Genomic DNA, 168,616 nt, shown 5'->3' on the forward strand with positions numbered 1-168,616 from the left:
TGCCGGTGATCTCGAACCACCTTGAGAACGAACAGCGCTTCCGGACGCCGGAGTTCATGGCGCAGCACAATATCCGCCGCGCGATCAACGTGCTGGTCGAGACGTCGGGGAAGCGCTTCGGCGTGCTCGAGGTCGACAGCCCCGACGAGGGTAAGTTCGAGCCGGCCGATTTTGCGTTCATGCAGGGGTTTGCCAACCTCATCGGCGTGGCGATCGAGCGACAGCAGGCGGAGCAGCGGCTGAGCGAGGCGATGGAGCATCAGGAGCTTCTCACGCGGGAGGCCAGCCACCGGGTCAAGAACAGCCTCGCGCTCGTCTCTGCGATGCTCAACCTCCAGATGCAGGAGGATGACGATCCGCGGATCCGCCGGCTGCTGGGCGATGCGCAGGCGCGGATCACCGCGATCGCGCAGACGCACGACCAGCTCTGGCGTGGCGATCAGGTTGGCATCGTCGCGCTGAACGATCTGGTCTGCGGGATCGCGACGGGGTTGGGGGAGCAATCGCTCACTCACCGGATTGACTGCGACATCGAAGCGATCCTTATCAGCGCGGACGTGGCGATCCCGATGGGGTTGCTGGTCACCGAGCTCGTCACCAACGCGATCAAATATGCGTATGGCGACGATGGCGGCGTGATCCTGATCACGGTGCGGAGTGCTGACGGGCGGATCGTCCTGACGGTGTCGGACGAGGGCGGCGGGTTGCCGGCGGACTTCGAGTTGAAGACGGCATCGCGGAAAAGCCTCGGGATGCGGATGATCGGCAGCCTCGCGCGCCAGTTGCGCGGGACGGTGAGGATCGAGAATGCAGAAGTCGGGACGTGCGCAACGCTGGACGTGCCTGATCCTCGGGTCGAGGAAGCCTCGGCATCCTGACGTGATCCTGTCACGCTGACGAAAGTCAGGACCCAGAGCCCAAAGGGCGCCACGCGTAACTCTGGATCCTGACTTTCGTCAGGATGACGGGTTTGGTTCTCCTGCGGACGCAGGAGTCCAGGGTAATGAAGCGTAACGATCGTGACCCTGGGCTCCTGCGTGCGCAGGAGAACGGTGCCTACGCCGCGACGGCATCTGCCTTGGTCGCCATCCACGCTTCGGCTTTCGCCAGCGCGGGAGCGTCATCGACGTCGATCCAGTCGATGTCGCTGCAATCGACGATCCGAGCCAGGCCCTGTGCGGCCAGCAGGCGGACGCCCTCCGTCAAAGACGGGCTTGCCAAGGTGGAGAGTGCGTCCGACAGCGCAGGGCCGATCGCGAATACGCCGGTGTCGTAGCAGTCGTGCGGTTCGAGACCCTTGCCGATCGCGACGATGCGGTCGCCTTCGGTCGCGACGCAGGTGACGTCCTCCGGGTCGACCCAGTCGTGCCCGAGCCGTCGGTCGATGCCGAGGCGCAGACCACCGCCAGCGCCGGCCCTTGCCATGCGGGCGTAAAGTTCGGGACTGACGAGGTGGTCGCACATCGCGAGGATCGCTTCGCTACCGCCGAGCGCATCTCGCGCCGCCAGTACCGAAACGCCGTTGGGTTCGCGGTGATCCGCAAGAACCGTCTCGACGGCCAGCGGCCAGCGACGGCTACCGAGATACGCTTCGATCGCCTCGCGCCCGTAGCTCACCGTCACGATCGCCCGCGCAAAGCCAGCCTCGGCCAGTCCTTCGAGCGCGTGGGCGATCAACGGCCGCCCCGCCACCGCGCAGAGCGGCTTGTACGGGGCGGAGGTGCGAAGGCGGCTGCCTTCCCCGGCGGCGAGGATGACAGCCGTATCGATCATGTCAGGCGGCCTTGATGAACCGCTCGACTTCGATCTGCGCGAGATCGTCGGTCATCTGCGTGCGCGGGTGCTTGCAGAAATACGCCGATGCAGGGTCGATCACGCCGGCGATGCCGCGGTCCTTGGCGATCTTGGCGCAACGGATCATGTCGATCGCGACGCCTGCCGAGTTGGGGCTGTCCTCGACCGAAAGACGCAGCTCGATGTTCATCGGCACGCCGCCGAACAGCTGGCCTTCCATCCGCAGGAAGCAGACCTTGTTGTCGTTCTGCCAGGGCACATAGTCCGACGGACCGATGTGCACGTTGTCGTCGTCCATGCGCTCGGCCGCGACCGACTGCACCGCTTCGGTCTTCGAAATCTTCTTCGACTCGAGACGGCGATGGTTCGACATGTTGAGGAAGTCGGTGTTGCCACCGGTGTTGAGCTGGTAGGTGCGATCCAGCTTCACGCCACGCTTGGCGAACAGGTCGGTCAGCACGCGGTGGACGATCGTCGCGCCGAGCTGTGCCTTGATATCGTCGCCGATGATCGCGACGCCGGCGTCTTCGAACTTCTTCGCCCAGACCGGGTTCGACGCGATGAAGACGGGGATGTTGTTGACGAACGCAACGCCAGCCTCGATCGCGCACTCGGCGTAGAATTCGGTCGCTTCCTGCGAACCGACCGGCAGGTAGTTCATGAGAACGTCGGCGCCGGATGCTTTCAGCTCGGCGATGACCTCTTCACGCGTCGGCTCGGCGGCGTCCGAAACGAGGAACGTGCGGTCGTCCTTGAAGTCGGCCATGTGGTCGGCGACGCCGTCCAGCTTCTTGCCCATCTTCACGATCGTGCCGGTGTTGCCGACATTGGGTGCGAACACCGCAGTGCAGTTGGGCTTGGCGAAGATCGCCTCGGCGACGTCCTTGCCGACTTTCCGGCGATCGACGTCCCAGGCCGCAACGACCTTGATGTCGCTCGGCTTGTAGCCACCCATGTCGAAATGCATCAGGCCAACCTGGTCGTTTGCCCCCTCGCGATAATGCTCGAGGCCCTGGACGAGCGAGCTCGCGCAGTTGCCGATGCCGACCACGGCGATCCGAATGCTATTCATTACTGACCCTGTTCCTTACGAAAGATGCATGCGCGACGCGGTCTTTGGTCGCGTTGCAGAAGTATTACGAACGAAAGCCCGCTCGACACGACGGTGCCAGACGAGCCCGACGATGGCCACGAGCGTCAAAGGGACGATCTCGAACCACCAGAAGATGCGTGGGTTGCCCGCGAAGCAGGCGACGAAGATCGCCCATACCCGGACATTCGCGGTAAGCAAGGCCATGAAGCGCAACGGCGCGACGGCGCGGGCACCGTACAGCGCCCCGAGCGCGACCGGGTCCGCCGACTGACCGAGCGTGCGCTCGAACGGCATAGCGATCCGGTCGATGCTGCTCGCGACGCCATCATAGAAGCGGACAAGCGCGTTGCCGGTCGGAACGGGCAGCGCTTCGAGCGCCACGCCCTTGATGCGACGATGGAAGCGCGAACGCTCGCCTTCGTACATGTTCGACTGGACGGCATGTGCGCCACCGGCGGCAAACGCCAGGATCCAAGCCTCGGGCGTGTCGATCGTCAGCGCGAGCGAGATGTAGATCAGCGCGAAGACGCCGTGATCGCATAGCCCGTCGAGCATGCGACCGAGCGGGCTCGCGGTCTTGGTTGCGCGCGCGACCATGCCGTCGAGTCCGTCGGCGATCAACCAGCCCATCGACAGCACCAGGCCGACCAGCGCGAGGGCCCAGTTTCCCCACTGCGTGTACGCGAGCGCAGCTGCTCCGCCGAGGCAAAGCCCCGCCACCGACACCGAATTGGCCGAAATTCCACGCGCCAACGCAAGCGGCAAAAGCGCACGGCCTGCCGGGTGAATCAGCCAAAGATTAGATGGGATCTCGATCCGGCGATCGCGCGATCCATCCGGTGGAGCCACTGTCATAGGATTTTCATAATGCGCCGGATGGGCGATTTATGCAAGGTGGCGCAGCTGACCTTACGGAACGCTTGACCGCAATTCATCGAGCCAGATCTTGGCAGTTCCATCTGACGGCGCACGCCAGTCGCCACGCGGCGATAGCGCACCGCCTGCCGAGACCTTCGGCCCGTTGGGCATCGCCGACCGCTTGAACTGACTGGTCGTGAAGAACCGGAACAGGAATTTCTCGAGCCATTTGCGGATAGTTGGCAGGTCGTAGGCGACGTGCGCGTCCGTGGGCAGGTCTTCCGGCCATGCGCCGACGCTCGCATCGCGCCATGCGTGCCAGGCGAGAAACGCGATCTTCGAGGGGGCTAGGCCGTAGCGGATCACATAATGCGCGAAGAAATCGTTCAGCGCATAGGGCCCAATCATCGACTCGGTGCTCTGCAACGAGCCATCCGCGCCCGCCGGAACGAGCTCGGGCGAAATCTCCTGCGCGAGGATCGTCGCCAGGATGTCGTCGGTCGCCGCGTCATACTGGTCGGTGCGGATACACCAGCGGATCAGGAACTGGATCAGCGTCTTGGGCACGCCGCTGTTCACGGCGTAATGGCTCATCTGGTCGCCGACGCCGTAGGTGCACCAGCCGAGCGCCATCTCGCTGAGATCGCCAGTGCCGAGCACGATCCCGCGCCGCTGGTTGGCAAGGCGGAAGAGATAGTCGGTGCGCAAACCCGCCTGCACGTTCTCGAAGGTAATGTCGTAGACGGGTTCACCCTCGCTGAAGGGATGGCCGATGTCCTCCAGCATCCGCGTGGCGGCGGGGCGGATGTCGATCTCTTCCGCGGTGATGCCGAGCGCGCGCATGAGTGCCCAAGCGTTAGCCTTGGTCCCTTCGCCGGTTGCGAAGCCGGGCATGGTGAAGCCGAGGATCGCGCTGCGAGGCCGCCCGAGGCGGTCCATCGCCTTCGCCGCGACGATCAGCGCGTGGGTCGAGTCGAGCCCGCCGGACACACCGATCACGATCGTCTCGGCATTCGCGGAGACGAGGCGCTTCGATAGCGCCTCTACCTGAATGTTGAACGCCTCGTAGCAATCGTCGTCGCGCCGCGCCGGGTCGTTCGGGACGAAGGGGAACCGGCGGATGGCGCGTTCGAGGCCAGCGTCCTCAAGTACCGGCGCGTGATCGAACGCGATCCGCCGGAATCGTGTTTCGGGGTTGCCGGCGAACATCGCCGCATCGTTGAACGTGCCGGTCCGTAGGCGTTCCTGCGTGATCCGTTCGCAGTCGACGTCGGCAACGACCAGTTCGGGCTCGGTCGAGAACCGCGTCGACTCCGCGATCTGCTCGCCGAGTTCGTGGACCAAACCCTGGCCGTCCCAGGCGACCTCCGTGGTGCTCTCGCCGGGGCCTGCGGCGGAATAGACATAGGCGCAGACCGCACGCGCCGACTGCGCCGCCGCCAGCATCGCTCGATCGCGCGCCTTGCCGATCACGATGTTCGACGCGGACAGGTTGCAACAGATCAGCGCCCCCGCGAGCGCACCCGCGGTCGAGGGCGGGGTAGGGGCCCAGTAATCCTCACAGATCTCGGTGTGGAACACGAAGCCGGGCAGATCGCGCGCGGCGAAGATCAGGTCGGTCCCGAACGGCACGTCCTCGCCGTCGAGGTCGATCGTCAGTCCGGTCATTCCCATGCCGCTGGCAAACCAGCGCTTCTCGTAGAACTCGCGATAATTCGGCAGGAACGTCTTCGGGACCACGCCGAGTACGCGCCCGCGTGCGATCGCCAGCGCGCAGTTATACAGCCGCCCGTTCCGCACCAGCGCTGCGCCGACCAGCAGGACGGGGCGCAAAGTCGCGCTGGCCTCTACGACCGTCGCGATCGCCGCCAGCGTCGCGCGCTGCTGCGCGGTCTGAAGATGTAGATCGTCGATCGCGTACGAGGTAAGGTTCAGTTCCGGGAACACGACGAGGTCGACGCCCTTCGCATCCGCCTCGCGCGCTAGGGCGACCGTCGCCTCTGCATTGGTCCCGGTATCCCCCACCGAAGCCCGCGGCGTCGCGGCGGCAACCCGGATCAGTCCGTGACGATGGATCGCGTAGAATGGATGCGTCATGGCGCACCGATAAACGCCCGCGCTGCGTCACGCCACTGGCTTGCGCAGGTCAGGCACGAACGATGCGCGCGGCGTAACACCCGCGTCTGGCGTAGTGGGCCTGAAGATACGCCACGTCCGGCGCCGCGAAGAAGCGCTCGATCAGCGGGATCAGGTCCGTGCCTGCGACAAGGTCCGCGTCGATCATCTCGTCGTCAGGTCCAAAGGCGCGCAGGGATATCGGCCGGCTGCGGATCGCCTTGGGGACCGCGTCGAGCAGGTTCAGCGGTTCCGTCTCCGCCTCGGATACGAAGATCGCGTGGCGCGAGCGGTAAGGCGTGTCGGCCGGCTGATGTTCGTAATTGATCAGGATCGCGGTTTCGCCGATCTCCAGATCGCGCACTGCGATGCGATCGGGAAAGCCGGGCTTGGCGTCGACACTGTATCGCCGGGCGCCTGCTCGCGCGAGGCTTGCATCGGAGGCGCCGAACAGGTGTCGAAACTGGTCGGGGTCGAGCCCCTGAACGCGGAAGGACATGATCGCTCCTATTGAGTATGAGCGAGCTTCATGTCCCGGATCGGGTGCATGTGCGTCCCGTAGCTTGCTATCAAACGGATGCGCTTGGACTGATTCCAGTTTTGCTTCGGAGGCTATTTTGACGATCACGATGTTCGGCATCAAGAATTGCGACACGATGAAGAAGGCGCGGACATGGCTGGATGCGCACGACGTGGACTATGCGTTCCACGACTATAAGTCCGCTGGAATCGACGCCGCGCATCTGGACGACTGGATCGGCCGGGTTGGTTGGGAGGTGTTGCTCAATCGTGCAGGAACCACGTTCCGCAAGCTTCCGGATGCAGATCGGGTGGATCTCGATGCCGGGAAGGCCACCACGCTGATGCTGGCGCAACCATCGATGATCAAGCGCCCGGTGCTCGATACCGGCAAGACGCTGCTGGTCGGGTTCAAGCCCGAGGCGTATGAGGCGGCGGGGCTGGGGCACGCCTGAAGGAGATCAGTATGCCGGTTGCAAGTTGGAATGGCCATGAGATCGCGCGATCGGACGATACCGTCGTCGTCGAGGGCAATCATTACTTCCCCGCTGACAGCATCGATGCTGCCTTGCTGGAAGATAGCGCGACGCACTCGATCTGCCCGTGGAAGGGTGTGGCGAGTTACAAGACGCTCGTCGTCGAGGGGAAGCGGAACGTCGATGCGGTCTGGTATTATCCCGAACCAAAGTCCGCGGCGGCCGAGATCAAGGATCGCTATGCGTTCTGGAAGGGCGTCGTCGTCACGTAAGGACGCGCGCGCCATATTTTAAATCCTCCCCCGTCAGGGGGAGGTGTCGCCGAAGGTGACGGACGGGGAGAATACGGAACAGGCGTTTCGCTTACCTCCCCCTCCGTCTGGCAAGCGCCAGCCACCTCCCCCTGGCGGGGGAGGATCGGGAGGCTCAGCTCAGATCGCCCCCGAGAACGTGTCGCACTGTTGTGGATCGCCGCTCTCCAGCCCGCGCTTCAGCCACGACTGGCGCTGTGCCGAAGTCCCGTGCGTGAAGCTGTCCGGTACCACGCGACCCTGCGACTGCTTCTGCAACGTATCGTCGCCGATCGCCTGCGCCGCGGTCATGCCCTCCTGGATATCCCCGGCCTCGAGCCGCGTCTTGTTCGCCGCCGCCCACACGCCGGCGTAGCAATCCGCCTGCAATTCGAGCCGTACCGACAGAGCATTGCCCTCGGTCTCGCTCGCCTGGCGCTGCGCCTGCTGGACCTGCGCGTTGGTACCGAGCAGCTTCTGGATATGATGGCCGAACTCGTGCGCGATCACGTAATCCTGCGCGAAGTCGCCGTTCGCCTTGAAGCGAGTCGATAGCTCGTTGAAGAAGCTGGTGTCGAGATAGATGCCCTGGTCGGTCGGGCAATAGAACGGCCCCATCGCCGACTGCGCTGCGCCGCAACCCGAGCGGCCATTGCCGTCGAAGAACACCAGCTTGGGCGCTTCGAACCGCTGGCCGTTCTTCTGGAAGATGGTCTCCCAGGTATTGTCGGCCGAGCTGAAGGCGTTGCAGGCAGCCTTGCTCTCGGCGTTCAGCGAACAGCTCGACTTGGTATCGGAGCCCGAGCGCGGTCCGCTCTGCGTCGTCGGTGCCGAAGTCTGTCCGCCACCGAGCAGCCCGCCGAGGCCACCCATGCCGCCGAATACCGCCATCAGGATCAGCACCACGACGATCCCGCCGCACCCGAAGCGGCTGCCGATCATCGGCAACAACCCCATCAGCAGGCCGCCACCTCCGCCGCCAAAACCGCCGCCCCCGCCGCCCGAGCCGCGCTGGTCCTCGACGTTGATGTTCGGATCGTAATCGTCGAGCCGCATGATATGCCCCTTTTCGTTTCTTCTCGGGAACGAAATGCGCAAGGTGGCGCTAGGGTTGCACGGCGGCAGAATACGCTGCGCCAAGATGGGGGAGTATGCATGTTCCTGAAGGACAAGACCGCGGTCATCACCGGATCCACGTCGGGAATCGGGCTCGCCTACGCCAAGGCGTTTGCAGCCGAAGGCGCAGCAGTGGTGCTCAACGGGTTCGGCGATGCCGATGTGATCGAACGTGAGCGGGCGGCGTTGGCGCAGGCCAGCGGCGCGATCGCGCTCTACGACGCCGCCGACATGACCAAGCCCGACCAGATCGCCGCAATGGTCGAGCGGGCAGCGGCAGAGACCGGCAGCGTCGACATCGTCGTCAACAACGCCGGCTTCCAGCATGTCGCGGGGATCGCCGACTTCCCGATCGACAAGTTCGACGCGATCATCGCGATCAACCTGTCCTCCGCCTGGCACATGATGCGCGCCGCAGTGCCGCACATGCGCGCCAAGGGCTGGGGGCGGATCATCTCGACCGCGTCGGCGCACTCGCTGGTCGCAAGCCCGAACAAGTCCGCCTACGTGATGGCCAAGCACGCGATCGCCGGGCTCACCAAGACGATCGCGCTCGAGACCGCGACCGACGGCATCACCGTCAACTGCATCTCGCCCGGCTATGTCTGGACGCCGCTGGTCGAGAACCAGATCCCGGACACGATGGCGGCCCGCGGGATGACGCGCGACCAGGTGATGAACGACGTCCTCCTCGCCGCGCAACCGACCAAGGAATTCGTCACCCCCGAACAGGTTGCGGCGTTCGCGCTGTTCCTGTGCCGCGACGAGGCCAAAGCGATCACCGGCGCGAATTTGTCGATGGACGGCGGCTGGACGGCAGCGTGATCGAGCGCTGCGTTCGCATGGGGCAAAAGCCATTGCCGTCGCTGGCCCGGCAGGCTTAGCATGCGAAAAGTGTGAGGGATTCAAGATGATGCGGACTTGGTACAAGACGGCCGCATGCATGACGCTGGCGACGTGCGCATCGGCGATCGCGGGGATTGTGCCAGCGGGCGCCGCCCCGGTGCTGGATCGACAGGACCGCGATACGGACTGGCGGCGGGTCGCGACCGTCGCGGATCGCGGTCGGCTGAGAGGCTGGCGGGGCGCCTGGGTCGACGCGCTGGCGCAAGTCGATCCGCGCGAGATCAGGCAGGAGCCCATCCTCTTCGATCCCGATCGCTCGCTCGTCGACCCGCTGCCCCCGACCGGCAACTATCGATGTCGCACGTTCAAGCTCGGTTCGCGCGCCGGGATCGGCCCGACCTTCATGGCGTCCGGATGGTTCGCGTGCAGGATCGGCGGCGGCGATGGCGGCGACGTCGATGGGGGTGGAAATTCCGTGGTCAGCCTCACCAAGCTGGATGGATCGCAGCGTCCCGTCGGGACCATCTTCGCCGACACCAACGCGCGTGCGATCTTCCTCGGCACGATGGAGCTCGGTGATGAAAAGCGGCCGATGCGCTACGGTCGCGATGCGACCCGTGACATGGCCGGGCTGATCGAGCGGATCGGCACCAAGCGCTGGCGCGTGGTGCTGCCATATCCCAAATTCGAGTCGGTACTCGACGTCGTCGAACTGGTACCGGCCAACTAGCGTGGCGAGGCCGCCGATTGGGCAGGCGGCACGGTCGAACGCGGGTAGCTTGGTATCGGCGAAGACGAGGTGGCGATCACGGCACCGGTCGTGGCCGAGGGCACGATCGGCGAAAGTCCCGCGAGATACTCCTTGCCGTGCAGCCCGACCGGAATAACGCGGCCGACGTTCGCGGCGCCGACGGCCTTCAGGTACGAACGCGGCTTCTTCATGAGCTTTGGCTGGTCGAGCCCCGACAGCCCGACGATCCGCGCGGCTTCCTTCACGAAATGCACGCAATTGTGATCGCCGAGACGGTACACGCTGTCCGGCTTGCCCTCGCTCCACGCGTCGACCAGCTTCAGTACCTGTGTATATTGTGCATCGGTCATCACCACCGAGAACTGCGCGTCGCTGCCGTTGATGTAGGTCGGCTTCGCGATATCGAGCATCCCCGACACCGGGCCCATCAACAGCGCTGGCGATACCGATTTCGCGGTGAAGCCGTAATTCACGTCGACCGGCGCGCCGCCTGCGTCGGGCACGCCCCGCAACGTGAAGAACGCGTGCGGGAAGCTGTTGCCAAGCTCGTGGCTCCAGAAGGTGATGGTGACGGCCGCCTGTGCGGGAAGCGCGTATCCCAGGCACAGGCAGAACAGGGCGATCAGCCGAAGAAGCGGTCTCATCCCCCAATATTATTTTGGAATGTCGAGCCTTACCAGTGTGATGAGTCTGATTTAGATCAGATTTGCGTGGTATTTTGTGCGGTTGCCGGAGCCGGCGAAGCGGACGACGTCAGTGTTGCATTCTCGCGTTTCTCCGGACGAATGTAGATCGACGAGAGCATCGGGATAGCCACCCGCAATTCGCTCTCCATGGCCTCGATCAGAGTCTCGCCATCACCCATCGTCACCGAATCGTCGAAGTCCGCGCTGATCGCGGCGAAGATGCTCTCGGGCGCGGTGTGGATCGTGCGGACGTGGTTGACCGAGACGATCGCGGGATGCGCGGACACGATCTTGCGGATCGTCGCGATCACCGCCGGATCGGCACGCTCGCCGATCAAGAGGCCCTTCGATTCGCGCGCGAGCAGCACCGCGACCAGCGCGAGGATCAGGCCGATCGCGATCGAGGCGGCGCCATCGATGCGCGGGTCGTTGAACGCATGGCTCGCCCAGATGCCGATCCCAGCGATGACGAGGCCAGCCAGCGCCGCGGAATCCTCGAACAGCACGATGAAGCCGGCCGGGTCCTTCGACCGGTGGATCGCCTGCCACCAGCCCATGTCGCCCTTCGACTTCGAGAACTCCCGCACCGCGATCGTCCAGCTGCTGCCCTCGAGCGCGAACGAGATTGCGAGGACGACGTAGTTGATGGTCGGGCTGGTGAGCGGTTCGGGCTGCTGGATATGCCGCCAGCCCTCGAAGATCGACACGCCCGCGCCGATCGCGAAGATCAGGATCGCGACGACGAACGCCCAGAAATACAATTCGCGACCATAGCCGAACGGGTGCGCTTCGTCGGCGGGGCGCTTGGCCTTTTTCTGACCGTAGAGCAGCAGCACCTGGTTGCCGCTGTCGACCACCGAGTGGAAGCCCTCGGTGAGCATCGACGACGATCCGGTCATCCCGGCCGCGACGAATTTCGCCACGCCGATCCCGAGATTGGCGGCGAGGGCGCCGTAGAGGACGATGTCGTCCTTGATGCGAGCGGTCAGTGTCTTGGCCATGTCGCCGTCCTACACGAGGGGGCGGGGTTGGAAAGATGCGGAATTTTTCGCCGCGCCGCGCTCTTCCCCCCTCCCTGAAAGGGAGGGGCTGGGGGTGGGTGGGTTTCCGCATTTATCGACCCGGTGCGACACGAGCGGGCCGACCCACCCCCAACCCCTCCCTGTCAGGGAGGGGCGAAGTCGGCAGAAACAGGAATACCCGCCGGTGGACGAGCCACCGGCGGGATCCTTTCCTCCCCAGGAAACTGTGTGAAGCGGTTTAGCCGAGCCGGCCGAGGCGGTGGTACAATGCACTCATCCGCGTCAGGCGCTCGTCGTCGATCGAGGTCTTGCTGATCATCTCGCCGAGCACTTCTTTCATCAGTGCGAAATCGTTGGTCGAGAAGACGGCGCGGGCGCGGGGTTGTTCGGTGGTCGTCTGCATGGCTTGCCTCCTTCGATGATCGTTTTGTCTCTCTCTTTACACCGATCGTGTGCCGAGAGAGGCGATGCACAGGCAATAGCGTTCGAGGTCGGTACGTTGGAAGTCCGTCCCGAGCCGCCGCAACGTCGCGGTGTCCGTCCAGCTTGTAGAAGAAGTGTCGTTCTGTAAACATCGTGACAGGAGGGTTTACGATGGCGGAACGGAAATTGCTGGCGGGGCATGCTATCCGTCGCTTGCGGCGCGGGGCGGGGCTGACGCAGGCGGCGATGGCCGACATGCTCGCGATCAGCCCGAGCTATCTCAACCTCGTCGAGCGCAACCAGCGGCCGATCTCCGCGACGTTGCTGATCAAGCTCGCCGAGAGCTTCGATTTCGATCCGCGGTCGCTCGCGGCGGGCGAACCGGGCGGCGGGGCGGATGCGATTCGGCGACGGTTGGCCGACCCGATGTTCGCCGACCTTGAGATCGACCGCAACGAAGTCGAGGAGTGGCTCGCCAGTGCCCCCGGCGGCGCAGCGGCGTTCGCCCGCGTGTTCGACCGGATCGGCGGCGGCGCAGTGGTCGAGGCGGGCGACGACCCGGTTACGCTCGTCCGCCGTGAAATCGAGCGTTGGCGCAATCACTTTGCCGATCTCGACGCGGCGGCCGAAGCGCTGGCCGACGAACTGCGGCTCGGCGCAGGCGATCTCTACGGCGCGATCGCCGAGCGGTTGCGTGCCAAGCACGGCCTGACGATCCGCGTGCTGCCCGCCGACGTGCTGCCCGACACGTTGCGCCGCCTCGACCTGCACGCGCGGCAATTGCAGTTGAGCGAAATGCTCGACCCGGCCTCGCGCACGTTCGCGGTCGCGTTCCAGCTCGGGCAGATCGAGGCGAAGGCGGAGATCGATGCGCTGGCGAAAGGTGCCGGGTTCACCGATCGCGCGGCGGAACGGCTCTATCGTCGCCACCTCCTCGGCTATTTCGCCGCCGCGCTGATGATGCCCTACGCCCGGTTCCTCCGTGGATGCGAGACGACGGGGTACGACATCGAGCTGCTGCAACGTCGGTTCGGTGCTGGCTTCGAACAGGTCGCGCACCGGCTGACGACGTTGCAGCGCGTCGGCGCACGCGGCTTGCCCTTCTTCATGATCCGGATCGACCGCGCGGGGCAGGCGTCGAAGCGCTATCCCGGCGCCAGCGGCGCGGCGCTGGTCGAGGCGGACGGGCGCTGTCCGCTGTGGCGGCTGCATCACGCGTTCGACCGACCGGGCAGCCTGATGGTGCAACTGGTCGAACTGGAGGACGGCGCGCGCTGGCTGACGATGGCGCGCACCGTGACGCCGCAGGGTAGCCGCTTCGGCGCGGTGCATGCGGAGTTCGCGATTGGGCTCGGGGTTGCGGCGGCGCAGGCGGGTGTGCTGGCGGCGGCGAGCGGCTTCGATCTGGCGGGGAGGGCGATGCAGATAGGGCTCGGCTGCCGCGCCTGTTTCCGCAACGATTGCCCGCAACGGTCTGTCGCGCCGGCCGGGCGGGCGCTGCTGATCAACGAGCGGGAGCGAAAGACGTCTGCGCTGACGTTCGCCGGGGATTAAACGATCCTCCCCCGCAAGGGGGAGGTGGCAGGCTCTTGCCTGACGGAGGGGGAGGAAAGGGAAACTACCGTTCCGTGTCCTCCCCCTCCGTCACCTTCGGCGACACCTCCCCCTGGCGGGGGAGGATCAAATGGTCAGGCGCCAGCGACCATCAGCGCGTCCAACTGGTCTTTCGACAGTTCCAGCGTCATCGCAGGCAGCAGGTCTTCGATCTGCTTCACGCTCGTGGCGCTCGCAATCGGCGCGGTGACGCCCGGCTGCGCGATCAACCATGCCAGCGCTACCTGCGCATGCGTCGCGCCGGTGGCTTCGACGACCGAGTCCATCGCATCGAGGACAGCCTTGCCGGTACCTTCGAGCAATTCGCCCATCCGACCGCCGCGAACGCTCTGGCTCAGATCGTCCTTCGTCCGGTACTTGCCGGTGAGGAAGCCCGAGGCGAGACCATAATAAGGCAGCACACCGATGTTCTCGGTGACGCAGTAATCCTGCAATTCACCCTCGAACTTGGTGCGGCTGACGAGGTTATATTCGGGCTGGAGCACGTGATAGCGCGGCAGGTCCGACGTCTTCGCGGCTTCGACCGCGGACTTCAGGCGGGCGGCGTGGAAGTTCGAGGCGCCGATCACGCGGACTTTGCCCGCATCGACCAGCTTGCCGAATGCTTCGAGGACAGCCTCCTGCGTCTGCGAGTCATCGTCCTGGTGCGCGTAATAGAGGTCGATGCGATCGGTGCCGAGGCGCTTGAGCGAGGCTTCGGCAGCGGCGGCAATCCGCGCGGGGGCGAGCTTCTCGCCGCCTTCGCCGGGGAGCATGCCGACCTTGGTCGCGATCAGCACGTCGTCGCGCTTGCCGCTCGCCTTCAGCCATTCGCCGATCATGCTCTCGGACTCGCCGCCCGTGTGGCCGTCGACCCAGGCAGAATAAATGTCGGCGGTGTCGATCATCGTGCCACCGCCCGCGACGAACGCGTCGAGTACGGCGAAGCTGGCGGCGCGGTCGGCAGTCCAGCCGAACACGTTGCCGCCGAGGACGAGCGGGGCGATCTTCAGATCGGTCGAGCCGAGGCGGCGGAGTGTCATCGGGTCTGATCGCTTTGATTCGAGGGGAGTTCGGTATCGGGCGCGGCGTCGTCATGAGGGGCGACGACCGCGTTCAGGTCAACACTGTTCGCATCGAGCATCGCGGCGGCTTCGTTCAACTGGTGCGCTTCGTCGGCGGTGACGGCGCCGGGTTCGCTCGCGGGCGAGCAAGCCGCGAGCGCTGAAACAGCGAAAAGCGCCCCCACCATCATACCGTCATGCCAACGACAGCTGGTGTTCTTCTGCACAGGCCGTCGTGACCCGAGCAGGGAGCCCCCAGCGTTCGCTGGGGGGACGGAGAAGTGGGGGCGCCTTGGCAAGGCTTAGTCCTTGATCGCGTTGCCGGCGCGAGTCAGCGCGTTGCCGGTCGCGTCGGCCGCACGGTCCGCACCGTTGCTGATCGACGCGCCTGCACGGTCCGCACCGGCTTCGATCCGGTCACCGGCGCGGTCGGCCTTGGCGTCGAGGTGATCGGTCGAATTGTCGATGCGGGCACCGGCGTTGTCGAGCGAGCGCTCCGCCGAACCCAGCGCACGATCGCTGGCGGCGCTGACGTCGTCGACGGCATTGGCGGTGGTCGCGCTGGCATCGGCGGCGATCGCGTTGGCCGCCTGTGCGGTCTGGTCCTGCGCATTGTTGCTGCAGGCGGCGAGACCGGCGGTAAGCGCCAGGGCGGGGATCAGGAACTTCTTCATAGGTATCTACTCCCGTGGATGTCGTCTTGTGGACCGGGTAATGCCCAGCCCATAGCGCAATCGAACGCGGCCGAAGCGTTTCCGATCCGTCACGATCTCGCGCGATGCGATAAGTCGCGGGCGGATATGGCAATGTCGAAGACGCGCAGGCCTGCGTTGACCTCATATAAAGAATTCTTTATATGTCTTGGCATGACGATGGCGCTCGAAATCTTCCGTGCTTTGGCGGACGCGACCCGGTTGCGGATCCTCGCGCTGTTGCGGCGGATGGAGCTGTCGGTCGGCGAGCTCGCGCAAGTGCTCGGGCAGAGCCAGCCGCGCGTCTCTCGGCATGTGAAGATCCTGTGCGATGCCGGGCTTGCCGAGCGCCGTAAGGAAGGCAGTTGGGTGTTCGTCGCGCTCGGGTCTCCGGACGTGGTCGAGCCGGTTGCGGGCGCGCTCGACGTCTGGGCGAAGGCCGAGCCGGATCATTGGGCGGTGGCGGACGCGGCGCGGCTCGCGGCGGTGCGCGCGGATCGGGCGGCGTCGGCAGCTGCGTGGTTCGAGGGGCATGCCGACGAGTGGGATGCGATCCGGTCGCTGCATGTCGCCGATAGCGAGGTCGAGGCGGCGATGGCGGCCGTGCTCGGCGATGCGCCGGTCGGCACGCTGATCGATATCGGGACGGGCACCGGGCGGATGCTCGAACTGTTCGGCGGACGCGCGACGATCGCGCTCGGGATCGATCGCAGTTCGGAGATGCTGCGGCTCGCGCGTGCCAAGCTGCACGACATGACTCACGCCGAACTGCGCCAGGCGGACCTCTACGCACTGCCGATGGCAGATGCCGCAGCGGACGTCGCGATCCTGCATCACGTGCTCCATTTCGCGCAGCAGCCCGGTGCAGCAGTGAGTGAGGCGGCGCGGGTGCTGGCGCCCGGCGGACGGTTGCTGATCGCCGACTTCGCGAGCCACGACCGCGAGGAACTGCGGTTGCGCGATGCGCATACGCGTCTCGGGTTCGCAGACGAGCAGATGGCAGCGTGGTTCGAGGCGGCAGGCTTGCAGACGGCGCGCGTCGAAACGCTCGAGGGCGGCGAGTTGACGGTGAAATTATGGCTCGGCCGGAAGATCGGCACGAGCTTGCGTGAGGTGAAGGCGGCATGACGAACATTTCGATCCCCCAACTGGCCGAAGCGCGCCGCGCGCTCGAAGAACCGCTGTTCGCGGATCTGGCGGGCGATGTCGGGCTGAGCTTCGAGTTCTTTCCGCCGAAGAGCGAGAAGATGGACGCGCAACTCTGGGACGCGATCCGCACGCTCGAGCCGCTCCGGCCGGACTTCGTGTCGGTGACGTACGGCGCTGGCGGATCGACGCGCGAGCGGACCCATGCGACGGTGGCACGGATCCAGCGCGAGACGTCGATGAACGCGGCTGCGCACCTGACCTGCGTGGAGGCGACAAAGGCCGAGATCGACCAGGTCGCCGAGGAATATTGGGCGGCAGGCGTGCGCCATATCGTCGCATTGCGCGGGGACATGCCTACGCTGGGCCAGCCCTATCAGCCGCATCCGGGCGGGTATGAGAACGCCGCGGCGCTGGTTGCCGGTCTGCGGAAGCTGCATCCGTTCGAGATCTCGGTCGCGGCGTATCCGGAATGCCATCCGGAATCGGGCGGGCATGACGCGGATATCGACAATCTGAAGCGTAAGATCGATGCGGGCGCGACCCGCGCTATCACGCAGTTCTTCTTCTCGCCGGAAGCGTATTTCCGGTTTCGCGACCGGGTTGCGGCGGCGGGGATCACCGCGCAGATCCTTCCGGGGATTCTGCCGGTCTCGAACGTCGCGCAGACGCGGAAGTTCGCGGGGCTGTGCGGGGCGGAGATCCCGGCGTGGATGGACCGGTTGTTCGAGGGCCTCGACGATCATCCCTCGGCGCGGCAGCTCGTGGCGGCGACGATCGCGGCCGAGATGTGCCGGCGGCTGTACGCGGGCGGGGTGAAGGACTTCCACTTCTACACGCTCAACCGCGCCGAACTGGCCTACGCGATCTGCCATATGCTCGGTGTTCGCGCGAAGCCGACCGAAAAGGTCGCCGCGGCGTAATTTCTGCTCCCCTCCCGYWAGCGGGAGGGGAGGAGTTCAGTCGATGACACCACGTGAACGTTTCAACGCGGAAGCCGCCAAGCGCATCCTGATCACCGACGGCGCGTTCGGTACCGAGATCCAGAACTGGAAGCTCGACGAGGCAGCCTATGCGGGCAATCTCGGCTTGTCGCACGACCAGAAGGGCAACAACGACATCCTGGCGATCACCAAGCCGGACGTCCCCGAGACGATCACGCGCGAATATCTGGAGGCGGGTTCGGACATCGTCTCGACCAACACGTTCAGCGCGAACGTCATCTCGCAGGCAGACTATGGCGCCGAGCATCTGGTGCGCGAGATCAACGTCGAGTCCGCGCGGATCGCACGCGCGCTCGCCACCGAATACGAAGCGAAGGACGGCCGTCCGCGCTTCGTCGCCGGCGCGATCGGGCCGACCAACAAGACGCTGTCCTTGTCGCCCGACGTCAACGATCCCGGCTTCCGCGAGATCGACTTCGATTATCTCAAGGGCGTCTACCGCGAGCAGATCGACGCGCTGCTGGAAGGGGGCGAGGGGGTCGGCGTCGACTTCATCCTGATCGAGACGGTATTCGACACGCTCAACGCCAAGGCGGGCATCATGGCGGCGATCGAGGCGGGCGATGCTCTCGGCCGCGACGTGCCGATCATGATGTCGATGACGCTGACCGATCTGTCTGGGCGCAACCTCTCGGGGCATACGGTCGAGGCGTTCTGGCATGCGGTGCGGCATGCCAAGCCGATCACGATCGGGCTCAACTGCTCGTTCGGCGCGGAGCAGCTGCGGCCGCATGTGAAGACCTTGTCGGCGATCGCGGATACGCTGATCATGGTCTATCCGAACGCGGGGCTTCCGAACGAACTCGGCGAATATGACGAGCAGCCGGCGACGACGGCCGGGCTGGTCGGCGAGTGGGCGGTGGCCAAGCAGGTCAACGTGCTCGGCGGGTGTTGCGGGTCGACCCCGGCGCATATCAAGGCGATGGCCGATGGCGTGCGCGGGCTCGAGCCGCGGGTCGTGGCACGGCCTGAAGTACGGACCAAGCTTGCCGGCCTCGAACCGTTCACGATGGCAGCCTAGTTCCCCTCCCGCCTGCGGGAGGGGTTAGGGGAGGGACTGGCCCAACCCGACCACCTCGCTTGCGGTACTTCCCTCCCCCGACCCCTCCCGCAAGCGGGAGGGGAGGAAAGAAGATCATGACCTCCACCTCCTCCTCCACCAGTTTCGTCAACATCGGTGAGCGCACCAACGTCACCGGCTCAGCGCGCTTCAAGAAGCTGATCATGGCGGGCGACTATCCCGCCGCGGTCGAGGTCGCGCGCCAGCAGGTCGAGAGCGGCGCGCAGGTGCTCGACGTCAACATGGACGAGGGGCTGCTCGACGCACATCACGCGATGACGACGTTCCTGAAACTGATCGCCGCCGAACCCGATATCGCGCGCATCCCGTTCATGGTCGACAGCTCGAAATGGAGCGTTATCGAGGCCGGGCTGAAGTGCGTCAGCGGCAAGCCGATCGTCAATTCGATCAGCATGAAGGAGGGCGAGGAGCAGTTCCTCGCCCAAGCGCGCAAATGCATGGCGTACGGTGCGGCCGTCGTCGTGATGGCGTTCGACGAGGTCGGGCAGGCGGACACCAAGGATCGGAAAGTCGAGATCTGCGAGCGCGCGTACAAGCTGCTCGTCGGGATCGGCTTCCCGCCCGAGGACATCATCTTCGATCCCAACGTATTCGCGGTCGCGACGGGAATCGAGGAGCACGACAACTACGGCGTCGACTTCATCGAGGCGTGCAAGGAGATCAAGGCACGCTGCCCGCATTGCCACATCTCGGGCGGGCTCTCGAACTTCAGCTTCTCGTTCCGCGGCAACGAACCCGTGCGCCGCGCGATGCACAGCGTGTTCCTGTACTATGCGATTCCCGCGGGCATGGACATGGCGATCGTCAATGCCGGCCAGCTCGACATCTATGACGACATCGATCCCGAACTGCGCAAGGCGGTCGAGGACGTCGTGCTCAACACCGATCCCGAGGCGGGCGATCGGCTGGTTGCGCTCGCCGAACGCTATCGCGGCACCGACGTGGTTGCCGAGAAGGCGGCGGCGGAATGGCGCTCACTGAGCGTCAACAAGCGGCTCGAATATGCGCTGGTGAAGGGCATCGACCTGCACGTCGTCGAGGATACCGAGGAAGCGCGGCTGATCATCGACGGCAACAACGGCCGGCCGATCGAGGTCATCGAAGGCCCGCTGATGGACGGCATGAACGTCGTCGGCGACCTGTTCGGATCGGGCAAGATGTTCCTGCCGCAGGTCGTGAAGTCGGCGCGCGTGATGAAGAAGGCGGTCGCGCATCTGCTGCCGTATATCGAGGCGGCCAAGGAGCCCGGCGCGCGCGGCAAGGGCAAGATCATCATGGCGACCGTCAAGGGCGACGTGCATGACATCGGCAAGAACATCGTCGGCGTGGTGCTGCAGTGCAACGGCTTCGACGTGGTCGATCTCGGCGTGATGGTGCCGTGGTCGAAGATCCTCGAGTCTGCGAACGAGAACGATGCAGACATGATCGGTCTGAGCGGGCTGATCACGCCGTCGCTCGACGAGATGGTCACTGTCGCCGAGGAGATGAAGCGCGCGGGGATGACGATGCCGCTGCTGATCGGCGGCGCGACGACGTCGAAGGTGCATACCGCGCTGCGGATCGCACCGGCCTATGACGGGCCGGTGGTGCATGTGCTCGATGCGAGCCGTGCGGTGGGTGTCGCGTCGACCTTGGTGTCGGACACGATCCGCGACGAGTTCGTGACTAAGACTGCCGACGAATATGAAGCGGTGCGGATCTCGCGGGCGAACAAGGGGCAGAGCGAGCTTCTGCCATTGGAAACGGCCCGCGCGCGCGGGTTCGTGGCGGATTTCGCGATGAAGCCGCCTGCACCGGTGAAGCCGGGCGTGCATGTGTTCGCGGACTGGGACCTGTCGGACCTGCGCGACTATATCGACTGGACGCCGTTCTTCCGCGCGTGGGAGCTGGCGGGGAATTTTCCGGCGATCCTGACCGACGAGGTTGTCGGCGAGAGCGCGAGTTCGCTGTATGCGGACGCGCAGGCGATGCTCGATACGATCGTCGCGGAGAAGTGGCTGACGCCGCGTGGGGTGGCGGGTTTATGGCCCGCGCGGCGCGAGGGTGATGATGTGGTTCTTTCCCCCTCCCGCCTGCGGGAGGGGTCAGGGGAGGGGCGTGCCGCACAAGAAGGCCCTTCCCCGACCCTTCCCGCAAGCGGGAAGGGAGCAGAGGAAGAAATCCGTCTCCCCATGCTCCGCCAGCAGATCGCCAAGCGCGAGGGCCGCGCCAACATGTGTCTCGCCGATTTCGTCGACACGCAGGACGACTGGTTCGGCGGCTTCGCAGTGGGCATCCACGGGATCGATGGCCACATCGCCCGCTTCAAGGCGGACAACGACGATTACAACGACATCCTGCTGAAGGCGCTCGCCGACCGCTTCGCCGAAGCCTTCGCCGAACGCCTCCACAAGCACGTCCGCACCGACCTGTGGGGCTATGCGCCCGACGAGCAACTCACCAACGAAGCGATGATCAAGGAACAATATCGCGGCATCCGCCCCGCGCCGGGCTATCCCGCATGCCCGGACCACAGCCTCAAGCCGATCCTGTTCGACCTACTCGACGCCGAGACCGCGACTGGCCTCGAACTGACGGAGAGCTTTGCGATGTTCCCGACCGCGGCGGTCTCGGGGTTCTATTTCGGCCATCCGCAAGCGGAGTATTTCGGTGTTGCTCGCGTCGGCCGAGATCAGCTCGAGGACTACGCGGCACGACGTGGTGCGGACCTAAAGACCGCCGAACGCTGGCTTCGGCCAAACCTCGACTAGGCTGGCGCGCCCGTCACCCCGTCCGTCATCCTGACGAACGTCAGGACCCAGGGTTACGACAGGCAGCCTTCGTGGCTCTGGATCCTGACTTTCGTCAGGATGACGGGGAGGGGCTCGTGCCTGACGAGCCCCCAGGAGCTGGCATTCCCCTCCTGATCCTTAAGCCCCAGCTTCGGCCGGCTTTCCTTGGCGGGTGTCACCCGGCAGGCCGGTGATCGTCTTCACCTCCATGAAGTCGGTCAGCCCATAGCGCCCGTTCTCACGACCATTCCCCGAATGCTTGTACCCCCCGAACGGCGCGCCGATGTCCGGGCTCCACGAGTTGATCGTCACCAGCCCCGCGCGCAACTTCGGTGCGACCTTCGCCGCCGCCGCCGGATCGCCCGAGATCGTCGCCGACAGCCCGTATTCGGTCGCGTTGGCGATGCGGATGCCCTCGTCCTGATCGGTGTACGACGTGATCGTCGCGACCGGGCCGAACGTTTCCTCCTGCGCAATCCGCATGTCCGGCCGCACGTCGGTGAACAACGTCGGCTGGATATAATACCCCGCATTGCGCCCGTTCGGCCGCCCCACGCCGCCGGTCACCAGCGTCGCGCCTTCGTCGATCGCCGACTGGATCAGCCCCTGGATCTTGTCGAACTGCGCCTTGTTGACGACCGGGCCGATGTGCTGGCCCATCTCGGCGGGATCGCCGACCTTGGTCTGCTCCATCATCGACTTCACGATCGCCGTCGCCTCAGCGACCTGGCTCGCATGCACAAGCAGTCGCGTCGGCGCGATGCAGCTCTGGCCCGAGTTGGCAAGCACGCCCGCGACCGTCGGCGGCAACACCGCGGCGAGATCGGAGCCTTCGAGCACGAGGTTGGCCGCCTTGCCGCCAAGCTCCTGATGTACGCGCTTCACTGTAGGGGCCGCCGCCAACGCGACCGCGATCCCGGCGCGCGTCGAGCCGGTGAAACTCACCATATCGACATCGCGGTGCGCGCACAGCGCCGCACCGACGCCCGGACCGTCACCGTTGACGAGGTTGAACACACCCGGCGGAACACCCGCCGCGTCCATGATCTCCGCCAGGATCACCGCACAGGACGGCGCTTCCTCGGACGGCTTCAGGATCATCGTGTCGCCTGCCGCCAGCGCAGGCGCGACCTTCGCGCAAATCTGGTTAAGCGGCCAGTTCCACGGGGTGATCATCGCCACGACGCCAAGCGGCTCGTGCACGACGGTCGCCTTGCCGATCGTTTCGGAGAATTCGAACGCCGCCAGCGCCTTCGCGGTCGCCGAGAAATGCGCGAGCCCGGTCGGCGCCTGCGCCATCGAGGCGAGCGCCATCGGTGCGCCCATCTCCTGCGACATCGCCTTTGCCAGATCGGGCATCCGCGCCTTGTACTCGATCATGATCCGGCCGAGCACGTCGAGGCGTTCCTGCACGCTGGTCTGGCTCCAGCTCTCGAACGCCGAGCGCGCCGCTGCCACGGCCTTGTCGACGTCGGCGGCGGTGCCCAGCGTGATCTCGGTGCAGGGCTGCTCGGTCGACGGGTCGATCACCTGATAGACGGTGCCGCCCTCGCTCTCGACCCAAGCGCCGTCAATGTACTGGTTCAGATAGCTTTTCATCGTGCCTCTCCGCATCTTGTCTTGCGCAGGAATGGGCTCGCCGGAGATCGGTTGCAACCCGAAACGCATGCCGTAGGTTGACGAGGAAACGTATCAGGAGTCCGGCATGGCGAGAGTGGCATTCATCGAGCAGACCGGCGGTCCCGAGGTCATACAGTGGCGCGACGTCGAGTTGCCCCCGCCGGGCAAGGGCGAGGTGTGGATGCGCAACACCGCGGTCGGGTTGAACTACATCGACACCTACCACCGCAGCGGCGTGTACCCGATCGATCTGCCATCGGGTCTCGGCAGCGAGGCGGCGGGCGTGGTGATGGCGGTCGGCGAAGGCGTGACCGAGTTCGCGCCCGGCGACCGCGTCGGCACCTTCGGCCCGTCGCGCGGCTCCTATGCGACCGAGCGCAACGTGCCCGCGAACCAGCTGTTCAAGCTGCCCGACACGCTCGACGACCAGACCGCCGCGGCGATCCTGCTCAAGGGCTGCACTGCCGAGTTCCTGGTCGAGCGCTGCGCCAAGGTGCAGGCGGGCCAGACCGTTCTCGTCCACGCGGCGGCGGGCGGAGTCGGCCACATCCTCGTCGGTTGGCTGAAGGCGATCGGCGCGACCGTCATCGCCAGCGTCGGCAGCGAGGACAAGGCGGCGCGGACGCGGAAAGCCGGTGCCAATCACGTCATCCTCCACAAGTCCGAGGACATCGCAGCGCGCGTTCGCGAGATCACCGATGGCAAGGGCGTGCCGGTTGTCCTCGACGGTGTTGGTCGTGCGACGTGGGACGCGTCTCTCGACAGCGCGGCCAGGCGCGGGCTGATCGTGAGCTACGGCAATGCAGGCGGGGTGGTCGACGGCGTCAACATCGGCGTCCTTGCGCGGAAGGGTTCGCTGTTCGTAACGCGGCCCACGCTGTTCGATTATTACGTCACGTCGGAGGAAAGGCAGGCCGGCATCGCCCGCCTGTTCGCCATGCTCGACAGCGGCGCCGTCACACCAGAGATCGGCCGGACCTTTCCGCTCGAAGAGGCTGCCGCTGCCCATCGCGCAATCGAGGCGGGTGAGACTTCAGGGAGCACGATCCTGCTGCCGTAACGGGTGCGCGGATTTAAGAAGGTGTGTTCACGCGAAGGCGCGAAGGCGTGGAGAAGATTTGTTCGCGCGGAGACGCGGAGACGCGGAGGTGTTGCGGGCGGTACGGGCGTGTCGTTCATCATCTTGCGGCGATGATAGGGGACCGTTGGTCCGGGAGAACTCTCCGCGTCTCCGCGTCTCCGCGTGAACCCATTCTTCTCATCTCTTCGCGCCTTCGCGCCTTCGCGTGAACCAATACGACGCTTCCGCTAAGCGACGGACGGCGTTTGTAACCTCCGGCTGAGCCCGCATGACGCTTGTACGCGCGACGATCCACGATAGGACAGGTGCTTGCCTGAGTGAGACCGTGATGAGCCTGAACATTCTGCTGGTCGAGGACGATGCGGTGTTCGCGCAGGCGATGGCCGAGGAACTGCGCGGGTTCGAGCACGATGTGACGGTGGCGCCGGATGGCCGCGACGCGCTCGCCGCGATCGACAGCCAGGCGTTCGACGCGGTGATCCTCGACCGGATGCTCCCGAAGATCGACGGCATCTCCGTGCTGGAGCGGCTGCGGAGTGCGAACATCACGATGCCGGTCATCATGCTCAGCGCGCTCGGCCGCTCGGTCGAGAAGGTCGAGGGGCTTGAGGCCGGCGCGGACGACTATGTGGTCAAGCCGATCGCCGCGGTCGAACTGAACGCCCGCCTGCTCGCGCTGATGCGCGGGCGCGGCTGGACCGGTAGCGCGGGCGATACGATCCACGCCGGCGATATCGTCGTCAGCCCGACCAAGTTCCGCGCGTGGCGTGACGGCATCGCGCTCGATCTCGGCAAGCTGGAGTTCAAATTGCTCGCCGAGTTCGTCGCCAATGCAGACGCGGTGCTGACCCGGGCGATGCTGGTCGAGCGGGTCTGGGGGTACGACTTCGCCCCGACCACCAACATCGTCGATGTCTATGTCCGCCACCTGCGCGTCAAATTGACCGCGGCGGGCGGCGACGATCCCATTCGCACGGTGCGCGGCGTCGGATACATGCTGCGCGGATGACCCGCCTGCGATCGCTGCGCGCATTGACGCTGGCGTTCCTGATCGCGTTCCTCGTCGCGACGCTCGGCACCGGGTTCGCGATCTACACCGCGACGCAGCGCACGATCGAGCGCCTGGTCGATCGCCGTATCCTGGTCGTGAGCGATGCCGCCGCCGGCATCTCCGGCGACCGCAGCCCCGAAGAGCTCGTCCGGCGGATCAACGCCGCGACCCGCGAACGTGATACCGGCGATATCGGCTTCCTGCTGCTCGACGCGACCGGTCGCAGGCTCGGCGGCAACATCGCCTTGCCGCGCCGCCTGCCGATGGGGTTCTCGACGGTCGCGTTGAAGGACCAGATCGCCGGGCTGTCCGCCGGGCGTGCGCTGGTCCGCGACGTCGGGCACGGCATGACGCTGGTGACGATCGCCGAGACCGAACCGTTCGACGACTATAATGCGGCACGTGTCCGGATCTACCTCGTCGGCTTCGGATCGATCCTGCTGGTCGTCATCGGTGGCCTGCTGTTCTTCGTCATCACGATCGGACGGCGGATCGGCGAGACCCGGCGGACGGTCGACGCGATCATCGATGGTGACATGTCGCGGCGCGTACCGGTCGATCGATCGGGCGGCGAGTTCGCGCATCAGGCGATGGCCTTCAACCGCATGCTCGACCGTATTTCGGAGCTGATGGCCGGTATCAGCAACGTCTCCAACGATATCGCCCACGATCTTCGCACGCCCTTGGCACGTTTGCGCAGCCAGTTGGCGCTGGCGTTGCGTCGGGCCCAGACGGACGGCCAGCGCGACGATCTCGAAACCGCGATCGCGATGAGCGACGAACTGCTCGAGATGTTCGCGGCGATGCTGCGGATCGCCGAGATCGAAGGCGGCAATCGGCGTGCGGCGTTCGCGACGCTCGATCTGGCGGCGCTGGCCGAAGAGATCGCGACGATGATGCAGCCGGTAGTCGCTGATGGCGACCGGACGCTGACGCTGGAACCATCGCCCGTGGCCGAGATCGTCGGCGATCGCCAACTGCTCGGCCAGATGCTCGTGAACCTCATCGAGAACGCGCTTCGCCACACCCCACCCGGCACCCGCATCGAGATTGGCGTCACGACCACCGGCAAGACTGCCACGCTCACGGTGACCGATACCGGCCCCGGCATTCCGGCGGATCAGCGCAAGCTGGCGTTGCGGCGGTTCGGGCGGCTCGACGCCAGCCGCCACGACGAAGGGCACGGCCTTGGCCTACCCTTGATTCAGGCGATAGTCCGGCTTCACCGCGGCACCATCCTGCTCGAAGACGCGGTCCCCGGACTGCGCGTCGTCATCGCCCTACCCAAGGGCTGAAACGACGAAACCCGGACAGGCTGAGCGCCTGCCCGGGTTTCCATTTCTACGCGGCAAGCCCGATCAGAACTTGACCGAAGCCTCCATGCCGTAGGTGCGCGGCGCGTTGAAATTGCCGTAGTCGCCGAGGACGTTGTTGACGCTGCCCGATGTGAGGTTGGTCGTCGGAGCGCCCGGCAGGCTGTTCGACGGGTCGCGGCGGAACACGTACTGCTTGTCGAACAGGTTGCGGACCCAGGCGGAGATCGTCACCGCGTTGCTGCCGCCGACGTGGATGTTCGCCAATGCGAGGCGGGCGTTGGCGATGAACGCCGGATCGTTCTTGGTCGCGAACTGATCGAAGGTCTGCGTCGCCTGCGAGTAGTTGCCGTCGAGGTGGAACTTAAGGTCCATATCGCCGACCGGCATCGTGTAGTCGACCGATCCGTTGGCGGCATTGCGCGGCGTGAACACGATGTAGAAGTTCTGATACACGCCGGTCGACGTGATCAGCACGGGCGGGATCTTCGTGTAGGTATAGGCATAGCCCGCGGTCAGCGTCAGGCCGTCGACCGGCTGCACGGTCAGGTCGGCCTCGATACCGCGGATCTTGGTGATGCCGGGCGCATTGATTGTCACGAGGTTGTTGAAGCTGCCCGACGCGGTCGTCTGGATCGAGCTGATGTCGACTTGGCTGTTCTTGCGGTCCATGATGTAGCCGGCAAGGTTCAGGCGCGCACGGTGGTTCCAGAAATCGGTCTTGGCGCCGATCTCGTACGACTTCACGTCCTCGGGGTTGAACGTCTGGTAGTTGGACGTCCGCGAGCTGGCACCGCCGGCACGGTAGCCGGTCGCGTATTTTGCATAGACGTGGACCGTGTCACTGGCGTCATAGGCGAGCGTCGCCATCGGATTGAACCGGTTCCAAGTGGCGTCGAGCGGCGCATAGCCGGCCGCCGTCAACTGGGCCTGGGTCGCCGTGTCGTAGTTCAGGTTACGCGAGAAATGCAGCACGCCCTGCTTCTCATCGCGCGTGTAGCGGCCACCGGCGGTCAGGTGAACGCGGTCGGTCGCGTTCCAGGTGACCTGGCCATAGCCCGCATAGCTCTTCGAATGCACTTCCGAAGCACGATCGATCGAGCGGCATCCCACGAGAGAGCCGAACCCGCCCGACCCGGTGCAGGGATCGAGCACCGAGATCGTCGTCAGCGCCGAATTGAACGCCAGCGAGTTCGGCGTCGCCGCGTCGTCGCTAATGTGCTCGTTGAAGTAATACAGCCCGGCAACGTAGTCGAACTGGCCGACCGTGCCGACTGCCTGGAATTCCTGGCTGAACTGGTTCTGATGCAGGTCGGCAAGGCTGTAGCGGCTGAAGTTGCACGCACTCCCAACGCAGCCAGCGGCAACGACGGGGACGCGGTGATAGCCGCCGCTATTGTCGTACTGCGTCGCGTTCACGCCGCGCCACGCGGTGATCGAGCGGAGTTCGATCTCAGGCGCGACGTCCCAGCGAATGTTCGAGGTGAAGCCGTGCGTCTTGTCGATGCTCGGCTGCTGCGGCACGCCGATGTCGGCGACCTTCATCCGGCTGTCGCCGTTGACGACGACCTGGCTCGGCAGCGGCTTCACGCTGCCGGTCAGCGTCGTGTAGTTGGTGCCGGGCAGCGCGCAAGCAGGGGACGCGGATTGCGCACCGGCCTTGCACCCGTTCGGGTTCACGTTGAGCAGCTGGCTGTAGAACGGGCTGTTCGAGTCGTAGCCGTTATCGTAGCTGAAATCGGCAGTCATGCCCGAGATCGGGCGGACACGTGCAGTCGCCTTGAAGCCGCGGCGATGGTAATAATTGAAGCCGGTCTGGTCCGCGAGCGGGTTCTTGGTGGTCGCGTCCTGGTGCTGGATGACGCCGTCGAGCTTCAACGACACGCCGTACGTTTCGGGCAGGTCGACATGCAGCGTACCGTTATAGCTGCCGTAGTTGGCGATCCCGCCGGTCGCGCTGCCGCCCCATTTACCGCTCGGGCCCTTGGTGACGATGCTGAGCGCGCCGCCTTCGGTGTTGCGACCGAACAGCGTGCCCTGCGGGCCCTTGAGCACTTCGATCCGGTCGACGTCGAACAGAGCCGCGTTCAGGCCGTGCTGGCGACCGAGATAGACACCGTCGATGTAGACGCCGACGCCCTGCTCGCGTGCGGGCTGGTTGGCGTCGAGCGGAACGATGCCGCGGATACCGATCGTCAGCGCGGACTGGCGCGCCTCGAACGTCGCGACGCGCAACGACGGCACTGCGCCATCGGCGAGATCGTACAGGCTCTGGACGTGGCGGTCGGTCAGCGCCTGGCTGCTCAGGACGTTGATCGCGATCGGCGTCTTCTGGAGGTTCGTCTCGCGCTTGGTCGCGGTGACGACGATCTCGCCGAGACCGGTCTGGTCGGCGGGTTCCGCAGTGGCGGGGGCCGGATCAATCACGGGGTCTGCGGCAGCGGCAGCGGGCGCCGTATCCTTGGCGGCGGTCGGCGCGGGGGCCGCGAGCACTGGCGACGCGATCGCGACCGTCAGGGCGGCGCCGGCCAGCAGCCGCAAGCGCAGGCTTGCTGAATTCAACATCGAGAGTTTCCCTTTTTCGGCAGTCTTTGCCTTGAAGGGCGCGATAGGCGGCGGTCGTGGCACGTCCGTTACGAATATAAGAATCGCGTGTCCGGCGATTTTAACGTTGGTTTAATGTGGGATTTCCCTCGCGCGTACGTGAGGCAATCCCGGATGACGCATCTGTCATGTGATTGTCATGCAAAAGTAACGTCGGTGCCATGCACGGCCGCTACCGCGCCTCCCAAGCCGGCTGAAGAAGTCGGGACCACCCGGGGGAATACCATGAAATCGAACCTGTCGACCCGCGTTCGCGGTCGCGTCCTCGCGCATGTGCTGCTGACTGGCTGCGCGCTGACTTCGCTGACCGCCACCAGAGCCTATGCGCGTCCCGATGCCGCGACCCCGGTCGGCGCGCCGCGTGCGGCAGGCTCGATCGTCGGTACCGTGTCGCAGGCTGGCAGCGGTGAGTATCTCGACGGTGCGTCGGTATCGATCCCGGCGCTGGACCTGTCGACCGTGGTCGATCGCACCGGACGGTTCTCGCTGGTCGGCGTCCCCACCGGCACGCACGAACTCGTGATCCGCTATGTCGGCTTCCCCGACGCGCACCGGACGGTGACGGTCGTCGATGCCGCCGTGACGCTCGACGTCGCGATGACCACCGAAGTCGGTGCGAACGCAGGCGAGGGCGACGAGATCGTCGTTTCCGGCTCGCGGCCGATCGCGGAGTCCGAAGCCGCCGCGCTCCAGATCCAGCGGACCAGCCCCTCGCTCGTCTCGGTCATCGCCTCCGATTCGATCGGTCGCCTCCCCGACCAGAACATCGCGCAGGCGGTCAGCCGCCTCCCCGGCGTCGGCGTCCAGCGCGACCAGGGCCAGGCGCGCTACATCACGCTGCGCGGCGCGCCGATCAACTGGACCACGCTGTCGATCGACGGCATCAACGTCGTCAGCCCCGAAGGTCGCGACGCTCGCTTCGATTCCATCCCCTCGGCGATCGCCTCGCAGATCATCGTGCGAAAGGCCGTCACTCCCGACATGACCGGCGAGACGATCGCCGGTAACGTCGACATCATCACACGCTCGGCATTCGATTATCCGGGCATGAAGGTGCAGGCCAAGGGCGGCGTCGGCCATGTCGAACTCGGCAAGAAGACCGAATATGAGGGCTCGCTCGTCATCTCCGACCGGATCGACACCGGTATCGGCGAGTTCGGCATCGTCTCGTCCGCCAGCCTGTATCGTCGCGGCATGGTCACTGACAATTTCGAGACCGATTTCGAGGCAGTCGACCGCGATCGCCGCCCCGGCTTCGAGACGCGCAACTGGGCCCGCGAGACCGAGAACAAGCTGTATCGCCTGACGCGGAAAAACTACTCGCTGTCGACCCGCCTGGACTGGCGCCCGGCGCCCGGCCACAAGCTGTTCGCGGAGTCGATCTACTCGGCGTTCCAGGACGACGAACAGCGCAACAATTACATCTTCGATCTCGACGACCAACAGTCGCGCGCGCCCAACGGTACCGCGGCCTGCACCGTCAACGCGCGCCCCGCGACCGGCACGACCGGTTATGCCGACGTCTGTACCGGCAACACGCCGCTGCTCGGCACGGTCTACGGCATCGATCTCAACTCGAACTTTACCGTGCGCAAATACAAGCAGTCGGTGTTCACCAACACGATCGGCGGCGATCACGAATTGGGCGCCTGGAACGTCAAATGGCGCGGTAATTTCACGCGTTCGATCGACGACCGCTCGCAGCCTGCACAGCTGAACTACGACAGCCCGTCGTTCGGCACCAACGGTGCGAACGCCGCCAACCGCCTGACCGTCGGCTATGACCTGACCGACCCACAGCTCGCCAAGGTCCAGCTGTTCCGCACGATCCGCAACGCCGACGGCACCTTCTCGCGCGGCGCGCAGGTCACGTCGATCGAGGACTTTCCGCGCACCCTGGCCCGCTTGCGGTCGCTGAAGGCGCAGGACGTGACCGAAGCCTATACCGGCAAGCTCGACATCAGCCGCGAAGCCTCGGTGTTCGGCGCGCAGACGGTGTTCGCGGCTGGCCTTCGCTACGACGATCGTACCAAGACCGCGAACGAGTATCTGCTCGAACTGAGCACGCCAGCCCAGTTCGCCGCGGCCGGCATTCCGACCGGCTACGCCGCCATCGCCAAGCCGGGCGGGTTCCAGGGCGAGATCCCGCTCGGCTACACGTTCCAGTATTTCGATCGGGACAAGATTCTGGCGTTGGTCGATCAAGCCAAGGCGGTCAGCCCGTTCGTGTCCACCGACGCCAATTTCTACGATGTCGGCGAGAAGGTCTATTCCGCCTATGCGATGGCGACGACGACCACCAACTGGGGCAGCGTCATTGGCGGCGCGCGCGTCGAGCATATCCGTAACGACGCCCGTGCATTCTCGTCGCTCGGCCTGATCGACGTGAAGTCGAGCCAGACGCTCGTCTACCCAAGCCTGCACGTGAACTGGGACGTCAACGACCGGATGAAGGCGCGGCTGTCGTTCAACACCGGCGCCGCACGCCCTGATTACGATCAGTTGCGCCCCAATCTCAGCATCAACGACGCGAACGCGACGATCTCCGGCGGCAACCCCGACGCGAAGCCCGAAAAGGCCAAAGGCGTCGATCTCTACGTCGAATATTACACCATGCCGCGCGGCTTCCTGTCGATCGGCGCGTACTACAAGGACGTCACCGATGTCCTGTTCGACTCGACCCGGACCTACGGCCAGACGAACCTGAACGCTGCCGGCGTCGATAGGTCGGGCTATGTCTATTCGACCATTATCAACGGTGGCAAAGGCTACATCATGGGGATCGAGGGCGCGATCCAGCAGCAGCTAGACCCCTTCACCGCTGATCTGGGCCTGCCGGACTGGATGGGGGGCTTCGGCGTCCAGCTCAACGCGACGATCAACAAGAGCCGCGCCGACACGCCGACAACGGGCGCGATCCCGTCGCGCAAGGTGCCGCTGCCCGGCGCGTCGGATGCGATCTACAATCTGATCGCCTATTACGAGAAATACGGATTCTCGGCCCGCGTTTCCTATCAGAACCGGTCGGCGTGGCTCGATGCGATCGGCGCGGTGGACACGATCGGTGGCGTCGTCCGCGGCGTCGACGGCGGCGATTTCTACTGGGCCAAGGACAATGAGCTCGACGCGTCGGTCCGCTATGCGATCAACGGCAATGTCGAGATTTACGGCGATTTCGCCAATCTGCTGAACGGTCCGGGCCGCCGCTATGTCGGATCGTCGGCCTACACGATCGAGCATGAGACGTTCGGCCGGCGCTACACCGGCGGCGTGCGGGTGACGTTCTGATGCGCGCGCTTCCCTTTGCAGCGTTGCTGCTCGCGGGGTGTGCAACGACATCGGTCCCGGTGGCGATCGAGGCGCCGACAGTCGCGGCAACCGCCGAGACCGATCCGGTCGACACCGCCGCCGATGCCGCGGACGATCCCGCGATCTGGCGCAACGCAGGCGATCCGGCGAAGAGCCTCGTCATCGGCACCGACAAGAAGGCGGGCATCCACGTCTACGGCCTGGCGGGCAAGCGCCTGAGCTTCACCCCGGCCGCGCGGCTCAACAATGTCGACCTGCGCGACCTCGGGGGACGAGTCATCGCCGCTGCCAGCGACCGGGCGGACATCGCTACCGCACATGTCTCGCTGTTCACGCTCGACACGGCGGCGGCAAAGCTCGTGCCCCTCGGCCGCTTCCCGGTCGGTCCGGGCGAGGCCTATGGCATGTGCCTCTGGACCCGCGCAAGCGATCACGCGCTGTTCGGCTTCGTCGTGCTCAAGGACGGCCGCATCGACCAGGTCGCGATCGACCTGTCCGGCGCAGCGCCGAAGATGAAGACGGTCCGTTCGATGAAGCTAGGCACCCAGTCCGAAGGCTGCGTCGTCGACGACCGCACCGGGCTGCTCTACGTCGCCGAGGAGGACGTCGGCCTCTGGCGCTTCGACGCAGACCCATCGGCACCGGTCACGGCAACCCCGATCGCCAAGGTCGACGGCAAGACGCTGGTCGCCGACGCGGAGGGCCTCGCGCTCGCCCCGTCGGGCAGGAACGGCGGCTATCTCGTCGCGTCGAGCCAGGGGGACAACGCCTACACGCTCTACCGCCTGCCGGGCGTCACCTATGCCGGGCGCTTCCGGATAGGCGGCGGCGCGATCGACGGTACTAGCGATACCGACGGGATCGAACTGATGCTCGGCAACTTCGGCCCCGCCTACCCCCAAGGCCTGTTCGCCGCACAGGACGGCGACAACGCCCCGGCCACGCAGAACTTCAAATACGTCAGCTGGGCGAGCGTGAAGCGCGCGCTGAAGTTACGCTGACCCTTTAGATGGCGCGCCGTCGCAACAGGCAGCGACCATCGTGCGAATGTCGACCCGCGCCTTGAGGCGCGCGGCGAGCAGGGCGGTGCCGCTGATCTTGCGCTGGACGAACAGCGTGTCGATCGGGGGCAAGTGCCAGGTATCGCGGTCACGCGCGATCTCGGTGCCCTGTTCGCGCAGCACGCCGACGAACGCGCGGTCGCCGAAGTCGAACGGGCCGGGCTTGGCGAGCTCGGCGAGGATGACGTCGATCATCCGGTCGACGAGTGCGCGATGCTGGAGAACGGCCGCTTCGCCGAGGAACCCCGCGGCGATCGCGGCTTCGCGTACCGCGTCACGGTCGCCGGCGAGCGCAGCGGTAAGCAAGCGGCGATACCCTTCACCGGTCTCGGCGGGGAGGGGGCGGGCGGCACCGAAATCGAGCAGGACGAGCTTTTCCGTCTCGGGCTGCCAGCGGTAGTTGGCGAAGTTCGGATCGGTCTGCATCAGCCGCCAGTCGAACAACTCGCGCAGCACGAGCGAGATCAGGTCGTGCATCACGCGGTCGCGAACGTCCTGCGGCGCGGTTTCAAGCGTCTCGACGGGCACGCCGGTGACGAAGCTCATCGCGAGGACGCGTGGCGTGGTGAGCTCGGAATAGAGCGCGGGCACGACGAACTGCGACTGGTCGGCAAGCAGGTTGCCGTAGCGCGCGAGCATCTGCGCCTCGCGGAGGTAATCGGCTTCCTCGTGCAGTTGCTTTTTCGCCTCGTCGAGCAACGGCGCGATGTCGAGCGCCTTCGGGAGCATGCCCGACACGCGCAGGAGTGTCGCCACGTTGTCCACGTCCGCGTCGATGCTCTCCTTCACGCCGGGATACTGGACCTTGATCGCCAGTTCGGTGCCGTCGGGCAGGCGCGCGCGGTGGACCTGGCCGATCGAGGCGGCGGCGACCGGGTGCGCCTGGAAATGCGCGAAGCGGCGGCGCCAATCCTTGCCCCATTCGGCGGCGAGAACGCGGTCGAGCTGCTGCGGCGGCATGTGGTTCGCGTTGTTGCGCAGGCGGGCGAGGATGGTCGCGAGTTCGGGCGGGAGCATGTCACCCGCGTCCATCGAGATCATTTGCCCCAGCTTCATCGCTGCGCCGCGGAGGTGGGAGAGCTGGTCGGCGACGCGCGTGGCGTTGGCGGGAGTGAGGAGGAGGTCACCGATCTTGGGGCGTTCGCCGTTGGCGAGGCGGCGGGCGCCTTCCGCAACGACTCCGCCTGCGACGCCGCCTGCGAGTTTGCCGAAGACGCCGAGACGGGCGAGGCGGCCGCTCGGGATCGCGCGTCCGGCGCTGTTGCCGCTGTCTTCGGTCACGGGTGTTCCTTGGGTTTCTTGGGCTGTGCGTCTCGGACGGGATATGGGTGCCGGACACGGTCGATCAATCGAACCCAACGCGCGAAGTTAATCGAGGCTACCCTTGTCCTCTTGCAAAGCTTGTTCTCCCGCGAAGGCGGGAGCCCAGACTGGGTCCCCGCCTTCGCGGGGAAACAAGCTTGGCGCGGATGCTCAAAACTTGATCCTCCCCTGCAAGGGGAGGTGGCCGCCTTTTGACTGACTTAGCGATACCCCTCTGCTCGGCTGCGCCAGCTACCTCCCTTTGCAGGGGAGGATTTACGAAAAGAGGGCGCCCGAATTGCTCCGCGCGCCCTCTTCCAATTCAGCGACGTGGCAAAGCCACGCCGTCGGTCGTCGCTACTCGCGACGCCGGCCGACAGCGGCTGTGCGCTATCGCGCACCGCTGCCGGCTCGGCAGCTCAGCCGCTGTAGTACATATCATACTCGACCGGGCTAGGCGTCATCTCCCAACGCGCAACCTCGGCGTACTTGATCTCGACATAGCTCTCGATCTGGTCCTTCGAGAACACGTCGCCCTTCAGCAGGAAGTCGTGATCCGCGAGCAGGCATTCGAGCGCCTCGCGGAGCGAACCCGCGACGGTCGGGACCTGCGCGAGCTCCGCCGGCGGCAGGTCGTACAGGTTCTTGTCCATCGCTTCGCCCGGATGGATCTTGTTGAGGATGCCGTCCATGCCCGCCATCATCAGCGCCGCATAAGCAAGATACGGGTTGGCCAGCGCGTCCGGGAAGCGCACTTCGACGCGCTTCGCCTTGGGGCCGGTGCCGTAAGGAATGCGGCACGATGCCGAGCGGTTGCGTGCCGAGTAGGCGAGCAGCACCGGCGCTTCGTAGCCGGGGACGAGGCGCTTGTAGCTGTTGGTCGACGGGTTGGTGAACGCGTTGACCGCCTTGGCATGCTTGATGATGCCGCCAATGAAATACAGGCACATGTCGCTGAGGCCCGCATAACCGTTGCCGGCGAACAGCGGGGTCTTGCCTTCCCAGATCGAGAAGTGCGTGTGCATCCCCGAGCCGTTGTCCTCCTTGATCGGCTTCGGCATGAACGTCGCGGTCTTGCCGTATGCATGCGCGACCTGGTGGACGACGTACTTGTAGATCTGCATCCGATCCGCGGTCTGCGTCAGCGTGCCGAAGGTCAGGCCCAGCTCATGCTGTGCGGCCGCGACTTCGTGGTGATGCTTGTCGCAGGGCAGGCCCATCTCGATCATCGTCGAGACCATCTCGCCGCGGATGTCGACGGCGCTGTCGACCGGTGCAACCGGGAAATACCCGCCCTTGGCGCGCGGACGGTGGCCGAGGTTGCCGCCCTCGTACTCGCGACCCGAATTGCCCGGCAGCTCGATGTCGTCGATCTTGTAGTAGCTGGTCGAATAGCTGTTCTCGAAGCGCACGTCGTCGAACATGAAGAATTCGGCTTCGGGGCCGACATACACGGTGTCGCCGACGCCGGTGGTCAGCAGATACGCCTCGGCGCGCTTGGCGGTCGAGCGCGGATCGCGCGCGTACAGCTCGCCGGTCGACGGATCGCTGATGTCGCAGATCAGGATCATCATCGGCGTCGCCGAGAACGGATCGACATAAACTGCGTCGAGATCGGGCTTGAGCGTCATGTCGCTCTCGTTGATCGCCTTCCAGCCCTCGATCGACGAGCCGTCGAACATCAGGCCGTCGGTCAGCTCGTCTTCGCCGATCAGGCTGGCGACCATCGTCAGATGCTGCCACTTGCCCTTGGGATCGGTGAACCGCAGATCGACCCACTCGATCTCCTGGTCCTTGATCATATTGAGAACGTCGGAGGCCGAATTCGCCATGATGCTTGCCCTTCGTTTTGAGACTTCCGCCGCATCATGCGGGGAATCTAATTGCGGTATGGAACGGGATTTCCACACAATGTTGCGTCGCGTCAAATGACGATGTCGTCACTCGTCGTCAACGCAATATGCGTGGTCTGGAACTAGATTGCGTCGTCGTCGCGCTCGCCGGTGCGGATGCGAAGCGCGCTCTCGATCGGGATGACGAAGATCTTCCCGTCGCCGATCCGGCCGGTCTGCGCGGCGGCGGCTATCGCCTCGACGACACGCTGCGCGAGCCCGTCCTCGACGACGACCTCGAGCTTCACTTTCGGGAGGAAGTCGACGACATATTCCGCGCCGCGGTACAGCTCGGTGTGGCCCTTCTGGCGGCCGAAGCCCTTGGCCTCGGTCACGGTGATGCCGCTCACGCCGATCTCGTGCAGCGCTTCCTTCACCTCATCCAGCTTGAACGGCTTGATGATGGCTTCGATCTTTTTCACAGGTACGCCCCCGATTGTTGAAACCCTCGCCCTTGCGAGCGAGCCGTCCGCCCTGAAGGGCGCCTTGCACCAAGCGTGCCAGCCGCAGCGCCCTCGGGCAACTGCGGAATATCGTTGATTTCACTGCCTGAAATTGCGGCACCTAGGCGGTGCGTGCGCAATGAAGGGGCAGGGGAGCTGATCACAGGATTTCGTGCAGCCGCGCGATCGGGCGGCCGAGGCGGACGCCTTTGTCGGTCTCGACCAGCGGGCGCTCGATCAACAGCGGATCGATCATCATCGCGTCGAGGATCGCTTCGGCGTCGCCGTGCTTGACCGCCTTGGCGCCATCCTCGGCCATGCGGAGCCCCTGGCGCGGCGTCATACCGGCGCGGTCGTAGAGACGGACGAGTTCCGCGCGGGAGGGCGGGTTCTTGAGGTATTCGACGATCGTGACGTCCGCCCCGGCGTCTTGCAGCAGGGCGAGCGCCTCGCGGGACTTGGAGCAGCGCGGGTTGTGGTAGATCGTCGCCTTCACGAATGCTCCGTCATCTCAAACTAGCCCGGCTTAAACACAGGTCTTACCCGCTTCTTGTTCTCCCGCGAAGGCGGGAGCCCAGTCTGGGCTCCCGCCTTCGCGGGAGAACAAGCTTAGTACCGTAGGGAAGTTAAGCCCCCTGCTTGGCCAACCACTCTTCCAGCCACTTGATCGTGTACGCGCCTTCCTGAAACTCGGGATCGTCTAGCAGTGCACGGTGCAGCGGGATCGTCGTCGTGACGCCCTCGATCACCATCTCCTCGAGCGCACGTCGCAACCGGCGCAGCGCGCCCTGCCGAGTCGTCCCGTAGACGATCAGCTTGGCGATCATCGAGTCGTAGTAAGGCGGCACGCGATACCCCGCATACAGCCCGCTATCGACGCGCACATGCATCCCGCCCGGCGCGTGATACACCTTCACCAGCCCCGGCGACGGTGCGAACGTGCGCGGGTCCTCGGCGTTGATGCGGCATTCGATCGCATGGCCGCGGAACTGGACGTCTTCCTGACGGAGCGTCAGCGGATGACCTTCGGCGACGCGGATCTGCTCGCGCACAAGGTCCAGCCCGGTGATCATCTCGGTCACCGGATGCTCGACCTGGAGCCGGGTGTTCATCTCGATGAAGTAGAACTCGCCCGCTTCCCATAGGAACTCGATCGTCCCCGCGCCGCGATAGCCCATGTCGGCCATCGCCTTGGCGACGATCCCGCCCATCCGCTCGCGCTCTTCGGCGGTAATGATAGGCGAGGGCGCTTCCTCGAGCACCTTCTGGTGGCGGCGCTGCAACGAGCAGTCGCGCTCGCCCAGGTGGATCGCGTTACCCTCACCGTCGCCGAAGATCTGGAATTCGATATGACGCGGATTGCCGAGGTATTTTTCCATGTAGACGGTGGCGTCGCCGAACGCGGCCTTCGCCTCGCTGCCGGCCTGCTGCATCTGCGTTTCGAGATCGTCGGGGTCGTTGACGACCTTCATGCCGCGGCCACCGCCGCCGGACGCCGCCTTGATGATCACCGGGTAGCCGATCGACTCTGCGATCCGCTTGGCCTCGGCGATGTCGCTGATCGCGCCGTCGGAGCCGGGGACGAGCGGTAGCCCGAGTGCGCCCGCGGTGCGCTTCGCTTGGACCTTGTCGCCCATCGTGCGGATGTGCTCAGGCTTCGGGCCGACGAACAGGATGTTGTGCAGTTCGACGATCTCGGCAAACTGTGCGTTTTCGCTGAGGAAGCCGTAGCCCGGATGGATCGCGTCCGCGCCCGAGATTTCAGCGGCCGAAATGATGTTCGGGATGTTCAGATAGCTGTCCGCGGCGGACGGCGGTCCGATGCAGATCGCCTCGTCTGCGAGCCGGACGTGCATCGCGTCGGCGTCGGCGGTCGAATGCACCGCCACCGTCTTGATGCCCATCTCATGGCAGGCACGGTGGATCCGCAGCGCGATCTCGCCGCGATTCGCGATGAGCAGCTTCTTGATTTGCGGCATTATTCCACCACGACCAGCGGCTGGTCGAACTCGACCGGCTGGCCGTTCTCGACCAGGATCGCGGTCACGGTGCCGGCCGACGGCGCGACGATCGTGTTCATCACCTTCATCGCCTCGATGATCAGCAGCGTGTCGCCCGCATTGACCTTCTGGCCGACCGTCGAGAACGGCTTCGCCTCGGGGTTGGCGGCGAGATAGACGGTGCCGACCATCGGCGACTTGACCGCGCTCGCGCTGATCGCGGGGGCGGATGCGCCAACCTCGGCCTGCGGGATCGACAGCGGCGCAGACACAGGGGCCGGGGCGGGCGCCTGTGCATAATGCGCGACGGGGGCAGCCTGGGCGGCCTTGCGCGCGACGCGGATCCGGCGCGAGCCATCCTCGACCTCGATCTCGGTCAGCTGCGTGGTGTCGAGCAGTTCGGCGAGCTGGCGCACCAGGGTCACATCGACCTGCATCGCACCGGTGTTTTCGGTTGTATCGTTCATGGCGGGGCCTCCTGTCAGAACCGTGCGACGGCTTCAAGCGCGAGCAGATACGAAAGCGCGCCGAAACCCGCGATCGTGCCCTTCGCGGCCTGACCGACCAAGCTCACATGCCTGAACGATTCACGCTTGTGGGGATTGGAAAGATGCACTTCGATCACCGGCGTCTTCACGCCCTTAATCGCGTCGTGCACCGCGACCGAGGTATGCGTGAACGCGCCCGCGTTGAGGATCACGGCCTTTGCTCCGCGCGCCTGCGCCTCCTGGATCCAGTCAACGAGGTGCCCCTCGTGATTCGACTGGCGCATGTCGATCTCCAGATCGAGCTCGCGGGCGCGGTCCTCCAGCATCCCGGCGATATCGTCGAGCGTCTCGTCGCCATAGATCTCCGGCTCGCGCGTTCCCAGCAGGTTGAGGTTGGGGCCGTTCAGGACGAATATCGTATCGGGCAAGGGCGGCCTTTCGGTTGCGGGTGCTGCGGAGCGGTCTCTATATGCGCGTCACGCCATTCCTTACAGGCCCGTCTCGCGACAAGTCGAGCCGCGCCGTCGCTATATAGTGGACCATACACCCATGCCCCATTCCGATGGCACCGTCTCGATCACCGTCAACGGCGAACACAAGCGGGTGTCCGCCGGGCTGTCGCTGGCCGGTCTCGCGACCGAACTGGGGCTCGTGCCCGAGAAGATCGCGGTTGAACGCAACATGGAGGTCGTGCCGCGCTCGACACTGGCGGACGTTATGGTCGAGGACGGCGACGACTTGGAAATCGTGCACTTCGTCGGTGGAGGTGACCATGAGGACAGCTGGACGGTCGCAGGCCAGACGTTCAAGTCGCGACTGATCGTCGGCACCGGCAAGTACAAGGATTTCGCCCAGAACGCCGCTGCGGTCGAGGCGTCGGGCGCGGAGATCGTCACGGTCGCGGTCCGCCGCGTCAACGTCTCGGATCGCAACGCGCCGATGCTGACCGACTTCATCGACCCCAAGAAGATCACCTACCTCCCCAATACCGCGGGCTGCTTCGACGCCGAATCGGCGATTCGCACGCTCCGATTGGCGCGCGAGGCGGGCGGCTGGGAACTGGTGAAGCTCGAAGTGCTCGGCGAGGCGAAGACGCTCTATCCCGACATGGTCGAGACGCTGCGCGCGACCGAGATCCTTGCAAACGAGGGCTTCAAGCCGATGGTCTATTGCGTCGACGATCCGATCGCCACCAAGCGCCTCGAGAACGCCGGCGCGGTCGCGATCATGCCGCTCGGCGCACCGATCGGCTCAGGGCTCGGCATCCAGAACCGCGTGACGATCCGGTTGATCGTCGAGGGGGCAGGGGTGCCCGTGTTGGTCGACGCCGGCGTCGGCACCGCGTCGGATGCGGCGGTGGCGATGGAGCTAGGCTGCGACGGCGTGCTGATGAACACCGCCATCGCAGAGGCCAAGGACCCGCTGATGATGGCGGCGGCGATGAAGGCGGCGGTCGAATCGGGCCGGCTCGCCTACCGCGCGGGGCGGATGGGACAGCGTCGCTATGCCGATCCGTCGAGTCCGCTGGCGGGGCTAATCTGAAACATAGGTCATGACGCAAACGTCACGGAACCCTCGGTAAAGACGGCCGTTATACCTTCGCAAGTTCAAGCGGCCCGGTTGGCGGGCCCGCACAAGCAAGTGGAGGCTCTGATGGGCGAGTTCACCGACAAGGTCGCAGCTGCAGGCAACAAGGTTGCAGGCAACGTCAAGGAAGCCGTCGGCAAGGCGACTGACAACGAGAAGCTGGTAGCCGAAGGCGAAGCGCAGCAGGCCAAGGGCACTGCGCAGAACGTCAAGGGCAGCGTCAAGGGCGCACTCGGCGACGACATCTAAGCTTTAGCTTGGTGTAGGAATACAGGCCGCTTCGGGAAACCGGGGTGGCCTTTTCTTTGTGTGGTGTGTCGAGACTGCACCGCTACCCACAACCACGACCACCCCGGCGAAGGCCGGGGCCCAAGTGGGGGACGATACTGAATAAGGACGGCGAGCCGTTACCTAGGACATGCCAATTGGGCCCCGGCCTTCGCCGGGGTAGTGCGGAGCGCTGAACCAAACTTCCTTGATCAACCGCCCAACCTCCCCCACGAGCACCCGAATGACCCTCCCGACCCGCAGCTACGCCGCGTTCCTGTTCGACATGGACGGCACCATCCTCACCTCGATCGCCTCGGCCGAGCGGACCTGGACCAAATGGGCGATCGCGCACGGCCTCGACGCCGCGACATTCGTGCCCACGATCCACGGCGTGCAATCGGTCGAGACGGTCCGACGCCTCAACCTCCCCGGCGTCGACCCGGTCGCCGAGGCAGCCGCGATCACCACCGCCGAGATGCTCGACGTCGGCGATATCGAACCGATCGCCGGTGCCGCCGCATTCCTGGCCAGCTTGCCCCCGGAGCGCTGGACGATCGTCACGTCTGCCCCTCGGGCGCTAGCCGAAGTCCGCCTCGAGGCCGCCGGCCTGCCGATCCCCGCGACGATGATTGCCGCGGACGACATCCCCAACGGCAAGCCCGCACCCGATTGTTTCCTGGTCGCAGCCGAACGACTCGGCGTCTCGGCGAGCGATTGCCTGGTGTTCGAGGATGCCCCTGCTGGCATCACGGCTGGCGAGGCAGCGGGTGCGGATGTCCTGGTGATCACGGCGACTCACGGAACGAGCCACCGGCTCGATACGCGTCATCCGCGGATAGACGATTATCTGCACGTGACCACCACGATCACCTCAGACGGTCGACTGGCGGTTACGTCTCGCTGACCGCCACGAACGATCGGCTCAATCCGCATCACCAGATCGCTGCGCCCGCGCGATCAGTTCGTCGAGCGCTGCCTCATCCAGCCGACCAGCCGTGCGCAGCGCCGCTTCGGGAGTCATCGCGATGACTGCCCCGTCCGGCCCGTCGATCACGACCTCGCCATCTTCATGGAAAACGTCGCGGGGTTGGGCATGCGGACTAGTCATCGCGCTCTCCTGATCTTTCAGAATAAACGTCGGTGAGGACGGATGGGTCCGCAATACTGACCCACCGTCAGCCAGCGACCAGTTCGCCCATCCATCGATCGAACAATTGCGGCCACAACGACCCAGGTGACCGAGGCGATAGGCGCGTGCCGAAACCGTGTCCGCCATGCTGGAGGAAGTGCGCCTCGGCGGGGATGCCGGCGCGGCGGGCGGCGGCGAGCGTATCGACGCTGTTGGCGACCGGGACCGTGTTGTCGTCCTCGGTATGCACAAGGAACAGTGGCGGGTCGCCAGCCTTCAACTGTCGGTCGATCGCATAGCGCGCCTGGACCGCGGGCTGCGGATCGGGACCGAGCAGGTTCGCGCGCGATCCGCCGTGGCTGCGGCCGGGATCCATGTTCGAGACCGCGTACATGAGCCCCGCCCAGGCGGGCCGCGCCGAATGTCGGTCGGAGGCGTCGACCGGACGATACGCCTTGAACTCGTGTAGCACCGTCACGGACCCGGCAAGGTGCCCGCCCGCCGAGAAACCCAGCACGCCGAGCTTCTCGGCCCGGATACCGTAGGCGCGCGCATTGGCACGGATCAGCCGCATCGCGCGCTGCGCATCGGCAAGCGGGACGTCGGCGCGATCGGCCCAGCCTTCGCCCGGCAGCCGGTAGCTCAGCACGAACGCGGTGATGCCGAAACCGTTCAGGACGCGCGCGACGTCGATGCCCTCGTTGCGCAGCGAGGTGATCGAATAGCCGCCGCCGGGCACGATCAGGACCGCGCGACCGTCGGGCCGCGCCGGGCGGAACACGCCGACCTCGGGCCGCACAACGCCGCGCATCTGGAAATCGCGATACCCATCGGGGTAGCGCGGCATGCGCGGCTGCGGCACCGGCAGCGGGTTCGGCGCGCCTGGCGGGATACCCGGCCATAGCGCAAATCGTTCTGCGGGCGGCCACATCGGCACGTCCGTAGCGCGAGGCTGAGCAGCAGTGAACTGCGCACCGCTCCGCGCGAATGCAGGAAGCGCCAGCCCGGCGGCGAGGGGGAGGGTGAGCAGCGAACGGCGATCGAAGGTCATGGCGAAATCCTAGACGATCGGATCGCGTTCGGGGAGAGGCGGGGGCCGCGATCGGCGATTATTCGCGGGCTTTCTCAAAACACGGCGAGCGCGGCATGCAGCGTGAGCGCGACGAGCATTAGGCTGGACAGCGTGAAGAAGAGAAAGCGTGCCCTGACGCGGTTGCTGGTCGCCTGCACGAGGCTGTGCGCGATCCGCAGCCCGACATACGCCCATGCGATCCAGGCATTGACGCCGTCGCCCGTGCCGCTGAGCGCAAGCACGGCGCATACCGCGTAGAACAGCGTCGGCTGTTCCATCAGGTGATTGTAGTTGTGCGCCTTCCACTGCACCTGCGGAGGCAGCGATCGATCCGCGTCGGACGCCTTGGTGCCGACGAGCTTGCCCATGTCGACGCCGGCCGCCTTCATCGCCGGCAACCGCGTCGCGAGCGTCCAGCCCAGCATCACCAGCGTCCACGCGATCAGCACGACCATCGGTCGCAGGATGTCGCTGTGCATGAAAAAGCCTCCCCCGGTTATTCGGAGGAGGCTGCATCAATTGCCCGGAAGGGGCAACGGTATCTCTAATCCTCCCCCGTCAGGGGGAGGTGTCGCGAAGCGACGGAGGGGGAGGCGGCGATAACCTTGGCGCCGCATCCTCCCCTCCGTCAGGCAAGCGCCTGCCACCTCCCCCTGGCGGGGGAGGATCGTAAGGTTCAGGCCTTGTCGAAGCTCGCGCCCCACTTGCGGACCGGACGATCCTTCCAGAGCCCACGATGATACGCGTCCGACGCCAGCAGCGGCATCACCGAACCCGCCTCGGCGAACACCATCTGCTCGATGCCGGTGTTTACCTTGCCCCACGAAGCCGCTTCCTGCAGCGTCGACGACGAGCATGCACCGTCGCGCACGTCGGCGACAGTGATCTGCACCGCGTACTTGTGGACCTGGACGTCGTCGTGACCGAGGATCTCGGCGCAGACGACGGTGTCCTGGATGAAGTTCTTCGGCACGCCGCCGCCGATCATCAGCAGGCCGGTGGTGCCCGCCTTGATCTTGATCTCGGTGAGCTCGCGGAAGTCGGCGATCGCGTCGAGGACCATGTACGGCTTGCCCGCCTTCACCGCGTCGACCTGGTGCTTGACCAGACCGAAGCCCGCCGACGAATCGACGAACGCCGGGCAGAAGATCGGCACGTCATGCTCGTAAGCGAGCTTGACGAGGCTGTTCTCCTTCTTGCCGTGCTCGACGAGGTACTTGCCCATCTCGCGGATGAACTCGCGGCTCGAATAGGCGCGTGGTTCGAGCGTCTCGGCGATCTCGAAGATCGTGTGGTCGACGTGCTGGAGCTCTTCCTCGTCGATGTAGGTGTCGTAGATCCGGTCGATCATCAGCGAGCGCAGCACGTCGTCGTGCGGCACTTCGAGCGCCTGGTAATGCTTGTGGCCGAGGCCCTCGAAGAAATCCATGTCGACGATCGTCGCGCCGGTCGCGACGATGCCGTCGATCATGTTGTTGCGCAGCAGCTCGGCATACAGGTCCATGCAACCGCCGGCGCTGGTCGAGCCCGCGATCACTAGGAAAATCGTGCAGTCCTTGTCGGCCAGCATCTGGTTGTAGATGTCGGTCGCCCGGCCGAGGTCGCGGCTGGTGAACGACATTTTCTTCATCGCGTCGACGATCGGCCGCGCGTCGAAGCTGGTGATGTCGATATGCTCGACGGTGGTGGAAAGGAGTTCCGCCTTGCGCTGCGCGTCGATGCGGGTGTCTTCGGTCATAACATGCTCCATAAATCCCCCTTCCGCTTGCGGGAGGGGTTAGGGGAGGGACTGAAATATCCGCGAACGCCACGCTCGCGGACAAGCCCTCCCCCACCCCTCCCGTAAACGGGAGGGGAGGAAGAAGGGCGCGGTACTAGAAGTTGGTTACAGCTTGACGACGTTCGACGCGAGGTCTTGGAACCGCTCGTCATACAGCGAGACCATCGGCTCGTCGGTCACGATCACCGTCTCGTCCGATCCGAACCCGTTGAACGCGGTCCGCATCGCCGAGCCGTACGCGCCGAGCATGCCGATCTCGATGTAATCGCCGGCCTTCGTATCCGCGGGCAGCATGAACGGGCCGACCATATAGTCCATGTCGTCGCACGTCGGACCATAGAAGCTGAACTCCATGTCCTTCGCGCGGCTGTCCGGCTCGCGGAGCAGTTCGGTCGGGAAACGCCAGCCGATATGCGCCGCATCGAACAGTGCGCCATACGCGCCGTCGTTGATATACAGCTCGGTCCCGCGACGCTTTTCGACGCGCACGATGATCGACGAATATTCCGCGCACAATGCCCGGCCCGGCTCGCACCACAACTCGGACGAATAGCTGACGGGCAGCGATTCGAACGCACGGTGGATCGTCTCGAAGAAATGCTCGAGCGGTGGGGGCTCCATGCCGGGATACGACGACGGGAAGCCGCCGCCGACGTCGATGACGTCGACCGTGACCGCCGCTTCGACGATCGCCGCACGGACGCGCTCCATCGCGTTCGAATAGGCCTCCGGGGTCATCGCCTGCGAGCCGACATGGAAGCAGATGCCCAGTGCATCCGCTGCCTGGCGCGCCGCGAACAGCAGCTCCTTGGCTTCGTGCGGGGCCGCACCGAACTTCGACGCCAGCGACAGCTTCGAATGCTCGGACGACACGCGCAACCGGACGCAGAGCGTCAGATCGGTGGCGGCTTTCGTAGCACGGACGACCTTGTCGAGTTCTTCCAGGCTGTCGAGGCTGAAGGTGCGGACGCCGTGCGTGAAATACGCCTCGGCGATCGCTTCCTCGGCCTTGACCGGGTGCATGAAGCACAGCGTGGCCTCGGGAAGCGTCCGTGCGACCAGGCGCACTTCGGCGATCGACGCCACGTCGTAATGCGTGATGCCATTGTCCCACAGGATCTGCAGGAGTTCGGGAGACGGGTTCGCCTTCACCGCATACATCGAGCGACCCGGGAACTTCTCGACGAAGAACCGAGCGGCGCGCGCAGCAGCGTGCGGACGAACGAGCGTGACCGGATTGACCGGACGCCCTTTAGCGATGTCGATGCCGCTCCCGATGTGGGAGGTGTCGGCGGTCGAATGGGCTTTCGCTAACCCCAGCGCGATATGATGCTTGACCAATTCAAGGGACCTCCAATGTCCTGAGACAAATTACAAAAACACTGCCTTGCGGTTGGAAGTCCCATGGGGCAGCGGAAGCGCGATCTAGGGTTACGCGCCCCCCATGTAAATAGCGTTTGGCGGATAGGAGACGGTGTGTGACGATTTTGCGACAACCGACCCGGGCGGGTGTGCGGGACGCCGCGGAAAAGATCGCCCGCATCCTCCCGCCGACGCCACTGTTCGTCAGTGAAATCAAGGGCGTACTGGTCGCTTTCAAGGCCGAGTCGTTGCAACCAATCGGCGCCTTCAAGATTCGCGGCGCGTGGCATCGGCTCACCGCATTGGACGAGGCGACGCGACAAAAAGGCGTCGTCGCATTCTCCTCGGGCAATCACGCGCAGGGCGTGGCCTGGGCGGCGAAACGGCTTGGCATCGCAGCGACGATCGTGATGCCGTCGGACGCGCCGCGGCTGAAGCGCGAGTCGACGCTGGCGCTGGGTGCAGAGGTGGTGACCTACGATCGCGCCACCGAAAGCCGCGAGACCATCGCCGCGGGGCTGGCGGAGGCGAGGGGCGCAACGCTGGTGCCGAGCTTCGACGACCCGTGGATCATCGAGGGGCAGGGGAGCGCAGGCATCGAGGCAGCCGCACAGATGGCGGCATTGGGGATGGGCGTACCAAGCCGCGTCGTCATTCCGTGCGGCGGCGGCGGCCTTTCGGCAGGCATCGCGCTGGCGTTGAAGGACAGCGCGATCACCGTCGTCGAACCCGAGGGCTGGGACGACATGCGCCGCTCCCTTGAAGCGTCGTGGATCGAACCCGTCGGCCCCAATCCGCCGCCGACCGCCTGTGACTCGCTCCAGACCTTGCGCGTGTCGCCGCTGACCTTCGACGTCCTCTCCCGTCGCGATGCGACCGGCGTCGCCGTCAGTGAGTCGGAGATCGCCGCGGCACAGCGCTGGGCAGCGGAGAAACTGCGTCTGGTGATCGAACCCGGCGGCGCAGTCGGTTTGGCGGCCGTGCTTTCGGGGAGGGTAACGCTCGAACCCGGCCTGCTCGTCATCCTGTCCGGCGGCAACGTCGACCTAGCCGCGTATGCCAAGGCAATAGCCGCATGAACCCCGCACTGACATCCATCGCCGCCGCCGCGCCTGCAATAGCAATGCTGGGCATGTTCGCCTGCCTGATCGGCGGCATCGCGCTGATCGTGAAGAAGCGCGACACGAAGAAGGGCGTCCTGATGCTGATAATGGCCGCAGTCCTGCTAGCCAACGTAGCAATCTGGACCCTCTAACTCCCTCGCCCCTGCGGGGAGAGGGAAGGGGCCCGCCGCACTTGCGGTGGGAAGGGAGAGGGGAATTGGCGCGCGCTCGCCCCTCCCAACTCCCCCTCATCCGACGCTAGCGCGCCACCTTCTCCCCGCGGGGAGAAGGATAAATCACCTAATCGGCGAGTTCGGATCCAACCGCATATCCAGATACTTGTCCACGCTCCCCATCAACTCGGGCATCTCGTGCTCGAAGAAATGGTTCGCCTTCGGGATTGTATCATGATGGATCGTGATATGCTTCTGCGTCCGCAGCTTATCCACCAGCTTCTGCGTCGCCCCAGGCGTCGCGACCTCGTCGGCCTCGCCCTGGATGATGATCCCGCTCGAAGGGCAGGGCGCCAGGAACGTGAAGTCGTACAAATTCGCCGGCGGTGCCACCGAGATGAACCCGCGGATTTCCGGACGGCGCATCAGCAGCTGCATGCCGATCCACGCGCCGAAGCTGACGCCGGCGATCCAGGTCGTCTGCGCCTCGGGGTGGAAGCTCTGCACCCAATCGAGCGCGCTCGCCGCATCGCTCAGTTCGCCGACGCCGTTGTCGAACACGCCCTGGCTCTTGCCGACGCCACGGAAGTTGAACCGCAAGGTCGCGAAGCCACGCCGCTGGAAGGTCTTGTAGAGCTGCTGCACGATCGCGTTGTTCATCGTCCCGCCGGCCGACGGATGCGGGTGCAGGATCATCGCGACGGGTGCGCGCGGACGTGGGCCCGGCGCAAAACGACCTTCGAGACGGCCTTCGGGACCGGGGAAAATGACTTCTGGCATAGGCACTCGCGAGCTGGGATACGCACTCGGGTGGAGTGCCGGAATATGAACGCTATATAGGGTTCGAGCCCCTTTTCGCAATTGGAACCGACCCTGCCTGCTCACGCACCCCGCATCTACCTCGATCACGCCGCCACTACGCCGATGCGCCCCGAGGCCGTCGCGGCGGTTGGCGAGGGCATGGCGCGCTGGGCGAACCCGTCCTCGCCGCATGCCGAGGGACGCGCGGCGCGGGCTGCGCTGGAGGGTGCGCGTAAGCGGATCGCGAGGGCGCTGGACTGGCCCCATCACGTGATCCTGACGAGCGGCGCGAGCGAGTCCACAGCGCTGGCGTTGCGGGGGCGTCCAGGTGTTGCGGTGGCTGCGGTCGAGCATGACGCGGTGCTCCGGGCGGCCGAACAGCCCATGATGCTGGAAGTCGACGCAGGCGGTATCGTTGCAAACGGGGAGGGCGCCCAGACGATCGCACTTCAATCCGCGAACAGCGAAACCGGCGTTCTTCAGGATCGCCCCACCGGCCTCTGGATAGCCGATTGTTCGCAGACCGCCGGCAAGCTCCCGCTGCCCGAAGCGGACATGATCATCGTCTCCGCGCACAAGCTCGGCGGCCCTCCCGGCATCGGCGCGCTGCTAGTCCGCGACCTCGGTCTGCTCGACCCGACCGGCGGGCAGGAGCGCGGCTATCGCGGCGGCACCGAGAACCTGCCCGGCGCGCTCGGGTTCGCCGCCGCGCTCGAATCGCCTCGCGACTGGTTCGCCGACATGGCCGACCTTCGCGCCGAACTCGACGAAGCCATCTTGGCGAGCGGCGGCGAGATCGTTGCGCAAAACTCCCCCCGCATCCCCACGATCGCCTCCTACCGCATGCCCGGCGTCAGTTCCGCCGCCCAACTGATCCGCCTCGATATGGCCGGGTTCGCCGTATCGGCCGGCAGTGCGTGCTCGTCGGGCAGCATGCGCCCCAGCCACGTCCTCGCCGCGATGGGCTATCCCCCCGAAGCCGCCGCCGAAGTCGTCCGCGTCAGCTTCGGCTGGACCACGACACCGGACGACGTTGCGAAGTTCGCCGAAGCCTGGACGCGCATTGCGGCGGACATAAAGCGCCCCGCGAGACTGGGGGCATGACCTACCTCGACTACCAGGCAACCACCCCCCTCGCGCCAGAAGCGCTCGCGGCAATGCTCCCCTGGCTCGAATCACAGCACGCCAACCCGCATTCCCCACACCGCGAAGGCCGCCGCGCCAAAGCGGCGGTTGAAGTCGCGCGCGATCAGATTGCGGCGCTGCTCCCCCCGGGCGGCCGCGTTGCGTTCACCAGCGGTGCGACCGAGGCGCTGAACTGGGCCATCAAGGGAACCGCACCCGGCGATATCGTGACGATCGGCACCGAACACGCTGCTGTGCTCGACAGTGTTGCGGCGCTCGAGAGTGATAAGCGTGTCGTGACCCGGCTGCCGGTCAGCGCAAATGGCATCGTCAAATACGATGCGGCATTTGATGTAGCGATGCCCGGCGTTTCGTTGATTGCCGCCATGTTGGTCAACAACGAGATCGGGGTGGTCCAGCCGATTGAGGACCTAAGCGTGTTGGCCGATTTTGCCGGTGCGCCTTTGCTCTGCGACGCTGTCCAAGGGTTCGGACGCGTTCCGATCCCATCTGGCTGCGATCTGATTGCCATCTCAGCTCACAAAATTCACGGCCCCAAAGGCATCGGCGCACTCTGGATCCGCGATGGCGTCGACCTCGCCCCACTGATGCACGGCGGCGGGCAGGAAGCTCCGGGCCGCTCCGGCACGCTATCACCAGCACTCTGCGCAGGTTTCGGCGTCGCCGCACAACTCATGGCCGAGCGCAAGGACGAGGACGCCGCGCACATCGACCGCCTCTGGTCGCTCGCGCTCGACCGCCTTGGCCCCGGCTGGACGATCAACGGCTCGACCGAACATCGCTACCACGGCAACCTCAACCTCCGCCGCGCAAACCTCGACGTGAACCGCCTGATGTCCGACCTCCGCGACATCGCCTTCTCCGCCGGGTCCGCCTGCGCAAGCGGATCGGGCCGCTCCAGCCACGTCCTCCGCGCGATCGGCCTCACCGAAGCACAGGCGCGGTCCAGCATCCGCCTCGGCTTCGGCCGCTACACCACCGAAACCGAACTCCGCGACGCGGTCGATGCGATCGTTGCCGCAACCGAGGCGCAATGGCCATGATCGTCCGCTTCATCGCCCGCGACGGCACCGCAACGACGACCGCCGCAACCCCCGGCGACCGCCTGCTGGACGCCGCACAGGCGCATAACCAGCCGCTCGAAGGCACCTGCGAAGGCCAGCTCGCCTGCGCGACCTGCCACGTGATCATTGACCCCACCGACTTCGCCCGCCTGCCGCCAGCGAGCGAGGACGAGGAGGACATGCTCGATCTCGCGCCCAATGCGACGCGCACCAGTCGTCTCGCCTGCCAGATCCGCCTCACCGAAGCGCTCGACGGCTTGACCGTCCGCATCCCGGAATAAACGACAGCAAAGCTTACAGGAAGACAACGGCCGGTTCAGGGAACGTGCACGGCCGGGAGCGGATTATCCCCTCATCGCCTCAATGTACGAGGTTTTGAGAGGAGTACCGGACATGAAGATCATCGCAATGTTCGCCGCTGGCGCGCTGGGCGCGGGAACGCTGTTCGCCGCGGCACCCGCCGATGCGCAACGCCACGGCTGGGACGGCCCCCGCGGCGGTGGCGGCTGGCACGACGACCGCGGACGGCATGGCAATCGCGGCTGGCGCGGCGACCGTGGCTGGCGCGGTGGAGATCGTGGCTATCGTGGCTATGGCGGCGGGTATCGCGGCGATCACGGCTACCGAGGCGGCGGCTACGGCTATCGTGGACCTCGCGGATACGGCCGCTCGCGCGTCGTCTGCCGGATTGAGCGTGGCTATTACGGCCCGGTTCGTCGCTGCTTCCGCCGCTAGTACGGAACCGTAACGAACGCCTTTAGTTTGATAACATAGGTTGCAGGGCTCGGGAGGGCCCACACCCAAAAGGAGAGTATCATGAAGTTGTTCACCATTGCTGCCGCCGGTCTCGTCGCACTGACCGGCCTTGCCCCCGTCGGCATCGCCGCTGAAGCCTCCGCACAACGCACCGTCGTCCACGAGCGCACCGTCGTTCGCCACGACGATCGCCGTCCCGGCTATCGTCGTCATGCCGTGCGCACGCGCCAGGTCTGCCGCAACGTCTATCGCAACCATCATCGTCAGCGCGTCTGCCGCACGGTCCGCGTCAGCCGCTGATCGAATAGCCGCGATTACTAAAGCGGCTTGATCATCCCGCCCGACCCCGCCATATGCGCCGCGGGAGTCGGGCGGACGTGGTCGTCGCCAACTTGGTCAGATCCGGAAGGAAGCAGCCACAACGACTAAGCCACGGGTCGTCCCGGCTCCCACCGCGAACATGTCGTTCCGACATGTGAGCGCGGCCAGCGGCGCGGGAGCGCCGTCTGACGATGCGGCTAGGCCGCAGCGCACTTCTAAACTTCTCAGCTAACCAGTCACTCAAGCGCAATCGGGTCGAAACCACGCCCGATGTTCCTGCAACGTTCCAAACCATTATCCTACGCCGCGGCGTTGTGGCATAAGCCGCGCATGACCGGCATTGCCCACATCACAGGTTCCGACAATCCACTCGCCAGCCTCCGGGCACGTCGAAGTGCACACCCTTCCCAGCGTGTGAACTTTGTGAACTTCCGACCCCTTCGACAGCACGCGCAGCACCCGCTATGACGACCACAATGTCAGATTCCTTCGACTTGGGCGAACCCCCGCAGCCGGCTAAAACACCGGATGCTCCCGCCTACCGCGTGCTTGCTCGCAAATATCGTCCGCAGACCTTTTCCGAGCTGATCGGGCAGGACGCGATGGTCCAGACGCTGGGCAACGCGATCAAGCGCGACCGGCTCGCGCACGCCTTCCTGATGACCGGCGTCCGCGGCGTGGGGAAAACATCGACCGCGCGCCTGATCGCGAAGGCGCTCAATTGCATCGGCCCTGACGGCGACGGTGGCCCGACGATCGACCCCTGCGGCGTCTGCGAACCCTGCCGCGCGATCGCCGAGGGCCGCCATATCGACGTGATCGAGATGGACGCCGCAAGCCACACCGGCGTCGACGACGTCCGCGAGATCATCGACGCGTCGCGCTATTCGGCGGTCACCGCGCGCTTCAAGATTTACATCATCGACGAAGTCCACATGCTGTCGAAGAACGCGTTCAACGCGCTGCTGAAGACGCTGGAGGAGCCACCTCCCCATGTGAAATTCCTGTTCGCGACCACAGAAGTGAACAAGGTGCCGGTGACGGTCCTCTCGCGCTGCCAGCGCTTCGACCTGCGCCGGATTTCCGCCGAACAACTGTCGAGGCATTTCGCCTGGGTGTCGGCGGAAGAAGGCGTCGTCGCCGATCCCGAGGCGCTGATGCTGATCGCACGCGCCGCGGAAGGCTCCGCGCGTGACGGCCTCTCGATCCTCGACCAGGCGATCGCGCATGCGGGGCTCGAAGGCGGCGGCGTGACGGCCGACGCGGTACGCCAGATGCTTGGCCTGTCCGATCGCGGCGCGGTGCGTGACCTGTTGACCCTGATCCTCGCCGGCGACGGGGCAGGAGCGCTCGCCTCGATGCGCCGTCAATATGATTACGGCGTCGATCCGCTGTCGGTGCTCCTATCGCTGCTCGAGACCGTCCACGGCATCACGCTGACCAAGGTCGGCACGCCGGCGGACGCCGCGCAGCCGATGGAGGAGCGTGCGGCACGCGAGGAATGGGCGGCATCGCTTGGCTATCCCGCGCTGCACCGCCTGTGGCAGCTGTTCCTCAAGGGCCATGACGAGGTCGCTAAGGCCGCGCTGCCGATCGAAGCCGCGGAGATGGCGCTGTTGCGCGCGATCTACGCGTCTACGCTGCCCGATCCCGGCGAACTCGCCCGCCAGATCGCCAGCGGTGCGACCCCCGCGGCTGCACCATCGTCACCGCCGCTGCCGTCACCTGCACCCCCGTCCGGCGAAGCGCCGCCCTGGAACGCTGGATCCGCTGCGAAGGCGCCTGAGCCGGTCGCGACCGGACCGATCCTGCCGCCGACGTTCGAAGCGCTGGTCGATCTGCTCGACGAATCAGGCGGCCTCGCGATTGCCGCGCGCCTTCGTCACGGCGCACGCGTCGTCAGTTACACGCCGCCCGAATTCGTCCTCAGCGGCAGTCGCCCGGTTTCGGCCGACACGCTTGCCGAACTTAATACGCTGTTGAAGAGCGTGACGCGGACCACGTGGAAAGTGTCGATCGTCGACGCTCCCGGTGAGCCGACGCTGCGTGAGGCGCAGGACGCCGCCGATGCCGCGGTGCGCCAGGCTATTCTCGAATCCCCCATCATGAAGGCCGCGGTGGCAGCGTTTCCCGACGCCCAGCTCGAATCGTGGCCAGGTCAAAGGAGCAACGCATGAAGAATATCGATGAAATCCTCGCCATGGCGCAGAACGTCCAAAGCGAGATGGAAAAGGCGCAGGCCAATCTCGACACGATCGAGGTCGAGGGCGCGTCCGGCGGCGGGCTCGTCAAGATCAAGGCCTCCGCCAAGGGCCGCATCATCAACATCGCAATCGACGATTCGCTGATGCAGGTGAGCGAGAAGCAGATGCTCGAGGATCTGCTGACGGCGGCGTTCAACGACGCACGCGCCAAGGCGGATGCGGTCTCGGGTAGCGAGATGTCGAAGATGACGAGCGGCCTGCAGCTTCCGCCGGGCTTCAAGCTTCCGTTCTGAACCAAATCGGGTTCGTTTCGGCGCGGGAACAATCGTTCTTCGGCCGGCGTTGCGCTCTCCAGTAATCAGGGAGAGTCACAATGGCCGAAGAGCGTATCGTCGAAACCCCGACCACCCATACCACCGTTATCGAGCGCCGCAGCGGCGGTGGCGGCACGCTGATCGCCGTCGTGCTCCTGATCGCGGTACTGATCGGTGGGTTCTACCTGTTCAGCCGCCAGGGCGCGCAGAACAGCAAGGATGCCGCGATCACGTCAGCGGCGAAGAGCGTCGGCAGTGCAGCCGACAAGGCCGGCGGCGCAGTCGAGAAGTCGACGCAGTAAACCGGAATGTTTCCCCGCGAAGGCGGGGACCGAGACTGGGCTTCCGCCTTCGCGGGAGAACAAGGGAGTGGGAAGGGCAGTTGCAACACCCGATCTGTCAGGCCGGAACAAGTCCGGGGTGACGGAATGGGTCAGGATCGCAGGCAACTGTCCAACCCATCGTTCCGAACTACAGAAACCCGCCGCGACAGCGTATTCCCATGCTTCCGCACGAAACCATGAGGATCGATCGCAGCCCGCTTCTTGGGCAATGGCAAGACGGCGGCAATCCGCCCCGCCTCGGTCGGCGAAAGCCGCGAAGCGTCGTGATTGAAATACCGGATCGCCCCGGCGTTCGCGCCGTACGTCCCGATCCCGGTCTCGGCGATGTTGAGATACACCTCCATGATCCGCCGCTTCCCCCACAGCGTCTCGATCAGCACGGTGAAATACGCCTCGAACGCCTTCCGCACATACCCGCCCCCCTGGAACAGGAACGCGTTCTTCGCGGTCTGCTGGCTGATTGTCGAGCCGCCGCGGATCCGCCCGCCCTGCGCATTGCGCGCCGCAGCCCCCGCCATGGCCTTGAAATCGAAGCCGTGATGCGAACAGAACCGCGAGTCCTCGCCAGCGATCGCCGCGCGCGCCATGTCCGGGTCCATCTCCGATAGCGGCATCCAGTCCTTGGTCACACCGTGCCCGTTGATGACATCGCCCATCATCGTCCAGGTGAACGGCACCGGCACGAAGCGATAGATGCCGACCCACGCGACCGTGATCAGGACGAAGGCGAAGACGATCTTGGCGGCGATGCGGATAAGGCCCATCGCCGCTCCTTATGCGATCGGCGCGGCCTCGCCAATGACCGCTCGGGCGGCGCTCACGCCGGTTTCGTACGCGCCGTGGGCTGTGGAGAAGTCGAACGGGTGGCACGCTTCGCCCGCGAAGTGGATGCGGCCATCAACCGATGCGGCGAGGACGGCGCGTTGTCCGGCCCGACCGATCCGCGCGTGACTATAGCTTCCGCCGATATAAGGCTCGTGGCGCCAGCGGGTTGCGGCCAGCGGCGTGAAGCGCTTGCGCCAATCGCTGCCGAGCAACCCGACCAGTTCGTCGATCGCGAACTGCGCAGCGTCGCCGTCCTCCAGCATTTCCGCACAGTCGCCGCCGAAGAAGCTTTCGACGATCGGCCAGCCGAACGGCGACAGGCGGTGGCTCGCCGTGCAGGCGCTGTACGGATTGCCTACCAAGTGCGCGTTGGTCGGCCATTCGGGGCGGTCGACGTGGAGGAACACCTTGTCCGCAAGGCCGAGCGGAAGGTCCGCGGCGGCGGCGTGCTTGTCGGGGAGCGGTGGGTCGAAGACGATCTGCGACTTGGCGAGGACGGTAGTGGGGACGCAGACGATCACGTGGTCCGCCTCGATCGTTCCAGCCGGGGTGTCGAGTTGAAGACGACGACCGCTGCGGTCGATGCGCGTTACCGGGGTCGAGAGGCGGATGTTCAGGCCAGCGGCACGGCTGGCGACGAGTGTTCCGTAGCCTTCCTTCACCGTCCAGTTGTCGTCGGTAGCAGCCTCTTCGTATGCGGCCCAGTCGTGGAGCGACACTTAGGTAAGGTTTGCACCGTTTGCGTAGCCGGAGATAGCGTCGATCTTCGGGCGCCATTTGTCGTTGGGGGCGATGAAGTCGGACAGCGGGCGGTCGGGGCCTTCAAGGGCGGCTAGGGCGCGCTCGTTCCAATCTTGGTAAGCTGTGGCAGAGGCTGACTGGTCTTCGGGTGGGAAGCCGAGGTCCCGCCACTGGGTGCGCCAATTTGCGTCGGAGCGGTCGACGGTGAATCCTGTCGTCTCGGCAATTTCGGTCCACGGGTTGCGCTGGGCAGAGTGTAACCAGCCGAAACCGGCGTCTACATGTTCCCCCGGGAAGGCGGGGGTCCAGGCTGGGCCCCCGCCTTCGCGGGGGAACAAGGAGGCGAGGGGCAAGCTGTGGGCTCGGCCACCTAGGCGGTCGCTGGCTTCGACCAGCAGGACCTCTTGCCCCGCATCATGCAGCGTCCGCGCCGCAGCGATACCGGCCACACCGCCGCCGATGACGACGGCGCGCGCCATGTTACGCAGCCAGCAGGCGCTTTTCGCCGGCAATCCGCATCATCGCCTTTTGCAGCTTCTCGAACGCGCGCACCTCGATCTGCCGCACGCGCTCGCGCGACACGCCGTAGACCTGCGACAATTCCTCAAGCGTCTTGGGATCATCCGTCAGGCGACGCTCGGTCAGGATATGCTGCTCGCGCTCGTTGAGGTCGTCCATCGCCGACACCAGCATCGAGTGGCGAACGTCAGCCTCCTGCGCATCGGCAACGATCTTGTCCTGCAGCGGCGCGTCGTCCTGCAGCCAATCCTGCCACTGGCCTTCGCCGTCTTCGCGCATCGGCACGTTGAGCGACGTGTCGCCACCCATCGCCATGCGGCGGTTCATGCTGACGACGTCGGTCTCGGCGACACCCAGGTCGGTGGCGATCTTGGTGACGTGCTCAGGACGCAGATCGCCATCCTCGAACGCATCGAGACGGCTCTTCATCCGGCGCAGGTTGAAGAACAGCTTCTTCTGCGCGGCGGTGGTGCCCATCTTCACAAGGCTCCACGAGCGCAGGATGTATTCCTGGATCGAGGCACGGATCCACCACATCGCATAGGTCGCGAGACGGAAGCCGCGCTCGGGCTCGAACTTCTTCACGCCTTGCATCAAGCCGATATTGCCCTCGGAGATCAGCTCCGACGTCGGCAGACCATAGCCACGATAGCCCATCGCGATCTTCGCCACGAGGCGGAGATGCGAGGTCACCAGCTGCGCCGCAGCTTCGGTATCGCCATGTTCCTGGAAACGCTTGGCGAGCATGTATTCCTGCTCGGGTTTCAGGAGCGGAAATTTTTTGATCTCGGCAAGATAACGATTGAGACCCGCCTCGCTGCCGAGCGCAGGTATCGTCGCTGGAACGTTGGAGCGGGCTGCCATGGTCGTAATCCCTTTCTGATGACCCCGATTGCCGCAATGCGGCATGGGCTCGATTATCTATACGTGAAGCTGGGTGAACAGTTCCTGCATGTCTGCGGGCATTTCGCTTTCGAACGCCAAAGCGATGCTTTTCACCGGATGGATGAACCCCAGATGCGCCGCGTGCAAGGCCTGCCGGCGGAAACCAAGCGTTTCGAGCAGCGACTTCTGAGCTTGCTTTGTTCTACCATAGACCGGGTCGCCGAGCAATGCATGGCCGATCGAGGCCATATGCACACGCACCTGATGCGTACGCCCAGTCTCCAGCCGGCACTCGATCAGCGCCGCATCGCGCAGCGTCTCGATCGTCGAGAAATGCGTCACCGCGCGTTTGCCGCCCTCGACGATTGCGATCTTCTTCCGGTTCCGCGGACTCCGAGCGAGCGGTGCGTTGACCGTGCCGCTCGGGGGTCGGGGAATACCGCCGACGATTGCCTTGTAGCGGCGGTCGATACTGTGGTCGTGGAACTGCTTGGCAAGCCCTTCGTGCGCGCGATCGGTTTTCGCGGCGATCATTAGCCCCGACGTGTCCTTGTCGATGCGGTGGACGATGCCCGGTCGCGCGACGCCGCCAATGCCCGACAGATTGCCGGCGCAGTGATGGAGCAGCGCATTAACGAGCGTGCCGTCAAAGTTCCCCGCGGCAGGATGGACGACGAGACCGGCGGGCTTGTCAATCACGATCAGGTCGTCGTCCTCGTACGCGACGACGAGCGGGATATCCTGCGCTTCGTTGTGCAGCGGGGTGGGCGGCGGAATCGTGACGGCGAACACTTGCCCCGTAGCGGCCTTCTTCGCCGAATCACGCCATTCGCGACCATTGAGGGTAACCTGACCGGCCGCGATCAGCGCCTTCAGCCGTTCACGCGACATGTCGAGCAGCACTTCGGCGAGCGCACGATCAAGCCTCCAGCCATCCGTGGCCGGCGTGATCGATGCTTCGACGATGGAAACCCCCCGGTCCATGTCCTACCGATGTGGCGATGAGCGTGACGATTTCAAGCGAATTGCTGCGGCGACTGGTCGCAGAGGCGGCTGCGTCGCCGGATGCGGAGGTCTGCGGGCTGCTGTTCGGGGCGGAGGGGCGGATCGAGATGGCGGAGGCGTGCGCTAACGTGGCATTAAACCCCGCGCGAGCGTTCGAGATCGATCCGACTGCTTTGTTTGCCGCGCATCGGCACGCGCGATCGGGCGGGATGGCCGTTATTGGGCATTATCACTCGCATCCAACTGGCTCGCCCGTTCCGTCTCCGCGCGATGCGGCTCAGGCCATGGGGAATGGAGCGGTCTGGGTCATCCTTGGCACTGGCGGCGCTCGGGCGTGGCGATCGGTCGAGGTTGGTGCGTTCGTCGAGGAGGTGATCGAGCAGATCGACGATATCGCCACCCCGGCATAGGCCAGAGAGGATCATCTTTACCGCGCGCCGCACTGTATGGATCTGCTTCGAACCACACTTGCGCGCCGTTCGCGCCACCGCCAGAAGACGCACTGTAATTAGGGGATTTTCATGACGGTCAGCCCGGTCGATTTCGCGAGCCTGCTCTGTTCGCGCCTGTGTCACGACCTGCTGTCGCCGGTGGGTGCGCTCAACAACGGGCTCGAACTGCTCGCCGATGAGACCGATCCGGCGATGCGCGAGCGCGTCATAGAACTGCTCGCGGACAGCGCGCGCGCATCCGCCAGCAAGCTGAAGTTCTTCCGGCTGGCGTTCGGCGCTGCGGGCGGGTTCGGCGAACTGGTCGACACGCATGAGGCGCGCACTGCGATCGAAGGTCTGGTTGCCGAGAACAAGCGGATCACCTTCGTCTGGGCGGTCGAGACGCCGGCGATGCCGAAGTCCGCGGTCAAGGTGCTGCTCAACCTGGCTCTCGTCGCGACCGAATCGCTGGTGCGCGGCGGGACGATGGAGGTCGGCGGCGAGGAAAATGACGGCCAGCTGGAAATTGTCGTCAAGATCGAGGGCGGCCGGATCGTTCTCGATCCCGAGATCCGCCGTACTCTGGTCGAGGGCGAAGGCGTGCACGACGTCACCCCGCGCGCCGCCGCGGCGTACATGATCAACACGCTGGTCAAGGATGCCGGCGGTACGGTGATCGTCTCCGAACCGGCAGACGGGATCATGATTTTCGGCGCGGTGTTCAACGCGCGGTAGGGCGCGGTCTTTTACGATCCTTCCCCGCAAGGGGTAGGATCCAGAAGGGGGGCGTACCCTTAGAACTAACCTGCCCTTAACCTACACCGTGCATGACAGGCCCACGAACGCGGGGCCGGCATGGACGATCTGTTACAGGAATTCATTGCCGAGACGCGCGAAACGCTGGAGGCGATCTCCGGCGAGATCGTCGCGTGGGAACTCGCGCCTGCCGATGGCGCCCGCCTCGATGCGATCTTCCGCTTCGTCCACACCGTCAAGGGAAGCTGCGGGTTCCTCGATCTACCTCGGCTTGCGCGGCTGAGCCACGCGGCCGAGGACGTCTTGGCCGCCGTTCGCGACGGCAATCGGACGCCCGACACCTCGCTCGTGAACGCGGTACTCGGCATCGTCGATCGGATCGCGCAGATCGTCGATGCGATCGATGCGGGCACGACGCTGGACGATTCGGACGAACATGCGTTGATCGCCGCACTCGCCCCTGACGCGCAGCCCACCGCGCCCGCCGCCGCCGCGCCGGTCGGTCGTAGCGCAAGTCGCAGCGTCCGTCTGAACGTCGACCTGCTCGATCACATGATGAGCGGCATGTCCGACATGGTACTCGCGCGCAACGAGCTTGCCCGACAGCTGCGCGACGGCGACGTTGATCCGAAGGTAGAGGCCGCGCTAGAACGCCTGTCGCTGACGGTTGCCGACATGCGCGACACCGTCACCCGGACTCGCATGCAGAAGGTCGACGCGCTGTTCTCCGCGCTGCCGCGGATGGTGCGCGATACCAGCGCGGAGCTGTGCAAGGCGGTCAACCTCGTCATCGAGGGCGCGGACGTCGAGCTCGACCGCGAGATGATCGAGCTGATGCGCGATCCGCTCGTCCACATCATCCGCAATTGTATCGATCACGGGATCGAGACGCCGATGGCACGCCGCGCGGCGGGCAAGCTGGAGACGGGTCGACTGGTCGTCTCGGCGCGCCAGTCGGGCAACCAGATCCTGATCGAGGTAAGCGACGACGGGCAGGGCATCGACGTCGCGCGGATAGTCGCGAAAGCTGCCGAGAAGAAATTGCATACGCCGACCGAACTGGCGGCGATGAGCGAAGCGTCGCGGCTTCAATTGATCTTCGCGCCGGGTCTGTCGAGCCGCGACACGGTGACTTCAACCTCGGGCCGCGGCGTCGGCATGGACGTGGTACGCGCCAATATCGAGCAGATCGGCGGCCGGGTCGTGCTGGTCAATACGCCCGGGCGTGGCCTCCGGATCATCATCAACGTGCCGCTGACGCTGTCGATCCTGTCGACCATCATTGTCGGCGTCGGCACGCAACGATTCGCGCTTCCGCGACAGGCGATCGAAGAGATCGTCATGGTACGCGGCGATCAGGTGCGGCTCGACATGATCGGCGACGCGGCGACCGCAACTGTGCGCGGCAAGCGAATGCCGCTTGTCTCGCTCGGGGACCTATTCAAACGTACTAGGGACGCGCCGCCAACGCTGGTCATCGTGTCGACGCGGGAGGGCGATTACGCGCTCGGCGTCGATACCGTGCTCGATACCGAGGAACTGGTCGTGAAACCCGCGTCGCCTGCGGTGATGGCGACCGGCGTCTATGCGGGCATGACGCTGCCCGACAACGGATTGCCGATGCTGCTGCTCGACGCGTCGGGCATCGCGGCGGTTGCCGGACTTCGATTCGCGCCAGTCGCAGCCGCGGACGCAGTGAACCTCGAAGAGGTCGTGCCAGGTATCCCGGCACTGCTGTTCGACGATCTCGATGGCCAGCGTCGCGCAATCGCGCTGGCCGTCATCGATCGTGTCGAGCCGGTGTCGACCGAGGCGATCCGTTGGTCTGCGGGTGCGATGCGGTTGTCAGTCGGCGACGCGATAATTCCTCTGTACGCGGTCGGGGATTTCGCCTCGCGGCGCGAAGTCGCCGTACTGCGCCTGACCGACGGCGAAAGCGAGATGGCGTATGCGATCGCGGAGGCAATCGAGATCGTCGAATTGCCCTTTGAGATCGCACCCGCGCGTGGGTCAGGACCGATCGCGGGCGTCGTGCTGATCGCCGGCGAACAGGTCGAGCTGATCGATCCGCATGCGCTCTTCTCCGGCCAGCCGGTCATGATCGCGTCGCCGCCGGTGTGCCTGTTGCAGGTCGATGGTTCCGGCTGGATGGAGACTTTCCTCAAACCCGCGCTGGAGGCATCCGGCTATCGGTGCGTCACGTCGCTCGCCAGGGGGGAGACCGCGGCTGTGGCGCTGGCGATGGAGGATGCGCCACCGCGTGAAACGATCGCGCCGGTGGTGACCTTGCGGCGCGCCAGAAGCGCAGACGGGGACGATGATGCGAGCATCTATCGATACGACCGGCCCGCGTTGATCGCAGCGCTGGCGGCGCGGAGGACAATATGACCGATCTGTTTCTCGTGGCGCATATCGCCGGTCGCGGTGTCGCGATCGCCGCCGCGCAGGTCGATTCGGTCGTCGACATCGGGGAGATCGTCGCCGTCCCTCGTGCGGATGCCGTCGTCCGCGGGCTGGCGGCACTGCGCAGCCGGGTGGTGACAGTGATCGATACCGGCATTGCCCTCGGCCTGTCCCGCACGCCCGATACCATGCGGCGCGCTGTGATCACCGTGGCCGAGGGGCATCATTACGCGATCCTGGTCGATTCGGTGGAGGATGTCGCACCGTTCACGCGACTGCCGCTTTCACCGGGACTTGCCCTGCACGGTGGCTGGGCCGCTGTCGGCTGCGGTCTCGTCGAGCGCGACGGTGAGCCTCTGCTGATCTTGGATCTCACCGCGGTCGTACCGGCGCCCGGTTTGGCAGCCTGATATTTCTTTAGCTTAACCCGGTGCTTACGCTTTGTCGGCTAGACCGGCTCCACGATTTCCCCTGGAAGGCTTTCCATGAAGACCTGTCTCGTCGTCGATGATTCAAAGGTGATCCGCAAAGTCGCGCGTCACATTCTCGAGACACTCGACTTTACCGTCACCGAAGCGTGCGATGGTCGCGAGGCGTTGGCCTCCTGCATGGCGTCGATCCCCGACGTGATCCTGCTCGACTGGAACATGCCCGTGATGAGCGGGATGGATTTCCTCCGCGCGTTGCGCGAGGCGGACGTGCCGCGCCGGCCCAAGGTCGTGTTCTGCACCACCGAGAACGGCATGGCCTATATCCGTGCGGCGATCGAGGCGGGCGCGGACGAATATGTGATGAAGCCGTTCGACCGCGACACGCTGGAATCGAAGCTCCAGATCGTCGGCATGGCCTGATCCAGGCCTAGCCGTGACGATTCGGACTCACTCTGCCGAGCGGCACGCAGACCGCGACGGGCTCGACTCCGCCCGGGTCTTGATCGTCGACGACTCGGTGGTCGTCCGCGCGGTGATCGCTAGGCTGATCGATGCGAGCGACCGGTTCTCGGTCGTCGGCGCGGTCGGCAACGTTGCTGCGGCCTTGGCATTCCTGGATCGCGTGACGGTCGACTTCATCCTGCTCGATATCGAGATGCCGGGCATCGACGGGCTCAGCGCATTGCCCGACCTGATCGCAGCGGGGCAGGGCGCGAAGGTCTTGATCGTGTCGTCGAGCGCGGACGAGGGCGGCGCGACCGCGGTCCGCGCGATGGCGCTCGGCGCGGCTGAGACGCTGACCAAGCCGTCGACGAGTGCCCTGTCGACGCGGTTCGGTTCGGCTCTGGTCAACAAGCTCGAGATGCTGTGCGAGTATCCGGCGCAGATGCCGCCTGCGCTGGTCGTGCGCTCACCCATATTGCCGACGCCGCCCGCGGACAATCCGCTGCCGATCCGCCCGGTCGCGACCGGCGACGACTATGACATCGTTGCGATCGGTGCCTCGACCGGCGGCATTCACGCCTTGAGTCAGATGTTCGGTCAGATGCCCGCCGGGTTCCGCCTGCCGATCGTCATCACCCAGCATCTGCCGGCGTCGTTCATGCCGTATTTCGCGGCACAGATCGCAGTGCTTGCCGGGCGCCCATGCGACGTCGCGGTCGATCGAATGCGGATCCGTCCCGGCCGGATCATCATCGCACCCGGCGACGCGCATCTCAAGGCCGTGAGACTGTCCGAAGGCGGCGCTGCCTTCCGCCTGACGCACGAGGCTGCGCCGAGTGGGTGCATGCCGTCCGTTGACCCGATGCTCGCCTCGCTCGCCGACGTCTATGGGGCGCGTCTGCTCGCGGTCGTGCTTAGCGGGATGGGGCGCGACGGCGCGGAGGGGGCACGGCGCGTCCACGACAGCGGCGGGTGCGTCGTCGTGCAGGATCAGCAAAGCTCGGTGGTGTGGGGCATGCCGGGTGCGATCGCCGCCTCGGGCATCGCCGACGCCGTGCTGGCCCCCGACGCGATCGGTCGCCTCGCAGCGACGCGACGCCGACCATGACGTCCCGCGCCGTTCCCGCACCCGCTGCGTCGCAGGCGACGATCAACGTCCTCACCGCGTTGCTCGAGGCGCGTACCGGTCAACAGATCGCCGCGTATCGCTCATGGCGGCTCGACACCGCGCTGAAACCGCTGTTGCGCGCGCGCAAGCTCGATACGCTCGACCAGTTGGTGACCCAGTTGCTGCAGGGAAGCGACCGTTCGATCGGCGACTCGATCGTCGATGCCCTCGTCAATCAGGAGACGTCGTTCTTCCGCGACGCGCAGGTATTCGAGATGCTCGCCGAGGCGGTCGCCGACGCCGAGCGTGACGGTCGTCGCGCGCGGATCTGGTGCGCAGGCTGTTCGACCGGACAGGAGCCGCTCTCGCTCGCGATGCAGTTCGCCGAACGGCGCGAGACGAGCGGCATGCCCATGCCCGAGATCGTCGCCACCGATGTATCCGATGCTGCCGTCGCCCGCGCGCGATCCGGTCGCTTCTCGCAGTTCGAGATCCAGCGCGGCCTGCCGGTGCGTCGCATGATCCGCTGGTTCGACACGACCGGCAGCGACTGGGTGGCGAAGCCCGACCTGCTCGGGATGGTCGCGTTCCGCCGGATGAACCTGGTATCCGACCCAGCGCCGACCGGACAGTTCGACGTTGTCCTGTGCCGCAACGTGCTGTTGTACCTGTCCGCAGACACAAAGGCCGAGGTGTTCCCGAAGATCGCCAGGGCAATGAAACCGAGCGGCGTGCTGGTGATGGGGGCCGGCGAAACCGTCATCGGCCAGACCAGTGCGTTCGCGCCGAGCAAGCGTTTCCGCGGCTTCTACGAAATGCCCGCACAGGGGTAATCCTCCACCTCCCGAGCGGCTGGCCATCGTGACTTGCCGGCGATCTCGCCATATGGACCGTGCATCGTCCGCCGGGTGTCTCGCATGCGCAAACTCTTCGATCCCATTCTGGCAGGCGGAAATCTCAAGGATCGGCTCTGGGCTTGCCTGGGCGCGCTGCTCGGCATCGGCCTGACCAGCGTAATCAGCGCGACGTTCGTTCACCCGCACGGAACGTTCCTGCTGATCGCCGCACCGATGGGGGCCGCCGCGGTGCTCGTATTCGCGGTCCCGGCGAGCCCCCTGGCGCAGCCCTGGCCGGTGATCGGCGGCAATATCATCGCCGCGCTGGTCGGGGTCGCCGTCAGGATACTCGTACCGGCGCCCGAACTCGCCGCCCCGATCGCGGTCGGCGTGGCGATCCTGATGATGTCGCTGACCCGGTCGCTGCATCCGCCCGCCGGTGCGGTCGCGTTGACCGCGGTCGTCGGCGGCCCGGCGGTCGCCGATGCGGGCTTCGCGTTCGTGCTCGTCCCGATCGCGCTGAACGCTATCATACTGACCGCGTGCGGAATCCTGTTCCACCGGTTTTCAGGCCACAGCTATCCGCACCGTGTTCCCACCGTCGTGCCCGCGCCGATCGAAGCCGCGCTTCGGGCCGAGGATCTCGACAAGGCGCTTGCCGATCTCGGCGAAACGCTCGACGTCAGCCGCGAGGATCTCGACCTGTTGTTCGGCCGTGTCGAATATCACGCAGCGCACCGGCGTACGCAAAGTGTCGGCGGCGGTCCTCTGGGCCGCGCGACTTAGCTGACCCCAAGGTCCGCCGGACCGAATGCGTCGGGCAGCAATTCCGAAACCGTGTAGGTCCGGATCGCATCACCTTCCGCCGCGCCGCAATGCACCGGCAAGTCACGCCCGCCCATCTGTGCCGCTTCATTGATGACCTGGCGGCAGCGACCGCACGGGCTGACCGGCGATGTTCCGGTGGCCCGACCCTCAACATCCATCGCGCCGCCGATCACGCCGATCGCGACGATATCGCGCAGCCGACCCGCAGCGCTCGCGGTGGCGATCGCGACCGTTTCTGCGCACAGCGACAGGCCGTAGCTCGCATTCTCGAAGTTCGCGCCGGTGATCACCGTGCCGTCGTCGAGCAGCACGGCCGCACCGACCGCAAACCGCGAATACGGCGCGTGCGCATTGCGCGAGGCGTCGCGCGCTGCCGCCACGAGTTGCGTTGCTTGTTCGTTCATGATGCCACCACGTCCCAGTTCACCGGTCCCTCGATCCCGTCGATGCGGCGGAAATCGCTCGCGCGCCACATCCGCCACGGTCGCGCGGTGTAGTCGGGCTTGAGGATATTCTCCACCGCCCATAGCGGCCGCGGGACGGCGTCCGACAGCGTATATTTCGAATCTACCGCCTTGCTGATCCGCAGCATCACGGGCTGCCGCGTGTGCGTCTCGACCATCGTCACGAACTGCGCGATGTCGGCGATCAGCGTCGCGCGATCCGGCCGTGCGGTGCAGTCGTCGTGGAACGCGATGTCGACCGCGGTCGGCAACGCGTCGGACGTCCGCGGCACGAAGGTGTTGAACGCGTTCGCCTGCTCGTCCGCGCGCTGACACAGCGAATAGACGTGGACCGCGCCGCGGCGCAGGCCGGCGTCGGGCAGTGCCGCCCAGTTCGCCTCGAACGCCGCATCGCGGCGGTCGGTACCCGACGTCGCGACGATGTAGGCGAAGTCGGCGCCGCTCGCGCGTACCGTGCCCCATTCGACCGGGCCGGGGTTCTCGGCAAGGTCGATGCCCTGCAATGGGTAGTGTTTGACGTCGGGGTGCCAGCCGGTCGCGGCGGTCCAGCCGCAGATACCGACGAAGCCGGTCGCGGCCAGCGCGGCCGCGAATTTCAAAAGTGCGTGAGCCATGGGTCTTCTAGTTGCGGATGTGGAGGACGCAGATCAGCGTGAACAGCCGTCGCGCAGTGTCGAAATCGACCTCGATCTTGCCGTCGAGACGCTCCTTGAGCAGCTCGGCGGCCTCGTTGTGGACGCCCCGGCGGGCCATGTCGACCGTCTCGATCTGCGCCGGGGAGGACTGCCGGATCGCCTGGTAATAGCTGTCGCAGATCGCGAAATAGTCGCGGATCGGTCGGCGAAAGCGCCCGAGCGCGAGCACCAAAGTCTCAAGATGCGTGTCGTCTTCGCGGTGGATGTGGATGCCGAGGCGCCCTTCCTCCGACTGAAGCTTGATCTTGTACGGCCCGGCATATCCATCGGCATAGGCCCGCTGCGGGGCGAAGTGATTGCCCTCGATCAGGTCGAAGATCGCGATCCGGCGTTCCTGCTCGACGTCGGGCGAGCGCCAGCCGAGACTGGTCTCGTCGAGTTGCACGTCGATGATCCGCGGGTCGGCCATCCGCGTTCGATAGCGGGGGACATTCGCCCTGTCACTTATCCCCAGCATTCCGGCGCGATAGCTTGGACGAGGACCCATGCATCGCGTAGGTGCAGGGGATGGCAACTCTCGCATTCCCCGTTCCCGCCGTGGCCGAGCCGCAGCAGCTTCCCCGCAACGTCGAGGCCGAGGCCGCGATGCTCGGCGCGATGATGATCGACAACCGGCTCGCCGACGATCTGGTCGACAAGCTCGAACCGGGGCATTTCTTCGAGCCCGTCCACGGGCGCATCTTTGCGGCGATCAAGACGCTGCGTGGCAATGACATGCTCGTGACGCCGGTGACGCTGCGGCCGATGTTCGATGCGGACGAGGGCATGCGCGAGCTCGGCGGGCCGGCGTATCTGGCCGGGCTGACCGGCAGCGGTGCAGGCCTGATCGGCGCGCGCCAGTTCGCGCAGCAGATCTATGACCTTGCGATGCTCCGTGCGCTCGTGTCGGTCGGGCGGACGCTGGTCGATCGCGCGATGGACACCTCCGAGGAGGTTAATCCGCGTGCGCAGATCGAACTCGCCGAGGAGGAGCTGTTCAAGGTCGCGGCGGATGGGGGCTCCGAAAACACGGTGAAGTCGTTCGCGCAGGCGACGACCGCGGCGGTCAAGATGGCCGAGCGCGCGCTGAACTCGGGCGGCAATTTGTCGGGCGTCACCACCGGCATCGATTCGATCAACGCCAAGATCGGCGGCATGCATCACAGCGATCTGATGATCCTCGCCGGTCGTCCGGGCATGGGCAAGACCTCCCTCGCGACCAACATCGCGTTTAACGCCGCGCGGCGCTGGATGCGCGACATGGCCGACGGGATTGCGCCGAAGGACTCGGTCGGCGCGAAGGTCGCGTTCTTCTCGCTGGAAATGTCCGCGGATCAGCTCGCGACGCGTATTCTCGCCGAGCAGTCGCAAATCTCGTCCGAATCGCTCCGCATGGGTAAGATCAGCCGCACCGAGTTCGCGCAGCTCGCCGCAGCCGCGGCGGAGCTGGAGAATTTGCCGCTGTTTATCGACGACACCGGCGGCCTCTCGATCGGCGCGCTGCATACGCGCGTGCGCCGGTTGCAGCGTCGGCACAACAACGAGATCGGGCTCGTCGTGGTCGATTACCTCCAGCTGCTGTCGGGATCGGGCAAGAGCAAGGACGGCAACCGTGTCCAGGAAATCTCCGAGATTTCGCGCGGGTTGAAGACGCTGGCGAAGGATCTCAACGTACCGGTGCTAGCGCTGTCTCAGCTATCGCGTGCGGTGGAGTCGCGCGAGGACAAGACGCCGATGCTGTCGGATTTGCGCGAGTCGGGGTCGATCGAGCAGGACGCCGACATGGTCTGGTTCGTGTACCGCGAGGATTATTACGTCGCGTCGAAGGAGCCCAAGCGCCCGGCGGAGGGCGACAGCTCGAAGATCTTCGAGGATCACGCGTCGTGGGCGGCGGAGATGGAGCGGGTGTATGGCCTGGCGGAACTCATTATCGCCAAGCAGCGCCACGGTGCGACCGGGAAGGTCCGGATGAAGTTCGATCCGACGATCACGAAGTTCTCGGATCTGGCCGAGTATTGATCCGCTTCTCCCTCGCCCCTTCGAGGAGAGGGAAGGGGCCCACGGCCCTTGCCGTGGGAAGGGAGAGGGGAGTGAGGCTAGGGACCTGAATCCCAACGCCCCTCTCCCTTCCGTCGCCAAGTGGCTCCTCCCTCCCTCTCCCCGTAGGGGCGAGGGAATTGGATCAAATCATCGGGTCGTAATCGGTGGGGGCGTGGATGCCGCATTCGACCTTGTCGAAACTCCGCCAGCGCCCCGCACGTGGGTCTTCGCCGGGGGCGACCTTGGTCGTGCAAGGCGCACAGCCGATCGAGAGATAGCCTTGCGCCTCGAGCGGATGCCGCGGCAACTCATGCTCGGCGAAATAGGCGTCGAGCTTGGCCTTGTCCCAATCCGCAAGCGGGTTGATCTTCAACCGCCCCTCGTCCTCTTCGAAGCGGGGGAGAGCAGTACGGGTCCCGGACTGAAACCCCTTTCGCCCCGAAATCCAAGCATCGAACGGCGCCAGCGCCCGCCGCAACGGCTCAACCTTGCGCAGGTCGCAGCATCCATCCGGATCGTACGACCACCGCAACCCCGTCTTGTCCTTGATCGCGAGCAACCGCGGGTCCGGCCGGAACACCCGAAGATCGGTGAACCCCAATTTCTCCGCCAGCTCATCACGATACGCCAGCGTCTCGCCAAACATCTTCTGCGTGTTGGTAAACACCACCGGCACGTCGACATCGACCTGCGCGACAATGTGCAGCAGCACCGCCGACTCCGCGCCGAACGACGACACCGCCGCAATCCGCCCGCGCAACTCGCCGACCAGCAGTTCGAACAGCATCTCCTGCGCGGAGACGCCTTCGAACCGCTCCTGCATCGCCATCGCATCGGCGCGCGTGAACGCCGGCGTGACGTCGATCATGTCGAGTTGGCGCGCGGGCTCACCCATGGCGCAGCTTCCACACCGGCACCGCGCCGTCCGCCGCCTTCTGGTACGGCGTGTCGTAGCGCTCCAAACTGGCGCGCAGCACGTCGATGTCGATCGGCGCCTGCGGTGCGAAGCTGTCGAACCCACAACGCCGCATCAACGGAATCTGATCGACCAGCACGTCGCCCTGTGCGCGCAGTTCGCCGGTATAGCCCGCCTCGCGAAGGATTCGCGCGGACGAATAGCCACGGCCATCGCGGTACCCAGGGAAGCTTACCTCGATCAGCGCAAGCTGGTCGATCTGCGGCAACAGCGCGCGGGCGTCGTCGCCCGCTTCCAGGCGGACGGCCGCCGCGTTGCTCTGGCCGATGAACGAATCGAGCGTCACCGCGGGCTCGTCATGCGGCTCGTCGTCGCGGAAGCGAAGCAGGGTATCGCTCATTGTGCGTCTCCCTCGACGGGGCTGTAGATCGCCTGCTTGAACGTCTCGAAGCCGACGCGGCGGTAGGTGTCGAGGAAGCGCTCGCCGGTCTCGCGGACTTCGAGATACCGGTCGGTGACGCGCTCGATCGCGTCGACCACGCCGTCCTCCGAGAAACCAGGCCCCGTGATCTTCGCGAGGCTGACGTCCTCTGCGCCCGAGCCACCGAGCGACAGCTGGTAATTCTCGGTGCCCTTCTTGTCGACGCCGAGGATGCCGATGTGGCCGGCATGGTGGTGCCCGCACGCATTGATGCAGCCGCTGATCTTGAGCTTCAGTTCGCCCAGGTCGCGTTGCCGATCGAGACTGCCGAAGCGCGTTGCGATCTTCTGTGCGAGCGGGATCGAGCGTGCATTGGCGAGGCTGCAATAGTCGAGACCGGGGCAGGCGATGATGTCGCTGATCAGGTCGAGATTGGCCTCGGCCAGACCCGCGCCGTTGAGTGCCGACCACACCGCGTGCAGATCGGCGATGCGGACGTGCGGCAGGACGATGTTCTGCGCATGCGTCACGCGCAGTTCGTCGAAGCTGTAGCGCGTGCCGAGATCGGCCATCACGTCGATCTGGTCCGCCGACGCGTCGCCGGGGATGCCGCCGATCGGCTTGAGGCTGATGTTGACGATCGCATAGCCCGGCTGCTTGTGCGCCTTCACGTTCTGGTCGAGCCAGACCGCGAAGTCGGGATCGCTGCGATCGATATCGGCCGATGCGTTGGCGTCGAACTCCGGCGCGCCGAAGTGGCTCGTGATGCGCTCAAGCTCGGCCCGCGGGGGATCGAGGCCGAGGCCCTTCACCGCGGTGAACTCCTCCTCGACTTGGCGGCGGTATTCGTCGGGGCCGATCTCGTGGAGCAGGATCTTGATCCGCGCCTTGTAGATGTTGTCGCGCCGGCCGTAGCGATTGTAGACGCGCAGGCACGCCTCGAGATAGCTCATCAGGTCGTCGGCGGGCACGAAGTCGCGGATCTCGTGGCTGATCATCGGCGTGCGACCCATGCCGCCGCCGACGAAGATCTTCGCGCCGAGTTCGCCGTCGCGGACGTGCAACCCGATGCCGATGTCGTGCAGCCGCATCGCCGCACGATCCTCGTTCGCCGCGATCACGCAGATCTTGAATTTTCGCGGCAGGTACGTGAATTCCGGGTGGAACGTCGACCATTGGCGGATCAGCTCGGCCCAAGGGCGAGGGTCGGCGACTTCGTCCGCGGCGGCGCCGGCGAACTGGTCCGAGCTGATGTTGCGGATGCAGTTGCCGCTGGTCTGGATGGCATGCATCTCGACAGTCGCCAGCTCGTGGAGGATGTCCGGGGTCTGGTCGAGCTGGATCCAGTTGAACTGGATGTTCTGCCGCGTGGTGAAGTGGCCGTAGCCGCGATCGTACTTCCGCGCGATATGCCCGAGCATCCGCATCTGGCGGCCGTCGAGCGTCCCGTACGGCACCGCGACGCGCAGCATGTAGGCGTGCAGCTGGAGGTACAGGCCGTTCATCAGCCGGAGCGGCTTGAACTGGTCCTCGGTGAGCTCGCCCGAGAGGCGGCGGCGGACCTGATCGCGAAACTCGTCGACGCGCTGGTCGACGATCGCCTGGTCATATTCGTCGTATTTATACATGTCAGATTACCCAGCTGCCGGCGTTGGGGTCGGCGGGTTTGAGGGTCAGGTCGGGCCGCATCGTCGGGCCTAAAGCGCGGATGCGGTCCTTGATGTGGGCGGGGCGGGGGCCTTCGTCGGTCAGTGTCGCCTCGATCAGATAGGGGACGTTGACGCGGCGCGCGCCTTCCTCCGCCTGGAGGATCGCTTCGCCCGCGACGCCGACGTCGGCCGCATCCTCGATATGGCGCGACCAGCCATTGCCGGTCCACCAGACGACATCGCCGGTGGGAAGGTCATTTCCGGTCAACAGCTTCATGCGGCGGCGTCCTCTGCTACGCGGGCCCAGCGGGCGAGTTTGTCTTCGGCGTCCGACAGTTCGACGACTTCGCCGACGACGATGATCGCCGGGCTTTTCACCGCCTCGCGCGTCACCATCGGGCCAAGGTCGGCGAGCAGCGTGCGGATCGCACGGCTACCTTTGAGCGTGCCGCGTTCGAGCACAGCGACGGGCATGTCGGGGGCGACGCCGTCGGCCATCAGCTTGTCTGCGATCTCGGTTGCCGTAGCGATGCCCATGTAGATGACCAGCGTACGACCTTGGCCAGCGAGCCCAGACCAGTCCTGCTCGGTCAAACCCTTGCACTGGCCCGCGACGAAGCTGACCGCGCTCGAATGATCGCGGTGGGTGAGCGGCAGCATCGCTTCCGCAGCGCAACCGAGTGCGGCCGAGACGCCGGGAATCACTTCGACGGGGAGACCCGCAGCGCGAACCGCCTCGACCTCCTCGCCGCCGCGGCCGAACACGAACGGGTCGCCGCCCTTGAGGCGAATGACGATCGCGCCGGTCTTAACGTGCGCGATGATCAGTGCGTTGATCGCCTCCTGCGGCAGCGTGTGGCGCGCGCGCTGCTTGGCGACAGAGATGCGCTGAGCCCTCGGCGGCGCGATGTCGAGCACACGCGGGTCGATCAGCCCGTCGTGCACGACGACGTCGGCGGTCTTCAGCGCCTCGAACGCGCGGACCGTGAGGAGTCCGGGGTCGCCCGGGCCCGCCCCGACGAGGATGACGCGCCCGCGGGCGGTGGGATCTAGGAGGCTTGCCATGCGATCGGAGATGGGCGGATGGGCGCTGCGCTGCAACCGAATGATGCTTTGGCGGGAGGTAGGATTGCTTTTGCGCGAGGGGGCGAGAGGCGTGGTCGTCGAACCCCCACGATCCTCCCCCGCAAGGGGGAGGTGGCGCCGAAGGTGACGGAGGGGGAGGATCCGGAACATCGGTTATCCCTTTCCTCCCCCTCCGTCTGGCAAGAGCCAGCCACCTCCCCCTGGCGGGGGAGGATCGAAGGTCTCAGCCGTCGGCTAGGCCGATCCCGATTGACGCACGGGCGCTTTCGGATTCGCTGCTGACGACCGGGTAGGCGCAGTAATCAGCGGCGTAATAGGCGCTCGGGCGGTGATTGCCCGACCAGCCGATCCCGCCGAACGGCGCTCCGCTTGAGGCACCATTGGTGGGCTTGTTCCAGTTGACGATGCCGGCGCGGATGTTCGCCCAGAAGCGGTCGTACAGTGCGGGCGTCTGACTGATGAGCGAGGCGGACAGGCCGTAGCGCGTGTTGTTCGCCTCGGCGATCGCGGCGTCGAAATCGTCGACGCGGACCATCTGCAGGATCGGGCCGAACAGCTCGATATCGGGGCGGTCGGCGATGTCGGTGACGTCGATCAGCGCGGGCTTCAGGAACGGCAGGTCCTCGACCGGGCGTTCGAGATGGCGGATCGGGCGACCGCCACGCGTGAGCAGTTCGAGGAAGCTCTCGGTCAGTTGCTCGGCCGCTTCGTTGTCGATTACCGGGCCCATGAACGGCGCCGGGTTCGCATGCGGTTCGCCGACGATGATCCGGCCGACCATCTTGTCGAGCGTGGCGATCAGCGGGTCGTACAGTTTCGTGTCGACGATCAGCCGGCGCGCGGCGGTGCAACGCTGGCCGGCTGTGGTGAAGGCGGACTGGATGATCAGCACGGCGGCGGTGTGCAGGTCGGGCGCGTCCCAAACGACGATCGGATTGTTGCCGCCCATCTCGAGCGCGAGGATCTTCTCAGGCTTGTCGGCGAACGCGCGGTTAAGCGCGAGGCCAGTGCGCGCCGAGCCGGTGAACAGCAGCCCGTCGATGTCAGGATGCGCGGCGAGTGCCTTACCCTCGTTGGGGCCACCAATGACGAGGCGGATGCATTCGGGCGGGACGCCGGCGGCGCGGAAGCACTCGACGAGGAACGCGCCGACGGCGGGGGTCTTTTCGGATGGCTTGAAGACGACCGCGTTGCCGGCAATCAGCGCGGGGACAATGTGGCCGTTGGGCAGGTGCGCCGGGAAGTTGTACGGCCCGAGCACGGCCAGCACGCCGTGCGGCTTGTGGCGGACGGCGATCCGCGATCCCATCGTCGCTTCGAGGCGGCGCTGCGCGGTGCGATCGGCATAGGCGCTGACCGAGATGTCGACCTTGGCGATGACCGTCTCGACCTCGCCCCGCGCTTCCCAGATCGGCTTGCCGGTCTCGCGCGCGATCAGGTCAGTAAAGGCGTCGTTGCGCTGGCGGACGATGTTGGCGAAGCGCCGCATCGTCTCGATCCGGAAGGCGAGTGGTTTCGACGCCCAGCTCGACCAGCCGGCGCGCGCGCAGGCGACTTCGGCATCGACGTCGCCGATCGGGTGGCGCCAGAGGACCGCACCGGTGGCTGGCTCGTAGGAGATGATCTCGTCGGACATGCGTCGCTCTTGCCTTGATTCGCAGCGAGTTTCCACTGGGGCGCGCCGTTTTGCTCCCCCCCTGAAAGGGAGGGGCTGGGGGTGGGTCGGGTTCCATGGGTTCAGACGCTCGCGGCTCAGGCCGACCGACCCACCCCCGACCCCTCCCTTCCAGGGAGGGGAGATTACTGGGCTAGCGCTTCGCCCATTTCGCGGATTGCGACGACCTTGGCGTTTAGCAAACTCCAGTCGTCATGCTCGTCGATCGGGGCCCAAATCGCTTCGACCTCGTCGATGAGCATGCTGCATGGCTCGCCCGACCAATAGGGGTGGGAGCGGTCCTTGCGTGGTTCATAGCCACCGAGCGCGGCGCGGACTTCGGCCCAGGGTTCGGCGTAGGTGCCGGGTAACTCCCCACCGAATGCATCGAAGAAGAAGCGGTCGATGCCGACGCCAGAGGTGCGCAACGCGCGTTCGGTGGCCTGGACGAGGTCGCGGTCGGTATCCGGATCGCGCGGGCGGACGCCGAGGCGCCAGAGGATCGCCTGCGTGACTTCGGGTTGATAGCGCGGGCCGAACTGGTCGAGTGCCGCCACCAGCGGGTCGCTCTCGGCGATCTGGCGGAGCGCGACGGCGAGTTGCATCACGTCCCAGTGGATCGCCTCGGGCTGGCGGCCGAACGCGTAGAGCCCCTGATGGTCGAAATAGGCGGCGGTGAAGGCCGGGTCCCAGGTCGGAGCGAACCGCCACGGGCCGTAGTCGAAGCTCTCCCCGGTGACGTTGATATTGTCCGAATTGAGCACGCCGTGGACGAAGCCCGCCGCCATGTAGCGCGCCGCGAGACGCGCGGTGCGGCCGACGACGAGGTCGAGCAGGCGGACCGGATCGTCGCTGTCCTCGTCGTACAGGTTGCGGAGCGTGTAGCCGACGAGTTTGCGCAATCCCGCTTCGTCGCGGTGGTAGGCGAGGCGCTGGAAGCTGCCGATACGGACGTGGCTGTGGTTGAGGCGGACGAGGACCGCCGAGCGCGTCGGGCTTGGCTCATCGCCGCGTTGGAGTTCCTCGCCGGTCTCGATCAGCGACAGTGTCCGCGAAGTCGGCACGTTCAGCGCCTCGAGCATCTCGGTCGCGAGGATCTCGCGCATCCCGCCCTTGAGCGTGAGGCGACCGTCGCCAGCGCGGCTCCAAGGCGTCTGTCCCGAGCCCTTGGTGCCGAGGTCCATCAGGCGACCACGGTCATCCCGCATCTGCGCGAAGGTGAAGCCGCGACCGTCGCCGAGATCGGGGTTGTAACTGCGGAACTGGTGGCCGTGATAGCGGAGCGCGAACGGCCGGGGCAGCGTGCCGGGGAGGGGCTCGAACCGGCCGAAATGGCGCGTCCATTCGTCCTCGGTGAGCGTGTCGACCCCGATTTGCGCCGCGGCGCGATCGTTGCGGAAGCGGGTGCGCGTCTCCAGGAAGTCGGCGGGCGCGACGGGATCGAAGAAGCCGTCGCCGAGCTCAAGGAGCTTTGCTTCGGGGCGATAGGCTTGCGGGAAGATGGGCATGCGGCGATATGGTGGCCGCTACCCGAAGGACGCAACCATGGCCGCTTACGAAAACCTCTATTGGTGGTCCAACGATGGGCTGAGGCTCCACGCGAGGGACTATCCGGGCGGCGAGGAAGGGCAGACGCCGATCATTTGCATGGCCGGTCTCACGCGGAATGCGCGCGATTTCGATGCGCTGGCGGCGCGCCTTGCCGGGCGCTGGCGCCTGATAGCGGTGGACTTTCGTGGGCGCGGCGAGAGCGCGTATGCGAAAGACCCGATGTCGTACGTCCCGCTGACCTACGTGCAGGACGTGGAGGCATTGCTGACCGATCAGGGTATCGATCGGTACATCGCGTTCGGCACGTCGCTCGGCGGGATCGTGACGATGCTGATGGCGGGGCCATCGCGCGGCCGGATGATGGCGGCGTTGCTCAACGACGTCGGCCCGGAGATCGACGCGCAGGGGCTGTCGCGAATCCGCGGCTATGTCGGCAAGGCGAGCGTCTTCCCGACCTGGATGCATGCAGCGCGCTGCGTTTCGGAGAACAACGCCGACGTCTATCCCGACTGGCAGATCGAGGACTGGCTGGCGATGGCCAAGCGGCTGTACCGGCTCAACAGTTCGGGGCGCATCGTGCTCGATTATGATCTGAAGATCGCCGAGCCTTTTCGCGTGCCGGGGAACGAGGCGGGGCCGGATATGTGGCAGGCGCTGGCGTCGTTGCGCGAGGTGCCGACGCTGATCGTGCGTGGTGGGCGATCGGACCTGTTGTCGGCGGCGACGGCGGAGCGGATGGCGGCATCGCTCGACCAGGCGGAACTGGTGACGGTGCCGGGCGTCGGCCATGCGCCGACGCTGAGCGAGACGATGCTGCAGGAGCCGATCGACCGGTTGCTGGCGCGCGCGCTTGAGGGGGCGGCGATCCGTGCTTAGGGACATCCGGCTGGGACTGCGCGTTTGGCGTCGACCTTACTGACAAGCCGGGAAACTTGATGACCGAACGCGCCGACCTCCACACGACTGCCCGCCCGCTCAAAGGTCGCCGCGCGATCATTACCGGGGGCACGACCGGGATCGGCCGGGCGATCGCGGTCATGCTCGCCGCGAACGGAGCCAAGGTCTATGTTTGCGGGCGCGACGAACGGTTCTTGGCCGATGCGCTGACGCACATCCGCGAAGTCGGCGAAGGCGACGGGATGATCACCGAACTCGCCGATCCGGACAAGGTCCGCGCATTCTTCGATGCGGGCGAGGCGTATCTCGGCGGGTTCGACATCACCGTCATCAACGCCGCGGTAGCGGCCGGTGGCCTGACGCAGATGACCGAGGACGAGCTTCGCTACGCGATCGCGGTCGATTTTACCGCCTATCTGCTCAGTGCGCACCATGCCGCGCACCGGATGACGCCGATCGGCGACATGGTCATCATCGGCTCGCTGAGCGCGCATATCCTTGGGCCGAGCTCAACGGTGTATGCCGGGGTGAAGTCCGGAATCGCCGGATTTTCGGAGGCGTTGCGACGCGAGCTGGGGCCGAAGGGGATTAAGGTCTCGCTGGTCGAACCGGGCAAGGTCGGCTCGAACATGCAGTATCCGGACGTCCCCGACGACAAGCAGCGCCAGATGATCGAGGCGGAGCAGATGCTGCGCGCGGAGGACATCGCGGTCGGGGTCGAGTTCGTGCTGACGCAGCCGACGCGGACGGTGATCCAGCAAATCGTGATCGTTCCGCGGGCGCTCGAGGGCGAGTAGGCGCCGACCAGCTTCCCCAATTCCGTTCGTGCTGAGCGAAGTCGAAGCACCTTCGCTCGGGGCACACCCTTCGACTTCGCTCAGGGCGAACGGAGATAGGGTGGCGAACGAAAAGGGGGAGGGCGAAGGGGGGCGATGAAAAACCAGATACCTTAAGGAGTTTAGCATGTTCGACCAGCTCGTCTTCACCCCCGCCGACATCGACCTGTCGCGCTCGCCGCTGGCGGGAAAGGTCGGCGCGGAGACCTATGTGCTCGGCGCGTTCAACCCGGGGATGACGCGGCTGGCGAACGGCAATCTGCTGTTAATGGTGCGCGTGGCGGAGGCGCTGAAGAAGCCGATCAGGGATGGCAACGTCCATGCGATCCGGTGGGAAGACGGCGCGTACGTGCTCGACGCTTGGCCGCTGACGATGGTCGATACGAAGGATCCTCGGAAATTCCTGATCCCCGGCGGCGGGTGGAAGGTGATGGCGCTGACCTCGCTGTCGTGGCTGCTCCCGGTCGAGCTCGAGCCTGAGGGCCGCTCGGTGGTCGCGGTGCATTACGACAAGGCGATCGCGCCGCGGACGTCGTACCAATGCTACGGTGTGGAGGATGCGCGGATCTCGAAGGTCGGCGACCGCTATCTGATGACCACCTGTTCGGTGAGCCCGGAACGGCATTCGACGACGCTGTATTCATCTGCCGACGCGCTCGATTGGCAACTCGAGGGGATCGTGCTCGATCACCAGAACAAGGACATGCTGATCTTCGAAGGCCTGATCGACGGGCAATATTGGGCGCAGACGCGACCGCTCGGCGACCTGTATTTCGCTTATCCACCAGGCAGTGAATGGCGCAGCGGGCCTTCGATCAACCTGTCTCGCTCACCCGATGCGCTCCACTGGAAGCCGCACGACAAGCCCGGCATCCGGCCACACGCCGCCACCGTATCGACCGCGCGGATGGGTGGCGGCGCGCCTCCGATCTTGACCGATCGAGGTTGGCTGACGCTGTGGCACGGGGTGGAGCCGTCGGGCGTGGTCGGGATTTACCGGACGTACTGGTCGATCCTAGACAAGGACGATCCCTCGATCACGGTGGCGACCGAGCATACCGCATTGCTGGAACCGAATCCGGCGCTCACCGAACCGCTGAAGGATAGCATGTACCTCGACAACGTCGTCTTCACGACGGGCATCGCCGACGCGGGCGACTTCTACGTGGTGGCCAGTGGTGAGGCGGATCTGGCATGCCGGATCACGCACATTGCCAAGGACGTGTTAGCCGGCTGAGCGCTAGCCAGGAGGGAGGACGCAGTGTGCGGCCTCCCTCCTGGAAAGTCGGGTCAGCAGCGGCCGAACGACTTCGAAACGACGACATGGCCGGCGACCGAGATCGTGACCTTCACGCCGGTAGGGATGCCCCATGTCGTGCAGATGTCGAGGCAAGCCTGCGCTGCGGTTCCGCTGGGGAAGATCGACGGAATGGGCAGGCAGATCGAGCCGAACCCTAGTGGCAGATTGACGCAGACCTGTCCGTTGTTGACCGTGACGCTGATACACCCGCCGGCCAGTACCAATGCACCGCCATTGGAAACGTCGGTCTCCGCACTAACCGAAGCAATATTGGCCGACTTTGCATGTTGCGCGGCGGCGTCGAGAGCGCTTTGGATCTGTTTCGGATCGAAATCATAGGCAGCCATAACGGTCATCCTTTTGTTGCCGGTATTCCGGTCCAACTGTTTTACGGGTGTCGTCATATCCAACTCAATTCGAACATTGTCCGTTTCGCTTGGCTATGGAGGCAAATACTTTAACGAATGATCCGTTTCGACGGAAATACTGTTCCGATGATCTTCGTGTTGCCAGCGCTGGCGCACGGTAAGTCCGCACGCGCCCTTGAAAGCGCTCGCGAAAATCGGCATCGCGTCGGCCATGGCCGCTCCCGTCAACATCCTCCACCTCCACTCCTCGTTCGACCTTGGCGGCAAGGAGGCGCGCGCGGTTCGGCTGATGAATGCGTTCGGCGATCGCGCGAAACACACCATCGTGTCGGGCGTGCCCGATGCGCTGAGCGCGCGGGACTCGATCGCGAAGGGGGTGCGCTACGAGATCGCGCAGAACCCGCCGCCGCTGACGGGCAAGCCTTCGGTCGCGCGCTACGAGGCGATAGCGCAGTATATGCGGCGGTTCGACCTGGTGCTGACGTACAACTGGGGTGCGATCGACGGGGCGATGGCGCGACGGGCGTTCGCCAAGGGCGCGCCGCCGCTGGTGCATCACGAGGACGGGTTCAACGCGGACGAAGCGGGCGGGCTCAAGATCGAGCGCAACATCTACCGGCGGCTCGCGCTGGGCGCGGCGCATGCGCTGGCGGTGCCGTCCGAGGTGCTCGAAGGCATCGCGCTGAAGACGTGGAAGCAGCCGCGCGAGCGGGTCCACCGGATCGTCAACGGGATCGGCACCGCCTATTACGCGCAGAAGCCCGAACCCAAAGCGATCCCGGGATTTACCCCCAGCGCCAAGGAAGTCGTGATCGGCGCGCTGGCCGGCTTGCGCGAGGTGAAGGACCTTACCGCGCTCGTTCGCGCGGTCGGCGGCGTGTCGGGTCGCATACGCCTCGTGATCGTCGGCGAGGGGCCGGAGCGCGTGAACATTATCCAGGCCGCCGCGGCGATGGGGATGGCGGACAAATTGGTCCTGCCAGGATTCTTGGATCGCCCCTACCGTTACATCGGCCATTTCGACATGCTCGCGGTGTCGTCGCGGAGCGAGCAGTTTCCGATCTCGGTGGTCGAGGCGATGGCGGCCGGCTTGCCGATCGCAAGCTATCCGGTCGGTGACATCACGCGAATGGTCTCGCCCGAGAATCTGCCTTTCGTGACCGAGATCGCCAACGAGGTTCGGTTGCGCGATGCGTTGCAGGCGCTGGTCCACGATCCCGCCTTGCGCGCCTCGGTCGGTGCCGCGAACCAGGCAAAGGCGCGCTCGGAATTTGACGAAGAGGTTATGATCGCTCGCTATCGCGCGCTGTACGAAGGTGCCCTGAACCGTCCGAGTGCGCTAACCTAGGTCGTAATATTGCTCGCACGCTGCGTCCTTGCGATATAGGGGGCCGTATTTTCCGGGAGAGGTGACGTCGTGTTCAAGGGCCTGAAGCCTATCGTCTATAACGGTCGGGAAGTCTGGCCTCTGGTTGAGGGCGGCAAGGGCGTCGCCGCGACCAACCACGCGTCGGCCGGCGCCTGGGCTGCCGCCGGGGGCATCGGCACCGTCTCTGCGGTCAACGCGGACAGCTACGATCCCGAGGGCAAGATCATCCCGCAGGTCTATGCGGCGCTGACGCGACGCGACCGGCACGAGGAACTCGTCCAGTACGCGATCGAGGGCGCGGTCCAGCAGGTCGAGCGCGCGTACGAGATCGCCGACGGCAAGGGCGCGATCAACATCAACGTGTTGTGGGAGATGGGGGGCGCGCAGCGGATCCTGCACGGCGTGCTGGAGCGGACGCGCGGCAAGGTCGCCGGCGTCACCTGCGGTGCGGGCATGCCGTACAAGCTGTCCGAGATCACCGCATCCTACGGCGTCAGCTACCTGCCGATCGTCAGCTCCGGCCGTGCCTTCCGCGCGCTGTGGAAGCGCGCCTATTCGAAGGCCGCCGAGTGGCTTGCGGCGGTTGTGTACGAGGATCCGTGGCTTGCAGGCGGGCATAATGGCCTGTCGAACGCTGAAGACCCGTTGAAGCCGCAGGATCCATATCCGCGCGTGAAGGAACTGCGCGACGTGATGCGCGAAGGTGGCATCAGCGACGACGTGCCGATCGTGATGGCCGGCGGCGTCTGGTATCTGCGCGACTGGAACGACTGGATCGACAATCCCGAACTGGGCACGATCGCGTTCCAGTTCGGCACGCGGCCCTTGCTGACGCGCGAAAGCCCGATCCCGCAGGGCTGGAAGGACGCGTTGACGCAGATCGAGGAAGGCGACGTGCTGCTGCACAAGTTCTCGCCAACCGGCTTCTACTCTTCCGCGGTGCGCAACCCGTTCCTGCGCTCGTTGGAAGCGCGCTCCGAGCGCCAGATCGCGTTCTCGACGCAGGAGGCTGGCGACCACGTCTTCCAGCTCGACGTGGGCGTGAAGGGCAAGAACTTCTGGGTGACCCGCAACGATCTGCTGCGCGCGCGGCAGTGGTTTGGCGAGGGCTATACCGATGCGCTGAAGACGCCGGACAATACGCTGGTATTCGTCAGCCCGACCGAGAAGGGCATGATCCGCAAGGACCAGGCCGACTGCATGGGCTGCCTGTCGCAATGCTCGTTTTCGAGCTGGGCGGACACCGAGACCAACTCGACCGGACGCCTCGCCGACCCGCGCAGCTTCTGCATCCAGAAGACGTTGCAGGACATCGCGCATGGCGGGGACATCGACCAGAATTTGATGTTCGCGGGGCACGCAGCGTATAATTTCAAGAAGGACCCGTTCTATTCGAACGGGTTCGTGCCGAGCGTCGGGCAGCTGGTCGATCGGATTTTGACGGGGGATTGAGGCCAGGGTGGCCGCGCGTTGATGATGTCGAACGTTCGATAGTATCGGTTGTGCGACACCTCGTGCCCTGGGACAGGTCGGCGCTTATCGGTTGGAACCAACCGAAGCTTGTTTCCCCGCGAAGGCGGGGACCCAGTCTGGGCTCCCGCCTTCGCGGGAGAACAAGGAAGGGCCGAACGGCGTTCGAATTCGACCGCAACCTTGCCTAGACGTGCCAAGCAGCAGGTTTCAGGCAATGGATTGGGCTTGGCAAATCTTGGTCCGAACCAACCGCGAGCGTTTCCCGTTCGCGAGGCCAAAGGAATAGGATGCACTCATGACGCTACACGCCTGGTGGTTGTTCGTGGTCGCGGTGTTCCTATTATGCGGAACTCCTGGGCCGAACATGTTGCACGTCATGACGCGCAGCATCGCCTTCGGCGTGCGGCGCAGCGTTGCGGCGATGGCGGGGTGCCTGACCGCGCTGGTGCTAGTGCTGGCGGCGTCTGCGGCGGGCGTGTCGGCGTTGCTCGCGGCGTGGCCGCGGGTGTTCGACGCGCTGCGTTATATCGGCGTCGCGTACCTCATATTCCTGGGAATCAAGGCGTGGCGAGGGGCGGGGTCTCCGATCGACGTCGGCGACGATACGACGCCGGTGGCACTTCCCCCGACCGTGTCGGCGTGGCGGCTGTATCGCGGCGGGTTCGTGATCGGGATCAGCAATCCCAAGCTGCTGTTGTTCGCCGCCGCGTTCCTGCCGCAGTTCGTCGACCGCGCCTCACCGCAGGCGCCGCAGTTCGCGATACTTGTGGTGACTTTCGCGGCGGTCGAGAGCTTCTGGTACGGCATGTATGCAGCCGGTGGGCGAACGCTCGCGCGCTATCTCACCCGCCCGGCGTTGCGGCGCGCGTTCGACCGCGTGACGGGTGCGATCTTCGTCGGGTTCGGCCTCGCTTTGCTGCGCGTGCGAGCATAGCGGGGCACGCAGCGCCATTGCCGTTCGGGGCGATAGCGCGCATAGCTGAGCCATCGCGGCGCTTCGTACGGGCAGGCTGCGACTGAGAGATGCTTTGCGCTCCCGCTCCGAGCCGGGAATGCCGCATGACGATCACTTCAGCCTTCGTGACCTCAGGGTCCGCATCGTGACGACGGGTACGGACACGGTCGTGCCGATCTCGCGCGCGGTCAATGTCAGCGTCGAACAGCCTCAGGTCGTTGCGATGTGCAAGAAGCATGGCGCGATCATCAGTGCGATCGAGACGCTGCCATCGGGCGGAACGCGCGTCGTGCTGATGAATAGCGCGGATGCGGCGAAGATCATCAAGGCGTTCGGGTCGAAGGTTTTGACCGGAACGGTAGCGCGAACCCACTGGATGCGCGCGGTTTAAGAGCGTTCGGTTTAGTCCTCCCCTCGGCAGGGGGAGGTGGCTCTTGCCAGATGGAGGGGGAGGAAAGGGCGACCTTTGTTCCGTATTTTCCCCCTCCGTCACCTTCGGTGCCACCTCCCCCTGGTGGGGGAGGATCGTCATGTTGCGGGGTAACGTATCAGTCGGCGACCGTGCCGACGACGGCGCCACCGGCACCACCAACGGCCGCACCCTGCTCAACGCTACCACCGGTCGCGGCGGCAACGCCTGCGCCACCGGCGGCACCGATGCCTGCGCCCTTGAGCGTCGAGCACGCGCTCATCGACACGGCGGATGCGACCAGCAGGGCGGAAACGGCAAACTTCTTCATCTTGGATACTCCTGTCTCTCCGGGGGTATCCAACAAATGCTGCATCGCGGCATCGGTTCCGAAATATTGATGCAGATCGTATCGGCGGACTCAGATCCAGCCGTCGAGCACCTGATCCGGCGGGCGATGGCCATCCGCCCACATCCGGATATTCTGGATGACGCGCTCGCCAGATGCCATACGCCCTTCGAGCGTCGCTGAGCCCATGTGCGGCAGCATCACGACGTTGGGCAGCGCGAGCAGCCGCGGATCGATCGCCGGCTCGTGCGCCCAGACGTCGAGACCGGCGCCCGCGAGCTTGCCCGCCTCCAGTGCGTCGACCAGCGCGCCCTCGTCGACGATCCCGCCACGCGCGGCGTTGATCAGGTACACGTGCGGCCGCATCAGCGCGATCCGGCGGGCGTCGATCAGGTCGCGGCTGTCGGCGTTCAAGGGCGTGTGGATCGTGACGATGTCGACCGCCCCGAGCATGTCGTCGAGCGATGCATGGAAGGTGGCGGCCAGCTGCGCCTCGCGGACCGCGGGGAGGCGGGTGCGATTGTGATAATGGATCGTCAGCCCGAACGCGCGCGCCCTGAGCGCGACCGCCTGGCCGATCCGCCCCATCCCGACGATCCCGAGCGCCTTGCCGCCGATCCGGTGGCCGAGCATCCCGCCGGGGCTCCAGCCGTTCCACTGGCCCGATCGCACCAGTTTCTCGCCCTCGGCCAGGCGTCGCGGGACCGACAGGATCAGCGCCATCGTCATGTCGGCAGTGTCCTCGGTGAGCACCCCCGGCGTGTTCGTGACGATGATCCCGCGCGCGCGCGCCGCCTTGAGGTCGATATGGTTCACGCCGGCGCCGTAGTTCGCGATCAGCTTCAGGCGGTCGCCTGCGCCCGCGATCAGCGCGGCATCGATATCGTCGGTTACGGTCGGTACGAAGACGTCGCAATCGGCCATTGCAGCGGCGAGTTGCTCGCGGTCGAGCTTGGTGTCGGCACGGTTGTTCTGCGTGTCGAACAGCGCCTCCATCCGATCCATGAGTGTGTCGGCCAGCTCGCGGGTGACGACGACCTTGGGGTTCGGACAGCGGCGTGTGTCGATCATGCGACCGGCTTGGCGAAGGTGCTCGTGCCCGTCAACGTTCTGTCAACGTCGCGCCCGCAACTTCGGTTGAGGAAAGCGCTTCGTCGCGATAGGAGTTCGGTTCGCCAGTTAGGACATGACCATGCGCATTCTCGCCGCCGCGCTCTCCGTTTTCGTTGCCAGCGCGCTGGTGCCCGACCCGGTGGCGGCTGCCGACGCGACGAAGAAAAGCGTGCCCTATTACGCGTCGATCTCAGCGTCGCGCGCGCGGATGCGGACCGGGCCGGCGCGGACGTATCCGGCGAGCTGGCTGTATCAACGCCAGGACCTGCCGATCAAGGTGATCGCGATCTTCAAGGAATGGCGCAAGGTCGCTGATCCCGATGGCACGGAAGGCTGGATGCAGGCGAACCTGCTCAGCGGCACGCGCACCGCGATCGTCCACCGCGCGGGGCCGGTGGAGATGCGCGAGAAGCCCGTCTCGTCCGCCAAATTGCTGTGGCGTGCAGCGCCGGGCGTGGTCGGGAGGCTGAGCCAATGCGGCAATGGCTGGTGCAGGATGGACGTGAAGGGGCAGGCGGGGTTTGTTGCGGTTGGGGGGCTTTGGGGTGTCGAGGCCGGTGAAGTCTTGCCTTGAGGTTTGAGGGGGCTGTTTTGTTGGCGGCGTCGCGTGATGCGGAAACCGACCCACCCCCGGCCCCTTCCTTTCAGGGAGGGGGGAAGTCAGCGGATCAATTCATTAGTTCCACTGCCATCGCGGTCGCTTCTCCACCGCCGATGCAGAGCGAGGCTAGGCCGCGCTTCTGGCCTGTCGTCTCCAGCGCCGACAGCAACGTCGCGAGGATCCGCGCACCGCTCGCGCCGATCGGGTGGCCGAGCGCGCACGCGCCGCCGTGGATGTTCACCTTGTCGTGTGGGAGCCCAAGGTCGCGCATCGCGATCATCGCGACGACTGCGAAGGCTTCGTTGACCTCGAACAGGTCGATGTCCGACGCCGACCAGCCGGCCTTCTCCATTGCCTTGCGCATCGCGAACACCGGCGCGGTCGTGAACAGGGCCGGAGCATGGGCATGTGCGGCGTGCGCAACGACCCGCGCGATCGGCGTGATGCCGAGCCGGTCCGCAACGCTCGCACGCGTCATTACCAAGGCCGCAGCGCCGTCGGAGATCGACGAGGCGTTGGCGGCGGTAATCGTGCCCTCCTTCGAGAAGGCGGGCTTCAACGTCGGGATCTTGGCGACGTCGCCCTTGGCCGGCTGCTCGTCGAGCGACACCGTAGTCGTGCCCTTGCGACCCGCAATATCGACCGAGACGATCTCGCGGTCGAACGCACCGGATTTCTGCGCGCGCTGTGCCCGGTGGAGCGACTCGATCGCGTAGTCGTCCATCTGCTTGCGCGTGAACTGGTATTCGTGCGCGGTGTCCTCGGCGAAATTGCCCATCAGCTTACCGGGTTCGTACGCATCCTCGAGCCCGTCGAGATACATGTGGTCGTACATCCGGTCGTGGCCGATACGCGCACCGCCGCGGTGGCTTTTCGAGAGGTACGGCGCGTTGGTCATGCTCTCCATGCCGCCCGCGACGAGCAGGTCGACCGAGCCGGCCGCCAGTGCGTCCGCGGCAAGGATCGCCGCCTGCATCCCCGATCCGCACATCTTGTTGACCGTCGTCGCCTCGACGTGATCGCCCAGCCCGGCATTGATCGCAGCCTGTCGTGCCGGCGCCTGGCCGAGCCCGGCAGGCAGCACGCAGCCCATGTAAATCCGCTCAATTTCAGCGGCTGAGACGCCCGAGCGCTCGACCGCCCCGCGTACGGCATCGGCACCGAGCTGCGTCGCGGTGGCGCCGGCAAGCGCGCCCTGGAACGATCCCATCGGCGTGCGCGCGTAGGACAGGATGACGATGGTATCTCGATCGGCGGCCACTTCACTCTCCATATATTCTTCTGCCCCCGTATCTGGGGTTGATGTGCGGCAATACAAAGCACTGCGGGATGCGCCTAGACCTCCCGTCATGGAAACACTCATCACGACGCTCAAATGGTGTGCAGCAGGGTCAGGGGTGATCGCCGCCTTCATGGTGTCGCTCGACTTCGGGCGGCGCGTGACGGGGTGGGGGTTCGTGCTGTTCGTCGGCTCGTCGGTCGCGTGGCTGAGCGGTGCGGCCTTGACCGGGGACTGGGCGCTGGGCACGCAGAACATCGTGTTGTTCGGGATCAACCTCCTCGGCGTGTATCGCTACCTCGTGCGGAAAACGGGTGTCTGAGGCTGCGTTCTGGGCGGTGTTGCTGGGCGTGCTCGGGGCGATCATCGGCAGCTTCGTCGCGGCGCTGGTGACGCGCTGGCCCGACGGGCGATCGGTGATGCAGGGGCGCTCGGCATGCGATGGCTGCGGGCGGACTCTCCGCGCGGTCGAGCTGGTACCACTGCTGAGTGCGCTCGTCCTGCATGGCCGGTGCAAAGGGTGCGGCGTCGCGATCAGTCCGGTGCATTGGCGGATCGAGCTGGCGGGGCTTGTGATCGGCTTGGCCGCGGGGCTCATCGCACCGGGGATAGTCGGCATCGCCGGCGCGGTGTTCGGCTGGCTGTTGCTCGCGTTGGCAAGCCTGGACCTCGTCGCATTCTGGCTGCCCGATCGACTGACGATCCTTCTCGCTGCGACCGGGCTCGTCGGCGCCGCGTTCGGTATCGACCCACCGCTTCAGGAACGGCTGATCGGCGGTATCGCCGGGTTCGGCACGCTGTGGCTGGTCGCGTTCGGCTACAGGCATTTGCGCGGCCGCGACGGCATGGGCGGCGGCGATCCCAAGCTGTTCGGTGCGATCGGGCTGTGGCTCGGGTGGCAGATGTTGCCCGCCGTCCTGCTGATCGCGAGCATGATCGGACTCGGCGTCGTGCTGGCCGCGCACCTCAAGGGGAGGAGCATGGCGGCGGACACGGCGCTTCCATTCGGCGCGTTGCTGGCGATCGCGGCTTATCCCGCGTGGCTGTTCATGATAGGCGTGACGCCATGATATCGCTCGCTCTTATGCTCGCGCTGCAAGCCGCGGCGCCTGCGCCGGCTGCCAATTCAGGTCCGGGCCCCCTCGGCGCGATCGGCCAGCAGAAGCTCCCAGCCAAGGGGTGCGCCGCGTATCTCTGGAGCATGGACGCCGGCCGCCAACTCGTCGCGATGGCGACCGCCGACCCCGCGCAGATCCGTCTTGCGATCGATGGCAAGACGACCGACTTCGCGATGACGACCCAGTCGCCCGCGATCGGCTTCGGCTTCGGCGGCGTCACGCAATATCGCGGCGGCGACGTGACCGCGACGCTCGACATGGCCGTCGCCGTGCGCGCCGACATCTCGGCAGGCGCGACCGTGACGTCCGCGACGCTACGGATCGACCGCCCCGGCCGCGATACGATCGTCATGCCGGTCGGTGGCCTAATCGGCTGTGTCTGAGGTTAATTTTTGTGAAACCAAGCCGTCCTATGTGCGTTACGTGGACGAAGATGGGGGTGAATCGAGCACGATCGCTGCCTGTAAAGGGGATCGTGTGACAGCTTCGAACAGCCGGCATCATTGGCTCGCTCTGGCGTTGGTAGCGTCGACAACGGGATTCGTGGGCACCGGTTCCGCGCAATTGGTGAAGCCGGGTACCGCCCCGGCCAAGGGCCCTGACGCGCCTAAGCCAAGCGACCAGCCGCAGTCGAACGATCCGCGTTCCGACGCGCCGATCGTGCCTGACGCCGAGTTCGACAGCGCCTTGCCGCCGTTGAGCGGCGACCTGAATGCGCCGTTGGAGGCGATGGCACCGTTGCCTGCTCCATCTACTCAGGCACCTGCGACGCCAGCCACGGCAACGGCCCCCGCGACCACGCTGGCGGGCGACGTCCTGCCGCCGACCGGCCCGAGCGATCCGCAACTCGCGCAGCCGCTGACGCCGCTGTCGAGCTTCGACACGACACCGCTCCAGACGGCGGCGGACATCAAGGACAAGGACGCGCCCGAGATCCGCTACGAGACCGCGACCAAGGGTCTAGACAAGGCGGGCGACGGGCTCGAAGGTGAATACAAGGCGCTGTCTGCGCTCGCCGAGGGCAAGGGCAAGGCGGCGAACGCCACGCAGGTCGCGGCTCGCGCGCGTGAGGACGAGGCGCTGGCGGTGCGGTTGCTGAAGTCGCTTGGCTATTATGACGCGACCGCGATCTCGACGATCGAAACGATCCTCGACGCCGACAAGACCAAGCCCGCGCGGCTGAAGGCGACGGTCAGCGCGCAACCCGGCCGGCTCTATTCGCTGTCGTCGATCACCGTGAAGGCGGACGCGACGACCCCGCCCGACCTCGTCCGCACGCAATTACCGCTCAAGGTCGGCGATCCGATCGAGGCCGCCCGCATCCAGGGCGCGGAGGCCAATGTCAGCCTGATGCTGCCGCAGCAGGGCTATCCGTTCGTCAAGGTCGGCGAGCGCGACATCCTGCTCGACGACCAGACCCCGACCGGCGCGTACACGCTGCCCGTCGATACCGGCCCGCGCTCGTCGTTCGGGCAGCTTCGCACCGAAGGCGATCCGGTCTTCAATCTCGAGCATCTGAACCTGTTCCCGCGGTTCAAGTCGGGTGAACTCTACGATAACCGGATGACCGATGACCTGCGCGATGCGCTGGTCGCGACGTCGCTGTTCTCGACGGTGTCGGTCGAGCCGGTCCGCACCGGCACGATCAACCCCGACGGCACCGAGCAGGTCGACTTGCTGGTCCGCCAGAGCGAGGGCAAGCCGCGCTCGCTTGGTGGCAATGTCGGGTTCTCGACCGGGCAGGGCTTCCGCGCGGAAGGCACATGGCAGCACCGCAACCTGTTCCCGTACGAGGGCGCGCTGATCGCCTCGGTCATCGCCGGTACGCAGGAGCAGGGCGTGTCGGGCACGTTCCGCCGCGCCAACGCCGGCAAGCGCGACAAGACGTTCAGCCTGACCGCCGGCGCGAATCACTCGAATTACGACGCCTATGACGCGTTCACGACCAGCGTCGGCGTCCGCTGGAGCTACGATTCCACGCCGATCTGGCAAAAGCGGCTGACCTATTATTACGGCGGCGAACTCGTCGGCACGAACGAGAGCGTCTACGACTTCGGACAAGGCAAGGACGTCCGCCGCACCTACGGCATCGTCGCGCTTCCGGGCCAAGTGAAGTTCGATCGCTCGGACAGCCTGCTCAATCCGACCAAGGGCTATCGCCTGACGCTCAACCTCAGCCCCGAGACATCGGTGCAGGGGTCGGTCAAGCCGTATATCCGCACGATGATCGAGGGGACGTTCTACTATCCCGTCTCCAGCAGCATCGTCATTGCCGGGCGCGCCAAGGCGGGCTCGATCCAGGGCGTCGACCGCGACGATCTCGCCCCCTCGCGGCGCTATTACGGCGGCGGCGGCGGATCGGTGCGCGGCTATGGCTATCAGCGGCTTGGGCCGTTCGATCCCAACGGCAATCCGGTCGGCGGCCGTTCGCTCAACGAATTTGCGCTCGAAGCCCGCTACCGGTTCGGCGATTTCGGCATCGTGCCATTCATCGACGCCGGCAACAGCTATGAGAGCAGCACGCCCGACCTGTCGTCCTTGCGCTACGGTGCGGGCATCGGCGGGCGCTTCTACACCAGCTTCGGCCCGATGCGGTTCGACGTCGCGACTCCGCTGAACCCCCGCAAGGGTGACGGCAAGGTCGCCCTCTACATCTCGATCGGGCAGGCATTCTGATGGCCGAAAACGGCACTCCGCACGTCGAGACGACGCAGGAAACGGTGATCGTCGAACGACGCCCGCTGTGGCAGCGCATCCTGAAATGGCTGGCGATCCTGGTCGTCGGCTTGATCGCGCTCGTCCTGATCGTGCTGTTCGGGATCAACACCGATCCGGGCCGGCGTCTCGTCGCAGACCAGATCGGCGGCTACACCACCGCATCCGGGCTGAACATCAAGGTCGGCCGGATCGACGGCTCGATCTACGGCGCGATGACGCTCAGCGACGTGCGCGTGTCGGATCCCAAGGGCGTGTTCCTGACCAGCCCGAAGCTCGCCGTCGACTGGCGTCCGTTCGCGTTCGCCAAGAACCATGTCGACGTGCGCTCGCTGACCACGCCGCTGGTCACGCTGCAGCGCCGCCCGATACTCAACGCAACGCCGACCGATCCCAACGCGCCGCTGCTGCCCGATCTCGACATCGACGTGAACCGACTGGTGATCGATCGCTTCCTGATCGCCAAGCCGGTCACCGGCCAGACGCATATCGTCAAGATCGACGGCGCGGTCCACATCGCCGACAAGCGCGCGCAATTGACCACCAACGCGACCGCGCTGACCGGCCCCGGCATCGCCGGTGGCGACCGCCTTGTTCTCAAGCTCGACGCGGTGCCCGAGCAGAACAAGCTCGACGTCAACGTGAAGCTGACCGCGCCGGTCGGCGGCGTCGTCTCGACGATGGGGTCGTTCAAGGCACCGCTGACTGCGACCGTCGATGGCCGCGGCAGTTGGGCCTCGTGGCAGGGTCGCGCCGTCGCGACCTTGGGCGGCGGACAGCTGGCGAACCTCGGGCTGACCGCGAAGAACGGTCATATCGAAGTCCGCGGTTCGACGCGGCCCGGCCTGTATCTCGAAGGTCCGGTCGAGCGCCTGACGTCGCCACAGCTCGACGTCGCGATCGATACCACGCTCAACGACCGCAAGGCCGACACGCGGATGACGCTGAAGTCGGACGCGCTCGCGGTCGACGCCGGTGGCCTGATCGATCTCGCGAACAGCCGCTTCGGCAATTTCGCGGTCAACGCGACGCTGCTGACCCCGGGCGCGATCCTGCCGAACCTGCGCGGTCGTGATGTCACGGCCCGCGTCGTCCTCGACGGTGCGTTCGCGACGCCGACGGTCGACTACAAGGTCCGCGCCGCCACGATCGCGTTCGGCGACATGGGCGTCGAGAACCTCTACGCCGAGGGGCTCGCGCGCGTGAACTCCGACCGCATCCTCGTGCCGATCAAGGCGCGCGCACGTCGCGTGACGGGGCTCAATGCCGCCGTCGGCGGGCTCGCGACCAACGTCGCGATCGACGGCGACTTCGCGATCTCGGGCGTCAACGTCCTATCTGACAACCTCAAGATCCGTTCGGACAAGATCGACGCGACCGCGGTGGTCGTCGCGAACATGGCGACCGGTCGCTACACCGGCGCGCTGAAGGGGCGGATCAACAACTACCGCGTCGACGGCATCGGCATCGTCAACCTGACGACCGACGCCAAGCTGGTACCGGGCCCGAACGGCGGCTTCGGGATCACCGGCCGCGTCATTGCGCAGACGTCGCAGATCTTCAACGAAGGTGCGCGCAGCTTCCTCGGCGGCAACGCGATCGTCCGATCGGACATCGGCTACAGCCCCGAAGGCATCGTCACCTTCCGCAATCTCCGGATGAACGCGCCACAGTTCCGCGTGACCAGCGGCGAAGGCCGGTTCGATCCGGCCACCGGCGCGGTGCTGGTGAATGCCGACGCGTATTCGACCGCCTACGGCCCATTGTCCGCCCGCGTGACGGGTAGCGCGACGGCTCCTGTCGTCGTCCTGCGCGCACCGCGTCCGGGCGTGGGCGTCGGTCTCGTCAATCTCAACGCGCGGATCGTCGGACGCGGTGGCGCCTATGCCGTCACCGCAAGCGGCGGCACCAATTACGGACCTTTTACAGCCGACGTGCTGGTCAAGCCGGGCGCGCAGCTCGCGGTCGACGTTCGTCGCGTGGTGTTCGCCGGGATCGTCGGCAGCGGCCGGATCGTCCAGACCGCGGCCGGTCCGTTCGCGGGCGCGCTCCAGTTCGCTGGGCAGGGCTTGTCGGGCAATGTCCGTCTCGCCAACCAGGGCGGCTACCAGCGCGCCGACGTCGCGGCCCGTGCCAACGGCGCGAAGATCCCCGGCATGGTCGACTTCACCATCGGCCGCGCGATCGTCAACGCCACCGCGGTGCTGACGCCGACGCCACAGATCGTCGCCGACGCACAGGTCGCGGACATGCGTTACGGCGCGATCGTCCTCTCCGCGGCACGGGCGAAGGTCAATTATGTCGGCGGCAACGGCACTGCACAGGCGCTTCTGACCGGGTCGAACGGCGTGCCGTTCCGCCTCGCGGTCAACGCCAAGCTCAGCCCGAACAATTACCTCGTCGCCGCACAGGGCCAGGCAAACGGCATCGACTTCCGCACCGTCAATCCGGCGCGCATCCAGGCGGTGAAGGGCGAGTATCGCCTGTCGCCGACCCGGATCGACTTCGGTGGCGCAGGCGGTGGCTCGGCGCGCTTGGCGGGCACCTACGGCCGCGGCACGAACGCGCAGGTCCGCCTCGATCGCCTCGACTTGTCGACGCTCTCCGCCCTCGTCCCCAACCTCGGCATCGGCGGCAAGGCGACCGGCAGCCTCGACTTCGCTCAGGCAAACTCGGCGGCACTGCCGACCGCCGACGCACGCGTGACCGTCACCAACTTTACCCGCTCGGGTCTCGCTGCCGTCTCCGACCCCGTCGACATCGTGTTCGCCGGGACGCTCGGCGGCGAGGGCGCGACCGGTCGTGCGCTGGTGCGTCGCGGGACGTCGGTGATCGGCCGCATGGTCGCCAACCTGAGGCCGCTGCCGGCCGGCAACGGCTCGTGGAGCACGCGCCTGATGGCCGCGCCGCTGTCGGGCGGGATCCGCTATAATGGCCCGTCCGCGGTGCTGTTCAGCTTTGCCGCAATCCCGAACCAGCAGCTGTTGGGGCCGATCGCGGTCGCCGCTGACTTCTCCGGGCGCTTGTCCGCACCGCAGTTGAACGGCGTCGTCCGCGCCGACAATCTGACCTACGATAACGAGACCTATGGCACGCGCCTGTCGCAGATGCGGATCGCTGGGCGGTTCTCGAACACTGACCTGCAACTGACGCAGCTGACTGCGAAGGCCGGCGATGGCACCGTGCAGGCACAAGGCTCGATCGGCTTCGCGGCGGACAGTGGCTTCCCAATCGATCTGCGCGCGACGCTGAATAATGCGCAGCTTGCCAAGAGCGACGCGATCAGCGCCACGACGACGGGTACGGTGCACCTGACCAACGGACGCAACGGCGGCCTGATCCAAGGCGATCTCCAGATCCCAGAGGCACGCTACCAGATCATCCGCCAAGGTCAGGCCGAGGTGCCCGAACTGACTGGCGTGCGCCGCAAGAGCGACATTCGCACACCACTCTCGACCGACCGGTCGCAGGTGCCCGAGGTCGGCAAGTTCAAGCTCGACCTCCGCGTCCGTGCGCCGAACCAGCTGTTCGTCTCGGGCATGGGCCTTGAGTCCGAATGGGAGATGGACATGCACATCGGCGGCACGTCCGCCGCACCGATCGTTACGGGCGGGCTCGACATCGTTCGCGGCACCTATTCGTTCTCGGGCAAGCGGTTCGAGGTCAACAAAGGCCAGATCCGCTTCCGTGGTGGCGCGCTGACCGATCCGGACATCAACATCCAGGCGACCACCACGACCAGCGACATCACCGTCGTCATCAACGTCACCGGGACCGGCCAGAAGCCGCAGATCGCGTTTACGTCGACGCCGGTCCTGCCGCAGGACGAGGTGCTCAGCCGCCTGTTGTTCGGGTCGAGCCCGGCCAATCTGTCGGCGACCGAGGCGATCCAGCTGGCGTCCGCACTGAACTCGCTGCGCGGGTCGGGTGGCGGCGGTCTGAACCCGCTCGGCAAGCTGCGCTCGGCGACCGGGTTCGACCGGTTGCGCGTGCTCGGTGCCGATCAGGCGACCGGGCGCGGCACCAGCCTCGCGGCGGGTAAGTACATCACGAAGAACATCTATGTAGAGATCGTGACCGACGCGAAGGGCTTCACCTCGACCCAGCTCGAGATCGCGTTGACCAAGGCGCTCAGCCTGTTGTCGGCCGCGGGATCGAGCGGCGGGCAGAGCGCGAGCGTGAAATATACGAAGGACTATTGAGTAAAGATCACAACAGGATAGGTTTGGTTATGAAACCTACGGCGTAACGCCGGGGCGCGAGGATGCAGCATGACCGAACATGTCGACGTGATCGTGGTGGGCGCCGGCATTTCCGGGATCGGCACCGGCTACCACCTCCAGACGCGTTGCCCCGACCGCAGCTATATGATCCTCGAAGGCCGGCAGTCGATGGGCGGGACGTGGGACCTGTTCCGCTATCCCGGCATCCGCTCCGATTCGGACATGCACACGCTGGGATTCGTCTTCCACCCCTGGACGGCGGCCAAGTCGATCGCCGACGGCCCCTCGATCCGCGCCTATGTCGAGGAAACGGCGCAAGCGTACGGCATCGACCGAAAGATCCGCTACGGCCATCACGTCAAGTCGGCGGCATGGTCGACCAAGGATGCACGCTGGACGGTCGAGGCGACGGGACCCGATGGCCCGGTGAAGCTAACCTGCAACTTCCTCTCGATGTGCGCGGGCTATTACAATTACGCCAAGGCCTACTCGCCCGAATTCGAGGGCGCGGAGAGCTTCGCCGGGCAGATCGTCCACCCGCAATTCTGGCCCGAGAACCTCGACTATAGCGGCAAGCGAGTCGTCGTGATCGGCAGCGGCGCGACCGCCGTGACGCTGGTCCCGTCGATGGCGAAGACCGCGGCGCACGTGACGATGCTCCAGCGCTCGCCGACGTACATCGTCGCGCGGCCGGGCGAGGACGGCGTGGCGAACTGGCTACGCGGCAAACTGCCGGCCAAGGCGGCGTACGGCATCACGCGGTGGAAGAACGTGCTGATGGGCATGTTCTTCTACCGGATGGCACGGAAGAAGCCCGCCGTCGTGAAGGAACGGATGATCGGCATGGTCCGCGATCACTTGGGCCCCGACTACGACGTCGCGACACACTTCACCCCGCGCTACAACCCGTGGGACCAGCGTGTCTGCCTGGTTCCCGACGGCGACCTGTTCACCGCGATCAATGCCGGCACAGCCTCGATCGTCACCGACACGATCGCGCGGATCACGCCTGACGGCATCCATCTTGATTCGGGGAAGGACCTGCCTGCCGACGTGATCGTCACGGCGACGGGCCTCGAACTGCAATTGATGAGCGGAGCCGCGTTCAGCCTCGACGGGAAGCCGATCGAACTCGCCGGGCGACTCCAGTACAAGGGCATGATGTTCGACGGCGTGCCGAACCTGTCCTCGACCTTCGGCTACACCAACGCGTCGTGGACGCTGAAGGCGGACCTGACGGCGATCTACATGTGCCGGCTGTTGAATACGTTGAAGAAGCGCGGCCTGCGTCAGGCGATGCCGTTCAACAATGATCCGACGATGAAGAGCGAGTCGTTCCTCGATTTCACATCGGGGTACGTGCAGCGCGCTGCTGCGGCTTTACCGACGCAGGGAGAGCGCAAGCCATGGAAGTTGAACCAGAATTACGCCCTGGACGTGCTTGCGCTCAAGTTCGGCTCGATCGATGATGCGATGCGGTTCTCGAACCCGGTGCAGGCTCGTGCGCGGCGCGAGGACGTTACCGCCTGAGGGTACCGTTTTGAGTCCCGACTAGCAGTCGGGGCATCCAGAATCGGCGCGGGGTTTGCCTAAGTAGGTTCACGCTTCGCCGATGAAAAGACTATAAAGCAAAATCAGCGCGTAGCGGGCGGGCAGTTGCGCCGAAGTGCCTCGGTCCAGACAGCAGTCACTTTAAAGTGTCGGCCCGAACACCGAGGCGCGCCCTTATTCGACGCCTCCGCAATGTTCGAGCCGACCGGCATTCACCAGGGGCGAATGCCTTCGCCGTAAACGAGCGCGATAATGAGCTTCAGCATGTTTTGCTCCCTAATTGGCACCGAGAAGGTGCCGGTTCCGAATATCGGTTAATGAAGCGTTAAACAATAACATTTGTAATTTGTTAACCATCTTCTTGGCGTCCTAGCGTGCTAGGTGCTTAAGGGTATATTTATGCGTCCGAGCTATTCGGAGTGGGATGAGCCACATTCCGCACGGTCAGGTCGAAGGCAGCCCGCATTTAGGGGGCATTCGGCTGTTGGACGCCGACCTGTCGATAAAGCGCACGCGGGATGCGATATGCCAAGCTTCACAAGGCTCTTGGCGGTTTCTCGTGCTTGCCGAGGTTGCGAATTTCGCGGTGTTGCGGCGTCATCTCGGACGATCGAGGGCGGACACCGTGATAGTCGATGTCGCAGCGCGGATCGCCGATACGCTGCCCGACGCCAGGGTCATGGTCGCGGGACGCGACACGGCGGAAATCGTCTTCGAGAGCGAGGCACGGCTAGCCTTGGACGTTGCGATCGCCGCGCTGGAAATCGCGTTCGAGGACCCGTTCGACATCGACGGGGAGTCGTATGTGATCCATATCCAGTTGGGGGCTGCCGCCGCCTCGGCGCACCGCGACGAGGTCCTGCTCATAGAAGAGGCCGAGCACGCGTTGCGCGAAGCTCGGGCCGAACGAATCACGATCGCGCGGGATGTCACCGGCAACCCTGCGGCAATGGATCGTGCCGAGCTATCGCTGGACCTGACGCGTGCGATCGAAAAGGAGGAACTGTTCCTCCAATACCAGCCAAAGGTTCATCTCCGTCGCCAGGAGGTCACGAGCGTCGAGGCGCTGGTCCGCTGGAACCACCCGACACGCGGGCTCGTGCTGCCCAACGACTTCATTCCTCTGGCCGAGGAGTCGCGGGATATCGTCGCACTCACGTTGTGGACGATCCGCCGTTCGATTGCCGATCAGAAGGCACTGGCTGCCAGTGGTCACGACCTCCGGATTTTCATCAACATCGCGGGGGCATTGCTCGCCGACAAGCGCTTCGTTCGTCGCGCCTGCGAGTTGGTGCAGGCGAGCGGGGCGCAACTCGGGTTTGAGATCACGGAGACGTCGGTCATCCGTGACCCGGAAAGCGCGATCGCAAACCTCAAGATATTCGCGGATATTGGGATCGTCATCGCGATCGACGATTACGGAGCCGGCTTGTCGTCGCTGGCGTATTTGAAGCAGTTGCCGGCACGCGAACTGAAGATCGACAAGCTTTTCGTGACGCAACTTACCAGTTCGAATCGCGACCCGCTGATCGTCCGCTCGACGATCGACCTCGCGCACGCGCTCGAGATGGAGGTGGTCGCAGAGGGTGTCGAGACCCAGGCGGCGATGGCACTGTTGTCGGTGATGGGCTGCGACATGATCCAGGGGTTCCTCATTAGCCGACCGATCAACCTCGATGCGCTGATCCATTTTCTCGATGATGGAAAGTATCAGGCTTTGGCAGCCGATATGCGCGCGCCGTTCAATCGTCTTGCGACCGTCTGGAAGCGCGCCTGATCGCAATGGCGCAGCGCTGGATCGTAGCGGCCGCCGCCGTAGCCCTGACGTTCATCGGCCCAGCCGTGTCCGCGCAACCGGCTATCGTCCAAGCAGAGGACGTTGCTGCCGACCGATACGAGACGACGGTCGCGGATGCCAATGCGACGATGCTGGTCGATCCGGCCAAGGCGTTGCCCAAAGCGATCGTTGCCGAACGCCTTGGTGCACAAATCGCCGACAAGAAAGCTCGCGGTATCGCGATCGCCACCGCGCAATGGCTGCAAGGCGAGGCGTATCTCCGGATCAATACTCCCGACAAGGCGGATGTACTCATCCGGGGGGCACTTGCGGCGGTGAAACGGTATCAGCCAAAGTCGAAGCTTCATGCCGACCTGCTCATATCGATGGGGTGGCTCGACAGCTATCAGGGCCATGTCGGCAATGCTCTGATCGACTATCAACTGGCATTCGGTATCTACCGAAAGCTTGGCGATGCTCGGGGGCAGTCGCGGGCGCTGGTCTTTATCGCGTTGCTCTATACGCAGGCTAAGGACCCCGAGACGTCGGACCGCTATTATCAGCAGGCGCTCGATATTTATCGGGGGGACGTCAATATCGCCGTCTCCGTTTACAACAACCGTGCCTTGGTGTTCGCCGAGGACAAACAATACAAGAAGGCCGCGGAGCAGTTCAAGAACGCGCTCGATCTGGCGAAGCAGCTCAACAGCAGGAACCTGCTCGAGCTGATCTATATGAACATCGCGCGCGTGCAGCTCGAACTTGGCAACCTGACGCTTGCGGACCGGGCGATCGCGAACGGGCGGGCGACGGCCGATCCCAGTGACCCGAGTCTCGCAGGGCGCCTGACGGCAACGGCAGCGCAGGCGGCGTTGCAACACGGCGACCTGCCACGCGCTAATCGATTGATCGAAAGCGCGCTGGTCGGGATCGATCCGAAAACCACGGGCATCTCGTACCGCGATTTTCATCAGACCGCGTACAATGTCTTCACGGCAACGGGCGACACCACTTCGGCGCTGGTCCATCTCCAAGCCCTCAAGCGCCTCGACGACGCGGGCACCAAGCTCGCTACCGACACGAAGACCGCGCTGATGGCGGCGCGGTTCGATTTCGCCAATCAGGAGTTGCGGATCAGCCAGCTCAAGGCCAGCGAATTGCAGCGCAGTATCGCGTTCGAGCGCACGCAGGCGCGGACTCAGCGGAATATCTTCATCGCGACGGGCGCGGCGGTCGCTGTCGTCATTGTTCTGCTGGCGATCGGGCTGGTTACGATCCGTCGCAGCCGGGATCAGGTACGCGCTGCCAACGACGACCTCGCGACGACGAACAGCGCATTGGGTAAGGCGCTGGCCGCCAAGACCGAGTTCCTGGCCACGACCAGTCACGAGATCCGGACGCCGCTGAACGGTATTCTGGGCATGACTCAGGTGATGCTGGCGGACCCGACGCTTCCGGCGGACATGCGCGACCGGCTTGGCGTGGTGCATGGCGCCGGGATCACGATGCGGGCGCTCGTCAACGACATCCTGGACGTCGCCAAGATGGAAACCGGCAACCTGACGATCGAGGCGGCTCCGTTCGACGTCTGCGCAACGGTGACGGACGCGGCGCGGATGTGGGAAGAGCAGGCGCGCGCGAAAGGGCTTTCCTTCACCGTCGATGTCGGCGGTTGCCCTGCGATGATCATGGGCGACGCCGCACGGGTTCGACAGATCGTCTTCAATCTCCTGTCGAACGCGCTGAAGTTCACCAAGGCGGGCCATGTCGCGCTGAGCATTCAGGTCGGCGACGACGACCGACTGCGCGTCACCGTCACCGATTCCGGCATCGGTGTTCCCGCCGACAAGATCGAGGAGATCTTCGAATCGTTCCGTCAAGCCGATGCCGGGACGACACGACAATTCGGTGGCACTGGCTTGGGACTGTCGATCTGTCGCAATCTGGCGCGGGCCATGGGCGGTGACGTGTCCGTCAGCAGCATCGTGGGGCAGGGGGCGACCTTCACGCTCGTCCTGCCGCTGATCCGTGCCGACACGAAGGCGGTCGAGATCGTTGAAACGGATACGCGACCGGGCACGCTGATCGTCGATCGCAACCCGATCACGCGCAGCATGTTCAAGACTTTGCTCGCGCCTTACGGCGGCCCGATCGCCTTCGCGGCGTCGGTCGACGAAGCGGTCATGCGTCTTGCCGATGGGGACGTCGCGCGCGTGCTGATCGACGATGCGACGGTGCGCGCGAGCAACGACGCGCTGGGCGGACTGTCGCGGATTGCCGAGGCGGCGTATATCTCGGGTGCCGAGACGACGTTGTTGTGGCCTGTCGCCGCAGAGAGGGAGCGCGAGGAACTGCTGCGTACGGGGATCACGCGGGTCGTTGCGAAGCCGGTGAGCGGGGGCGCGCTGATTGCGATGATGTTCGATGGATCGGTATCGACCAACGGCGTGAATCCGGACCTTGTATCGCATGCTGCATGAGGCGTAGAGGCGGCCATATGGCCACGATATATCCTCCTTTGATCTATGTTAAGCGGGGGGTGCGGTGAACGTTTTGTTCATCGAGGACGACCGGATGAACCGTCGTGTCGTCAAGGATATGCTCGACGTTGCCGGCGTATCGATGGTCGAGGCGGAGAGTGCGGAACGCGGTCTCGAAATCCTCGATGAACAGGAGTTCGCGATGATCCTCGTCGATCTGCGGATGCCCGGCATGGACGGTATCACCGCGATCGAACATATTCGTGCCCGGCAGGACGCCAAGGCCAAGGTGCCGATCATCGTCGTTACCGCGGATATCGCGCCCGATCTGCGGGAGCGCTGTCTGACGGCGGGTGCGGACGACGTTATTTTCAAGCCGGTCGCGATGGATTCCCTGTTCGACGCGATGGGTGTGATCCTGGCACGCGGGGCCGAGGGCGACGGTGTGATCGGCTAGTCGCCGCTTTGATCGTGGCGTCCTAGCGCTGCACCGAGCGATGCAGTCGCGCTGCCGCGTTTCGCTGGCTTGGGCTGCGAAGGGTCCGGCGACCAGCCGGTCAGGAATACGATCTGGAATGTCTCGTGGGTTCGGCCACGATCGTCCGACGCGCCAGCGAAGGCAGCGGCGGTCCGTCCTACCGTCGCGGACACCAGGGGCCGGCGCTGCGCGAGGATGTTACCTGCTGCCATTCCGCGCAGATCACCGAACAGCCGGCCGAGATCGCGATAGCCCACGTCGAGCGTCTCCACATCGGCCACGGGTAGGGCAAACCCCGCACGCATCAGCAGGTCGCCGGCGGATCGTACGTCGATCTGCGGATGGAGACGCGCGGCGGGCCGCTCGCTTTCCGCGGACCTCAGTGCGCTGCGCAGTGCCGGCAAACTCCCCGCACCGACGAACGCGCCGAGAAACAGGCCGTCGGGGCGGAGCACGCGGCGGATCAAGGACAGCGCGCCGGGCAGGTCGTTGACCTGATCGAGTACGCCAGCGCTCACCACGAGATCGAACGAGGCATCGGCGAAGGGGAGGCGATCCTCGTCTGCCTGCACGCCACCCGGCTTGGCGGCAAACGCGAACCCCGCATCGCAGCGCGCCACTCGCGCACCCGGCGGTGGGGTGAAGGCGCCGTCGAAACAACCGAGATCGAGGATGTCGGCGAAGTCGCGCGTCACCGCATCCAGCCGCTCAGCGATCCCGTCGAGCATCGTCGCGCGCAGGAAATCATGCTCGGCATAGCCCGGCGCGGCGCGGTCCCGGCGGACACGGCGCGCGGCGCGGTCGAAGATCTCGGGGGCGGAGTTTTCTGAAACGATATCGGACACGTCTTCGCTTGTGCCGTGGTCGCCCGCGTCCGACAAGGGCTGGCACTCATGGGGGGCTCGATGACAATACTCGCCCCGTTCCGCTTCATCGCCGGGATCGCCTTGCCGCCGCGATGCGCCGGTTGCGGCACGCCGGTTGCCGAGGATCACCGGTTCTGCGCGATCTGCTGGACCGGATTGCGCTTCCTGGGCCCGCCGTGGTGTGCGGGCTGCAACCAACCCTTCGCGTTCGATCGTGGTGAGGACGCGCGGTGTGCGGCATGCCTCGAGGATCCGCCACGTCATGTCGGCGTCCGCGCCGCCGTCGCGTACGGTCCGATCGCGCGGACGCTGGCGTTGCGACTGAAGTATGGCGGTCGTATCGCCTTTGCGGAGACCATGGCGCGACAGATGCGGCGCCTGCTGCCGGACGAGGTCGACCTGCTTGTGCCGGTGCCACTGCACCGCTGGCGAATATGGTCGCGCGGCTTCAACCAGGCGGCGCTGATCGCCGACGCCATCGCGGCGGTTTCGGGGGTAGGGCACGATCGCACCGTTCTGACGCGGCCCAGACGGACAATCCTGTTGCGCGGGCTCGGCGGACGACAGCGAGCAAAGGCGGTGTCGGGCGCGTTCGCGGTTACGGCGCGGAGCCGCGTGCGGGGCAGGGCGATCGCGCTGGTGGACGACGTCTACACCAGTGGCGCGACCGCCGACGCATGTACCCGCGCGCTGCTCAAGGCGGGCGCGCGATCGGTCGTGATCCTGTGCTGGGCGCGGGTCTTGCCGGCGTCTGACGATTGACAACGGCAAACCGAGACCACATTTCCCGCTGCATGGCTAAAGTCGAAATCTACACCAAGGCGTTCTGTCCGTATTGCACGCGCGCGCTGAAGCTCCTCGCGTCGAAGGGGGTCGAGCCCGAACAGTTCGACGTCACGATGGGGGGGCCGAAAAAGGCCGAGATGGTCGAGCGGTCGGGTGGTCGCATGACGATGCCGCAGGTCTTTATCGACGGTAAGCACATCGGCGGATCCGACGATCTGGCTGCGCTCGACGCGAAGGGCGGCCTCGACGCACTCCTCGCCTGATGGCGAAGATCGGCGTCCTCCAGATGACGAGCGGGATCGATCCCGCCGTCAACGCCGCGACGCTGGTCGAAGCGATCCGTGACGCGGGAAAGGCCGGCGCGGCGGTCCTGTTCACGCCTGAAATGTCCGGGCTGATCGATCGCGATCGGTCTCGCGGAGCATCCTCGATCGTCACCGAGAACGCGGACCCGGTGCTCGCCGCCGTGCGTGCCGCGGCCGCCGAGGCCGGTGTCTGGGTTCATCTGGGCTCGCTCGCCGTGCGGCGGCCCGACGGCAAGTTCGCCAATCGTGGGTTCGTGATCGATGCGGCCGGGGCGATCCGCGCGCGCTACGACAAGATCCATCTGTTCGACGTCGACCTCCCAACCGGCGAAAGCTGGCGTGAGTCCGCCGCCTACGTCGGTGGCGACGCGGCGATCGTCGTCGATACGCCGGCAGGACGCCTAGGTCCGTCGATCTGCTACGATGTGCGGTTCGCGGATCTCTATCGTGCGCTCAGCGATGCAGGCGCGACGATCCTTTCAGTTCCCGCTGCCTTCACGCGTCCGACCGGCGCCGCGCACTGGCATATCCTGCTGCGCGCGCGGGCGATCGAAGCGTGCGCATACGTCGTCGCAGCCGCGCAGACGGGCGTTCATGCGGACGGACGCGAGACCTATGGCCATTCTCTGGTCGTCGATCCGTGGGGGGACGTGATCCTCGACATGGGCGAGACGGCCGGGCTTGCCTTCGCCGAGATCAATCCCGCTCGCGTAGAGTACGTCCGGTCCCGCATTCCGGTGATCGCCCATCGTCGCGCGATTCCCGCCGTTACCAGCCTGTCGTGATCGTCTTCGACCTCAGATGCGGCGGCGGGCACGTGTTCGAGGCGTGGTTCGGATCGAGCGACGCGTATGAAAGCCAGCGTAAAGCGGGGCAGGTGCAATGCCCGGTCTGCAACGGTGGCGATGTGACCAAGGCGGTCATGGCGCCTGCAATTCCATCGAAGAGCAACTCGAAGCCCTCTCCGCCGAGCCCGGACGCGTTGAAGGCCGCTATGAAGATGCTTGCCGCGCGGCAAGCAAAAGCGCTCGAATCGTCGGAATGGGTCGGCACCGCCTTTGCCGACCGCGCCCGCGCGATGCATCTCGGCGAGGAGAAGCAGGCGACGATCCATGGTCAGGCCAGTCTCGCCGAGGCGAAGACACTGGTTGACGAGGGCGTGCCGGTCGCGCCGCTGCCGCTGCCCGTCGTTCCGCCCGAAAAGACCAACTGAGCCGCGTTCGGGCCCGATTTCAGGCGGCACGTGGCGGAAGAGGTGTCCGTCGAACTAATCGTCTGACACCGTATGATAACGTCGATCTGAACGCAGCTACTGCTCTGATTGTGCAAGATATTCCTAGCCGCTTCGTATTACTGCGTATGACCACGTTGTGCTAAAGAGGGTCACGAATCAGGGCAGAGAATTGGGGCACAGATGGCTAAGACGAACGCGCTCACAGCGTTAGCCGTGCGGAACGCAAAGATTAACGGCCGAATCGCCGATGGGGGTGGCCTGTATTTGTCGACGACCAACGGCGGAAAGCGCTGGACCTTCATTTATCGATGGGACGGCAAGCGGCGAGAGATGGGGCTGGGGTCTGCCGCTACGGTAAAGCTAGCGGACGCGCGGACCCTAGCTAGTGCCGCTCGCGACCATCTCGCTGCCGGAGTCGACCCCGTTGCGGGCCGGGAAGCTGCGCGGACATCGGCGGTCATTCCGAAATTAGTGACGTTCGCCACCTATGCGGAGGCTTACATCGCGTCCGTTGAGCATGGATGGCGGAATGAGAAACACCGGCAGCAATGGCGCAGCAGTCTGAAAACCCATGCTGCCAGTCTGTCAGACTTGGATCTCAATGCGATCACGACAGACCACGTTTTAGACGTGCTTCGTCCGATCTGGTCTGACAAGCCGGAAACCGCTGGTCGCGTTCGCGGCAGGATCGAAAAAATCTTGAACGCGGCGAAGGCCCGTGGATTACGAAGCCGTGACGCCGCAAACCCTGCGCAGTGGCGCGGTCACTTGGATATCCTGCTGCCCCTTAGGTCCAAGCTGTCACGCGGACACCATCGCGCGCTTCCCTACTCTGAGATGCCGTCATTCATGCAGATGCTCGCTGGCCGTCCTGCTATGGCAGCGAAGGCACTGACGTTTTTAGTTCATTGCGCGTCCCGATCAGGCGAAGTCCTTGGGGCTCGCTGGGGAGAGATTGAGGGTAGCTTATGGACCATACCGGCCGACCGTATGAAGGGTGGCCGGCCGCATACGGTGCCGCTCTCAAATGCAGCCCAGCAACTGATCTCTGAAATGGAACGCGGAGAAGCCACCGACTTCATTTTTCACGGTGGTGAACCAGACCGTCCAATGTCGAACATGTCCATGGCCATGCTGCTGCGACGAATGAAAGTGAACGTCACTGTTCACGGTTTTAGATCGACATTCAAAGACTGGGCGTCGGACGAAACCAGCTACCCCGACGAGCTATCGGAGGAATCACTGGCCCACATTATTGGGTCAGCCGTTAGACGTGCGTACCGCCGTGGCGAGGCTCTTGATCGTCGCCGCAAGTTGATGGACGAATGGTCCGACTACATTCTGGAATTCAACTCAAAGTTGAAATAGACGCTGGGATATTCGAATGCACAATCAACTTTCTCATAGTTCGCGAAGACTTTCCCACGGATATTAGGTTGAACAAGGTTGGGGGTGTATGTCTCCGAATCGGAAGCCCGAGTCGGAGAATCGTCATGACCACTACTGTCCAACCATGGAAAGACATTGAGCCACGAGGGCCGTACTTGCGCCCTGCTCAAGCCGCAGCATTTTGCGGCATCTCGAAGCCCACCTTATATGAGATGGTACGAGCAGGGACCTTTCCGGCTCCCGTTCGCGTGCATCCTCAGGGCAAAGCCACCGTAATTCCGCAGCCTTGGCTGGAAGCCGTATTGTCGGCCCGCATGAGGGCAGCAGCATGAGCCCTCAGGAGCAGGTAAAGAACCTGCAGACCAAGCGCGCCACAGCGAGAGCTCAGCGCGACGCCAACGCCTTGGCAATTACTGCCGATGACGCGGCGCGACAGGTCAACGCGGAAGCTGACGTGCTGGGCCTCCCGCGCCCTCATGAACAACTGTCCGACGCCAAACGTGCCGATCTGATCGAAGCCCAGGCCGCCTGCGTCCGGATAATCGAATTCGTGGACAACCAGATGCCTGGCGCGGTTCAGCAGGTTGAAAATGCCGTTGCCGCCCGACGGAGTGTTCAAGGGCAGCACATACGGGCAGAGCTTGTGCCGCCATTGCTTGAAGCGGCGCAGGAAGCCGGCGCCGTGTTTGGACGTGCGCTCGCCAGCCTAGCTGCTGCCGAAGATACCGCCTTACGGCTGCAGAGCCGCCTAGGCACGCCATACGGCCACGGCAACGCGTCAGCACTCTGCGCTGCCATGAGCTCGGCCCAAGCGGCGAACATCTACTGCGACGTCGGGCCAGGGCGCGGGGCTTGGGACTGGGCGGGATACTCAGAAACTGCCGCCAAAATCGAAGAACAGATACAGGAGGTTGCATAGTGACCCAACCAGTCAAAAGCGATCCGGTGACGCTGCTGGCGCTCGGCAACCGTATGGGCCTGCAGGGCTTCGCCACGACAGAGAAGCTAAGCGTCGAAGTTGGCGACGACCAGAAGCGTGGCGCAGGTGCTGCCGCCATCGCTGCGGCCAAGCAGGCCGGCCTGAAGGGCTTCACCGTGTCGGCCCCGGCCCAGTCACAGCCGCCCCGCAGCGAAGGCACTATGGCGCTCGCCGTACGGCTCGGGCTTCCAGGCTTCGTGCCGAAGGAGGCTGCGGCAACCAAGGGCACTCCTACGTCGAAGCCCGCGACAGTCCCGCCGACCATTCGAGTATCGCAGACCCCGAGTGCAGCGGCGTCGCATACATCCACATCCCGCGCTGCCGCGCCTGCGCCACAAATGTCGAAGCAACGGTTTGTGTGCGTAGACATTGCCGCTGGCGGCCTTGATGCGTTCACGGCACTTGAGGGTAAGATGGGCCAACCGTTCGCATCGAACGTCCGCGGTCAATCTTCATGGCTGCAGCGCGACAATCCTGACGGCGGCCAGACGCGGGCCTATCCTGCGATGAATACCGACCTCATCAAGCTGGAAGCGATGGGCAGCAACCTAGGAAGCCCCGCGCTGCGCATGAGTGTCGGTCCGCTACCCCTGAGCCAGTTCGCAATGCACACGTCCGCAGGACCCGTTAAGTCTGGATCGCAGAAGTCAGCATCGGGCATAAACCCCAGCGTACCCGGTGCCCTCCGTCAGGCGCTGAGACGATGAGGCCGCGCCGCATGATCGCCTGGCCGTTGTGGGAGCAGCGTCGGATCGCAGAACTGCAGGCCGGAGGCATGCCCCCGGAAGTCGCCCGGTGCATCGGCAAGGCCGAAACAGTCAATCGGCAGCGCATTAGCCGCTGCATTGGCTGGCGAAGGGCTCGGACGGCCGAGTTGGACTGCGTCGTCACCGGCGAGACGGTCAAGTTCGTGATTATCGGGGGCCTCGCAGGGCTGACTCCTGCGCAGCGGCAGCGCCTGTTTGCCCTGCCGAACCTATCGCCGATGATCACGCCGTAAGGCTTCGTCGACACTAAAAACAGAAAGCCGGAGCGAGGATGAAATCGCTCCGGCTTCCCTGGATTCTGCGAACCCGTCCACACGGAGATACATAGCAGATTCTGGGCCTGACACAAGGCTTAGTTGAATTATGGCTACCCGTTTTAAGCATCTGTCTCTCGTATCTTCTACTGACTCAGAACCGCAGTCGATCATTGATCAAATCAGCGATCTCGTCGGGGCGGGGTTTGCTGTTCACTGGATCAAACCGCGATCGAAGAAGCCCGCCTACGGTGCGGGATGGCCTGATGCGCCTGTCTCTTCATTTGAAACGTTGCGATCAACGTATGTCGACGGTAACAACGTAGGCGTTCGGCTCGGGCAGCCATCTGCTCTTGTTGGCGGCGGCTACCTTCACGCCATCGACCTCGATATTCGTATTCCCGAGCTCGCAGATGAAGCCTGGGCAGCGTTCGCGGCCCTCTTTCCAAACGTCCGCCGCGAGGATCTGCCAGAAGTCGCATCGGGTAGTGGTGGTGAGTCACGGCATCTCTATTTTGTCACTGACAGGCCGTTCAATTCGAAGCTGTTGGCACGGTCTGACGGCAAACACCGTCGCGCGGATGGCGGATGGCCCAATGATTGGGAAATCGAGCTATTTGGGAGTGGTAAGCAAATAGTTCTCCCGCCTTCTATCCATCCTGTGACCGGAAAGCCGTATACTTGGGTCCGCGAGTTCGATTTCGACGGCTTCGAACAGCCGTTTATCCCGGCCGCCCACGTCGAGTTGCTGGGCGCCGTCGATGCGCAGATGCTTCCGTTTGAAGCCATTCCTCCCGCGACGTTTGAACCGGGTCAGTTGGAAAACGAACTGGCGATGATTCCGGTCTCCGATTTGCACTACGACGAATGGATCAAGCTCGGCCAGGCGCTGCACCACCAGTTTGGTGGGTCACAGGAGGGCCTGGACCTGTGGGAGAAGCATACCCGCCGGTCGACGAAATTCACCGGTGACGCCCAGCTGCGCGAAATGCGTCGCATCAAGTGGCGTTCGTTCGGCAAGTATCGCGGCAAACCCGTTACTATACTGACAGTCCGTCAGTGGTATCGCGATGCATTCCATGTCGCGCAGGTTGCTGACTTGGACGATATGGAGGATCTACCAGTCGAGCTCACCTTACCGACCGGCCCATCGGATTTTGACGACCTCCTCAATGCGCCTTCCCCAATCGCGTCATCTGATGAATCGGTCTTCGATATCGGGCTCAGCGATACGGCGCCGGACTGGAAGACGCTACTAGCTATCAACGAGAAGGGCAGCATCGAAGCGAACCTGCACAACCTGCGTCTAATCATCGAAAACGACAAGCGGACTACAGGCGTGATGGCCTTCAATGAGTTCAGCCAAGAGATTGTGCAGAGGGGTATGCCCGGAGTCCGCTCGCCCAACCGGAAGAACCAAGCGAAGCCCTTCGTCCAGCTGACGGGGCCGATTTGGACCCTGCACGATCGTGCGAACGGAGACTTCTGGACCGTCGAGAAAGACAACAGCATCCGCGCGATGATCGAAGCCCCTAAGACGCAGGGCGGTTACGGGATCAAGGTTTCTGATCGCGACCTACAGGCGGCGATCGAACTCGCCGGTCACAAAATCTGCTTCCATCCCGTACGCGAATATCTGTCGGCCCAACAATGGGATGGCACGCCGCGGGTCGAGCGGCTGTTCATTGACTACCTGGGCGCAACAGACGACGCCTACGGCCGTGACATCGCACGGCTAATGATGACCGCGGGCGTTGCTCGGATATTCGAGCCCGGCTGTAAGTGGGACTACGTCGTCATCCTGCAGGGCCTGCAGGGGAAGCGCAAATCTACCTTCATCAGCACGCTGGCAAAGAACTGGGCGGCCGAGCTCGAGGGAGACATGACGGACACACGCGCCATGGTCGAGGCGATGCAGAAAGCGTGGATACTCGAAATTCCGGAACTAGCTGGCTTTACCCGCGCCGACGTTCGACACATCAAGGGGTTCGTCAGCCGGCAGACGGACAAAGTGCGGCTGGCATATGCCAAACGGGCACAGGAGTATCGTCGGCAATCTATATTTTGCGGCTCCACCAACGACTTCAAATTCTTGAAAGACGATACCGGCAACCGTCGTTTCTGGCCTATCGGCTGCCACGTCGAGTCGATCGATATTGATCGACTTCGGGCTGAAGTCGACCAGCTTTGGGCCGAAGCCGTCGTGCTCTACCGCGCCATGCGCGTCGCGCAGCCGTTCGGGGACTTGCCGCTTTATCTGACCGGCGAGGCTGCACAGGCGATCGCAGTTCAGCATCAGGAGTCAGCGCAGGTGGAAAGCGCGGATGAGGCGCAGGCAGGTCAGATCGGCGCTTGGCTTGATACGCCGATTATCAGCGGCAGCGTTGATGACGACCGAGACGCTGACGGCAAAGCCATCGTTCGGCACGAGACATGTTTGCTCGAAATCTGGGTCGACTGCCTGAAGAAGGACCGCGGACTCTATAACCAGCAGGCCGCGCAGATGCTTGGTCGCGCAATGCGGTTGGTGCCAGGATGGACACCAGAAAAGACGCCTCGTCGATTTAACAAAGAATATGGAGTGCAGCGTGCAATCACTCGCGACATTGCGACGCTGCCTTAGACCTCCAAGAGAGGGTTTGCCTGTCTTCCGACATCGCCGCGGCCGATGATGGTAAAGGATGCGAACCCTACCTCTAGAATTGAGCCAGTCAGCACTGCATGCGGGTTAGCCTGTCTCCCAGACTTCGTTGAGTATCCGCGCGGCGAGTGCGGCCTTATCCTGCGGGAGAAAACGACCATAATGGAGCGCGACCATCTCTGGGGTATCTTGGATGGCGTAGCTGGCCTGCTCGAACGACCCCGTAGTCTTGAGGATGTGCGTAGCCAGAACATCGCGGACATTATGCGGGCCATGCGGCAGCAGCCCTGCGATGGCCCCGCGTTTCGTATAAGGATTATAGATTCCGTATCGCTGAATAATCAGCCGCCAGGCTTCATAGAATGTCGCGGAGTCATAAGCCGCGTCGCGCGAGGTACGCTTCACCGTTTTCACGAAAAACGTGCAGGGATCTTCCGCGGCCGCCAGTAGAATTGGCCGATGCTGAGCGATGTAGGCGTCGATATGAGGGTATAGACCGTCGAGATCTGGCAACAGAAGCCTGAAGGGTTGCCCGCCGAAGAAGGACGAGTTTGCATTCTTGAAGGCGTTTGACGGAATAAGGACTTCCCACTTTGTCTCACGAACGTTCCAACGAAGTTCGCCACGCTTGAGCGTCTCAAGCTGGCGTTCGGACCGCGGCGTATTGCCGCGCGGACATAAAAGCAGTTGCCGCAAATTCTTCTGACGGACGCCTAGGTGAAGGCCCATTCGTAACATAAGCATGCCGCGCACGACCTCAGCGGCTGCCTTGGGATAACGTCGCCCGTCCGGGATGCGAGCCGCAATTTCCGCGGTGATCAGCCGATAGCTCGCTAGCGGACGGTCGGTTTCGAGAATGGCCAGAATTGGCTCGAACGGGTCGCGGTGCACTCGCGCGACCCGTTGGATTTCTTTGGCCCGCCGTAGACAGTGATCATGAGCCTGGTCGCAGATGCCGTCCCAGTCGATCCGCGCACGCGCCAAGTCATCGTCGCTTACCAAGCCATCGATTACGGCTAGATCGAATGCGATCGCAGGGCGCTGCCGCAACCATCCAGTCTCCCGGCGCGTCAGCGCCAAGCCGAACGCCAGCATGTTGACTTCCCAGTTCGTGTAGAAGCCTCGCTTTGTTTCGCGCCAAGTGAGATACCAGTCCCATACTGACGGCAGGACGAGCAGGCCGAGGGTGAGGCTATCGGACGGCACCCCCCGGCCGCCGATTGGTGAAGTGGGATCAGCGGTCATCGCCCCGAACAGCAACCCAAGATGTTCGACCTTCTGTGCAACCGTCTCATCGCCCCATACACCTGCTCGTTTGCTGCCAATCGCGCTCAGTGTGGACGTCTTGAATTGTATCAAATCTTTGACTTCACGGATCAACCGCGGCGGGGTGCGCAAGCCATTCACCTTCGGGTACAGCACGGCATCGTCCCACGCCCCGCAGTCGACACCGTCGAGCGGTGGGAAGCGCAGACCATAACGGTGCCTGAGAGATTCGGCCTGATAGCGGCGATAGTCGGTCGCTCCGGAAACGATCACAGTTCGGACCCAATCGATGATTTCAGCGCGTTCGGCGTCAGGGCGCTGGTCGAGATCGTCGGGCAGATGCCACGCCATGCGCCGCCGCTCGGAATCCGCGATGTTCGTAAAACGGTGGCCCCGTGGTGCTTTTGCCGCCGCGATCAGTTTGTCGCGAAAATAGTCGGCCGGCAGACGATACCGTTGCTCGACGCGCCCGAGAACCTCGAAGCTCTGTAACGTGGCCGGCAGCCTCTTCCCGATCTTCCAATTGTGGAAGGTCTTGCGATCGAACGCCTCGCCTGATGCGATGACCGCGCGGTGGAGATGGTGACAGCTATCGCCATGACGTTCGAGATGAAGGGCAAAAGCCTCGGGAAATGTCGGCGGATCGACCCATTCGAGGACAAGAGGCTGTGGAAACTCAACAATCGCGCGCGGTTTCGGCCCTCTCTTTTTTGGAAGGGACAACGTGTCTGGCTTGGCAGCAAAGGTGCGCGCGAGATTACATGGGTCCTTGGGTGAAATGGCAACGGGCAAAAACGGTCTCCTGAGCAAAATTTTGCTCAGACCAAGACGCCTGACGGCGCGCTTCGCGCTAAACTTTAGCGACCAGTTGTCCTTCCCAAGGACGAGGACGTTCACTTGCGACCGCCGACAACCGCACTAGGGCGCCCTTAGCCTCCACATACCAGCATTCGAAACTCCCAGAAAATCTGGCAAAAGGCATGGCTTTCCCCTTCAAACACCGGATTACAGCCCGTTTTGGAGGAATTTCTACCAACCTGTAACGTTGAAACCCGCAGGAATCCGCCATTGTTACAGGCGTTACATGTTACAGGTCCCCGACCACAGTCTGTCGCGCTATGAATGCCCACCGTGTACCATCCGCTGTCTCAACCACGGTCGTATCCTACCCATAGTTTCACCACTGCCTATTAGACTCCTGTAACACCTGTAACGCTGTAACAATGGCGGATTTCTGCGGGTTTTGGCGTTACAGGTCATGTTACAGGGTCGGGGTCTGTAACGGCATACGGGTCTAGGCTGCGAATTTCCGCATATTGCCCTGCATCTGGTTTGAAATAGGTCAGAAACAGGGACTCCGCGTCCCGCGCGGACGGCTACGGACGCTGGAAAGTCCCTTGAGCGGATTGCAGGTGTCCGTGGACGTTCGTGGCCGTCCGCGAGGCGAACAGACGTAGGACGATAGGGTGGCGCTGAGACAGCGCGCCACGGCAGTCTAGACCTTTACGGGTTCTAGTGTCCGTTATGCTCCGGCCGCACCGTACCGAGCGAGCCCGTTGTCTTGAGGTATCTCCTCCAACGTGCATTCATCCTGACACCTTGGCCGAGCCGTCGCATGGCGGGGCCGTTCCATCGGCGGGTTGAAGCATCGGTTGATCGTCAGAGAATCACGGACCCATCGCGGTCCCTGGTCGATAGCGTTTCGATGTCGATGGGATTAGTGCGCGGGGACAAGACCGTCCTTCGAGAGAACTTCAGCCTTCCGATCGGAAACCGACATCCACGACGACGCAAATCATGAGCTTCGCAATTTGAGACTGCTGAGCGAGCATTGCGGCGACGTGTTCGCAACGGTCGGGCCGGACATGAGGTTTCGCTACGTCTCGCCATCCGTAACGAGGATTTTGGGATGGCCGATAGAGTCCGTGATTGCTCGTGCAGTCACCGATTTCGTCTTGGACGAGGACGTGCCGATTATCGGAGCTGCGACTGCGCAACTTCGCGCCGGACTCATCAGAAGCGCGATCGTCACCGTTCGCGTCAGGCATCAAGACGGAACGATCGTTTGGGCCGAGATCACCTCCCGTCCGATCGGTAAACCTGGTTTGGCTGACCTCGGTGAGCGGGCCGTCGTGATACGGGACGTTACCGAACGGAAGGCGTTGCAGGATGCCCTGACCTCCATGGCGATGAAGGACGGTTTGACCGGCCTTGCCAATCGCCGTGCCTTCGACATCGCGCTTGCGGATGCCTGGTCGGAGGTGAGGACATCGCGAAGTCAGATGTCGCTGCTGCTGATCGACGTGGACTTCTTTAAGGAGTTCAACGACGCCTACGGGCATCAGACCGGGGACGACTGCCTCCGTGCGATATCGACAGCGCTTTTAGGACTGCCTCTTGCAGCGGGCGACGTCGTAGCGAGGTATGGCGGTGAGGAACTGGCCGTTATCCTCCACCGCTCCGGCGCCGCGGAAGCGTTGAAGGTGGCGGGGCTGGCGTGCGACGCGGTACATCGCCTGCAGCTTCCACACAGGCAGCCCCCTACGGCGGATGGGATACTGACGATCAGCGTCGGAGCAGCGACGGTCCTTTGGCGGGAAGGTGGGTCCGCAAACATGCCCCACGCACTTATCGCGTCCGCCGATCGCGCGTTGTATCAAGCCAAGAGCAACGGACGAAACCGAGTATCGACCGGTCTAGTGCTGGGCGCGTCAGCCTAACCGGCGGTGCGGGCTAGAGGGTACGCATCTGGGTCGCTTAGGTCCCGACGCCTTGGGCAGTTCCGCCTACACCCGGCCGTTCATGCTGGCGACCCGAGCTTCCGATAACGGCCATTCGTTAGCGCGATCTTTCCCGTTTCTCCGACTCCGGTTGGCCATTTCGGGAAAGAGTAATTGGAAACATATTATGGGAAAGGGGTGCCCCGGACAACTCTTGGCGCGAACGCCCGGGCTACTGTCTCGCTAGGGGTTCCCAAACGAGAAGGGATGAAGCGTTGTCCTTTTTGCGGGATGCAGATTAATCAGCCTAAAACTGCGAAGTCCGAGAGGCCAGATGCCAATGTATCGAATACCGCGCGACACCTGCTGCTGGTGCGAAGGTCCTCATGCATGACGAGCCAAAGCGGAAGGTCGAGACTGAATGTCTCGGGTAACACGCGAACCAGTCCATCGTCCCGTGCGGCGATCATGGTCTGACATATCCCGATGCCGAAGCCAGCGCGCAGCATGGCAAGCTGGACTAGGTTGCTGTCGACACGCATGGCGAAGTCGCCATGCCTCACTCCCGGAAGCATCCCCATGACCGCTTGGCCGGTAGTCGATAGCGTATCCATACCGATCAGGTCGTGGGCAGCGAGGCTGACCACATCGGCCGGTCTGCCTCGTCGTTCCAAATAATCCCGCCGCGCGAACAGCCCGAGCGTCACCTTGCCGAGCCGGCGTGCAATCAGGGATTGCTGGGTCGGATCGGTCATGCGCAGCGCGATATCCGCCTCGCGCTGAAGCAGGTCGGTGACCGCGTCTGTAGGTGCCAGCTCGATCGACAACGCCGGATGATCGCGGCGCAATTGCGCCAGCAGCGATGGCAGATGCTCGGTCGCGAACACCTCGGCCGCGGTCACGCGGACTGTGCCGGCGACCTCGTCGTCCGCTGCCGAAGCTGCGCGCAGCAACGCATTCGTCGTCTTGACGAGTTCGTCGGCGAACGGGCGCAGGGACAAGGCGCGATCGGTAGGCGATAGTCCGCGCTGCGACCTTAGGAAGAGCGTGCCGCCAACCGCCTGTTCCAGCGTCTCGACATGGCGTGCGACGCTGGGCTGGGTAAGTCCTAGCAGACGTGCCGCGCCCGACATCGAGCCCGTCCGCATCACTGCGGCGAACGTCCGATACAGATCCCAGCTCGGCCCTGTGTTCATTCATTATCGTATACCTATGCGCCTTTTTTCGTCAATTCCGTGGTGATCGCCTCTGCCCCATCTTCCGGCAGCAATATGGAGGCGGTAATGACACGAACGGCTTTGGTGCTGGGCGCAACGGGTGGGATCGGAGGCGCGGTAGCGCGCCGGCTGATGCAATCGGGCTGGTCCGTCCGCGGGATGGTCCGCGACGGCGGTGCAAAGCGTCTTTCTGCAGGCGTACTACCGGTCATCGGCGATGCCTTGGATGCGGCTGCGGTCGCGAAGGCCGCGATAGGGACTGAGTTGCTGGTGCATGCGGTCAATCCGCCCGGCTATCGCAACTGGCGCCAGCTCGTCCTGCCGATGCTCGACAACAGCATTTCTGCGGCTAGCGCAGCCGGTGCACGACTTCTCCTTCCTGGAACCGTCTATAATTACGGACCCGACGCATTCCCGGTGATTGGCGAGCAGGCGCCGCAGCGACCCCGGACCCGCAAGGGCGCGATCCGTGCCGAGATGGAACTTCGCCTTCGCGATGCCGCTGAGGCCGGCGATCTAACGTCGTTGATCGTGCGAGCGGGCGATTTCTTCGGACCCGGCGCCGCCAACAACTGGTTTAGTCAGGGATTGGTGAAGCCCGGTACGCGTCCGACGATCATCCATAACCCCGGTGCACGGGGAGTGGGTCATCAATGGGCCTATCTGCCGGACGTCGCTGAGACGATGGTCCGCCTCGTCGAGGAAGCCTCGCTGGCACCGTTCGACACCTTCCACATGGATGGTCACTGGGATGCGACCGGCACGACGATGACGAACGCGATTGTGCGGGTGTTGGGCGATCCAACCGTGCCGGTTGGGCAGCTTCCCTGGTGGCTGTTGAAGATCGCAGGACTGTTCGCCGCCACCCCGCGTGAGCTCGTGGAAATGCGCTACCTGTGGCGCGCCCCGGTTCGTCTGGACAATGCTCGCCTGCTGGCGACGCTCGGCTCGGAGCCCCGGACGCCTCTCGATGACGCGGTGCGAACGACGCTAAGTGCCATAGGGTGTCTTCCAAGTTCTCAAATGAACAATGGAAGCGGGCTTTGATGATGCTAAAACTTTCCCGAACCTCTATCCTTTTGGGAAATTCGGCAGCTGTCCAATGTCTGCTATCGCCATCCGCATTTCCGAAAGCAGCCTGTCCGCTTTCCTCCCCTTTCCGGCCCTCGGGCTTATGCGCTGAGGATGAGATCAATCTCCTTCTGCCTTTTTCCTAGCGGCGTTACGAAGCGCGCTTGTGGCCTCAGGTTCGTAGTACTTATCGCCTAATTTCCTGATCATAGCTTTGATTTCCACAAATGGATCGCGGCCTGAGCTCTCCTCGTCTTTCTCGGTCAGCATGTGAATATCTACCAGAGTCATAGTTTCAGATATGCGATCCTCGCAATGAAGAAGACTAAATGTTAACTTTCGCTGCTGCCAAAGTCTTTCGCGATCTGTAGCCTCGTTCGATATGAGCTTCATGCAGTATTCTTTTAGCCTTATTGATGCAACGCGGACCGCTACATCATAAGAAAGCTGGTTAATCAGGGAGTCTATCTCAATCGATAATGTTATGAGAGACTTCGGCGTTTGACCCATCGAGTCCAAACGGTCGGTTTTATAATTTGCCAAAGCCGAAAGATGGCCTAGCTTCTCGCTGAGGAGCTTACGCCTTTCAGTAACATATGATTTGAGAGAGGCTTCTACCTGCCTTTGGGGATCGTCCAATTCACTTCGAAGTTTCCTCATTTCGTATTGGTCGTTCTTCCATACAAAGTATGAAGCTGCGACAAGCCGCAGCACGACCACAACCAGCACGGTCAGAGCGACACCGAGCGCAAGCGTCTCTTGGACTGTAGCAGTCATTTTGGCGCCCGCCGCCCAAAGCGCCAAAGTTGAGAAAGGCACAATCAAGATTGTTAGCTGATCGGTGAGTAAGACGGACTTCTGCGAAGCTCGTTGGAGCAGTACCCCGGCATACGATAGTGGCTGATTCATGCTCGTATGGTGGGCTGTCACACGGTGGTTGTGGAGTCGGAAAAGTTAGACAGGCTATTTCGCTCCCGAACGATGTGAATCATGCAGGTTGTCACCGCTTGCGATACGCTCGCCAACGGTGAAGAGTTGTTCGTGTCGGTCCGATAACTGTTGGGTAAGATAGCAAAATTGATGTCAACGGGGTTGCCGATCGCGCCCTTGGGATGGCGTGGGATGCTCCCAGACAGCCCAGCCTCGATACCGCCCAGTCGAGCGGCTATAACCGGCCGCCCGCCTTTCGCTTGCTGGACCCTACCGGCACTCTCCCATCCGATACTGTCGCCAGTACCGATCCCACCGCACAGCGGCGCCGGCGGCAATCGCGGCGCACGACAGCGATCGGCCATCCGGCAACGTGCATCGAGCGACCACACGGCTGTAGCTCTTACCGGTCGCCTCGCATCGCAACGTCTTCCGCAGCACCAGGCGTTCGACAATCTGCTGACTGCGTTTGGCGGCGGCGTTGTCACAGCGATAGTTCACCCGCCGCGGGTCCGCCGCTCGGCAGGGTGACGCGCTTTCGAAGTCCGGCGCCTGGACGCCAGCAATCCGAACCTTGACGCCGTTCGAACACCATAAAGGCCCGTCGCCGTCGTGTACGCGGGTCACCGTGCATGAGAACGTCGTCTCTGGTGCGAGGGCGATCATCGAACCACTCGCATCAGTGCTTCGTCCGACTGGCGTCTGCTACAGCGTTCAAGCAGTCAGCTAAAACCTCCCACTGTCGGTACTGCTCCGGCTGCCCTGGTGGCGTCTTTTCCATACCCGACGCCACGATCTTGCATGCGCCCATCTGGCCATGATCGGCCATCAGCGCGAAGGCCTGCCGCCACGCGTCCTGCATCACGCCGACAACCAGTCGGTTTCGGCGTCGTCGACCGCGGCGAACATGTCGCCCTCAGCCTGCATGGCGCTGAGATGTTTGCGCACGGCCTCCGGATCTCCGTTGCGGGGAAAGCGCCGATCAACGACGGCGCCGGCGGCCAACTGGCCAACCAGATCACTTCGGTCTTTCTGCGCCATGAGCCACTGGCCAAACGCTGGCTTCGGCTCGTCATGTTCGGTCATTCTCGCGTCCCTCGAATCAGTGGACTGCCAATCGCATCAGATTGATGTTCTTGCAATGTTCTTGCGAATCAACGGGGATCGCGCCTAGCTAGGGGCAGGCCACGAACGGCGACTCGATACTGACGGAGCAACGAAATGCAGCACGATCTGCGGCTGAGAGCGGCTGCCCGCGTGATATACGACAACGTCTACCCACCTGTTGATGCAGTGCAATTCAGCTTCGACGAGGCCGAACGGTTCGGAACTGTGGAGTACCGGCAGGCCGTCGGCGCTGCCCAGGACGCACGGTCGGTTCTGGCTGCGCACCACGACCAGCTCCTCTTCGCCGCGATCCTATAGATCATGCGCTTGATCAACTCAGACCGCCCGGTCGTCGTTGCGCTGAACCGTCGTGACGACGCGCTGCGACTTCACGACGTCCCGTTCGAGCTGGTGCCGTGTGAGGTGCCTTTCTTCCTGGTCCACACGCCGGCAGGGTTCCCGTCGCCTGCGCAGGACGACATGCAGGAGCCGATCGACTTGAGCGCGTGGCTCATCGAGCATCCAGCCGCCAGCTATGTCATGCGCGTCGAGGGGCGGTCGATGGCGGGAGCCGGCATTATCGACGGCGATCTGCTCGTCGTGAACCGGGCTAAGGCGCCGCGAACGGGTGCCATCGTCGTCGCACTGGTGCACGGCGAACGTACCCTGAAGCGTCTGCGCTATGTCGACGGCCGCCACTGGCTCGTCCCTGAGGCCGAAGGGTTCGCGGACATTCTGGTCGACGAGCATGTCGAGATATGGGGCACGGTCGTCGGCGTCGCGCGCAAGATGGCATGAGCACGCCGATCGCACTGATCGACTGCAACAACTACTATGTCTCCTGCGAGCGCGCCTTCGATGCCAGCTTGGTCGGAGTCCCGGTCATTGTACTGTCGAACAACGACGGGTGCGCCATTGCACGATCGGCGGAAGCCAAGGCGCTTGGGATCAAGATGGGTGATCCGATCCATCACCTACGCGACAAGGTGAAGCAGCATGGCATCCAGGTGCGGTCGTCGAACTATGCGCTTTATGGCGATATGCAGCGCCGCGTGATCGCCGCCTGCGAGTCCTTCGCCCGCGACTTTGAGATCTACTCGATCGACGAGACATTCCTGGATCTCACCGGCTTCGAAGGGCGCGATCTTGTGGCCCACGCGAACGCGATGCGTTCCCAGGTCCAGCTATGGACGACGATACCTACGTGCGTCGGCATTGCGGAGACCAAGACGCTGGCGAAGCTGGCGAACGCGGCGGCCAAGAAAAACCCGCAGTTCAACGGCGTGGCCGATCTTCGCGACGACGACGTGCGGCGCGATGTGATGCACACCTTCGCGGTCGGTGACGTGTGGGGCGTTGGCAGCGCCACCGCACGGAAGCTGACCGATCTTGGTATTCATACCGCCGGTGCGCTGCGTGAGATGCCTATGAAGCAGGCGCGCGCCGTCGGCACCGTCGTGCTTGAACGGCTAGTTGCCGAGTTGCGCGGTGTCCCGTCTAACGCCGTTGAGTCGGTCGAGCCGCGGCGGAAGGGCATGGCGGTCACCCGCTCGTTCGGGACGCCAATCTACGACTTCGAGCGGATGATGGGCGCGCTGTCGCAATACGCGCTGCGGGCTGGCGAAAAGCTGCGATCGCACGGCCTCGTCGCAGCCCGGCTGACCGCGTTCTTTCATACGAACAAGCACAAGCCCGACCGGCCTCAGTACGGCGCATCGCGCATGGTGACGCTGCATCCGATAACGAATGATAGCCTCGAGCTGATCGCCGCTGCGAGGCGTGGCGCTGAGAAGGCGTGGCGCGACGGATACGCCTACACGAAGGCTGGCATCATGCTCGACGATCTGCTTCCCGAGGAGGATCGACCGCGTACGCTGTTCGAGGAGGATACGGCCAAGCGAGATCGGTTGATGGGCGCGCTCGATGCGATCAACGGCAGGTTCGGGACGTGGACTGCGGTGACGGCTTCGCAGGGGTTCAAGCGCGAATGGAAGATGCGGTCGGAGATGCGGTCGCCGGCATGGACGACCGACATAGCTCAGGTGCCGACGGTTCGGGCCTAGTCGCGTTCCCTTCAAACTCACGTCCACGACATTGATGGATCAATGACGCGAACAGCGATACGCTTCACCGCAGCGGTCCGGGGGCGGGCGCCAACGAGGGTGGGCTATGAAGAAACTTGCATCGCTAATGGGCCGGTCGTTTCTGCTCGTCGCGGTAATCTACTTCGTCACCGTCACTACATCAGCGATCATTTTCGAAATTGCCGAGGGCAAGTATGACGCGGTGGACTCGTTCTGGTGGGCGTTCACCACCGCAACCACCACGGGCTATGGCGACATCTACCCCGTCACGAAGACCGGTCGTGCCGTAGCGCTCTTTCTCATGCACTTCGGTCCAGGTTTTGCCTTCCCAATGATGACGGCAATCATGTCGGCCAAGCTGATCGTGGATAGCGATGCATTCACCCACGGTGAGCAGGAACAGTTGAAGGAAGACATCGCGGCGATCCGGGGAATGATGACCCCAGCCAACGACCGAGGCTTTGCCGCTGCTGCCCGACTGGAGGCCGACATGCGGCGCTACCTGCATGATGAAGAGCCGACCCGTCGCGCCCAATGCCTGGATGAATTCCGGCAGCGGCTGGCCCTGACGCCTTGGGCGGACGCAGAACACCGTTCAGACCGCGATAGAGAAGACTGATTATCTGAAGGGGGGGGGGTGACAGGTAACGGGACCTGGACGACGAAGCCCGCGTTACATTACGCACCCAAGAAGTGAGTTCGCATGCCCCACGCCAGCAACATCGTTCTCTGCGATGGACCCGACAGCCCCCACGCGTTCGACGTCGTGCCGCTTCAGCCGCGTAATGGCAGCCTGGATGCCATGTGCCCGGTCTGCAAGGGCCGCGGGCAATGGAATACCGAGATCGATCTCGTCAGTTTCCGATGCAAGCGAATGGCATGCGACCGGTGCCACGGCGCTGGCTGGGTCGAGACAGGTACCGATCCGATCGGCCTGCCTGACATTGAAGTTTCGCCGGAAGGGTATCCCCGTTGGACGATCCGCTTCGAACCCAGCGACACGAAGGTGGAGGTTGATCCGGCCCAACCTGGTCTGGCCAAAACCTGAACGGGCAAAGGTGACCGTGCTTAGATCAGCCGAGGCGTCACCGTGCGCGTCGGGAATACCGGCCCCCGCACCGTCATCTGATCCGCCGGGTATGGTCGCTGCAACGCTAGCACGTCGTCATAACTACCGGTCAGCCACCGATCGTGATCGTCCGGCCGCAGGATCGTGATCATCGCCTTGGGATGTATCGGCGCCACCAACTCGTTCGCATCGCAGGTGACCATCGCGAAGTAGCGTTGATCAGCGACCTGTCGCCAGAAACCGGCGATTGCGAAGACAGGCTGGTCGGTCACCCCGAACCACATCTCCCCCTTGATCGGCTTCTTGCCGTCGCCGAGGTCGGTGGGTTCGCGCGACCACTCGCAGAACTCCGTCAGCGGGATCAGGCAGCGGTTCACCGGGTCGGTGACGAGCGAGCGCCATTGCGGGAGATGCAGCGTGCGCACGTTGGTCTGCGCAACTTTGCGGCCGGCCTGTTTCGCCTGCCCCGCCAGGACGTCCCATTCCATAACGTCGAGCCCGCGGCGGTCACCTTCGTTCCGCACGACATACGCCCGACCGAACGGGCGCAGTTCCTTCGGATCGAACCGATTGTCCATCGGCTTATCGGCAAGCCATTCTGCACCGAAACGTTCGGTGATGGTTTCCGGTTCGCCGTCGAACCTTGCTCGATTGCACATTACAGGTTCATCCGACCGACAAGCGCGCCGATCGCGATCACGGAGACAATGATCGCCCAGCCCTCCCAGGTTCGGGGAGACCAGCCGATGCCCACGACCTTGGGCTGAAACCATTCGCGGGGGTGGTTCATGACGGCTCCATATGATGGGCGTTCCTCAATCATGGGAACAGGCGCTCGCTCTCGAAAGTCAGGTAAAATCTCTCTTGCTCACGGCAACGCCCCAGTTCGATGCCGCCCGGTTCGCCGACGTGCTGGTCACACTCCAGATCTTTCCAGCATACTCGCCCGTCGCCTTCCACCGCCCCGGTTCAATTTCCTGGACGTACACTTCTATGCGTAGCCCATGGACCGACACCTGCCGCTTCATGAATCGCTCCCACCTCCGCCGGATTTGATCATTCGGCCACGGGTAGCCTCCAGATTGGCGATTGTCTCCGGTCACGTACTTCGAAACCGCCACTGACGATGCCGTCGGTAACGGCTCGACCTGACAAGGGAGAGAGGGCGAGCCGGCCAGTCACTTTCCGGGCACCTGGCTGAACGGAAACGAAAAGCATGCGTGAGGTTCGCTGGTAAACGGCTCGTCCTTGGCGGAATCCAAGGACGAGCCGACCAGGGTATGTTGGGGTTACACTGGCCGGATAGATACGCGCCTACGAGCGGGTTCGCTTCACATAGTAAGGAACGCACAATCATACCGGGTTTGCGTGGAGCACTGGCGCGCCGTCGTTCAGTTAAAAAACGGCCCGCCCAAAGGTCACAAAGAGCGAGTCGGCCGGAACGTGCATTTGGGAGGATCCATCCCGGCGATCCAGATACGAACTCACAAGAGCTACGGTTTCACCATAATAACGGCCCGCCTCAAGCGCCCGTGTAAACGCGAGGCGGGCCGGCTGGTTCGGCTGGAGTAATCCGCACCAGCCATGAGCAAACCGACGAAGCGCACAAACGCCCCATCCTCGGACAAAAGAAACATGACAAGGCACCGCGGCCAGCGATCGGCGCTAAACGCCCGTCCGACAAACTAGCCCCGCCAAGACCGGACCACAGCATTAGGTTGTCGCAACGATCTGATCTATGTTCCCACAATGAAGCCCAGCAAAGTTCAGCCGTACCTGGAACGTACCTTAGGTCGACCTCTGACGGTGGATGAGTTGGCCGCGATGACCGCCGCACGCGCAGCGAGCTTGGACGGGGGCAACGCGGTGCAGGCGATGCGCGCCGCAGTCCACGCCGCAGTCAGCGATCGGTTACGAGCACTAAATCCTTGAACCAGGCAGTATGCATCGTTGCGCCCCGACCGTTTAGGATTTGAATAGAGGTGGCGAAGCAAAGCTTACCGGATAAAATTTCAGCTGCCATAATTTCTCGGGCACCCGCAGTGGCCACCCGAATGGCGTCGTTTAGGTCCACTGCCAAGAATCCTTCATCGTCGGCTATCCGGGAACCCGGCTCGTTCAGATATAGGAAATATCGTTCCATCTCGTCCGTATGAGGAATCGAGCCGCCGACGTCCTGAACCGGTGATAGGATAAGCAGGAATAACACCGGTCAACCCAAGCGTCTGAATAGCCCTCCATCGATCCGAAATGCACTCCCATCGGGCGTCGGAACGCAGCCGTTGACGAGCGGACTAGGACGACGCAGTTTCGAGCTGCCCGGTCCTCGGGCAGGAGAATACCAGATGCGTAAACTGCTGTTCGCTGCCGCTTCGCTATCCCTACTCGTCGGGGCGCCCTCGATGGCTGCGCCGTGCAAGGACGCTAAGGGGCGCTTCACCAAATGCCCGAAGGCGCCGGTCAAGACGGTTCGGTGCAAAAGCGCGAATGGCAAGTTCGCGAAGTGCGGCACGGCCGGCGCTAAGCCCATCTGAACAAACCGGCGCGGGCATATCGACCCGCGCCGGTTCGATTACTTCTTGAGGGTGACCGGCGTCGCTACCGGGACAACGGCGGCGGGAGCTACGACCATCGGCGCGGCTGTCCCAGAGAATGCAACCGACACATCCTCGTCGATGAAAGCGGTGACAGGCGTACCCAGCGGTATGTTCGCGCTGGTTCCGGTCATGAAGAACCCTGCGATCGGGATGATAACAAGCGACCCAACAACGGCCGCGGTCCCCGTAGTGCCCTTGTCGTCCAGTTGCCCCGACATCCGAATCTGTCGGCCGTTGGCACGAACATAGAGCACACGACCGTTGATACGGCCCGACTTGCCCCACATGCCCTTATTGCGGACCTCCGTGACTTCGCCGGTCGCAGGACTGCCAGCCGGTATCACCACGTTGCCGTCGATCATCACGTTCTCAGCCGTCTCAAGCTGGAAACGCTGCCCGACCTTCAGTTTCTTGCCCAGCGTGGTTAGCGGTTCGCTCATCTTAAGCGGAACCGAGGTGCCAGCGCGTAACGTACCAGAGGTCGTCGCTGCGGTCGTCACCGGCGCTGTCTGCGCCTGAAGCGCAGGCGCAGACATGGTAAGCGCGCACGCGAACGCGCCAACTGTAAATTTCATTTAAATAACCCCTCCTGATTCGGCCTCCCCAGGCCGATAATCAAACCGAAGTCTTTCTAATCTAACGGGTCAATCAAAACTCGAACCGATTTGATACTTTGTATTTAAACGACACATTCCCCACGAACATAGATCAAGTATTGAGCAGCCCCCACCGGATGGTCCAGGTAGATAGTTAGTGCATTGTCGCCTCCGCGGCCATTGCCGGGCGTAGGTGGAGCGAAGCGGAGCCGGAGGCCGGCAATGGCGGGGTCGCCGCTGCTGGCGCCGGAGGTCGATAGCCCAGGCTGCTGTGTGGTCGGACGGTGTTATAGTGACGCCGCCACGCCTCGATCAGCACCCTTGCCTCGGCGAGGCTGTAGAAGATCTCGCCGTTGAGTAGCTCGTCGCGAAGCGAACCGTTGAAGCTCTCGTTATAGCCGTTCTCCCATGGCGAGCCCGGCGCGATGTACAGCGTCTTCACGCCGACCTGGCCGAGCCATTTCTGGACCGCGGTAGCGATGAACTCGCTGCCATTGTCCGACCTGATATGCGCTGGCGGACCTCGCGCGATGAACAGTTCGGCAAGCGCCGCCAGCACGTCTTCGTGTTTCAACTGACGTGCGACGGTCAGCGCCAGGCACTCCCTGCTGGCCTCGTCGATGATCGTGAGGATCCGGAACTTGCGCCCGTCGTGCGTTCGCGCTTCGACAAAGTCGTACGCCCAGACATGCCCCGGATACTCCGGCCGCAGCCGGATGCACGAGCCGTCGCTCAACCACAGCCGGCCACGCTTGGGTTGCTTCTGTGGCACCTTCAGCCCCTCACGCCGCCAGATGCGTTCGACACGCTTATGATTCACCGACCATCCCGCGGCATGCAGCAGTGCGGTCACCCGACGATAACCGTAGCGTCCATACTGCCCGGCCAGTGCAACGATGTCCTCAGTCAGCGCCTGTTCGTCATCTGCCCCACACGGCACCTTGCGCTGCGTCGACCGATGCTGCCCGAGCACGCGACACACCCGTCGCTCGGATACGTCCAGCACCTCTTTCACTTGGTCAATGCAGCGTCGGCGCCGCGCGGGGCTTAGAAGTTTCCCCGTGCCGCCTCCTGCAGGATCAGCTTGTCCAGTGTCAGGTCGGAGATCGCACGCCGCAGCCGCAGGTTCTCCTTCTCCAGATCCTTCATCCGACGAGCCTGATCCGTCTTCAGGCCACCATATTCCTTGCGCCAACGGTAGTAGGTTTGCTCGCTGACCGCGATCCGCCGACACGCCTCGGCGGTCGTCCCGCCCTGGCCCAGGACGATCTCAACTTCACGCAGCTTCCCAATGATCTCTTCCGGCTTGTGCTTCTTGGCAGGCATTCGTCGTCCCTTCCTTGATCCAGACTCTCATAGTCGGTGGACCACTCAGAAGGGGGCAGCTCAGTATGCTCGCACCGCGGAGCGCGACGGAACAAATCACCCCGCACAGAATTTTAGTCTGCCTAGTTCAGAACGAACGACAGGGGATCGAAAATGAAGAAGGCATTCGTTATCGCAATGGCAGCCGGGCTTGTCTCGCTGTCGGCATGCAACTCCAGCCCACGCGAGCAGGCAGCCGATAACATCGAGTCCAACACCGAGGCTGTCGCGGATAACCTGGAAGACGCTGCGGACAACGTGAGCAACGACGCGGCCGAAGCGCGCCTCGAGAACAAGGCTGATGCCGTCCGTGCAACCGGTCAGAACCAAGCTGACGATATGCGGACGAACGATCCCGACACGAACCTGTCGAACGGTATCTAGTTTCACGAGACAGAACGAGCCGCTCCCAAGCACAGCTCGAACTGGAAGGGCGCCCGAGGAAACTTGGGCGCCCTTTTCGTATGATCGCCTGCGGTGGAGTGACGCCGCAGGCGATCAACTGGTTCAGGCGAACTCGGTCTGCTCTTGCGAGAACAGCGAGAGTTCGGCCGTCGAAGGCTCTTCCGCGGGGGGATACTGGCCTTGGAGCAGTTCCTGCCGCTCGGCCGCCGAAACCGGCACGAACAGCGAACCAGGTACCGCGGTATTTTGTGCGCCATAGGTGATCAAATTGATCGCCTTCAGCGGAACAATACCTGGTTCCTGCGTCACGGGATCGGGCAACGCGCCGCTCGGTGAAAAGTTGGTTTTGCCATCGGGGAGGCGCCGGCGATCGATTTCGCGAGTGTTTTCGCCGGTGAGGATTGGTTTGGCGTTGGCCATGATATGTATCTCCGAAGGTTGCACCGCATCCAGCGAATGTGCGGACCAGTGCGGAGACACCGATCCGCACGTTCGCGGGACGACTCGTAATACCTTACGGCTACCAGATACTGAAATTTCCGTGAGCTAGACTCGGCGGCATCATTTCAGAAGCGCATCGAACTCACTATCAATTTCAACTTCCAGTTCGGTACGTCGATCCGGCGCCTGATCCTGCTGCCAACGTTTAACGTCGTTCGACAGCCAAAATCGCCTCTTGTCGGTAAACTGGTAGCTGTATGAGCGGGGGAACCTACCGGTTTTCATTAATTCATACAAAGTCGTCTTGGACAGGCCCGTAACTTCCTGGACGCGTGTTAAGGGCCAGAACTCGGTATGCGCGATGGTTCCCGCCTCGACTATCATGCCAACTCTTGCACAGACCGATCTGCCAAGCGCTGAAAAAAACCGATGTGCACGGCACCCCACCTGCCAGCCTTCACCATTTCGCTAACGAGCCTCCCCAGCGCCGGGGTGCCGTCAGTGTCTGCCATTCGCTTGATGAGTGCATCAGCCATTAGGCGGCCGGTCGCGCAATCGGCGCCGTAGTCGCCAGTTTCAGCCATCTGTGCATAGCCGAGGATCTCGTCGCTCGAGATTGCATTTCCGTTATTTTCGTTGGTCATGAGTATAGTCCTCTAAAATCTACACCCAGCCCCCACTTTCAGAATGGTAGCCGGACAGTGACAAGCTGAAAATCGCGTAGAGGACACGACTGGCTAGAAGCCCTCATCACCGCCCGACCGCAATCTATTTGCACAGGTTTAGGTGATGTGTCCACTACCTGATCTTATCAAGCATGGTCGAACCGAATCAGTTTCGACACCTCATGTTTAGGACTTTCGATCTGATTAAATCAATACAAATCGTTAATGTCACTTGATAATCTTCTTTCAACTACAAGTTGAAAGTGGCGCTCCGCCCCTTGGAAATTATTCGACATGACCGAGTCATGTTAGTTTGTAGACTCCTTTTTGGAGTGAACAAAGACATGGATACCATACTATCGCTTGAGCAGCTTGCGCAAATCATCGAACGCAACCCAACGGCACTCGCAGTTGTGGCGAACATGCCACGCATCGAAATCGACGATGTTGCGTATGCGTGCTCGCAGATGGCGACCGATATGGCCGTGGCACGCGACTTGGTCGCAACCAGTAGCGGACGCCTCATCGAGGATGTTCCGGGAGGCTGGCTAACGATCATCCGGGCAACAATAATTACTGGCCTGACAATCGAAGCTCATAGCCCACAGAGTATCGCAGGTGTCCTGCTTTCCGCGGTTGCGCCAGGGTTCGGTAACGAAGCAGGCAGCATCCAATGAGCGCACGTCCTCAAGTCGACACCGTCCTTGTCATCAAGGCACGAGACGAGGCGACCAAAGCCGTCACCGCGATCGGCAGCGCGCTGCAGCAGTTGATCGGCACTCAGCAAAAGGTCGCAGCAGGTAGCGAGACGGCTGCGTCCGGCATGCAGCAGATCCTCGGCGTGTTGGCGCAGTTGGACAAGGCGTACGCGAAAACCGCAGACGCCACCGACAGCGGCGCCGCAGCACTCGAGCGGCAGAACCGTGCCATCGCCGCCAGTAAGGCGCAATACTCGTCACTGGAAGCCCAGCAGCGTGGCGCGGCGCGTGCGGCCGACCAGTTGCGTGTGGCACTGGTCGAGGCGCTGGTTAACGACGGCGATGCAGACGTCATTCGGGCGCAACTGGTCGAAGTAACGTCGGAAATGCACCGGCTGGAATCGGAAGCTGGCAAACTCCAGCGGACAATCGCCCAGCAGGAGGTCGGGTACACCCGCGCCGCATCGGGCATGGCCGAACTCGAGCGTACCACCCGGCTGGCGGGCGCAATTAGCACGTTCGCCGCGCAGGAAGCGGACGATTACACTCGCTCCCTCAACGCGCAGACGGCCGCCGCTGAGAATAACGCCAACGTCCTGAAGAACATCGCCCGCGTCACCGGCACCGACCGCGGTGCGGCGACCGACAACGGTGCATCGTTCAGCGCCCTGGACGGGCAGGCTGCTAAGATCGAAGCCGCGGCGAACGCAGAACGCGACCGTGCGCAGGCCACCGAACTGACGAACAACGCCCTGCGTGCCCGTGCCCGGATCGACGGCAACGGTGGAACCGCTGGCCGCGCTGCCGACACGGTGTTCGCCCAGCAGTTGCGCGACGAGGAAGCCGCTGCCACCGAAGCCGCCCGTGCCGAGAAGGAACTGACGGCAGCCACCACCCGGCTACGCGCAGAACTGAATCCCCTCAGCGCGATTCAGGAGAAGCTGAACACCGAACTGGCCGAAGCCAACCGGCTGTATGCGGCTGGTAAGATCAGCGCCACCGAACTGGCTGGTGCGACCGCGCTGCTGAAGGGCAACGCGACGAGTGCTGCTGCTGCGTTGAACGGTCGGAACGGTATCGGCGCAGGCGGTAAGCCGTCGCTGTTCGGCCTAAAGCCCTACGAGCTCCAGAACCTCGGCTACCAGGTCAACGACGTCGTCACGCAGCTGGCATCCGGCACCTCGCTGACGCAGACGCTGGCGCAGCAGGGTGGTCAGATCCTGCAGTTGTTCCCGCGTGTCGGGTCGTCGATCGTCGCGGCATTCACGAATCCGGCGCTGATCGCATTCGTCGCGACCGTCGGCGTGGTCGTGCTGGCGCTGAAGAACGCCGGCGATGAAGCCGAACGCACGCGGAAATTCATGGGGTTGCTGGCCGCATCGGCTGACGGCAGCACGTACGGCGCCGCCCAGTTGAGCAAGGCATCGGAAGCGCTCGACCATTACGGCCTGTCGGCAGCCGACGCCGTCACCGTGGTGCGCGGCTTCGTGAAGGACGGTGTCGATCCGACCCGCATCATTGAGTTCGGCAAGGCGTCGCAGGATCTGGCCGATGTGCTCGGCATCAAGGTGGTCGACGCCGCGCAGCAGGTCGGCGAGGCGTTCACCGGCGGGTACGAGAGCGTCAAGAAGCTGGATGACGCGACGAATTTCCTCACGTCCGCCCAGCGTGACAACATCAAGTCATTGTTCGACCAGGGCAAGGCGGCCGACGCGCGGAACGAGGCCCTGCGTATCTTCAGCGATCAACAGGAAGACGCCGCCAACAAGATGCGCGGCAGCTGGTCGGAGGCAGCGCGGTCGCTGAGTGGCGCGTGGCAGGACTTCCTCAACGTGCTGTCGGATACGGCGCCGATCAAGCAAGCCGCGAAGGACATGGAGAACCTTGGTCGCATTGCGTCGCAGGCCATCCGCGCGATCGCCGGTGCGACCACTGCTGCCGATGTCACGGCGCAGATCGCCCGCGCGAACCAGGTCATATCGAATCTGGAAGGCGCGAAGTCCGCGCAGCCGAACCTCGCTGCTGCGTATGAGGCGGACATCGTCAAGATTCGGAAGCAGATCGTCGGGTGGCAGTCTGACCTTGCAAAGCTGAACGGCACCGAGAAGGACGTTACCGACACGGTGGCCGTCCGCGGCGAACTTCAGAAGAAGCAGTCGGCCGACCTCGTCACGGCGACGGAGGCTGCGAAGTCGGAAAAGACGGTACTCGAGGCGACGAATGAAGCCCGACGCACGGCAACCGAGTATGTCGAGAAGAACTTCAAGTTCGCCAGCGACGCCGCGAAACAGGCATACATCGGCCAGAAGGCGGAAGAGGCGCGCACGGCAGCGCTGAAAAAGGCTGCTGACGAGCGGAAGCGTGAGGCGAATGAAGCCAAGCGACTGGCCGACGAGGCCAAACGCGAGCGTGAACGCCTCGCCAAGCAGACGGTGTTCCAGGCACCGGTGGACGGTCGCATTTCGTCCGGCTTCGGTGCGCGTGCTGCCCCGAAAGCTGGCGCGTCGACGTTCCACAAGGGCATCGATTACGCCGTCCCCGCCGACACCACCGTCCGCGCGCCTGCCAGTGGCGTGGTGGTCGAGACCGGTTATGATTCGAAGCTGGGCAAGTTCGTCTACATCGACCATGGCAAGGGGACGATTTCGAAGTTCGGCCACCTGTCGGATAACAGCGTGGTCGAGAAGGGGCAGGTTGTCACCGCCGGTCAGGCCATCGCGAAGTCGGGCAACACCGGCAACAGCACCGGCGCGCACCTGCATTACACGGTCACGGTCAACGGGAAGCATGTCGATCCGACCAAGGGTCTATTCCCCGCCGACGGCAAATCGCGGTTCCAGGTCGACCAGGCTGACGCCATCGGCAACTACGACGACGCGCAGGAGAAGCTCGCGGATAAGCGCGACGCGTATCTGACGAAAGTCGACCAAACGACGGCTGCCACGAAGGAGGATACCGAGCAGCTACAGCAGCAGGTGAACCTTACCGGTCAGTTGCTGCTGGCTGCGCAGCGTGAAGCCGCGATTGAGGATGCGGTCCGGAAGGCGAAGGAAGACGCAAAACAGCAGGGCATTGACCCTGATGACGCCGGACTCGCGCTCAGGATCGAAGCGCTGAAGGGCGTCACCGGTGCGTATTTCGAGGCTGCCCATGCAAAGGATGCGTTCGAAGCGCAGCGTAGCGACGTCGACAAACCGGTCGCGGATATGACTGCGCAGCGCGATGCCATGCGCGACCAAATATCGTTTCTGCGTGACAGTGGGTTTAACGCGGAAGCCGACAAGCTGATGCCGTTGCTGGGACAGGTCAACGGCCAGCTGCAGGGCGCCATCGATAAGGCGATCGCGTTCTATGCGGCGCTGTCACCGATCAACAATCCGCTGGCGCTGACGGCTGCGCAGTTGGACGCGATCATCCTGAAGCTCGGTCTGGCAAAACAGACCGCGCAGGAATGGGGGACCGTGCTCGGTATATCGGCAGAGCAGATCGCCAACGCCTTTGCGAATGCGCTGACGGCGTCGATCGACGGATTCGTCCAGGCTCTGGTTGATGGGGAAAACGCATTCGGTGCGCTGAAAGACGCGTTCCTGGATTTCGCGGGCAACTTCCTGCGATTGATCGCCCAGATGATCCTGCAGCAGATCGCGCTGAATATTGCGAAGGGCATACTGAGCGCCGTTGGCGTCGCCGTACCGACACCCACGAACCACAACGGCGGTATCGCGGGCGTCAACCGGTCGAGCACCCGCATGGCCGATCCCAGTATTTTCGCTGCAGCGGCCCGGTTCCACACCGGCGGTATTGCTGGCCTACGTGCTGATGAAGTGCCGATCATCGCGCAGAAGGGTGAAGAGATCCTGACCCGCGGTGATCCCCGTCACCGCGCGAACGGTGGACTGGGCGGCGGTGGTGCCGCGCCGGACATTAAAATCATCAACGCGATCGATGCCGGCGACTTCGTCAGCAAGGGCCTCGACAGCGGAGTGGGCGGTAAGGCGCTGATGAACTACATCCGGGCGAACAGTGGCGCGATCAAGCAGGTGATCGGCTGATTCGGTTGTCCGCTGTCGCGCGAAGATGTCTATGGGCGACCCAACAAGGAGGATGCGGTACCAATAGTCTCGCTGTTGCCGCATCCTATGCCCTAGCGACTTGCCCATGGCAGGGCAGAAAGTAGGGCAGAACTCGCTAACCGGCAAAATATCGTTATTTTTCAATGGGTTATGGCGGAAGAGGTGGGATTCGAACCCACGGATGAGTTACCCCATCGCTGGTTTTCAAGACCAGTTCCTTAAACCACTCGGACACTCTTCCACGCCGTGACCCGGCGAGCCGGGAGGACGGCGTCTAAGCGGAGAGCGTCACGATCGCAACCACCGCGATGTGCTGATCTGGTATGTCCGGGCACGTGCGTGCGATTGCGCAGGGGGCGGAGCGTCGGCTAGGCCCGATCCATGGACCTCGACGCGATCTCGCAGCATTTCTTCGGCACGACCGACATCGATACGCTCAGCCCCGAGGCGCTGGAGGCGGGACGCGAGCGCGTGTCGATCGCGTTCGGGACCGAGCGGGAGGCGGGGCGGCGGTTTGCGCTCTGGGCGGTCCTGTGTGCGACCGGCGTCGCGCCCGCGCCGCACGTCGCGTTCAAGGATGCGCGCGAGATCCGCGCGGCCGAAGCCTATGCCGCGGCGATCGGTTTTGCCGAACGATCCGACGACTGAAGCGATGATCAGGCGGCGCGGCGATCCAGCAGCGCGCGGTCGATCCTGCGGATGAGGTCGGCGATCTGCGGCCGATCATAGCTCGCAGTCAGATCGTGATGGCTCGGCGACGCGCACATCCGCTTGCCGACCAGCGCGAAGATATCCTGTTTATGTGCCATCGATTCGCTTCCCTTCCAATTCCGCCGGTATGCCGGGCAAGCGTTAACCAAAGGTTCGGGACGGATTCGGATGCGGTTAACCATTGTCGGCGGCGATTTACGCAACGCTCGCAGCGGTCCGGCGTTCTAGTCGCACAGCGGCCGTATCGCACGGTCCGCAGCGCGCGGGGATCGATCCACTGACCAGACTATCGCCGGCACAATCGCCCGTTCATCCAAAGGGTTGGACCGTCCTGGAAAGCGTTCGCGCGCTCGCGGCGGACTGGGATCGCAGCAACGGCGAGGAGTCGTTTCCGGCCGACCGCGTTGCCGCGTTGCATGAAGCGGGGGCGCTAGCCGAATTCATCGACGTCTCGACACCGGCGCGGACCGATGCGCTGGTCGACGTGCTGCGGGCGATTGGCGGCGCAGACCTGAGTCTTGGCCGCGTATTCGAAGGCCATGTGAATGCGGCCCAGCTTGTTTCCGCCTACGGCGACGATGCGCAGCGGGCAGCCTTGGCGGACGATCTGGCAGCCGGTCGCGTGTTCGGCGTCTGGAATACCGAGCCGACCCCCGGCCTCTCGATCCGGCAGTCCGCGCCCGACCGCTGGGTGCTCGACGGCCGCAAGAGTTTCGCGACGGGGGCGGGGCATCTCGACCGCATCCTGGTGACCGCGCGCGATGCGACCGGCGGCAAGCAACTCGTCCTAGTGCCGATCGCGGGCGAAACCGCACGCGCCGACAATAGCGGGTGGCAGGTCCGCGGGATGCGCGGGACGTGCAGCGGGCTCTTCGATTTTTCCGGCATGCCGATCGGTCCGGAGGGGATGATCGGTGTGCCCGACGTGTACGAGACCGAACCACGGTTCAGTGCCGGCGCGTGGCGGTTCACCGCGGTACAGCTCGGCGCGATCGAGGCGCTGGTTCGGCATCTGCGCGATCATCTCGTCGCAACCGGCAAGGGCGACGACGCGATCCAGCGTGCGCGGTTCGCGACGTGTCTGACCGAAACGCGGAGTGCAGGGCTGTGGGTTCGCCGCGCTGCACACCTTGCGGAGACGCAGGCGGCGGAGGCGATCCCTTTCGTGCTGATGACGCGGGGCATCGTCGAGGAAGCGGGCTTGAAGACGATGGAGGCGGCGGCGCGCTCGGTCGGCACCGCGTCGTTCTTCGCGGCCAGCCGGATCGACCGGATCACGCGGGATCTGGGGCTCTACCTGCGTCAGCCGGTGCCGGATCAGGCGCGCGACCGGGCGGCGGCGGCGTGGCTAGAGGATGATTGCTGGGGCGACGATCGGTGGTGGTAGCGCCGGGCGGCAACGCCTGGAGCAACCTCACGCGGCGCGCACGGCGGATGTCGGCCAGGACGGCGGCGGGGCAGGGGCCATGGCTCGTGCTGGCGCCGCATCCCGATGACGAGACGCTCGGCTGCGGCGCGTTCATCGGCTCGGTAACGGCAGCAGGCGGCCGGGTTCATACCGCGTTCCTGACCGATGGCGCGGGATCGCATCCCGATGCGCCGGGCTGGAGTGGAAAACGGATCGCGGGGCTACGGCGCGGTGAGGCGCAGGCGGCGTTGAAGGCCCTGGGCGGCGAGCAGGACGCGCTCTATCTCGATTGGCCCGACGCGTCGCCGGCTTCGAAGGGCGATCCGCTGTTCGCGCGCAGCGTCGACCGGCTGGCCGCCTGGTGCAAAGTCCGCGGCGTCCGCCAGATCGCCGTGACATGGTCGGGCGAACCGCACTGCGATCACGAGGCAGCGGCCGCACTCGCGGAGGCGGTGGCGAGCCGCGCGCATTGCCGCCTCTGGCAGTATCTCGTCTGGGGCTGGACTGTCCCTGACCTCACCGAGCGCCTGCGCGGCGCCCGCGTGCTGTCGATCGCCACCGCATCCGGTCGCCCCAGACAGCGTCGCGCGATGGCGTGCCACCGGAGCCAGCGCGGCGGCCGGATCGTCGGCGCGCGCGAGAACTTTCGGCTGCCTAACGCGATGATGCGGCTGATGGATCGGCCGAACACCCTGTTGCTGGAGACCCGCGATGCGCCGTGAACACTCGATCGAGCCCGAGTATTTCGAGGCGCTCTACAAGGACAAGGGCGACCCGTGGGAGTTCGAGACCAGTCCGTACGAGGCGGCGAAGTATGACGAGACCTTGGCCGCGTTGCCGAAGGAGCGGTTCGAGAACGGGCTGGAGGTCGGCTGCGCGAACGGAGTCCTGACGGCTCGGCTCGGTGCCCGATGCGACGCGTTGCTGGCGCTCGATGTCTCCGAAACCGCGGTCGCGGCTGCGCGCCAACGGTGCGCGGACCAATCGCATATCCGCATCGAGCAGCGCCGACTTCCCGAAGACGCTCCCGCAGGGACGTTCGACCTGATCCTGCTGTCGGAAGTGGTCTATTACTGGGACAGTGCGGACATCGTCCGGCTGGCAGCGTACATCCGCTCGGCGGCGGCGTCAGGCGGGTATGTGATGCTGGTCCACTGGATCGGCGAGACCGACTATCCCAAAAGCGGGGACGATGCCGTCGCCGAACTGCACGCTGCGCTCGGTGATCGTGTCACGGTCGTTCGCAGCGATCGGCACGAAGCGTATCGGCTCGACCTCTGGCGGCTGGAAGACGCGGGTTAGGCGGATCAGCGTCTGGGCCTCACGGATTGCGGCGGGTAACGTCGCGAAGCTAAGCTGGTCGCTCGGGTCCGCAGAGGCGGGATTTAGCGCCGCCGTTACCGCATACGTCTCGTGCAGCGGCGCATCGATCGGTTGGTCGATCCACCGCGCAACCGCGTCCGCCATGCCCCCCGGCGCGCGGCCTGAAATTCTGCAAGACGTGAAGACGCGGACGTCGAGCGGGTGCCGGACCTGCCCGCCATACGCCCGGATCCGATCGAACAGTGCGCGGTCTTCGGCAACGGGCGGGGTAGGGGCGCCACCGATCCGGCGGTACATGGCGTGCGTTACCGCGATACTCGCGCCGCCCTCGTAGAAATGGCGCGGCCAGGAATCATGCGGTTCGGTCTCGGCGCGCGCGCGAAGATAATCGAGCGCGGTATAATAGCGCCCGAGTTGATCCAGCCGCCGCCGTGCCGTCACGCCAAGGCTCGCACGGTCGGACCGAAGCGTCAGCGCGCGCCCGGCCACGGCGTCGTTACCCGCGTCGATATGCGCAACGATCCGCACGATCCAGTCCGCGGAGACGTTCGTGTCCGCATCGGTCGACAGTAGCAGATCGGTATGATGCGTGAGCAGTGCGGCGCCAGCGTCCAGCGCAAGGCGGCGTGCCCAGCCGGCGTGCCGCGCACCCGGTAAAAGCGAAACGGCCGACCACGCGAGCGTCGCATGCGTCGGCCGCCAGTTCGTCAGGATATCGATCGTGCCGTCGGTGCAGTCGTTCGCCATCGCGACGATGACGACCCTGCCGCCGTAACGCCCCGCCGCACGATCCAGCGCGTCGAGGCAGCCATGCAGATACTGGTCTTCGTTCTTGACCGGAATGGCGATCGCCACCGCACGCTGAGCGTACGGTGGCGACGACCCGGGTTTGAACGAAGCGATCAAGCCGCCTCGGGGTTTTCGAACGCTGGCGCGTCGAGGTCGACGTTCAGTTCGCGGTCCCAGATCCGCAGCTTGCCAAGCGTCTTCAGGAACGCGTCGACATCGCCCTTGCTGCCCAGCGCGATCACGCCGTCATCCATGTCCTCATCCTCTATGCCGGCCTTTTCCAGGAACGGCTTCGCGTCGGCGTTGAAGCCGATGAACTTGGCATGCCCGAACGCGTCGCTGACGAAGTCCTTCGCCGGCTTGTCCTTGCCGAGCTTCTTCGCGCCGTCCGCCGATACGACGATCGCGACGGCATCGTAGAGCACGGACGGCGCGCCATCGATCTTCTGCTTGCCCTCGGCGAGCGTGCCATCGTCAAGCGTCGCACCGGCAACCTTCGGTGCAATGATCTCGTACGTGGCCTTCGCCGCGACGATCCCATCGACCAGCGCCTGGACGATCGCTGCGGGTGCACCGTCGGTTACGAGGATGCCGAGCTTGCGACCCTCGAAGCTGCCGCTGGTGTTCTTCAGGATGCTGAGTGCGTCCGAAGCCGGCAAATCGGTGCGCGGCTCAACCGCCGCCTTCGCCTTTGGCGGCATTGCCTTGAGCCCAAGACCGGTTGCGACCGTCTTCGCCAGCTTCTCGTCGATGTTGAGCAGATGCCCGACCATCAGCTCACGGATATCGACCCGCTCGACCTTCGACAGCTCGAACGTCAGCGCATCGCCGATATGCTTCTTCTCGATCTCTGTCTGGCTGATGAAGAACTGCCGCGCCTGGCTGTAGTGATCGGCGAACGTAGCCGAACGCACCTGTGCCTTGCGCCCCGTCTCCTGCGACGGGAAGTGTTTGTAGCCCTTAGATGGGCTCTCGCGCGGACCGTCCCAGCTGTTCGGCTCATAGTTTACGCGACCCTTAGGGTTGCGCATCGCCATGTGGCCGTCCTGCTGGTAGTTCTTCACCGGGATCTTCGGCGCATTGATGGGAATATGCGTGAAGTTGGTGCTCCCTAGGCGCTTTAGCTGCGTATCAAGATACGAGAAGTTGCGGCCCTGCAGCAGCGGATCGTTGGTGAAGCCGATCCCCGGCACGATGTTCTGCGTGCAGAACGCGACCTGCTCGGTCTCGGCGAAGAAATTGTCCACCAGACGATCGAGCTTGAAGCTGCCGATGATGCGGACCGGGATCTGTTCCTCGGGAATGATCTTGGTCGAATCGAGCACGTCGAACTCGAAATTGTCGGCGAACTCATCGTCGAACAACTGGACGCCGAGATCCCATTCGGGGAAGTTGCCCTGGCTGATCGAGTCCCACAGGTCGCGGCGATGGAAGTCGGGATCGGCGCCGTTGATCTTGACCGCCTCGTTCCAGGCGACCGACTGCAGGCCCAGCTTCGGCTTGAAGTGGAACTTGACGTAAGTGCCCTTGCCCTCGGCGTTGATCAGCCGGAACGTATGTACGCCGAAGCCTTCGACGAAGCGGAAACCGCGCGGGATCGTGCGATCGGACATGATCCACATGACCATGTGCATCGATTCCGGCGTCAGGCTGATGAAGTCCCAGAAATTGTCATGCGCGGTCTGTGCCTGCGGGAAGCCGCGGTCGGGCTCCTGCTTGGCGGCATGGATCAGGTCGGGGAACTTGATCGCGTCCTGGATGAAGAACACCGGGATGTTGTTCCCGACGATGTCCCAGTTGCCTTCCTTGGTGTAGAATTTCGCCGAGAAGCCGCGCACGTCGCGCGCCAGATCGGCCGAGCCCTTGTTGCCCGCCACCGTCGAGAAGCGGACGAACATCGGCGTCTGCTCACCGACTTCGGTCAGCACGCCCGCGCTGGTGAACTCTTCCAGGCTTTCGTTCAGCGTAAACGTACCGTGCGCGCCATAGCCGCGGGCGTGGACGACACGCTCGGGGATACGCTCGTGATCGAAATGGAAGATCTTCTCGCGGAAGTGGAAATCCTCGAGCAGCGTCGGCCCGCGGTCGCCGACCTTGAGCGAATTCTGGTCGTCGAACACCGGGATGCCCTGCTGCGTCGTCAGCACGTCGCCGTCGGGGCTGGCGATCTGGTGCAGTTCGCCGCCCTCGCCGACCTGCGTCTCGAACTTGGCGCCCTGCGGGGGCGTGCCGGTATCCTTGGCGATGGTCTTGGTCATGTGCCGTCCTCGTAGCTTCTCAGGACCCACAGCGCGCGGGGCGGGCTAAGAGTTGCACCGAAAACGGCCACTTAACGCAGATCAGCAAGATTGCCGGGCGAGGGATAGAAGGCGGGCCGGAGCGCGTTGGGGGCGGGATATTCCCAACCGAAAGACTAGCCATGCATATCGACCTGACAGGCCAGGCCGCGATCGTCACCGGTGCCAGTTCGGGGCTGGGGCGCGCCACCGCGATCGCCTTTGCCGCCGCCGGTGCGCGCGTCGCGGTCAACTACAACAGCAGCGAGGATAAGGCGCGCGAGGTCGTCGAGCGGATCGAACAGGCCGGGGGCGAGGCGTTCGCCTTCCAGGCCGATACCTCCGACGAAGCCGCGGTCATCCGCCTGTTCGACGAGACGGTCGCGCGGTTCGGCGGGGTCGACGTGGTGTTCGCCAACGCCGGGATGCAGAAGGATGCGGCCTATGCCGACCTGACGCTGGAGGACTGGAAGCGTGTCATCGACGTCAATCTGACCGGCCAGTTCCTCGTCTCGCGCGAAGCCGTGCGGCGGTTCCGCAAGCAGGGCGACCGCGGCGTCAGCCGTGCGATCGGGAAGATCCTGTTCATGAGTTCGGTGCACGAGGTCATCCCCTGGGCGGGCCATGCTAATTACGCGGCGTCGAAGGGCGGCAGCGGGATGCTGATGCGGACGCTCGCACAGGAGGTGGCGGGCGACCGTATCCGCGTGAACGGCATCGCCCCCGGCGCGATCGCCACTGCGATCAACGCGGATGCGACGGCGGATCAGGGCAAGCTGCTCGAACTGATCCCCTACGGCCGCGTCGGTGATCCCGACGACGTCGCCCGCGCGGCGCTGTTCCTGGCGTCGGATGCGGCGGATTACATCGTCGGGTCCACCCTGACGATCGACGGCGGCATGTCGCTCTATCCCGGCTTTCGCGACAATGGTTGAGCAAGCCACGACGCCGATCGCCGATCACGGTGCGATCGGCAATCTGGAGACGATCGCGCTCGTCGATACGACCGGCTGCATCGATTATCTGTGCTGGCCGTGCCTCGACAGCGCGACGGTATTCGCGCGCCTGCTCGATGCGGACAAGGGCGGGCATTTCGCGATCAAACCCGATCTCCCGGACGCGCGCGTCGTGCAGATGTACCTGCCCGAGACCAACATCCTGATGACCCGCTGGATGGGCACGCAGGCGAGCATCGACCTCGTCGACCTGATGCCGGTGGGGAACGCGGACGAGGACGTGCCGTCGCGGCTGGTCCGCCGGATCACGTGCACGCGCGGCGAGGCGACGATCCGCATCCGCTGTGCGCCACGGTTCGATTATGGGACCGAAGGGCGAACCGCCTCGGTCACCGCCCGTGAGGCGGAGGTATCGCGCGGCAAGTTCGATCACGAATGCGGGCTCGCGCTGGCGTTTCACGGCAACGGAGCGCTGGTGGCCGATGGCTGCGACCTGACCGCGGAGATCGTGCTGGCAGAGGGCGACACCGTTTCGCTGGTGCTCAGCAACCCGGACGACGTGTCGCTCGATGCCAAGGCACTGGATGCGGTCGTCGAGAAGGACATCGCCTATTGGCGCAAGTGGAGCCGCCAGTCGCTGTACCGCGGGCGCTGGCGTGAAACCGTCGAGCGTTCGGCGATGCTGCTGAAGCTGCTGACCTCGCGCAAGCACGGCTCGATCGCGGCGGCCGCGACCTTCGGCTTGCCCGAAGCCCCTGGCGGCGTGCGCAACTGGGATTACCGCGCGACCTGGATTCGCGACTCTTCGTTCACCGTCTACGCGCTGTTGCGGCTCGGCTTTCAGGACGAGGCGGTCGGCTTCATGCACTGGGCGATGGACCGCGCGCAGTCCTGTTCGAAGGGGCATCTCGGCGTGATGTACGCGCTCGACGGCGGTGACGTCGCGTCCGAGCGCAAGCTCGATCTCGCCGGGTTCGAAGGCGCATCGCCGATCGTCGTCGGCAACGACGCCAACGGACAGACCCAACACGACATCTACGGCGCGCTGCTCGATGCGACCTATCTCGGCAGCAAATACGGCGAACCGCTCGCGCATGATTCCTGGCAGGCGATCATCCGCGTCGTCGACCATGTCTGCGATACGTGGCGCGATCCGGACTCGGGCATCTGGGAAGTGCGCGGGCCGGACAAGGAATACCTCCACTCGCGGTTGATGAACTGGGTTGCGGTCGACCGCGCAGTTCGCCTAGCGCAGAAACGCTCGCTCCCCGCCCCGCTGGTCCGCTGGTCGGAAACGCGCACCGAAATCAGCGACGATATCTGGGCGAATTTCTGGAACGACGATCTCGGCCGGTTCGTCCGCGCGAAAGGGGATACGCCCGAGGACAAGGCGGTCGACGGCGCGTTGCTGATGATGCCGCTGGTCCGCTTCATCGGCCCGACCGATCCAAAATGGCTGGCGACATTGAAGGCGATCGGCGACGACCTGTCCGACGACGGGCAGGTCTATCGCTACAAGATCGACGACGGCCTGCCGGGGCAGGAGGGGACATTCGTCGCCTGCTCGTTCTGGTACGTCGAATGTCTGGCAAGGGCAGGTCGGCTCGACGAGGCACGGTTCAACTTCGAGAAACTGCTCGCGCATGGCAATCATCTCGGCCTGTTCGCGGAAGAGATCGCGCAGGACGGGACGTTCCTGGGCAACTTCCCGCAAGCGTTCAGCCACCTCGCACTGATCAGTGCCGCCTTTTATCTCGACCGGGCACTGAACGATGGCGGGCCGAGGGCGTGGGCCTGAGGAAACTCCAGGCGTCTGAACGGGTTACGCTTTCCGACACTTTGAGGAATACGCCATGAATCTCGATATCGCAGGCAAGATCGCACTCGTCACCGGCGCCGACAGCGGCATGGGCAAGGAGACCGCCCGGATGCTGTTGCAAGAGGGCGTCCGCGTTGCAATCACCGACCAGCCCGGCGGCGATCTAACCAAGAGCGTCGAGGATCTGAAGGCGCTCGGCGAAGTGATCGCGGTCGAGGCGGACGTGACCAGGCTCGACGACGTCAAGACGCTCTTCGCCAAGGTCCGCGACCAGCTCGGCGATCCGGATATCCTCGTCAACTGCGCGGGCGTGACCGGCGCGACCGGCGACTTCCTTGAGGTTGACGATGAAGGCTGGCACTCGACGCTGAACATCAACCTGATGGGCGCGGTCCGTGTCTGCCGCGAGGCGATCCCGGCGATGCGCGCCGCGAAATGGGGTCGCATCGTGCTGATGAGCTCCGAGGACGCAGTGCAACCCTATGTCGACGAGCTCGCTTATTGCGCGTCGAAGGCTGGGATCTCCAGCCTGTCGAAGGGGCTGTCGAAGGCGTATGGCTGCGACAACGTGCTGGTGAACACCGTGTCGCCCGCGTTCATCGCGACGCCGATGACCGACAAGATGATGCAGAAGCGCGCCGACGAGAAGGGCATGAGCTTCGACGAGGCGATCGAGACGTTCCTGGAGGAAGAACGCCCCGGCATGACCCTCAAGCGCCGCGGCAAGGCGGACGAGGTGGCGTCGGCGATCCTGTTCCTGTGCTCGGAGCGCGCGAGCTTTATCACCGGCGCGGATATCCGCGTGGACTCCGGCTCGGTAATGACGGTGGCTGGGTAACACGAAGATCAAACCTGTTCCCCCGCGGAGGCGGGGACCCAGGATCTCAGGCGATACCGTGCGTAACCCTGCACCCCCGCCTCCGCGGGGGAACGGGAAAGTGGCGGGGCGGGCCGCTCTCAATCTTACCCTTTGGAAGCCTACCCCTCGAACAAATCCTTAAACTGCCGCGGTTGCGACCGCAGATACTGCTTCGGCGCCTTTACCTTGCCCCCCAGATGCGCCGCTGCATGCCAGGGCCAGCGCGGATCATACAGGATCGTCCGAGCCAACGCGATCATGTCCGCATCGCCCGTTCCGATAATCGCCTCGGCCTGCTCGTAATCGGTTATCAGCCCGACCGCGACGACCGGGATCGACACCGCCTGCTTCACCGCTCGCGCCAGCGGCACCTGATAGCTCGGCCCGACCGGGATCTGCTGCGCCGGCGAATTGCCGCCGCTCGATACGTGGATCGCGCTGCACCCCCGTGCCTCCAGGGCCTTCGCGAACGCCACGGTCTGCTCCGAATCCCAGCCGCCCTCGACCCAGTCCGTGCCCGACACGCGCATCGTCACCGCCCGATCGGCCGGAAACGCAGCGCGGACCGCATCGAACACTTCAAGCGGAAACCGCATCCGGTTCTCGAGACTGCCGCCATACTCGTCCTCACGCCGGTTCGACAGCGGCGACAGGAACTCGTGCAGCAGATAGCCATGCGCGCCGTGCAATTGCACCACGTCGATCCCGAGCCGTGCGGCGCGCACCGTCGCGGCGACGAACGCATCGCGCACCTTCGCCAGCCCCTCACGGTTGAGCGCGACCGGGTCGTTCTCCTCGGGCAGGAACGACACGGCCGACGGCGCCTCGGTCTGCCACCCGTTCGGCTCGCCCGGCGCGATCTGGAGCCCGCCCTTCCACGGCACCTCGCATGACGCTTTCCGCCCGGCATGTGCAAGCTGGATCGCGATCGGCATGTCGGACCAGCGCCGCACGCTCTCGATCACGCCCGCCATCGCCGCCTCGGTCGCATCGTCGTACAGTCCCACGTCGCCGTAGGTGATCCGCCCTTCCGGCAGCACCGCACTCGCCTCGATCGTCAACAATGCCGCGCCCGACAGTGCCAGCTGTCCCAGATGGATCTGGTGCCAGTCGTTCATGCAGCCATTGACCGCCGAATACTGGCACATCGGCGCGATCACGATGCGGTTCGCGAGCGTCAGATTGCCGACCGTAAGCGGCTCGAACAGCTTCGGGCCGCTCATGCGAGGATCAGCCGGAGAGTGGAAGGAATGCGCATGATGGCCCCTTGATACCTGGAAGGATGCGGCGAAAACTCGCCACGTTGTGCGGAACATAGGAAGCCGCGAGCGGGTTTCACGCCAAGGAATGCTGCACCGCGATAAACTCGCGCCTGTAGCGAGACGATACGCACGAAAAGGGTCTTCGCATTGCATCTACTGCCCGACACGCTCGACGCCGGCTCGGCCTATCCCCTCGGCGCGTCGTTTGACGGCCTTGGCGTCAACTTCGCGGTCTATTCCGCCAATGCCGAGAAGATCGAGCTCTGCGTCTATGACGAGACGGGTCGGCGCGAACTGAAGCGGTATGCGCTCCCCGAATGGACCGACGAGGTCTGGCACGGCTACCTTCCCGACGCCCAGCCCGGCCTCGTCTATGGCTACCGCGCGCATGGTCGGTACGCGCCGGAGGAGGGGCACCGGTTCAACCCGAACAAGCTGCTGCTTGACCCCTACGCCAAGCAGATGATCGGCGAACTCCGCTGGACCGACGCGATGTACGGCTATCAGGTCAAGTCGCCGCGCGCCGACCTGAGCTTCGATCGCCGCGACAACTCCCTGACGATGCCGAAGGGCGTCGTGACCGACAGCCATTTCGACTGGTCGCGCGACGTGCGCCCGAACACGCCCTGGTCCGAGACGGTGATCTACGAGGCGCATACCAAGGGCTTGACCAAGCTGTTCGAGGAGGTCCAGCCCTCCGAGCGGGGCACGTTCGCGGCGCTCGGCAACCCCAAGGTCATCGATCACCTCAAGCGCCTCGGCGTCACCGCGATCGAGCTGCTGCCGATCCACACCTACATCCAGGACCGCTTTCTCCAGGAAAAGGGCCTGCGCAATTACTGGGGCTACAACACCCTCAATTTCTTCACGCCCGAACGCTCGTTCTTCGCCACCGACAGCCATAACGAACTCCGCCGCTCGATCCGCCGCCTCCACGCGGCCGGGATCGAGGTCATTCTCGACGTCGTCTACAACCACACCTGCGAAGGCTCGGAGCAGGGCCCGACGCTCTCCTGGCGCGGGCTCGACAACGCCAGCTACTACCGCCTCGTCAAGGACGACCCGCGCTATTCGATCAACGACACCGGCACCGGCAACACGCTGAACCTCACCAAGGCCCGCGTGATCCAGATGGTCGCAGATTCGCTCCGCTACTGGGCGACCAGCTTCGGCATCGACGGCTTCCGCTTCGATCTCGGCCTGACGCTCGGCCGGACGGACACCGGTTTCGATCCCGGCGCAGGTTTCTTCGACGTGCTCCGCCAGGATCCGGTGCTCGGCAGGCTGAAGCTGATCACCGAGCCATGGGACATCGGCCCCGGCGGCTATCAGCTCGGCAACTTCCCCCCCGGTTTCGCCGAGTGGAACGACAAATACCGCGACACCGTGCGGAAATTCTGGCGCGGCGACCACGCGCAGCGGGCCGATCTCGCCGCCCGCCTGACGGGCTCGGCCGACCTGTTCGACCGCCGGGCGCGCCGCCCCTGGGCGAGCGTCAACCTGCTCGGCGCGCATGACGGCTACACGCTCGCCGACACCGTCGCCTACGAGGAGCGCCACAACGAGGCGAACGGCGAAGACAATAACGACGGCCACTCGAACAACTGCTCGCGCAACTGGGGCGTCGAAGGTCCGACCGAGGACCCTGACATCCTCGAGACCCGTGCCCGCGTCATGCGCTCGATGCTGACCACGTTGTTTTCGTCGCTCGGCACGCCGATGCTGGTCGCGGGCGACGAGTTCGGCCGCACGCAGAACGGCAACAACAACGCCTATTGCCAGGACAACGAGATCAGCTGGCTCGACTGGAACAAGGCCAAGTCCCCTGAGGGCGATGCGCTGATCGACTTCACCGCCCGCCTCATCGCCCTTCGCCGCGACTACCCCATGCTCCGCGCCGGAAATTTCCTCTACGGCGAGGACACGCCCGCGGAAGGCCTCAAGGACATCGAATGGTGGGACGAGCGCGGCCAGCAGCTCACGTCGGAAGATTGGGAGAACACCAACGGCCGCGCGCTGGTAATGCGCCGCGCCTGCGAGCGTGACTCGGGCGAGGTGCAGGTGATCTCGCTGTTGCTCAACGCGTCGGAAGGCCCGTTGACCTTCCACATGCCGCCGCCCGAGGAGGTCGAGCGCACCGTCCTGATCGACAGCAGCAAGCCCGAGCAAGGCGCAACGCCGATCAAGAACAGCTACGAGCTTCCCCCGCAGGGCGCGGCGTTGCTCTCCTGGACGATCGAAGCAGCATGACTTGGGGGCCGACGCTTGCCGCCGACGGAACGAACTTCCGCCTCTGGGCGCCGGATCGCGACGCGGTAACGCTTGAGTTGGCCGATGGCGACGCGGTCCCCATGACCCGCGAACCGGAAGGCTGGTTCAGCGCGACAGCGTCGGCGGGGGCAGGGACGCGGTACAGGTTCCGCCTGACCGACGACCTCGCGGTCCCCGACCCCGCCTCGCGCGGGCAGTCCGGCGGCGTGCACGGCTGGAGCGTCGTCGTCGATCCGGAAGTCTATACGTGGCGGACCCCCGCCTGGCGCGGCCGACCGTGGGAAGAGATGGTCATCCAGGAGGTCCATGTCGGCACGCTGGGCGGCTTCGCAGGCGTCGCGGACCACCTTCCGGCGATCGCCGAACTCGGCATCACGGGAATCGAACTCATGCCCGTCAACGCGTTCGGCGGCACCCGCAACTGGGGCTATGACGGCGTGCTCCCCTACGCCCCCGCTGAAAACTACGGCACCCCCGACGAGCTGAAAGCGTTGGTCGACCGCGCCCACGAACTCGGCCTCGTCGTGTTCCTCGACGTGGTCTACAATCACTTCGGACCCGACGGAAACTACCTCGGCGCCTATGCGAAGGGCTTCTTCCACCCCGAAGTCGACACTCCCTGGGGTGGTGCGGTCGCGGTCGACCAAGCGCCGGTGCACCGCTATTTCGTTGATAGCGCGCTGATGTGGCTGAACGAGTACCGCTTCGATGGCCTCCGCTTCGATGCGGTTCATGCAATCGAGAACGACGCTTTCCTCGACGCGATGGCCGCCGAATTGCGCGAGAAGACCGCCGGCCGCCACGTCCATCTCGTCCTCGAGAACGAAGGCAACGACGCCGACCGGCTCCATCCCGCCGCGTTCGACGCGCAGTGGAACGACGACTTCCACAACGTCCTCCACGTCCTCCTCACCGGCGAGACGAGCGCCTATTACGCCGACTTCGCCGACCACCCCGCCGAACGCCTTGCGCGCTGCTTGGGCGAAGGCTTCATCTATCAGGGGGAAGCGTCGCCAAACCAAGACGGCAAGCCGCGCGGCAAGTCCAGTGCACACTTGTCACCGACCGCGTTCGTTGCGTTCCTCCAGAACCACGACCAGATCGGCAACCGCGCGATGGGCGAGCGCCTGACGCTGCTCGCCGACCGCCAGAAGCTTCGTGCGGCCACCGCGCTGCTGCTGTTGGGCCCGCAGATCCCGTTACTGTTCATGGGCGACGCGCACGGCAGCGAGAGCCCGTTCCTGTTCTTTACCGATTTCCACGACGAGCTAGCCGACGCGGTGCGCGAAGGCCGCCGCAAGGAATTCGCCAAGTTCGCCGCCTTCGCCGACCCCGAAGCCCGCGAGGCGATCCCCGATCCGAACGCACATGCGACGTTCCACCGATCGCGCGCGCAACCCGGCCCCGATGCGGCGGCGTGGCAGGACCTGTACCGCACCCTGCTCAAGATCCGCCACGAGGAGATCATCCCCCGTCTGCGCGACACGACCGCAATCGGCGCCGAGGCGATCGGCGAGGGGGCGGTCGTTGCGCGCTGGAAAATGGGTGACGGCGCAATCCTGACAATTGCGCTCAACCTCGGCGATGACATCGTTGATTTTCCTCCACTAGAGGCTTCGCCGATCTTCGCCGATGGCAAACTCGGTGAGGCTGCCAGCGTGGCAGTCTGGCTGGATCGATGAGCAGCCTCCGAACACTCGCTGTCGCGGCCGGCCTGCAACCCGAATGGCAGGACGCAGCGGGTCGTCGCCAGACCGTCGCGGACCGCGCGTTGCAGGCGATCCTGGATCGTCTCGGCCATCCGTCCGGCAGCGAAAAGCAGATCGCCGACAGCCTAGCCGCGATCGAAGCGCGAAACGCGCAGAGCGTCCGTTTCTTGTCCGTCGATGGGGGAGACTCGATCCGGCTGACATTGAAGGTATCAGGCAAAGCCGAGCTTACGTTCGAAGACGGTACGACCCGCTCCGTCACAGTCGATAACGGCGAGTTAAGTCCCATAAATAAGAGCGGCTACCACAAGCTTGAAATCAATGGCGAAGTCATCGACATTCTCGTTGCGCCGCGCCGCTGCTACACGATCGCCGACGCGCTACCGGGCCGCAAACTCTGGGCGCCCGCCGTCCAGATCCCAAGCCTTCGCACCGACGTGCCGGAGGCGTTCGGCGACTTCGGTTCGCTAGCCAATGCCGCCCGAGCGTTCGGCCACTGCGGTGCCGATGCCCTCGCGATCAGCCCCACCCACGCGCTGTTCCCCGCCGACCCCAGCCGATACAGCCCCTACGCACCCTCGAGCCGGCAATTCCTCAACGGGCTGTACGGTGACCCGGCGGCATTCGGCGCAAAGTCCGACAGCCGCGACTTTCCCGAACTGATCGACTGGCACGCCGCGATCCCCGAAAAGCTCGCGCGACTACGCAAGAGCTTCGACCAAACGCTCGTAAAGGTCGAAGAAACTCTGACGGCGTTCAGGGGGCAAGGCGGCAACGACCTCGAACGCCATGCCGAGTTCGACGCTCTCCATGCGCATTTCTTCGCGATCACCGGTGCACGCGGCTGGCAGCAATGGCCGGCCGAGTATCACGATCCCGCCAGCCCTACCGTCCGCCGCTTCGTCGCGGAGCATGCGGACGACGTCACGTTCTACATCTTCCTTCAATGGCTTGCCCGCCGCGACCTCGACGCCGCGCAGGCCGCTGCCACGGATTCCGGCATGGCGATCGGCCTCATCGCCGATCTCGCCGTCGGCATGGACCCCGGCGGCAGCCACGGCTGGAGCCGGCGCAGCGACTTGCTCACCGGCCTCTCGATCGGCGCGCCGCCCGATCCGCTCGGTCCCGACGGGCAAAGCTGGGGCATTACCGGGTTCGATCCGCAAGCGCTGCGCGAAAACGCCTTCGCTCCCTTCATCGCAACCATCCGCGCAGCGCTCGCACACGCCGGCGGCATCCGCATCGACCACGCGTTCGGCCTCCGCCGCCTCTGGGTCGTTCCCGAGGGCGCATCCGCCGCGGAGGGCGCGTATCTCGATATGTCGTTTGACGACCTGATGCGGATCGTCGCGATGGAGTCACAGCGGGCGAGGGCGATCGTCATCGGCGAAGACCTCGGCACCGTCCCCGTCGGTTTTCGCGAGGCGATGGACACGCGCGCCATGCTCGGCATGCGCGTCCTCTGGTTCGAGCGTGACGCGGATGGCTTCGTTCCCCCGGCGCAGTGGTCGCCCGACGCGGTCGCGATGACCGGCACCCACGACCTAGCCACCGTCGCCGGCTGGTGGAGCGGTCGCGATATCGACTGGACCTGGGACCTCGGACGCAAGTCTGAAGCTGCCGACAAATCTTCAGACCTCGCCGCTCGCGCCGAAGACCGCGTCGCGCTCTGGTCCGCATTCGACACTGGCACCGAACAGCCCACCCCCGAAGACACCGACCCGGTCGTCGACGCAGCGATCGTGCACGTCGCCGGCACGCCTTGCGCGCTTGCCATCATCCCGATCGAAGACCTCGCCGGACTGGTCGAGCAACCCAACCTCCCCGGCACGATCGACGAACACCCCAACTGGCGCCGCCGCATGCCCGACACGACCGAGGCGCTGCTCGCCCGCCCCGAAGTCGCCACCCGCATCGTCACGCTCAACGTCACGAGATCCGCATGACCGCCCCCACCACGCCCCGCGCGACCTACCGCTTCCAGTTCCACAAGGACTTCACCTTCGCCGACGCCGAAGCGCTGGTCCCGTATCTCGACGAGCTCGGGATCAGCCACCTCTACGCCTCGCCGATCACGACCGCCCGCAGCGGGTCCACCCACGGCTACGACGTCGTCGATCCGACTCGGATCAATCCCGAACTTGGCGGCGAGGACGCCTTTCGAAGCCTTGTCGCCGCTCTTCGCGCGCGAGACATGGGCGTCATCATCGACATCGTTCCGAACCACATGGGCGTTGCCGGAGGTGAGAACACGTGGTGGAACGACGTTCTAACACATGGTGAAGACAGCGAATTCGCACGCTACTTCGACATCGACTGGCGCGAGAAGCTCGTTCTTCCGATCCTCGGCGATCCGCTCGCCGAGACGCTGGCCAGCGGCGCGCTGAAGGTCGAGCAGGCCGACGGCCGCTACGTCCTCGAAGCATATGGCGAACACCGCCTGCCGATCCGCGACGAGGACCAAACGACCGCAGCGACGGACGACATAGCCGCGCTGATCGACCGCCAGCACTACCGCCTCGCCTCATGGCGCGTGGCGAACGACGAACTCAACTGGCGGCGGTTCTTCACGATCAACGACCTCGCCGGCTTCCGTGCCGAAGACCCCATCGTGTTCGACGCCACGCACGCTCTCTATTTCCGTCTATACGCCGAAGGACTGATCGACGGCGTCCGCGTCGATCATGTCGATGGCCTGACCGACCCCGCCGGCTATTGCCGCACCTTGCGCGCAAGGCTCGACGCGATCGAGCGCCCCGCCGACGCGCCGTCCGGCCCGGCGTATCTCGTCATCGAGAAGATCCTCGCCGACGGCGAACCGCTCAGCCCCGACTGGAGCGTCGACGGCACCAGCGGGTACGACTTTATGGAGCAGGTCACCGCCTTGCTCCACGCGCCCGCCGGGGCAGAACCGCTCGCTGAACTCTGGGCCGACATAAGCGGCCGCTCCGCCGACTTCGCGCCCGAGGAACTGCGCGCGCGACAGGAACTGCTCGCGTGGCAGTTCGATGCGCAGCACCGCCGCTGCGTCGAGGCGTTCGTGGCGCTGGCCCGCTCGACACCCGACTGCGATGGACTGACGAGGGGCATGCTCCACCGCGCGATCGAGCGGCTGCTCTGGGTCTTCCCGGTGTATCGGACCTATGGAACGGGCGAAGCGGCGCCGCTCGCAGACGCCAGGATCCGCGACACTGTCCGCCAGCGGGTTGCGGAGTTCGTCCCGCCCGGTGAAGGCGCGGTCGTCGACCGGATCCTGGGTTGGTTGGCAGGCGAGGGGCCAGGCGACGTGGCACTCGCCGCCGAAGCGGTGCGCAAATTCCAGCAACTCTCCGCGCCGATCGCGGCGAAGGCGGTCGAGGACACCGCGTTCTACCGCTATGGCCGCCTGCTTTCCCGCAACGACGTCGGGTTCGACGCCGCGCGGATGTCGCTCGATATCGATGCATTCCACGCCGCGATGATCGAGCGTGCCCGCGACTGGCCGTCCGCCATGCTTGCCACCGCGACGCACGACCACAAGCGTGGTGAGGACGTTCGCGCGCGTCTCGCTGTGCTGAGCGAAGTCCCCGATCTTTGGCGTTCGCGTGTGGAGCATTGGCTCGAACTCGCTGCACAGTATGCGAATGGCGTTGATCCCGCCGACACCTATATGCTGCTCCAGACCCTGTTCGGCGTATGGCCGATAGACCTCAAAGCATCGGACGCCGAGGGCCTTTCGGACTATGCCGAGCGGATCGTCGCGTGGCAGGAAAAGGCGTTGCGCGAAGCAAAGCTCCGGTCGTCCTGGGAGGCGCCGGCCGAGGCGTACGAGACCCGCTGTCACGAGCTCGCGCGGGCGTTACTGGATCCCGAAAGGTCGACGGACTTTCTTGAGGACATGACGGCATTCGTCGATCGGATCGCGCCCGCCGCAGACCAGAACAGCCTCGCGCAGGTTGCATTGCGCTATACCGTGCCGGGCGTGCCGGATCTGTATCAGGGGACCGAGATCGCCGATTTGAGCATGGTCGATCCGGATAACCGGCGTCCGGTCGATTATGCCGTCCTGCGCGATATACTGCCGGCCGGCGATGCGCTCAAGCTGCGGTCGATCAAGCATCTGCTGGCCCTTCGGCGGAAGCATCCTGTGCTGTTCTCGAACGGGAGCTACGCGCCGATCGCCGTCATCGGGCCGCGCCGCGACCATGTCATGGCGTTCCAGCGGGAGCATGAGGGCGCGACGCTCCGCTGCGTCATCGCATTGCGGTGTGCGGAGCGCCATCTCGATGGGATGACGGCGGCCGACTGGTGGGGCGATACCGCGTTATCGTCTGGCGAGCGGATCCTCGACCTGCTCGGCGAGGATGGCGTGCGGGTCGAACTCATGGCATCGGATCCAGCGCTGGCGGCGTGACCAATGCGCTGCCGGGAAACGGTTTCAGAAGGAACAGAACGATGAAGATCAGCGCACGCAATCAGATTTCCGGCACCATCGTCTCGATCACGCCGGGTGCGGTCAACGGTTCGATCAAGGTCGACATCGGTGGCGGCAATGTCGTCACCGCCAACATCACTGAAGAAGCGATCGCCGACCTCGCACTCGCGACCGGCGACACGGTCACCGTCCTGATCAAGGCGAGTGACGTCCTGATCGGGAAGTGATCCGGTCCCGGCCGTTCCCGTTTCGATGCGGGAACGGCCGGTAGATGTTACAGACCGAAGCGCAACGTCGCGCGGAAATCGCGGCCGGCGAGCGGTGCGAAGTCCTTCAGGAAGCTCGTTGCGCGCCGTGCGTTCACGTCGAACAGATTGTTCGCGCTCAGCAGCAACGTCGTCTTCGAATCCTTGCCGAACGGGCTGAGACCGATCGAGGCGTTGACCATCGTGTACTCGTTGGTCTTCGTCTCGAACGCGGCGATGCGGTTCTGGTCGAACACGTGCTCGACCTCGACGCGGCCGTTGATCCGGTCGCCCTGCGCCTCGATCCCGCCGAGTACGCGCATCGGCGGGATGCGCGGGACGGGGCCCTGGTCGACGATGTTGGCGTGGACGTAATCGCCAAGCACGTCGGCGTTGACCGCATAGCCGCCGATCTGCGCGACCTTCACCGATGCATCCGCCTCGAACCCGTAATAGCGCGCATCGGCCTGCTGGTACTGGAAGCAGGGCAGGTCGACGGTGCGGCCCGAGGGATCGGCGGCAGCCTGGCAGACGGTCGACGCGACCTGGTTCTCCGAGATGTAGTTCGAGAACCAGTTGTAATAGGCCGATGCGTCGAAGCTGAAACCGTCGCCGTGTGCGTGCAGCGTGCCCTCCAAGCCCCATGACTTCTCGAGCCGGAAGTTCGGATTGCCGAGTTCGTACGCCTGCGTACCGGCATGCGCACCGTTCGCGAACAGTTCCTCGGCCGACGGCGCGCGCTCGGTCCGCGAGCCGTTCAGGCCGACGCGGATGCTGTCGGTCAGCGCATAGGAGGCACCGAGCGAGCCCGAGACCGAGTGATAGCTTTGGCTGCCGCGGAAGAAGCGCAGGTCGTCCTCGGGCGTGCGCGCGGCGAGATCGGTGATCTCGTAACGGACGCCACCCTCTGCGTGGAACTTGCCGGACTCGTATTGCTGGAGCGTGAAGAGGCCGGTCTGGTTGGTCTCGTTCTTCGGCAGGAAGGCTTCTTCGCCGACCACGTTGAAGATGCGGTTGTAGAACTGCACGCCCGATGCGCCCTGCCAGCCGCCGCGGTTCGCCTGGACGACTTCGAGACGACCTTCGAGGCCCTTGTTATAGAAGGCGGTTCCGACGGAATTGTCCTCCTCCAGCTCGAAGTGGCGATAGCTCGCCTGGCCGGCGCGGACACGGATCTTGCTGATGAAATCGCCGCCGGTGTCGATCTCGCCGCGCAGGTCGACACGGTTCTGGACGACGTCGAGGCGTGGCGCTTCCTGCTCCTGGCCGGGTTGCGTGGCGTAGCGGATCGGCACGCCGTAGAGGCTGTCGTAATGGCTGTATGAGATGCCGAGATTACCGTTGTCGGTGATGATCGATGCGCCGGCACCCGCCGTCCACGTCTCGGCCTGCGTGTTGGGGAGCTTGCCCTTCAACCGCGCCGAGGCGGCATAGTCGATCGGGTCGGCTTCGTTGGGATCGACGGGGAGAGCGGCGGTGGCCTGCGCCTGGGCGCGGGCATCGCGCGAAAGGATGTAGCCACCGGTGCGCAGGTCGCCCGACTTCAGGTACGAGCCGTCCGCATGCAGCACGAGGTGCTGGCCGACCGCGACGTCGCCGGCCATGCCGCCGGAGCGCTCGTTGGCGGCCGAACCGTAATTCGCGATGCCGTTCACGCGGTAGCCGTTCTCGGGCACGGTGCGCGGGATGCGCGTGTCGATGACGTTGACGACGCCGCCTACTGCCGACGTGCCATAGAGCAGCGCGCTGGGGCCGCGGAGGATTTCGATGCGCTCGGCGAGCAGCGGGTCGATGATGACGGCGTGGTCGACCGAGGTGTTCGAGACGTCGATCGAGCCGATCCCGTCGGTCAGCACGCGGATGCGGTCGCCCTGAAAGCCGCGGAGGATAGGACGTGAGGCGCTCGGGCCGAACGACGATGCCGATACGCCGGGCTGGCGGGCGAGAGTCTCGCCGATCGACGGCCGCAACTGGCGCGTGAGTTCCTGGCCGGTGAGGACGGTCGTGCCTTGAAGCACGTCGCGCTCGCTGGTCTGGATCGGTGCGGTGACGATGATGTCGCGCTGGTTGGTCGAACCGACCGACGTCGGTGCGGGGGCAGGGGCCGGAGCATCCGTGGCGGCGGTTTGCGCATGCGCCTGCGAGGAGAGGAGCGCAGCCAGGGCGGTGGCGCCGAACAGCATCGTCTTCATGAAATTCCCTTGTGTCGTCCCTGTACGACGCTGCGGGTAGATTTGATGATACATCATATCAAGTGACAATATTGCCATGAACGCGAATGGCGTCGCGACTGTTACCGCGATGCAACATGGTTTGACGTTCTCCGGGGGATCAAAACATCCGCCGTCATCCTGACGAAGTCAGGATGACGGAGTGGGGAGGATCCGCCTCCACACCCCGCCCCATCATCCCGCGACGATCAAATCCTTGATGCGCGTGGCCAACGCCTCCATCGCGAACGGCTTGGTCATGACATGCATGCCGGGATCGAGATGCCCGTTACCGACGACCGCATTCTCGGCATAGCCGGTAATAAAGAGGATCTTCAGATCGGGACGACCGACACGCGCCGCGTCCGCCATCTGCCGGCCATTCATCCCGCCGGGAAGACCGACGTCGGTGACCAGCAGGTCGATGCGGATGTCGGATTGCAACAGCTTCAGCCCGGATGCCCCGTCCGCCGCTTCGATCGCCGCGTAGCCTAGCTCCTCGAGCACCTCCATCACCAGCATTCGAACAGTCGGTTCGTCGTCGACCACCAGCACTGTCTCGCCCGCGTTCGCACGGGGCGCTTCGGTATGTTCGGTGACGGTCTCGGTATCCTCGGCTTCACCGAAATGCCGTGGAAGGTAGATGCAGACGTTGGTACCTTCGCCCACCTCGGAATAGATCCGGACATGCCCGCCGGATTGCCGGGCGAAGCCGTAGATCATCGACAGGCCGAGGCCCGTGCCGAGCCCGAGTGGCTTGGTCGTGAAGAACGGATCGAACGCCTTGGCGATCACCTCCGGGGTCATTCCCGTGCCGGTATCGGATACGCACAGCGACACATATTGTCCGGCATCGAGTTCGCGCTCGCGGGCCGTCCTGGCGTCAATCCAGCGATTGGCGGTCTCGATCGTCAGTCGCCCGCCACCCGGCATCGCATCGCGCGCATTGATGCACAGGTTGAGCAGCGCGTTTTCCAGCTGGTGGGGATCGACCAGGGTCGCCCAAAGCCCAACCGAGGCGACGACCTCAACCTCGACTTCGGGACCTACCGTGCGCCGGACCATATCCTCGATCCCCCCGACCAGCCGGTTGACGTCGGTCGGCTTGGGATCGAGCGTCTGTCGCCGTGAGAAGGCGAGCAACCGGTGCGTTAGTGCCGCCGCACGTTTCGCGGCACCTTGCGCGGCCAGCGAATAGCGTTCGACATCGTTCAGCCGGCCTTGCGCGATACGGATTCCGAGCAGTTCCAAGCTGCCGGTAATCCCGGTCAGCAAATTGTTGAAATCATGCGCGATCCCTCCGGTGAGCTGACCTACGGCTTCCATCTTCTGGCTTTGTCGCAGCGCCTCTTCGGCCTGCATCAGTTCGCGGGTGCGTTCGGCGACCTGTTCCTCTAGCGTCTCGTTCCACTGGGCGAGTTGCGCTGTCTGGCGGCGGCTATCGTCGATATCGGTATTGGTGCCGACCCAGCGCAGGATCGTGCCGTCATCGCCGCGCACCGGTTCGGCGCGGACCAGGAACCAGCGATATTCGCCATCCGCGGCTCGTACCCGGAACTCCACCGAATAGGGGGCGCCGGTCGCCAACGAAGTGCTCCAGCGCTCGGCTGCCAAGGCAACATCGTCGGGATGCAACAGCCCGCCCCACACCTCGACGCCGTCGAGTTCGCCGGGGGCGAGCCCGTTATACGCATAGACCTGCTGGTTGAACCAATAGAGGTAGCCATCGGGTCGCGCCGCCCAGATCTGGTTGGGCACGGCCTCGGCGAACACCCGGAACTGTTCCTCGCTCGCGCGTCGCGCACCCTCGGCGCGCAGGCGCTCGGTGGCGGCGCGGACGCGTTCAGCGACTTCGCGCATCAGCAACTGGTCGTCGTCGCTCCACACGCGCGGCGCGGCGTGGTTGGCATAGATCAGCGCGACGAAATTATCCTGCTCCACCAGCGGCATGTTGACGAACGATGCCGCGCTGATCCCCCGCAACGCGTCGGCAAGATCGGCGGTTCGGGGATCGTGGGCGACGTCGGCGATGGCGACGGTGCGGCCCGCCTTCAGATCCTCGATATAGGAGCCATAGTCGCGAAACTTGAGCGTGCCCGCGAGCGTGACGATGCCCGGTGCGTTCCAGTCGCGCTCGACCCGGATCGTCTCGCGCGTCTTGTCAATCACGCCGTAGCCGACCCGGCTGACCTGTAGCGCGGCACCCAGGATCGCCGATGCCGCGTAGGCGATCTCGTCGGGATCGGTGAGGTCGCGGATCGCGTCGCTCAATTGCAGCAGGGCGCTCTGTCGGAGATCTGCCTGTTTGCGTTCGGTGATGTCGAAGCTGACGCCGGGGAAGCGCAGCGGCGTGCCATCCGAGGCAAGCCGGCAGCGGCCCTGCGCGGCGACCCAGCGGATCGCGCCGCCGGGTTGGACGAGGCGGTATTCTGCACTGAAGTCGCCACCGGTTTCGAGCGCATCGGCGATGGCCGCGCGGGTAGCTGGAAGATCGTCGGGATGAATGCCACCAAAGAACCGTTCGAGCGGCGCGCCTTTGCGACCGAGTTCCTCCGGAACGCCGTATAGTCGCGAGAAGCGTTCGTTGGCCTTCACCCGGTCGTTCGGAATGTCCCAGTCCCATGTGCCGATGCCGTTGCCGGCCGCGAGCGCCTGATTGAGCCGTTCCTCGCTTTCCTGCGTCGCGATAGCTGCGCGACGGTACGCGGATACGTCGGTGAACAGAACGGCGACGAGGCGCGGCGTCCCGGAACCGACCGGAAAGGCGTGGACGTCGAACCACCGGTCCATCGCGTCCGAACCATGATCGAACCGCGCTGGCTCGCCGGTCAGCGCGACCTTGCCATAGGCGTCGAACCAGAAGCGCTCGAGATCAGGGACGAGTTCGCCCGCCGTCCGGCCGACCACATCGAGCAGCCCGGTCTGGCTTTCGAACTGGGAATTGACCTCCACGAAGCGGTAATCGACCGCATGGTCGCCATCAAACATCACCTCGATGATGCAGAACCCCGCGTCGATCGCTTCGAACAGCGCATCGTAACGCTCCTGCGCCGGGTTGCCGCTATCAGGCTGGGTCGTCGGTCGCTGCATCGTATCTCGAACGTCTGAGGGCGCGCCTTACGCAACCAAGGCCGGCGAGCAAACGCACCAACGGTAAAACCGATCCGCGGTTCGGCTCAGATCGTGGCGGTCCGTTCGAGCGCTGCCGGCAACACCCGTGCAAGGCGATCGGCCCAGGCCGCACAGTCCTCCGTCGAGCCCAACAGATCCTGCCGGATCTCGATCTCGGCATAGGGGCGGGCGGGGTAGGCGTGGCGCGGAATGGTGTAGTCGATCTGGTCCATGCGGTAGGGTTCGTTGTCCCCCACGGTCAGGTCGGGCTCGTCGCGCAGGACGCCGAGCAGGGCGTGCGCGAACCCGGTATCGCCGCCGTCATGCAGGATACCGATCTGCCACGGCCGTTCGACGCCGCGCATCGACGGCGTGAAGCTGTGCAGCGCGACGAGTGTCGTCGTGATCCCCAGCGCATCGCGGCGCGCGAGTTCGGCGGCGATCGCTGCCTGATAAGGCTCATGGATCTCGGCGAACCGCGCCGCGACGTCGGCGTCCGACAGCGCCTGGTTGCCGGGCACCATGGTCCCGTCGCTGACGGCCGCGATCGCATCGGGCTGCTGTGCGCTCCGGTTGCAGTCGATCACCAGCCTCGAATAGGTCTGGCGGAGGAAGACCGCGTCGAGCCGCTCGGCCAACATCTGGCCAAGCTCGGCGATGCCGATGTCCCAGCCGATGTGCCGCGACAGTTCGGCATCGCTCAACCCCAGGGAGCCGAGCGCGGCCGGCACGGCTTTCCCCGCGTGATCGCCGATCAGCAGGAACGATGACGCACCTTCGGGGTTGACCAATGTGACCGGTGCGGCATCTTCGGTCCCAAGCAGCGATTGGCTGATAGCGGTCTTCATGCGACACGGATCCTCGATGCCATCTCTAACTCTCTCTCATGTAACCCGATACTCCTACCGCCATCCGGTAGCGTTTGGCGAGCATCGGATCATGGTTCGCCCGCGCGAGAGTTTTGACCAGCATTTGATCAATGCGCAGCTGACGATCAGTCCAGAGCCTTCGGACGTCCGCTGGCTGCAGGACGTGTTCGGCAATTCGGTTGCGATCGCGACGTTCGACAAGCGCGCGAAGGAGCTCGTCTTCGACAGCCGCGTGCAGTTGCTGCACACGCCGGCCGAACTGCAGAACGTCGATATCGAACGGTACGCACGGCTCTATCCGTTCACCTACTCGTCGGAGGAGATGCCCGACCTGCTTCGTTCGATCGAGCGTCAGCATCACGATCCGCTGCGCCAGATCGACAGCTGGGCACGGCGCTTCGTGCGGACCGACGGGCCGACCGACACGCTGGCGATGCTGTCGGACATGACCGCGACGATCCGGCGCGAGTTCACCTATGTCCCGCGACCGGAAAAGGGCACGCAGTCGCCGATCGAGACGCTCGCGACGCGCAAGGGGACGTGTCGCGATTATGCCGTGCTGATGATCGAGGCGGTCCGCGCACTCGGCTTCGCGGCGCGGTTCATCTCGGGCTACGTCTACAACCCCAGCGCGCGCGAGCAGCGGACCGGCGGCGGCAACACGCATGCCTGGGTCCGCGTGTACCTGCCGGGATCGGGCTGGGTCGAGTTCGATCCGACCAATGGCATCGTCGGCAACCGCGGGCTCGTCCGCGTCGCGGTCGCGCGCGATATCTACCAGGCCGTGCCGATCTCCGGCACCTGGAGCGGCTTTCCCGGCAGCTTTCTCGATATGACCGTGTCGGTCGACATCACGCTCGATGATGCCGACGCTGCGGGGCAACACTCGGCACAAACTTTAAAACAGGCGTGAAAAGGGGCTCTTCCATGCTGATCCGGACTGGCTACGACATAGTTTTCGAGACCGAGGTCGCGACGCCGATGATGGCGATGCTGAGCCTGCATCCGTCCCGCAACAAGGATCTCGTGACGCCGCACCGGATCGTCGCGACCCCCGACGTGCCGACCTACGACTATCTCGACGCGTTCGGAAACGTCTGCACGCGCGTCACGGTGCCGAAGGGCGGCCTGACGCTGTCGTGCGACTTCACGATCGAGGACAGCGGCGCGCCCGATCCGTTCACGCCGGATGCGGTCCAGCATCCGGTCGAGGATTTGCCCGACGACATCCTGATCTACCTGCTCGGCAGCCGCTATTGCGAGACCGACCGGCTGACCGAGACCGCCTGGTCGCTGTTCGGCCATGTCCCCGCCGGGTGGCAGCGGGTTCAGGCGGTCGTCGACTTCGTCCATAGCCATGTCGAGTTCGGCTATCATTATGCCCGCCCGACGAAGACCGCGTGGGACGTTCATCAGGAGCGCCAGGGCGTATGCCGCGACTTCGCCCACTTCGCGATCACGCTGTGCCGGTGCATGAACATCCCTGCGCGCTATTGCACCGGGTACCTCGGCGATATCGGCATCCCGCCGGTCGACGCGCCGATGGATTTTTCGGCATGGTTCGACGTGTATCTCGGCGGCACGTGGCATACGTTCGACGCGCGCCACAATCGCCCGCGGATCGGTCGCATCCTGATGGCGCGGGGCCGCGATGCGACCGACACCGCGCTGACGACGACGTTCGGTCGTGCGCAGTTGGTCAGGTTCGACGTGCATACCGACGAAGTCTTTGCCGACGACCAGCCGAGCGGGTAAAAGCGCAGGTGAAGCGGCGGTCGCGAAAACTTAACCCTTGTGGGTAAGGTCGCGTTCGGCCTAACGGCACCGATCCTCAAACTTATGCTGCGATGCACAACATGACTTCGACCCCAGACACCTCCGCGCCGAACAACGCGAACGCGCTGCTCCTCCAGGCCATCGCGTTGCGCAAGTGCATCACCGCGACCTACAACCGGATGGTCTGCACGCTCGCGCCGCACATCCTGTACACTAAGCATGACGATGTGTTCGTCGATGCGGTGACGCTCGAGCGCGACGGCCAGCCGCCCAAGGAGATCAAGCTCGGGACGTTCAAGCTCGCCGGGCTGAAGGATATCGAGGTGACCGATCGTCCGTTCGTCCCCGACGCGATCTTCAACCCCGGCGATATCAAGTACGACCGCGTCACGCTGTTCGTCGTCGATCGGTCGTAAAAGTCTTCGAGGGCGCCTGCGGAGCGCTATTCGCCTGATTTCGTTCCGTCATCCTGACGAAAGTCAGGATCCAGAGTAACAGGCGCTGCCCATCATGGCTCTGGATCCTGACTTTCGTCAGGATGACGGATTATAGGCGATGCCTCAGACCGCGGGCGGCAACCACGCGGTCTCGATCTCGCCGTAGCGGTCTGTAAACCCGGTCGCCGCGACCAGCGCCGCTTCGTCGACGATCCGGACCCGCCGCCCGTTCCGCTCGATCACGCCTGCCTTCTCCAGCGCGCGGATCGTCCGGTTCACATGCACCTTGGTCAGCCCGAGCGCATCGCCGATATCGGTCTGCGTCAGCGGCAGGTCGAAGGAATCGACGATCCCCCCCGCCGTCACGCGCAGCCGCGCCATGATGTCGAGAAGTAGCGTCGACAGCCGCTCGCTCGCCCCCATCCGCCCGATCGTCGTCAGCCGGTCGCTCATCGCAACGTTCTCGGCCGCGGCGATCGCATAGAGCAGCCCGGCGATGCGCGGTTGCGCGCGGAACAGCAGCCCGAGTTCGGTCTTCGGCAAATCGATCACGATGCAGTCCGAAATCGCGGTCAGCGTTGCCGCTGCCTGCGACCATGCCATGCTGGACGTTCCGATCAGGTCGCCCGCATAGTGGAAGCGCAGAATCTGGCGCCCGCCGGTGACCAGCTTGGTCGAGGAGTGCAGCCACCCCTGCCGCACGACGTACAGTGCGTGGCTTTCGCCACCCTCCGCAACCAGCACGTCGCCCGCGCGCAGCCGCCGCTCGCCGCGTTCGGCGTGCAGGATCGCCTCGCGTTCGGCGTCGGTGAGATCGAGATGCCGCCCCAGTCGTGCGATCAAACCGCTCAATTGCATGCTTTACCCTTTTCCTTGCGCGCGGCTGTTGCCGTCCCGCCGCCAAATTGTCGTACCGCGCGTCGTAAATCGCGCGATCCTTCGTAAGTCTATTGATGACGATGCAATGCCGTCATTGCGATCGTCCTAACGCGCTTTCCACCAGCGGCGCAACGCGGGCGGTGATCCGGTCGACGCCGGTCCGGTTGGGATGAACGTGATCCGCCTGCATCAGTGCGGCGTCACCGATGACGCCATCCAGGATGAACGGGTACAGCGTCGCATGATAGGCCTTCGCCAAGTCGGTCCATATCCCATTGAACTGGGAAGAATACTCCGGACCCAGATTGGGCGGCGCCATCATCCCGGTTAGCATCACCGGGATACCCCGACGCTTCGCCTCGTCCATCATCGCCGTCATGTTGGCGCGCGTTTCGGCCGGGGAAATCTGCCGTAGAACATCATTGCCGCCAAGGCCCAGCAGGATCAGGTCAGGCTTTCGCTTCAGGTTGTCGAGCGCAAACGCGAACCGCTGTCGGCCCGCCGCGCTGGTATCGCCCGAGACGCCTGCATTGACGATCGTCGCGTTGATCCCGTCCTTGCGCAACCGGTTCTGCAAGGCATCGGGCAGGCTCTGACCGCGGTCGAGGCCGTAGCCGGCATACAGGCTGTCCCCGAATGCCAGGATCAGGCGCTCGGGACCCTGCGGCGCCGGTGTCGTAATTACGGGCGAAACTGCGTTTGTTGCAGGCGGCGGGGCAGGGACTTCGGGTGTCCGATCGCAGCCGGCCAGCAACCCCGCTTGGAGAAGCGCCAGTCCGCCCCCATAAAGAGGCCAGCGTCGCATCCGTTTCTCCAAGATATTGGTCTCCATGTCCGAACCTGCTTCCGCCGATATGGTGATCTCGGCGCGCGATGTCACGCTGACACTCGGCGCATCGACCGCCGCGACGACGATCCTCAAGGGCATCGATCTCGACATCGCCCAAGGGACCAGCGTCGCACTGCTCGGGCCTTCCGGGTCGGGCAAGTCGTCGCTGATGGCGGTGCTGTCAGGACTGGAGCGCGCTACCAGCGGCCGGGTCCAGGTGGCCGGGCTCGATTTCGGCAAGCTCGACGAGGATGCCCTGGCGCGCGCGCGGCGTGGACGGATCGGCATCGTCCTCCAGGCCTTCCACCTTCTCCCGACGATGACCGCGCTCGAGAACGTCGCCGTGCCGATGGAACTGGCGGGGATGACCGACGCATTCGAGCGCGCGGAGGTGGAACTCGCCGCAGTCGGCCTCTCGCACCGGATCGGCCATTACCCCACGCAACTATCCGGCGGCGAGCAGCAGCGCGTGGCGATCGCCCGCGCACTCGGTCCGCGGCCCGCGCTCGTCTTCGGCGACGAACCGACCGGCAACCTAGACGCCGCCACCGGTGCATCGGTCATGGACCTGCTGTTCGATCGCCGCGCTGCGACCGGCGCCACGTTGATCATCATCACGCACGATCCCGTACTCGCCGCGCGTTGCGATCGCATCGTCGAACTCGCCGACGGCCGGATCGCCGCGGATCGCTTGCGGTGAGCGAATGGCGGCTGGCGTGGCGGCTTGCCCGTCGCGAACTCGATCTTCGGTTTCGCGGGTTGCGGCTTCTGCTGGCATGCCTGTTCCTGGGCGTCGGCGCGCTGGCGGCGATCGGCAGCCTGACGCAATCGATCGACGGCGAGCTTGCGGCCCGCGGCAGCGCGATCCTCGGCGGCGACGTCGAGTTCGGCACGTCGCAGCGCGCCGCCACGGCTGACGAACGCGCGGCGATGGCCCGGCTCGGCACGGTTTCCGAGACCGTCAGGATGCAGGCGACCGCGATCCGCGGCACCAACAGCGTGCCGGTCCAACTCAAGGGCGTCGACGCGGTCTACCCGCTTTACGGGACGCTGGCCGTACAGGGTGGATCGGTCGCGAAGGTCGACGATCCCAAGGCGATATTGATCGTCCCGGCCCTGGCACAGCGGCTCGGCGTCGGCCGCGGCGCGCGCGTACGGCTAGGGATCGCCGACTTCATCGTCGCTGGCGTGATCGCGAACGAACCCGACCGCCTCGGCGAGGGCTTTACGCTCGGTCCCGTCGCGATCGTCTCGATGGCGGGCATCGCGCGCACCGGCCTGGTTCAGCCCGGCAGCCTGTACGAGAGCAAATACCGGGTGCGCCTTTCGCCCGGCGCCTCGCCGACGACCGCGGTCGATCGGTTCAAGGCGGCATTCCCGACCGGCGGCTGGGAAACCAAGACTCGCGACCGTGCCGCGCCCGGTGCCGAACGCTTCGTCGATCGCATGGGGCAGTTCCTGCTGCTGGTCGGACTGTCCGCGTTGGTCATCGCCGGGATCGGCGTCGGCAACGGCGTGTCCTCCTATCTGGCCGCCCGCCGCAGCAGCATCGCGGCGCTGAAGGTTCTCGGTGCGACGTCCGGCCTCATCGCGAAGATTTACCTCCTCGAAGTCGCCGTCGTCGCCGCGATGGGGATCGTCGCCGGTCTGGTTGCAGGCGCCGCCACAGTGCCGCTGATCGTGTGGCTGGCAGGCGACGTCCTGCCGGTCGCGCCGCAATTCTCGCTTCAGTTCGCGCCGCTCGCCCTCGCCGCCGCATACGGCATGCTGATCGCGCTAGCCTTCACCGCGCCTCCCCTGATCGAGGCGGGCAGCATTCCCGCAGCCGGGCTGCTGCGCGGTGTGTTCGGCAATCGGTCCGTCCCGTTACGCCGGACCTTGCCCTGGGTCCTTGGTGCAGGAGCCGCTATCGTCGCGCTAGCGCTGTCGACCGCGGACCAGCCGGGCTTCAGCGCAGGCTTCCTCGCGGCGGTGGCCGGCGTCTTGCTGGTGCTGGCGGGGTTCGGCTGGGCCGTACGCCGGATCGCCGCCGCGCTTCCCCGCTCGCGCAAGCCGTTGCTCCGCCTCGCCATCGCCGGTCTCCACCGCCCCGGCGCGCGGACCGGCACATTGGTGGTGGCACTCGGGCTCGGCCTGACGCTATTCGTCCTGCTCGCCGGCATCCGCACCAGTATCGACGCGAACATCGCGCTTACCGTACCCAAGCGCGCGCCGGCGCTGTTCGCCTTGGACGTTCCGCCCGATCGCGAGGCCGAGTTCCGGCGAACCATCGAAGGCGTGGCGATCCACCCGGTCATCCGCACCGTGCCGGCGATGCGCGGGACGATCACCGGATACGGCACGACGCGCGTGGCCGATCTCAAGACGCTGCCCGACGGCGCTTGGGCGTTGCGTGGCGAGCGCGGGCTGACCTATGCCGCGACCTTGCCCCAGGGCAGCGAACTCACTGCCGGTCGGTGGTGGCCGCATGACTATAAGGGGCGGCCGCTGGTCTCGATCGACGAGCGACTGGCCAAGGTGCTCGACCTCAAGATCGGTGATCCGCTCACCTACACCTTGCTCGGCGTAGAGCGGACTGCGCATATCGCCTCGTTCCGCCGGATTAGCTGGGATACGCTCGGCTTCAATTTCGTGATGGTGTTCTCGCCCAATGCGATCGAGGACGCGCCGCATAATCTGGCGGCGACGATCGATCTCGCGCCGGGGCAGGAAGCGCCCGTGATGCGCGCGTTGCTGCCGCGCTTTCCGTCGGTCTCGGTGATCGAGGTTCGCGGCGTGCTGGGCCAAGTCCGCGACATCGTCTCGCAGATGGCGACGGCGATCACCGCCGCGGCGTCGGTGGCGATCCTCGCCGGGATCGCGGTCCTGATCGGCGCGATCGCCGCGGCGCGAGAGGCGCGCACCTATGACGGTGTCATCCTGCGCACGCTTGGCGCGACCCGGCGGCAGGTGCTGGCGGTGCAGGCGCTCGAATACGCGTTCCTCAGTATCGTGCTGTCGGTACTCGCTTTGCTGCTCGGGCTCGGTGGTGCCTGGTATGTCGTGACGCGGCTCTTCAGTTTCGAATGGCGCCCCGATTATACGACCGTCTTGGCAACGTTGCTCGGCGGGGCGGGGTTGACGATGGTGATCGGCCTGATCGGTGCTTGGCCCATTCTCGGCGCGCGGCCGGCGCAGGCGTTGCGGCAACTCTGACGGCACGTTTGCGTCCGCGCGGCGTTGAGGCGCAGGGTACCGGCACTAGGGGGCAAGACGCTGAACACGAACGAAACACGACCCGAGCATGAGGCCACCAGCCCCTGGTCGATGTCGGCACGCGAATGGTGGAAAGTCCTGAAGCGTACCTGGGCCGAAGGGAACGACGACAATATCGGTCTGATCGCGGCGGGTACCGCGTTCTACGGGTTCGCCGCGATCGTTCCGCTACTTGCGTCGGTGGTACTGATCTACGGTCTGGTCGCCGACACCGCGACGGTGGTCGCGAACATCCGCGCGCTGTTCAACGTCCTCCCCGAAGATGCGGCAAGGGTAATCGGCGACCAGCTTGCGACCGTCGTCAATACGTCGGAAGGCAAGAAGGGTTTCGGCCTCGTCATCGCGCTGGGCATCGCCTTGTACGGCGGCACGAAGGGCGCATCGTCGATCGTCACCGCGCTCAACATCGCCTATGAAGAGAAGGAAACGCGTGGGTTCATAACACTGAACCTCCTCGCTTTTGCGATCACCGGTGGTGCCGTGATGCTCGCCTTGGTCGCCGCCCTCTCGACCGCGGCGTTCGCGCTGCTCGATAGCCTGATACCCGGCGCGCCAAAGATCCTGCTCCTGGCGATCCGCCTCGTAAGTTACGGCGTGCTCGCTTCGCTGGGCGTTACAGCGGCGGCATGCTTGTATCGGTTCGGCCCCAACCGTCACAAGGCGAAGTGGATGTGGCTGACCCCGGGCTCGCTGGCCGCAACCGTAATCTGGCTTGGTGCGACGATTGGGTTCGGCATCTACGTGTCGCGCTTCGGCAATTATGGCGCAACCTATGGATCGCTGAGCGCGGTCATCGTGCTGCTGACGTGGCTATGGCTGTCGGCCTACGTCTTCCTGCTCGGCGCAGAGCTGAATTCGGAACTCGAACACCAGACGACGAGCGATTCGACGACCGGCGGGGCCACCCCGATGGGAACGCGAGGCGCGACCGTCGCTGACACGGTTGCAACAGACATGGCCTCGAAGCCAGTCGTTCAGCCTGAGGAGCCGGACAGGGCAGGGGTCTTGGCCGTAGCCCATCTGAGTGGCGTGCATGCAGGCTTGCCCGCGTCGCTTCTGGCGCTGGGCGGTCTGCGGTCGATCCGTCGTGGTTCGCCAGTCGCTGGCCTTGGCATGATCGCGATCGGCGCCGCGCTGGCACACAGGAAGCGTAACCCATCGAGTAAAGCGACGACGAAGGTGCGAGTGAAGACCTGATGACATACGGGCAGTCGACCAAGCTGTTCTTCGATGGCGGATCCCGGCCAAACCCTGGCCCGATCGAATGTGCTGTCGTCCGCAAAGGCGTTACCCACTACCGGCACGATCTGGGTGAGGGCACAAACAGCGACGCCGAATGGCTAGCCGCGATCCATGCGTTGGAGATCGCTCAACTAGAAGGCGATCGCGACATCACGCTGCTAGGCGATTCTACCCTGGTCGTGACGCAAGCCAGCGGTAAGGCGCGGTGCCGTTCGGCAGGCTTGGAAGTGCACCGTAATAGGTTCGCGGAACTCGCCGAACGTTTTGACCGCGTCCGTATCCGGCATATCGGTCGAGCCCAGAACCTTGCCGGCATTGCGCTCGCCCGGCTGCATCCTCGCTAAGGTCGACGGAGGGCTTGCTCAGGCGCACGACATTGGTTTTTCCGAAAACTGACCTCAAACTGTAAAATAGCGTTTGACGGGTTTGTGAGGTGGCCCTAGAGGGGTGTCACCGCAGCGAACGGCCACACGGTCTGGTTGGTGCGGTCGCAAAAAACCAGATGCTCCAAGCTTTCCGAGAGGGAGGTTATGCGAGTGTCGGTATTTTTGTC

General features: G+C 64.6%; 162 protein-coding genes, 1 tRNA gene, 1 other RNA gene and 2 pseudogenes (1 of these 166 running past the window's edge). 95 read left to right on the plus strand and 71 right to left on the minus strand.

All coding sequences use genetic code 11. The annotated features are described in order from the left end of the window. Positions 1 to 878, plus strand: the 3' portion of a protein-coding gene (locus ASE82_RS11175) for a sensor histidine kinase (protein ID WP_082441442.1). Its footprint begins 322 nt before the window's first position; only the last 878 of its 1,200 coding nucleotides appear in the window; its start codon lies off the left edge, out of view; it ends in the stop codon at positions 876 to 878. Between the two features lie 178 nt (positions 879 to 1,056). On the opposite strand, the gene ASE82_RS11180 is transcribed toward ASE82_RS11175, so the two are convergent. From ASE82_RS11180 to ASE82_RS11200, 5 genes are read right to left on the minus strand one after another with little or no spacing between them, the layout of a single operon-like run. Further along, positions 1,057 to 1,773: an NTP transferase domain-containing protein gene (locus ASE82_RS11180; RefSeq protein ID WP_056062893.1), complete on the minus strand. Its 717-nt coding sequence runs from the start codon at positions 1,771 to 1,773 to the stop codon at positions 1,057 to 1,059. A 1-nt stretch (position 1,774) separates the two neighbouring features. Then, positions 1,775 to 2,866 carry an inositol-3-phosphate synthase gene (locus ASE82_RS11185; protein ID WP_056050788.1) on the minus strand — a complete coding sequence of 364 codons (1,092 nt, stop codon included), beginning with the start codon at positions 2,864 to 2,866 and terminating at the stop codon, positions 1,775 to 1,777. A gap of 15 nt (positions 2,867 to 2,881) precedes the next feature. Next, positions 2,882 to 3,742, minus strand: coding sequence for a CDP-alcohol phosphatidyltransferase family protein (locus ASE82_RS11190; RefSeq protein ID WP_056062896.1), 861 nt, complete (start codon positions 3,740 to 3,742; stop codon positions 2,882 to 2,884). Positions 3,743 to 3,796: 54 nt separating this feature from the next. Beyond that, positions 3,797 to 5,842, minus strand: coding sequence for an NAD(+) synthase (locus ASE82_RS11195; protein ID WP_056062899.1), 2,046 nt, complete (start codon positions 5,840 to 5,842; stop codon positions 3,797 to 3,799). 49 nt (positions 5,843 to 5,891) lie between these two features. Continuing rightward, on the minus strand, positions 5,892 to 6,359 hold the full coding sequence (locus ASE82_RS11200; RefSeq protein WP_056062902.1) for a DUF1203 domain-containing protein: 468 nt from the start codon (positions 6,357 to 6,359) through the stop codon (positions 5,892 to 5,894). 118 nt (positions 6,360 to 6,477) lie between these two features. On the opposite strand from ASE82_RS11200, the gene ASE82_RS11205 reads away from it, so the two are divergent. Beyond that, complete coding sequence (locus tag ASE82_RS11205; protein WP_056062907.1) at positions 6,478 to 6,834, plus strand: ArsC family reductase; 357 nt, start codon at positions 6,478 to 6,480, stop codon at positions 6,832 to 6,834. An 11-nt stretch (positions 6,835 to 6,845) separates the two neighbouring features. Next, positions 6,846 to 7,127: a DUF427 domain-containing protein gene (locus ASE82_RS11210; protein ID WP_056062910.1), complete on the plus strand. Its 282-nt coding sequence runs from the start codon at positions 6,846 to 6,848 to the stop codon at positions 7,125 to 7,127. A gap of 159 nt (positions 7,128 to 7,286) precedes the next feature. Here ASE82_RS11210 and ypfJ read toward each other — a convergent pair whose 3' ends face one another. After that, a complete protein-coding gene (ypfJ, locus tag ASE82_RS11215; protein WP_056062913.1) occupies positions 7,287 to 8,201 on the minus strand; it encodes a KPN_02809 family neutral zinc metallopeptidase in 915 nt (304 codons plus the stop codon). A gap of 99 nt (positions 8,202 to 8,300) precedes the next feature. Between ypfJ and ASE82_RS11220 the strand changes: the two genes are divergently transcribed. Then, entirely contained in the window at positions 8,301 to 9,086 is a 786-nt protein-coding gene (locus ASE82_RS11220; RefSeq protein WP_056062915.1) for a 3-hydroxybutyrate dehydrogenase, read from the plus strand. 85 nt (positions 9,087 to 9,171) lie between these two features. Further along, positions 9,172 to 9,837 carry a DUF4893 domain-containing protein gene (locus ASE82_RS11225; protein ID WP_235524671.1) on the plus strand — a complete coding sequence of 222 codons (666 nt, stop codon included), beginning with the start codon at positions 9,172 to 9,174 and terminating at the stop codon, positions 9,835 to 9,837. Here ASE82_RS11225 and ASE82_RS11230 read toward each other — a convergent pair. The 3 genes from ASE82_RS11230 to ASE82_RS19850 all read right to left on the minus strand — a co-directional run bounded on the left by ASE82_RS11230 (position 9,834) and on the right by ASE82_RS19850 (position 11,969). Then, positions 9,834 to 10,502, minus strand: coding sequence for a hypothetical protein (locus ASE82_RS11230; RefSeq protein WP_056062918.1), 669 nt, complete (start codon positions 10,500 to 10,502; stop codon positions 9,834 to 9,836). The genes ASE82_RS11225 and ASE82_RS11230 overlap by 4 nt on opposite strands. Before the next feature lie 56 nt (positions 10,503 to 10,558). Next, a complete protein-coding gene (locus ASE82_RS11235; RefSeq protein ID WP_056062921.1) occupies positions 10,559 to 11,545 on the minus strand; it encodes a cation diffusion facilitator family transporter in 987 nt (328 codons plus the stop codon). A 259-nt stretch (positions 11,546 to 11,804) separates the two neighbouring features. Continuing rightward, on the minus strand, positions 11,805 to 11,969 hold the full coding sequence (locus tag ASE82_RS19850) for a hypothetical protein (protein ID WP_164913371.1): 165 nt from the start codon (positions 11,967 to 11,969) through the stop codon (positions 11,805 to 11,807). 191 nt (positions 11,970 to 12,160) lie between these two features. On the opposite strand from ASE82_RS19850, the gene ASE82_RS11240 reads away from it, so the two are divergent. Next, positions 12,161 to 13,543 (plus strand): helix-turn-helix domain-containing protein, encoded by a 1,383-nt coding sequence (locus ASE82_RS11240; RefSeq protein WP_056062924.1) that lies wholly within the window; start codon positions 12,161 to 12,163, stop codon positions 13,541 to 13,543. Positions 13,544 to 13,677: 134 nt separating this feature from the next. Here the strand turns inward: ASE82_RS11240 and ASE82_RS11245 are convergent, their stop codons facing one another. The 3 genes from ASE82_RS11245 to ASE82_RS11255 form a co-directional block, all read right to left on the minus strand. Then, a complete protein-coding gene (locus tag ASE82_RS11245) occupies positions 13,678 to 14,625 on the minus strand; it encodes an aldo/keto reductase (RefSeq protein ID WP_056062927.1) in 948 nt (315 codons plus the stop codon). Continuing rightward, positions 14,622 to 14,873, minus strand: a complete 252-nt coding sequence (locus tag ASE82_RS11250) for a hypothetical protein (RefSeq protein ID WP_235524672.1) — start codon at positions 14,871 to 14,873, stop codon at positions 14,622 to 14,624. Before ASE82_RS11250 ends, ASE82_RS11245 begins: the two co-directional genes overlap by 4 nt. A gap of 75 nt (positions 14,874 to 14,948) precedes the next feature. Beyond that, a complete protein-coding gene (locus ASE82_RS11255; protein ID WP_056062934.1) occupies positions 14,949 to 15,320 on the minus strand; it encodes a hypothetical protein in 372 nt (123 codons plus the stop codon). A 192-nt stretch (positions 15,321 to 15,512) separates the two neighbouring features. On the opposite strand from ASE82_RS11255, the gene ASE82_RS11260 reads away from it, so the two are divergent. From ASE82_RS11260 to metH, 4 genes are all read left to right on the plus strand, one after another. Continuing rightward, positions 15,513 to 16,466, plus strand: a complete 954-nt coding sequence (locus ASE82_RS11260; RefSeq protein ID WP_056063427.1) for an ArsR/SmtB family transcription factor — start codon at positions 15,513 to 15,515, stop codon at positions 16,464 to 16,466. After that, complete coding sequence (gene metF, locus ASE82_RS11265) at positions 16,463 to 17,407, plus strand: methylenetetrahydrofolate reductase (protein WP_056062937.1); 945 nt, start codon at positions 16,463 to 16,465, stop codon at positions 17,405 to 17,407. Before ASE82_RS11260 ends, metF begins: the two co-directional genes overlap by 4 nt. Positions 17,408 to 17,450: 43 nt before the next feature. Then, positions 17,451 to 18,509 (plus strand): homocysteine S-methyltransferase family protein, encoded by a 1,059-nt coding sequence (locus ASE82_RS11270; protein ID WP_056062940.1) that lies wholly within the window; start codon positions 17,451 to 17,453, stop codon positions 18,507 to 18,509. 116 nt (positions 18,510 to 18,625) lie between these two features. After that, entirely contained in the window at positions 18,626 to 21,319 is a 2,694-nt protein-coding gene (gene metH / locus ASE82_RS11275; RefSeq protein ID WP_056062943.1) for a methionine synthase, read from the plus strand. A gap of 159 nt (positions 21,320 to 21,478) precedes the next feature. Here metH and ASE82_RS11280 read toward each other — a convergent pair whose 3' ends face one another. Beyond that, the gene (locus tag ASE82_RS11280; RefSeq protein WP_056062946.1) at positions 21,479 to 22,939 is read right to left on the minus strand and encodes an aldehyde dehydrogenase family protein; all 1,461 of its coding nucleotides are present in this window, start codon (positions 22,937 to 22,939) and stop codon (positions 21,479 to 21,481) included. A 106-nt stretch (positions 22,940 to 23,045) separates the two neighbouring features. On the opposite strand from ASE82_RS11280, the gene ASE82_RS11285 reads away from it, so the two are divergent. The 3 genes from ASE82_RS11285 to ASE82_RS11295 all read left to right on the plus strand — a co-directional run bounded on the left by ASE82_RS11285 (position 23,046) and on the right by ASE82_RS11295 (position 26,387). Beyond that, on the plus strand, positions 23,046 to 24,020 hold the full coding sequence (locus ASE82_RS11285) for a quinone oxidoreductase family protein (protein ID WP_056062949.1): 975 nt from the start codon (positions 23,046 to 23,048) through the stop codon (positions 24,018 to 24,020). A 349-nt stretch (positions 24,021 to 24,369) separates the two neighbouring features. Continuing rightward, a complete protein-coding gene (locus ASE82_RS11290) occupies positions 24,370 to 25,050 on the plus strand; it encodes a response regulator transcription factor (protein WP_200910713.1) in 681 nt (226 codons plus the stop codon). Further along, entirely contained in the window at positions 25,047 to 26,387 is a 1,341-nt protein-coding gene (locus tag ASE82_RS11295) for a sensor histidine kinase (protein ID WP_056062953.1), read from the plus strand. The genes ASE82_RS11290 and ASE82_RS11295 overlap by 4 nt, the downstream gene beginning before the upstream one ends. A 63-nt stretch (positions 26,388 to 26,450) precedes the next feature. On the opposite strand, the gene ASE82_RS11300 is transcribed toward ASE82_RS11295, so the two are convergent. Next, positions 26,451 to 28,970 (minus strand): TonB-dependent receptor, encoded by a 2,520-nt coding sequence (locus tag ASE82_RS11300; protein ID WP_082441443.1) that lies wholly within the window; start codon positions 28,968 to 28,970, stop codon positions 26,451 to 26,453. A gap of 264 nt (positions 28,971 to 29,234) precedes the next feature. Between ASE82_RS11300 and ASE82_RS11305 the strand changes: the two genes are divergently transcribed. Together ASE82_RS11305 and ASE82_RS11310 are read left to right on the plus strand one after the other, a co-directional pair. Beyond that, positions 29,235 to 32,297 carry a TonB-dependent receptor gene (locus tag ASE82_RS11305; RefSeq protein ID WP_056062956.1) on the plus strand — a complete coding sequence of 1,021 codons (3,063 nt, stop codon included), beginning with the start codon at positions 29,235 to 29,237 and terminating at the stop codon, positions 32,295 to 32,297. Continuing rightward, on the plus strand, positions 32,297 to 33,319 hold the full coding sequence (locus ASE82_RS11310; RefSeq protein ID WP_056062959.1) for a phytase: 1,023 nt from the start codon (positions 32,297 to 32,299) through the stop codon (positions 33,317 to 33,319). Before ASE82_RS11305 ends, ASE82_RS11310 begins: the two co-directional genes overlap by 1 nt. Here the strand turns inward: ASE82_RS11310 and ASE82_RS11315 are convergent. The 7 genes from ASE82_RS11315 to aroQ form a co-directional block, all read right to left on the minus strand. Continuing rightward, a complete protein-coding gene (locus ASE82_RS11315; RefSeq protein WP_056062962.1) occupies positions 33,311 to 34,660 on the minus strand; it encodes an ABC1 kinase family protein in 1,350 nt (449 codons plus the stop codon). The genes ASE82_RS11310 and ASE82_RS11315 overlap by 9 nt on opposite strands. 440 nt (positions 34,661 to 35,100) lie before the next feature. Continuing rightward, positions 35,101 to 36,513, minus strand: a complete 1,413-nt coding sequence (gene glnA / locus ASE82_RS11320; protein ID WP_056062965.1) for a type I glutamate--ammonia ligase — start codon at positions 36,511 to 36,513, stop codon at positions 35,101 to 35,103. 143 nt (positions 36,514 to 36,656) lie between these two features. Further along, entirely contained in the window at positions 36,657 to 36,995 is a 339-nt protein-coding gene (locus ASE82_RS11325; RefSeq protein ID WP_056062968.1) for a P-II family nitrogen regulator, read from the minus strand. Positions 36,996 to 37,176: 181 nt separating this feature from the next. Further along, on the minus strand, positions 37,177 to 37,512 hold the full coding sequence (locus ASE82_RS11330) for an arsenate reductase family protein (protein WP_056062971.1): 336 nt from the start codon (positions 37,510 to 37,512) through the stop codon (positions 37,177 to 37,179). A 130-nt stretch (positions 37,513 to 37,642) separates the two neighbouring features. Further along, entirely contained in the window at positions 37,643 to 38,995 is a 1,353-nt protein-coding gene (gene accC, locus ASE82_RS11335) for an acetyl-CoA carboxylase biotin carboxylase subunit (RefSeq protein ID WP_056062974.1), read from the minus strand. Further along, positions 38,995 to 39,483 (minus strand): acetyl-CoA carboxylase biotin carboxyl carrier protein, encoded by a 489-nt coding sequence (gene accB / locus ASE82_RS11340; protein WP_056050738.1) that lies wholly within the window; start codon positions 39,481 to 39,483, stop codon positions 38,995 to 38,997. The genes accC and accB overlap by 1 nt, the downstream gene beginning before the upstream one ends. Before the next feature lie 14 nt (positions 39,484 to 39,497). After that, the gene (gene aroQ / locus ASE82_RS11345; RefSeq protein WP_056062978.1) at positions 39,498 to 39,932 is read right to left on the minus strand and encodes a type II 3-dehydroquinate dehydratase; all 435 of its coding nucleotides are present in this window, start codon (positions 39,930 to 39,932) and stop codon (positions 39,498 to 39,500) included. 121 nt (positions 39,933 to 40,053) lie between these two features. Between aroQ and thiS the strand changes: the two genes are divergently transcribed. The 3 genes from thiS (at position 40,054) to ASE82_RS11360 (ending at position 42,265) form a co-directional block, all read left to right on the plus strand. Continuing rightward, positions 40,054 to 41,046 (plus strand): sulfur carrier protein ThiS, encoded by a 993-nt coding sequence (thiS, locus tag ASE82_RS11350; RefSeq protein WP_082441445.1) that lies wholly within the window; start codon positions 40,054 to 40,056, stop codon positions 41,044 to 41,046. A 111-nt stretch (positions 41,047 to 41,157) separates the two neighbouring features. Further along, on the plus strand, positions 41,158 to 41,340 hold the full coding sequence (locus tag ASE82_RS11355) for a CsbD family protein (protein ID WP_056050734.1): 183 nt from the start codon (positions 41,158 to 41,160) through the stop codon (positions 41,338 to 41,340). Positions 41,341 to 41,602: 262 nt separating this feature from the next. Further along, positions 41,603 to 42,265 carry an HAD-IA family hydrolase gene (locus ASE82_RS11360; protein ID WP_056062980.1) on the plus strand — a complete coding sequence of 221 codons (663 nt, stop codon included), beginning with the start codon at positions 41,603 to 41,605 and terminating at the stop codon, positions 42,263 to 42,265. Between the two features lie 18 nt (positions 42,266 to 42,283). Here ASE82_RS11360 and ASE82_RS11365 read toward each other — a convergent pair whose 3' ends face one another. The 5 genes from ASE82_RS11365 to ASE82_RS11385 form a co-directional block, all read right to left on the minus strand. Further along, complete coding sequence (locus tag ASE82_RS11365; RefSeq protein ID WP_056062983.1) at positions 42,284 to 42,469, minus strand: hypothetical protein; 186 nt, start codon at positions 42,467 to 42,469, stop codon at positions 42,284 to 42,286. Between the two features lie 67 nt (positions 42,470 to 42,536). Continuing rightward, positions 42,537 to 43,541: an alpha/beta hydrolase gene (locus ASE82_RS11370; protein ID WP_056062988.1), complete on the minus strand. Its 1,005-nt coding sequence runs from the start codon at positions 43,539 to 43,541 to the stop codon at positions 42,537 to 42,539. Positions 43,542 to 43,615: 74 nt separating this feature from the next. Continuing rightward, the gene (locus ASE82_RS11375) at positions 43,616 to 44,041 is read right to left on the minus strand and encodes an MAPEG family protein (protein ID WP_056062990.1); all 426 of its coding nucleotides are present in this window, start codon (positions 44,039 to 44,041) and stop codon (positions 43,616 to 43,618) included. Positions 44,042 to 44,238: 197 nt separating this feature from the next. Beyond that, on the minus strand, positions 44,239 to 45,300 hold the full coding sequence (locus ASE82_RS11380; RefSeq protein ID WP_056048328.1) for a 1,9-bis(guanidino)-5-aza-nonane synthase: 1,062 nt from the start codon (positions 45,298 to 45,300) through the stop codon (positions 44,239 to 44,241). 147 nt (positions 45,301 to 45,447) lie between these two features. Beyond that, positions 45,448 to 46,683 carry a type III PLP-dependent enzyme gene (locus ASE82_RS11385; protein ID WP_056062993.1) on the minus strand — a complete coding sequence of 412 codons (1,236 nt, stop codon included), beginning with the start codon at positions 46,681 to 46,683 and terminating at the stop codon, positions 45,448 to 45,450. A 137-nt stretch (positions 46,684 to 46,820) separates the two neighbouring features. Between ASE82_RS11385 and ASE82_RS11390 the strand changes: the two genes are divergently transcribed. Continuing rightward, complete coding sequence (locus tag ASE82_RS11390) at positions 46,821 to 47,783, plus strand: threonine ammonia-lyase (protein WP_200910714.1); 963 nt, start codon at positions 46,821 to 46,823, stop codon at positions 47,781 to 47,783. Further along, on the plus strand, positions 47,780 to 47,959 hold the full coding sequence (locus tag ASE82_RS11395) for a hypothetical protein (protein WP_056063000.1): 180 nt from the start codon (positions 47,780 to 47,782) through the stop codon (positions 47,957 to 47,959). The genes ASE82_RS11390 and ASE82_RS11395 overlap by 4 nt, the downstream gene beginning before the upstream one ends. Before the next feature lie 144 nt (positions 47,960 to 48,103). Here ASE82_RS11395 and ASE82_RS11400 read toward each other — a convergent pair whose 3' ends face one another. Further along, on the minus strand, positions 48,104 to 48,760 hold the full coding sequence (locus tag ASE82_RS11400) for an alpha/beta hydrolase (protein ID WP_056048342.1): 657 nt from the start codon (positions 48,758 to 48,760) through the stop codon (positions 48,104 to 48,106). An 81-nt stretch (positions 48,761 to 48,841) separates the two neighbouring features. Here ASE82_RS11400 and ASE82_RS11405 point away from each other — a divergent pair, with 81 nt between their 5' ends. From ASE82_RS11405 to ASE82_RS11440, 9 genes are all read left to right on the plus strand, one after another. Next, positions 48,842 to 49,885: a cysteine desulfurase family protein gene (locus tag ASE82_RS11405; RefSeq protein ID WP_268795421.1), complete on the plus strand. Its 1,044-nt coding sequence runs from the start codon at positions 48,842 to 48,844 to the stop codon at positions 49,883 to 49,885. Next, positions 49,882 to 50,970 (plus strand): cysteine desulfurase family protein, encoded by a 1,089-nt coding sequence (locus tag ASE82_RS11410; protein ID WP_056063006.1) that lies wholly within the window; start codon positions 49,882 to 49,884, stop codon positions 50,968 to 50,970. Before ASE82_RS11405 ends, ASE82_RS11410 begins: the two co-directional genes overlap by 4 nt. Continuing rightward, on the plus strand, positions 50,967 to 51,272 hold the full coding sequence (locus tag ASE82_RS11415) for a 2Fe-2S iron-sulfur cluster-binding protein (protein ID WP_056063439.1): 306 nt from the start codon (positions 50,967 to 50,969) through the stop codon (positions 51,270 to 51,272). Before ASE82_RS11410 ends, ASE82_RS11415 begins: the two co-directional genes overlap by 4 nt. Before the next feature lie 112 nt (positions 51,273 to 51,384). After that, entirely contained in the window at positions 51,385 to 51,726 is a 342-nt protein-coding gene (locus tag ASE82_RS11420; RefSeq protein WP_056063008.1) for a hypothetical protein, read from the plus strand. Between the two features lie 81 nt (positions 51,727 to 51,807). After that, on the plus strand, positions 51,808 to 52,047 hold the full coding sequence (locus ASE82_RS11425; protein ID WP_056063010.1) for a hypothetical protein: 240 nt from the start codon (positions 51,808 to 51,810) through the stop codon (positions 52,045 to 52,047). 61 nt (positions 52,048 to 52,108) lie between these two features. Then, an RNA gene (ffs, locus tag ASE82_RS18925) (signal recognition particle sRNA small type) lies at positions 52,109 to 52,202 on the plus strand. Between the two features lie 342 nt (positions 52,203 to 52,544). Further along, a complete protein-coding gene (locus tag ASE82_RS11430; protein WP_056063442.1) occupies positions 52,545 to 54,245 on the plus strand; it encodes a DNA polymerase III subunit gamma/tau in 1,701 nt (566 codons plus the stop codon). Next, a complete protein-coding gene (locus ASE82_RS11435; RefSeq protein ID WP_056063013.1) occupies positions 54,242 to 54,565 on the plus strand; it encodes a YbaB/EbfC family nucleoid-associated protein in 324 nt (107 codons plus the stop codon). Before ASE82_RS11430 ends, ASE82_RS11435 begins: the two co-directional genes overlap by 4 nt. 80 nt (positions 54,566 to 54,645) lie before the next feature. After that, positions 54,646 to 54,888: a hypothetical protein gene (locus ASE82_RS11440; RefSeq protein WP_056063016.1), complete on the plus strand. Its 243-nt coding sequence runs from the start codon at positions 54,646 to 54,648 to the stop codon at positions 54,886 to 54,888. A gap of 131 nt (positions 54,889 to 55,019) precedes the next feature. Here the strand turns inward: ASE82_RS11440 and mtgA are convergent, their stop codons facing one another. The 5 genes from mtgA to ASE82_RS11460 are packed head-to-tail and all read right to left on the minus strand — an operon-like array spanning position 55,020 to position 58,884. Further along, complete coding sequence (gene mtgA / locus ASE82_RS11445; protein ID WP_056063018.1) at positions 55,020 to 55,694, minus strand: monofunctional biosynthetic peptidoglycan transglycosylase; 675 nt, start codon at positions 55,692 to 55,694, stop codon at positions 55,020 to 55,022. A 9-nt stretch (positions 55,695 to 55,703) separates the two neighbouring features. Beyond that, positions 55,704 to 56,474, minus strand: a complete 771-nt coding sequence (locus tag ASE82_RS20080; protein WP_235524673.1) for a flavin monoamine oxidase family protein — start codon at positions 56,472 to 56,474, stop codon at positions 55,704 to 55,706. Then, positions 56,475 to 56,975, minus strand: a complete 501-nt coding sequence (locus ASE82_RS20085) for an FAD-dependent oxidoreductase (protein ID WP_235524674.1) — start codon at positions 56,973 to 56,975, stop codon at positions 56,475 to 56,477. A gap of 1 nt (position 56,976) precedes the next feature. Further along, a complete protein-coding gene (gene rpoH, locus ASE82_RS11455; RefSeq protein ID WP_056048373.1) occupies positions 56,977 to 57,879 on the minus strand; it encodes an RNA polymerase sigma factor RpoH in 903 nt (300 codons plus the stop codon). A gap of 57 nt (positions 57,880 to 57,936) precedes the next feature. Beyond that, entirely contained in the window at positions 57,937 to 58,884 is a 948-nt protein-coding gene (locus ASE82_RS11460) for an RluA family pseudouridine synthase (protein ID WP_056063021.1), read from the minus strand. Between the two features lie 17 nt (positions 58,885 to 58,901). On the opposite strand from ASE82_RS11460, the gene ASE82_RS11465 reads away from it, so the two are divergent. The 8 genes from ASE82_RS11465 to ASE82_RS11500 all read left to right on the plus strand — a co-directional run bounded on the left by ASE82_RS11465 (position 58,902) and on the right by ASE82_RS11500 (position 66,100). After that, the gene (locus tag ASE82_RS11465) at positions 58,902 to 59,315 is read left to right on the plus strand and encodes a M67 family metallopeptidase (protein WP_056063023.1); all 414 of its coding nucleotides are present in this window, start codon (positions 58,902 to 58,904) and stop codon (positions 59,313 to 59,315) included. 111 nt (positions 59,316 to 59,426) lie between these two features. Beyond that, positions 59,427 to 60,071, plus strand: coding sequence for a histidine phosphotransferase family protein (locus ASE82_RS11470; protein ID WP_056063026.1), 645 nt, complete (start codon positions 59,427 to 59,429; stop codon positions 60,069 to 60,071). 120 nt (positions 60,072 to 60,191) lie between these two features. Next, positions 60,192 to 62,480, plus strand: a complete 2,289-nt coding sequence (locus ASE82_RS11475) for a chemotaxis protein CheA (protein ID WP_056063029.1) — start codon at positions 60,192 to 60,194, stop codon at positions 62,478 to 62,480. Then, positions 62,477 to 62,905: a chemotaxis protein CheW gene (locus ASE82_RS11480; RefSeq protein WP_056063032.1), complete on the plus strand. Its 429-nt coding sequence runs from the start codon at positions 62,477 to 62,479 to the stop codon at positions 62,903 to 62,905. The genes ASE82_RS11475 and ASE82_RS11480 overlap by 4 nt, the downstream gene beginning before the upstream one ends. Positions 62,906 to 62,980: 75 nt before the next feature. Then, positions 62,981 to 63,346, plus strand: coding sequence for a response regulator (locus tag ASE82_RS11485; protein ID WP_055878033.1), 366 nt, complete (start codon positions 62,981 to 62,983; stop codon positions 63,344 to 63,346). A gap of 79 nt (positions 63,347 to 63,425) precedes the next feature. Further along, on the plus strand, positions 63,426 to 64,478 hold the full coding sequence (locus ASE82_RS11490) for a chemotaxis protein CheB (protein WP_082441446.1): 1,053 nt from the start codon (positions 63,426 to 63,428) through the stop codon (positions 64,476 to 64,478). Beyond that, complete coding sequence (locus tag ASE82_RS11495; RefSeq protein ID WP_082441447.1) at positions 64,475 to 65,311, plus strand: CheR family methyltransferase; 837 nt, start codon at positions 64,475 to 64,477, stop codon at positions 65,309 to 65,311. The genes ASE82_RS11490 and ASE82_RS11495 overlap by 4 nt, the downstream gene beginning before the upstream one ends. 84 nt (positions 65,312 to 65,395) lie before the next feature. Then, a complete protein-coding gene (locus tag ASE82_RS11500) occupies positions 65,396 to 66,100 on the plus strand; it encodes an HPP family protein (protein ID WP_056063035.1) in 705 nt (234 codons plus the stop codon). Here ASE82_RS11500 and ASE82_RS11505 read toward each other — a convergent pair. From ASE82_RS11505 to ASE82_RS11515, 3 genes are read right to left on the minus strand one after another with little or no spacing between them, the layout of a single operon-like run. Beyond that, entirely contained in the window at positions 66,097 to 66,546 is a 450-nt protein-coding gene (locus ASE82_RS11505) for a cytidine deaminase (protein WP_056063037.1), read from the minus strand. The genes ASE82_RS11500 and ASE82_RS11505 overlap by 4 nt on opposite strands. Further along, positions 66,543 to 67,220 (minus strand): glycoside hydrolase family 25 protein, encoded by a 678-nt coding sequence (locus ASE82_RS11510; protein WP_056063040.1) that lies wholly within the window; start codon positions 67,218 to 67,220, stop codon positions 66,543 to 66,545. The genes ASE82_RS11505 and ASE82_RS11510 overlap by 4 nt, the downstream gene beginning before the upstream one ends. A 7-nt stretch (positions 67,221 to 67,227) precedes the next feature. After that, entirely contained in the window at positions 67,228 to 67,710 is a 483-nt protein-coding gene (locus ASE82_RS11515) for a UPF0262 family protein (protein ID WP_056050677.1), read from the minus strand. A 98-nt stretch (positions 67,711 to 67,808) separates the two neighbouring features. Between ASE82_RS11515 and ASE82_RS11520 the strand changes: the two genes are divergently transcribed. Continuing rightward, entirely contained in the window at positions 67,809 to 69,299 is a 1,491-nt protein-coding gene (locus ASE82_RS11520; RefSeq protein WP_056063049.1) for a replicative DNA helicase, read from the plus strand. A 163-nt stretch (positions 69,300 to 69,462) separates the two neighbouring features. Here the strand turns inward: ASE82_RS11520 and ASE82_RS11525 are convergent, their stop codons facing one another. The 7 genes from ASE82_RS11525 to ASE82_RS11555 form a co-directional block, all read right to left on the minus strand. After that, entirely contained in the window at positions 69,463 to 70,215 is a 753-nt protein-coding gene (locus ASE82_RS11525) for a phosphoadenylyl-sulfate reductase (RefSeq protein ID WP_056063052.1), read from the minus strand. Then, entirely contained in the window at positions 70,208 to 70,636 is a 429-nt protein-coding gene (locus tag ASE82_RS11530; RefSeq protein WP_056063055.1) for a DUF934 domain-containing protein, read from the minus strand. Before ASE82_RS11530 ends, ASE82_RS11525 begins: the two co-directional genes overlap by 8 nt. Then, complete coding sequence (locus ASE82_RS11535) at positions 70,633 to 72,285, minus strand: nitrite/sulfite reductase (protein WP_056063058.1); 1,653 nt, start codon at positions 72,283 to 72,285, stop codon at positions 70,633 to 70,635. Before ASE82_RS11535 ends, ASE82_RS11530 begins: the two co-directional genes overlap by 4 nt. Before the next feature lies 1 nt (position 72,286). After that, positions 72,287 to 72,583 (minus strand): DUF2849 domain-containing protein, encoded by a 297-nt coding sequence (locus tag ASE82_RS11540; protein ID WP_056063059.1) that lies wholly within the window; start codon positions 72,581 to 72,583, stop codon positions 72,287 to 72,289. Beyond that, on the minus strand, positions 72,580 to 73,371 hold the full coding sequence (cobA, locus tag ASE82_RS11545; protein WP_056063064.1) for a uroporphyrinogen-III C-methyltransferase: 792 nt from the start codon (positions 73,369 to 73,371) through the stop codon (positions 72,580 to 72,582). The genes ASE82_RS11540 and cobA overlap by 4 nt, the downstream gene beginning before the upstream one ends. Positions 73,372 to 73,615: 244 nt before the next feature. After that, on the minus strand, positions 73,616 to 75,028 hold the full coding sequence (gene astD, locus ASE82_RS11550) for a succinylglutamate-semialdehyde dehydrogenase (protein WP_056063067.1): 1,413 nt from the start codon (positions 75,026 to 75,028) through the stop codon (positions 73,616 to 73,618). A gap of 164 nt (positions 75,029 to 75,192) precedes the next feature. Then, a complete protein-coding gene (locus ASE82_RS11555; RefSeq protein WP_056063070.1) occupies positions 75,193 to 76,554 on the minus strand; it encodes a protein adenylyltransferase SelO family protein in 1,362 nt (453 codons plus the stop codon). Positions 76,555 to 76,591: 37 nt separating this feature from the next. Between ASE82_RS11555 and ASE82_RS11560 the strand changes: the two genes are divergently transcribed. The 3 genes from ASE82_RS11560 (at position 76,592) to ASE82_RS11570 (ending at position 79,567) form a co-directional block, all read left to right on the plus strand. Further along, positions 76,592 to 77,473 (plus strand): alpha/beta fold hydrolase, encoded by an 882-nt coding sequence (locus ASE82_RS11560; protein WP_056063451.1) that lies wholly within the window; start codon positions 76,592 to 76,594, stop codon positions 77,471 to 77,473. 59 nt (positions 77,474 to 77,532) lie between these two features. Continuing rightward, positions 77,533 to 78,291 carry an SDR family oxidoreductase gene (locus ASE82_RS11565; protein ID WP_056063073.1) on the plus strand — a complete coding sequence of 253 codons (759 nt, stop codon included), beginning with the start codon at positions 77,533 to 77,535 and terminating at the stop codon, positions 78,289 to 78,291. Positions 78,292 to 78,457: 166 nt separating this feature from the next. Continuing rightward, entirely contained in the window at positions 78,458 to 79,567 is a 1,110-nt protein-coding gene (locus ASE82_RS11570; protein ID WP_056063076.1) for a glycosidase, read from the plus strand. Between the two features lie 53 nt (positions 79,568 to 79,620). On the opposite strand, the gene ASE82_RS11575 is transcribed toward ASE82_RS11570, so the two are convergent. Both ASE82_RS11575 and ASE82_RS19475 read right to left on the minus strand, forming a co-directional pair. Beyond that, on the minus strand, positions 79,621 to 79,977 hold the full coding sequence (locus tag ASE82_RS11575) for a hypothetical protein (protein ID WP_056063078.1): 357 nt from the start codon (positions 79,975 to 79,977) through the stop codon (positions 79,621 to 79,623). 93 nt (positions 79,978 to 80,070) lie between these two features. Continuing rightward, complete coding sequence (locus ASE82_RS19475) at positions 80,071 to 80,211, minus strand: hypothetical protein (protein WP_156348868.1); 141 nt, start codon at positions 80,209 to 80,211, stop codon at positions 80,071 to 80,073. Here ASE82_RS19475 and ASE82_RS11580 point away from each other — a divergent pair. The 4 genes from ASE82_RS11580 (at position 80,210) to ASE82_RS11595 (ending at position 84,186) form a co-directional block, all read left to right on the plus strand. Continuing rightward, positions 80,210 to 81,346 (plus strand): glycosyltransferase family 4 protein, encoded by a 1,137-nt coding sequence (locus ASE82_RS11580; RefSeq protein WP_056063454.1) that lies wholly within the window; start codon positions 80,210 to 80,212, stop codon positions 81,344 to 81,346. The two genes, ASE82_RS19475 and ASE82_RS11580, sit on opposite strands and share 2 nt — an antisense overlap. 69 nt (positions 81,347 to 81,415) lie before the next feature. After that, a complete protein-coding gene (locus ASE82_RS11585; RefSeq protein WP_056063082.1) occupies positions 81,416 to 82,819 on the plus strand; it encodes an NAD(P)H-dependent flavin oxidoreductase in 1,404 nt (467 codons plus the stop codon). 316 nt (positions 82,820 to 83,135) lie between these two features. Then, positions 83,136 to 83,774, plus strand: coding sequence for a LysE family translocator (locus tag ASE82_RS11590; protein ID WP_056063085.1), 639 nt, complete (start codon positions 83,136 to 83,138; stop codon positions 83,772 to 83,774). Between the two features lie 166 nt (positions 83,775 to 83,940). After that, the gene (locus tag ASE82_RS11595; RefSeq protein ID WP_132833271.1) at positions 83,941 to 84,186 is read left to right on the plus strand and encodes a hypothetical protein; all 246 of its coding nucleotides are present in this window, start codon (positions 83,941 to 83,943) and stop codon (positions 84,184 to 84,186) included. Positions 84,187 to 84,343: 157 nt separating this feature from the next. Here the strand turns inward: ASE82_RS11595 and ASE82_RS11600 are convergent, their stop codons facing one another. Together ASE82_RS11600 and ASE82_RS11605 are read right to left on the minus strand one after the other, a co-directional pair. After that, a complete protein-coding gene (locus ASE82_RS11600; protein ID WP_056063090.1) occupies positions 84,344 to 84,535 on the minus strand; it encodes a hypothetical protein in 192 nt (63 codons plus the stop codon). Between the two features lie 90 nt (positions 84,536 to 84,625). Then, the gene (locus ASE82_RS11605) at positions 84,626 to 85,624 is read right to left on the minus strand and encodes a 2-hydroxyacid dehydrogenase (protein ID WP_056063093.1); all 999 of its coding nucleotides are present in this window, start codon (positions 85,622 to 85,624) and stop codon (positions 84,626 to 84,628) included. A gap of 115 nt (positions 85,625 to 85,739) precedes the next feature. On the opposite strand from ASE82_RS11605, the gene ASE82_RS11610 reads away from it, so the two are divergent. Continuing rightward, positions 85,740 to 86,240, plus strand: a complete 501-nt coding sequence (locus ASE82_RS11610; RefSeq protein ID WP_056063096.1) for an SH3 domain-containing protein — start codon at positions 85,740 to 85,742, stop codon at positions 86,238 to 86,240. A gap of 94 nt (positions 86,241 to 86,334) precedes the next feature. Here the strand turns inward: ASE82_RS11610 and ASE82_RS11615 are convergent, their stop codons facing one another. Next, positions 86,335 to 87,528: an acetyl-CoA C-acyltransferase gene (locus ASE82_RS11615; protein WP_443025091.1), complete on the minus strand. Its 1,194-nt coding sequence runs from the start codon at positions 87,526 to 87,528 to the stop codon at positions 86,335 to 86,337. 88 nt (positions 87,529 to 87,616) lie between these two features. On the opposite strand from ASE82_RS11615, the gene ASE82_RS11620 reads away from it, so the two are divergent. The 9 genes from ASE82_RS11620 (at position 87,617) to ASE82_RS11660 (ending at position 101,867) form a co-directional block, all read left to right on the plus strand. Continuing rightward, the gene (locus ASE82_RS11620; protein ID WP_235524675.1) at positions 87,617 to 87,868 is read left to right on the plus strand and encodes a hypothetical protein; all 252 of its coding nucleotides are present in this window, start codon (positions 87,617 to 87,619) and stop codon (positions 87,866 to 87,868) included. Beyond that, positions 87,861 to 88,616, plus strand: a complete 756-nt coding sequence (locus ASE82_RS11625) for a prepilin peptidase (RefSeq protein ID WP_056063102.1) — start codon at positions 87,861 to 87,863, stop codon at positions 88,614 to 88,616. Before ASE82_RS11620 ends, ASE82_RS11625 begins: the two co-directional genes overlap by 8 nt. Then, positions 88,613 to 89,047, plus strand: a complete 435-nt coding sequence (locus tag ASE82_RS11630) for a hypothetical protein (protein WP_056063105.1) — start codon at positions 88,613 to 88,615, stop codon at positions 89,045 to 89,047. Before ASE82_RS11625 ends, ASE82_RS11630 begins: the two co-directional genes overlap by 4 nt. Before the next feature lie 160 nt (positions 89,048 to 89,207). After that, positions 89,208 to 91,340, plus strand: a complete 2,133-nt coding sequence (locus tag ASE82_RS11635) for an autotransporter assembly complex protein TamA (protein WP_235524676.1) — start codon at positions 89,208 to 89,210, stop codon at positions 91,338 to 91,340. Then, positions 91,340 to 95,581, plus strand: a complete 4,242-nt coding sequence (locus ASE82_RS11640) for a translocation/assembly module TamB domain-containing protein (RefSeq protein WP_056063113.1) — start codon at positions 91,340 to 91,342, stop codon at positions 95,579 to 95,581. Before ASE82_RS11635 ends, ASE82_RS11640 begins: the two co-directional genes overlap by 1 nt. 69 nt (positions 95,582 to 95,650) lie before the next feature. Further along, positions 95,651 to 97,132 carry a flavin-containing monooxygenase gene (locus tag ASE82_RS11645; protein WP_056063116.1) on the plus strand — a complete coding sequence of 494 codons (1,482 nt, stop codon included), beginning with the start codon at positions 95,651 to 95,653 and terminating at the stop codon, positions 97,130 to 97,132. 445 nt (positions 97,133 to 97,577) lie between these two features. Next, positions 97,578 to 98,930, plus strand: a complete 1,353-nt coding sequence (locus ASE82_RS11650; protein ID WP_082441448.1) for an EAL domain-containing protein — start codon at positions 97,578 to 97,580, stop codon at positions 98,928 to 98,930. A gap of 5 nt (positions 98,931 to 98,935) precedes the next feature. Continuing rightward, entirely contained in the window at positions 98,936 to 101,410 is a 2,475-nt protein-coding gene (locus tag ASE82_RS18930; protein ID WP_082441449.1) for an ATP-binding response regulator, read from the plus strand. Positions 101,411 to 101,474: 64 nt separating this feature from the next. Then, positions 101,475 to 101,867 (plus strand): response regulator, encoded by a 393-nt coding sequence (locus ASE82_RS11660; protein ID WP_056063121.1) that lies wholly within the window; start codon positions 101,475 to 101,477, stop codon positions 101,865 to 101,867. Here the strand turns inward: ASE82_RS11660 and ASE82_RS11665 are convergent. After that, entirely contained in the window at positions 101,864 to 102,733 is an 870-nt protein-coding gene (locus tag ASE82_RS11665; protein ID WP_200910715.1) for a class I SAM-dependent methyltransferase, read from the minus strand. The two genes, ASE82_RS11660 and ASE82_RS11665, sit on opposite strands and share 4 nt — an antisense overlap. A gap of 60 nt (positions 102,734 to 102,793) precedes the next feature. On the opposite strand from ASE82_RS11665, the gene ASE82_RS19480 reads away from it, so the two are divergent. The 10 genes from ASE82_RS19480 to ASE82_RS11710 all read left to right on the plus strand — a co-directional run bounded on the left by ASE82_RS19480 (position 102,794) and on the right by ASE82_RS11710 (position 111,091). Further along, positions 102,794 to 103,516: a ComF family protein gene (locus tag ASE82_RS19480; protein WP_200910716.1), complete on the plus strand. Its 723-nt coding sequence runs from the start codon at positions 102,794 to 102,796 to the stop codon at positions 103,514 to 103,516. A 32-nt stretch (positions 103,517 to 103,548) separates the two neighbouring features. Continuing rightward, positions 103,549 to 103,803, plus strand: a complete 255-nt coding sequence (gene grxC / locus ASE82_RS11675; protein ID WP_056063132.1) for a glutaredoxin 3 — start codon at positions 103,549 to 103,551, stop codon at positions 103,801 to 103,803. Continuing rightward, on the plus strand, positions 103,803 to 104,630 hold the full coding sequence (locus ASE82_RS11680) for a carbon-nitrogen hydrolase family protein (protein ID WP_056063134.1): 828 nt from the start codon (positions 103,803 to 103,805) through the stop codon (positions 104,628 to 104,630). Before grxC ends, ASE82_RS11680 begins: the two co-directional genes overlap by 1 nt. Next, complete coding sequence (locus tag ASE82_RS11685; RefSeq protein ID WP_056063136.1) at positions 104,627 to 105,058, plus strand: DUF1178 family protein; 432 nt, start codon at positions 104,627 to 104,629, stop codon at positions 105,056 to 105,058. The genes ASE82_RS11680 and ASE82_RS11685 overlap by 4 nt, the downstream gene beginning before the upstream one ends. A 201-nt stretch (positions 105,059 to 105,259) precedes the next feature. Continuing rightward, complete coding sequence (locus tag ASE82_RS11690) at positions 105,260 to 106,447, plus strand: tyrosine-type recombinase/integrase (protein WP_056063140.1); 1,188 nt, start codon at positions 105,260 to 105,262, stop codon at positions 106,445 to 106,447. A gap of 125 nt (positions 106,448 to 106,572) precedes the next feature. Then, the gene (locus ASE82_RS20390; protein ID WP_162236740.1) at positions 106,573 to 106,800 is read left to right on the plus strand and encodes a helix-turn-helix transcriptional regulator; all 228 of its coding nucleotides are present in this window, start codon (positions 106,573 to 106,575) and stop codon (positions 106,798 to 106,800) included. Then, complete coding sequence (locus tag ASE82_RS11695) at positions 106,797 to 107,387, plus strand: hypothetical protein (RefSeq protein ID WP_056063143.1); 591 nt, start codon at positions 106,797 to 106,799, stop codon at positions 107,385 to 107,387. Before ASE82_RS20390 ends, ASE82_RS11695 begins: the two co-directional genes overlap by 4 nt. Continuing rightward, positions 107,387 to 108,154 carry a hypothetical protein gene (locus ASE82_RS11700; RefSeq protein WP_056063146.1) on the plus strand — a complete coding sequence of 256 codons (768 nt, stop codon included), beginning with the start codon at positions 107,387 to 107,389 and terminating at the stop codon, positions 108,152 to 108,154. Before ASE82_RS11695 ends, ASE82_RS11700 begins: the two co-directional genes overlap by 1 nt. Before the next feature lie 11 nt (positions 108,155 to 108,165). Beyond that, positions 108,166 to 108,447, plus strand: a complete 282-nt coding sequence (locus ASE82_RS11705) for a hypothetical protein (protein ID WP_056063149.1) — start codon at positions 108,166 to 108,168, stop codon at positions 108,445 to 108,447. Positions 108,448 to 108,577: 130 nt separating this feature from the next. Then, positions 108,578 to 111,091, plus strand: a complete 2,514-nt coding sequence (locus tag ASE82_RS11710) for a VapE domain-containing protein (RefSeq protein WP_082441453.1) — start codon at positions 108,578 to 108,580, stop codon at positions 111,089 to 111,091. 105 nt (positions 111,092 to 111,196) lie between these two features. Here the strand turns inward: ASE82_RS11710 and ASE82_RS11715 are convergent, their stop codons facing one another. After that, the gene (locus ASE82_RS11715) at positions 111,197 to 113,272 is read right to left on the minus strand and encodes a hypothetical protein (RefSeq protein ID WP_235524677.1); all 2,076 of its coding nucleotides are present in this window, start codon (positions 113,270 to 113,272) and stop codon (positions 111,197 to 111,199) included. A gap of 914 nt (positions 113,273 to 114,186) precedes the next feature. Between ASE82_RS11715 and ASE82_RS11720 the strand changes: the two genes are divergently transcribed. Continuing rightward, positions 114,187 to 115,095, plus strand: a complete 909-nt coding sequence (locus ASE82_RS11720; protein ID WP_056063154.1) for a GGDEF domain-containing protein — start codon at positions 114,187 to 114,189, stop codon at positions 115,093 to 115,095. 302 nt (positions 115,096 to 115,397) lie between these two features. Here the strand turns inward: ASE82_RS11720 and ASE82_RS11725 are convergent, their stop codons facing one another. Next, positions 115,398 to 116,291, minus strand: coding sequence for a LysR family transcriptional regulator (locus tag ASE82_RS11725; RefSeq protein WP_056063156.1), 894 nt, complete (start codon positions 116,289 to 116,291; stop codon positions 115,398 to 115,400). 87 nt (positions 116,292 to 116,378) lie between these two features. Between ASE82_RS11725 and ASE82_RS11730 the strand changes: the two genes are divergently transcribed. Beyond that, positions 116,379 to 117,359: an NAD-dependent epimerase/dehydratase family protein gene (locus tag ASE82_RS11730; protein ID WP_156348869.1), complete on the plus strand. Its 981-nt coding sequence runs from the start codon at positions 116,379 to 116,381 to the stop codon at positions 117,357 to 117,359. Between the two features lie 144 nt (positions 117,360 to 117,503). On the opposite strand, the gene ASE82_RS11735 is transcribed toward ASE82_RS11730, so the two are convergent. From ASE82_RS11735 to ASE82_RS11745, 3 genes are all read right to left on the minus strand, one after another. Then, positions 117,504 to 118,292 carry a hypothetical protein gene (locus ASE82_RS11735; RefSeq protein WP_056063162.1) on the minus strand — a complete coding sequence of 263 codons (789 nt, stop codon included), beginning with the start codon at positions 118,290 to 118,292 and terminating at the stop codon, positions 117,504 to 117,506. 291 nt (positions 118,293 to 118,583) lie between these two features. Further along, complete coding sequence (locus ASE82_RS18945) at positions 118,584 to 118,940, minus strand: thermonuclease family protein (protein WP_235524678.1); 357 nt, start codon at positions 118,938 to 118,940, stop codon at positions 118,584 to 118,586. A gap of 234 nt (positions 118,941 to 119,174) precedes the next feature. Continuing rightward, complete coding sequence (locus tag ASE82_RS11745; protein ID WP_056063167.1) at positions 119,175 to 119,399, minus strand: YozE family protein; 225 nt, start codon at positions 119,397 to 119,399, stop codon at positions 119,175 to 119,177. Between the two features lie 135 nt (positions 119,400 to 119,534). On the opposite strand from ASE82_RS11745, the gene ASE82_RS11750 reads away from it, so the two are divergent. The 5 genes and pseudogenes from ASE82_RS11750 (at position 119,535) to ASE82_RS11770 (ending at position 122,552) form a co-directional block, all read left to right on the plus strand. Beyond that, positions 119,535 to 119,738: a hypothetical protein gene (locus ASE82_RS11750; RefSeq protein WP_056063171.1), complete on the plus strand. Its 204-nt coding sequence runs from the start codon at positions 119,535 to 119,537 to the stop codon at positions 119,736 to 119,738. Between the two features lie 3 nt (positions 119,739 to 119,741). Next, positions 119,742 to 120,218 carry a LexA family protein gene (locus ASE82_RS11755; RefSeq protein WP_082441456.1) on the plus strand — a complete coding sequence of 159 codons (477 nt, stop codon included), beginning with the start codon at positions 119,742 to 119,744 and terminating at the stop codon, positions 120,216 to 120,218. Next, on the plus strand, positions 120,215 to 121,483 hold the full coding sequence (locus ASE82_RS11760) for a Y-family DNA polymerase (RefSeq protein WP_056063173.1): 1,269 nt from the start codon (positions 120,215 to 120,217) through the stop codon (positions 121,481 to 121,483). Before ASE82_RS11755 ends, ASE82_RS11760 begins: the two co-directional genes overlap by 4 nt. Positions 121,484 to 121,583: 100 nt before the next feature. Then, a pseudogene (locus ASE82_RS11765) lies at positions 121,584 to 122,123 on the plus strand (ion channel); the annotation flags it as partial. An 84-nt stretch (positions 122,124 to 122,207) separates the two neighbouring features. Then, on the plus strand, positions 122,208 to 122,552 hold the full coding sequence (locus ASE82_RS11770; RefSeq protein ID WP_056063180.1) for a hypothetical protein: 345 nt from the start codon (positions 122,208 to 122,210) through the stop codon (positions 122,550 to 122,552). 20 nt (positions 122,553 to 122,572) lie between these two features. On the opposite strand, the gene ASE82_RS11775 is transcribed toward ASE82_RS11770, so the two are convergent. The 3 genes from ASE82_RS11775 to ASE82_RS11785 form a co-directional block, all read right to left on the minus strand. Then, positions 122,573 to 123,232 (minus strand): SOS response-associated peptidase, encoded by a 660-nt coding sequence (locus tag ASE82_RS11775; protein WP_056063183.1) that lies wholly within the window; start codon positions 123,230 to 123,232, stop codon positions 122,573 to 122,575. After that, a complete protein-coding gene (locus ASE82_RS20250; RefSeq protein WP_268795422.1) occupies positions 123,232 to 123,363 on the minus strand; it encodes a hypothetical protein in 132 nt (43 codons plus the stop codon). The genes ASE82_RS11775 and ASE82_RS20250 overlap by 1 nt, the downstream gene beginning before the upstream one ends. 1,110 nt (positions 123,364 to 124,473) lie before the next feature. Further along, positions 124,474 to 124,782: a DUF6894 family protein gene (locus ASE82_RS11785; protein WP_056063189.1), complete on the minus strand. Its 309-nt coding sequence runs from the start codon at positions 124,780 to 124,782 to the stop codon at positions 124,474 to 124,476. 136 nt (positions 124,783 to 124,918) lie between these two features. On the opposite strand from ASE82_RS11785, the gene ASE82_RS11790 reads away from it, so the two are divergent. Beyond that, on the plus strand, positions 124,919 to 125,107 hold the full coding sequence (locus ASE82_RS11790; RefSeq protein ID WP_056063192.1) for a hypothetical protein: 189 nt from the start codon (positions 124,919 to 124,921) through the stop codon (positions 125,105 to 125,107). 38 nt (positions 125,108 to 125,145) lie between these two features. On the opposite strand, the gene ASE82_RS11795 is transcribed toward ASE82_RS11790, so the two are convergent. Both ASE82_RS11795 and ASE82_RS11800 read right to left on the minus strand, forming a co-directional pair. Further along, positions 125,146 to 125,745 (minus strand): hypothetical protein, encoded by a 600-nt coding sequence (locus ASE82_RS11795; RefSeq protein ID WP_056063195.1) that lies wholly within the window; start codon positions 125,743 to 125,745, stop codon positions 125,146 to 125,148. A 175-nt stretch (positions 125,746 to 125,920) separates the two neighbouring features. Beyond that, positions 125,921 to 127,092 (minus strand): IS3 family transposase gene (locus ASE82_RS11800; RefSeq protein WP_156348870.1). Its coding sequence is split into 2 segments (ribosomal slippage): positions 125,921 to 126,828 and positions 126,828 to 127,092, totalling 1,173 coding nucleotides; the frame shifts between segments, so codons are not numbered across the junction. A gap of 153 nt (positions 127,093 to 127,245) precedes the next feature. Between ASE82_RS11800 and ASE82_RS11810 the strand changes: the two genes are divergently transcribed. Further along, positions 127,246 to 127,515 (plus strand): hypothetical protein, encoded by a 270-nt coding sequence (locus ASE82_RS11810; RefSeq protein WP_056063201.1) that lies wholly within the window; start codon positions 127,246 to 127,248, stop codon positions 127,513 to 127,515. A 123-nt stretch (positions 127,516 to 127,638) separates the two neighbouring features. Here ASE82_RS11810 and ASE82_RS11815 read toward each other — a convergent pair whose 3' ends face one another. From ASE82_RS11815 to ASE82_RS11825, 3 genes are all read right to left on the minus strand, one after another. After that, the gene (locus ASE82_RS11815) at positions 127,639 to 127,956 is read right to left on the minus strand and encodes a hypothetical protein (RefSeq protein WP_056063204.1); all 318 of its coding nucleotides are present in this window, start codon (positions 127,954 to 127,956) and stop codon (positions 127,639 to 127,641) included. A gap of 141 nt (positions 127,957 to 128,097) precedes the next feature. Continuing rightward, on the minus strand, positions 128,098 to 128,361 hold the full coding sequence (locus ASE82_RS11820; RefSeq protein ID WP_056063207.1) for a helix-turn-helix transcriptional regulator: 264 nt from the start codon (positions 128,359 to 128,361) through the stop codon (positions 128,098 to 128,100). Then, positions 128,358 to 128,621, minus strand: coding sequence for a hypothetical protein (locus tag ASE82_RS11825; protein ID WP_056063210.1), 264 nt, complete (start codon positions 128,619 to 128,621; stop codon positions 128,358 to 128,360). The genes ASE82_RS11820 and ASE82_RS11825 overlap by 4 nt, the downstream gene beginning before the upstream one ends. Positions 128,622 to 128,974: 353 nt before the next feature. On the opposite strand from ASE82_RS11825, the gene ASE82_RS11830 reads away from it, so the two are divergent. Continuing rightward, positions 128,975 to 129,319 (plus strand): hypothetical protein, encoded by a 345-nt coding sequence (locus ASE82_RS11830; protein ID WP_156348871.1) that lies wholly within the window; start codon positions 128,975 to 128,977, stop codon positions 129,317 to 129,319. Beyond that, positions 129,316 to 133,392 (plus strand): peptidoglycan DD-metalloendopeptidase family protein, encoded by a 4,077-nt coding sequence (locus ASE82_RS11835; protein ID WP_056063217.1) that lies wholly within the window; start codon positions 129,316 to 129,318, stop codon positions 133,390 to 133,392. Before ASE82_RS11830 ends, ASE82_RS11835 begins: the two co-directional genes overlap by 4 nt. Before the next feature lie 172 nt (positions 133,393 to 133,564). Here ASE82_RS11835 and ASE82_RS11840 read toward each other — a convergent pair. Beyond that, a tRNA-Ser gene (locus tag ASE82_RS11840) sits at positions 133,565 to 133,654 on the minus strand. Positions 133,655 to 133,794: 140 nt separating this feature from the next. Here ASE82_RS11840 and ASE82_RS11845 point away from each other — a divergent pair. Then, positions 133,795 to 134,061 carry a hypothetical protein gene (locus ASE82_RS11845; protein WP_056063221.1) on the plus strand — a complete coding sequence of 89 codons (267 nt, stop codon included), beginning with the start codon at positions 133,795 to 133,797 and terminating at the stop codon, positions 134,059 to 134,061. A gap of 8 nt (positions 134,062 to 134,069) precedes the next feature. Here the strand turns inward: ASE82_RS11845 and ASE82_RS19485 are convergent, their stop codons facing one another. Further along, positions 134,070 to 134,222 carry a hypothetical protein gene (locus ASE82_RS19485; RefSeq protein WP_156348872.1) on the minus strand — a complete coding sequence of 51 codons (153 nt, stop codon included), beginning with the start codon at positions 134,220 to 134,222 and terminating at the stop codon, positions 134,070 to 134,072. An 83-nt stretch (positions 134,223 to 134,305) separates the two neighbouring features. On the opposite strand from ASE82_RS19485, the gene ASE82_RS11850 reads away from it, so the two are divergent. Genes ASE82_RS11850 through ASE82_RS18950 form a run of 3 tightly spaced genes read left to right on the plus strand, consistent with a single transcriptional unit; the run spans position 134,306 to position 136,834 of the window. After that, the gene (locus ASE82_RS11850) at positions 134,306 to 135,511 is read left to right on the plus strand and encodes a hypothetical protein (RefSeq protein WP_056063224.1); all 1,206 of its coding nucleotides are present in this window, start codon (positions 134,306 to 134,308) and stop codon (positions 135,509 to 135,511) included. Further along, a complete protein-coding gene (locus ASE82_RS11855) occupies positions 135,502 to 136,254 on the plus strand; it encodes a PIG-L deacetylase family protein (RefSeq protein WP_156348873.1) in 753 nt (250 codons plus the stop codon). The genes ASE82_RS11850 and ASE82_RS11855 overlap by 10 nt, the downstream gene beginning before the upstream one ends. Next, a complete protein-coding gene (locus tag ASE82_RS18950) occupies positions 136,244 to 136,834 on the plus strand; it encodes a class I SAM-dependent DNA methyltransferase (RefSeq protein ID WP_082441457.1) in 591 nt (196 codons plus the stop codon). The genes ASE82_RS11855 and ASE82_RS18950 overlap by 11 nt, the downstream gene beginning before the upstream one ends. A gap of 510 nt (positions 136,835 to 137,344) precedes the next feature. Here ASE82_RS18950 and ASE82_RS20395 read toward each other — a convergent pair. Then, a pseudogene (locus ASE82_RS20395) lies at positions 137,345 to 137,710 on the minus strand (glycosyltransferase); the annotation flags it as partial. Positions 137,711 to 137,757: 47 nt separating this feature from the next. Beyond that, on the minus strand, positions 137,758 to 139,902 hold the full coding sequence (locus tag ASE82_RS11865) for a catalase (protein ID WP_082441458.1): 2,145 nt from the start codon (positions 139,900 to 139,902) through the stop codon (positions 137,758 to 137,760). Positions 139,903 to 140,063: 161 nt separating this feature from the next. Here ASE82_RS11865 and ASE82_RS11870 point away from each other — a divergent pair, with 161 nt between their 5' ends. The 3 genes from ASE82_RS11870 to ASE82_RS11880 are packed head-to-tail and all read left to right on the plus strand — an operon-like array spanning position 140,064 to position 143,533. Next, positions 140,064 to 140,855 carry a glucose 1-dehydrogenase gene (locus ASE82_RS11870; RefSeq protein WP_056063232.1) on the plus strand — a complete coding sequence of 264 codons (792 nt, stop codon included), beginning with the start codon at positions 140,064 to 140,066 and terminating at the stop codon, positions 140,853 to 140,855. After that, the gene (locus tag ASE82_RS11875) at positions 140,848 to 142,674 is read left to right on the plus strand and encodes a glycoside hydrolase family 15 protein (protein WP_056063235.1); all 1,827 of its coding nucleotides are present in this window, start codon (positions 140,848 to 140,850) and stop codon (positions 142,672 to 142,674) included. Before ASE82_RS11870 ends, ASE82_RS11875 begins: the two co-directional genes overlap by 8 nt. A 55-nt stretch (positions 142,675 to 142,729) precedes the next feature. After that, entirely contained in the window at positions 142,730 to 143,533 is an 804-nt protein-coding gene (locus tag ASE82_RS11880; RefSeq protein WP_056063238.1) for an SDR family NAD(P)-dependent oxidoreductase, read from the plus strand. A gap of 140 nt (positions 143,534 to 143,673) precedes the next feature. Here ASE82_RS11880 and ASE82_RS11885 read toward each other — a convergent pair whose 3' ends face one another. Beyond that, positions 143,674 to 144,777 carry an NADH:flavin oxidoreductase/NADH oxidase gene (locus tag ASE82_RS11885; RefSeq protein ID WP_056063240.1) on the minus strand — a complete coding sequence of 368 codons (1,104 nt, stop codon included), beginning with the start codon at positions 144,775 to 144,777 and terminating at the stop codon, positions 143,674 to 143,676. Positions 144,778 to 144,963: 186 nt separating this feature from the next. Between ASE82_RS11885 and glgX the strand changes: the two genes are divergently transcribed. Genes glgX through ASE82_RS11910 form a run of 5 tightly spaced genes read left to right on the plus strand, consistent with a single transcriptional unit; the run spans position 144,964 to position 153,437 of the window. Then, the gene (gene glgX / locus ASE82_RS11890) at positions 144,964 to 147,066 is read left to right on the plus strand and encodes a glycogen debranching protein GlgX (RefSeq protein WP_056063244.1); all 2,103 of its coding nucleotides are present in this window, start codon (positions 144,964 to 144,966) and stop codon (positions 147,064 to 147,066) included. After that, positions 147,063 to 148,769: a malto-oligosyltrehalose trehalohydrolase gene (gene treZ, locus ASE82_RS11895; RefSeq protein ID WP_056063247.1), complete on the plus strand. Its 1,707-nt coding sequence runs from the start codon at positions 147,063 to 147,065 to the stop codon at positions 148,767 to 148,769. Before glgX ends, treZ begins: the two co-directional genes overlap by 4 nt. Continuing rightward, positions 148,766 to 150,742, plus strand: coding sequence for a 4-alpha-glucanotransferase (gene malQ, locus ASE82_RS11900; RefSeq protein ID WP_056063249.1), 1,977 nt, complete (start codon positions 148,766 to 148,768; stop codon positions 150,740 to 150,742). The genes treZ and malQ overlap by 4 nt, the downstream gene beginning before the upstream one ends. Beyond that, entirely contained in the window at positions 150,739 to 153,189 is a 2,451-nt protein-coding gene (gene treY / locus ASE82_RS11905; protein ID WP_056063252.1) for a malto-oligosyltrehalose synthase, read from the plus strand. The genes malQ and treY overlap by 4 nt, the downstream gene beginning before the upstream one ends. 41 nt (positions 153,190 to 153,230) lie before the next feature. Beyond that, entirely contained in the window at positions 153,231 to 153,437 is a 207-nt protein-coding gene (locus ASE82_RS11910; protein WP_056063255.1) for a TOBE domain-containing protein, read from the plus strand. 47 nt (positions 153,438 to 153,484) lie between these two features. Here the strand turns inward: ASE82_RS11910 and ASE82_RS11915 are convergent, their stop codons facing one another. The 3 genes from ASE82_RS11915 to ASE82_RS11925 form a co-directional block, all read right to left on the minus strand. Further along, positions 153,485 to 155,647, minus strand: coding sequence for a TonB-dependent receptor (locus ASE82_RS11915; protein ID WP_056063258.1), 2,163 nt, complete (start codon positions 155,645 to 155,647; stop codon positions 153,485 to 153,487). A 213-nt stretch (positions 155,648 to 155,860) separates the two neighbouring features. Further along, positions 155,861 to 158,755, minus strand: a complete 2,895-nt coding sequence (locus tag ASE82_RS11920) for a PAS domain-containing protein (RefSeq protein WP_082441459.1) — start codon at positions 158,753 to 158,755, stop codon at positions 155,861 to 155,863. 86 nt (positions 158,756 to 158,841) lie between these two features. Further along, positions 158,842 to 159,624 (minus strand): N-formylglutamate amidohydrolase, encoded by a 783-nt coding sequence (locus ASE82_RS11925; protein ID WP_056063261.1) that lies wholly within the window; start codon positions 159,622 to 159,624, stop codon positions 158,842 to 158,844. 16 nt (positions 159,625 to 159,640) lie between these two features. On the opposite strand from ASE82_RS11925, the gene ASE82_RS11930 reads away from it, so the two are divergent. The 3 genes from ASE82_RS11930 (at position 159,641) to ASE82_RS11940 (ending at position 161,837) form a co-directional block, all read left to right on the plus strand. Next, complete coding sequence (locus ASE82_RS11930; RefSeq protein WP_056063264.1) at positions 159,641 to 160,558, plus strand: transglutaminase family protein; 918 nt, start codon at positions 159,641 to 159,643, stop codon at positions 160,556 to 160,558. Between the two features lie 14 nt (positions 160,559 to 160,572). Beyond that, a complete protein-coding gene (locus ASE82_RS11935) occupies positions 160,573 to 161,400 on the plus strand; it encodes a transglutaminase-like domain-containing protein (RefSeq protein ID WP_056063267.1) in 828 nt (275 codons plus the stop codon). A gap of 101 nt (positions 161,401 to 161,501) precedes the next feature. Further along, positions 161,502 to 161,837, plus strand: coding sequence for a hypothetical protein (locus ASE82_RS11940; protein WP_056063484.1), 336 nt, complete (start codon positions 161,502 to 161,504; stop codon positions 161,835 to 161,837). Between the two features lie 144 nt (positions 161,838 to 161,981). On the opposite strand, the gene ASE82_RS11945 is transcribed toward ASE82_RS11940, so the two are convergent. Further along, positions 161,982 to 162,716 carry a Crp/Fnr family transcriptional regulator gene (locus ASE82_RS11945; protein ID WP_056063270.1) on the minus strand — a complete coding sequence of 245 codons (735 nt, stop codon included), beginning with the start codon at positions 162,714 to 162,716 and terminating at the stop codon, positions 161,982 to 161,984. Between the two features lie 112 nt (positions 162,717 to 162,828). Continuing rightward, positions 162,829 to 163,542 carry an arylesterase gene (locus ASE82_RS11950; RefSeq protein ID WP_056063487.1) on the minus strand — a complete coding sequence of 238 codons (714 nt, stop codon included), beginning with the start codon at positions 163,540 to 163,542 and terminating at the stop codon, positions 162,829 to 162,831. A gap of 25 nt (positions 163,543 to 163,567) precedes the next feature. Between ASE82_RS11950 and ASE82_RS11955 the strand changes: the two genes are divergently transcribed. The 4 genes from ASE82_RS11955 to ASE82_RS11970 are packed head-to-tail and all read left to right on the plus strand — an operon-like array spanning position 163,568 to position 168,407. After that, a complete protein-coding gene (locus ASE82_RS11955) occupies positions 163,568 to 164,266 on the plus strand; it encodes an ABC transporter ATP-binding protein (protein ID WP_056063272.1) in 699 nt (232 codons plus the stop codon). Then, positions 164,263 to 166,761: an ABC transporter permease gene (locus ASE82_RS11960; RefSeq protein WP_056063274.1), complete on the plus strand. Its 2,499-nt coding sequence runs from the start codon at positions 164,263 to 164,265 to the stop codon at positions 166,759 to 166,761. Before ASE82_RS11955 ends, ASE82_RS11960 begins: the two co-directional genes overlap by 4 nt. A gap of 24 nt (positions 166,762 to 166,785) precedes the next feature. Then, a complete protein-coding gene (locus ASE82_RS11965; RefSeq protein ID WP_235524679.1) occupies positions 166,786 to 168,018 on the plus strand; it encodes a YihY/virulence factor BrkB family protein in 1,233 nt (410 codons plus the stop codon). After that, positions 168,018 to 168,407: a ribonuclease HI family protein gene (locus ASE82_RS11970; protein ID WP_056063278.1), complete on the plus strand. Its 390-nt coding sequence runs from the start codon at positions 168,018 to 168,020 to the stop codon at positions 168,405 to 168,407. Before ASE82_RS11965 ends, ASE82_RS11970 begins: the two co-directional genes overlap by 1 nt. The last annotated feature ends 209 nt before the right edge of the window (positions 168,408 to 168,616 follow it).

The organism is Sphingomonas sp. Leaf230 (genome assembly GCF_001421745.1).
Lineage (GTDB): Bacteria > Pseudomonadota > Alphaproteobacteria > Sphingomonadales > Sphingomonadaceae > Sphingomonas.

Coding starts and splice junctions, on each gene's coding strand:
- ASE82_RS11360 (WP_056062980.1), top strand. CDS start 41,603: ATGACCCTCCCGACCCGCAGCTACGCCGCGTTCCTGTTCGACATGGAC.
- ASE82_RS11940 (WP_056063484.1), top strand. CDS start 161,502: ATGACTTCGACCCCAGACACCTCCGCGCCGAACAACGCGAACGCGCTG.
- ASE82_RS11875 (WP_056063235.1), top strand. CDS start 140,848: ATGGTTGAGCAAGCCACGACGCCGATCGCCGATCACGGTGCGATCGGC.
- ASE82_RS19475 (WP_156348868.1), bottom strand. CDS start 80,211: ATGGCCGACGCGATGCCGATTTTCGCGAGCGCTTTCAAGGGCGCGTGC.
- ASE82_RS11790 (WP_056063192.1), top strand. CDS start 124,919: ATGCGTAAACTGCTGTTCGCTGCCGCTTCGCTATCCCTACTCGTCGGG.
- ASE82_RS11730 (WP_156348869.1), top strand. CDS start 116,379: ATGACACGAACGGCTTTGGTGCTGGGCGCAACGGGTGGGATCGGAGGC.
- ASE82_RS11190 (WP_056062896.1), bottom strand. CDS start 3,742: ATGACAGTGGCTCCACCGGATGGATCGCGCGATCGCCGGATCGAGATC.
- ASE82_RS11845 (WP_056063221.1), top strand. CDS start 133,795: ATGGACCTCGACGCGATCTCGCAGCATTTCTTCGGCACGACCGACATC.
- grxC (WP_056063132.1), top strand. CDS start 103,549: ATGGCTAAAGTCGAAATCTACACCAAGGCGTTCTGTCCGTATTGCACG.
- ASE82_RS11245 (WP_056062927.1), bottom strand. CDS start 14,625: ATGACACTCCGCCGCCTCGGCTCGACCGATCTGAAGATCGCCCCGCTC.
- treZ (WP_056063247.1), top strand. CDS start 147,063: ATGACTTGGGGGCCGACGCTTGCCGCCGACGGAACGAACTTCCGCCTC.
- ASE82_RS11295 (WP_056062953.1), top strand. CDS start 25,047: ATGACCCGCCTGCGATCGCTGCGCGCATTGACGCTGGCGTTCCTGATC.
- ASE82_RS11775 (WP_056063183.1), bottom strand. CDS start 123,232: ATGTGCAATCGAGCAAGGTTCGACGGCGAACCGGAAACCATCACCGAA.
- ASE82_RS11870 (WP_056063232.1), top strand. CDS start 140,064: ATGCATATCGACCTGACAGGCCAGGCCGCGATCGTCACCGGTGCCAGT.
- ASE82_RS11750 (WP_056063171.1), top strand. CDS start 119,535: ATGCAGCACGATCTGCGGCTGAGAGCGGCTGCCCGCGTGATATACGAC.
- ASE82_RS11515 (WP_056050677.1), bottom strand. CDS start 67,710: ATGGCCGACCCGCGGATCATCGACGTGCAACTCGACGAGACCAGTCTC.
- ASE82_RS11710 (WP_082441453.1), top strand. CDS start 108,578: ATGGCTACCCGTTTTAAGCATCTGTCTCTCGTATCTTCTACTGACTCA.
- ASE82_RS11760 (WP_056063173.1), top strand. CDS start 120,215: ATGAGCACGCCGATCGCACTGATCGACTGCAACAACTACTATGTCTCC.
- ASE82_RS11620 (WP_235524675.1), top strand. CDS start 87,617: ATGGAAACACTCATCACGACGCTCAAATGGTGTGCAGCAGGGTCAGGG.
- accB (WP_056050738.1), bottom strand. CDS start 39,483: ATGAACGATACAACCGAAAACACCGGTGCGATGCAGGTCGATGTGACC.
- ASE82_RS11645 (WP_056063116.1), top strand. CDS start 95,651: ATGACCGAACATGTCGACGTGATCGTGGTGGGCGCCGGCATTTCCGGG.
- ASE82_RS20390 (WP_162236740.1), top strand. CDS start 106,573: ATGACCACTACTGTCCAACCATGGAAAGACATTGAGCCACGAGGGCCG.
- ASE82_RS11540 (WP_056063059.1), bottom strand. CDS start 72,583: ATGAAGCTGTTGACCGGAAATGACCTTCCCACCGGCGATGTCGTCTGG.
- ASE82_RS11865 (WP_082441458.1), bottom strand. CDS start 139,902: ATGACCAAGACCATCGCCAAGGATACCGGCACGCCCCCGCAGGGCGCC.
- ASE82_RS11365 (WP_056062983.1), bottom strand. CDS start 42,469: ATGACTAGTCCGCATGCCCAACCCCGCGACGTTTTCCATGAAGATGGC.
- glnA (WP_056062965.1), bottom strand. CDS start 36,513: ATGGCGAATTCGGCCTCCGACGTTCTCAATATGATCAAGGACCAGGAG.
- ASE82_RS11425 (WP_056063010.1), top strand. CDS start 51,808: ATGAAGTTGTTCACCATTGCTGCCGCCGGTCTCGTCGCACTGACCGGC.
- ASE82_RS11835 (WP_056063217.1), top strand. CDS start 129,316: ATGAGCGCACGTCCTCAAGTCGACACCGTCCTTGTCATCAAGGCACGA.
- ASE82_RS11225 (WP_235524671.1), top strand. CDS start 9,172: ATGATGCGGACTTGGTACAAGACGGCCGCATGCATGACGCTGGCGACG.
- ASE82_RS11495 (WP_082441447.1), top strand. CDS start 64,475: ATGACGTCCCGCGCCGTTCCCGCACCCGCTGCGTCGCAGGCGACGATC.
- ASE82_RS11470 (WP_056063026.1), top strand. CDS start 59,427: ATGACGGTCAGCCCGGTCGATTTCGCGAGCCTGCTCTGTTCGCGCCTG.
- ASE82_RS11695 (WP_056063143.1), top strand. CDS start 106,797: ATGAGCCCTCAGGAGCAGGTAAAGAACCTGCAGACCAAGCGCGCCACA.
- ASE82_RS11395 (WP_056063000.1), top strand. CDS start 47,780: ATGAACCCCGCACTGACATCCATCGCCGCCGCCGCGCCTGCAATAGCA.
- ASE82_RS11725 (WP_056063156.1), bottom strand. CDS start 116,291: ATGAACACAGGGCCGAGCTGGGATCTGTATCGGACGTTCGCCGCAGTG.
- ASE82_RS11415 (WP_056063439.1), top strand. CDS start 50,967: ATGATCGTCCGCTTCATCGCCCGCGACGGCACCGCAACGACGACCGCC.
- ASE82_RS20250 (WP_268795422.1), bottom strand. CDS start 123,363: ATGAACCACCCCCGCGAATGGTTTCAGCCCAAGGTCGTGGGCATCGGC.
- astD (WP_056063067.1), bottom strand. CDS start 75,028: ATGTCCGACGAGATCATCTCCTACGAGCCAGCCACCGGTGCGGTCCTC.
- ASE82_RS11705 (WP_056063149.1), top strand. CDS start 108,166: ATGATCGCCTGGCCGTTGTGGGAGCAGCGTCGGATCGCAGAACTGCAG.
- ASE82_RS11755 (WP_082441456.1), top strand. CDS start 119,742: ATGCGCTTGATCAACTCAGACCGCCCGGTCGTCGTTGCGCTGAACCGT.
- ASE82_RS11810 (WP_056063201.1), top strand. CDS start 127,246: ATGAAGAAGGCATTCGTTATCGCAATGGCAGCCGGGCTTGTCTCGCTG.
- ASE82_RS11795 (WP_056063195.1), bottom strand. CDS start 125,745: ATGAAATTTACAGTTGGCGCGTTCGCGTGCGCGCTTACCATGTCTGCG.
- ASE82_RS11885 (WP_056063240.1), bottom strand. CDS start 144,777: ATGAGCGGCCCGAAGCTGTTCGAGCCGCTTACGGTCGGCAATCTGACG.
- ASE82_RS11195 (WP_056062899.1), bottom strand. CDS start 5,842: ATGACGCATCCATTCTACGCGATCCATCGTCACGGACTGATCCGGGTT.
- ASE82_RS11410 (WP_056063006.1), top strand. CDS start 49,882: ATGACCTACCTCGACTACCAGGCAACCACCCCCCTCGCGCCAGAAGCG.
- ASE82_RS11185 (WP_056050788.1), bottom strand. CDS start 2,866: ATGAATAGCATTCGGATCGCCGTGGTCGGCATCGGCAACTGCGCGAGC.
- ASE82_RS11680 (WP_056063134.1), top strand. CDS start 103,803: ATGGCGAAGATCGGCGTCCTCCAGATGACGAGCGGGATCGATCCCGCC.
- ASE82_RS11825 (WP_056063210.1), bottom strand. CDS start 128,621: ATGACCAACGAAAATAACGGAAATGCAATCTCGAGCGACGAGATCCTC.
- ASE82_RS11375 (WP_056062990.1), bottom strand. CDS start 44,041: ATGCACAGCGACATCCTGCGACCGATGGTCGTGCTGATCGCGTGGACG.
- ASE82_RS11480 (WP_056063032.1), top strand. CDS start 62,477: ATGACCGATCTGTTTCTCGTGGCGCATATCGCCGGTCGCGGTGTCGCG.
- ASE82_RS11950 (WP_056063487.1), bottom strand. CDS start 163,542: ATGCGACGCTGGCCTCTTTATGGGGGCGGACTGGCGCTTCTCCAAGCG.
- ASE82_RS11230 (WP_056062918.1), bottom strand. CDS start 10,502: ATGAGACCGCTTCTTCGGCTGATCGCCCTGTTCTGCCTGTGCCTGGGA.
- ASE82_RS11240 (WP_056062924.1), top strand. CDS start 12,161: ATGGCGGAACGGAAATTGCTGGCGGGGCATGCTATCCGTCGCTTGCGG.
- ASE82_RS11605 (WP_056063093.1), bottom strand. CDS start 85,624: ATGATCGACACACGCCGCTGTCCGAACCCCAAGGTCGTCGTCACCCGC.
- ASE82_RS11525 (WP_056063052.1), bottom strand. CDS start 70,215: ATGGGTGAGCCCGCGCGCCAACTCGACATGATCGACGTCACGCCGGCG.
- ASE82_RS11555 (WP_056063070.1), bottom strand. CDS start 76,554: ATGCCCATCTTCCCGCAAGCCTATCGCCCCGAAGCAAAGCTCCTTGAG.
- ASE82_RS11935 (WP_056063267.1), top strand. CDS start 160,573: ATGCTGATCCGGACTGGCTACGACATAGTTTTCGAGACCGAGGTCGCG.
- ASE82_RS11580 (WP_056063454.1), top strand. CDS start 80,210: ATGGCCGCTCCCGTCAACATCCTCCACCTCCACTCCTCGTTCGACCTT.
- ASE82_RS11770 (WP_056063180.1), top strand. CDS start 122,208: ATGCCCCACGCCAGCAACATCGTTCTCTGCGATGGACCCGACAGCCCC.
- metH (WP_056062943.1), top strand. CDS start 18,626: ATGACCTCCACCTCCTCCTCCACCAGTTTCGTCAACATCGGTGAGCGC.
- ASE82_RS11735 (WP_056063162.1), bottom strand. CDS start 118,292: ATGAATCAGCCACTATCGTATGCCGGGGTACTGCTCCAACGAGCTTCG.
- accC (WP_056062974.1), bottom strand. CDS start 38,995: ATGCCGCAAATCAAGAAGCTGCTCATCGCGAATCGCGGCGAGATCGCG.
- ASE82_RS11220 (WP_056062915.1), top strand. CDS start 8,301: ATGTTCCTGAAGGACAAGACCGCGGTCATCACCGGATCCACGTCGGGA.
- ASE82_RS11435 (WP_056063013.1), top strand. CDS start 54,242: ATGAAGAATATCGATGAAATCCTCGCCATGGCGCAGAACGTCCAAAGC.
- ASE82_RS11370 (WP_056062988.1), bottom strand. CDS start 43,541: ATGACCTTCGATCGCCGTTCGCTGCTCACCCTCCCCCTCGCCGCCGGG.
- ASE82_RS11235 (WP_056062921.1), bottom strand. CDS start 11,545: ATGGCCAAGACACTGACCGCTCGCATCAAGGACGACATCGTCCTCTAC.
- ASE82_RS11430 (WP_056063442.1), top strand. CDS start 52,545: ATGTCAGATTCCTTCGACTTGGGCGAACCCCCGCAGCCGGCTAAAACA.
- ASE82_RS11630 (WP_056063105.1), top strand. CDS start 88,613: ATGATATCGCTCGCTCTTATGCTCGCGCTGCAAGCCGCGGCGCCTGCG.
- ASE82_RS11820 (WP_056063207.1), bottom strand. CDS start 128,361: ATGATAGTCGAGGCGGGAACCATCGCGCATACCGAGTTCTGGCCCTTA.
- ASE82_RS11650 (WP_082441448.1), top strand. CDS start 97,578: ATGAGCCACATTCCGCACGGTCAGGTCGAAGGCAGCCCGCATTTAGGG.
- ASE82_RS11815 (WP_056063204.1), bottom strand. CDS start 127,956: ATGGCCAACGCCAAACCAATCCTCACCGGCGAAAACACTCGCGAAATC.
- ASE82_RS19850 (WP_164913371.1), bottom strand. CDS start 11,969: ATGCAGACGACCACCGAACAACCCCGCGCCCGCGCCGTCTTCTCGACC.
- rpoH (WP_056048373.1), bottom strand. CDS start 57,879: ATGGCAGCCCGCTCCAACGTTCCAGCGACGATACCTGCGCTCGGCAGC.
- ASE82_RS11180 (WP_056062893.1), bottom strand. CDS start 1,773: ATGATCGATACGGCTGTCATCCTCGCCGCCGGGGAAGGCAGCCGCCTT.
- ASE82_RS11920 (WP_082441459.1), bottom strand. CDS start 158,755: ATGCAGCGACCGACGACCCAGCCTGATAGCGGCAACCCGGCGCAGGAG.
- ASE82_RS11590 (WP_056063085.1), top strand. CDS start 83,136: ATGACGCTACACGCCTGGTGGTTGTTCGTGGTCGCGGTGTTCCTATTA.
- ASE82_RS11420 (WP_056063008.1), top strand. CDS start 51,385: ATGAAGATCATCGCAATGTTCGCCGCTGGCGCGCTGGGCGCGGGAACG.
- ASE82_RS11955 (WP_056063272.1), top strand. CDS start 163,568: ATGTCCGAACCTGCTTCCGCCGATATGGTGATCTCGGCGCGCGATGTC.
- ASE82_RS19485 (WP_156348872.1), bottom strand. CDS start 134,222: ATGGCACATAAACAGGATATCTTCGCGCTGGTCGGCAAGCGGATGTGC.
- malQ (WP_056063249.1), top strand. CDS start 148,766: ATGAGCAGCCTCCGAACACTCGCTGTCGCGGCCGGCCTGCAACCCGAA.
- ASE82_RS11565 (WP_056063073.1), top strand. CDS start 77,533: ATGACCGAACGCGCCGACCTCCACACGACTGCCCGCCCGCTCAAAGGT.
- treY (WP_056063252.1), top strand. CDS start 150,739: ATGACCGCCCCCACCACGCCCCGCGCGACCTACCGCTTCCAGTTCCAC.
- ASE82_RS11910 (WP_056063255.1), top strand. CDS start 153,231: ATGAAGATCAGCGCACGCAATCAGATTTCCGGCACCATCGTCTCGATC.
- ASE82_RS19480 (WP_200910716.1), top strand. CDS start 102,794: ATGACAATACTCGCCCCGTTCCGCTTCATCGCCGGGATCGCCTTGCCG.
- metF (WP_056062937.1), top strand. CDS start 16,463: ATGACGAACATTTCGATCCCCCAACTGGCCGAAGCGCGCCGCGCGCTC.
- ASE82_RS11300 (WP_082441443.1), bottom strand. CDS start 28,970: ATGTTGAATTCAGCAAGCCTGCGCTTGCGGCTGCTGGCCGGCGCCGCC.
- mtgA (WP_056063018.1), bottom strand. CDS start 55,694: ATGGGCCTTATCCGCATCGCCGCCAAGATCGTCTTCGCCTTCGTCCTG.
- ASE82_RS18930 (WP_082441449.1), top strand. CDS start 98,936: ATGGCGCAGCGCTGGATCGTAGCGGCCGCCGCCGTAGCCCTGACGTTC.
- ASE82_RS11310 (WP_056062959.1), top strand. CDS start 32,297: ATGCGCGCGCTTCCCTTTGCAGCGTTGCTGCTCGCGGGGTGTGCAACG.
- ASE82_RS11280 (WP_056062946.1), bottom strand. CDS start 22,939: ATGAAAAGCTATCTGAACCAGTACATTGACGGCGCTTGGGTCGAGAGC.
- ASE82_RS11915 (WP_056063258.1), bottom strand. CDS start 155,647: ATGAAGACGATGCTGTTCGGCGCCACCGCCCTGGCTGCGCTCCTCTCC.
- ASE82_RS11200 (WP_056062902.1), bottom strand. CDS start 6,359: ATGTCCTTCCGCGTTCAGGGGCTCGACCCCGACCAGTTTCGACACCTG.
- ASE82_RS11285 (WP_056062949.1), top strand. CDS start 23,046: ATGGCGAGAGTGGCATTCATCGAGCAGACCGGCGGTCCCGAGGTCATA.
- ASE82_RS11460 (WP_056063021.1), bottom strand. CDS start 58,884: ATGGACCGGGGGGTTTCCATCGTCGAAGCATCGATCACGCCGGCCACG.
- ASE82_RS11925 (WP_056063261.1), bottom strand. CDS start 159,624: ATGAAGACCGCTATCAGCCAATCGCTGCTTGGGACCGAAGATGCCGCA.
- ASE82_RS11745 (WP_056063167.1), bottom strand. CDS start 119,399: ATGACCGAACATGACGAGCCGAAGCCAGCGTTTGGCCAGTGGCTCATG.
- ASE82_RS11210 (WP_056062910.1), top strand. CDS start 6,846: ATGCCGGTTGCAAGTTGGAATGGCCATGAGATCGCGCGATCGGACGAT.
- ASE82_RS11305 (WP_056062956.1), top strand. CDS start 29,235: ATGAAATCGAACCTGTCGACCCGCGTTCGCGGTCGCGTCCTCGCGCAT.
- ASE82_RS18950 (WP_082441457.1), top strand. CDS start 136,244: ATGCGCCGTGAACACTCGATCGAGCCCGAGTATTTCGAGGCGCTCTAC.
- ASE82_RS11260 (WP_056063427.1), top strand. CDS start 15,513: ATGACGATGGCGCTCGAAATCTTCCGTGCTTTGGCGGACGCGACCCGG.
- ASE82_RS11530 (WP_056063055.1), bottom strand. CDS start 70,636: ATGAGCGATACCCTGCTTCGCTTCCGCGACGACGAGCCGCATGACGAG.
- ASE82_RS11440 (WP_056063016.1), top strand. CDS start 54,646: ATGGCCGAAGAGCGTATCGTCGAAACCCCGACCACCCATACCACCGTT.
- ASE82_RS11400 (WP_056048342.1), bottom strand. CDS start 48,760: ATGCCAGAAGTCATTTTCCCCGGTCCCGAAGGCCGTCTCGAAGGTCGT.
- ASE82_RS11560 (WP_056063451.1), top strand. CDS start 76,592: ATGGCCGCTTACGAAAACCTCTATTGGTGGTCCAACGATGGGCTGAGG.
- ASE82_RS11520 (WP_056063049.1), top strand. CDS start 67,809: ATGGCAACTCTCGCATTCCCCGTTCCCGCCGTGGCCGAGCCGCAGCAG.
- cobA (WP_056063064.1), bottom strand. CDS start 73,371: ATGGCAAGCCTCCTAGATCCCACCGCCCGCGGGCGCGTCATCCTCGTC.
- ASE82_RS11640 (WP_056063113.1), top strand. CDS start 91,340: ATGGCCGAAAACGGCACTCCGCACGTCGAGACGACGCAGGAAACGGTG.
- ASE82_RS11930 (WP_056063264.1), top strand. CDS start 159,641: ATGCCATCTCTAACTCTCTCTCATGTAACCCGATACTCCTACCGCCAT.
- ASE82_RS11610 (WP_056063096.1), top strand. CDS start 85,740: ATGACCATGCGCATTCTCGCCGCCGCGCTCTCCGTTTTCGTTGCCAGC.
- ASE82_RS11880 (WP_056063238.1), top strand. CDS start 142,730: ATGAATCTCGATATCGCAGGCAAGATCGCACTCGTCACCGGCGCCGAC.
- thiS (WP_082441445.1), top strand. CDS start 40,054: ATGCCCCATTCCGATGGCACCGTCTCGATCACCGTCAACGGCGAACAC.
- ASE82_RS11485 (WP_055878033.1), top strand. CDS start 62,981: ATGAAGACCTGTCTCGTCGTCGATGATTCAAAGGTGATCCGCAAAGTC.
- ASE82_RS11500 (WP_056063035.1), top strand. CDS start 65,396: ATGCGCAAACTCTTCGATCCCATTCTGGCAGGCGGAAATCTCAAGGAT.
- ASE82_RS11255 (WP_056062934.1), bottom strand. CDS start 15,320: ATGAAGAAGTTCCTGATCCCCGCCCTGGCGCTTACCGCCGGTCTCGCC.
- ASE82_RS11600 (WP_056063090.1), bottom strand. CDS start 84,535: ATGAAGAAGTTTGCCGTTTCCGCCCTGCTGGTCGCATCCGCCGTGTCG.
- ASE82_RS11570 (WP_056063076.1), top strand. CDS start 78,458: ATGTTCGACCAGCTCGTCTTCACCCCCGCCGACATCGACCTGTCGCGC.
- ypfJ (WP_056062913.1), bottom strand. CDS start 8,201: ATGCGGCTCGACGATTACGATCCGAACATCAACGTCGAGGACCAGCGC.
- ASE82_RS11970 (WP_056063278.1), top strand. CDS start 168,018: ATGACATACGGGCAGTCGACCAAGCTGTTCTTCGATGGCGGATCCCGG.
- ASE82_RS11270 (WP_056062940.1), top strand. CDS start 17,451: ATGACACCACGTGAACGTTTCAACGCGGAAGCCGCCAAGCGCATCCTG.
- ASE82_RS11290 (WP_200910713.1), top strand. CDS start 24,370: ATGAGCCTGAACATTCTGCTGGTCGAGGACGATGCGGTGTTCGCGCAG.
- ASE82_RS11575 (WP_056063078.1), bottom strand. CDS start 79,977: ATGGCTGCCTATGATTTCGATCCGAAACAGATCCAAAGCGCTCTCGAC.
- ASE82_RS11945 (WP_056063270.1), bottom strand. CDS start 162,716: ATGCAATTGAGCGGTTTGATCGCACGACTGGGGCGGCATCTCGATCTC.
- ASE82_RS11535 (WP_056063058.1), bottom strand. CDS start 72,285: ATGTATAAATACGACGAATATGACCAGGCGATCGTCGACCAGCGCGTC.
- ASE82_RS11380 (WP_056048328.1), bottom strand. CDS start 45,300: ATGACCGAAGACACCCGCATCGACGCGCAGCGCAAGGCGGAACTCCTT.
- ASE82_RS11465 (WP_056063023.1), top strand. CDS start 58,902: ATGAGCGTGACGATTTCAAGCGAATTGCTGCGGCGACTGGTCGCAGAG.
- ASE82_RS20085 (WP_235524674.1), bottom strand. CDS start 56,975: ATGGCGCGCGCCGTCGTCATCGGCGGCGGTGTGGCCGGTATCGCTGCG.
- ASE82_RS11690 (WP_056063140.1), top strand. CDS start 105,260: ATGGCTAAGACGAACGCGCTCACAGCGTTAGCCGTGCGGAACGCAAAG.
- ASE82_RS11510 (WP_056063040.1), bottom strand. CDS start 67,220: ATGGCTCACGCACTTTTGAAATTCGCGGCCGCGCTGGCCGCGACCGGC.
- ASE82_RS11475 (WP_056063029.1), top strand. CDS start 60,192: ATGGACGATCTGTTACAGGAATTCATTGCCGAGACGCGCGAAACGCTG.
- ASE82_RS11505 (WP_056063037.1), bottom strand. CDS start 66,546: ATGAACGAACAAGCAACGCAACTCGTGGCGGCAGCGCGCGACGCCTCG.
- ASE82_RS11355 (WP_056050734.1), top strand. CDS start 41,158: ATGGGCGAGTTCACCGACAAGGTCGCAGCTGCAGGCAACAAGGTTGCA.